This window comes from Pseudomonas sp. Rh2 (genome assembly GCF_040762985.1).
GTDB classification, from domain to species: domain Bacteria; phylum Pseudomonadota; class Gammaproteobacteria; order Pseudomonadales; family Pseudomonadaceae; genus Aquipseudomonas; species Aquipseudomonas taiwanensis.
On record NZ_CP142890.1, the window covers coordinates 4,265,890 to 4,492,145 of the forward strand.

207 protein-coding genes, 6 tRNA genes and 5 pseudogenes (2 of these 218 only partly in view) are annotated in these 226,256 nt (G+C 61.0%); 100 read left to right on the top strand and 118 right to left on the bottom strand.

All coding sequences use genetic code 11. The features are described from left to right. From VXM67_RS19395 to VXM67_RS19415, 5 genes are all read left to right on the top strand, one after another. Positions 1-1,193, top strand: the 3' end of a protein-coding gene (locus VXM67_RS19395; protein WP_367237300.1) for a hypothetical protein. It extends 2,074 nt beyond the left edge of the window; only the last 1,193 of its 3,267 coding nucleotides appear in the window; its start codon lies off the left edge, out of view; it ends in the stop codon at positions 1,191-1,193. A gap of 25 nt (positions 1,194-1,218) precedes the next feature. Further along, positions 1,219-1,818, top strand: coding sequence for a hypothetical protein (locus VXM67_RS19400; RefSeq protein ID WP_367237301.1), 600 nt, complete (start codon positions 1,219-1,221; stop codon positions 1,816-1,818). A 333-nt stretch (positions 1,819-2,151) separates the two neighbouring features. Further along, positions 2,152-2,700, top strand: a complete 549-nt coding sequence (locus tag VXM67_RS19405; protein WP_367237302.1) for a hypothetical protein — start codon at positions 2,152-2,154, stop codon at positions 2,698-2,700. Then, positions 2,697-3,275 carry a hypothetical protein gene (locus VXM67_RS19410; RefSeq protein ID WP_367237303.1) on the top strand — a complete coding sequence of 193 codons (579 nt, stop codon included), beginning with the start codon at positions 2,697-2,699 and terminating at the stop codon, positions 3,273-3,275. Before VXM67_RS19405 ends, VXM67_RS19410 begins: the two co-directional genes overlap by 4 nt. Before the next feature lie 908 nt (positions 3,276-4,183). Further along, positions 4,184-4,507, top strand: a complete 324-nt coding sequence (locus VXM67_RS19415; RefSeq protein ID WP_367237304.1) for a hypothetical protein — start codon at positions 4,184-4,186, stop codon at positions 4,505-4,507. Positions 4,508-4,724: 217 nt separating this feature from the next. Here the strand turns inward: VXM67_RS19415 and VXM67_RS19420 are convergent, their stop codons facing one another. The 5 genes from VXM67_RS19420 to VXM67_RS19440 all read right to left on the bottom strand — a co-directional run bounded on the left by VXM67_RS19420 (position 4,725) and on the right by VXM67_RS19440 (position 10,234). After that, positions 4,725-5,543: a hypothetical protein gene (locus tag VXM67_RS19420; protein ID WP_367237305.1), complete on the bottom strand. Its 819-nt coding sequence runs from the start codon at positions 5,541-5,543 to the stop codon at positions 4,725-4,727. Between the two features lie 539 nt (positions 5,544-6,082). Then, positions 6,083-6,664, bottom strand: coding sequence for a Mov34/MPN/PAD-1 family protein (locus VXM67_RS19425; RefSeq protein WP_367237306.1), 582 nt, complete (start codon positions 6,662-6,664; stop codon positions 6,083-6,085). Then, entirely contained in the window at positions 6,562-8,175 is a 1,614-nt protein-coding gene (locus tag VXM67_RS19430; protein WP_367237307.1) for an E2/UBC family protein, read from the bottom strand. The genes VXM67_RS19425 and VXM67_RS19430 overlap by 103 nt, the downstream gene beginning before the upstream one ends. A 4-nt stretch (positions 8,176-8,179) precedes the next feature. Then, positions 8,180-9,316, bottom strand: a complete 1,137-nt coding sequence (locus VXM67_RS19435) for a CBASS cGAMP synthase (RefSeq protein ID WP_367237308.1) — start codon at positions 9,314-9,316, stop codon at positions 8,180-8,182. Positions 9,317-9,580: 264 nt separating this feature from the next. Then, on the bottom strand, positions 9,581-10,234 hold the full coding sequence (locus VXM67_RS19440; protein ID WP_367237310.1) for a hypothetical protein: 654 nt from the start codon (positions 10,232-10,234) through the stop codon (positions 9,581-9,583). Positions 10,235-10,810: 576 nt separating this feature from the next. Between VXM67_RS19440 and VXM67_RS19445 the strand changes: the two genes are divergently transcribed. Then, complete coding sequence (locus VXM67_RS19445; protein WP_367237311.1) at positions 10,811-11,641, top strand: hypothetical protein; 831 nt, start codon at positions 10,811-10,813, stop codon at positions 11,639-11,641. A 70-nt stretch (positions 11,642-11,711) separates the two neighbouring features. After that, on the top strand, positions 11,712-11,846 hold the full coding sequence (locus VXM67_RS19450; RefSeq protein WP_367237717.1) for a type II toxin-antitoxin system Phd/YefM family antitoxin: 135 nt from the start codon (positions 11,712-11,714) through the stop codon (positions 11,844-11,846). 267 nt (positions 11,847-12,113) lie between these two features. Here VXM67_RS19450 and VXM67_RS19455 read toward each other — a convergent pair whose 3' ends face one another. Further along, positions 12,114-12,323, bottom strand: coding sequence for a hypothetical protein (locus tag VXM67_RS19455; protein WP_021782212.1), 210 nt, complete (start codon positions 12,321-12,323; stop codon positions 12,114-12,116). Positions 12,324-12,478: 155 nt separating this feature from the next. Between VXM67_RS19455 and VXM67_RS19460 the strand changes: the two genes are divergently transcribed. After that, entirely contained in the window at positions 12,479-12,760 is a 282-nt protein-coding gene (locus tag VXM67_RS19460) for a hypothetical protein (RefSeq protein ID WP_367237312.1), read from the top strand. Between the two features lie 360 nt (positions 12,761-13,120). Next, positions 13,121-13,570, top strand: coding sequence for a 3'-5' exoribonuclease (locus VXM67_RS19465; protein ID WP_254483662.1), 450 nt, complete (start codon positions 13,121-13,123; stop codon positions 13,568-13,570). Here the strand turns inward: VXM67_RS19465 and VXM67_RS19470 are convergent. Beyond that, a complete protein-coding gene (locus VXM67_RS19470) occupies positions 13,560-13,862 on the bottom strand; it encodes a nucleotidyltransferase family protein (RefSeq protein WP_367237313.1) in 303 nt (100 codons plus the stop codon). The two genes, VXM67_RS19465 and VXM67_RS19470, sit on opposite strands and share 11 nt — an antisense overlap. Before the next feature lie 135 nt (positions 13,863-13,997). Here VXM67_RS19470 and VXM67_RS19475 point away from each other — a divergent pair, with 135 nt between their 5' ends. After that, positions 13,998-14,465 carry a GNAT family N-acetyltransferase gene (locus VXM67_RS19475; RefSeq protein WP_367237314.1) on the top strand — a complete coding sequence of 156 codons (468 nt, stop codon included), beginning with the start codon at positions 13,998-14,000 and terminating at the stop codon, positions 14,463-14,465. Positions 14,466-14,491: 26 nt separating this feature from the next. On the opposite strand, the pseudogene VXM67_RS19480 reads toward VXM67_RS19475, so the two are convergent. Then, positions 14,492-14,673: pseudogene (locus VXM67_RS19480) on the bottom strand (hypothetical protein). 55 nt (positions 14,674-14,728) lie between these two features. Then, on the bottom strand, positions 14,729-15,646 hold the full coding sequence (locus VXM67_RS19485) for a LysR substrate-binding domain-containing protein (protein WP_367237315.1): 918 nt from the start codon (positions 15,644-15,646) through the stop codon (positions 14,729-14,731). Positions 15,647-15,836: 190 nt separating this feature from the next. Here VXM67_RS19485 and VXM67_RS19490 point away from each other — a divergent pair, with 190 nt between their 5' ends. The 5 genes from VXM67_RS19490 (at position 15,837) to VXM67_RS19510 (ending at position 20,687) form a co-directional block, all read left to right on the top strand. Beyond that, the gene (locus VXM67_RS19490; protein ID WP_367237316.1) at positions 15,837-16,586 is read left to right on the top strand and encodes an SDR family NAD(P)-dependent oxidoreductase; all 750 of its coding nucleotides are present in this window, start codon (positions 15,837-15,839) and stop codon (positions 16,584-16,586) included. A gap of 96 nt (positions 16,587-16,682) precedes the next feature. Further along, the gene (locus tag VXM67_RS19495; RefSeq protein ID WP_367237317.1) at positions 16,683-17,984 is read left to right on the top strand and encodes an MFS transporter; all 1,302 of its coding nucleotides are present in this window, start codon (positions 16,683-16,685) and stop codon (positions 17,982-17,984) included. Positions 17,985-18,002: 18 nt separating this feature from the next. Then, on the top strand, positions 18,003-18,851 hold the full coding sequence (locus tag VXM67_RS19500) for a transketolase (RefSeq protein ID WP_367237318.1): 849 nt from the start codon (positions 18,003-18,005) through the stop codon (positions 18,849-18,851). Further along, a complete protein-coding gene (locus VXM67_RS19505; RefSeq protein WP_367237319.1) occupies positions 18,848-19,855 on the top strand; it encodes a transketolase family protein in 1,008 nt (335 codons plus the stop codon). The genes VXM67_RS19500 and VXM67_RS19505 overlap by 4 nt, the downstream gene beginning before the upstream one ends. A 661-nt stretch (positions 19,856-20,516) precedes the next feature. Continuing rightward, the gene (locus VXM67_RS19510; RefSeq protein WP_367237320.1) at positions 20,517-20,687 is read left to right on the top strand and encodes a hypothetical protein; all 171 of its coding nucleotides are present in this window, start codon (positions 20,517-20,519) and stop codon (positions 20,685-20,687) included. Positions 20,688-20,712: 25 nt separating this feature from the next. Here VXM67_RS19510 and VXM67_RS19515 read toward each other — a convergent pair whose 3' ends face one another. Continuing rightward, positions 20,713-20,922 (bottom strand): hypothetical protein, encoded by a 210-nt coding sequence (locus tag VXM67_RS19515; RefSeq protein ID WP_367237321.1) that lies wholly within the window; start codon positions 20,920-20,922, stop codon positions 20,713-20,715. Between the two features lie 444 nt (positions 20,923-21,366). On the opposite strand from VXM67_RS19515, the gene VXM67_RS19520 reads away from it, so the two are divergent. Further along, positions 21,367-21,750 carry a helix-turn-helix domain-containing protein gene (locus tag VXM67_RS19520; RefSeq protein WP_367237322.1) on the top strand — a complete coding sequence of 128 codons (384 nt, stop codon included), beginning with the start codon at positions 21,367-21,369 and terminating at the stop codon, positions 21,748-21,750. A 265-nt stretch (positions 21,751-22,015) separates the two neighbouring features. Here VXM67_RS19520 and VXM67_RS19525 read toward each other — a convergent pair whose 3' ends face one another. The 5 genes from VXM67_RS19525 to VXM67_RS19545 all read right to left on the bottom strand — a co-directional run bounded on the left by VXM67_RS19525 (position 22,016) and on the right by VXM67_RS19545 (position 26,437). Further along, positions 22,016-22,798: an EAL domain-containing protein gene (locus VXM67_RS19525; RefSeq protein WP_367237323.1), complete on the bottom strand. Its 783-nt coding sequence runs from the start codon at positions 22,796-22,798 to the stop codon at positions 22,016-22,018. Between the two features lie 849 nt (positions 22,799-23,647). Then, positions 23,648-24,628, bottom strand: coding sequence for a TerC family protein (locus VXM67_RS19530; protein WP_367237324.1), 981 nt, complete (start codon positions 24,626-24,628; stop codon positions 23,648-23,650). Between the two features lie 356 nt (positions 24,629-24,984). Then, complete coding sequence (locus tag VXM67_RS19535; RefSeq protein ID WP_367237325.1) at positions 24,985-25,443, bottom strand: DUF3429 domain-containing protein; 459 nt, start codon at positions 25,441-25,443, stop codon at positions 24,985-24,987. A gap of 35 nt (positions 25,444-25,478) precedes the next feature. Continuing rightward, positions 25,479-26,039, bottom strand: coding sequence for a GTP cyclohydrolase I FolE (folE, locus tag VXM67_RS19540; RefSeq protein ID WP_367237326.1), 561 nt, complete (start codon positions 26,037-26,039; stop codon positions 25,479-25,481). Further along, positions 26,024-26,437 carry a thiol-disulfide oxidoreductase DCC family protein gene (locus VXM67_RS19545; RefSeq protein ID WP_081735823.1) on the bottom strand — a complete coding sequence of 138 codons (414 nt, stop codon included), beginning with the start codon at positions 26,435-26,437 and terminating at the stop codon, positions 26,024-26,026. The genes folE and VXM67_RS19545 overlap by 16 nt, the downstream gene beginning before the upstream one ends. Before the next feature lie 476 nt (positions 26,438-26,913). Between VXM67_RS19545 and VXM67_RS19550 the strand changes: the two genes are divergently transcribed. Together VXM67_RS19550 and VXM67_RS19555 are read left to right on the top strand one after the other, a co-directional pair. Further along, positions 26,914-27,249, top strand: a complete 336-nt coding sequence (locus VXM67_RS19550; protein ID WP_367237718.1) for a hypothetical protein — start codon at positions 26,914-26,916, stop codon at positions 27,247-27,249. 75 nt (positions 27,250-27,324) lie between these two features. After that, entirely contained in the window at positions 27,325-29,385 is a 2,061-nt protein-coding gene (locus VXM67_RS19555) for a TonB-dependent receptor (protein WP_367237327.1), read from the top strand. Between the two features lie 222 nt (positions 29,386-29,607). On the opposite strand, the gene VXM67_RS19560 is transcribed toward VXM67_RS19555, so the two are convergent. Beyond that, entirely contained in the window at positions 29,608-30,921 is a 1,314-nt protein-coding gene (locus VXM67_RS19560) for a methyl-accepting chemotaxis protein (RefSeq protein WP_367237328.1), read from the bottom strand. Between the two features lie 787 nt (positions 30,922-31,708). After that, positions 31,709-32,145, bottom strand: a pseudogene (locus VXM67_RS19565) (LLM class flavin-dependent oxidoreductase); the annotation flags it as partial. Positions 32,146-32,470: 325 nt separating this feature from the next. On the opposite strand from VXM67_RS19565, the gene VXM67_RS19570 reads away from it, so the two are divergent. Further along, the gene (locus tag VXM67_RS19570; protein ID WP_367237329.1) at positions 32,471-32,980 is read left to right on the top strand and encodes a response regulator; all 510 of its coding nucleotides are present in this window, start codon (positions 32,471-32,473) and stop codon (positions 32,978-32,980) included. A 32-nt stretch (positions 32,981-33,012) separates the two neighbouring features. Here the strand turns inward: VXM67_RS19570 and VXM67_RS19575 are convergent, their stop codons facing one another. From VXM67_RS19575 to VXM67_RS19600, 6 genes are all read right to left on the bottom strand, one after another. After that, entirely contained in the window at positions 33,013-34,638 is a 1,626-nt protein-coding gene (locus tag VXM67_RS19575) for a methyl-accepting chemotaxis protein (protein ID WP_367237330.1), read from the bottom strand. A 647-nt stretch (positions 34,639-35,285) separates the two neighbouring features. After that, positions 35,286-35,651, bottom strand: coding sequence for a histone-like nucleoid-structuring protein, MvaT/MvaU family (locus tag VXM67_RS19580; protein WP_367237331.1), 366 nt, complete (start codon positions 35,649-35,651; stop codon positions 35,286-35,288). Positions 35,652-35,998: 347 nt separating this feature from the next. Then, positions 35,999-36,583, bottom strand: a complete 585-nt coding sequence (locus tag VXM67_RS19585) for a hypothetical protein (protein ID WP_078479305.1) — start codon at positions 36,581-36,583, stop codon at positions 35,999-36,001. 80 nt (positions 36,584-36,663) lie between these two features. Beyond that, positions 36,664-37,047 carry a hypothetical protein gene (locus tag VXM67_RS19590; RefSeq protein ID WP_367237332.1) on the bottom strand — a complete coding sequence of 128 codons (384 nt, stop codon included), beginning with the start codon at positions 37,045-37,047 and terminating at the stop codon, positions 36,664-36,666. Positions 37,048-37,049: 2 nt separating this feature from the next. Next, complete coding sequence (locus tag VXM67_RS19595; protein ID WP_367237719.1) at positions 37,050-37,520, bottom strand: hypothetical protein; 471 nt, start codon at positions 37,518-37,520, stop codon at positions 37,050-37,052. Between the two features lie 42 nt (positions 37,521-37,562). Then, positions 37,563-37,961: a hypothetical protein gene (locus tag VXM67_RS19600; RefSeq protein WP_367237333.1), complete on the bottom strand. Its 399-nt coding sequence runs from the start codon at positions 37,959-37,961 to the stop codon at positions 37,563-37,565. 144 nt (positions 37,962-38,105) lie between these two features. Between VXM67_RS19600 and VXM67_RS19605 the strand changes: the two genes are divergently transcribed. Then, positions 38,106-38,567, top strand: a complete 462-nt coding sequence (locus VXM67_RS19605; RefSeq protein ID WP_023089457.1) for a helix-turn-helix domain-containing protein — start codon at positions 38,106-38,108, stop codon at positions 38,565-38,567. Positions 38,568-38,627: 60 nt separating this feature from the next. Here VXM67_RS19605 and VXM67_RS19610 read toward each other — a convergent pair whose 3' ends face one another. The 3 genes from VXM67_RS19610 to phnN all read right to left on the bottom strand — a co-directional run bounded on the left by VXM67_RS19610 (position 38,628) and on the right by phnN (position 40,357). Continuing rightward, positions 38,628-38,843, bottom strand: coding sequence for a hypothetical protein (locus tag VXM67_RS19610; RefSeq protein WP_270103327.1), 216 nt, complete (start codon positions 38,841-38,843; stop codon positions 38,628-38,630). Positions 38,844-39,374: 531 nt separating this feature from the next. Then, positions 39,375-39,446: transfer RNA gene (locus tag VXM67_RS19615), tRNA-Arg, on the bottom strand. A gap of 323 nt (positions 39,447-39,769) precedes the next feature. After that, the gene (gene phnN, locus VXM67_RS19620; protein ID WP_023381584.1) at positions 39,770-40,357 is read right to left on the bottom strand and encodes a phosphonate metabolism protein/1,5-bisphosphokinase (PRPP-forming) PhnN; all 588 of its coding nucleotides are present in this window, start codon (positions 40,355-40,357) and stop codon (positions 39,770-39,772) included. A 346-nt stretch (positions 40,358-40,703) separates the two neighbouring features. On the opposite strand from phnN, the gene VXM67_RS19625 reads away from it, so the two are divergent. Continuing rightward, positions 40,704-41,030, top strand: a complete 327-nt coding sequence (locus VXM67_RS19625) for an Arc family DNA-binding protein (RefSeq protein ID WP_003254499.1) — start codon at positions 40,704-40,706, stop codon at positions 41,028-41,030. A gap of 90 nt (positions 41,031-41,120) precedes the next feature. On the opposite strand, the gene mgtE is transcribed toward VXM67_RS19625, so the two are convergent. The 22 genes from mgtE to acs all read right to left on the bottom strand — a co-directional run bounded on the left by mgtE (position 41,121) and on the right by acs (position 63,128). Then, positions 41,121-42,563, bottom strand: a complete 1,443-nt coding sequence (gene mgtE, locus VXM67_RS19630; RefSeq protein WP_023381585.1) for a magnesium transporter — start codon at positions 42,561-42,563, stop codon at positions 41,121-41,123. Positions 42,564-42,989: 426 nt separating this feature from the next. Then, positions 42,990-43,066: transfer RNA gene (locus tag VXM67_RS19635), tRNA-Arg, on the bottom strand. Between the two features lie 72 nt (positions 43,067-43,138). Continuing rightward, a tRNA-Arg gene (locus tag VXM67_RS19640) sits at positions 43,139-43,215 on the bottom strand. A 73-nt stretch (positions 43,216-43,288) separates the two neighbouring features. Further along, positions 43,289-43,365, bottom strand: a tRNA-Arg gene (locus VXM67_RS19645). A gap of 73 nt (positions 43,366-43,438) precedes the next feature. After that, positions 43,439-43,515: transfer RNA gene (locus VXM67_RS19650), tRNA-Arg, on the bottom strand. Between the two features lie 75 nt (positions 43,516-43,590). Beyond that, positions 43,591-43,681 (bottom strand) — tRNA-Ser (locus tag VXM67_RS19655). A gap of 72 nt (positions 43,682-43,753) precedes the next feature. Next, complete coding sequence (gene csrA, locus VXM67_RS19660; protein ID WP_003254503.1) at positions 43,754-43,942, bottom strand: carbon storage regulator CsrA; 189 nt, start codon at positions 43,940-43,942, stop codon at positions 43,754-43,756. 167 nt (positions 43,943-44,109) lie between these two features. Continuing rightward, positions 44,110-45,345 carry an aspartate kinase gene (locus tag VXM67_RS19665; RefSeq protein ID WP_023381586.1) on the bottom strand — a complete coding sequence of 412 codons (1,236 nt, stop codon included), beginning with the start codon at positions 45,343-45,345 and terminating at the stop codon, positions 44,110-44,112. A gap of 85 nt (positions 45,346-45,430) precedes the next feature. Further along, the gene (gene alaS / locus VXM67_RS19670; protein WP_023381587.1) at positions 45,431-48,055 is read right to left on the bottom strand and encodes an alanine--tRNA ligase; all 2,625 of its coding nucleotides are present in this window, start codon (positions 48,053-48,055) and stop codon (positions 45,431-45,433) included. 336 nt (positions 48,056-48,391) lie between these two features. Then, positions 48,392-49,399: a succinylglutamate desuccinylase gene (astE, locus tag VXM67_RS19675; RefSeq protein WP_023381588.1), complete on the bottom strand. Its 1,008-nt coding sequence runs from the start codon at positions 49,397-49,399 to the stop codon at positions 48,392-48,394. Positions 49,400-49,409: 10 nt separating this feature from the next. Further along, entirely contained in the window at positions 49,410-49,697 is a 288-nt protein-coding gene (locus VXM67_RS19680; RefSeq protein WP_023381589.1) for a hypothetical protein, read from the bottom strand. Positions 49,698-49,711: 14 nt separating this feature from the next. Beyond that, on the bottom strand, positions 49,712-51,061 hold the full coding sequence (gene astB, locus VXM67_RS19685; RefSeq protein WP_287168341.1) for an N-succinylarginine dihydrolase: 1,350 nt from the start codon (positions 51,059-51,061) through the stop codon (positions 49,712-49,714). 23 nt (positions 51,062-51,084) lie between these two features. Beyond that, the gene (gene astD / locus VXM67_RS19690) at positions 51,085-52,548 is read right to left on the bottom strand and encodes a succinylglutamate-semialdehyde dehydrogenase (RefSeq protein ID WP_023381591.1); all 1,464 of its coding nucleotides are present in this window, start codon (positions 52,546-52,548) and stop codon (positions 51,085-51,087) included. Next, a complete protein-coding gene (gene astA, locus VXM67_RS19695; RefSeq protein WP_023381592.1) occupies positions 52,549-53,577 on the bottom strand; it encodes an arginine N-succinyltransferase in 1,029 nt (342 codons plus the stop codon). It abuts the gene before it with no gap. A 55-nt stretch (positions 53,578-53,632) separates the two neighbouring features. After that, positions 53,633-54,652 carry an arginine/ornithine succinyltransferase subunit alpha gene (gene aruF, locus VXM67_RS19700; RefSeq protein ID WP_023381593.1) on the bottom strand — a complete coding sequence of 340 codons (1,020 nt, stop codon included), beginning with the start codon at positions 54,650-54,652 and terminating at the stop codon, positions 53,633-53,635. A 144-nt stretch (positions 54,653-54,796) separates the two neighbouring features. Beyond that, positions 54,797-56,017: an acetylornithine transaminase gene (locus VXM67_RS19705; protein ID WP_023381594.1), complete on the bottom strand. Its 1,221-nt coding sequence runs from the start codon at positions 56,015-56,017 to the stop codon at positions 54,797-54,799. 488 nt (positions 56,018-56,505) lie between these two features. Further along, positions 56,506-57,486, bottom strand: a complete 981-nt coding sequence (gene argR, locus VXM67_RS19710) for a transcriptional regulator ArgR (protein WP_367237334.1) — start codon at positions 57,484-57,486, stop codon at positions 56,506-56,508. A gap of 99 nt (positions 57,487-57,585) precedes the next feature. After that, the gene (locus VXM67_RS19715; protein ID WP_023381596.1) at positions 57,586-58,350 is read right to left on the bottom strand and encodes an ABC transporter ATP-binding protein; all 765 of its coding nucleotides are present in this window, start codon (positions 58,348-58,350) and stop codon (positions 57,586-57,588) included. Positions 58,351-58,372: 22 nt separating this feature from the next. Then, complete coding sequence (locus VXM67_RS19720; RefSeq protein ID WP_023381597.1) at positions 58,373-59,071, bottom strand: ABC transporter permease; 699 nt, start codon at positions 59,069-59,071, stop codon at positions 58,373-58,375. Beyond that, positions 59,068-59,757 (bottom strand): ABC transporter permease, encoded by a 690-nt coding sequence (locus VXM67_RS19725; RefSeq protein WP_023381598.1) that lies wholly within the window; start codon positions 59,755-59,757, stop codon positions 59,068-59,070. Before VXM67_RS19725 ends, VXM67_RS19720 begins: the two co-directional genes overlap by 4 nt. Before the next feature lie 88 nt (positions 59,758-59,845). Next, entirely contained in the window at positions 59,846-60,631 is a 786-nt protein-coding gene (locus VXM67_RS19730; protein ID WP_023381599.1) for an ABC transporter substrate-binding protein, read from the bottom strand. Between the two features lie 535 nt (positions 60,632-61,166). After that, positions 61,167-63,128, bottom strand: coding sequence for an acetate--CoA ligase (gene acs / locus VXM67_RS19735; protein WP_023381601.1), 1,962 nt, complete (start codon positions 63,126-63,128; stop codon positions 61,167-61,169). A gap of 417 nt (positions 63,129-63,545) precedes the next feature. Here acs and VXM67_RS19740 point away from each other — a divergent pair, with 417 nt between their 5' ends. Further along, the gene (locus tag VXM67_RS19740) at positions 63,546-63,806 is read left to right on the top strand and encodes a DUF2790 domain-containing protein (RefSeq protein ID WP_023381602.1); all 261 of its coding nucleotides are present in this window, start codon (positions 63,546-63,548) and stop codon (positions 63,804-63,806) included. 58 nt (positions 63,807-63,864) lie between these two features. Here VXM67_RS19740 and VXM67_RS19745 read toward each other — a convergent pair whose 3' ends face one another. Continuing rightward, positions 63,865-65,424, bottom strand: a complete 1,560-nt coding sequence (locus VXM67_RS19745; RefSeq protein WP_367237335.1) for a sigma-54-dependent transcriptional regulator — start codon at positions 65,422-65,424, stop codon at positions 63,865-63,867. A gap of 254 nt (positions 65,425-65,678) precedes the next feature. Between VXM67_RS19745 and phhA the strand changes: the two genes are divergently transcribed. The 4 genes from phhA (at position 65,679) to VXM67_RS19765 (ending at position 68,554) form a co-directional block, all read left to right on the top strand. Then, positions 65,679-66,467 carry a phenylalanine 4-monooxygenase gene (phhA, locus tag VXM67_RS19750; protein WP_023381604.1) on the top strand — a complete coding sequence of 263 codons (789 nt, stop codon included), beginning with the start codon at positions 65,679-65,681 and terminating at the stop codon, positions 66,465-66,467. 39 nt (positions 66,468-66,506) lie between these two features. Next, entirely contained in the window at positions 66,507-66,863 is a 357-nt protein-coding gene (locus tag VXM67_RS19755; RefSeq protein WP_003254532.1) for a 4a-hydroxytetrahydrobiopterin dehydratase, read from the top strand. 264 nt (positions 66,864-67,127) lie between these two features. Continuing rightward, positions 67,128-67,256 carry a hypothetical protein gene (locus VXM67_RS19760; RefSeq protein ID WP_023381605.1) on the top strand — a complete coding sequence of 43 codons (129 nt, stop codon included), beginning with the start codon at positions 67,128-67,130 and terminating at the stop codon, positions 67,254-67,256. A 98-nt stretch (positions 67,257-67,354) separates the two neighbouring features. Continuing rightward, entirely contained in the window at positions 67,355-68,554 is a 1,200-nt protein-coding gene (locus VXM67_RS19765) for an MFS transporter (protein WP_287168340.1), read from the top strand. 107 nt (positions 68,555-68,661) lie between these two features. On the opposite strand, the gene VXM67_RS19770 is transcribed toward VXM67_RS19765, so the two are convergent. After that, positions 68,662-71,682 carry an FAD-binding and (Fe-S)-binding domain-containing protein gene (locus VXM67_RS19770; protein ID WP_367237336.1) on the bottom strand — a complete coding sequence of 1,007 codons (3,021 nt, stop codon included), beginning with the start codon at positions 71,680-71,682 and terminating at the stop codon, positions 68,662-68,664. A 152-nt stretch (positions 71,683-71,834) separates the two neighbouring features. On the opposite strand from VXM67_RS19770, the gene VXM67_RS19775 reads away from it, so the two are divergent. Next, a complete protein-coding gene (locus VXM67_RS19775; protein WP_023381608.1) occupies positions 71,835-72,719 on the top strand; it encodes a LysR substrate-binding domain-containing protein in 885 nt (294 codons plus the stop codon). Positions 72,720-72,840: 121 nt separating this feature from the next. On the opposite strand, the gene VXM67_RS19780 is transcribed toward VXM67_RS19775, so the two are convergent. From VXM67_RS19780 to VXM67_RS19805, 6 genes are all read right to left on the bottom strand, one after another. Further along, on the bottom strand, positions 72,841-74,259 hold the full coding sequence (locus VXM67_RS19780) for an amino acid permease (RefSeq protein WP_162144470.1): 1,419 nt from the start codon (positions 74,257-74,259) through the stop codon (positions 72,841-72,843). A 638-nt stretch (positions 74,260-74,897) separates the two neighbouring features. Next, positions 74,898-75,962, bottom strand: a complete 1,065-nt coding sequence (gene rluB, locus VXM67_RS19785; RefSeq protein WP_023381611.1) for a 23S rRNA pseudouridine(2605) synthase RluB — start codon at positions 75,960-75,962, stop codon at positions 74,898-74,900. A gap of 213 nt (positions 75,963-76,175) precedes the next feature. Continuing rightward, positions 76,176-76,919, bottom strand: coding sequence for an SMC-Scp complex subunit ScpB (scpB, locus tag VXM67_RS19790; protein ID WP_023381612.1), 744 nt, complete (start codon positions 76,917-76,919; stop codon positions 76,176-76,178). Then, positions 76,906-77,631 carry a ScpA family protein gene (locus VXM67_RS19795; protein WP_162144471.1) on the bottom strand — a complete coding sequence of 242 codons (726 nt, stop codon included), beginning with the start codon at positions 77,629-77,631 and terminating at the stop codon, positions 76,906-76,908. The genes scpB and VXM67_RS19795 overlap by 14 nt, the downstream gene beginning before the upstream one ends. Before the next feature lie 125 nt (positions 77,632-77,756). Further along, complete coding sequence (locus tag VXM67_RS19800; RefSeq protein WP_023381614.1) at positions 77,757-78,386, bottom strand: L-threonylcarbamoyladenylate synthase; 630 nt, start codon at positions 78,384-78,386, stop codon at positions 77,757-77,759. A gap of 13 nt (positions 78,387-78,399) precedes the next feature. After that, positions 78,400-79,260 (bottom strand): PHP domain-containing protein, encoded by an 861-nt coding sequence (locus tag VXM67_RS19805; protein ID WP_023381615.1) that lies wholly within the window; start codon positions 79,258-79,260, stop codon positions 78,400-78,402. Positions 79,261-79,327: 67 nt separating this feature from the next. Here VXM67_RS19805 and VXM67_RS19810 point away from each other — a divergent pair, with 67 nt between their 5' ends. From VXM67_RS19810 to VXM67_RS19835, 6 genes are all read left to right on the top strand, one after another. Further along, the gene (locus tag VXM67_RS19810; protein WP_023381616.1) at positions 79,328-79,921 is read left to right on the top strand and encodes a septation protein A; all 594 of its coding nucleotides are present in this window, start codon (positions 79,328-79,330) and stop codon (positions 79,919-79,921) included. Between the two features lies 1 nt (position 79,922). After that, on the top strand, positions 79,923-80,222 hold the full coding sequence (locus VXM67_RS19815; RefSeq protein ID WP_023381617.1) for a YciI family protein: 300 nt from the start codon (positions 79,923-79,925) through the stop codon (positions 80,220-80,222). A 176-nt stretch (positions 80,223-80,398) separates the two neighbouring features. Further along, complete coding sequence (locus VXM67_RS19820) at positions 80,399-80,785, top strand: hypothetical protein (protein ID WP_023381618.1); 387 nt, start codon at positions 80,399-80,401, stop codon at positions 80,783-80,785. A gap of 7 nt (positions 80,786-80,792) precedes the next feature. Next, the gene (locus VXM67_RS19825) at positions 80,793-81,470 is read left to right on the top strand and encodes a response regulator transcription factor (RefSeq protein WP_023381619.1); all 678 of its coding nucleotides are present in this window, start codon (positions 80,793-80,795) and stop codon (positions 81,468-81,470) included. A gap of 162 nt (positions 81,471-81,632) precedes the next feature. After that, entirely contained in the window at positions 81,633-82,049 is a 417-nt protein-coding gene (locus VXM67_RS19830) for a Spy/CpxP family protein refolding chaperone (RefSeq protein ID WP_023381620.1), read from the top strand. Positions 82,050-82,109: 60 nt separating this feature from the next. Next, positions 82,110-83,450, top strand: coding sequence for a HAMP domain-containing sensor histidine kinase (locus VXM67_RS19835; RefSeq protein WP_027908215.1), 1,341 nt, complete (start codon positions 82,110-82,112; stop codon positions 83,448-83,450). An 85-nt stretch (positions 83,451-83,535) separates the two neighbouring features. Here the strand turns inward: VXM67_RS19835 and VXM67_RS19840 are convergent, their stop codons facing one another. Beyond that, positions 83,536-84,093, bottom strand: a complete 558-nt coding sequence (locus VXM67_RS19840; protein WP_023381622.1) for an NAD(P)H nitroreductase — start codon at positions 84,091-84,093, stop codon at positions 83,536-83,538. Between the two features lie 102 nt (positions 84,094-84,195). Between VXM67_RS19840 and VXM67_RS19845 the strand changes: the two genes are divergently transcribed. Next, positions 84,196-85,650 carry a TrkH family potassium uptake protein gene (locus tag VXM67_RS19845; RefSeq protein WP_023381623.1) on the top strand — a complete coding sequence of 485 codons (1,455 nt, stop codon included), beginning with the start codon at positions 84,196-84,198 and terminating at the stop codon, positions 85,648-85,650. Here the strand turns inward: VXM67_RS19845 and VXM67_RS19850 are convergent. After that, complete coding sequence (locus tag VXM67_RS19850; RefSeq protein ID WP_023381624.1) at positions 85,607-86,668, bottom strand: AraC family transcriptional regulator; 1,062 nt, start codon at positions 86,666-86,668, stop codon at positions 85,607-85,609. The genes VXM67_RS19845 and VXM67_RS19850 overlap by 44 nt on opposite strands. 155 nt (positions 86,669-86,823) lie before the next feature. Between VXM67_RS19850 and VXM67_RS19855 the strand changes: the two genes are divergently transcribed. After that, the gene (locus tag VXM67_RS19855; RefSeq protein WP_023381625.1) at positions 86,824-87,135 is read left to right on the top strand and encodes a DUF962 domain-containing protein; all 312 of its coding nucleotides are present in this window, start codon (positions 86,824-86,826) and stop codon (positions 87,133-87,135) included. 60 nt (positions 87,136-87,195) lie between these two features. Here the strand turns inward: VXM67_RS19855 and VXM67_RS19860 are convergent, their stop codons facing one another. Next, positions 87,196-88,002, bottom strand: coding sequence for a UDP-2,3-diacylglucosamine diphosphatase (locus VXM67_RS19860; RefSeq protein ID WP_367237337.1), 807 nt, complete (start codon positions 88,000-88,002; stop codon positions 87,196-87,198). 127 nt (positions 88,003-88,129) lie between these two features. On the opposite strand from VXM67_RS19860, the gene VXM67_RS19865 reads away from it, so the two are divergent. Then, positions 88,130-88,897 (top strand): AraC family transcriptional regulator, encoded by a 768-nt coding sequence (locus tag VXM67_RS19865; protein WP_027908214.1) that lies wholly within the window; start codon positions 88,130-88,132, stop codon positions 88,895-88,897. Positions 88,898-89,040: 143 nt separating this feature from the next. Continuing rightward, positions 89,041-89,931 carry a DMT family transporter gene (locus tag VXM67_RS19870; protein ID WP_023381628.1) on the top strand — a complete coding sequence of 297 codons (891 nt, stop codon included), beginning with the start codon at positions 89,041-89,043 and terminating at the stop codon, positions 89,929-89,931. On the opposite strand, the gene VXM67_RS19875 is transcribed toward VXM67_RS19870, so the two are convergent. Beyond that, on the bottom strand, positions 89,932-90,213 hold the full coding sequence (locus tag VXM67_RS19875) for a SelT/SelW/SelH family protein (RefSeq protein ID WP_023381629.1): 282 nt from the start codon (positions 90,211-90,213) through the stop codon (positions 89,932-89,934). A gap of 67 nt (positions 90,214-90,280) precedes the next feature. Here VXM67_RS19875 and VXM67_RS19880 point away from each other — a divergent pair, with 67 nt between their 5' ends. After that, positions 90,281-92,467: a patatin-like phospholipase family protein gene (locus VXM67_RS19880; RefSeq protein ID WP_367237338.1), complete on the top strand. Its 2,187-nt coding sequence runs from the start codon at positions 90,281-90,283 to the stop codon at positions 92,465-92,467. A 61-nt stretch (positions 92,468-92,528) separates the two neighbouring features. On the opposite strand, the gene VXM67_RS19885 is transcribed toward VXM67_RS19880, so the two are convergent. Both VXM67_RS19885 and recQ read right to left on the bottom strand, forming a co-directional pair. Then, positions 92,529-92,966, bottom strand: coding sequence for a MarR family transcriptional regulator (locus VXM67_RS19885; protein WP_023381631.1), 438 nt, complete (start codon positions 92,964-92,966; stop codon positions 92,529-92,531). A 138-nt stretch (positions 92,967-93,104) separates the two neighbouring features. Continuing rightward, positions 93,105-95,249, bottom strand: coding sequence for a DNA helicase RecQ (recQ, locus tag VXM67_RS19890; protein ID WP_023381632.1), 2,145 nt, complete (start codon positions 95,247-95,249; stop codon positions 93,105-93,107). Between the two features lie 246 nt (positions 95,250-95,495). Between recQ and VXM67_RS19895 the strand changes: the two genes are divergently transcribed. Then, on the top strand, positions 95,496-96,083 hold the full coding sequence (locus tag VXM67_RS19895; protein WP_023381633.1) for a YecA family protein: 588 nt from the start codon (positions 95,496-95,498) through the stop codon (positions 96,081-96,083). A gap of 7 nt (positions 96,084-96,090) precedes the next feature. Further along, the gene (locus tag VXM67_RS19900) at positions 96,091-96,456 is read left to right on the top strand and encodes a YbaN family protein (protein ID WP_023381634.1); all 366 of its coding nucleotides are present in this window, start codon (positions 96,091-96,093) and stop codon (positions 96,454-96,456) included. Between the two features lie 194 nt (positions 96,457-96,650). On the opposite strand, the gene VXM67_RS19905 is transcribed toward VXM67_RS19900, so the two are convergent. After that, positions 96,651-105,770, bottom strand: a complete 9,120-nt coding sequence (locus VXM67_RS19905) for a retention module-containing protein (protein ID WP_367237339.1) — start codon at positions 105,768-105,770, stop codon at positions 96,651-96,653. Positions 105,771-106,237: 467 nt separating this feature from the next. Here VXM67_RS19905 and VXM67_RS19910 point away from each other — a divergent pair, with 467 nt between their 5' ends. The 4 genes from VXM67_RS19910 (at position 106,238) to VXM67_RS19925 (ending at position 112,029) form a co-directional block, all read left to right on the top strand. Continuing rightward, positions 106,238-107,611, top strand: coding sequence for a TolC family outer membrane protein (locus VXM67_RS19910; protein WP_023381636.1), 1,374 nt, complete (start codon positions 106,238-106,240; stop codon positions 107,609-107,611). Positions 107,612-107,689: 78 nt separating this feature from the next. Further along, positions 107,690-109,825, top strand: coding sequence for a type I secretion system permease/ATPase (locus VXM67_RS19915; RefSeq protein ID WP_023381637.1), 2,136 nt, complete (start codon positions 107,690-107,692; stop codon positions 109,823-109,825). Between the two features lie 9 nt (positions 109,826-109,834). Next, complete coding sequence (locus VXM67_RS19920; RefSeq protein ID WP_081669692.1) at positions 109,835-111,187, top strand: HlyD family type I secretion periplasmic adaptor subunit; 1,353 nt, start codon at positions 109,835-109,837, stop codon at positions 111,185-111,187. A gap of 548 nt (positions 111,188-111,735) precedes the next feature. Beyond that, positions 111,736-112,029, top strand: coding sequence for a DUF3757 domain-containing protein (locus VXM67_RS19925; protein WP_023381639.1), 294 nt, complete (start codon positions 111,736-111,738; stop codon positions 112,027-112,029). A 55-nt stretch (positions 112,030-112,084) separates the two neighbouring features. Here VXM67_RS19925 and VXM67_RS19930 read toward each other — a convergent pair whose 3' ends face one another. Further along, positions 112,085-112,705, bottom strand: a complete 621-nt coding sequence (locus VXM67_RS19930) for a tRNA-uridine aminocarboxypropyltransferase (protein WP_023381640.1) — start codon at positions 112,703-112,705, stop codon at positions 112,085-112,087. A 140-nt stretch (positions 112,706-112,845) separates the two neighbouring features. Between VXM67_RS19930 and VXM67_RS19935 the strand changes: the two are divergent. Beyond that, a pseudogene (locus VXM67_RS19935) lies at positions 112,846-113,259 on the top strand (HlyD family efflux transporter periplasmic adaptor subunit); the annotation flags it as partial. Between the two features lie 52 nt (positions 113,260-113,311). On the opposite strand, the gene VXM67_RS19940 reads toward VXM67_RS19935, so the two are convergent. The 7 genes from VXM67_RS19940 to VXM67_RS19970 form a co-directional block, all read right to left on the bottom strand. Beyond that, positions 113,312-114,043 carry a proteasome-type protease gene (locus VXM67_RS19940; protein WP_023381642.1) on the bottom strand — a complete coding sequence of 244 codons (732 nt, stop codon included), beginning with the start codon at positions 114,041-114,043 and terminating at the stop codon, positions 113,312-113,314. Next, positions 114,040-114,837: a transglutaminase family protein gene (locus VXM67_RS19945; protein WP_023381643.1), complete on the bottom strand. Its 798-nt coding sequence runs from the start codon at positions 114,835-114,837 to the stop codon at positions 114,040-114,042. The genes VXM67_RS19940 and VXM67_RS19945 overlap by 4 nt, the downstream gene beginning before the upstream one ends. Continuing rightward, the gene (locus VXM67_RS19950) at positions 114,834-115,784 is read right to left on the bottom strand and encodes an alpha-E domain-containing protein (protein WP_023381644.1); all 951 of its coding nucleotides are present in this window, start codon (positions 115,782-115,784) and stop codon (positions 114,834-114,836) included. Before VXM67_RS19950 ends, VXM67_RS19945 begins: the two co-directional genes overlap by 4 nt. A gap of 3 nt (positions 115,785-115,787) precedes the next feature. Then, positions 115,788-117,197 (bottom strand): circularly permuted type 2 ATP-grasp protein, encoded by a 1,410-nt coding sequence (locus VXM67_RS19955; RefSeq protein ID WP_023381645.1) that lies wholly within the window; start codon positions 117,195-117,197, stop codon positions 115,788-115,790. Positions 117,198-117,463: 266 nt separating this feature from the next. Next, complete coding sequence (locus VXM67_RS19960; protein ID WP_023381646.1) at positions 117,464-118,066, bottom strand: tRNA-uridine aminocarboxypropyltransferase; 603 nt, start codon at positions 118,064-118,066, stop codon at positions 117,464-117,466. 76 nt (positions 118,067-118,142) lie between these two features. Continuing rightward, complete coding sequence (locus tag VXM67_RS19965) at positions 118,143-119,708, bottom strand: PAS domain-containing methyl-accepting chemotaxis protein (RefSeq protein ID WP_023381647.1); 1,566 nt, start codon at positions 119,706-119,708, stop codon at positions 118,143-118,145. 139 nt (positions 119,709-119,847) lie between these two features. Continuing rightward, a complete protein-coding gene (locus VXM67_RS19970) occupies positions 119,848-120,741 on the bottom strand; it encodes a LysR family transcriptional regulator (RefSeq protein WP_023381648.1) in 894 nt (297 codons plus the stop codon). Between the two features lie 225 nt (positions 120,742-120,966). Here VXM67_RS19970 and speB point away from each other — a divergent pair, with 225 nt between their 5' ends. Then, the gene (speB, locus tag VXM67_RS19975) at positions 120,967-121,917 is read left to right on the top strand and encodes an agmatinase (RefSeq protein ID WP_023381649.1); all 951 of its coding nucleotides are present in this window, start codon (positions 120,967-120,969) and stop codon (positions 121,915-121,917) included. Between the two features lie 178 nt (positions 121,918-122,095). Next, positions 122,096-123,475 (top strand): sodium:solute symporter, encoded by a 1,380-nt coding sequence (locus VXM67_RS19980; protein ID WP_023381650.1) that lies wholly within the window; start codon positions 122,096-122,098, stop codon positions 123,473-123,475. Positions 123,476-123,629: 154 nt separating this feature from the next. Here the strand turns inward: VXM67_RS19980 and VXM67_RS19985 are convergent, their stop codons facing one another. Continuing rightward, a complete protein-coding gene (locus tag VXM67_RS19985) occupies positions 123,630-123,758 on the bottom strand; it encodes a PA1414 family protein (protein WP_023381651.1) in 129 nt (42 codons plus the stop codon). A 128-nt stretch (positions 123,759-123,886) separates the two neighbouring features. Beyond that, on the bottom strand, positions 123,887-124,780 hold the full coding sequence (locus VXM67_RS19990) for a LysR family transcriptional regulator (protein ID WP_023381652.1): 894 nt from the start codon (positions 124,778-124,780) through the stop codon (positions 123,887-123,889). Between the two features lie 106 nt (positions 124,781-124,886). Here VXM67_RS19990 and VXM67_RS19995 point away from each other — a divergent pair, with 106 nt between their 5' ends. Next, the gene (locus VXM67_RS19995; protein WP_023381653.1) at positions 124,887-126,059 is read left to right on the top strand and encodes an MFS transporter; all 1,173 of its coding nucleotides are present in this window, start codon (positions 124,887-124,889) and stop codon (positions 126,057-126,059) included. Between the two features lie 62 nt (positions 126,060-126,121). Here VXM67_RS19995 and VXM67_RS20000 read toward each other — a convergent pair whose 3' ends face one another. Beyond that, positions 126,122-127,048, bottom strand: coding sequence for a DMT family transporter (locus VXM67_RS20000; RefSeq protein WP_023381654.1), 927 nt, complete (start codon positions 127,046-127,048; stop codon positions 126,122-126,124). Between the two features lie 237 nt (positions 127,049-127,285). On the opposite strand from VXM67_RS20000, the gene VXM67_RS20005 reads away from it, so the two are divergent. Further along, a complete protein-coding gene (locus VXM67_RS20005; protein ID WP_023381655.1) occupies positions 127,286-127,561 on the top strand; it encodes a hypothetical protein in 276 nt (91 codons plus the stop codon). Between the two features lie 129 nt (positions 127,562-127,690). Here VXM67_RS20005 and VXM67_RS20010 read toward each other — a convergent pair whose 3' ends face one another. Then, entirely contained in the window at positions 127,691-129,013 is a 1,323-nt protein-coding gene (locus VXM67_RS20010) for a DEAD/DEAH box helicase (protein WP_023381656.1), read from the bottom strand. A 145-nt stretch (positions 129,014-129,158) separates the two neighbouring features. On the opposite strand from VXM67_RS20010, the gene VXM67_RS20015 reads away from it, so the two are divergent. Beyond that, entirely contained in the window at positions 129,159-130,460 is a 1,302-nt protein-coding gene (locus tag VXM67_RS20015; RefSeq protein WP_027907443.1) for a mechanosensitive ion channel family protein, read from the top strand. A gap of 56 nt (positions 130,461-130,516) precedes the next feature. Here VXM67_RS20015 and VXM67_RS20020 read toward each other — a convergent pair whose 3' ends face one another. The 3 genes from VXM67_RS20020 to VXM67_RS20030 form a co-directional block, all read right to left on the bottom strand. Further along, on the bottom strand, positions 130,517-131,383 hold the full coding sequence (locus VXM67_RS20020) for a carboxylate/amino acid/amine transporter (protein ID WP_023381691.1): 867 nt from the start codon (positions 131,381-131,383) through the stop codon (positions 130,517-130,519). A gap of 278 nt (positions 131,384-131,661) precedes the next feature. Continuing rightward, positions 131,662-132,261 carry an FMN-dependent NADH-azoreductase gene (locus tag VXM67_RS20025; protein WP_023381692.1) on the bottom strand — a complete coding sequence of 200 codons (600 nt, stop codon included), beginning with the start codon at positions 132,259-132,261 and terminating at the stop codon, positions 131,662-131,664. Between the two features lie 110 nt (positions 132,262-132,371). Continuing rightward, a complete protein-coding gene (locus tag VXM67_RS20030) occupies positions 132,372-132,686 on the bottom strand; it encodes a hypothetical protein (RefSeq protein WP_023381693.1) in 315 nt (104 codons plus the stop codon). Between the two features lie 48 nt (positions 132,687-132,734). Here VXM67_RS20030 and VXM67_RS20035 point away from each other — a divergent pair, with 48 nt between their 5' ends. From VXM67_RS20035 to VXM67_RS20050, 4 genes are all read left to right on the top strand, one after another. Beyond that, positions 132,735-133,658 (top strand): LysR family transcriptional regulator, encoded by a 924-nt coding sequence (locus VXM67_RS20035; RefSeq protein WP_023381694.1) that lies wholly within the window; start codon positions 132,735-132,737, stop codon positions 133,656-133,658. A 13-nt stretch (positions 133,659-133,671) separates the two neighbouring features. Next, a complete protein-coding gene (locus tag VXM67_RS20040; RefSeq protein WP_023381695.1) occupies positions 133,672-134,484 on the top strand; it encodes an alpha/beta hydrolase in 813 nt (270 codons plus the stop codon). Then, on the top strand, positions 134,478-135,035 hold the full coding sequence (locus tag VXM67_RS20045) for a peptidylprolyl isomerase (protein WP_023381696.1): 558 nt from the start codon (positions 134,478-134,480) through the stop codon (positions 135,033-135,035). Before VXM67_RS20040 ends, VXM67_RS20045 begins: the two co-directional genes overlap by 7 nt. 63 nt (positions 135,036-135,098) lie before the next feature. Next, positions 135,099-136,931 (top strand): ABC transporter ATP-binding protein, encoded by a 1,833-nt coding sequence (locus VXM67_RS20050; protein WP_023381697.1) that lies wholly within the window; start codon positions 135,099-135,101, stop codon positions 136,929-136,931. Between the two features lie 23 nt (positions 136,932-136,954). On the opposite strand, the gene VXM67_RS20055 is transcribed toward VXM67_RS20050, so the two are convergent. After that, positions 136,955-138,082, bottom strand: a complete 1,128-nt coding sequence (locus tag VXM67_RS20055) for a GNAT family N-acetyltransferase (RefSeq protein WP_023381698.1) — start codon at positions 138,080-138,082, stop codon at positions 136,955-136,957. A 262-nt stretch (positions 138,083-138,344) separates the two neighbouring features. On the opposite strand from VXM67_RS20055, the gene VXM67_RS20060 reads away from it, so the two are divergent. Continuing rightward, complete coding sequence (locus VXM67_RS20060) at positions 138,345-139,589, top strand: putative porin (RefSeq protein ID WP_023381699.1); 1,245 nt, start codon at positions 138,345-138,347, stop codon at positions 139,587-139,589. A 131-nt stretch (positions 139,590-139,720) separates the two neighbouring features. Here the strand turns inward: VXM67_RS20060 and VXM67_RS20065 are convergent, their stop codons facing one another. Then, complete coding sequence (locus VXM67_RS20065) at positions 139,721-140,842, bottom strand: beta-ketoacyl-ACP synthase III (protein ID WP_023381700.1); 1,122 nt, start codon at positions 140,840-140,842, stop codon at positions 139,721-139,723. A 198-nt stretch (positions 140,843-141,040) separates the two neighbouring features. After that, positions 141,041-144,946 (bottom strand): ATP-dependent RNA helicase HrpA, encoded by a 3,906-nt coding sequence (hrpA, locus tag VXM67_RS20070; RefSeq protein ID WP_023381701.1) that lies wholly within the window; start codon positions 144,944-144,946, stop codon positions 141,041-141,043. A gap of 480 nt (positions 144,947-145,426) precedes the next feature. On the opposite strand from hrpA, the gene VXM67_RS20075 reads away from it, so the two are divergent. Both VXM67_RS20075 and VXM67_RS20080 read left to right on the top strand, forming a co-directional pair. Further along, positions 145,427-146,791, top strand: coding sequence for a glutamine synthetase family protein (locus VXM67_RS20075; RefSeq protein ID WP_027907441.1), 1,365 nt, complete (start codon positions 145,427-145,429; stop codon positions 146,789-146,791). Positions 146,792-146,823: 32 nt separating this feature from the next. Beyond that, the gene (locus VXM67_RS20080; RefSeq protein ID WP_023381704.1) at positions 146,824-148,131 is read left to right on the top strand and encodes an FAD-binding oxidoreductase; all 1,308 of its coding nucleotides are present in this window, start codon (positions 146,824-146,826) and stop codon (positions 148,129-148,131) included. Between the two features lie 85 nt (positions 148,132-148,216). On the opposite strand, the gene fadD1 is transcribed toward VXM67_RS20080, so the two are convergent. Then, positions 148,217-149,914 carry a long-chain-fatty-acid--CoA ligase FadD1 gene (fadD1, locus tag VXM67_RS20085; RefSeq protein ID WP_023381705.1) on the bottom strand — a complete coding sequence of 566 codons (1,698 nt, stop codon included), beginning with the start codon at positions 149,912-149,914 and terminating at the stop codon, positions 148,217-148,219. 328 nt (positions 149,915-150,242) lie between these two features. Then, positions 150,243-151,931 carry a long-chain-fatty-acid--CoA ligase FadD2 gene (gene fadD2 / locus VXM67_RS20090; RefSeq protein WP_023381706.1) on the bottom strand — a complete coding sequence of 563 codons (1,689 nt, stop codon included), beginning with the start codon at positions 151,929-151,931 and terminating at the stop codon, positions 150,243-150,245. 226 nt (positions 151,932-152,157) lie between these two features. On the opposite strand from fadD2, the gene VXM67_RS20095 reads away from it, so the two are divergent. Next, positions 152,158-153,102, top strand: coding sequence for an alpha/beta hydrolase (locus VXM67_RS20095; RefSeq protein ID WP_027907440.1), 945 nt, complete (start codon positions 152,158-152,160; stop codon positions 153,100-153,102). Positions 153,103-153,135: 33 nt separating this feature from the next. Beyond that, positions 153,136-153,606 (top strand): MaoC family dehydratase, encoded by a 471-nt coding sequence (locus tag VXM67_RS20100; protein ID WP_023381708.1) that lies wholly within the window; start codon positions 153,136-153,138, stop codon positions 153,604-153,606. 104 nt (positions 153,607-153,710) lie between these two features. On the opposite strand, the gene VXM67_RS20105 is transcribed toward VXM67_RS20100, so the two are convergent. The 7 genes from VXM67_RS20105 to VXM67_RS20135 all read right to left on the bottom strand — a co-directional run bounded on the left by VXM67_RS20105 (position 153,711) and on the right by VXM67_RS20135 (position 158,730). Beyond that, complete coding sequence (locus tag VXM67_RS20105) at positions 153,711-154,949, bottom strand: RNA polymerase sigma factor (protein ID WP_023381709.1); 1,239 nt, start codon at positions 154,947-154,949, stop codon at positions 153,711-153,713. Beyond that, positions 154,949-155,434: an SRPBCC family protein gene (locus VXM67_RS20110; RefSeq protein ID WP_023381710.1), complete on the bottom strand. Its 486-nt coding sequence runs from the start codon at positions 155,432-155,434 to the stop codon at positions 154,949-154,951. The genes VXM67_RS20105 and VXM67_RS20110 overlap by 1 nt, the downstream gene beginning before the upstream one ends. A 21-nt stretch (positions 155,435-155,455) precedes the next feature. Then, the gene (locus VXM67_RS20115; protein ID WP_023381711.1) at positions 155,456-155,800 is read right to left on the bottom strand and encodes a YciI family protein; all 345 of its coding nucleotides are present in this window, start codon (positions 155,798-155,800) and stop codon (positions 155,456-155,458) included. Positions 155,801-155,844: 44 nt separating this feature from the next. Further along, the gene (locus VXM67_RS20120; RefSeq protein WP_023381712.1) at positions 155,845-156,270 is read right to left on the bottom strand and encodes an SgcJ/EcaC family oxidoreductase; all 426 of its coding nucleotides are present in this window, start codon (positions 156,268-156,270) and stop codon (positions 155,845-155,847) included. Between the two features lie 103 nt (positions 156,271-156,373). Further along, the gene (locus tag VXM67_RS20125) at positions 156,374-156,850 is read right to left on the bottom strand and encodes a GyrI-like domain-containing protein (RefSeq protein ID WP_049818779.1); all 477 of its coding nucleotides are present in this window, start codon (positions 156,848-156,850) and stop codon (positions 156,374-156,376) included. Positions 156,851-156,991: 141 nt separating this feature from the next. Then, positions 156,992-157,636, bottom strand: a complete 645-nt coding sequence (locus VXM67_RS20130) for a LysE family translocator (RefSeq protein ID WP_027907438.1) — start codon at positions 157,634-157,636, stop codon at positions 156,992-156,994. A gap of 128 nt (positions 157,637-157,764) precedes the next feature. After that, positions 157,765-158,730: a threonine dehydratase gene (locus tag VXM67_RS20135; RefSeq protein ID WP_023381715.1), complete on the bottom strand. Its 966-nt coding sequence runs from the start codon at positions 158,728-158,730 to the stop codon at positions 157,765-157,767. A 91-nt stretch (positions 158,731-158,821) separates the two neighbouring features. Between VXM67_RS20135 and VXM67_RS20140 the strand changes: the two genes are divergently transcribed. Next, the gene (locus VXM67_RS20140; RefSeq protein WP_027907437.1) at positions 158,822-160,165 is read left to right on the top strand and encodes a PLP-dependent aminotransferase family protein; all 1,344 of its coding nucleotides are present in this window, start codon (positions 158,822-158,824) and stop codon (positions 160,163-160,165) included. A 67-nt stretch (positions 160,166-160,232) separates the two neighbouring features. On the opposite strand, the gene VXM67_RS20145 is transcribed toward VXM67_RS20140, so the two are convergent. Beyond that, entirely contained in the window at positions 160,233-160,490 is a 258-nt protein-coding gene (locus VXM67_RS20145) for a DUF2790 domain-containing protein (protein ID WP_023381717.1), read from the bottom strand. Positions 160,491-160,850: 360 nt separating this feature from the next. Here VXM67_RS20145 and VXM67_RS20150 point away from each other — a divergent pair, with 360 nt between their 5' ends. Further along, entirely contained in the window at positions 160,851-161,240 is a 390-nt protein-coding gene (locus tag VXM67_RS20150) for a GNAT family N-acetyltransferase (RefSeq protein WP_049818782.1), read from the top strand. On the opposite strand, the gene def is transcribed toward VXM67_RS20150, so the two are convergent. The 3 genes from def to VXM67_RS20165 all read right to left on the bottom strand — a co-directional run bounded on the left by def (position 161,174) and on the right by VXM67_RS20165 (position 163,020). Further along, positions 161,174-161,710, bottom strand: a complete 537-nt coding sequence (gene def / locus VXM67_RS20155; protein ID WP_023381719.1) for a peptide deformylase — start codon at positions 161,708-161,710, stop codon at positions 161,174-161,176. The genes VXM67_RS20150 and def overlap by 67 nt on opposite strands. Next, positions 161,707-162,666, bottom strand: a complete 960-nt coding sequence (locus VXM67_RS20160) for a YihY/virulence factor BrkB family protein (RefSeq protein WP_023381720.1) — start codon at positions 162,664-162,666, stop codon at positions 161,707-161,709. The genes def and VXM67_RS20160 overlap by 4 nt, the downstream gene beginning before the upstream one ends. A 174-nt stretch (positions 162,667-162,840) precedes the next feature. After that, complete coding sequence (locus tag VXM67_RS20165; protein ID WP_023381721.1) at positions 162,841-163,020, bottom strand: CsbD family protein; 180 nt, start codon at positions 163,018-163,020, stop codon at positions 162,841-162,843. A 243-nt stretch (positions 163,021-163,263) separates the two neighbouring features. On the opposite strand from VXM67_RS20165, the gene VXM67_RS20170 reads away from it, so the two are divergent. Continuing rightward, entirely contained in the window at positions 163,264-164,736 is a 1,473-nt protein-coding gene (locus VXM67_RS20170) for a nitrous oxide reductase family maturation protein NosD (protein WP_027907435.1), read from the top strand. A 122-nt stretch (positions 164,737-164,858) separates the two neighbouring features. Then, positions 164,859-165,239, top strand: coding sequence for a hypothetical protein (locus tag VXM67_RS20175; RefSeq protein WP_023381723.1), 381 nt, complete (start codon positions 164,859-164,861; stop codon positions 165,237-165,239). On the opposite strand, the gene VXM67_RS20180 is transcribed toward VXM67_RS20175, so the two are convergent. Continuing rightward, positions 165,240-166,076 carry a S1-like domain-containing RNA-binding protein gene (locus VXM67_RS20180; RefSeq protein ID WP_023381724.1) on the bottom strand — a complete coding sequence of 279 codons (837 nt, stop codon included), beginning with the start codon at positions 166,074-166,076 and terminating at the stop codon, positions 165,240-165,242. A 134-nt stretch (positions 166,077-166,210) separates the two neighbouring features. On the opposite strand from VXM67_RS20180, the gene VXM67_RS20185 reads away from it, so the two are divergent. Beyond that, on the top strand, positions 166,211-167,074 hold the full coding sequence (locus tag VXM67_RS20185; RefSeq protein ID WP_027907434.1) for a DUF6279 family lipoprotein: 864 nt from the start codon (positions 166,211-166,213) through the stop codon (positions 167,072-167,074). 16 nt (positions 167,075-167,090) lie between these two features. Here VXM67_RS20185 and aceK read toward each other — a convergent pair whose 3' ends face one another. Then, entirely contained in the window at positions 167,091-168,806 is a 1,716-nt protein-coding gene (aceK, locus tag VXM67_RS20190; protein WP_023381726.1) for a bifunctional isocitrate dehydrogenase kinase/phosphatase, read from the bottom strand. A 214-nt stretch (positions 168,807-169,020) separates the two neighbouring features. Here aceK and VXM67_RS20195 point away from each other — a divergent pair, with 214 nt between their 5' ends. The 18 genes and pseudogenes from VXM67_RS20195 (at position 169,021) to VXM67_RS20280 (ending at position 186,328) form a co-directional block, all read left to right on the top strand. Beyond that, positions 169,021-169,899 (top strand): DMT family transporter, encoded by an 879-nt coding sequence (locus tag VXM67_RS20195; protein WP_023381727.1) that lies wholly within the window; start codon positions 169,021-169,023, stop codon positions 169,897-169,899. A 320-nt stretch (positions 169,900-170,219) separates the two neighbouring features. Next, positions 170,220-171,065, top strand: coding sequence for an ABC transporter ATP-binding protein (locus VXM67_RS20200; protein WP_023381728.1), 846 nt, complete (start codon positions 170,220-170,222; stop codon positions 171,063-171,065). Positions 171,066-171,096: 31 nt separating this feature from the next. Further along, the gene (locus VXM67_RS20205; protein WP_023381729.1) at positions 171,097-172,098 is read left to right on the top strand and encodes an ABC transporter substrate-binding protein; all 1,002 of its coding nucleotides are present in this window, start codon (positions 171,097-171,099) and stop codon (positions 172,096-172,098) included. Between the two features lie 28 nt (positions 172,099-172,126). Further along, entirely contained in the window at positions 172,127-172,903 is a 777-nt protein-coding gene (locus VXM67_RS20210; RefSeq protein WP_023381730.1) for an ABC transporter permease, read from the top strand. Further along, a complete protein-coding gene (locus VXM67_RS20215) occupies positions 172,903-173,667 on the top strand; it encodes an SDR family oxidoreductase (RefSeq protein ID WP_023381731.1) in 765 nt (254 codons plus the stop codon). Before VXM67_RS20210 ends, VXM67_RS20215 begins: the two co-directional genes overlap by 1 nt. Positions 173,668-173,681: 14 nt before the next feature. Continuing rightward, entirely contained in the window at positions 173,682-174,221 is a 540-nt protein-coding gene (locus VXM67_RS20220) for a cupin domain-containing protein (RefSeq protein ID WP_023381732.1), read from the top strand. 16 nt (positions 174,222-174,237) lie between these two features. Then, positions 174,238-175,074, top strand: a complete 837-nt coding sequence (locus VXM67_RS20225; RefSeq protein WP_023381733.1) for an alpha/beta fold hydrolase — start codon at positions 174,238-174,240, stop codon at positions 175,072-175,074. A 5-nt stretch (positions 175,075-175,079) separates the two neighbouring features. Next, complete coding sequence (locus tag VXM67_RS20230; RefSeq protein ID WP_027907431.1) at positions 175,080-175,892, top strand: IclR family transcriptional regulator; 813 nt, start codon at positions 175,080-175,082, stop codon at positions 175,890-175,892. Position 175,893: 1 nt separating this feature from the next. After that, positions 175,894-176,691: an SDR family oxidoreductase gene (locus tag VXM67_RS20235; RefSeq protein ID WP_367237340.1), complete on the top strand. Its 798-nt coding sequence runs from the start codon at positions 175,894-175,896 to the stop codon at positions 176,689-176,691. After that, a pseudogene (locus VXM67_RS20240) lies at positions 176,684-178,367 on the top strand (thiamine pyrophosphate-binding protein). The gene VXM67_RS20235 and the pseudogene VXM67_RS20240 overlap by 8 nt, the downstream one beginning before the upstream one ends. A gap of 10 nt (positions 178,368-178,377) precedes the next feature. Beyond that, the gene (locus VXM67_RS20245; protein WP_023381737.1) at positions 178,378-179,181 is read left to right on the top strand and encodes an aspartate dehydrogenase; all 804 of its coding nucleotides are present in this window, start codon (positions 178,378-178,380) and stop codon (positions 179,179-179,181) included. 10 nt (positions 179,182-179,191) lie between these two features. Then, positions 179,192-180,682, top strand: a complete 1,491-nt coding sequence (locus VXM67_RS20250) for an aldehyde dehydrogenase (protein WP_367237341.1) — start codon at positions 179,192-179,194, stop codon at positions 180,680-180,682. Then, positions 180,679-181,647 (top strand): VOC family protein, encoded by a 969-nt coding sequence (locus VXM67_RS20255; protein ID WP_023381739.1) that lies wholly within the window; start codon positions 180,679-180,681, stop codon positions 181,645-181,647. Before VXM67_RS20250 ends, VXM67_RS20255 begins: the two co-directional genes overlap by 4 nt. 10 nt (positions 181,648-181,657) lie before the next feature. Continuing rightward, on the top strand, positions 181,658-181,885 hold the full coding sequence (locus tag VXM67_RS20260) for a recombinase-like helix-turn-helix domain-containing protein (protein WP_023381740.1): 228 nt from the start codon (positions 181,658-181,660) through the stop codon (positions 181,883-181,885). 20 nt (positions 181,886-181,905) lie between these two features. Further along, a complete protein-coding gene (locus tag VXM67_RS20265; RefSeq protein WP_023381741.1) occupies positions 181,906-182,940 on the top strand; it encodes an aromatic ring-hydroxylating dioxygenase subunit alpha in 1,035 nt (344 codons plus the stop codon). A gap of 8 nt (positions 182,941-182,948) precedes the next feature. Further along, entirely contained in the window at positions 182,949-183,908 is a 960-nt protein-coding gene (locus VXM67_RS20270; RefSeq protein ID WP_023381742.1) for a PDR/VanB family oxidoreductase, read from the top strand. A gap of 385 nt (positions 183,909-184,293) precedes the next feature. Continuing rightward, on the top strand, positions 184,294-185,523 hold the full coding sequence (locus tag VXM67_RS20275) for a hypothetical protein (RefSeq protein ID WP_104883396.1): 1,230 nt from the start codon (positions 184,294-184,296) through the stop codon (positions 185,521-185,523). Between the two features lie 334 nt (positions 185,524-185,857). Beyond that, positions 185,858-186,328, top strand: a complete 471-nt coding sequence (locus tag VXM67_RS20280; protein WP_367237342.1) for a DUF4265 domain-containing protein — start codon at positions 185,858-185,860, stop codon at positions 186,326-186,328. A gap of 4 nt (positions 186,329-186,332) precedes the next feature. Here VXM67_RS20280 and VXM67_RS20285 read toward each other — a convergent pair whose 3' ends face one another. The 3 genes from VXM67_RS20285 to cysK form a co-directional block, all read right to left on the bottom strand. After that, positions 186,333-187,214: a DMT family transporter gene (locus VXM67_RS20285; RefSeq protein WP_023381745.1), complete on the bottom strand. Its 882-nt coding sequence runs from the start codon at positions 187,212-187,214 to the stop codon at positions 186,333-186,335. 415 nt (positions 187,215-187,629) lie between these two features. Continuing rightward, positions 187,630-188,565 carry an aspartyl/asparaginyl beta-hydroxylase domain-containing protein gene (locus VXM67_RS20290; RefSeq protein WP_023381746.1) on the bottom strand — a complete coding sequence of 312 codons (936 nt, stop codon included), beginning with the start codon at positions 188,563-188,565 and terminating at the stop codon, positions 187,630-187,632. Positions 188,566-188,726: 161 nt separating this feature from the next. Next, complete coding sequence (gene cysK, locus VXM67_RS20295) at positions 188,727-189,701, bottom strand: cysteine synthase A (RefSeq protein ID WP_027907426.1); 975 nt, start codon at positions 189,699-189,701, stop codon at positions 188,727-188,729. Positions 189,702-189,831: 130 nt separating this feature from the next. Between cysK and VXM67_RS20300 the strand changes: the two genes are divergently transcribed. From VXM67_RS20300 to VXM67_RS20310, 3 genes are all read left to right on the top strand, one after another. Further along, positions 189,832-190,905 carry a DUF748 domain-containing protein gene (locus VXM67_RS20300; protein ID WP_023381748.1) on the top strand — a complete coding sequence of 358 codons (1,074 nt, stop codon included), beginning with the start codon at positions 189,832-189,834 and terminating at the stop codon, positions 190,903-190,905. Positions 190,906-191,088: 183 nt separating this feature from the next. Further along, positions 191,089-191,934 (top strand): MoxR family ATPase, encoded by an 846-nt coding sequence (locus VXM67_RS20305; protein ID WP_023381749.1) that lies wholly within the window; start codon positions 191,089-191,091, stop codon positions 191,932-191,934. Positions 191,935-191,946: 12 nt separating this feature from the next. After that, entirely contained in the window at positions 191,947-193,125 is a 1,179-nt protein-coding gene (locus VXM67_RS20310) for a VWA domain-containing protein (protein WP_023381750.1), read from the top strand. A gap of 57 nt (positions 193,126-193,182) precedes the next feature. On the opposite strand, the gene VXM67_RS20315 is transcribed toward VXM67_RS20310, so the two are convergent. Genes VXM67_RS20315 through VXM67_RS20330 form a run of 4 tightly spaced genes read right to left on the bottom strand, consistent with a single transcriptional unit; the run spans position 193,183 to position 196,861 of the window. Continuing rightward, positions 193,183-194,100, bottom strand: a complete 918-nt coding sequence (locus VXM67_RS20315) for a biotin-dependent carboxyltransferase family protein (RefSeq protein ID WP_023381751.1) — start codon at positions 194,098-194,100, stop codon at positions 193,183-193,185. Further along, a complete protein-coding gene (gene pxpB, locus VXM67_RS20320; protein WP_023381752.1) occupies positions 194,097-194,792 on the bottom strand; it encodes a 5-oxoprolinase subunit PxpB in 696 nt (231 codons plus the stop codon). Before pxpB ends, VXM67_RS20315 begins: the two co-directional genes overlap by 4 nt. Beyond that, positions 194,789-195,568, bottom strand: a complete 780-nt coding sequence (locus VXM67_RS20325; RefSeq protein ID WP_027907425.1) for a 5-oxoprolinase subunit PxpA — start codon at positions 195,566-195,568, stop codon at positions 194,789-194,791. The genes pxpB and VXM67_RS20325 overlap by 4 nt, the downstream gene beginning before the upstream one ends. 9 nt (positions 195,569-195,577) lie before the next feature. Next, positions 195,578-196,861 carry an MFS transporter gene (locus VXM67_RS20330; RefSeq protein WP_023381754.1) on the bottom strand — a complete coding sequence of 428 codons (1,284 nt, stop codon included), beginning with the start codon at positions 196,859-196,861 and terminating at the stop codon, positions 195,578-195,580. A gap of 129 nt (positions 196,862-196,990) precedes the next feature. On the opposite strand from VXM67_RS20330, the gene VXM67_RS20335 reads away from it, so the two are divergent. Beyond that, positions 196,991-197,902 carry a LysR family transcriptional regulator gene (locus tag VXM67_RS20335; RefSeq protein ID WP_023381755.1) on the top strand — a complete coding sequence of 304 codons (912 nt, stop codon included), beginning with the start codon at positions 196,991-196,993 and terminating at the stop codon, positions 197,900-197,902. A 60-nt stretch (positions 197,903-197,962) separates the two neighbouring features. Here VXM67_RS20335 and VXM67_RS20340 read toward each other — a convergent pair whose 3' ends face one another. From VXM67_RS20340 to VXM67_RS20350, 3 genes are read right to left on the bottom strand one after another with little or no spacing between them, the layout of a single operon-like run. Further along, positions 197,963-198,484, bottom strand: coding sequence for a DUF2937 family protein (locus VXM67_RS20340; RefSeq protein WP_023381756.1), 522 nt, complete (start codon positions 198,482-198,484; stop codon positions 197,963-197,965). A 9-nt stretch (positions 198,485-198,493) separates the two neighbouring features. Then, positions 198,494-199,267 (bottom strand): class II glutamine amidotransferase, encoded by a 774-nt coding sequence (locus VXM67_RS20345; protein ID WP_023381757.1) that lies wholly within the window; start codon positions 199,265-199,267, stop codon positions 198,494-198,496. Positions 199,268-199,281: 14 nt separating this feature from the next. Further along, on the bottom strand, positions 199,282-199,779 hold the full coding sequence (locus VXM67_RS20350) for a hypothetical protein (RefSeq protein ID WP_023381758.1): 498 nt from the start codon (positions 199,777-199,779) through the stop codon (positions 199,282-199,284). Between the two features lie 158 nt (positions 199,780-199,937). Between VXM67_RS20350 and VXM67_RS20355 the strand changes: the two genes are divergently transcribed. Both VXM67_RS20355 and VXM67_RS20360 read left to right on the top strand, forming a co-directional pair. Further along, complete coding sequence (locus tag VXM67_RS20355) at positions 199,938-201,980, top strand: S9 family peptidase (RefSeq protein WP_023381759.1); 2,043 nt, start codon at positions 199,938-199,940, stop codon at positions 201,978-201,980. Positions 201,981-202,097: 117 nt separating this feature from the next. Beyond that, positions 202,098-202,565 carry a cyclic nucleotide-binding domain-containing protein gene (locus VXM67_RS20360; protein WP_023381760.1) on the top strand — a complete coding sequence of 156 codons (468 nt, stop codon included), beginning with the start codon at positions 202,098-202,100 and terminating at the stop codon, positions 202,563-202,565. Here VXM67_RS20360 and VXM67_RS20365 read toward each other — a convergent pair. Further along, entirely contained in the window at positions 202,562-202,840 is a 279-nt protein-coding gene (locus VXM67_RS20365) for a hypothetical protein (protein ID WP_023381761.1), read from the bottom strand. The two genes, VXM67_RS20360 and VXM67_RS20365, sit on opposite strands and share 4 nt — an antisense overlap. Before the next feature lie 131 nt (positions 202,841-202,971). Here VXM67_RS20365 and VXM67_RS20370 point away from each other — a divergent pair, with 131 nt between their 5' ends. Together VXM67_RS20370 and VXM67_RS20375 are read left to right on the top strand one after the other, a co-directional pair. After that, positions 202,972-203,343, top strand: a complete 372-nt coding sequence (locus tag VXM67_RS20370) for a YajD family HNH nuclease (protein WP_023381762.1) — start codon at positions 202,972-202,974, stop codon at positions 203,341-203,343. A gap of 71 nt (positions 203,344-203,414) precedes the next feature. After that, positions 203,415-203,885 (top strand): RNA methyltransferase, encoded by a 471-nt coding sequence (locus tag VXM67_RS20375; protein ID WP_008095669.1) that lies wholly within the window; start codon positions 203,415-203,417, stop codon positions 203,883-203,885. Positions 203,886-203,909: 24 nt separating this feature from the next. Here the strand turns inward: VXM67_RS20375 and VXM67_RS20380 are convergent, their stop codons facing one another. Both VXM67_RS20380 and VXM67_RS20385 read right to left on the bottom strand, forming a co-directional pair. Continuing rightward, positions 203,910-205,127 carry a hypothetical protein gene (locus VXM67_RS20380; protein WP_027907423.1) on the bottom strand — a complete coding sequence of 406 codons (1,218 nt, stop codon included), beginning with the start codon at positions 205,125-205,127 and terminating at the stop codon, positions 203,910-203,912. A 41-nt stretch (positions 205,128-205,168) separates the two neighbouring features. Continuing rightward, complete coding sequence (locus VXM67_RS20385) at positions 205,169-205,618, bottom strand: YcgN family cysteine cluster protein (protein WP_023381764.1); 450 nt, start codon at positions 205,616-205,618, stop codon at positions 205,169-205,171. A gap of 144 nt (positions 205,619-205,762) precedes the next feature. On the opposite strand from VXM67_RS20385, the gene VXM67_RS20390 reads away from it, so the two are divergent. Then, entirely contained in the window at positions 205,763-206,356 is a 594-nt protein-coding gene (locus tag VXM67_RS20390) for a nitroreductase family protein (protein ID WP_023381765.1), read from the top strand. 76 nt (positions 206,357-206,432) lie between these two features. On the opposite strand, the gene VXM67_RS20395 is transcribed toward VXM67_RS20390, so the two are convergent. The 5 genes from VXM67_RS20395 to VXM67_RS20415 all read right to left on the bottom strand — a co-directional run bounded on the left by VXM67_RS20395 (position 206,433) and on the right by VXM67_RS20415 (position 211,159). Next, a complete protein-coding gene (locus VXM67_RS20395) occupies positions 206,433-207,365 on the bottom strand; it encodes a D-2-hydroxyacid dehydrogenase (protein WP_287168309.1) in 933 nt (310 codons plus the stop codon). Positions 207,366-207,443: 78 nt separating this feature from the next. Beyond that, entirely contained in the window at positions 207,444-207,737 is a 294-nt protein-coding gene (locus tag VXM67_RS20400) for a YcgL domain-containing protein (protein ID WP_023381767.1), read from the bottom strand. Continuing rightward, a complete protein-coding gene (rnd, locus tag VXM67_RS20405; RefSeq protein ID WP_023381768.1) occupies positions 207,734-208,867 on the bottom strand; it encodes a ribonuclease D in 1,134 nt (377 codons plus the stop codon). The genes VXM67_RS20400 and rnd overlap by 4 nt, the downstream gene beginning before the upstream one ends. A 124-nt stretch (positions 208,868-208,991) precedes the next feature. Next, positions 208,992-210,629, bottom strand: a complete 1,638-nt coding sequence (locus tag VXM67_RS20410) for a phosphoethanolamine transferase (RefSeq protein WP_023381769.1) — start codon at positions 210,627-210,629, stop codon at positions 208,992-208,994. Positions 210,630-210,793: 164 nt separating this feature from the next. Beyond that, entirely contained in the window at positions 210,794-211,159 is a 366-nt protein-coding gene (locus VXM67_RS20415) for a 5-carboxymethyl-2-hydroxymuconate Delta-isomerase (protein ID WP_367237343.1), read from the bottom strand. Positions 211,160-211,275: 116 nt separating this feature from the next. On the opposite strand from VXM67_RS20415, the gene VXM67_RS20420 reads away from it, so the two are divergent. Next, the gene (locus VXM67_RS20420; RefSeq protein WP_023381771.1) at positions 211,276-211,512 is read left to right on the top strand and encodes a YdcH family protein; all 237 of its coding nucleotides are present in this window, start codon (positions 211,276-211,278) and stop codon (positions 211,510-211,512) included. A 52-nt stretch (positions 211,513-211,564) separates the two neighbouring features. Here VXM67_RS20420 and VXM67_RS20425 read toward each other — a convergent pair whose 3' ends face one another. Continuing rightward, complete coding sequence (locus VXM67_RS20425) at positions 211,565-212,749, bottom strand: PLP-dependent aspartate aminotransferase family protein (protein ID WP_023381772.1); 1,185 nt, start codon at positions 212,747-212,749, stop codon at positions 211,565-211,567. A 129-nt stretch (positions 212,750-212,878) separates the two neighbouring features. Here VXM67_RS20425 and VXM67_RS20430 point away from each other — a divergent pair, with 129 nt between their 5' ends. Further along, positions 212,879-213,340 (top strand): Lrp/AsnC family transcriptional regulator, encoded by a 462-nt coding sequence (locus VXM67_RS20430; protein ID WP_023381773.1) that lies wholly within the window; start codon positions 212,879-212,881, stop codon positions 213,338-213,340. A gap of 69 nt (positions 213,341-213,409) precedes the next feature. On the opposite strand, the gene VXM67_RS20435 is transcribed toward VXM67_RS20430, so the two are convergent. Beyond that, positions 213,410-215,740 carry an FdhF/YdeP family oxidoreductase gene (locus VXM67_RS20435; protein ID WP_023381774.1) on the bottom strand — a complete coding sequence of 777 codons (2,331 nt, stop codon included), beginning with the start codon at positions 215,738-215,740 and terminating at the stop codon, positions 213,410-213,412. Positions 215,741-216,022: 282 nt separating this feature from the next. On the opposite strand from VXM67_RS20435, the gene moaA reads away from it, so the two are divergent. Next, complete coding sequence (gene moaA, locus VXM67_RS20440; RefSeq protein WP_027907422.1) at positions 216,023-217,027, top strand: GTP 3',8-cyclase MoaA; 1,005 nt, start codon at positions 216,023-216,025, stop codon at positions 217,025-217,027. A 20-nt stretch (positions 217,028-217,047) separates the two neighbouring features. Then, a complete protein-coding gene (locus VXM67_RS20445; protein WP_104881368.1) occupies positions 217,048-217,947 on the top strand; it encodes a bestrophin family protein in 900 nt (299 codons plus the stop codon). 41 nt (positions 217,948-217,988) lie between these two features. On the opposite strand, the gene moaB is transcribed toward VXM67_RS20445, so the two are convergent. Continuing rightward, the gene (gene moaB, locus VXM67_RS20450) at positions 217,989-218,528 is read right to left on the bottom strand and encodes a molybdenum cofactor biosynthesis protein B (RefSeq protein ID WP_367237344.1); all 540 of its coding nucleotides are present in this window, start codon (positions 218,526-218,528) and stop codon (positions 217,989-217,991) included. Positions 218,529-218,736: 208 nt separating this feature from the next. Between moaB and VXM67_RS20455 the strand changes: the two genes are divergently transcribed. Beyond that, positions 218,737-219,624: a LysR family transcriptional regulator gene (locus VXM67_RS20455; protein WP_023381778.1), complete on the top strand. Its 888-nt coding sequence runs from the start codon at positions 218,737-218,739 to the stop codon at positions 219,622-219,624. Here VXM67_RS20455 and VXM67_RS20460 read toward each other — a convergent pair. Next, a pseudogene (locus tag VXM67_RS20460) lies at positions 219,612-220,385 on the bottom strand (helix-turn-helix domain-containing protein). The gene VXM67_RS20455 and the pseudogene VXM67_RS20460 overlap by 13 nt on opposite strands. A gap of 1,597 nt (positions 220,386-221,982) precedes the next feature. On the opposite strand from VXM67_RS20460, the gene VXM67_RS20465 reads away from it, so the two are divergent. The 4 genes from VXM67_RS20465 to VXM67_RS20480 form a co-directional block, all read left to right on the top strand. Further along, positions 221,983-223,599 (top strand): APC family permease, encoded by a 1,617-nt coding sequence (locus VXM67_RS20465; RefSeq protein ID WP_023381780.1) that lies wholly within the window; start codon positions 221,983-221,985, stop codon positions 223,597-223,599. A gap of 29 nt (positions 223,600-223,628) precedes the next feature. After that, positions 223,629-224,555 (top strand): 4-hydroxyproline epimerase, encoded by a 927-nt coding sequence (locus VXM67_RS20470; protein WP_367237345.1) that lies wholly within the window; start codon positions 223,629-223,631, stop codon positions 224,553-224,555. Between the two features lie 51 nt (positions 224,556-224,606). After that, positions 224,607-225,554 carry a dihydrodipicolinate synthase family protein gene (locus VXM67_RS20475; protein ID WP_023381782.1) on the top strand — a complete coding sequence of 316 codons (948 nt, stop codon included), beginning with the start codon at positions 224,607-224,609 and terminating at the stop codon, positions 225,552-225,554. Between the two features lie 77 nt (positions 225,555-225,631). Then, positions 225,632-226,256, top strand: the beginning of a protein-coding gene (locus tag VXM67_RS20480) for an aldehyde dehydrogenase (NADP(+)) (RefSeq protein ID WP_104881365.1). It continues 953 nt past the right edge of the window; the window shows 625 of its 1,578 coding nt (coding positions 1-625); its start codon is at positions 225,632-225,634; the stop codon falls past the right edge of the window.

The window sequence follows — 226,256 nt, forward strand, 5'->3', positions numbered from 1 at the left end:
CAAACGGAATCAACCCCTCGAATGTGTTAGTCATAGAGGGCTCAGATACTAATCATATATACCAGGGCGATTATTGCCCCATAGCTCTCCGTGCGTTCGCAACTCCTCACGCCGCACGAGCATCTTTCATAACCGACATGTCTACCAATCTGCCTCCCGAGGCAGTTTCGCTACTGACGGGGCAAAGCCTCAGCACCATTATCAGATATAACAAAGGGCATCACCTGCTTATAAATAAGCTACAGGGCGCATTCAATAACAAAGATGCCTCATGGTATCTGACAAATCTTTTCAACCCATCATTTTCGATGATGGATGCAAGAGACGATCTTGAAGAAGCAGTACGACAAGGCCATCTTCCGACGGCTGTAGAGAAGCTTGGGCTGAACTCTTTCCCAACCTCTTCAAGCCCTCGCGAAATGACAGGCTTAAAACTCATTGCGACTGATAGGTCTCTACGCCTGGGAGCTTGCTACACACACATTTGCCCATACAACTTCATCTGCCCGGAGTCTATATTAATCAAGTTCGGAGGGCAGAAGAGATGCTCTCAATGCCCTTTCGCAGTTTTTTCGACTCATAACCTACCGGCAATCGAAGCTCACCGCCAAAAAGTGGCCGAGGACTACCTCAGCACCGTTGAGGTCGTTGTACAACACAGCGCCAGTAAAGAGGTTTCTACTGCAGAAGTCAGCCGCCTTCAGGAAGAGATCAAGAGCGCAGCCAAAGATGTGATGAGCTGGATGTGGGTAGAAGAGTTTTTGTGGGCTAAAATTGAAATGCAGCAGCACGAGGATGAAGACTCAACAGATAGAGACTTAGTGGTTACTGACGGCGAAGCCGTCCTCAATCAACTATCACGTTCAGAGTACAAACTAGACTCGGTTGAAGGCTTCCTCTCACGACTTAATAGCGCCTGCACGCATCCAGAGTCTCTCTCCCGGAGCTTCGAATACAAGATAGACCGTGCAACTCGCTTACTGATGGTTAACGATGGCAAAACCCTGGAGGCCGCAACGATGTCCTCCAGCTTTCCCAGCGCTGTAAAACTGGCAGGCATGCTTCGCTCCACTCTTGAATTCAAGGATATCGACCTTGATCAATTTGTTCGTTTGATCAACCTAGAGGACAAGCAATGGACGCAGGCTTTGCTGTCATACCGTCCCTCTAAAGATTCAGATAACCAGACGTGATAGCGTAGCACTTAAGGGGTGAATGATGGACTCAAATAACTTCTATAGATGGCAGCAGGATCGCATTCAAAACCGCCTGGAAATTATCGAAACCGCATTAAGTGAGCTCGATGATCGCAAGGCGAATTTCAAATTTATCACATATCTAGCCAAGCATCTAGCGGAAGCGATTTCATCCGCCGAACGTAAAGCGCTTTTGGATATCAAGAATCTTGGCGTAAAGGTTTCTACGAAGAAAACGTGTAGGGCTAGCACCCTTCTCAAGAGTAACACCTATCGTCCACGTCTTGATATGTGGTTCTTGAGGAATGGTGGTAGTAACATCAAGGAGAGCGCTGAGCTAACCGAGTTGCGGTTCAAATTATTAAAGCTCAGCAACGAACACGCGATTGTGAAGGACGACCTTCGGATGCTTCAGGAACTCCATGGCCGCAAGGTTGATACTTATCAAATAACTACAGACCGCAACGATGGGATGACGATTGCCCAGATGGTTATCGAGCACTTTTACGAGTTCTGTGAAATACATGAGGGAGCACTGGTAGAGCCATCACCAGGCCGCCCTACAATCGTCCCTAGCCATTTATTCGCTGCATACTTGAAGTGGAGAAGCAGCCTTTATTAAAAGACATTTACAATGGATAATCATCTTCATAATGGTCACTGCCTTCCTCATTTAGGCCGAACTCATCTATCCTTCTGATTGCTCAATCCATTAATGGGCCAGACATGTCTTCAAGCACCTCCTCCCTGCGCTCCCGCAAGGTACGGACGGCCCTTTGCCCCCATACTGCACCATCACCAATGCCCTCAGATGGGAGCTCGACAGCTTCCCCACCCGTAACGGTATGCGCATAACATACTGATATCTCGTCGGATTTTTTGAAAAACTACCCTACTCGCCTTGACCCTTCCTCCCCTCCAGTCTTCATTCCTCATATCACAAGGAGGAATGCGTATGTCGACACCCGTTCTCTTCCACCATGAGTGTGATCCCGTGACGGTGGTCGGCGGGCCCGACTACGTCATCTACAGCTGTCTGCAGTGGCAAGACCAAAATCTCCGGGTAATGGCCCAGCCCGCCATACAGACGTTCTGCGTGATGCACGGCGACTACCTCGATCATCGCTTCGTCACGGCCCTGGAGCGTGCTTATCTCCGAGGAGCATTGGCTCCGGTGAAGCTGATCGCTATCCATGAGCAGGATCTGGATATCTTTCTGGACAGCAAGGTATCTAGCAGCAGCATCCCGGCCATCGAGGCAATTTGGAAAATCGATACCCACCTTTATTCGGGTCGGCATTACACCGTAGCTTTCGCGAGCGAAGACGAGATCTACTCAGGCCGTTCTGACTACCCATTCTGGCCTGTGGTCAAAGAGATCATGGAGTCGACCGCTCTGGGCATCAGTCCGTATGAGCTCCCCTGCTATGACGAAAATGACCTGGAAGACTACACCGACGACAGCCTGAGCTTTCTCCCTTCTATCGATGAGGGCCAGCCATGATCTATTCCAGATTTCTGTACACGGAGTACGAGCAGCCTCATGACGAAGACGGTGAAGGTGGCTTTACGGTTTTTAGCACCCCGCAGTCATTGGGTGCCCACGCAACGGATGAACAGCGCGTAGGCTTTCTTAACTTCGCTGTCTTGTGGGATGGAGAGCCTGATACCAGGGTCATCTATCTGGCCGAGCAAGCAATCGTCCGTGACGTTATGGCGCCAGTCAGGCTTCTACATGCGCATGAGGGTACGCTCACCGTCGTCTATGACTCTGAATGCGAAGATCTCGACTATGATGCGCTCAAGACGGCATGGGAAGACATCGGTTCTGGCGTACAGCTGGAATGTTGGACTGTTGAAGTGATCGAAGAATGTGTAGTAGGCCACTTGCTCTTCGGTGGGCGGCTGTTCCGCAAGTACGCTCCCGAAATTATGGCTAGTGGTAATCTGGGAATGTCGTTTTACACCGAAGAAAATTTCTTGTTTGCGGATAACTGGTCAGAGGATGAAATGTTTGGCTCTGGGCAGCAGCAGGATTCAGACGATGAATCACCACCTCCAAACGGGGAACTCTTCTAGGTAGGCCAGTGTTGTGAGGGCGCCCTGGGTAGGTTGGGCGCGCCCTTCGGGCCGGCTGTCGTGAACCAAGCCGCTCGCCGCATGGCGGCGTCTTGGCCCTTACGGGCTTCCATCCTCGCGTCTCCGCCGTACTGGCTGCGCGCTCCGCTTGCTCTGTCTAGCATCAAATGAGCGTCTTTCTTGGCATCTGCATGCCACCCTGTTAACTCACTTCCTCGCCGCCTAGTCCTCTCTCTTGCGCGAGTGCTGATCCCCAAGCTGGTGCAGTTCCTGGCGATCAGATTTTGGTACTCAGCCAGGGGAAAAATGTGTTTTCCGTCAAAAATTTTTGGTCAGTGATTCGTGCTCATAATGCGAGTAGGTACGCTCTACTGCTCGCCACCCCAGTTTTCGTTAAGCCTCTGGACTTCGATTCGACGCAAAAAAGGCCAGTCCATCTCCGGCTGAAGGGTCTTTGGACTCTTCCCTTGCTAGTTGCTAGCGCTTGGGCATACCTCATAAGCACGTGGATTGCGTGGGGCTTTGTGCAGACTGCTCGCTCATGGGTGCTGTTGCCCTTGCCGAACAGATATCACTGAAGACCTGCGAGCAGTGTTGCGCGTCTGGCAAGCAAATTGGCGGCAGGTGGGTAAGTACGCTCTGCCCTATGCACGATGCAGGAGACGGCTAGTGGCCACGATAATCAGCTTCAGCTAGGCACGGAGACGCTTTCGACGGCTCGCCGCGCTCCTCGTCAAGGGTCATTCATCATCACCAAGCACGGTAACCCCTAACTGTTCATGGATGCACCCGAGCACTGGAAAAATCCAGAGTCTGGAAGTTCCAGGGGAGGAGAACATTTGTACACATCTGTTGAACAGCTTCACCAGGCGCACCACGGCCCAGAGCTTTGATCGAGGACGAGAGAGATGAGCGAGGGCAGTGTGAACTCTCTCACGGCACGTGAGGTTTCTCAGGTTCTGCGAGAAGCGGTGTTCGGTCGAAGCCAGATGCGAAAGACCGGGCACCAGAGATGGGACGAGATGTTCGTCGGCCTTTTCGTGATCGACATCGAAGGTTGGCGCATCACCATTTTCAATGACTGTGATGAACTGGACTACTGCGAGAGCTGCGAAAGCCCGGACGGGCGGGTTTGGCATTTCGACTCTGGAGATCGATACGGGACAGATCCGATTGCTCTGCTCAGCTCCTGGGAGCACGGGGTGCTGGAGAGCCTATTGAGATCGCTTTGAGAGTAACCACACCACACTCAGGAAGCAGGGGCCAGCAGTTGCCGTGGAGGAGACGCCCCCCTGCTTGGACTACAGCCGATCTTCTTCGCAGTAGTCATGTATTCTTTCTAGAATTGAATTTTCCCCTCTCCCCCATGCATCTGGTGCTTTCATTTACGGTTGCATTTTTCAACGCTCTCTGCATTGTCGCAATCAGCCGTACTAGGAAGGCTTACGTCTACTTCGCTGGATTTTTTACCTGATTATGCCGACGTGCTTGTGCTTGTGCTTGTGCTTGTGCTTGTGCTTGTGCTTGTGCTTGTGCTTGTGCTTGTGCTTGTGCTTGTGCTTGTGCTTGTGCTTGTGCTTTGAGAGCTAAAACCTCACTCTCCAAAATATCAATTTTCTTATCCCTTTCGTAGATGACAGTAGTCTGCGATGAGAGCTTTAGCTGCGTCGCCTTCAACTCGTCATTTAAGCCTTGGTTTTCTTTAACCACATCAGATAGAGCCGTGCTCAGCTTACCTATCAGTTGAGACTGTGCCAGCTCTTCAGCCTTCTTTGAATCTATCGAAGATGATGACGAATAGAATTGCACCATAATCAGCATCGATATAATTATGAAATACAGAACAAGAAGCCATTGAGCGCCCATTTTAGCAAAAAAATATTTTCTAAAAACCCCTTTTGCAACGACTGTTCTCCTGGCAGGAGTTAATTTCTTGCTATACCTCATCAGGCGCCACAAAGATCGCACTTCTTGAATGAATGACTTGGACTTTTTCGTCCCATAAATAAATTTTACTATTGTCCTCTGAGCATAAATCAAGTTCATCAATAACAGTAAAACGCCACCAATCAAGAGGATTATGACTGGAATGTATGAGGTGGTAGGTTGCTGTTCTGCCTTCACCATGTCACGCAACAGCCCTGCACCAAGAATCATCGCACCCGCGATACCAACATTCCGCACATGGTCAAATATGGCTTTGGGGTCTTTCGACAAGAAGCTATCGACCGCCTTCCCAAACGATTTTATTTCTTCTAAAGAAATCATTCATCAAACTCAATTAATACGCCTAAAGTTTATCTCCCCAAGAAGATAGTGAATTATAAGCCATTCATTACCCCAGCACAATCAAGGAGCACCCGCGAATATTTTTCCAGAAGCATAAAGCAAACGACATCTCAACTCTCGCCCGGCAATTCAAAATTTGCAAACACTACTCTCTGCACTGTAGGCCCTCTTTTCTCGAGAGATTAAACCTCCGTGCAAGTGCATCGTAGCATCAAGGCTCTCACGAATAATTGGGCTGTCCTTGAACCGGCACGCCCGCTTGACCTGCGCCGATTTGCAATAACAGTTAGACTGGCCAACGACCGGAATCGAGTTTCCAGATGGGAGAATGGTGAACTGCAGCCGCAGCAGTTGGTGAATGCTCTGCATGGGTTGAGTCTTCTCAATGGGGAGCGCCGTTCGGCCAAGCTGGAAGAGCTACACGGGCGATACGCTGGCACCTACGGGCTAGTTGCTAATTGGTCTCCTCGACTCGCCTTCGTAACGAACGAATGCCAACGGCTTATAGGTTCACTTCCTCACTCGGCGAGAGCATCGTAAGCGTCAGCGAGCACTTGCCGTCTGCCAGTGCTAAACATGTATTCAACATGTAGGCCTTGGCACCCGACAATCACTGCCAGGATTGGCCGACCATCGCGTCGGTCTTTTGCTAGCTTTTCCCATTCACGTAAGTCAATGGATGATGGCATTGGATGATTCTGGGGGTGGGTGTGCCACTCACCAAGATACCGAATCAGTCCATTGCTCTCCCTCCACCGTCTCATGGCAAAACGGTGGTGGAAATAAGGCATGCGTTCAAATAGAAATTTGAAGCGCCTATCCAGCCTTGATGGCTCAGTAGCCTCGATGATCTCGAGATGATCGCCCCGGACATACCCAAGCAATATCCCACCAGCCTCAGTCGAGTCATGGCCTTCTTGGATATACTTTTTGAACACCTGTAACGGCTGACCTCCCAAGTATACGAACTGGTTTGTGCCAGGGCATTTCCACGTATTCAAGAACGGCATGCAGGACACCCCTGACGACGTAGAGGTGAGCAATCTGGAGTCGCAAGCTCGAAGTTCTGATCGGCAAGTCGTGTGCTCAGAGAAGGCCATGGTTTGGAACCAGCCCAAGCTAGCGTTGCGTCAAATCCCAATGCGGCAGCCTGGATGGAAACTGAGGCAGGGAATGGAACATACAAGCCTTCACAACCCTGACCGGCAAAGATAGGTGATACCCCGCTGATTACTGATAGCAACGAACCATCGCGATTGAAGTCGCTGAGACAGCGATAGCACCCTTGCCCCGCGTGCTGTTTGAGCAGTGAGCGCACTGCTACACCGGCACCCTCAATCCACACGTGCAAGATAGGATATGAGACAGCCTTAGCAAGCCAATGACCTAACGCTTCCTCCCCGGTAGCATCAATAACTAGGTCAAGCCCTTCGAGAGGGGCATCCTTTGCGTCCATTTCAATAGGAATTAGATTAGCCAACGGAGCAGGCAGTTTTAGTTCTTTAGCAAGGGCCTTAGCCTTACCCTCCAATAATCGATTTAGACCTAGGCGATGACGACCTACATTTGAGGGCATCAGGAGGTCGTTATCGATCAGCCGAAGCTCGCCACCTCCACTTCCAGCACCCGCTTTCACTAGCATGTCGGCCAAGAAACCGCCGATGGTACCGCACCCTATTAGCCCAATACGCTTACCCAAAAGCGTGGTCTGACCGGGAATGTTGCGCCCAGCAAGGTACTTGTCATCGAGGCGCAGCATCTGCACCGGACGTATAGGACAGTCGAAAATTGGCAACCGTTGATCTGTTGAGCGGCTTGCCTTTGGACGATTTCGTTGAAGCTCACTCACGAGAAAGCCGTAGCTGTAGCCGGTTTTGGGAGACTCGATCGTAATCAAGACGCCTCGCTTACGAGCTCGGTAAGCCGAAACGATCTTATCGCGCACTTTACGCCTACATGCTTCATCCATTTCCCTCTGCCAATCCAGTACCTGCGCGACCGTCTCCGGCGGCCAATCTCTCTGCAATGGTCTCGGCGCAGCAGCGGACGTGATCATTTCGATACGCACATCGACGCTAATGATCGTTCTGCCTGAACGCGCAAATTTAACTTTGCTTCGTTCAGCGCTATCGGTGAGAACATACATCTTGTTGTCCGACAGCTGGAGCACCTCCAAACTGCCAGAAGATCGCCTCTCGATGTCACACAAGCAGTAGATGCCTTTCCAGTAAGCGAAAAACTCCTCCTGGAGATCTTCAACCATTTTGCCGGACACGATTTGCTCGAGTACGTGGATGGCTTGCCGTAGAGAAGTTATAGTTTGCCCAACGGGATCGAAGATATCGATCACCTCTGTCCCTGGCGCGGCATAACAAAGGTACCCGTCCGACCCCACATGCGGCAGCACCTTGGGTAGATTCTCGGGCAACCGAGTAAGCCAGATATCCAAAGGCTGAGTAAACGACTTGTCGATCCAGACTTCGCAAGGAACATCACCCTGGCTAGTGGGCAATGAACCTTTCATCGCCAAATACGCGGGATCCGGCTGGGGATCCACTTTCGTGAACCCCCAGCCGATCATATGGCGCAATACCTCGGGCATTGCATCCATAAAGTCAGCCCGCTTTGGTACGTTTTACCGGCTCAGCTGGCCCTGCCAGAGGGGGAATCGCAGCCATGAAAGACGGTAATGCTTCTGTGTTGGCCTTCATGCGATCTGGATCATTAGGGAGCCGGTCGCCCAGCATTTCAAGCAGCCAATTGAACGCGACCTGTGAGTCGGTTGCCTCAATTGCACCTTCGAGATAACGCGCAAAGGTCTCGAATCTCTCCACAGCTTCAGCGATGGATTCCTTGGACATATGCTCGGTCAGAGACGACTCCGGGTCGATGGGGCTCGCTACGCCGGCCTGCAAAGCAGCAGGGATTCCCTTGACAATGTGCAGAAGAGCGCGATCATCCCGCTTCTCGAAACGCTCATACAGCGGACATGCTATCGCCATCAACAGAATGGAACTTGGGCCCTTTTCTTCCCACTGCTTGTCGCGGAATGCCTTGAGATAACGAACCACACGTACAAGTTGATCCTTACCTTCCACCTCAGCTTTGAACCAATCTTTCATAGCCATAGGGTCAGACTTACGCCAGCCCTGCTCGCGATCGGCCAACAAAATCTGATCAGAGGGCAGTGTCTTCCAGGTCTGCTGCTCTGCGTTCATCGCCGAGTCAAACGCTCTGCCCTCAATGCTTTCAAGGCCAGCCTTCAGAAGCATAAATCGAGTGTCTGGGATGACGTAAAGCGGGAGGTCAATGTGAGCATATTCCGAAATTGTCACTCGCACGCAAGTGGTCTTGCTCTCGGTACGCCAGCCTTTCGAATCGCAAATAGGCTTGAGAACCTCAGTGACGGCTTCGAAGAACAGCTCAATCGCGAGCTTAGGGCTGCTCTTCTCTCTCATGACGCTCAGAGGGAGGTACACACCATCATCGATATCAGACTGCTGAGGTGGGGTGATGCAAGGGCTATTCAGCGTCTTGTAGGCACGCGAGCCTTGAATGTAGAACCTCGGTTGGCAGATATCGCCTTCTAATCCCTTGTCGCGTAGGACATTCGACAGATCAGCTTTCAGAGCAACTCGAATCTCTTTACGAGCGCCGTCAATCTCCCCCAGTTGCTCCGCAGAGAGGTCAAGTTCATCTAGGAAACAGGTATCCCCGGTGGTGGTGTACAACAACGGACTAAAATTTGGCATAGCGTCTCCGCTCAAAGGGTAATGAACGATGCCTGCAGCAGTTGCTGACCCCTCAAAACGGGACTGCCAAACGCCCCCGCATTTCCGAATCTTGCGACTGCATCCCCACGCCGACTTCGCTCCAAAGGGTGCAATCTACGGTTGAAAATCAGCTACCTTGCTTGACGACACACGTGAGACACCATGTTGCCATCACACCACATGTAGATCAATAGAAAAGCAAAGGCACCACATATGGTGCCCTCTAGCGTTGTCTTCATATGTCTAAGCACTTCTGGTAAACGTGATGGTTCCCGCTGTATTCAGCCCCTCCGTCCACTTCCGATCAGTAAAATACGTGCCCTCCATGACGAGGCCTTCACCGCGTTCTTTGACAAAAACTCGTGCGGCACCTGTATGGGTGTTCGTGTCCGTTGCCACAGGAACCTGGGTGTAGTTAACGTACATGTAATTCAGCTCTATCAACCCCATCTGCTCGCTTGGTCGGACAGAGACGCTGATGGTTTTGGAGTCGGAATACCTACTTTCGGAAACGAATTCCATCTGCACCCTGGAAAAGCGAGCTTTTATCTTCACCCTCCCTTGTACGGCGTGAAGCAACGCACCGTCACCCTGGCCAAGCCACTTCTGCATTACCCCCCAGTTCGATTGCAGTTGGACATCCCATTCACCATCAATTGGCGGCAGGAATTTGCGGATGAGCGGAGCCCGGCATAACCACACAAACAAGGGCGTTTCACCAAGCACATAGAACACGATGCTGCCCCACCATACCGCTGACATCACTGGTCGTTGAAGCCCCTGCAATGGGCCATCCAAAAGCGCTTGCAAATTGTGGAAATTCAATAGAAGAAAAACAGCCAAGCATGTGATGGCGAAGGCTGAAAGTGTCTTGGTAAGCCCAATGACCTGATACATGCCATTCCTCAAAATGATCTCTGAATCCCATACCCTATACCCTCGCTATCGCGGAGTACATGAGGCATGCGTGGTGCTCGCGGCCACCTGGCAGGCTAGCGCCCCTCCCCGTAACCGCCGATCTTCGTGAGCGGGCCAGCCGACCCTCTTCTACGGAGGTAAGATAGAAGAGATTAAGCGTTAGACTCTGTTAATCGCCGCCTAGGCGTGCCCCACGGGGGCGGCTGTACTGAACCGCACCCTGGCTTCGCTAGGTTCCGGCCCTATCGGGCTTCCATCTTCTCGCCTCTAGCCCATCGTGAGCCGGCGCACTCCGCTTGCGGTCGTTTCTGATACCCGAGCATCCTCCCCCCGTCAAACTAATCTGGCGATGCCCTTTCCGCAGCCTGTTGCGGAGTCATTTTGGCTGACTTATGATCAGGCCAGGCGGTGATGGTCGCCTGGCGCCTGTTTCGCGAAGCAATAGCCCATCGTAGATACACCCTTTCGTTTTACATCGGCATGTCCCTAACCAGGCGCTGCCCGGTGAACAGGCAATCGGTAACCAAAGCGTCGAATGGTTTTGGAGACTTTGCTATGTCCGATTTTTCCCCTCTCAGCATCATCAAATCGCAAGCCAAGCAGCATGCTCGTGAACACGACATGAAGCTTTCTGCTGCCCAAGAAGCGCTTGCGCGTCAGGCAGGGTTCGAGGAGTACCACGAGCTCGTTGTCGTCGCCCGGCGAAACCCCATGGATCCTCGGCTGATGCTCGCCGCCTTTGGCGTGCGTGATTTCAAGGACGCGATTGACGAGGACGATGTGTTCTCCGAGCTGGATCAAGAGCTGAATCACATGCTGTCCGGCGCGATGGACGAGACTAACGCCAGTGAGTTCACCATCGGTGAAAGCGAGGTGGAGTCAGCCGCCTATGACGATGCGACTGGCGTACTCAGGTTGGGCATGTCTATCGACTGGGAAGGCAAACAGGATCCTGACCGTGTGTACTACGGCAGGGTTTTCTTCCTCAAGGCGGATGTTGACCTGATTCGGCGGGACGGCAGGTGGTCGCTCGGGGAATACGGTGTTTCCGTCACCGGGAGCGAAACGGATGCAGACCGTGATCGCAGGACTGAATGGGAGTACATGGAGCACCAGCAGGCCGCTGAAAGCGAGGAGCACCGCCCCAGCATGAGCATGGCGCAAGCGCTGGCCAATGAGCTGAAGATATCGCTGAAGGATGCGGAGCTTCTGGCAGACGCCGAAGTAACCGCGAACACCTCGGATGACGGGATGATCTACAGCTACTGGGTGGACGTTGAGCCGTATGCCGAGGGAGCGCTTCGGGATGATCTGCTGGCCCGGTTCGGCACCTTGGAGATCGAGTTGGACGTCAACTTCTTCGACGACATCCATCCTGAAATGTAAGTGAACTGGGGGTGGTCGGCTGATGAGCTGGTCACCTTCAACTCAGTTCTGCGAGAGTGAGGGCTTCGGCATGCAGGTGATCAGCGCAACGCAGGCAAGACGGCGTTTCCGGAGGATCATGAAGCTCCTGCAGCAGGGGCACTCGTTCGTGATCACCAAGAACGGTAAGCCGGCCTGCAAGCTTGTGCCGCCTGAGGTTCCGTGACATGCGCACGGTGTGCGGAAAAACCCGCTAAGAAATCCGAAAAAACCAGGATACTTCCTCGCTGTAAGCCAGGCGTGGCGAGGGCTCTAGGGTTTTCTTGAATCCGCAAATTTGCTGGCTCGGCCCTGCGGGCGCAGCTGTCGTACACCAAACCCTGGCTGCGCCCGGTTTTGGCCCTACGGGCTTCCATCCTCTCGCCTCTGGCCCTTCGGGCCGGCGCGCTCCGCTTGCAAATTTGCCAACAAACGCAAAGACCACTGCGATCCACTAATGGACTGACTGCCCAAGCGTGCCAGCCTTGTGCAACTGGTAGTCGATGACGGTTTGATACAGGTGATCAGCCTCGAGGCGGAGCCTTTCGATCTCCTCGGCTGGTCGCCCTTCATCCACAGCCTTTTGATGGGCACGGACGGCTTGGAGAGCCTGCTGCAAGAGCGGCTCGCCGGCCTCTGCCATGCCCAGGATCGTTCTCTTCATCGCGACCTCTTACTGCGATGGGCGTTCAAGTGCTCGAGCTCTTGGTGCCACACCGCTACAAACTTCTCGAAGTCGCGCAAATAGGGCCCCTCTGCCAGGCGGGTAGACCCGACACTCGCCGCTCGGAAGCGCTGCAGCCACGGCTCAGGGATGCTGTGCTCAGCGATCAGCTGGACGCCGTTGTGGAGCTTGGTGATGACGACATCGACGAGTTCCTGGGCCGAGAGATGATCACCAGCCGCGACGTCTTGCAGGGCTTGGTCAACCTCGTCGAGCTCAGCCAGCACTATTTCAGCGCGAGCGTCTCCAGGCTGGAAGTCGGCAAGTGCCCACAACGCTCTGCGCCTCGCGATCTCCAGGCTCCGCAGCCGATGATCAATCGTCACATCACTTCTCCCTGCCGCAGGTGGACGTCACAGGCCAAGTTCGACTTCTAACTGCGATCCCCGCAAGGTACGGGTGAGCTCGCCTCTCGGCAGTCTTGCCAGGATTCCATCGGCGAGGTCATTGGCGTGCCGGGCGTACAACGTGACTACACCTGGTACAGGCACGCGATCTGGAACGAGGGCCCCGACTCGCACCTGGGCAATTTTCAGTATATTCACGACATCTGCGGGTAGCGTGTCGGTCGACAGGTGCTCGACGGTCGGCCTTGTGGGAGGGCTCGCACCGTCCCACAGATCTACAATCGTTTCCAACAGCTTTTCGGGGCCGAAATACGCCAAGGCGATTTCCCACAGGCAGCCTTCCTGGGACAACTTCAGGCGGGCCCTAGTCATTGCAGAGGTTCCAACAGCATGAGGCTCTTTCTGGATTGTGAATTCTCTCAGCTCAGCGCGCAGGCGAAGCTGATCTCCCTGGCTCTGGTTGGCCAGGATCGCCGGGAATTCTACGTCGAAGTGGTCGACGCGTGGCGAGAAGAAGACTGCAGTGAGTTCGTGAAGGAGATCGTACTGCCGCAGCTCTGGGGAGGTGAGTACGCCATGCCGATTATCGAGGCCAGAGCGGCGCTCCTGCGGTTCCTGGCTACCTACGACGAAGAGCTCGAGGTTGTCACAGACGCACCAGCCTACGACTGGGAGCTGTTTTGCGAGCTCGCCTATCAAGATGGGAAATGGCCCAAGAACGTCAGAAACTTTCCCACTGATGCCACGACACTGGCCGCGACGAACGATGGGGAAGATCTGCCTCACCATGCCCTGCTGGACGCGAGGATCATCGCAAGCATGTTCACAGCTAGAGCGTAACCATTTCCTGCTCGATGGATTGCCTGAGGTGCTCAGGCATGTTGTTGCAGACGTGGAAATCGACTGGCACTCCCACCATGGCCTGGAGCTCATCCTCGAGCTCGGCGATGTCGAACAAGGAAATCTTGCCGGCCATTGCTGGAGGGATGGTGGCGAGCAGATCGAGGTCACTCCCTTCGTGATCATCGCCTCGAGCGGCAGAGCCGAAGAGTTTGGGTTCAATGAAGCCATAGGCCTCGATCAGTCGCCGGATGTCCGCTTCCTTCCCTCGTATCGCGTCAGTGGGCCTCATATCTTTCTCCTTACGGCCTCGCTGGTTAAGTGTACAGACGGATACGCCTTGGCAGGCGCTTGTCGATAATCGCTGCAGCTAGCTCCCAAAAGGCATCTACACTCGTTTTTCTAGCCAGCGACCGAGGTCAAAACGATGCCCACACTACCTCCGATTGAGGCCAGTGACGAAGAATGGCGCGCCTTTGCCGAAGAACGCTGTGAGGAGCTCAAGCCTCATGTGGCGGAGTTCATCCTGGAAAGGTTCACGTACAAGCCCAGGTACGTCCAGCAGCGGGTGTGGCGAACCTTCGCGACCGTCTCGGCCCTGAGCCTACAGTTCGACATCTACATCCGTATGTTTGTGAAACCGAATGACTACTGGCCAAGGGAGTGCCTCGTCCTGGCTCGGATCGGCTTCATGAAGGAACGTGTTGGGCATGGTCGAGCGCTGGTGCAGCGCCTGGTGGAGTTGGCTCCCCAATTCGGCTATCGCTACTTGGCCATCGAGTCTGCCAATGCCAACGCATCAGCGTTCGCTGAAAGGCTGGGATTCAGCCCACGCGACAATGGACGTCACTGGATCGGTACGGTCGACGACGTGCAGAAAGCCTTGAATAGCTGATAGGTAGGACGTGGTCAGCCAACGGCTCAATGGCCTTTCTCTGCCGGCCCACCCAGGGCTCGAAGCTGATAATCAGTGGCGGCTTGAAAGCGATGCTCGGCTATCAACCGCAGACGCTCCAGCTCGATCCCCACGACCCCATCAGCTTCGGTCTGATGGTAGAACTTCAGCGCCTCCACAGCCTCACTGGACAGGGATGGTCAGGCATGAGCACCGCGCTCGAATCTCGGCCCGCAGTAGTTATATTAGTAGGTAGCGCGGCTTCAAAACACAAAGTTGTGCCCTAGCTCGCTCTCCATCCACTCCAAGAACCTCCTGACGCGCGGAAAGCTTGAGTGAGCTTTGGGAAAAACTAAGTGATGCGCTGCTACTGAGGCCGTCAAGCGCTCGGGCGCCACCTCTACGAGCGCTCCTGATGCTAAATATTTCTGGGCTAGCAAAGTGCTTTCCAAGGCAAAGCCCAGACCATGACTTGCCGCTTCAAGCGTCATGTAAGAGCGATCAAAACTCAACGCATAGGGATGCTCCGGACGCGCCAGGCCATGCTGAGCGAACCACGCGGGCCACTTTAGCAGTGTGGCCTCCGAGAGAATCAAGTCCAGTTCAAGGAGATCCGCAGCCTGAGTAACCGGATACCGGGCAAGCAACGAGGGAGCTGCCAAAACCGCAAACGTTTCGTGTCGGACAGTACGCACCTCATAGCTCGGCCAATTGGGATGCCCGTGACGGATATCGACGTCGATCTTGTCTCTGCTGAAATGCAACGACTCATAGGAGCAGGAAAGGTTGATCTGAATATCAGGGTGGCTATTGCGAAACGCTTGCAGACGGGGCATCAACCAGAGCAAGCCGAAACTAGGTGACGAATGCAATCGCAGACAATCCAGGCTCACATCACTGGCTGCACGCTCAGTGGCCATCTCAAGGCTATGCAGCAAGCCTGAAACGTCTTTCAGATACTGCTCACCTACTGGCGTCAGTGTCACCCCACGTGCTGCCCGAACAAACAGCTGACGCCCTATCAGCGCTTCGAGTTTGGCCAGTTGGTGACTGACGGCGGAAGGTGTCAGATCAAGCACTTCAGCCGCCCTTGCCAGATTTCCGAATCGAGCGGTTTGTTCGAAGGCTTGAATAGCTCTCAACGGTGGGAGGTCAATGGGTGCACGGTCGTCTTGGCTCATAGCTGCTCTCACTCGATTTTTATCGCTGTCCAGGCCACATCGGATTCAACCATCGGATGTGCAAGTTGGCGAGGGGTGAATTTTATTCACCCACCAGTGACGTTTACATAATTGCTCGAGCGGCTGCAAGGGAACACTCTGAATCATCGATCATCGAGTCGAACCATAAAAACAATCAGAGGTACTCATCATGCTGCTTCAAGGTAAAGTTGCCATCATCACTGGCGCTGCATCCGAGCGAGGGATCGGTCGAGCCACGGCCATCACCTTCGCTAAAAATGGCGCCAAAGTCGTAATCGTAGATCTCGATGAATCCTCGGCACGTGATGCTGCTGAAACGCTGGGTGAAGGCCATCTAGGGCTGGGAGCAAACGTCGCTGATGAAGCGCAGGTGAAATCCGCCGTCGCTAGCGTTCTGGAACACTACGGACGTATCGACGTTCTGGTCAATAATGCGGGGATCACCCAGCCTATCAAGACCCTGGATATTCGCTCCTCTGATTACGACAAGGTGCTGGACGTCAGCTTGCGTGGCACCCTCCTCATGTCGCAAGCGGTGATCCCGACCATGCGAGCCCAATCAGCAGGCAGCATTGTATGTATGTCGTCTGTTTCCGCCCAGCGTGGGGGCGGCATCTTTGGTGGCCCACACTACAGTGCTGCCAAAGCCGGCGTGTTAGGCCTGGGTAAGGCCATGGCTCGGGAGTTTGGCCCAGACCAGATTCGCGTCAACTCCATCACTCCTGGCCTGATACACACCGACATCACAGGTGGCCTCATGCAAGACGAGCGTCGACACGCAATCATCGAGGGCATCCCGTTGGGCCGCTTGGGTGCAGCCCAAGACGTGGCCAACGCTGCACTGTTCCTTGCCAGCGATCTTTCCTCCTACCTCACCGGTATAACCCTGGACGTGAATGGCGGAATGCTCATTCACTGAGTTCACGTAGGCTGTCGACGGCCTGCCCTGTTCTGAATCGATGACCCACCCGGCATTACCGCTGGGTGGTCTATAAAAACAAGAGATCAGACTGTCATGATTACTACAATGCCAATCGACGCGGCTTCGACCGTGCGTTCGAATGCATACCGCAAAACGGCCTGGCGGCTCATGCCTTTCCTGATGCTGTGCTACCTGTGCGCGTATCTGGATCGGGTGAATGTCGGCTTTGCCAAACTGCAGATGATGAACGACCTTTCGCTGAGCGAAACCGTTTACGGTTTGGGCGCTGGCATGTTCTTCATCGGCTACTTCCTCTGTGAGGTGCCCAGCAATCTGATCCTGCATAAAGTCGGCGCGCGGCGCTGGATTGCAAGAATCATGATTTCCTGGGGCATCATCTCTGCCCTCTTCGCCTTCGTCGAGACCGCCTGGCAGTTCTACGCACTGCGTTTTCTGCTGGGGATCGCCGAAGCAGGCCTGGCCCCCGGCCTGCTGCTTTATCTGACTTATTGGTTCCCCTCCTACCGGCGCGCCAAAATGACCGTGCTCTGGTTTGTGGCTATCCCTTTGTCGGGCATGATCGGCGGCCCGCTGTCAGGCTGGATCATGAATCAGTTCGCGGGTGTTCACGGCTGGGCAGGTTGGCAATGGATGTTCGTGCTGGAAGCAATCCCTACGGTGATCGTAGGGCTGCTGGTACTGAGCTATCTCAAAGACGGCGTGCATCAGGCCACCTGGTTGTCCGATGAAGAAAAAGCGCTGATCAATAAGGAATTGGCCGAAGACAACAGCCATAAGGTCACTCATGGATCGCCACGCGAGTTCATCCGTGACAGCCGCCTATGGCTACTGGCATCCATCTACTTCTGCGTGGTCATGGGCCAGTACGCAATCACCTTCTGGCTACCAACCCTAATCCGCAATGCCGGGGTTTCCGATCCACTGCACATCGGCTTGCTGACCAGCCTGCCATACATGTGCGCCATCGCAGCAATGTTGCTTATGGGGCGCAGCGGCGACAAGCATCGCGAACGTCGCTGGCACCTGATCGTGCCAATGCTCGCTGGGGCCGTCAGCCTGACGCTTGCGGCAATGCTTGGCGGTAACCTGCTGCTGTCAGTGCTGAGCCTTTGCGTAGCCGCCGCCGGCGTGCTTTCGGCTTCATCACTGTTCTGGATGCTACCAACCACTTTGCTTGGCGGGGTCTCTGCGGCGGCAGGCATCGCCGGCATCAACAGTTTCGCCAACCTCGCGGGCTTCTGTTCCCCCTACTTGATCGGCTGGATTACTACCACGACCGGTTCTAGCGCCATCGGCATGTATCTGATCACCGGCGTGCTGTGCATCGGCGCGTGCCTGGTGCTGCGTATTCCAGCCGCTTCGGTCAATCGTTAACTACTCGGAGTTATCACAATGGCTGTCAATGCCTCAAATATCGGGCTCTCGGCTCTGACCGAGCGCGCCTTCAACATTCGCCGCCATGCTCTGCGCATGGGCCAAGTGCAAGGCCAAGGCTACGTCGGCCAAGCACTTGGAGCTGCCGATCTGCTGGCAGTGTCGTACTTTCACGCACTGCGCTACCAACCGCAAAACCCTGAATGGGAAGAGCGTGACCGGTTTTATCTGTCGATCGGTCACTACGCCATTGCCCTATATGCAGCGCTGATCGAGGCCCAGATCATCCCCCTCGACGAACTCGAAACCTACGGTTCAGATGACAGCCGCTTGCCGATGTCAGGCATGGCGGCCTACACGCCAGGCATGGAAATTACCGGTGGCTCCCTCGGCCACGGACTGGGGATTGCCGTTGGTGCTTGCCTAGGTCTGAAACGCAAAAAATCAGATTCGTTTGTCTACAACCTGTTGTCCGACGGCGAGCTAAACGAGGGTTCGACCTGGGAAGCTGCAATGTCGGCCTCGCACTGGAAGCTCGATAACCTGATCGCGATCATCGACGTCAATAACCAGCAGGCCGATGGGCATTCGAGTGAAGTCTTGGCCTTCGAGCCCATCGTCGACCGCTGGCAAGCGTTCGGATGGTTCACCCAACGCGTGGATGGCAATGACATCGGGTCATTGGTTACAGCCTTCGATGCAGCACGGAGCCACAAAGGCCCACAGCCTCGGGTCATTATCTGTGATACCAAAATGGGTAAAGGCGTCGACTTTCTTGAAAGCCGCGAAAAGACGCATTTCATCCGCGTCGATGAAAATGAATGGGATCTGGCACTGAAAAACCTGAAGGTCGGGAGAAACGTATGAGCCGCGTAAACACTACCGAAACCGGTAAGAAACGACTAACGACATCGGCAATGATTGCCTCTATCGCCGCCGAAGGTCAGGCAACACGCTCTGCGCCATTCGGCCATGCGCTGGCTGCACTTGCGGATCAGCGCTCGGATATCGTCGGTCTTTCTGCGGACTTGTCGAAGTACACCGACCTTCATATTTTCGCCAAGGCCCACCCAGATCGCTTCTATCAGATGGGTATGGCTGAACAATTGCTCATGAGCGCTGCTGCCGGCATGGCGCGTGAAGGCTGCGTGCCGTTTGCAACGACTTACGCTGTTTTCGCTTCACGGCGGGCCTATGACTTTATCTGCATGGCGATCGCCGAAGAAAACCTCAACGTGAAAATCGTCTGCGGGTTGCCAGGCCTTACCACCGGTTATGGGCCAAGCCACCAAGCGACCGACGACCTGGCGATCTTCCGCGCTATGCCAAACCTGATGATTGTCGATCCCTGCGATGCCTTGGAAATCGAACAAGCGGTGCCAGCCATTGCCGAACACCAGGGCCCCGTGTACATGCGCCTGCTGCGTGGCAACGTGCCGCTGGTGCTCGACGAGTACGGCTACAAATTCGAGATAGGCAAGGCCAAGACGCTACGCACCGGCAGAGATGTGCTGATTATCTCAACCGGTTTGATGACCATGCGCTCGCTGGAAGCGGCAGCACAATTGCAAAAGGACGGGATTGACGTGGCCGTGCTACATGTACCGACGATCAAGCCTTTGGATGAGCAAGCAATTCTCGGCGAGGCCCGTAAATCCGGGCGTTTGGTGGTGACCGCCGAGAATCACTCGATCATCGGCGGCCTTGGTGAAGCGGTCGCAGGTTTGCTGCTGCGCAACGGTGTGGCACCCACCTTCCGTCAAATTGCTCTGCCGGACGCTTTCCTCGATGCCGGGGCATTGCCAACGTTGCATGATCGGTATGGCATCTCTACTGAGGCGGTTTGCGCTCAGATTAAAAGCTGGATGTGACCCAAAGGAGGGCAACTCCGCCCTCCTGCTTTTAATGAAAAGAAGGAAAATAACCAGAAGGTCACTGTCATGTTGAGTGTCGGTGCTGATTGAAAACTGACCCACCCTGCCTATTGAAAAATGACCCAGGGCTGCTTGCCGATTTAGACCCTGGTAATTGCGGATAAGCCTAGCAGTCGACAGCGTCGTAAAAGTGCTGCCCCTGCACTCAGCAAAGCCAGGCCAAAGAGGCCAAACCGGGTCGTCCTCCGCCTCGATATCCTGCCGCCTCCAATCCCTCGCCTGGATCTTGATCTTGGCCACCAAGGTGCTGCTTTATAGGCGGTACGATTAATTCTCCGTCTCGACGCTTTGGCAGTTGCGTGTCAATCGGTCGAGCAAGGCAGTGGTCATCTTGGCATCGGCTGTATGGATGCACAGCCCTTCAAATATGCGGGTTTCAGCCTCGCCGAACTGTAACATTTGGCAATACTTTCCCGTTTTGTCCCCTACCAGAGCCCCTCGACATGGCGAACCTTTGCGACCGCGTCGGCGCTGCGCACGCAGTTTCGACATCTACGTCCGCATGTTTGTGAAGCCAAATGACTACAGGCCAAGGGAGTGCCTCGTCCTGGCACGGATCGGCTTCACGAAGGAACGTCCTGGGTATGGACGAGTGCTGGTGCAGCGCCTGGTGGAGCTAGCTCCCAAATTCGGCTATCGGTACTTAACCATCGAGTCTGCCAATGCCAACGTATCAGCGTTCGGCGAAAGGCTGGGATTCAGCCCACGCGGCAATGGCCGTCACTGGATCGGTGCGGTCGACGACGTGCAGAAAGTCTTGAATAGCTGATAGGTAAGACGTGGTCGGCCAGAGCTCAATGGCCTTTCTCTGCCGGCCTGCCAAGGGCTCGAAGCTGATAATCAGTGACGGCTTGAAAACGATGCTCAGCCATCAACCGCAGACGCTCGAGCTCAATCCCCACCACTCCATCAGCCTGGGCTTGATGGTAAACCTTCAGCGCTTCCATAGCCTCGGTGTACAGCGGATGGTCGGGCAAGAGTACCTTGCTCAGATCTCTTTTCACGATCTCCCCCTTTCGCCGTTGCTACACCCATCAGCTTTTCACACCACCGGCTGAGCAGCCGCAAACAGATCACACATGATTTTGTTCGGTTGACTGAGGTCGAGCAGCAGAACCTCTGCCTTGCTGCAGCGTAAGCACTCCAGGTGCACCCGCTCCACACCCTCCTCCGCTGCCTTTGTCACTTGCACACCCAAGACCCCCGTAAAAAGACTAGGGAAGCGGAGCGCAGGCGGGAAAATGAAAGCCCATATCGCTCGTCTTGCCTAAAGAAGTACAAATGTTCTCCTGCTGAGCTCTGCGGGATATACTGGATGCATTAACAGCTAATCGACGGGGTGGGCGGCCCCTGCTCAACGCCAGACCTGGGACAGAGAAGCTATTACCTGATGGCCAGTCTATGTTCCGTGGTTTTATCAAAGGCACGTCCACTCGCAGAGGTCGCACATGTCACTTAAGTCGTCGTTCTCCATTGTTCTCCGTGCGCTTCGCAGCAAGCGAAACATCACGCAGCGGGATTTCGGTGATACGAGTCGGACATTCGTGTCAAAACTCGAAGGGGGTAAATCCAGCCTGACTCTGGATAAGCTTGATCAGGTGAGTCAGCGCCTGGAGTTGAGCCCACTGACGTTGCTGACGCTTACTCTCAGTTTGAACACCGGAAAATCATCAGCGGAGCTTATCGAACAACTTCGTTTGGAAATTGAGAACTTGGATGGTGACGGTGGCGTACCGGGTCTGGAGGAGCTTAGACGTCCTAGCGGTATGGGCTTAGCTCAAACTTCGCACCTGACATTCGAGAATGGTCAAACCCATGTCATCAATCGATAGCCTGCCGTTGAAAATGTAAGCGATCAAAGGGAGGTAGACACCACCCTGGACGTGCCCCCTTCCGGGGTACGGCTGTCGCACACCGCACCCTGGCTTCGCTAGGTTGCGGCCCTTCGGGCTTCCATCCTCACGCCTCTGGCCCGTCCGGGGCCGGCGCGCTCCGCTTGCTTGGGACTGCTCCATTACAACTGAAGCCACGAGACTGGTGATTAATCCGCACGGGGTTCACGAAGGCTAGGATAAGGGGGCGTTATCAGGCCCAAGGTCAAGAAAGCCGCTCAATCAACGGCAATCCATTCACCTGCGGTCGAGCGAACAGATACCCTTGCATCAAATCAATCCCCAGCGCCAACAGCGCTTGGCACTCTTCGTCAGTCTCAATCCCCTCGGCAATAAGCGTAATGCCCAACCGCTCGGCCACCAAAACGATACCGGCGACGATGGCCTGGCGAACCGAGTCCTGGTTGATTCCCCGAGTGAGAGCCATATCCAGCTTGAGTACAGCAGGCTGAAATTCTGCGAGTAGATTCAGCCCTGAGTACCCCGAGCCGAAATCGTCTATTGCAGTGGTGAAGCCCTGCCGCTCGTACTCCTTGAAGATCGATTTCAAGTGTTCAGTGTCTTCGATCCGCTCGCCCTCGGTCACTTCGAACATGAGCAGATTGGCGGGGAAGTCGAATCTTCGAGTAGCCTCTAAGGTAGCCCGGATACAGGTGCTAGCACGGTAGACGGCGTTGGGCAGAAAATTGATGCTCAATTTACACTCTTTCTGCCGCCCCAAGCCCAGCCCAGCCGCTTGCTCGATGGCCTTCACACGACAGGCCTGATCAAAACGGTACAGATTGTCGGGCGATACCTTGGCCAAAATGTCCGCAGCGCTTTCACCGTTCAGTCCGCGAACCAGTGCCTCATAGGCGAACGGCCTACCTGAAGGCACATGGATTATGGGCTGGAACGCCATGGTAATTTCGATATCCAGGATAGCAAGGTCACGACATTGGGAGCATCCAATCGCTAAAAAGGGCTGAGGGAAAACAGGTTTGCTCATGGGATATCGTCGAGGTTACGGAGTATGGCTTTGCAGAATGCTTGAATCTGCATCTCAAGCCAATCTCCCCCTACCCAATCCATCTCAGTGGATTGATCGGCCTAGCATACCGGCCTTGTGTAACAGGTAGTCGATGACGGTTTGATACAGATGATCAGCCTCGTGACGGAGCCTTTCGATCTCCTAGGCTGGCCTCCCTTCATCCACCGCCTGCTCATGGTCACGGATCGCTTGGAGAGCCTGCTGCTATAGCGGCTAGCCGGTTTCTGCCATACCCAGGATCGTTCTTTTCACTGCGACCTCGTACTGGATCTGTGGGCCCGATGGGCGTTCAGGTGCTCAAGCTCTTGGTGCCACACCTCCACGAATTTCTCGAAGTCGCGCAGATAGGGCCCTTCTACCAGGCGGGTAGATCAAACACTCTTCTACGTGGAAGTGATCGACGTGATCGCTGTAGTACCAGAGCGGCTGGCTCCAGCGGATGAAACACTTGTCGTGAGAGAGCCGCCACTCGATAATCCTGGGTTTACCAAAGCTATGATTTGGCATGGGAGAACGGAGCGAGATGAAGGACAACGATGGGTGCGATCAATTCTATTTGAATCATCTCAGCACCGCTGCTTATGACTATGACCGAGGGTTCAGCATTTCACTGCAAGAGCAAACTGAAACCAAATAGCCAGGGCGCTTGTGCTCAAGGAATGTAGACATCCAGCCATTACACGCGGAAGCTTAAGCGGTGTAATGGCTGACGCCCAATCCAAGATCTACAGGTTTACTGCATTGTACTGTAATTCATAACGTTTCCGCGCTTTCCTCTCGCTAAACGCGACGATAAAAGCTAGTCCGTTAAAACTTGACGGGCTCTCTTGTCTTCCAAAGCGACAGCAATACACCGCCAATCAGAAGACCAATTGTAACGCTCAGAGAAATCTCTGCGGGTACTTTGCCCACGATATCGTGAAGGAAAATCTTCGTACCTATGAAGACCAGCACCAAGGCCAAGGCATACTTAAGATAAGCGAAGCGGCTTATCATCGCCGCCAGCGCAAAATACAGCGCCCGCAATCCGAGTATGGCAAAAATGTTAGAGGTATAGACAATGAAGGGATCCTGAGTGATAGCAAAGATTGCGGGAACGCTATCAACAGCGAAGACCAAGTCAGCACACTCAATAAGAATCAAAGCAAGAAATAGCGGTGTTATCCATAACACCTTTTTACCTGAGTCATTGGGCAGCCGCACCAAGAAATTCTGACCATGCAATTCCTTGGTTATGGGCAAATGATTACGGAGATACTTAACGAACCGGTTATTCTCCAGATCAGGCGCATGATCCACACGAGCGAATAGCATCTTTATCCCAGTGAAAACCAAGAAAGCTCCGAAAAAGTAAAGTATCCAGCTGAACTGCGCAATGAGCGCGGCCCCCAGGCCTATCATAATGGCCCTCAAGACGATGACTCCCATAATCCCCCAGAACAGCACTCTATGCTGAAACTCTCTAGGGATGGCCAGGAAGCTAAATATTAATGCGATAACGAATACGTTATCCATCGACAGGGACTTCTCAATCAGGAAACCAGTCACATAGTCCATACTTGCGTCGCTGCCTTTCTGGAAGTAAACCCAAACAGCGAACAGTAGGCCCATGCTGATGTAGCCAGCTGACAGCAGCAAGCTCTCTTTGACGCCAATCTCTCGATTCCCTCGATGGAGAACCCCTAAGTCAAGCGCTAGCAGAGTTAAAACCACAGCAAAAAAGGAAAGCCAGAGCGACAGATCAGTGCCCAGGACATCCTGAGAGAGATACGCATTTAGGGCAGTCATGAGCCCCTCCTATATAGTCGTAGTTCAACAACTATGACTCCGACATGGCGGCTAACTAACCGTCAGAGGGGCCCGGCGTCACACATTAAGACTTTATCCAATCAAACAACCTTGCAAGAGGAGAAATTTTACCAATTATTTCTTCAGCATACTCGGCATTGGATCATCCCGAGCTGCCGAATTACACATCAAAGGTCACTCATTGATGGGCTGCAAAGCCCGCCAAGAGCTAGACCGATTAGTTAGCAAGCGCTTCTGGCAAGCGAAAGCCCTAAAAGCCGTCACGCACAGGGCTGACCTAGTCTAGGTGGTACCGCCTCAATGGTTACCCAGCCGCTGCCATCGGGATAATGAGCTCAATCAAAAAAAGACAGCACAAGCGCACCAATTAGCAAACACACACTTGCGACTATGGTTAAACGTACTCGCATAGGCCAGTACCACCCAGGCAAAATATTGACCAATTTACGATCTTGCCAAAGATGTCCAATGAAGCCGCAGGCTAATACCAAGCTGCCCCATGACACAGGTAACAACATGCTAACCCAACCGATGAGGGCTGGAATAACACTCCACACGAGCCTCTCCTGTCGTCCATTTGCAGACAACTCCTGTAACGTCATAGCGAACCCCCAATGCAAGGCCCCGACAAAACTCAGTATCACAGCCCCATAGCCCACCAAAGCAACAGATAGTGAATCTCGGTAATCAGTCGCTAAACAAATCAGCAGTGCCGCACCAACGAACGGCAGCAAGCCACTATAGCCCAGGACTTTAAAACGACTTGGAGATAACGTATTGAAAACTGCACTCATGGGCACGCCCTTCCTATGCGGCTAGGGGTCATATTTCAAGTATTTCGCCCAATGAGGTTGAGGAATTCGTGCCGGGTAGTCGGGGAGTCTCGGAACTCACCCAGCATTACCGATGAAATCATCACTGAGTTCTGCTTTTCTACACCTCGCATCATCATGCACATGTGCTTGGCCTCGATAACGACGCCAACACCTGCCGCATCAGTCACTTCCTGCATGGCACATGCAATCTGTCTAGTCAAATTCTCTTGAATCTGCAAACGGCGGGCAAACATATCAACTAAACGCGCCACTTTGGAAAGCCCTAATACTCGTCCTGTTGGCAGATAGGACACATGCGCTTTCCCAATAAACGGCAACATGTGATGCTCGCACAATGAGTACAACTCAATATCGCGAACGACCACCATCTCATCATTCTGACTTTCGAACAAAGCGCCATTGACTATCTCAGCTAGGCTCTGGGTATAGCCATTGCATAGATATTGCATCGCTTTGGCAGCACGCTGGGGTGTGTCCAAGAGCCCTTCTCGCTGAGGGTTTTCACCAACGCCAACAAGGATTTCACGATAATGCTCGGCTAGCGAATGTGACATTTGGATTCCTCACCTTTGCAACGTTGCCTACCCTCGGGATGGGGTAACCAGGCCAAATTTGGTCTCAAGCGACAGAAAAACCTGTACAAAACTGAAAGCAAAGGACGTAGCGGACGCCAAGCCAGTGGAGCGGCCCACATCCCAACACCGGCAGCACGCCAGCTCCAAAGGGTAGCGTCCAAGCCTGTTACCCAATGATCGTTCGCGAACCTTGCGTGCAAGCACGATCTCATTTGCTCAATCGACAGGCCAAGAGCTATGGGATCGAAGTCTTCGCCATCGATATCGATCAGGATGAGCTTTGCTGCAGTTGAACGCCTGCGCAGGAAGGCCACCTCCCTGGCGCACAATGGACAGGCACCGTCAAAATAAAGGGTCAAAGGCCACTGGCAATACATGTACAACACCTCAATCTTGTACAGGTTTTGTATAAGTTAGCGGAACCCGCGAAATTAGCAATGGCCGTGATGAGGGATCACCTCGTAAAGCGCCCACTCACTGGAGGCTGGTGGGTTCAGTAGCTTCGGGCGGATGACGGGCTCCGGCTAGAGACGTCAAGCCATAACCGGGATCGAAAGGTAGCTGCTCGGCTGACGGCGCGAGGAGCCTCGCTTTTGTGGCGTCGATTAGCTCAGTGAATTTCTCAAATGGCTGCACGCCCCGACAGTGATTGAGTTGGGCGGCTCGCAGTAACACTGGAGTAGCACATTTGGCGTGTGACGCTTATCGCCGAGCACCTATGAAAAGGTTTTACAGGTTGCGCTGATTCCGGCTTAATGCCGGCGCTCGCCAAGCGGAAAGGATCATGGTCTCGCGCTTCCGTAACCACCTGCTGTTGCTCGCCTGCTTTGCAGTGTTGTTCAACCTGCTGATGATGCCGCTCGACCGTAGTTTGCGTAACGCTCCAGTTGATGAGTCTCTGATCCTGGGCAGCTTCTGCAGCATTCATGGCCTGGAAAGCTTGCCTAAATCCTTGCTGGCACAGATTAAGGTTGACCAGACAGATCTGGCTGATAATGCTCTGGGCAAGGTGCAAAGTGGGGACTGCTGTTGCTGCCATGCCGGCCAGGCCGGTGTATCCGGCGACTACTTCAAGCATCTGTTTCCACGCTTCTGGCCTGATACTGTACTTCTAGGCGATACCCCGCTCCTTCCCCTACCTCGCCATCAGCGGCCTAGTCTAAATCCTCGCGCCTCCCCCCTGGTTTAAGCAGTCACTCAATCCAGAACGTGCTCGCGTTTGAGCGAGTCCGGTCGTATTCGACTTTTACCAGGAACATACGTCATGCCTGCGTATTGCAATTCCGCACGCGCTATATTGCCCGTGCTCGCCATCACCAGCGCCTTTACCGTCAGTCCACTTTCGACTGCAACTGCCGATACCCTGCCGCCCGAAAGCTCCACCCTGACTCTGGGTGCCGTGAACATTTCAGGATCTAGCACTGGCCCCCTGGCCACCAGCAGCGTACTCAGTTCAGTCGACATTCTCGGTGGCGACATCCTTGAAAAAATGCCCGTTACCTACAGCTGGGAGCTGTTCAACCGGGCACCTGGCGTGATGCTCACCGAGTTCAACCAAGGCACCACCTCCGGAAAAATCTCGTTTCGGGGATTCAATGGAGAGGGTGAGGTTAACGCAGTGAAGCTGCTGATTGACGGCATCCCGAGCAACACGAATGACGGCAACATGGCCTTCATCGATTCGGTGTTCCCCATGGACATCGACAGCATAGAGATCGTCCGTGGCACCAGTGACGCTCGCTACGGGCTGAATAACATCGCTGGCAACGTCAACATCAATACTCGTATAGGCGGTAACTACAACAAGGCACGACTGCGCTATGGCAGCTTCAATACCCGTGAAGTCCAAATGGCCAAGGGCATCGAGACCAGCAACTGGACGCAGAACTACTTCTTCGCTCGACAACAGGTAGATGGCTATAGAGACCATGCTGACACCGAACGCTACAGCTTCGGTGGCAAGTGGTTTTACACCCCTGATGACAACGGCTATCGCTTGGGATTGATCGCTAGGCACTACGAGGCCGAAGCAGATGAGGCTGGATACCTGACAGAAGACAATGCCCGGCATCACCCTCGCATGAGCAACCCGTATAACGCCACGGATAAGGGTACGCGGCGTATGAATCAGGTCAGCCTGCACTTCGACACTGATCTGGCTGACACGCTGTCCTGGTCAGCCAAGACCTATGTGAACACCTTCGATGACCGCCGCTGGACGCGATACTGGAGCACCAGCTCGCAGCAAGAGCGTGACGCCTACGAGACCCAGTACGGCGCTATCACCTCTTTGACTTGGCGACCCGAGGTTGACTGGTTGCACGCCTTCGCCCTAGAGGGTGGTAGCGATGTGCAGAAACAGGAAAATCGCAGCGAGCGCTACAACACCATCAACCGGGTGCGGCAGAACCAGACTCGCGACCAGGATTTCGACTTCAATACCGTTGGGGCCTATATGCAGGCCGAAATCGAGCCCTTTGAGTCGCTGAAGATTGTCCCGGCCTACCGCGTCGACAAGATCAGCGGCGATTTCACCAACAAGCTCACCGACCAAGATTACGACATTAACGACTATGGCCTGATCAAACAGCCGAAGCTCAGTGTCGTATACTCCCCCTGGAAGTTTGCGAGTTTTTATGCGAACTGGGGCCGCACTTTCCAAGTAGGCACAGGTGCAGCTGCCTATAAGGTACCGCCGCGTAACGAAGACCTTGATCCATCGATCAACGAAGGCTGGGAGACCGGCATCAAGTTTACGCCAGTCAGCTGGATGGACGGTCGCGTTGCCTACTGGCAACAAGATGCATCGGGTGAAGTCAGCCGACGTCTGAACGACCCCAGTGGCGACTCCGATAATGTGGGGGAAACACGACGGTGGGGCTATGACCTGCAGGTCAACCTCCACCCGGACGAACGCACTGAAATGTGGATGTCCTACTCCTGGCAGTATTCAAAAATCCTTGAGCCCAGCAGTGCGTTACCACAGAGCAAAGGCAGGGAGATCGACCATGTGCCGCATCATCTGTGGAATACTGGTATCAGCTACCAGGCTACCCCGATGCTTCAACTATCTGCGTGGGCAAACGGACAAACCAATTACTACCTAGAGAGAGAGAACACTCAAGGCACTTATGGTGGTTACGTACTCATGAACATCGGGGCCACCTATAAGTTGAGTGAGTCGATGAGCGTGGATCTTCAGTTGAAAAATCTAACCAATCGCTACTACGAGTACGCTTGGTATGACCCCGATGGCGCTAAAAACTCGCTACACTCGCCAGGCGATGGCCGGGCCCTGTATGCAGGGGTGACGCTCGATTTTTAACAATCAAAAACCTTCGGCCTGTACGAGTGGAGACTCTGTTTGATCGGTCAGCCCTGCGGGGAAACGCTCCGCTGGCCTCCTGTCGAATCCACTCAAAGGAGGCAGCACGGCAACGACGTGAAGTGCTAAAAACTTTACAGGCACTGGCCATGACAGATGGACATTCGCAGTCCGTCCATCTGTGATGGCGCACCTCAATTCAGTACCGTAAGAGATACAGGTCTATTTCACCTCGTTAGCAAAACGCCCAACAGCTTCCACTACTTGCTTTGCTCCATTTTGAATCTCGAGGATAACCGTGCCCGCCTCGTTGGCGAGTACCAAACCCTCCTCGGCTTTCGCACGACTGCTGAACATCTGGGCGACGGCCTTATCAGCGAGCTCCTGGTTTTGCTGAACGACGTTCACAATCTCTTCGGTCGCCGAGCTGGTATGGCCTGCAAGCTTTCGGACTTCATCGGCAACCACAGCGAAGCCCCGTCCCTGCTCTCCGGCACGTGCCGCTTCAATCGCCGCATTCAAGGCAAGAAGGTTAGTCTGCGACGCAATACCGCCAATGGTTTGAACGATTGAGCTGATCAACGCAGATTGCTTACCGAGTGCCTCGATGCTGTCGGTTGCGAGCTTCATTTGCTCAGCGATACTTCGCATCGTGCCTACCGTTCGCGTTACCACGACAGCGCCGTGCTCGGCACTTGAATCCGTTCGTTGCGAGACATCAAAAGCAACGCCGGCAGCATCTTTAACTTCTTGTTCTCTAGCTACCTGCTCGGTAACCACACTCGCAAATTTCACGACCTTAGCTAGGTTGCCCTCGGTGTCATGCACAGGGTTGTAGGTTGCCTCCAGCCAAATATCGTTGCCATGCCCGTCGACTCGCTTGAAGCGATTCGCGACGTACTCACCACGGTTGAGTGTCTTCCAGAAACTTACGTACTCATCGGATGCCGCTTCTTGCGCGGAACAGAACATGCGATGGTGTTTGCCTACTATCTGGCCCAGTGAGTAGCCCATGGCATCGAGGAACTGTTTGTTCGCCGTGATGACGGTGCCATCCAATTTAAATTCAATGACAGCTGTTGACCTAACCAGCGCTTCAATCAGAGCCTGGTTCTCCTTGGCCTCCTCAACGGTACGAGTAATCTCACTGCCGTAGCCCTGGACATGAGCCAAGCTCCCGTCTTGATTTCGAACAGGAAGCCAGTAGATTTTCAACCATGCCAGAGTACCGTCAGCCCGCAGGTAGCGATATTCGTCATTGACGGGTTCGAATCGCGCCACAGCTTGGTTGAAGGCGTGGAAGCAAGGGAGATTTTTGACGTAAGGCGGAACGATCTCCGAAAGCGGACGGCCATGCAGACTGTCGCTCGAGTACCCCAGGGTTTCTAAGAAAATTCGATTGACTGCACAGATCCGGAACTGAGCATCAAGTCTTATGGAAAGCATCCCTCTGTCCATTTGCTCGACCTGCTGACGTAGCAGATGTAGCTCCGCACTCTGCTCCTGCAGCGTTTTTTTTAGTTTGCGGTTGAACAATTTTAGGCTCCACACGTGCTGAATCAGCAATTATCGACACAGGCCACTTTTTCTTGAGCGGCCAGTCAGTTTTTGATCGGGTTGGGAGGGTGGTGCGCAGACAGCTCTGTGATTTCCAGGCTCTGACACAAGAGAGCCTCTAGAGGCGCAGTTGCCCTCACCGGGAGGAGGACTGATGTGAAGTGGAACCGCCGAAAATCGAAGATCTCGCTGCGATTGCAGATCAGGAAGGCAACGAAGGCTGAGTATTTTGGCTCAAGAAAATGGCCCAGGTTTCATATGAGTGTTGATGCCATCGGACAGCATCGTCCCAGAGGACACCGTTGATTTCGCCCCGAGAAATTAGGTGCCTGAGCCTGGAATCTTAAGCATCCAATTCGAGGAGATGCCTATGAGCGGTGTACCGAAAATCGTCGTTGCTTAGCATTGGACTGATGTCCTGAAGGGCTGGCTCGAGGATACGTGCCGATGTCCCTGTGCATCATTATGACATCAAAGCAAATGGGTAGTTCTGATCTCATCGCACATCTTACGCTCCCTGCAGTGAAAGCAGCCGGCGAAGGCTATCTCAGGACGGATACCGAGCTATCCAGGAGACTTTTACCCAGAAGCGGCTGGTCGAGTAACCACTCAGGCTCCTTGTTTAGCTGTTCGCTGGGCCATCGCAACACACGATGACAGAGCCTGTGTCATAGATTCCCCTAGCCCCGAGTCGAACGCCTCCTCAGTAGGCCACACCGGTAGTGACCATCCCGAGGCTTGGCTATCCGATCATAGGATTTTCATATCAACGATCCCGAAAACAAGCCCCATAGGCGGATGGCGGTAGCCCCGACTAGAGCCGTCAGTCCTCAGCCGAGATCGAAAAGTGCCGGTTTGCGGCTGAGTGCGATAGAGGCCTCGTTTTTGGAGCGCTGGCACGACCAGCTCGGCGAAATCCTCAAGCGTGCCAGGGCTTGTGAGCGGGTTAAGCATGTAGCCACTGGTGCCCGAGATGCGAGCATGCTCCTCGACTCGATCAGCAATTTGTTCGGGCGTACCTACCAAGATCAGATCAGTACCTCGTGTGACGTTGGCAAAGCGCTGCCTCACATCACCCGCTGTCAGCGGCTTACCGCTTCCATCAGGACGCATCATGTAGGAAGTCAGGCCTTCAGTGTGAGTTGAGAGCACATCGCTATCCGCATAGCGGCTAGGGTCGATGCCTGTGTCACCTGCATAACTGAATAAGCTTGTGCTATCGCGCTATAAAAGCCATAGCCGACCGGCTATCCAGATACGAACGGAATTGAACTCGCCAACTTGATCATATAGTCAGGAAAACTGAAGTCCAGGCTTTGCCATAACCCCGCAGCAGTTCTTGAAGCCACGCCAATCATCCAGGAGAATAGCGAGCACTTCCACCGATCAGTGCTGTATTGCCCCCTGATGATCAAGTGAATTTTTTGTACAGTTCACATGTCGTATGCGTGACGAGCTGTCCACGATACGTTGAAGCGGCAAGTGGATTCAGATTTTTGTAACCGTAGCTATATGTTCGAGTGCTAGTATGAAAGACTTTCTTCCAGTAGAGGAGATACACCGCCCTAACGTCCTCATTGTGGAGGACGAACCAACGCTTCGGGAGTTACTGACACTACTGATGGAAGATTGGGGTGCTGCGGTTACAGCCGTAAGCACTGCCGATGAAGCCCGTGAGCAGCTAAGAAAACCAGGCTGGCGCTTAGTGCTCACTGATGTGCAGACGCCCGGCTCGCTCACCGGAGTGGACATTGCCTGGATTACCAACGAGGAACACCCTGATGCCAAAATTATTGTCATGAGTGGATACTACGAGTTTGAAATCAAGTCTCTACCTGATCTCGCTATATTTCTGCCAAAGCCCTGGCAGGTTACAAAGTTAGAAGAGTTAGTTTCGGCACACCTTGGCACCCCAAACAGAGCTTACAACTTGGAAAATCCCCCAAAGCAACACATGACAACGCACAAGAAAACAGAACCACAAACCATACTTACACCTGCACCCCTGCGCGAAATTATAAAAAAGCATCCCTGCTAAAATAAATCCAAAAACAAATATAGACCTAGAGCTTAAAGCCTGAAGTCCTGGACTACACGATTTAAGCCGACAGCAAGGCTGGACACTTCCCCGCTAGCACTCGCCGTCTGGCTCGCACCCGCTGCGGTTTGAGTAGACAAATCACGAATACTTGTGAGGTTTCGATCAATCTCTCGTGCCACCTGCGCCTGCTCTTCTGAAGCAGTCGCAATCAAAATATTACGTTCGTTGATCATAGTGATCGACTGGGATATTTCCTCTAGCGACTCACTAGCCAGCTGTGCTACAGAGGTAGATTCATCAGCCATTTTCTGACTTTCGACCATAGCCTTAACAGCCTGAAGCGAATCGTCCTGGATAGAGCCAATCATTTGCTCAATTTCTTGAGTGGATTGTTGAGTACGATGGGCCAGAGCCCTAACCTCATCTGCAACTACTGCAAAGCCTCTACCTTGCTCCCCAGCCCTTGCGGCCTCAATTGCGGCATTCAACGCCAGTAAGTTGGTTTGTTCAGCGATGGCTCTAATCACTTCGATGACTTTACTGATGTCTTGAGCTCGCGAAGAAAGCGTTTGGATCTGCTCACCCGTAGACTCAACATAGGAGGATAGCGCTTGTATAGCTCCTAAAGTTCTCTTAACATTTTCGAGCCCAGATTTGGTGAGTTGTTGAGCTCGCCCGGATGCATCAGCGGCTTCCGCAGCATTGACGGCCACTTCATCAACTGCGACACTCATCTCATTGACAGCGGTGGCAGCTTGGTTGACTTCATCGTTTTGCTTGACCAACCCTCGACTACTTTCTTCAGTGACCGCCGCCATTTCTTCAGCAGCCGAAGCAAGTTGCGTTGAGCTATCGGAAATATGGGTCAATGTGTCTTTTAAGTTATTTTGCATTTGAGAGATAGCAGCCAGCATCGCAGCTGCCTCGTCTCGACCTGAAACCTTGAAAGTCTGCGATAGATCCTTATTCGCGATAACCTTGGCAATTGAAAGCGCTTCGTCCAGAGGCTGAGTCACACTTCGCACCAGCATGTAACCCAAAACAATTGTAAGCGTCACCACGGCCAAAAGCAGACCATAGATTGTGACTAATCCGCTATGATAGATTTCACCTGTTAACACCCCCGCTGCTTTTGCTCCTTGATCATTGTAATCCATCAAATCAGAAATTTGATCAACGAGACTATTGGTAAGGGGGCGGATAGTCGAACTAATCAACGCAGAAGCAGCCGCATTGTCACCAGAGAGGAGCATTGGCTCTAACTGGTTCAGGAAACCTTCATAACGATCAGCGCTCGCCCTGACCTTATCGTACAGTGACTGCTCTTCAGGACTCGCTACCACAGACTCATATTTTCTTATGAGGCTTGTGAATTCCCGCCGATAGTCCGGAAAAGTTTTCACTGTCTGATCACGAACTACAGGATCATTCGTAGTAGTTGCTCGAAGACTTTCCAACCTTAGCCTAAGAACGCTTGAGTTTATAAGCCCAGCTAGCCGAATGCTGGCCATCCAATTTGTTTCAACATCTTGCTCTGCTTGACGAAGCCTCTCCAACTTATTAGCAGAAAGTAGCCCCATCATAACAACCACAGCGACAATAATTGCAAAAATAAGCGCCGCACGCGGCCCTATTTTAATATCACGAAACTTCATATAAACCTCTGTCCTACACACCAGTCTATGCTTATCGGCTGAATCGTTTAACTCTTTAGGCTTAAGGAAAAATTTTTGAGATGAATAGTTCTCCTTCTCATCTTTGTGGCTGAGACTATCTATCCACGCATCTGAATGATCTTCTGGTCGGGGTACCAGGCAATCACCTCGCCGGCACAATAACGTCCTTTGGGGTCGTGGTCTCGAAATCTCCGTAATCACGCAGTGATTTCCAATGTGAACGATAGCCGCTTAACGCCTGGGTCAAAGCATGGGGGGTTGGGTATGGCCTAGCTATTTAGCGTGCCGTTGAATGAGCCGTAGATCCTAGTATTTAAACGCTTCCCGCAAGCTAGATAAGCTTAACGCCCTTACGCAATCTCTACTCACATCCAAAACGGCAAAAGGTTCGATGAGTAAGGTAGACGAAGAAGATTGGCTGTCCAGACGCTCGACCCGGTCGCGATCTACTTGAATTCCAGGCGAAAAAAAACCGCCAACAGGGGCGGTTCATAAGGTACTGCTCGGGGTCTCCGGCTCTCCACGACGAGATTTAGGTTGTCGTTAAAGAGGTCTTTTCCTCACAGAGGTTTTGTCGCCGGACACTTAGGCTGCGGATCGCAGCCATTCCGCTAAAGGTGCGGAGATTACTGACGCCACGACTCCACAGTCTCGGCGCCATGCTCGGCTTTCCAGGTTTTGAGGATGGCATGGTTACCGCCCTTGGTCTGGATCACTTCGCCGTTGTGCGGGTTCTTGTAAGTCTTAACTTCACGTGGCTTACGAGTCGCTTTCTCCTGAGAAACTGGAGCTGCAGCACGACTGCGAGCTTGAGGGTCAAGAATGCTGATCACCTCACGCAGGCTGAAACCGTACTCACCAAGCAGGGCACGGAGTTTGTTTTCAAACTCCATTTCAGCCTGGATTGCACCGTCATTTTTCATCGCTTCCAATTCTGCGAGCTGCTGAGCAAGCTGGAGTTCAAGGCGGCGGAATTCTGCAAGACGAGACATGGGGGGGTGTTCCTTGGGGGCTATGATCGGGCCAGATTACAGAAATTGTCGAAGAATGTCTTAACCATCTCAGGTCAAGCTTGCCCAAAAAATCTTTGACGAGGTGAAGCGACTCGACTTCTAAGACAATTGCTGTAACGCATTTCCTGGAATGTAACAACGCCAATGTTACATTCCAAAAACTACGTTACAAGCCCTATAAACAAGGGGTTTGACACCAAACGGCAAGCGGAGCGCGCAGGCCAAGGATGGCCGCAGGCGTGAGGATGGAAGCCCGGAGGGCCGTGACCGGCAAGCCGGGCACGGTTTACGACAGCCGCCCCTCTGAAGGAGGGCTCGCCCAATGGTCAGCGATGCATTTTGCTGAACCGCTCAACAAGCTTTGCAGGTGCAATCGACTGCCAGGTGTCCAATACCGTTGTTTTGTAGAACAGATTTATCCCTACTCCCACAAAAAACGCTGCAATCATACAAGCAAGAGCGAATGCATAACGCGTCACATCACCCGCATACTCAGCAAATCCATTTACAGAACTATAATGATATCCATCAACCAGGGTGCCTAATCCAAAGAACAAAGCTACCCATGCCAAAACAAAAGCCACTGCTGAGATCACCGCTCCATTCGCCCAAATACCCAGCTGGGAGGTGTACTTTAGGCTAGGCTGCTCGAGCACTTTCCCGCTAGCGGTCTTTGCGGCGTATATAAAGCCTGTATTTTTTTGTTTATTCTTAGATTTCTGAACAAGCCCGTAAAACTCGTACTGCCCGCCATTTTCCAGATCTTCGTAGATACGAGTAGGCATCCGAAAATTAGGAATGAGAACGTCATCTATTTTCATGATGACTTGCACATTATCTGAGAAGCTCTCAAAAACTCGTATGTCTTCCAGGCAGCCAGAAAATTTCAGGTATTCAAACTTAATAAACACTTACAGCTCCTTGCTCGGGCCCAAATTTCAGGCAGGGGGAGGCCTTGGGCACACCTTGGCGTGCTCAGGCTCGATCTAAATCAGTGCAGCTGTGTATTGGGGAAACGGTCTCCAACAAGGCGGCAAAAATCCCTCAGGCTCCGGCGCCCAACATCACGGCGAAAAGTAGCCACGACGTACTTGGAGTTCATGGTCGTGATCACCCAGAACCTACCTTCTTTCTTAATAGCCACGATGTTGGATGTCTGGATCAGATGCCCATCAGCAAACCGACCATGAGGCCCTTGCCGAACGTGCCCAAAAACCACGCCAACGGCACTCAGTCGATGAATGTGGACATTCACCAGAAACGCGGTGATCTCGCCCTCATACCGCTGGCCTACAGCCCGAGCGATCCGCAGCAGATCGAAATCGCTGTAGCGCTTAACGTGGAAGTCGACCGCTACCGTGTTGTCCTCTGTCATGCCTACGCCCTCCGGGGCTCTGATGCAGCACTGGCCTGAGCCATACCCCGTCGATACAGCTCTTTGACGTCGTTCAGGGAGTCGGCACCGAAACCAGCCTCATGCGTATCGACGTACACAGCACCACCTTCTACTTCCAGAACACAGACGACCACACCAGCTTGGTTGTGTCCCATGGAGAGCGACATGAGCTTCTCCATCTTCCAACCGGCATCCTTGTTCATCCAGCTCGGGGTAACGGCTTGGACTTCATGCACAACGAGATCTTCATCCTGAGCAACCAGCAGCTCGACGAGACGCATCTCATCGTTGAGCATCTCTTCGTAGGCAACGAACCGATCCTCATGCCGGCGCTTGAGGCTGACGTGATACCAGTGAGTGGCCAGAGACCGGGTGACTGCATGAAAGTGAGCAAGGCCGTCCCCAAACATACCGACAGGGCCAGCCTGGTCTTGCGTGCTAATGCGGAACATCATGGATCTCATCTGGGCAAGCCCACATATGGGGCCTGCGGGTCAACATAAGCCGAAAATTGTCTTCAGCGAGGCGGTCTGCTCACGACCAGGGCCAACCAAGACGTACACGGTGTTGCGCGTTTCAAACATGCACACGCTGTCGTAGGTCTTGCACAGCGTCGAGCGCACCCAACCCCCTGGTGGGAATCGGCCCTCGCTGTCGTAGTTGACGCAATGGGAGTACAGGAACATCGGCTGCAGGCCTAGAGACCTGACTCTGTCCAGCGACTCCTGTGGCTCGTCAACGTGGAAGATGAGCCAGTCCTCAACCAAGCAATACGGCCTGCGAGGAAAGCGTTCGGCAAGCAGTGCCTCAATTTCGGGTTGGGACAGCGACGTCCCAGCGGAAGAGACGTGCCCTTCCTGGAGCAGCTCGTGCTCTACGGAGCTATCAGTCACCAATTACCTCGGTATTCAAAACGACGAGGTGATGTGCGAACGGGAACGTAGCGGCAGATCGCCGTTCGACTCACTCAAACCAATATATCTGTTTGAGCGAGCCTAGGCAAACAAGGCATACCGTCTCCTTTTGCGGAGGCAGAAATGCCCCTACGCCACTCTCTCGCCGCCGTGCTCCAGTCGCTCCGAACGCAGCAAGGCCTGTCTCAACAGGAGATCTCTGGCCTTCTTCGTCAGCAAACGATCAGCGAACTGGAAGCGGCTAGCTTCACGGCCACCATCGATACCGTGAGGGATCTGGCCATTTCGCTGGGCATCAGCCCAGCTACCCTGTTCGCCATGGTCATTGCAGCGGAAAACCAACAGACGACTCACCAGGTACTGATCGATGCAATCGTGGAAGCAGAGGCATTGGGCAGAGCCAACGAGATTATGGAACGGCAGCCTCGCGAGATTGAGCATCCGCGAGTAACTGCTGCTAGAGAGAAGTGGAAGGCAGTGCAGGCGCTGAAAAAAGACGGCCTCACCCAGGCTGAGGTGGCGCGTGCTCTAGGGTATTCAAAGGGCACTGTGTGGCGGCTCTGGGAGCGGGAGCCTGGTAGCTAAGTCTCAAACCTCGTCAACACAGCGCGTGCACTGACGCACTTCGTCGTCGACTGCATAGGCCTAGGGTTTGCGGACAAAATGCTTCAACCTCTCCCGCGCCTCCAACACTTGCTCACGTATCTCTTCAGGGTCGATGGACATGCGGCCCCCTGGCGTCACCTTGAGAGTCTTGAGGCTGTTCACCGCTTCGATGAACTCACGCTCACGTTGCTTTTCCCACTCGGGGCGACGGTCGGGGTTGATGGCGTTCCAGATACGAGACAGAAGCTTCAACATGATTCTTATGCTTACCGTTGCCAGTTTTGACCCGATCATACGTTACCGGTAGAGGTCTTTGACGAACTTCAGAATTTCCTGACGCGCCTGGGCGATCAAGGCGTCACACTCCGTTATGCGACTCGGCAAGTCCTACAGAAAACCTCTCTCCCTCAACAAGAACTGCAGCTTGTCGGGCAGGTGCTTTACATAGTGGGGTTCAGTGAAGGGGAAGCGCCCGATGAGATCGCCCTACCAAGAAAAATCAGCTTCTGGTAACGCCTAATTTCAGCCACCTGCAACGATGGCTGTTTAAGCGGCCTTAGGGGTAGCCAGGGCAACTTTCGTCATTGGGCCGGGTAGGGATGGCCCACAGGCGATCCACACCGATCACCGCCAGCGTGGAACAACCTGATGAAAAGCCCATCAACAAAAAAGCCACCCTGTGGTGGCTTTCATGCTCTGCCTCGCGGCGAATTCAGAAATGGTGCTTGGATGCACCAAGCGTTCAGCTACAAGTATGAGTCAGGGCGCTCAGTGCTTGAGAGGATGCGTCCCCTGCTGGAATCGAACCAGCATCTAGCCCTTAGGAGGGGCTTGTTCTATCCGTTAAACTAAGGAGACATCAAGCGGCGTATCTTACGTAAAACCAGGGACTTAGGAAAGCTTACCCTCTCTCCACTCCCCATGGACATCCCACCTTTTGATCTCTTGCTCAAAGCGCGAGGACTGGTAGGCTCAATAGGAGTCTACGTCCTACCCCAGATAAGAACCTGCAACCTTCCCCTTAGGAGGGGGATGCTCTATCCAATTGAGCTACTGAGACACAAGAGCCGGCAGCGAGCGCTACACGGCAGGACGGCAAACATGTTAACCAGCGCAATGCCGTTTGTCATGTCTCTGTCGGGCTTTTTGCACGTAGGCGATTTCCGATGTTGGCAAAACGCTTAGTCCAGCAGGCGCTCTTGTCTCAAAAGCGCCAGCAGCCCTTCGACGGCCATTTCCAGCGAAGTGGAGTTATCCAGCACATGCACACCCGGCTCCTGCCCGGTCTGCAACTGGGCATTGCGCGCCAAGCGCTGCTCGACCTCTTCCGACGTTTCACGCCCCCTGGCTAGCAAACGCTGGCGCAACACCTCTGGCCGCACGGCAATGCATACCGCCACCATGTCGGGGTAACGCTGCCGCGCCAAAGGCAGGTAGGCGCGCGAACCATTGACCAGCACATGCCGGCCCTCACTGAGCCATTGGTCCACTTGCGACGGAATACCGTAATCCAGACCATTGGCTCGCCAATGCATGGCGAACGCTCCAGCCTTGCGCATCTCCTCGAAGCGCTCGGACGTGACACCGTGCGCCGCCTCGCCCTTGGACTCAGCAGATCGCGTGATGACCCGACGGGCAATTTCCACCCCAGCGGCGGTCAATTGCGCACGCGATGCATCGATCAGGGAATCTTTTCCTGAACCTGATGGTCCTACCAGGTAGATCAGGCGGCCTGAGGGAGTATTGCGGGCGCTTGCGTCATGTTGCATAGCCACTATGCTCAATGTAGGAAACCCGCGCATTCTAGGTGTTTTCCCGACCCTTTGCTGCGATTTACCAGTTTTTGACGGCAAAGGTCTGACGGTGTGGCGTGCCGGTACATGCAAAACTTTTCAAACCAGTGCTCATTTCTGATAATTGGTACTGGCAAAAAGCCTTTATCCGGCTCACTATTTGTCACAGAATTGACGCCAAGGAAACGGCGACCTTGAGGCAAGATGAGCACCCAATTTTTCACGACGGTTGAACATTTTGTCGTCGCCACGGTCGTACTTCCACCCCGTGCGGCCAATTTGAGAACCGCTTCCCCTGAACCAAAAAATCCGGTCAATTTATATGCGCCCAATGAAACAGGCTATCTATTCGAGCCGCACCGCTGACAAGTTTGTCGTCCGCCTGCCAGACGGAATGCGTGAGCGCATTGCCGAGGTAGCGCGCAACCACCACCGCAGCATGAACTCTGAAATCATCGCTCGCCTGGAACAAAGCCTTATCCAGGAAGGTGCGCTGGGCGACGAGCTAAGCATGCGCCTGGACAGCCCTGAACTGTCCCTGCATGAGCGCGAGTTGCTGCAACGCTTCCGCCAGCTCTCCCACCGCCAGCAGAATGCGCTGGTCGCCCTCATCGCTCACGATGTGGAAATGGCTGCCGACGCCTCCTGAGGCTTCGAGCAAGCATTAAAAAGCCAGCGTAAGCTGGCTTTTTTTTGCGTCGCCATGGGCTGCCTAAATCAGCCCATCGGCAACCCCTTCCTACATCAGGAACAGCGTTGCCAATCCCAGGAAAATGAAGAAGCCACCACTGTCGGTTACCGCAGTGATCATCACGCTAGAGCCCATGGCAGGGTCGCGCCCCAGACGGGTCAGGGTCATCGGGATCAACACCCCCATCAGCGCTGCCAGTAACAGGTTCAGGGTCATTGCCGCGGTCATCACCAACCCCAGCGACCAACTGCCATATAGCCAGAAGGCAACCGCCCCGATCACGCCGCCCCAGATCAGGCCATTGAGCAGAGAGACCGCCAATTCCTTGCGCATCAAGCGCGCGGTGTTGCCCGGAGACACCTGATCGAGCGCCATGGCCCGCACGATCATGGTGATGGTCTGGTTACCGGAGTTACCGCCAATGCCTGCCACGATCGGCATCAGCGCCGCCAGCGCAACCAGCTTTTCAATCGAGCCTTCGAACAGACCGATCACGCGGGACGCCAGAAACGCCGTGATCAGGTTGATCGCCAACCAAGCCCAGCGGTTGCGCAGCGAGCGCCAGACCGAGGCGAAGATATCTTCCTCTTCGCGCAGACCGGCCATGTTCAGCACTTCGCTTTCGCTCTCCTCACGGATCAGGTCGACCATCTCGTCAATGGTCAGACGACCGATCAAACGGTCGCTCTTGTCCACCACCGGAGCGGAAACCAAATCGTAACGTTCGAAAGCCTGGGCCGCGTCGTAGGCGTCTTCCTCAGGGTTGAAGGACACGGGGTCAGTCGCCATGACCTCCGCCACCTTTTTCTCCGGGTCGTTGACCAAAAGACGCTTGATGGGCAATACGCCTTTGAGTTTGCCGTCATAGTCGACCACGAACAGCTTGTCCGTGTGGTTCGGCAGCTCCTTGAGCCGGCGCAGGTAACGCAGCACCACTTCCAGGCTGACGTCTTCGCGGATGGTGACCATCTCGAAGTCCATCAGCGCGCCGACCTGCTCTTCGTCGTAGCTCAGTGCCGAGCGTACGCGCTCACGCTGCTGGGCATCGAGGCTTTCCATGAGCTCGTGAATGACGTCTCGCGGCAACTCTGGGGCCAGGTCGGCCAGCTCGTCGGCATCCATCTCCTTGGCGGCAGCCAACAGCTCGTGATCGTCCATATCGGCGATCAGGGTTTGCCGCACGGCGTCGGAGACTTCAAGAAGAATGTCGCCATCGCGATCCGAGCGCACCAGCTGCCAAACCGTCAGACGGTCTTCCAGTGGCAATGCTTCGAGGATGTATGCAATGTCGGCAGGGTGCAGGTCGTCGAGCTTGCGTTGCAGCTCAACCAGGTTCTGACGGTGGACGAGGTTTTCCACCAGGTCATGGTGGTGACCTTCCTGGCGGTGCGTCAGGTCTTCGACCACTCGTTGGCGCTGCAGCAGCTCGACCACCTGGGCCAGGCGATCCTGCAGGCTCTCTTGGCCTTTTTTTACTTCTACTTCAGTCATAGGCGAACTCCACTCCCAGCAGCGGAGCACGCCGGGAGAATCAATCGGTCAGATCTTTCTGTATGAATCTTCTTAAGGAGTAACTACTGGGTAAGTCCATGGTGGTATTCCACAAGCCCCGGCGGGGCTGACGGGCGCAATCATACACTGCCTAAGCTGTCAGATCGCTTAAATTTTTGGCCAGAACAATCGTTTGCGCGATAAAGCTAGGACAACGCTCGAAGCTATCAGTGCGACGGCTGCTCTGACGTTAAAAGCACATTTATCATGCGCCTGTAGGCTTTCAGTTCGTGAAGGGACTGGGCTGCTGCGCAACCCATCGCCGGCAAGCCGACCCTTACCCGAAAGCTTAGTTGCACATTGCTGACAATTCAGCGACAACGAAAAACAAAAAGCCCGCTCGATTTGAGCGGGCTTCTTGATGTATGGCGGACTCAGGAGGATTCGAACCTCCGACCGCTCGGTTCGTAGCCGAGTACTCTATCCAGCTGAGCTATGAGTCCGTGATGGTAGTTTTAGACCAGATTACCACTGGTTGACTGAAGCCGCTTTGGTAAACAAAGCCACTTCAAAAGTGGCGGACTCAGGAGGATTCGAACCTCCGACCGCTCGGTTCGTAGCCGAGTACTCTATCCAGCTGAGCTATGAGTCCGTAGATGGTAGTTTTAGACCAGATTACCACTGGTTGACTGAAGCCGCCTTGGCAAGCAAAGCCACTTCAAAAGTGGCGGACTCAGGAGGATTCGAACCTCCGACCGCTCGGTTCGTAGCCGAGTACTCTATCCAGCTGAGCTATGAGTCCGTAGATGGTAGTTTTAGACCAGGTTACCACTGGTTGATTGAAGTCACCCTGACACACAAAGCCACTTCAAAAATGGCGGACTCAGGAGGATTCGAACCTCCGACCGCTCGGTTCGTAGCCGAGTACTCTATCCAGCTGAGCTATGAGTCCGTGTCTTGCTGCGCATGCTAGGTCGCTGAACGATCTGGCTGAAGCCTGATCAGCTACAGCGCCCTAAGCGAATAATGGCGGTGAAGGGGGGATTCGAACCCCCGATACCCTTATGAGGTATACTCCCTTAGCAGGGGAGCGCCTTCGGCCACTCGGCCACCTCACCGCAACACGAGGCGAATATTAAACAGGCTCTTCCTCGTTTGCAACCCTTTTTTTTGAAAAAACTTCAAAAAAATTAAAGGCTTGGCTCCTCGTCCTTCTCTTTCTTGATCCGCAGGTAGATTTCTTCGCGGTGAACGGCCACTTCTTTAGGGGCGCTGACGCCGATACGCACCTGGTTTCCTTTGACGCCGAGCACCGTCACGGTGATCTCGCCGTCTCCAATGATCAGGCTCTCGGCGCACCGACGAGTCAGAATCAACATAGCTTTCTCCTTACGCAAAACATTCAGGGATAACAGTCATTGGTATCAAGGCCGGTTCGAGGACATGCGACACGGCCTTTGGTTGAGCGCTGCGCAGGCAGAACAGGGGCTGCTCAACGCTCAGAAACGCGAAGGGCGCGGCAAGCCGCGCCCCTCCAGGCAGCGCCTTACTCGCCCTGTCGGGCAGGAGCGTCGAGCTCGAACGCGGTGTGCAGCGCGCGAACGGCCAGCTCCAGGTACTTCTCTTCGATCACCACCGAAACCTTGATTTCGGAAGTGGAGATCATCTGGATGTTGATGCTCTCTTTTGCCAGGGCTTCGAACATGCGGCTGGCGACGCCTGCGTGCGAGCGCATGCCAACGCCGACGATCGAGACCTTGGCGATCTTGGTGTCGCCGATCACTTCACGGGCACCGATTTCGCGAGCGGTGTTTTCCAGCACGCTATGGGCCTTCTCGTACTCATTGCGGTGTACGGTGAAGGTGAAGTCGGTGGTGTTATCGTGCGAGACGTTCTGCACGATCATGTCGACTTCGATGTTCGAAGCGCTGATCGGGCCGAGGATCTTGAAGGCAACGCCCGGGGTATCCGGCACGCCGCGGATGGTCAGCTTGGCCTCATCACGGTTGAAGGCGATACCGGAAATGATCGGCTGTTCCATGGATTCCTCTTCATCAATGGTAATGAGGGTACCTGGACCCTCCTTGAAGCTGTGCAGCACGCGCAGCGGAACGTTGTACTTGCCGGCGAACTCCACCGAACGAATCTGCAGCACCTTGGAACCGAGGCTGGCCATTTCCAGCATCTCTTCGAAGGTGATCTTCTCCAGGCGCTGGGCCTGCGGCACGACGCGCGGGTCGGTGGTGTAGACACCATCGACATCGGTGTAGATCTGGCACTCGTCAGCCTTCAGGGCAGCCGCCAGGGCTACGCCGGTGGTGTCGGAGCCACCACGGCCGAGGGTGGTGATGTTGCCGTGCTCGTCGACGCCCTGGAAGCCCGCGACCACCACTACACGCCCTTCCTTGAGGTCGGCGCGAATCTTCTGGTCGTCGATCTGCAGGATGCGCGCCTTGTTGTGCGCACTGTCGGTGAGGATACGCACCTGGTTGCCGGTGTAGGACACCGCTGGCACACCACGCTTGATCAAGGCCATGGTCAGCAAGGCAATGGTGACCTGCTCGCCGGTCGACACGATCACGTCCAGCTCACGCGGAACCGGCTGATCGGTGATCTGCTTGGCCAGGTCGATCAGGCGATTGGTTTCACCACTCATGGCCGAGAGCACAACCACCAGGTCATCGCCCGCCTCACGGTGTTTCTTGACCTTTTCGGCTACCTGCTCGATCCGCTCGATGGAACCGACAGAGGTGCCGCCAAATTTCTGTACGATCAACGCCATTTCAATGGTGCCTCAGCCCATACAGGGCCCCAAAAAAACCATCCAACATGCAGGGGCGGCCGACTAGACCAGCCGCCCCCGCATCTCAAAGTCCCTGCTCTGCGAATGGCACGGCCAGCGCCAGGGCCTGGTCCAGTGCCGCGACGTCGACGCCGCCACCCTGTGCCATGTCCGGACGGCCACCGCCCTTGCCACCCACTGCCGCAGCGGCTTGTTTCATCAGGTCGCCAGCCTTGAGTTGGCTGGAGAGGTCCTTGGTCACGCCGGCCACCAGCACGACCTTGCCCTCATGCTCGCTGCCCAGCAGGATCACTGCGTGGCCGAGCTTGTTCTTCAACTGATCGACCAGGGTCAGCAAGGCCTTGCCATCCTGCCCGTCCAGGCGGGCGGCGAGCACCTTGGCGCCCTTGACCTCAACAGCCGCGTTGGAGAGATCGTCCCCGGCGGCGCTGGCGGCCTTGGCCTGCAGCTGCTCCAGCTGCTTTTCCAGCTGACGGTTGCGCTCGAGCACAGCCGACAGCTTGTCGATCAGGTTGTCGCGGTTACCTTTGACCAGTTGCGCGGCTTCCTTTACCTGCTCTTCGGCAGCGTTCAGGTAAGCCAGCGCTGCTTCGCCGGTGACCGCTTCGATGCGGCGCACGCCCGAGGCCACGCCGCCTTCGCTGATGATCTTGAACAGACTGATATCGCCGGTGCGCTTGGCGTGGATACCGCCGCACAGCTCGACCGAGAAATCGCCACCCATGCTCAGCACGCGCACGGTATCGCCGTACTTCTCGCCGAACAGGGCCATGGCGCCCTTGCGCTTGGCGGTTTCGATATCGGTCAGCTCGGTTTCCACCGCGGTGTTCTTGCGCACTTCGCGGTTGACGATGTCTTCCAGGGCCTTGATCTGCTCCGGCTTCACCGCTTCGAAGTGGCTGAAGTCAAAACGCAGGCGCTGGCTGTCGACCAGCGAGCCTTTCTGCTGCACATGATCGCCCAGCACCTGGCGCAGCGCTTCGTGCAGCAGGTGGGTAGCCGAGTGGTTCAGCGAGGTTGCGTGCTGCACATCGGCATCGACCTTGGCCGCCACAGCAGCGCCGACGCTCAGATTACCGCTGGCAACCACGCCATGGTGCAGGAACGCACCACCGGTCTTGGTAGTATCACGCACGTCGAAGCGCACGCCACCGGCCTGCAGGTAGCCGGTGTCACCGACCTGGCCACCGGATTCGGCGTAGAACGGGGTACGGTCCAGAATCACCACGCCCTGCTCACCTTCGGCCAACTGCTCGACGGCCTGGCCGTCCTTGTACAGTGCGATGACCTTGCCCTGCCCTTCGGTGGCCTCGTAGCCAAGGAACTCGGTGGCGGTGTCGACCTTGACCAAGCTGTTGTAGTCCATGCCGAAGGCGCTGGCGGAGCGGGCACGCTCACGCTGGGCCTCCATTTCGCGCTCGAAGCCAGCTTCGTCGATGGTCAGCTCGCGCTCACGTGCGATGTCGCCGGTCAGGTCCATGGGGAAGCCATAGGTGTCGTACAGCTTGAACACCACGTCGCCCGGAACCACGTTACCCTTGAGTTGGGCCAGATCCTGCTCGAGGATGCGCAACCCTTGCTCCAGGGTCTTGGCGAACTGTTCTTCTTCAGCCTTGAGCACGCGCTCGATGTGCGCCTGCTGGGTCTTGAGCTCGGGGAACGCCTCGCCCATCTCGGCCACCAGTGCGGCGACGATCTGATAGAAGAAGCTGCCCTTGGCGCCCAGCTTGTTACCGTGGCGGCAGGCGCGACGAATGATGCGGCGTAGCACGTAGCCACGGCCTTCGTTGGATGGCAGCACGCCGTCGGCAATCAGGAAGCCGCAGGAACGGATGTGGTCGGCGACCACCTTAAGCGACGCCTGCGCATCGTTGCTGCAACCGATGGCCTTGGCCGCGGCCGCCAGCAGGTTCTGGAACAGGTCGATCTCGTAGTTCGAGTGCACGTGCTGCATGACCGCACTGATACGCTCCAGGCCCATGCCGGTGTCGACCGACGGTGCTGGCAGCGGGTGCAGTACGCCATCGGCGGTGCGGTTGAACTGCATGAAGACGTTGTTCCAGATCTCGATGTAACGGTCGCCGTCTTCCTCCGGGGAACCGGGTGGGCCACCCCAGATGTCCGGGCCGTGGTCGTAGAAGATTTCGGTGCACGGGCCGCACGGGCCAGTGTCGCCCATGGTCCAGAAGTTGTCGGAAGCGTAGGGGGCGCCTTTGTTGTCACCGATGCGAACCATGCGCTCGGCCGGCACGCCGACTTCCTTGGTCCAGATGTCGTAGGCTTCGTCGTCGCTGGCGTAGACAGTGACCCAGAGCTTTTCCTTCGGCAGGTTCAGCCACTTCTCGGAGGTCAGGAAGGTCCAGGCGAAGGTGATGGCATCGCGCTTGAAGTAGTCGCCGAAGCTGAAGTTGCCCAGCATCTCGAAGAAGGTGTGGTGACGCGCGGTGTAACCGACGTTTTCCAGGTCGTTGTGCTTGCCGCCGGCGCGCACGCACTTCTGGCTGCTGACCGCACGGGTGTAGGCGCGCTTTTCCTGGCCGAGGAAGCAGTCCTTGAACTGGTTCATACCGGCGTTGGTAAACAGCAGGGTCGGGTCATTGCCCGGAATCAGGGAGCTGGAGGCAACTCGGGTGTGTCCCTGCTCTTCGAAGAAGCGAAGGAAGGCTTCACGGATTTCTGCGCTTTTCATAGGTTCTTCCACGGAAACGGCGGCCCTTGGGGCAAACGCGTCGACGAAACGACGGCAAAGGGCCGCATTATATCGGTCCTGCAGTCTCGATGCAGTGTGTTTATACGATAGAAACCGTCGTTTGGACGGTTTTTCGGGCTAATGCATTGGAAACGACATGGCCGGATGCTAAATCCTGCGTTTCGCTACTGGCAAGCCAATTACCGCTTACAGGGAGGGAAAATGGAACAGGCGGTGAATTAAAAGTGTTTCATGACCCGTGGGATCGGCTAGCCGTGCCGCCTGCCCCACGGGCAAACCTGCTCGCACAGGGAATGAGAGCAGGTGGCGCCGGCCTCAAACCAGATGCTGGCCCGAGTCCGGCACGATCAGGATTCCCGCCCGCAGGCCATTCTTGACCTTCGGATTAGGGAAGATGATCCGCGCCCCCTCCTCCTCGACCACCCAGCGCGTCTCGGCCAGGTCTTCGGCCAGCAGGTAGCCCTTGCTTAGCTCGGAGAAGTTCTCGATGTCCGCCGGCAGGTGCAGGTGGAAGCTATCACTGTGCTTGATGATCTCGCGGGACACGCTGAACAGTTTCAAGCCATCGAGGGCGTCCTGGGTCTCGGGCTCGGTGCCTTCGATGATTTGGACCAGGCGAGCTTCCAGGCGACTCAGATTGACCTGCTCGTTCTGGCCAAACGGACGGGCCTTGCCCAGCTCCAGCGTGAAGGCTTCCGCCTCCAGCTGCTCGTAGGTAAAGGCACTGAAGGTGATCGACGACTTGCTTTGCAGCAGCACCGCCTCCATGCCTGCGGCCGCCAGCCGGGCCAGCTCACGACGTGAATGCTTGCGCCCCTCCTTGAACGGATAAAGCGCGAACTGCTCGATCTTCGAACCGCGGATCGCAGTATGCAGGTCGTAGTGCAGGCGGGCACGCCCCGGCAGGCTGAAGAACACCCGGGCAAACTGCTCGAGCTCTGCCGCACGCAGCGCTTCATCGCCGCTGGAAAGCTCGTGACGGCCGTTGAACAGGCGATTGATATCCTGCTCGACGAAGCGCTCGCCCCGGCGGATCGCTTCCGGGTTGCCGAACAGGAAGAGAATGCGCACCTGCGGCTTGATCTTGCCACTGGCGATGCCGTGCAGCAGTTTTTCCAGCAACTCGATCGGCGCGGTCTCGTTGCCATGAATCCCGGCCGACAGCAGCAAGTCAAGTTGCTTGTCCTGCGCCTCGGGCGGACGCACCTCGAGCGCGCCCTCCCCCAGCCAACGCAAACGCACGCCCCCGACCGTTACTTGCGTCTTCTCGGCCGGTTCGTGATCGGCCAGGGTCAGGTCAAGCAATTTACCGAGGGCGAGCATAGGCGCTTCCTTAGTGGTGGTGGCCGCAATCCGGACCGTGCACGTGGTCGTCGTCACCGATTTCGGCCGGCTCCATTTCAAGCTGCAGGCTGACCAGGTTGGTGGCCATCGGGCGCAGCAAGAGGTTGGCGTACTCGGTGTCGTCTTCCTCGACGTCCACACCGATCAGCAACTGGCCGCGGCCGTCCTGCTGGATCCACACTTCCTTGCCTTGCCAGACCACGGCAAAACGGGTGCAGGAGGTTTCCAGCTGGGTGCCGTCGTCGTCTTCCAGGATCAGGCGCAGGGCGTCGGTCATTGCAAATTCTCTCTTCAAGGTTGGCGTTGGAACGGATAGACCGAGCCCAACTTAAGGATCTGGGTCAACTCATCCAGCGCGGTACGGCATTCGACCAGCAGTTGCGGGTCGGCAAGGTCCGCTTCGCCGAGGCGGTCGCGGTAGTGCTTGTCGACCCACTGTACCAGCGTGTCGTACAGCGGGGCGGTCATGATAACGCCTGGATTGACCGCCGCCAGCTCCGATTCCTTCAATGCCACGCGCAGACGCAGGCAAGCTGGCCCACCGCCGTTCTGCATGCTCTGCTTGAGGTCGAACACCTTGACCTCCTTCACCGGGCCGCCCTGGCTGGTCAACTGGTTCAGGTACGCCCAGACGCGCTCGTTGTTACGGCACTCTTCGGGCACCACCAGCAGCATCGAACCATCGTCACGGCTGAGCAACTGGCTGTTGAACAGGTAGGAGCGCACTGCGTCCTCGACCGTCACCTGTGCCCGAGGTACGCAGATGCCCTGGAAGTTACCGCCCTTGTTGGCCAGTTTAGCCTGCAGTTGGCCAAGCACCGCGCCCGTCTCCAGGAACGCATCCTCGTGATAGAACAGCACCTCGCCATTGCCCACCGAAATCACATCGTTGTGGAACACGCCCTGGTCGATCACCGCTGGGTTCTGTTGAGCGTAGACCACACCATCGTCACTCAGGCCATGCAGGCGGGCCACGGCCTGCGAGGCTTCCAGGGTCTGGCGCGCGGGGTACTTCTGCGGCGCCGGGTAGCGGCTGTCGAACGCGCTGCGACCATAGACGAAGAACTCGACACCGGCCTCACCATAGTTGCGGCAGAAGCGCGTGTGGTTGGCCGCGCCTTCGTCACCGAACTGCGCGACCGCAGGCAGCGCCGCGTGGTGGACGAAGTGCTTGTCATCAGCGAACATCGCCGCGAGTACGCGACTGGTGGTCGGGTGCTCGATGCTGCGATGGTATTTGCAGTTGAGGTTGGCAGCCGTGAAGTGCACGCGGCCATCGGCCGTGTCGGCACTGGGACTCACGGTGGCAGCGTTGGCCACCCACATGCTCGACGCCGAGCAACTGGCCACCAACAGCGGCATGGCTTCTTTGGCTGCACGCTGGATGACCTCGGCATCACTGCCAGAGAAGCCCAGACGGCGCAGCGCGGCCACATCCGGACGCTCCTGCGGCGCCAGCACGCCTTGCTTGAAGCCCATGTCGGCCAGGGCCTTCATCTTGGCCAGGCCCTGACGCGCCGCCTCACGCGGGTTGGACGTCTGCTGGCTGTTGCTCTGCGAAGCCACGTTGCCGTAAGACAGGCCGCCATAGTTGTGGGTTGGCCCCACCAGGCCATCAAAATTCACTTCATAGGATTTCATCGGCTAGGCTCCGTGACCTGTTGTTATAGAGTGACGCCCGGCGTCAATGTCGCCGGCAAGGCAAGGCTGGCGGTCTCCAGCGAAGCCACGGGGTAAGCGCAGTAGTCGGCTGCGTAATAGGCACTGGCGCGGTGGTTGCCACTGGCACCCACCCCTCCGAACGGCGCGCTGCTGGCGGCCCCGGTCAGCTGCTTGTTCCAGTTGACGATACCGGCCCGGCTACGCAGCCAGAAATACTGGTAACGGGCATGGGAGTCGGACAACAATCCGGCGGCAAGGCCGTACTGGGTGTTGTTGGCCTCATCGATGGCAGCATCGAAATCGGCGTAGCGGATTACCTGCAGCAGCGGGCCGAAGAATTCTTCGTCCGGACGCTCAGCCACGGTCGTGACATCGACGATGCCCGGCGTCAGCAGCGCGGCCTCGGCGCGTGGCTGGGTCATTTCCAGCAGGCTGGTGGCACCTTTGCCAAGCAATTCGGCCTGAGCCGCAAGCAGCGCGCGAGCGGCCTGCAGAGAAATCACCGACCCCATGAACGGCGCCGGCTGCTGGTCGAAGGCGCCGACACTGATGCCCTTGCACACCTCGACCAACCGGGCAAGCAGCCTATCGCCCCAGGCCCCTTGCGGCACCAGTAGACGCCGGGCGCACGTGCAGCGCTGGCCAGCCGAGATAAACGCCGACTGGATGATGGTGTACACCGCGGCGTCGAGGTCCTTGACCTCGTCCACCACCAACGGGTTGTTGCCCCCCATTTCCAGGGCCAGGATCTTGTCCGGACGCCCGGCGAATTGCTGGTGCAAGAGGTTGCCGGTGCGACTGGAACCGGTGAAGAACAGACCATCGATACCTGGGTTGGCCGCCAGCGCCACGCCCGTCTCCCGCGCCCCTTGCACCAGGTTCAACACACCGGCTGGCAGACCAGCGGCAATCCAGCAGTTGACGGTCAGTTCAGCGACCTTGGGCGTCAGCTCGCTGGGCTTGAACACCACGCAGTTACCTGCCAGCAGTGCCGGGACGATATGCCCGTTAGGCAGGTGGCCCGGGAAGTTGTAAGGGCCGAACACAGCGACCACGCCATGGGGCTTGTGTCGCAGCACGGCAGTGGCGTCCGCCAAAGGGCCGCTTTTCTCGCCCGTACGCTCGCGGTAGCTCTGCACCGAGATCGCGACTTTGTTGATCATGCTGGTGACTTCGGTGGCCGACTCCCACAGCGGTTTGCCGGTTTCCTCACCGATGCAGTGGGCCAGCGCCTCGGCGTGCTGCTTGAGCTGCTCGGCGAACTTCTCCAGCACATCGATACGCGCTTCGAGGCTCAGTTGGGCCCAGGCTGGGAATGCCTGGCGAGCGGCCTGCACGGCGGCGCCCACCTGACTGGCGTCTGCGCCCCGCCCTTGCCAGATCACGGCCTGGGTGACCGGGTTCAGCGATTGCAGGGCTTCACCCTGGCCAGCCTGCCACTGGCCGGCGATGTAATGCGTGGTCATTTACTTGGCCTCCCGGCTTGCCGATAGCGGCACGGCACGAACGTTGTCACCGGCACCCATGCGCAGGCGCTTGGCGGTCAGCGGGTCGACCACCAGGGTGCCCGCCGCCAAGCGCGCTGGCGCTGCCGTGATACGGCAGTCTTCGCGCTTGCGGTTGTGAATGATGTAGGGGGTGGCATCGTCACCCGGCGTACCGACGGCCAGCACCAGCGTCTGACTTTCGCGCACGGCGCGAATCTTCGAGGTTTCGCATTCGATGGCGGGACCTGCGTCGAAGATGTCGACATAACCCTGGTAGTTGAAACCTTCCTGCTTGAGCATGGCCAGCGCCGGCTCGGTGTCGGTGTGCACGCGGCCGATCACGGCGCGCGCCGCCTCGGACAGGAAGCAGGTATACAGCGGGAACTTGGGCATCAGCTCAGCGATGAACGACTTGTTGCCGACACCCGTCAGGTAGTCCGCCTGGCTGAACTCCATCTTGAAGAAGTGGCGTCCGAGGCTTTCCCAGAACGGCGAACGACCGTGTTCGTCGGACATACCGCGCATTTCGGCGATGATCTTGTTGCCGAACAGTTCCGGGAACTCCGCGATGAACAGCATGCGTGCCCGCGACAGCAGGCGACCATTGAGGCCGGAACGGTAGTCCCCCCGCAGGAACAACGAACACAACTCGGAGTTGCCGGTCAGGTCGTTGGCCAGGAACAGCGTGGGAATCTCCCGGTAGATGTTCAGTTCCTGGGAGGCGCTGACCGTCAGGCCGACCCGGTAGTTGTACCAGGGCTCACGCAACCCCACGGCTCCGGCGATGGCACTGATGCCTACCACCAGGCCTTCGTCGTTCTCCAGTACGAACAGGTAATCGGTATCACCGCGCTCGGCTTCGCCGCGGAAGCTTTTTTCGGCCCAGCCTACACGATGCCCAAGGCGCTCTTCATTGGCCGGCAGGGTGGTCAGGCCAGTGGTGCCGGTACTGCGAGCCAACTCGATCAGCGCGGGTAAATCGCTGCTGCGTACAGGACGAACGATCATGCTATCTCCTTGTGCAGCAGCCTGCGCCACCGCGAAACTCTTTAAAGCGAAGGCCTCAAACGGCAACCAGACGCACGCTGGCGCCCTCACCAACACCCAAGGCGTCGGCCGCTTCGGCAGTCAGGCTGACCGGCTTGCCCGGCACCCAGTCCAGCTCCAGCAACACCGCACGGTAGTCCTGCAACAGGCCGTTGCACACCAGGTACGGACGCCCGCCCTTGATCGGCGCATCGTCGAGCTTGACCGGCACTACACGGCTCTGGGCGATGGAACGGATGCCGGAGGTGCGTGCATGCAAGGTCGGCCCGCCATCGAAGATGTCGATGTAGTGCTCGGTCTCGAAGCCTTCACGCATGAGGATGTCGAAGGTGATCTGCGCACGCGGGTGTACCTGCCCCATGGCCTCCTGGGCCTCATCGGGCAGCAGGGGCACGTAGATCGGGTAGTGCGGCATCAGTTCGGCGAGGAAGGTCCGGCTCTTCAGGCCGCAAAGGCGCTCGGCCTCGGCGTAGTTGAGGTCGAAGAAGTTGCGGCCGATGGCGTCCCAGAACGGCGACTCGCCCTGTTCGTCGCTGTAGCCGACGATCTCGGTGACCACCGAATCGGCGAAACGCTCGGGGTGCGACGCCATGAACAACAACCGTCCTCGCGAGTTAAGTTCTGCCCAGGCACTGTTAACCAGCTCTGGCAAGACATAGAAGCTAGTCAGCAGGCTGTTGCCAGTCAGGTCATGGCACAACGACAGTACATGGATCTTGTTGTGGATCTTCAGTTCGCGAGAGGCATGCACGAAGGTTTCGTTGCGGAAGCTGTAGAACGGCTCGGAGTACCCGGCCGACGCGACGATCGCGGAGCAACCGGCCAACTTGCCGGTGGCGCTGTCCTCGAGCACGAAGAAGTAGCTCTCTTCGCCATTGAAGCTGACTTCAGCGGCAAACGACGTCTCGGACGCAGCGATCTTGTCGCCCAGGCGGGCGGTATCATCCGGCAGCGAAGTGACACCAATGGGGCTGTCGGCAGCCATGCGCTGCACTTCGTTGAGATCAGCCATTTGCGCGGGGCGCATCACCAGCATGGTGTCACTCCTTTGGGAAAACGGGCCGTTCACGACGGCGCGAAAAAACGGCAGGTGCGCAATCGCGCTTGCAAGCGCACACCCGCTCTGGAATTCAGGTATCGCTGGCCGAACAGCGGGGCCAGCGAAGCGACCGTCGGCCGATCAGCCCTTGGTCAGTTGCGCCACGGCGCGCTCGAAGCGGTTCAGGCCTTCATCGATGTCGGCATCTTCAACCACCAGGCTCGGGGCGAAGCGCACCACATCCGGGCCAGCTTGCAGCACCATCACGCCTTCTTTCTCGGCGGCGTTGAGCACGTCCTTGGCCTTGCCTTTCCAGGCCTCGGTCAGTACGCAGCCAATCAACAGGCCGACACCACGCACCTTGGAGAACAGGCCGTATTGCTGGCCGATCTGCTCCAGGCGGGACTTGAAGCGTTCGTGCTTGGCCTTGACGCCATTCAGGGTTTGCGGCGTGTTGACCACATCGAGCACGGCGCAGGCCACTGCACAAGCCAGCGGGTTGCCGCCATACGTGGTGCCATGGGTGCCGACGGCCAGGTGCTTGGCGAGTTCGCTGGTGGTCAGCATGGCGCCGATCGGGAAACCGCCGCCCAGGCTCTTGGCGCTGGTCAGGATATCCGGCGTCACGCCGTAGTGCTGATAGGCGTACAGCGAGCCGGTGCGGCCAACGCCCGTCTGCACTTCGTCGAAGATCAGCAAGGCGTTGTGCTCATCGCACAGTTTGCGCGCGCCTTCGAGGTAGGCCTTGTCGGCCGGAACCACGCCGCTCTCGCCCTGGATCGGCTCGATCACCACCGCACAGGTCTTGTCGGAGATCTGCGCCTTGAGCGCTTCCAGATCGTTGTACGGCACATGGCTGATGCCGGTGATCTTCGGGCCGAAACCGTCGGAGTACTTGGGCTGGCCACCGACGCTGACAGTGAACAGGGTGCGACCGTGGAAGCTGTTCACGGTGGCGATGATTTCGTGCTTCTCCGGGCCGAAGCGGTCATGGGCGACACGACGGGCCAGCTTGAAGGCAGCCTCGTTGGACTCGGCGCCGGAGTTGCAGAAGAAAGCACGCTCGGCGAAGGTCGCGTCCACCAGCTTGTGGGCCAGGCGCAGCGCCGGCTCATTGGTGAAGACGTTGGAAACGTGCCAGAGGGTGTTGGCTTGCTCGGTCAGCGCCTTGACCAGCGCCGGGTGGCAATGCCCCAGGGCGTTGACGGCGATACCGCCGGCGAAGTCGATCAACTCGCGGCCCGATTGATCCCAGACTCGGGAACCCTCGCCTCGCACAGGAATGAAGGCCGCCGGAGAATAGTTGGGAACCATGACCTGGTCGAAATCGGCACGTTGCACCGGGGCTTGCTCAACGGACATCTGAGTCTCCTGAAGAGGAACGCTGGCCTGGAAGTGGCGAGCGATGGGGGGGATTGTAAGGACTGATCCGCGCCTGTCCTTGCGGCCAAGCGACAACTTGTTACAGCGCTAAACCTTGTTTCAGCAAGGTTTTCGGCAATGCGACAAACACTGTCGCAATCGCGCAGTGTAACGGTAGAGATGGGCTGGGTGAACGGGGTTGGTTTTTGCAGTGCGGCCGAAATCGAGCGCCGCCCGCGCGGCGCATCGCGAGCAAGGCTCGCTCCTACACTTGTTTCCGGCCAATTATGTCTGTGCCAGACGCGCGCGACCGCCTTGTTTGTACAATCCAATATCGCGCCGTGCACCCAAGCGGTTGCGCGCAAATCCCACAGGCATGATGGGCCCGAAACAAGCGTAGGAGCGAGCCTTGCTCGCGATGCGCCGCGCGGGCGACGCTCGATTCACGCCCCCTCAAACCCAAGGCATGCGCCCCACCCCAGAAAAATTCAGCCTTTTTCGGCAGGCGCCGAACTCAGCTCGAACGGGCTGCTGCTACGCCGCTGATTGCGGTCTTCGCGCGGAGTGGCACCAAAGAAATTTCGATAGGCGCTGGAGAAATGCGGGCCCGACGAGAACCCGCAGGACAGGCCGATCTGGATGATCGACTTGCTGGTCTGCATCAGCATCTGCCGCGCCTTGTTCAGGCGCAGCTCCAGGTAATACTGGCTAGGTACCCGGTTGAGATACTGCTTGAAGATCCGCTCCAACTGCCGGCGCGAAACGCACACATACTGGGCGATCTCGTCGGTGGTCAGCGGCTCCTCGATATTGGCCTCCATCAACACCACCGCCTGAGTCAGCTTGGGATGACTGGAGCCCAGGCGATTCTGCAACGGAATACGCTGGCGCTCACCACCCTCGCGGATGCGCTCGACGACCAGCTCTTCGGACACAGCCCCGGCGAGCTCCGCACCATGGTCACGCGCCAGCACCGCCAGCAGCAGGTCGGTCACCGCCATGCCACCGCAGGCTGTAAGGCGATCGCGATCCCAATCGAACAGATGGCTGGTGGCGATCACCTTGGGAAAACGCTCGGCGAAATCATCCTGCCAACGCCAGTGCACCGCCGCACGGTAACCATCGAGCAGCCCAAGCTGGGCCATCGGATACACCCCGGCGGACAATCCGCCCATCATGCAACCGCTGCGCGCCAGCTGCTTGAGCGCGGACGACAAGGCAGAGCCCACGGCCTGCGGCGGCTCGTCCGCCAGCAGGAACAGCTTGTGGCAACCTTCGAGTCGACCGCTCCAAGGCTCGCCAGGAAGGCGCCAGGCGCCCTCCGGGGCCGGCTCCGCCTGCAGGAAGACCGTCTCATACACCACATCCGGATGCACCCGCTGCGCCACCTGCAACACGTCCTCGGCCAGCGCCAAAGTCAGGGGCTTGGTGCTGGGCCAGATGAGAAAACCGATTCGCTGGGTGGTCATAGGGTACGGTCCGAAACCTGAGGTTCTTCGAGTCTGTGGCGCCGGGTCAGGCTGCGCTTGCCGCGCAGCATGCCCTATTCTGGTGCAAAGGTGCAGCCTTTACTTCAGGCTGCCGGAGAGAAACTGCTGCAGGCGCTCCGATTTCGGGTTGGCCAGCACTTCACGCGGGCAACCTGTCTCCTCCACCAGCCCCTTGTGCAGGAACACCAGCTGGTTGGACACCTCGCGGGCGAAGCCCATTTCGTGAGTCACCACCACCATGGTGCGGCCTTCCTGGGCCAAGGCCTGCATCACCTTGAGCACGTCGCCCACCAGCTCCGGGTCCAACGCCGATGTCGGCTCGTCGAACAGCATCACCTCGGGCTCCATTGCCAAGGCACGGGCAATCGCCACGCGCTGCTGCTCACCACCGGACATATGGCCTGGGAAGGCATCCTTGCGATGGGCAACACCCACCTTGGCCAGGTAGTGCTCGGCTTTTTCAAGGGCTTCTTTCTTGCTCACCCCAAGCACATGCACCGGCGCCTCGATGACGTTCTCCAGCGCAGTCATGTGCGACCACAGGTTGAAATGCTGGAACACCATCGACAACCGCGAACGCATGCGCTGCAGTTGGCGCGGATCGGCAGCCTTCAGCGCGCCATCCTTGCCAGCGACCATCTTCAGCTCTTCGTTGTTGAGCAGGATCTTGCCGGCATGGGGCTGCTCGAGCAGGTTGATGCAGCGCAGGAAGGTCGACTTACCCGAGCCACTGGAGCCGATGATGCTGATCACATCGCCTGCCTTGGCCGCCAGGGACACACCCTTGAGCACTTCATGGCTGCCGTAGCGCTTGTGCAGGTCTTGGACTTCTAATTTGTACATGCTTTCGGTTCTCACAGAGCGATCAGTGCTTGCGCGGCGCCAGGTAGCCGAGCCAGCGGCGTTCGGCCATCTTGAACAGGCGCACCAGGATGAAGGTCAGGCACAGGTAGAACACGCCCGCCGTGATGTAGGCCTCGAAAGGCAGGTAGTACTGGGCATTGACCGTGCGCGCGGCACCGGTGATGTCGATCAGGGTCACGATGGAGGCAAGACTGGTGGTCTGCAGCATCATGATCACCTCGTTGCTGTACTGCGGCAGCGCACGGCGCAGGGCCGAGGGCAGCAGGATGCGTCGATACATCTTCATGCGCGACATGCCCACCGCCTTGGCAGCCTCGATCTCGCCATGGGGCGTGGCCTTGAGGCTACCGGCGATGATCTCGGCGGTATAGGCGCTGGTGTTGATGGCAAAGGCCAGGCACGCACAGAACGTCGCGCTCGACAGCCATGGCCAGAAGATACTCTCCCGCACCGCCTCGAACTGCGCCAGGCCGTAGTAGATCAGGAACAGCTGCACCAGCATCGGCGTGCCGCGGATCACATAGGTGTACAGCCAAGCCACGACATTCACCAACGGCTGCTTGGAGACCCGCATCAAGCCCAGCGGGATGGCCGCCAGCAGGCCGAACAACAGCGACAGCGCCAGCAGTTTCAGGGTGGTCAGCAATCCACCGAAGTACAGCGGCATCGCCTCCCAGACCACGTTGTAGTCGAAGATCATAGTTCAGCCACCTTGACGCCTACCGAGTAGCGTTTCTCGAGATACCGCAGGGCCAGCAGCGAGACACTGGTGATCACCAGGTACAACGCCGCCACCGCCAGGAAGAAGGTGAAAGGTTCACGGGTGGCATCGGCAGCCTGCTTGGCCTTGAACATCATGTCTTGTAGGCCGACCACCGAAATCAGCGCCGTCGCCTTGGTCAACACCAACCAGTTGTTGGTGAAACCGGGAATCGCCAGCCGGATCATCTGCGGCACCAGGATGCGGAAGAAGACCTGGCGATTGCTCATGCCATAGGCCACGCCGGCTTCGGCCTGGCCCTTGGGAATACCGAGGAAGGCGCCACGGAAAGTTTCCGAGAGGTACGCCCCGAAAATGAAGCCCAGCGTGCCGATACCGGCGACCAGCGGGTTCAGATCGATGTAATCGTCGTAGCCAAGCAGCGGTGCCACGCGGTTGATGATGTCCTGACCGCCATAGAAGATCAGCAGGATCAGCACCAGATCCGGAATACCACGGATCACCGTGGCGTACATGTCACCCAGCCAGGCCAACCAGCGCACCGGCGACAAGCGCAGCGCCACACCGATCAGACCGAGCACGATGGCCAGGGCCATCGACGACAGGGCGAGCTGCAGCGTCAGCCACGCCCCGTCGAGGATGACTGCCCCGTAGCCTTTCAACATGATGAGGTCCTCGACCTAGAGAAATAAAAATGGTGCAAACCTCAGAGCCTCTGCTGTTTGCACCATTGCACAGGTGAAACCCGACGTCTTACTTCGAGTCTGGACCGTAGATGTCGAAGTTGAAGTACTTGGCTTCAATTTGTTTGTATTTGCCATTGGCCCGGATAGCGTCGATGGCGGCGTTGATCCGATCGGCGTTGGCCTTGTCGCCCTTGCGCACGGCGATGCCGACGCCATCACCAAAGTACTTCACATCGGTAAACGATGGGCCGACGAAGGCGAAGCCCTTGCCAGCATCGGTCTTCAGGAAGCCGTCTTCCAGCAAGGTGGCGTCGGCGACGGTGCCATCCAGGCGGCCAGCGGCGACATCCAGGTAGATTTCGTTCTGGGTACCGTAAGGCACGACGGTGGCGCCCTTCGGAGCCAGGACTTCCTTGGCGAAGCGGTCGTGGATCGAGCCACGCTGCACACCGATTTTCTTGCCTTTGAGCTCATCCAGGCTGTCGCTGACGGTGGTGCCTTCCTTCATCACCAGGCGAGCTGGGGTCAGGTAGTAGCGCTTGGTGAAGTCCACCGACTTCTTGCGGTCTTCGGTGATCGACATGGACGACAGGATGGCGTCGATCTTGCGCACTTTCAGCGCTGGGATCAGGCCGTCGAACTCCTGCTCGACCCAGGTGCACTTGGCTTTCATTTCTTCGCACAGGGCGTTACCGATGTCGTAGTCGAAACCGGCGATGCTACCGTCGGGTTGCTTGAAGGCGAAGGGTGGGTAGGCGGCCTCGATACCGATTTTCAGCGGTTTTTCATCGGCCTGCGACACCAGGGAAAACACGGACAGCGCCAGGGCGCCAAGCAGTGCAAGCTTCTTCATCAGGTAACTCCATCGGTACGGGGCAATACGAGGCAGGAGGTAACAGCTGCCCGATATGCGAATGGGTACAACGCGAGCCGCGCAGGTTTCGACCAAGGTCGCAGACCACGAGCGAGTGAGTGGCATTTTAACGACAGCCCGAAAGCCGATATTTCTTCAAAGCGACAACTACTTACAGAAGCGCTTGAAACGGCATCGAGCGATGTTGACAGCCATTGCAAAATATGCAAAAGCGCAAGGAATAGAACCTATTGACCTAGCAATTACCGGGCCTATTATTGGCAAAGCCTTGTAGTACGGCAAGTGCAGCGTGCCGACTTGCAAAAAATGCCTACGCAAATGCACCAAAACCGCACGAACCTGTTTCTTCTTGCCCCGACCTTGTGCGAAATCGGTGACAAAGAGGGTTACCGATGAAAGTCGGGTAACAGGATGTAAGTAAAGCAAAAACCCCGCCGGTTGCCCGGACGGGGTTTTTATTGTTCACAAGGACCGCAGAGCGGCCCCATCGCCGGCGAGCCGGCCTTTGCACGATTTACGCTGAAGCCAGGCTCATCGACTTGTGGGTGTCGATCAGGTGCTGCACCACCCCTGGATCGGCCAGTGTCGAGATATCACCCAGCGCGTCGTACTCGCCGGTAGCGATCTTGCGCAGGATACGGCGCATGATCTTGCCCGAACGGGTCTTCGGCAGCCCTGGCGCCCACTGGATGACATCCGGCGAAGCGATTGGACCGATCTCCTTGCGCACCCAGTTCTTGAGCTCCAGACGCAGTTGCTCGCTGGGCTCGATGCCCGCATTGAGGGTGACATAGACATAGATGCCCTGCCCCTTGATGTCATGCGGCACCCCCACCACCGCCGCCTCGGCGACCTTGGAGTGGGCAACCATCGCACTTTCGATCTCGGCGGTACCCATGCGGTGCCCGGACACGTTGAGCACATCATCCACGCGCCCCGTGATCCAGTAGTAGCCATCTTCATCGCGACGCGCACCGTCGCCGGTGAAGTACATGCCTCGGAAAGTCTTGAAGTAGGTGTCGACGAAGCGATCGTGATCGCCAAACAGCGAACGCGACTGGCCCGGCCAGGAGTCGAGGATCACCAGATTGCCCTCGGCGGCGCCCTCGATCAGGTTGCCCAGGTTATCCACCAACGCGGGCACCACCCCGAAGAACGGACGGGTCGCCGAACCGGGCTTGAGGCCGGTAGCCCCTGGCAGCGGACTGATAAGGATGCCGCCGGTTTCGGTCTGCCACCAGGTATCGACGATCGGGCAGCGCTCTTTGCCAACGGTCTTGTAGTACCAGTTCCAGGCTTCCGGGTTGATCGGCTCGCCCACCGAACCGAGCAGGCGCAGGCTGGAACCATCGGCGCCCTCCACCGCGGCCTGCCCTTCGGCCATCATCGCGCGGATGGCGGTAGGCGCAGTGTAAAGAATGTTGACCTTGTGCTTGTCGACGATCTTCGACACGCGGGTGATATCGGGGTAGTTCGGCACGCCTTCGAACAACAGGGTAGTGGCACCGTTCGCCAGAGGGCCATAGACGATATAGCTGTGACCAGTGACCCAACCGACGTCCGCGGTGCACCAGTAGACTTCGCCCGGGCGGTAGTCGAACACGCGCTCATGGGTCAGTGCGGCATACACCAGGTAGCCGCCGGTGGTGTGCAGCACACCCTTGGGCTTGCCGGTGGAACCCGAGGTATAGAGGATGAACAGCGGCTCCTCGGCCCCCATTTCCTTCGGCGCGCAGTGGCTGGAGGCCACTTTCATCAGGTCTTCGTACCAGATATCGCGGTGCTGGTGCCAGGCGATGTCGCCACCGGTGCGCTTGCATACGATGATCTTTTGCACGCTATTGGTTTCGGGGTTGGTCAGGGCCAGGTCGACGTTGGCCTTGAGCGGCGTGCGACGGCCACCGCGCACACCTTCGTCGGCGGTGATCACCACCTTCGAGCGGCAGTCGATGATGCGCCCGGCCAGCGCTTCCGGCGAGAAGCCGCCGAACACCACCGAGTGAATGGCGCCGATACGGGCGCACGCCAGCATGGCCACCACCGCCTCTGGAATCATCGGCATGTAGATGGTCACCACGTCACCACGGTGCACGTCCTGGCCGCGCAGAGCGTTGGCGAACTTGCACACCTGCTCGTGAAGTTCGCGATAAGTGATGTTGCGGTGTTCGGAAGGGTCGTCGCCCTCCCAGATGATCGCCACCTGGTCGCCGCGCGTTTCGAGGTGGCGATCCAGGCAGTTGGAGGAAACGTTCAGAGTGCCGTCGGCGAACCATTTGATATCGACGTGGTGGTCGTCGAAAGAGGTCTGCTTGACCTTAGTGAAAGGCTTGATCCAGTCGATTCGCTGGGCCTGCTCACGCCAGAAGCCGTCCGGGTTGATCACCGATTGCTGGTACATGGCCTTGTAGGTGGCCTCGTCGGTCAGGGTAGTGGCCGCAACCTCGGGACGAACGGGATACAGTGGAGCCGCACTCATCTGTGTTACCTCGGTGTAATAGTTGTTGTTGTATGGATTCGTTTGTAACTGTACCAGAGCGGCAAAAGCCATTCGACGTTGGTAGTAGCGGGGCCCGATTTCCCCTGAAGGTTTTTTCACAAACGCTCTAGCCCGCGCCCGGCGGCCCTGCCAGAGGAAAAAACCAAGGAGGTTGCCCAGGGATTGTTACAGATTCTGTCAAAAGGCAAAAAAACTTTATCAAAACACGCTCTGTTTCACCCCACTACCTGGGCATAAACTTCACCTCGCCAACAACGGCAAGGCGATTAACTACTGGTAACAGCCCCCACGAAGGCAACTGTTAATCTCCCTCTAACTGATAGTTGAAACTTAGCTGTACTCGCGGCGCCAAAAGCGCCGCGCACCCCCTCACGACCTTAGAAAGGTAAAATGAAAATGAAAGCGTTACTGGCATTGGTACTTGGCAGTGTTGTTTGCAGCGCAGCGATGGCGGGCGAAGTTGCAAAAGAGGCCGAGCAGATTCCGGTTGAACAATACAGTTACTCGCAGCACCTGGACATCGCCCGCGTGATCTCCATGAGCGAAGTGCCTAATGTCTGCGAAGTAGTACCTGCCCGCATGACCTACGAGGACTCCAAGGGCCAGAAGCACGTTCTCGAATACCGTGTGATGGGTAACGGTTGCTCTAACGGCTAAGTTTCTCTGGCGTTGCGAGCTGGAATGGGGCCCCACTGGGGCCCTTTCGCGTTCTTGACTATTCACCCGACTTGTTGAGCGAATAATCACGCAACTTATTGGCAATCGTCGTGTGCGAAACCCCCAGTCGTTTTCCCAATGCCCGACTGCTTGGGTATTCGGCCATCAAACTTTCCAGTACGGCTTTTTCAAAGCGCCCGATAATCTGCGAAAGGTCCCCGTCCAGGGAAAACTCACCCAACGGTTGGCGCACGCCATAGTCCGGCAAACGAATATGTTCGCTTTTCACCACCCCGCCCTCGCATAACGACACGGCCTGGAACAGCACGTTCTCCAATTGCCGCACGTTGCCTGGCCAATGATAGTGGCCGAGCTTATCCATCGCCGCTGGCGCCAGACGCGGCATCGCACAGCCAATCTGCCGGCTGGCCTGGTCGAGAAAATGCTGCACCAAGCCCTCCAGCCCGTCCATGCACTCACGCAGCGGCGGAATATGCAACGACAGCACGTTGAGGCGGTGGTAGAGGTCCTGGCGGAACTCGCCGCGCGCGCACAATTCAGACAAATCCACCTGGGTTGCACAGATGACCCGGACATCCAGGTACACCTCTTCATCGCTGCCAACACGACGGAAACACCCGTCCTGCAGAAAACGCAGCAGTTTCACTTGAAGACGCGGGCTCATTTCCCCTACCCCGTCGAGGAACAGCGTGCCGCCCGCCGTCAGCTCCAGCAGCCCAAGCTTGCCCTCGGCCCGCGCGCCCTCGAAAGCGCCGGGCCCGTAGCCGAACAATTCGGTCTCCGCCATGGACTCCGGCAAGCCGGCACAATTGAGTGCCATCAACGGCGCTTGGCCACGCGGGCTGGCCAGATGGCAGGCACGGGCCAGCAACTCCTTGCCGGTTCCGGTCTCTCCCTCGATCAACAGGGGCGCATCGAGCGGCGCCATGCGCCGCGCCTCACGCACCACCGCAGCCATCAAGCGTGAACTCTGGAAGATGCTGTCGAAGCCACGCAACTCCTGCTTGCGCACGTTGTAGATGCGCTCGCCGATACGGTCGGCGCGATGCAGGGTCAGCACCGCACCGGCAAGCGCCTCGCTGTCATCGTGCTCGGACTGCAAGGGCGCGATGTCAGCCAGGAATACATCGCCCTTGACCTTGACGCGCATGCCGTTGATACGCGATTTGTTGGCTCGCACCAGCTCCGGCAGGTCGAAATCCTCGACGTAGCGTGCCAATGGCATGCCAGGCACCTCATCGACCCGCACCCCCAGCAGCTGTGCAGCGGTGCGGTTCGCGGCGACGATGCTGCCACCCATGTCGATCGACAGCACCGGAAAATCCAATGCGCCGAGCAACGCGTTGAGCTCCATGTGCCGGCGCTCGCTGGGCATCAGCCCCACGCGCTTGACCCCGAACACCCCGGCGATGGACTCGAACTTTGGCCTCAGCGCCTGGAACTGCAGGTTGATCAGGTTGGGACAGTGCAGGTAAATGGCGTTGCCATGGTCACCCCCCACCTCCCCGCGCAGCACGTTGATGCCGTATTCCACCAGCAGGTTGAGAATGTCCCGAAGGATGCCGATGCGGTTTTGGCAATGGACTTTGATACGCATGAAAGCTCTCGAAGCGCCGAAGTTTTTCACCTACGCGCGGAAAAGTCGTAAAGATAAGCTGACAAATTCATCGAATTCTCCAGCCTGACGCTGCGGATTTTCAGGCAAAGCGCTGATTTTGTAAAATTATCGTTACAACAACGAGACGAAAAGCGCTAGTCGCAGCCAGGACACACCGTGCAATCGGGCGGTTGAAGGGATATTCCTAGGGTATGTCGTGGACATAACAAGAAAAGCCCTACCAGGAGAGCCACATGAAACAGACGCAGTACGTGGCACGCGAGCCCGATGCGCACGGTTTTATCGACTACCCGCAGCAAGAGCATGCGGTGTGGAACACACTGATCACTCGCCAGATGAAGGTCATCGAGGGCCGTGCGTGCCAGGAATACCTGGACGGCATCGATCAGTTGCAATTGCCGCATGACCGCATTCCACAACTGGGCGAGATCAACAAAGTGCTGGGAGCCACCACCGGCTGGCAAGTCGCCCGCGTGCCCGCACTGATCCCCTTCCAGACCTTCTTCGAACTGCTCGCCAGCAAGCGCTTCCCGGTAGCGACGTTCATCCGCACCCCGGAAGAGCTCGACTACCTGCAGGAACCGGACATCTTCCACGAAATCTTCGGCCACTGCCCACTGCTGACCAACCCCTGGTTCGCCGAATTCACCCATACCTATGGCAAGCTCGGCCTGGCCGCGACCAAGGAACAGCGCGTCTACCTAGCCCGTCTGTACTGGATGACCATCGAGTTCGGCCTCATGGAAACCCCGCAAGGTCGCAAGATCTATGGTGGCGGCATCCTCTCCTCGCCGAAAGAAACCGTCTACAGTCTCTCGGACGAGCCAGAACACCAGGCCTTCGACCCGATCGAAGCGATGCGCACCCCTTATCGTATCGACATTCTGCAACCGATCTACTTCGTGCTGCCCAACCTCAAGCGCCTGTTCGACCTGGCCCATGAAGACATCATGGGCATGGTTCACCAGGCCATGCAGCTGGGCCTGCATGCGCCGAAGTTTCCACCCAAGGTCGCTGCCTGAGCGACCTTGCCGATAACAACTCAAACCGGAAAACAACCCATGAATGCCTTGAACCAAGCCCATTGCGAAGCCTGCCGAGCCGACGCGCCGAAAGTGACCGACGAAGAACTGGCGGAGCTGATTCGCGAGATCCCGGACTGGAACATCGAAGTGCGTGACGGCCACATGGAGCTGGAGCGTGTGTTCCTGTTCAAGAACTTCAAGCACGCGCTGGCCTTCACCAACGCTGTCGGCGAAATCGCCGAAGCCGAAGGCCACCACCCAGGCCTGCTGACCGAGTGGGGCAAAGTCACCGTGACCTGGTGGAGCCACTCGATCAAAGGCCTGCATCGCAACGACTTCATCATGTGCGCACGCACCGACAAAGTTGCCGAGACGGCTGAAGGCCGCAAGTAACCGCACGCCGTCCAAAAGCGGGGGGCGCTTGCCCCCTTTCGCGACGCAAGGCCACACCCACGCAGTGCACGCCCACCCTGTCGGCGGGGCGCAGCGCCTCTGCCTGCGCCCTGGATTCAACGCCCGATATCCGCCCGCAAAACCGACAGTTGACCGGCAAAAAGTTCAAACTGTCATCCCGAGTGCTGTATCCTGCCCCAGCTTTTCGAAGCCACTCACGCGCCTGGCGCAGTCTTTTCACTCACTCTTGCGAGGAACGACGAGATGCATGAAATCCCGAATCTTCCCTTCCCAAGCCTGAACCCCGAAGAGCAATCCGTTGCCGCCCACACCGAACCGACGCCTGGCGTCGAGCAGGATGGCGACGATAAATCCAGCGCCGACCAGGAATAACCGCGCACGCCCTCCGACAGTGTGAAAACGGCTGACCCGCGGTCTACCCTTGTCATCGCGTTTTCACACCGTCCAGAACCTCTGCCACGAAGGCCCCCATGCCAGATTCACCGCGACCTCTTGCGGTCACCCAGCAAGTCGTCTCCATCGTTCTCTTCACTTTCATCGGCTACCTGAACATCGGCATCCCCCTGGCCGTGCTGCCCGGCTATGTGCATAACGACCTGGGCTTCAGCGCCGTGGTCGCCGGCCTGGTGATCAGCGTCCAGTACCTGGCCACCCTGCTCAGCCGCCCCACCGCCGGGCGCATCATCGATAACCTCGGCAGCAAGAAGGCCGTCATGTACGGCCTGTTCGGCTGCGGCCTGAGCGGCGTGTTCATGCTGGCTTGCGCCTTCCTCAATGACCTGCCGTGGTTGAGCCTTGCCTGCCTGTTCGTCGGCCGCCTGGTACTAGGCAGCGCTGAAAGCCTGGTGGGCTCCGGCTCCATCGGCTGGGGCATTGGCCGGGTCGGCGCCGAACATACCGCCAAGGTCATCTCCTGGAATGGCATCGCCAGCTATGGTGCTCTGGCCGTCGGCGCACCGCTGGGCGTGCTGATGGTCAAGAGCCTGGGCCTGTGGAGCATGGGAGCGAGCATCCTATTGCTGGGCATCATCGGCTTGCTGCTGGCCTGGCCGAAGCGCGCCGCACCTGTCGTCAGTGGCGTTCGCCTGCCGTTCATGCGGGTATTGGGCAAGGTCTTCCCCCATGGTTCCGGACTGGCGCTGGGCTCGATCGGCTTCGGCACCATCGCCACCTTCATTACCCTGTACTACGCCAGCCGCCAATGGCCCAACGCAGCACTGACCCTGAGCCTGTTCGGCGCGAGCTTCATCTGCGCACGGCTATTGTTCGGCAACATGATCAACCGGCTTGGTGGTTTTCGGGTGGCCATTGCCTGTCTTTCGGTGGAGACCGTGGGCCTGCTCATGCTGTGGCTGGCGCCAAACGCGGAAATGGCCCTGGCGGGCGCCGCCCTCAGTGGCTTCGGGTTCTCGCTGGTGTTTCCAGCGCTGGGCGTGGAAGCGGTCAATCAGGTCTCGGCGGCCAACCGTGGCGCAGCGGTGGGGGCCTACTCGCTGTTCATCGACCTGTCGCTGGGGATCACCGGCCCCTTGGTCGGTGCTGTGGCGTCGGGGTTCGGATTCGCTTCGATGTTTCTGTTCGCGGCGGCGGCGTCCTGCTGCGGACTTGCGTTGAGCCTGTACCTTTACCAACAGGCGCGGCGAGCCCGCAAAATGCCGCGATCATCCTGAATCGCCAACGCCCTCTTCGCGCCAAAGCCGACCCCACAGATAAGGGCCGCATCAGCCCATGGTTGTGAGTTCATCCACGAAGAAGGCGCCCCGTCTGCGCCCGCGGATCAGCGCTGCGCGTACTGCAACACCACCTCCAGCGGGTGGCGCATCTGCCGCTCGGTCATGCGCTTGACCTGGCTGCGGCACGAATAACCGGTCGCCAGCGCCTCACCTTCCTTGTCCAGCTTGGTCGCCCAGGACTGCTCGAAGATGGTCCGCGAGGTCTGCTGATTGCGCGCCTCATGCCCATAGGTGCCGGACATGCCGCAGCACCCGGTGGCCTCGGTCACCAACTTCAGGCCCAGACGGGCGAACACCTGCTCCCACTGCTTGGTGCTGGCCGGCACATTGGTCTTCTCGGTGCAGTGGGCCATCAGCCGGAAGGTGCCTGGCGCGACCACAGCCTGCTCCGGCAACACCTCCATCAACCACTCCTGGGGTAACAGCACTTTCGGGCACGCGTCCAGGCCAGGCACCTTCTGGTATTCCTGGCGGTAGACCAGGGTCATCGCCGGGTCCAAGCCCACCAGCGGCACGCCACAGTCGGCCAGCGCCTTGAGCTGGGTAGCGTTGCGGATCGCAGCCTTGGCGAAGGCGCCCAGGAAGCCTTGCACATGCAGCGGCTTGCCATTGGCACTGTAAGGCGCCAGAAATACCCGATGGCCCAGGCGGTGGGCCAGCTCGATGAACGATGCCAGCAGCGGTGTCTCGAAGTACCGGGTGAAGGCGTCCTGCACCAGCACGATGCTGCACTCGCGTTGGGCCGGGGTGAGCTCACGCAGGGCCGGTACGCTGGCCACACCCACCCGGCAGCGAGTCAGGGTCGACTGGAAGTTGAAGCGGCTGATCAGCGGGCTGTCGACCATCCCAACCTTATCGGCCAGCAGCTTGCTGACCCATTTCGAGCCCATCACCGCGTTGTAAATCCCTGGCGCATGAGCCAGGTACGGGATGGTGAATTCCAGCGAGCCGATCAGGTAGTCACGCAGCGGACGCTGGTAGCGACCGTGGTACAGCTCAAGGAAGCGCGAGCGGAAGTCTGGAACATTGACCTTGATCGGGCACTGACCCGCGCACGACTTGCACGCCAGGCAACCGGCCATGGCGTCGTACACCTCGTGGGAAAAGTCCGCCTGCCCCTGCTGACGGGCGCGATTGTTGCGCAGGCGTGCCGGCAGGCCCTTGAGCCAGGACACCTTGTTGCGCGCCACCGCCAGCACGTCGACATCGGCTTCGCCTTGCAGGCGCAGCCACTCACGCATCAGCGAGGCACGGCCCTTGGGCGAGTGCTGGCGCTCGCGGGTGGCCTTCCACGAGGGGCACATGGCGTCGTTGGGGTCGTAGTTGTAGCAGGCGCCGTTGCCGTTGCAGTGCACGGCGCTGGGGAAGTCCTGCCACACGCGCTCGCTGATGGTACGGTCGAGATCGCCGCGCAAGGTCACACCATCGACCGGTGTCAGGCCTTCGGCGCTGTCCGGCGGGGTGCAGATCTTGCCTGGGTTGAGCTGGTTATGCGGGTCGAAGGCGCCTTTGAGGCGCTGCAGCGCCGGGTAGAGTTCACCAAAGTACTCCGGCACGTATTCCGAGCGCAGGCCTTTGCCGTGTTCGCCCCACAGCAGGCCACCATAGCGTTTGGTCAGCGCCGCCACGGCGTCGGAAATCGGCTTGACCAGCGCCGCCTGGGCTGGATCTTTCATGTCCAGCGCCGGACGCACGTGCAGCACCCCGGCGTCGACATGGCCGAACATGCCGTAGGACAGGCCATAGCCATCGAGCAGGGCACGGAAGTCAGCGATGTAGTCGGCAAGCTGCTCTGGCGGTACCGCGGTGTCTTCCACGAAGGGCTGCGGGCGCACTTCGCCCTCGACGTTGCCCAGCAGGCCCACCGAGCGCTTGCGCATGGTGTAGACCCGCGTGACCGCGTCGCCCCCCTCAGCCAAGGTGTGGCCCAGGCGTTCGACACTGGTGTCATTCTGAAGGTGCTCGATGAACGCCTGCACCCGGGCGTTGACCTCGGTTGGCTCGTCGCCGCAGAACTCCACCAGGTTGATGCCCAGGGTCGGGCGCTCGGGGTCGGCGGGGAAATATTCAGCCACGCTGTGCCAGACGATGTCTTTCATCGCCAGCATCAGCACCTTGGAATCCACCGTCTCGATCGACAATGGCTTGAGCGCCATCAGCGCATTGGCATCGCGCAGGGCATCCATGAAGCTGGTGTAGCGAACGTTCACCAGCACCGCATACTTGGGAATCGGCAACACGTTGAGCTTGGCCTCGACCACGTAGCCCAGCGAGCCTTCGGCACCGCACAGCACGCTGTTGAGGTTGAAGCGGCCCTGTTCGTCGCGAAGGTGCGCCAGGTCGTAGCCGGTCAGGCAGCGGTTGAGCTTGGGGAAGGTACTTTCGATCAGCTCGGCCTGGGTTTCCTGGATTTCGCGAGCCATGCGGTACACCTCGCCGACCCGGCCAGGTGCGGCGCAGGCTTGCTCCAGCGCCGCATCATCGATCGGCAGGCTGTGCAGGCGCTCACCGCCAAGCAGCACGCTGTGCAACTCCAGGACGTGGTCGCGGGTCTTGCCGTAGGTGCAACTGCCCTGGCCGCTGGCGTCGGTATTGATCATGCCGCCGACAGTGGCACGATTGGAGGTGGACAGTTCAGGGGCGAAGAACAGACCGTGGGGCTTGAGCGCAGCATTGAGCTGGTCCTTGACCACCCCCGCCTGAACCCGCACCCAACGCTCCTGGACGTTGATTTCCAGAATCTTGTTCATGTGACGCGACAGGTCGACGACGATGCCGTCGGTCAGCGACTGACCGTTGGTGCCGGTACCACCGCCCCGCGGGGTCAGCTTGACCTGCTGGAAGCGTGGCTCGCCCATCAGTGTAGCGACCCGCGCCACGTCGTCGGCGTCCATCGGGAACACCGCCGCCTGGGGCAGGCGCTGGTAGATCGAGTTGTCGGTGGCCAGCACGGTGCGCGTGCCGTAGTCGGCACTGATCTGGCCACGGAAGCCGCTGCTGCGCAGGGCTTCGAGAAATTCGGGGTAGTTGGCGGCCGGCGCGCGGGTGGGCAGCTGGGCGATCATCGAAGGATGGCCTCTTGATATGGGCTAATTCACGGAAATCCTGTCTTTCCGGCATGGTTCGCTGTATGCACGGATGACGAATAGGCCCATGTTCCTGTACTTTCGCCCCAGGGGCAAACGGATAATCCTGCCGCTATCGATGACTTTTATGAATGAATTACCGCCACCTGACCCCTTCGATGTCGCTACTCCTGGCCTTCGAAGCTGCCGCCCGGCATGAAAGCTACACCCGTGCCGCCGCCGAGCTGTCCCTGACGCAGAGCGCGGTCAGCCGGCAAGTGCAGGCCTTGGAGCAGCAGCTTGGCCTGACGCTGTTCCGGCGCGAGGGCAGACAGGTGCAGCTGACCGACGTTGGCCGCCTGTACCAGCGCGAACTGAGCGAGGCGTTGGGGCGCATCCGCAACGCGACCTTGCAGGCCCTGGCATACCAGTCCGGCGTCGGCACCCTGCGCCTGGCAACCCTTCCCACCTTCGGCTCGAAATGGCTGCTACCTCGCCTGCATGCGTTCTACAGCGCGCACCCAGGCATGCTGGTGCATATACATTCACGCATCGAAGCGATCAACTTCGACACCAGCGAGATCGACGCGGCCATTGGCGTGGCCAGCCACGACTTGCCGGGCCTGATCTGCCATCGCTTGCATGCCGAAGAGCTGGTGGTGATCCTGCCGTCCGAAGCCGGCAACGACGCCCAAGGCTGGGAGCCGGCGCGGATCAGTGAAGAAGTGCTGCTTAACGTGGCCAACAACCCGCACGCCTGGGGCGAATGGTTCTCGCACCATGGCCTACCCCACCGGGCCATGCGCCTGGGGCCCAGCTTCGAGCTGACCTCACACTTGATCCAAGCGGTACGGGCCGGAATCGGCATCGGCCTGGTGCCGAGAATCCTGGTGGAGGAGGAACTGGCCAAGGGTGAGCTCTTCAGCCCAGGGACCGCCTTTGCCAGTCAACGCAGCTACTACCTGATCTACCCGCCGAGAAATGAGGCGCTGCCGTCGTTGCGAGCGTTTCGCGGGTGGTTGCTGGAGCAGATCTGATGGGCGGGTTGCCTGCAGCGACCCTCAACGTCGGCAAACCGCCCTTGACAAGCAGTGACGGACATCAAAAAACCCGACACCTGTGACCGGATGTCGGGTTTTCATTCATGCCATCAGGCGGTTACTTGGTAATGGTCCCAGCCTCGCCGACGGCCTGCGCCCCACGCTTGCCCTTAGCTACGTAGAACACATACATCACCACCAGCCACACCGGAATCGCGTACACCGACACCTGGATCCCAGGAATCTGCAGCATGACGCCCAGGATCAGCACCACGAAAGCCAGGCAGATGTAGTTGCCATAGGGGTACCACAACGCCTTGAACAGCGGCCTTTGGCCAGTGCGATCCAGATGCTGGCGGAACTTCAAGTGCGAGTAGCTGATCATCGCCCAGTTGATCACCAGGGTCGCGACCACCAGCGACATCAACAGCTCCAGCGCATTCTGCGGAATGAGGTAATTCAGCAGCACGGCGATCAAGGTCACCGCCGCCGAAACCAGAATCGAACGAACCGGCACACCGCGCTTGTCGACCTTTGCCAGCGCCGCAGGTGCATCGCCCTGCTCAGCCATACCCAGCAGCATGCGGGCGTTGCAGTAGGTACCGCTGTTGTAGACCGACAGCGCTGCAGTCAGTACCACGAAGTTCAGCAGGTGCGCAGCCACATCGCTGCCCAGCAACGAGAACACCTGGACGAACGGGCTGCTGCCGTAGCTGCCGCCAGAGGCGTCGATGCTGGCGACCAGATTGTCCCAAGGGGTCAGCGACAGCAGGACCACCAGCGCACCGATGTAGAAGATCAGGATGCGGTAGATGACCTGGTTGATCGCCTTGGGGATGACGGTTTTCGGCTTGTCGGCCTCGGCCGCGGTGAAACCGAGCATTTCCAGGCCACCGAAGGAGAACATGATGAATGCCAAGGCCATCACCAGGCCGCTGACGCCATGCGGGAAGAAGCCGCCATGCGCCCACAGGTTGGTCACCGAGGCCTCGGGGCCGCCGCTGCCGCTGGTCAACAGATAGGCACCCAGGCCGATCATGCCGACGATCGCCGCGACCTTGATGATTGCGAACCAGAACTCGGCCTCACCGAATACCTTGACGTTCATCAGGTTGATGAAGTTGATCAGCAGGAAGAAGCCCGCTGCCGTGACCCAAGTCGGGATCTCCGGCCACCAGTAGTGAATGTACTTGCCAACCGCGGTGAGCTCCGACATGCCGACCAGGATGTACAGCACCCAGCAGTTCCATCCCGACAGAAAACCGGCGAAGCCCCCCCAATATTTATGGGCAAAGTGGCTGAACGAACCGGCCACCGGCTCTTCGACGATCATTTCGCCGAGCTGGCGCATGATCATGAAGGCGATGAAGCCGCAGATGGCGTAGCCAAGGATCATCGACGGGCCGGCGGATTTCATCACGCCTGCCGAGCCGAGGAACAGACCGGTACCAATCGCGCCGCCGAGGGCGATCAATTGGATATGGCGGTTCTTCAGGCCCCGCTTGAGCTCGCCTGAATGCATGTTTTGTCCACTCATGAACGAAGTCACCTGCATTGTTTTTATCTGTGACGGAATCGGACCCACCGCGCTCGTGGCGCAGCGGAATGGGGCAAGGTGGTTACCTTGGGTTTCTTGGACACAGGCTCCGCCGGGGCGGATCAGCCGGGCGTGGCCAAGAGTGCGCGGTACGCATAAGGGTCACAGGTAAAACGCGGCGCACTGTATACCCCCGCGAACGCGCAGGCGTCAACGCGTTGCGTCGTTTCCTGGGAAAAAAACGCACCGGTCCTGTGGTGTAGGCCTTCAAAGGCGAGGTGATCGGCGTACATGGCGCCTCCATTTGTTGTTCTGTATGCCCAGCTCTGCGGAGGGGCTTCTTGCACGCGGCAATGCTCGCTATATCAGCGTGGGGCGGGGGTTTGGGCAATAGGCCGGCGGGGACAGGGCAGGTTCGAGGAGGTGCTTGTCGGCAAGTTCTGTTTACAGAAAAAGGTGACGGTCAGGGAAATCGGATGATTTCGTACAATTTTCTTTACAAGGCGGTTTGAAAACTTGCCAGTCGTCGGAAAATTTCTTTTCGTTCAAGATCTTGGCTGAGCGTTGCATGGCGCGGCCGCATCGTGCAGACATGAAAAAGCCAGCCCGAAGGCTGGCTCTTTGATCAGCAGTGCAGATCAACCACGCGGCTTGCCACGACCGCGCCCGGTTGGCTTGTCGCCTTCCGGCCTTGCAGGACGCTTGCGCATCTCGCTCGGGCGCTCGGCGACAGTGCTGCCGCGGCTGCCTTTGCGCGGGGCTTCTTCACGTGGCTGACGCGCAGGACGCTCGGCAGCGCTGCCCTCGTGCGCCGGGCGAAGGTTGCGTACGCGCTCGTTGCGGCCCAGTGGACGGGTCGACTTGCGCTGCATGCGCTCCATCTTGTCCTTGGCCTTGAGGTTCATGGCTGGCAGCGCTACCGGCTGCAGGCCCACTTCAGCGGCCAGGATGTCGATTTCGCCCTGGGTCATTTCGCGCCAGCGGCCCATCGGCAGGTCGGAATTGAGGAACACCGGGCCGAAACGTACGCGCTTCAGTCGGCTGACCACCATGCCCTGGGATTCCCACAGGCGACGTACCTCACGGTTACGCCCTTCCATTACCACGCAGTGATACCAGTGGTTGAAGCCTTCACCACCGGGGGCTTTCTGGATGTCGGTGAACTTGGCCGGGCCATCCTCGAGCATCACGCCGGCCTTGAGGCGTTCGATCATCTCGTCGTCCACCTCGCCACGCACACGCACTGCGTACTCGCGGTCCATCTCGTAGGAGGGGTGCATCAGGCGATTGGCCAGCTCACCGTCGGTGGTGAACAGCAACAGGCCAGTGGTGTTGATGTCCAGACGGCCGATGTTGATCCAGCGGCCTTCTTTCGGGCGCGGGAGGCGATCGAACACGGTCGGACGACCTTCGGGGTCGTCACGGGTGCAGATCTCGCCATCGGGCTTGTTGTACATGATCACCCGGCGAGTGGCCTCGGCGGCCTCTTCGCGCTTGATCAGCTTGCCATCGACCGTGATCGCATCGTGCAGGTCGACGCGCAGGCCGAGGGTGGCTTCGACGCCGTTGACTTTGATACGGCCCTGGCTGATCCAGGCCTCGACGTCACGGCGCGAGCCGACGCCAATGCGCGCCAGCACTTTCTGCAGCTTTTCGCCGGATGGAGGGGTGGGTTGGCTGTCTTGCAGGTCTTGCTCACTCATCTGGGCACCTCCCGGTGTAGGAATGAATCAGGGTTTGGCGACGAACGTGCCAAAAGGGCGCGTATCATACGCGGTTCCGGACGCGAGCGCACTGTAGCGCAGTGGGTTTTCTGCCCAATGGCTTATGCGCTGACCGAAGCTGCCTGATTGCCGGCAAGTCGGCAACGACACGGGACCCGAGGCTTGCCAGCGGTGGCGTCAGCGCAGACGACTTCAGGGTTCGAGCTTGCCCTCTTCCTCACGCAAATCCTCGAAGTCAGTCTTCAACCCCTCCTCCATGGCATCGAGTTCCACCAACAAGCTGCGGAAACTGGTCTCTTCCTTCGGCTCGACAACCGCTTCCTCACCCAGGCTGGCATCGGCCAACGCCTGCAAATGCGCTGGCACTGGCGCATCGTCGGGGTCCAGAAAGGGTGCAGGCTCCATCTCGCGCAACTCCGCCAACGCCGGCAGCTCTTCGAGGCTCTTGAGATTGAAGTGATCGAGAAATCCCTTGGTGGTGGCGAACATCGCTGGTCGACCGGGCACCTCACGGTAGCCGACCACGCGTATCCACTCCCGCTCCATCAAGGTCTTGATGATATTGCTGTTCACCGCCACACCCCGCACATCCTCGATCTCGCCACGGGTGATGGGCTGGCGGTAAGCGATCAATGCCAAGGTTTCCAGCAACGCACGGGAATAACGTTGCGGGCGCTCTTCCCACAGCCGCCCTACCCAGGGCGCGAAGTCCTCGCGAATCTGCAGGCGGTAGCCGCTGGCCACCTCCATGAGTTCGAATGCACGGCCAGCGCAGGACTTGCCCAGCACCTCCAGGGCCTTCTTGAACACCTTGGGTTCGGGGCGCTCGGCCTCTTCGAACAGTTCATACAAGCGTTCCAGGGATTGTGGCTTGCCCGAGGCCAGCAAAAACGCCTCGATCAGCGACGCCAAGTCGCGTGGGTCATTCAGATTCATCGGATTCTTCGACAGTTTCGGCCCGCATTCGGACATGGATCGGGGCGAAAGGCTCATTCTGCACCAGTTCGATCAGCGATTCCTTGACCAGCTCCAGAATCGCCATGAACGTCACCACCACACCCAGCTTGCCCTCCTCGGCGCCGAACAATTCGACAAATGGCACGAAGCCACCGTCCTTGAGGCGCTCCAGCACCTCGCTCATGCGTTCGCGGGTAGACAGGGCCTCGCGGGTGATCTGGTGACTTTCGAACAGGTCGTTGCGGCGCATGACCTCGGCCATGGACACCAGAAGCTCCTCCAGGCTGACCTGGGGCAACAGCTTGCGCACCTTGGCCTGGGGGGCGTCCAGGCGCGGCACGACGATATCGCGGCCAACCCGCGGCAGCTCGTCGATGCCTTCGGCAGCGGCCTTGAAGCGCTCGTACTCCTGAAGACGGCGAATCAGTTCGGCGCGCGGGTCGCCCTCTTCTTCCTCGACCTCCGACGAGCGCGGCAACAGCATGCGCGACTTGATCTCGGCCAGCACTGCGGCCATCACCAGGTACTCGGCGGCCAGCTCGAGGCGCACGCTCTTCATCAGTTCGACATAACCCATGTACTGACGGGTGATCTCGGCTACCGGGATGTCGAGGATGTCGATGTTCTGCTTGCGGATCAGGTACAGGAGCAAGTCCAGCGGGCCTTCAAAGGCTTCGAGGATGACTTCCAGCGCATCCGGCGGGATATAGAGGTCCACCGGCATCTCTGTAAGTGCTTCACCATAGACCAGCGCCAGCTGCAATTGCTGGGGCAACGCGACTTCGCTGACCTGTGCCTGCGGTGCGTCTACTTGGCTCACGCGTGGACCATGAACGGCGCTGGGTCGCCACAGCCTTCGCGAATCAGCTCAGGCGACTCGCCGGACAGATCGATGATGGTGGAAGCCTTGAGGTCGCCAAAACCGCCATCGATGACCAGGTCGACATGGTGCTCCAGTCGCTGGCGAATCTCGTACGGGTCGGTCATCGGCTCGGTGTCACCTGGCAGGATCAGGCTCACGCTCATCAGTGGCTCGCCCAGCTCGGCAAGCAGGGCCAGGGTGATCGCGTGATCCGGTACCCGCAGGCCGATGGTGCGACGCTTTTCGTGCAGCAGCAGACGTGGCACCTCGCGGGTGCCATTGAGTATGAACGTGTAGGGGCCGGGCACATGGGCCTTGAGCAGGCGGAAAGTACCGGTGTCGACCTTGGCGTAAAGACCGAGCTGGGACATATCGCAGCACATCAGGGTGAAGTTATGGCTCTTGTCCAGGCCACGCAGGCGTCGCACCCGCTCCACCGCGCTCTTGTCGCCAATCTGGCAACCCAGGGCATAGGCCGAGTCGGTCGGATAGACCACCACGCCACCCTTGCGGATGATCTCAACCGCCTGGCGGATCAGCCGCGGCTGCGGATTCTCCGGATGAATCTGGAAAAATTGGCTCACGTAGTCGTCCTGTTCATACCGCCAAAGGCTGTTCATGGCTGAATCGGCGCCACAGAGGTGGCAGGTCCTCGGGCAATGGCCGGTAGGCACCGATCTCGCCCCAGGTGCCAGGGCCGTGGAAATCACTGCCGGCGCTCGCCAGCAAGCCGAACTCTCGGGTAAGGATGGACATCGTGCCCACTTGCTCGGCCGGCATCATCCCATTGACCACCTCAAGTGCCTGCCCGCCTGCCTGAATATAGTCTGCTATCAGCCTTCTGCGCTTGCTGCGGGTCAGATCGTAATGCATGGGATGAGCCAGGCTCACCCAGGCATTGGACTGGCGCAGGGTCGCGACGGTTTCCTCAAGCGTCGGCCAATGCAGCTTGACGTCGCCCAGCTTGCCGGCGCCAAGCCACTTGCGAAACGCTTCGCCGCGGTCCTTGACGTGGCCCGCACGCACCAGGAACTCGGCAAAGTGCGGACGCGCGGGAGCGTTGCCGCTGTCACCCAGTTCTTGCTGCACCGCCCGCGCACCGTCGAGTGCGCCGGGCATGCCCTTGGCCGCCAACCGCTTGTCGATTTCCTCGGCGCGCAGCCAGCGCCCCCGGTGCAAAGCTTCGATGGCCGCCAGCAGCGGCGGCGCATCGAGCGGGAAGTCATAGCCCAGTACATGGATGGTCGCACCACCCCAGGTGCAGGAAAGCTCCACCCCGCTGATCCAGCGCATCCCTCGTGCATGGCAGGCCTGCCGGGCCTCTGGCAGGCCTTCGATGGTGTCGTGGTCGGTCAGCGCCAGTGCTTGCACCCCGTGATCGAAGGCCCGGGCGACCAGGGTCGACGGCGACAGGGCGCCATCGGAGGCCGTGCTGTGACAGTGCAGATCAACATTCATGGAGGAGCGCTTTCGCTGGAATCGATGTTTGTTATTATGCCGTCACATCCCGATTCTGGCTGCCATTGTGAAACAATTCATCGATTTCATCCCGCTGCTGCTGTTCTTCATCGTCTACAAGCTCGACCCGCGCCCCATGGAAGTGGCCGGTCACAACTTCGAATTCGGCGGTATCTACAGCGCCACGGCGATGCTGATCCTCAGTTCGCTGGTGGTGTACGGCGCCCTGTTCCTGCGCCAGCGCAAGCTCGAAAAAGGTCAGTGGCTGACCTTGATCGCCTGCCTGGTGTTCGGCGGCCTGACCCTCACCTTCCACAGCGAGACATTCCTCAAGTGGAAGGCACCCGTGGTCAACTGGCTGTTCGCCCTGGGCTTCGCCGGCAGCCATTTCATCGGTGACCGGGTTCTGATCAAGCGCATCATGGGCCATGCCCTGAGCCTGCCCGATGCCATCTGGAACCGCCTGAACATCGCTTGGATCGGTTTTTTCCTGTTCTGTGGTGCCGCCAACCTGTTCGTCGCCTTCACCTTCCAGGACTTCTGGGTCGACTTCAAGGTGTTCGGCAGCCTCGGCATGACCGTGATTTTCCTGGTGGCACAGGGTGTCTACCTGTCCCGCCACCTGCACGACGAACCTTCCACCTCCAAGACCAAGGAATGACATGCTCTACGCCATCATCGCCAGCGACGTCGCGAACTCCCTGGAAAAACGCCTGGCCGCACGCCCGGCACACATCGAGCGCCTGCAGCAACTGAAGGCCGAAGGCCGCGTGGTACTGGCCGGCCCGCACCCGGCCATCGACAGCAATGATCCAGGTGAGGCTGGCTTCAGCGGCAGCCTGATCGTCGCCGAGTTCAACTCCCTGGCCGATGCCCAGGCCTGGGCCGACGCTGACCCGTACATCGCCGCCGGCGTGTACGAAAAGGTCATCGTCAAGCCGTTCAAGCAAGTGTTGCCCTGATCTAAACAGCGTCGCCTTTTTCGCAGGTGAACCCGCTCCTACAGGCACTGCACAGGCCCTGAAGCGTGCAAGTGGCCCATGAGAGCGAGTTCACCCGCGAACGGGCTGGCGCGAACGCTAAGCAATTCCGACCAACGGCCGACAACCTCCAGAATCGATAGGAATCAGGAGTTCCCATGCGCCAAGGTCAGATCGCCCTGCTGTTTTGCCTGTTGTTAGTCCCCTGCTTCGCCTACGCCGAGCAACCGTTGTCACTGGAGGCCGGTGCGCGCATTACCGAGCTTCAGCAGCGCCTGGACGACAGCGAAAAGCAACGTGCCATCCTTGCCCAGCAACTGCAGGACGCCGACAGCGAACGGGAAAGCGCCCAGCTGGCGCGCCTGCGCCAGGACAACCAGCGGCTGAAGATGGCGATCCGGGAATTGCAGGCCAGTCCCCAGCCCCGCCTGCTTACCGACCAGCAACAATGGTTTCTGATTGGTTCAGCCGTTGCACTCTTGTCGGCAGTCTGCGGTATCTTTGCCAGTGGCGGACATAGAAGACGCCGTCAATGGTTGAATTGAGTGAGTCATGAGCGAGCTGTTACTGATTGATGATGACCAGGAACTCTGCGAGCTGCTCGGCAGCTGGCTGACCCAGGAAGGGTTCTCTGTCCGCGCCTGCCACGATGGCCAGAGCGCGCGTCAGGCGCTGGCAGAGCATTCGCCGGCAGCGGTGGTGCTCGACGTGATGCTGCCCGATGGCAGTGGCCTGGAACTGCTCAAGCAATTGCGCAGCGACCACGCTGAACTGCCGGTGTTGATGCTTTCGGCCCGTGGCGAGCCGCTGGACCGCATCCTCGGCCTCGAACTGGGTGCCGACGACTACCTGGCCAAACCCTGCGACCCGCGTGAACTCACGGCGCGCCTGCGGGCAGTGCTGCGCCGCAGCCACCCGACGGCCACCACCACCCAGGTGGAAATTGGCGACCTGACCTTCAGCCCGGCGCGTGGCGTGGTCAGCATCGACGAACGCGAAATGACCCTGACCCTCTCCGAAAGCCGCATCCTCGAAGCACTGCTGCGCCAACCCGGCGAACCGCTGGACAAGCAGGACCTCGCGCAGATCGGTTTGGGTCGCAAGCTGACCCTGTATGACCGCAGCCTGGACATGCATGTCAGCAACCTACGCAAGAAGATCGGCCCGCACCCCGACGGCCGTCCGCGGATCGTGGCGCTGCGCAGCCGGGGCTACTACTACAGTCTGTAAGCACGCCGGGGCCGCTTTGCGGCCCCAATTGCAACGCCCCGCTCGCACAAAGCACGGCCGCCCCTCTTTACCGAGTCTTTACCCTCCACTGACTGCGCTTGACCTTGATCTCCCTAGACTGGGCTCATCCGGTAACCACCGGCCCCTGAAAGGAGAAACACCATGCGCAAGACCCTTATCGCCCTGATGTTCGCCGCCGCCCTGCCGACCGTAGCCATGGCCATGCCTGAAGGCGGCCCGCGCCACGACGGCCCGCATCATCGCGGTGACGCGCCTTTCGCCCAACTGGACCTGAGCCGCGACCAACGCCAGCAGATCGGCAAGCTGATGGGCGAGCAGATGAAGCAACGTCGCGACATCACCGAGCGCTACCTGAACAAGCTGCCAGCCGCCGATCAAAAAGCCATGAAGGATGAAATCAAGGCCAGCCACGACAAGACCGATAGCCAGATCCGCGCCCTGCTCAAGCCAGAACAGCAGAAGCAGTTCGACGAGTTGAAGAAAGAGCGCGCCGCGAAGCAGGCTGAGTGGCAGGAGTTCCAGGCCTGGAAAGCTGAAAAAGACGCCAAGGCCCAGTAAGCTGTCCCACCGATGCCCGGCCCGCTCTCATGCGGGCCGGGCTTTTCCCGCTTGTAGGAGGTGCACTTGCGTTCACTGTTCTGGCGCATCCTGGCCAGTTTCTGGCTGGCCATCACACTGGTCGCCGGGCTGTCGATCCTGCTGGGCCATATGCTCAACCAAGACGCCTGGATTCTCAGCCGCCACCCAGGCCTGAACACCTTGGCCAGCCACTGGGCCCAGCACTACGAGCAAGAAGGCATGGAATCGGCGCAGCGCTTTCTGGAGCGGCGCAAGCAGCGCTTCAAGATCGACGTACAAGTGCTCAATGACAGCGGCGAGGCGGTAGTGCCCGGCACTTTCCCCCGCCGTGCGGCGGCCTTCGAGGCTCGCCAGCACAACGACGACCGCCGCCTGCCCTGGCGACGGCTCACCGAGGAGTACACCAGCCCCCAGAGCGGCGAAACCTATCTGCTGATCTACCGAATTCCACACCCGGAGCTGGACGCTTGGCACCGCGAGAGCCTGCTCTGGCCGCTCAGCGCACTGGGCATCGCCCTCGTGGTCCTGACCTTGTTCAGCCTGCTGGTGACCCTGTCCATCACCCGCCCATTGAGCCGATTGCGCGGTGCGGTGCATGACCTGGGGCAGACCAGCTATCAGCAGAACAGCCTGGCGCGGCTGGCGGCCCGCCGCGACGAATTCGGTGTGCTGGCCAACGACTTCAACAAGATGGGCGCCCGCCTGCAAAGCCTGATCGGCAGCCAGCGCCAGTTGCTGCGCGATGTGTCCCACGAACTGCGCTCGCCTCTGGCACGCCTGCGCATTGCCCTGGCCCTGGCCGAACGTGCCGAACCCGAGCAACGCGAAACGTTGTGGCCACGTCTGACCCGCGAATGCGACCGTCTGGAAGACCTGATCAGCGAGATCCTTGCCCTGGCCCGCGTCGATGCCGAGCAGGCGCATGCCGAGCCGGTCGATCTGAATGCATTGCTTGGCAGCGTGCGCAAGGATGCCCAGCTCAGCGCACCGGAGCAGGAGGTCAAGCTCGAAGCCCAGCCAGGCCTGACACTGCAAGGCTGGCCGACGCTGATCGAACGAGCGCTGGACAACCTGCTGCGCAATGCCTTGCGTTTCAATCCAGTGGGGCAACCGATCGAGATTCATGCCGAGCGTGAGCAGGACCGTATCGTGCTGACTGTGCGCGACCACGGGCCTGGGGTGGCACAGGAGCATCTGGCACAGCTGGGTGAGCCATTCTTCAGGGCGCCAGGACAGAGTGCAGCGGGGCATGGCCTGGGGCTGGCCATTGCGCGCAAGGCAGCGGAGCGCCACGGGGGGACGCTGGTGTTGGCCAATCATCCACTGGGGGGCTTCGTGGCCCGGTTGGAGCTGCCGGTGGCCGAGGTGAACGGCAACTGAGTCGGGGCTGGTTGTCCCGGCCTCGTCGTGGGTAACCCCGCGAAGAGGCCGGAAGTCTCACTGCACAGGGCCAGCCAGGCCGACTTCACTCACCCCAGGCACTGACGAAGTCGGCCGTTTCCAGCACCGGCGCGGTACGCGGCTCGGTCATCGGGGTACCGACATACAGGTAGCCGACCAACTCTTCGTTCTCGGCCAACCCCAGCCCTTTGTGCACGTGGGCATCGAAGGCCATGTCACCGGTGCGCCACACCGCACCGATTCCCTGGGCATGAGCGGCGATCAGGATGCCATGGGCCGCGCATCCGGCCGCCAGCCGCTGCTCGGACTTGGGCACCTTGAAATGGTCCTGCAGCTTGGCGATGACCACGATCAGCAGCGGCGCGCGCAGCGGCATGGCGCGAGCCTTGTCCAAGGCCGCCTGGCTGGCGTCACCTTTGATTTGCAAGGCTTCGGCGAACAGTTCGCCCAGCTTGTCCCGGCCTTGACCTTCGATGGTCAGGAAGCGCCATGGGCGCAGCTGGCCGTGGTCCGGGGCGCGCAGCGCGGCCTGGAACAGTGCCTCGCGTTGGGCGGCGTTGGGCGCCGGATCAGTCAGGCGTGGCACGGAAACACGGTTGAGCAATGCGTCGAGAGCCTCCATCGGCTACCCTCCTGGCAGTTAAATGTGCGGCCATTCTAGCGTTTACATCACCAGACCCATAGGTAGAATGGCGCCCTTCCGTTCAGAGTCAGAGCAGATCACATGGCGTTGCCGACCTTAAGGATCATTGGTTTCATCATCGGCATCTTCCTCATCACCCTGGCGGTCAGCATGGTCGTCCCCATGGCGACCCTGGTGATTTTCGATCGCACAGGCGACCTGCCGTCATTCCTGTGGTCGAGCCTGATTACCTTCATCGCCGGCCTGGCCATGGTCATCCAAGGCCGCCCTGAGCATGTGCACCTGCGCCCGCGCGACATGTACCTGCTGACGGTCAGCAGTTGGCTGGTGGTGTGCGTATTTGCAGCCCTGCCCTTCCTGCTGACCCAGCACATCAGCTACACGGACGCCTTCTTCGAAAGCATGTCCGGCATCACCGCCACTGGCGCCACGGTCCTCAGCGGCCTGGACACGATGTCGCCGGGCATCCTGATGTGGCGCTCAATGCTGCACTGGCTCGGCGGCATCGGCTTCATCGCCATGGCAGTGGCGATCCTGCCGCTGCTGCGCATCGGGGGCATGCGCCTGTTCCAGACCGAGTCTTCGGACCGCTCCGAAAAGGTAATGCCGCGTTCGCACATGGTGGCCAAGTCGATCGTCATGGTGTACGTCGGCTTCTCGGTGCTGGGCGGCCTGGCATTCTGGTGGGCCGGCATGAGCCCGTTCGACGCGATCAACCATGCCATGTCGGCCATCTCCACCGGCGGGTTCTCGACCTCTGACCAGTCCCTGGCCAAGTGGGATATTCCGGCCGTGCACTGGGTGGCGGTGGTGGTGATGATCCTCGGCAGTCTGCCCTTCACCCTCTACGTCGCTACCCTGCGCGGCAACCGCAAAGCGTTGATCCGCGACCAGCAAGTCCAAGGACTGCTGGGAATGCTGCTAGTCACCTGGCTGGTGCTGGGCACCTGGTACTGGGCCACCACCAACCTGCACTGGCTGGATGCCCTGCGCCATGTGGCGCTGAACGTGACCTCGGTGGTTACCACCACCGGCTTTGCCTTGGGCGACTACAGCCTGTGGGGTAATTTCTCGCTGATGCTGTTCTTCTACCTGGGCTTCGTCGGCGGCTGCTCCGGTTCGACGGCCGGCGGCATCAAGATCTTCCGCTTCCAGGTTGCCTACATCCTGCTCAAGGCCAACCTCAATCAGTTGATCCACCCGCGTGCGGTGATCAAGCAGAAGTACAACGGCCACCGCCTTGACGAAGAAATCGTGCGCTCGATCCTGACGTTCTCGTTCTTCTTCGCCATCACCATTTGCGTCATGGCCCTGTTGCTGTCGCTGCTGGGAGTGGACTGGATGACCGCACTGACCGGTGCAGCGGGCACCGTATCCGGCGTGGGGCCTGGCCTGGGCGAGGTGATCGGCCCGTCCGGCAACTATGCCTCGCTGCCGGATGCAGCCAAGTGGATCCTGGCCGGCGGCATGCTGCTGGGGCGCCTGGAAATCATTACGGTGCTGGTGTTGTGTATGCCGGCGTTCTGGCGTCACTGAAAGGTTCGCCTTCCGCTCCTAGCCGGGCGCGATACTCGCTCGGCGTGGTGTCGAACCAACGGCGAAATGCCCGGTAAAAGTTGCTGGGGTCGGCAAAGCCCAGCAGATAGGCAGTTTCCAACAACGTCATGCCCGGCTGTGCCAAGTACTGTTCGGCCAGCTCGCGGCGAGTGTCGTCAAGCAAGGTCTGGAAACTGGTGCCCTCCTCCTGCAGCCGCCGCTGCAAGGTGCGCTGCGACAGGTGCAGGGCCTGGGCAAGGGTTTCACGCTTGGGTTCCCCCTGCGGCAGGATGCGGCATAGCACCTGGCGCACACGGTGCGTCACCCGGCTCTCCGAGAAGCGCGCGAGGTATTCGCCGGCGAAGCGATCATGCAGCACCGCCATCGCTTCATTGGCTGTCGGCAGGGGCGCTTCCATGTCGGCGCGTTCGAACACCAGCGCATCATGGGGCGCGCCGAACACCAGCGGTGAATGGAACGCCACCTTGTACGGCTCGACATCTTTTGGCTGCGGCCCCTGGATCAATACCCGTCGCGGCTGGATTGGCCGCCCGCTGAGCCACTTGCACAGCGCCAGGGCGCACGCCAGCGACGCTTCGGCGCTGTGCCGGGTCGGAGGCAGGTGGTCACCGTGTACGGTAAGAATCAGTGAATAGCCCTCGGGCCCGAGGACGAAGCTCAAGTCGGAACTCTCGGCGATGATTCGCTGGTAACGCACCAGTCGCTGGAAGCCCTCGGCCAGGGTGCGACTGGACATCAGCGCATAGCCCACCACGTGAAATGAAGCCGGGCGCACGACCCGCGCCATGTTCAGGCCAATGGCTTCATTGCCGGACAGCTCCACGGCCAGCTGCCAGAGTCGGGTCATGGAATCTTGAGGAAAGCGTGCGTCAGGGTCGTCCAGGGCGGCAAAATCCAGTCCGAGCTGCTTGAACATGGCCTGACAATCGAGCCCTTCCAGCTCAAGTGCCTTCACAATCCCTGATGCCCAGCTGGCTGACGTGGTTCGTTCACTCATGACAGGCTTCTTATGCTGACCGCTTCGTGCGGTGAACTCCAAGGATACTCAAATGGCGCCTATTGTCACTGGCCGGCCCCGCCAATCACTCTAGACTCGATTCAGGCTCCACGCCGTGTATCCTGTCAAGAAGTGTTAATCCTGGAAGCATAGCCATGACCAGCACAGCGCAGTTTCGCAGTTTTGCCGAGTTCTACCCCTACTACCTGGGCGAGCACAGCAACCCCACCTGCCGGCGCCTGCACTTTGTCGGCACCAGCCTGGTGATCGCCTTGCTGGCGTATACCATCGGCAGCGGCAAATGGTTGCTGTTGTTGGCGGTACCCGTGGCGGGCTACGGCTTTGCCTGGGTCGGGCATTTTTTCTTCGAGCACAATCGGCCGGCGACCTTCAGCCACCCCTTCTACAGCCTGATCGGCGACTTCGTGATGTTCCGCGACATCCTTCTAGGCCGGATCACCTTCTAGAACTCCAGGCCATACCCCGACGCACCTGCTGGAGCCGGCTCGTCGGCGATCGGCTGCCACTCACGCTGGCTCGCGCGACACCGCCATGCGGGCGTTCTGCTGCGCCTCGGCCAGCCGATACAGCGTAATGCTGCCGTCCCAGTGCTTGATCAGCGCTGTACACGACTCGACCCAGTCCCCACAGTTGAGGTACTCCACCTCTCCCACCTTGCGGATCTCGGCATGGTGGATATGCCCGCACACTACCCCGTGAAAACCGCGCCGCGTGCATTCGTGGGCGATCGCATCCTCGAAATCGCTGATGAAGTTCACCGCCCCCTTGACCTTGTGCTTGAGGTACGCCGACAGCGACCAGTAACCATAGCCGTATCGCGCCCGCCAGTGATTGAGCCAGCGGTTGAGCACCAGGGTGGTTTCGTACGCGCGGTCACCCAGGAAGGCCAGCCAACGGTGGTAACGCGTGATGACATCGAACTGATCGCCATGAATCACCAGCAGTCGCCGACCATCCGCCGTCAGGTGCTCAGCCTCGTCCACCAGCTGGATATTGCCCAGCAACAGTTTGGAGTAGCGGCGCAGAAATTCGTCGTGGTTGCCGGTCACGTAGACCACTTCGGTACCGCGCTTGCTCATGGTCAGCAGCCGGCGAATGACGTTGGTGTGCGCTTGCGGCCAATAGATGCCTGCACGAAGCTTCCAGCCATCGATGATGTCGCCGACCAGATAGACCTTGTCAGCCTGGTAGCCCTTGAGAAACTGCGACAAGTGCTCGGCCTGGCAGTCCCGGGTGCCCAGGTGGACATCGGAGATCCACAACGTGCGAACGCGCTGTTTACGCGACGGGCGAGAGAGTTCGACAGGGGTCATGGGGCTGGCTCCGGCGCTGTTTGCTGGAGACTGGCAGGCGCAGATGACAGGTTGGTGGCAACGGCATGACGAGTGATGGTGCGACGTGAATCAGGCACAATGAAACCCTGCCCCGCGAGGACCACCCATGACCGTCGGCCGCATTCTTTCCCTGCGCCATTACCGGCACGACCTGATCGCCCATAGCCACGAGCACCCACAATTGGTGTTCGGCCTGCGCGGCCGTCTTGATTTCGAGGTCCAGGGGCATGGCGCGCGAATCGACCGCCAAGGCCTGATGGTGGTACCTGCCGGTGCCCACCATGCCTGCGGCAGCGATGCCGGCAGCCATTGCCTGGTGCTGGATGTACCCGGGGATCATTGGTTGCACGAGCAGCTCGGTGAACACGCCGATGCCAGCCGGCGCCTGCTGGACAATCCCGGCGCGCGGAACCTCGATGCCCGCCAGCAGCAACTGGTGGACTGGCTGGCCAACAGCCCGGTAGACGATCCGCTCATTGCCCGGCAGGGCGCGGTGCTGCTGTTGGCCAGCCTCAACCCCACGGCGGCAGCGGCCATCGCACCCAGCCACCGACTACCTTATGCGGCCTTCGACGCGCACATCGAGCAGCACGCGGCCTATCCGCTGCAGGTCGCCGACTTGGCGCGCCTGGCCGGGCTGTCCAGCGCCCGGCTGCACGCACGCTTCATCGCCGAATGCGGCATGACACCGATGGACTACATTCGCCAGCGCCGGTTGCTCATGGCGCGGCAATTACTCAAGCAGAGTTCGCTCGCGGTGGGCGAAATCGCGGCGCGGGTTGGCTACGGCTCGCAAAGCGCGTTTTCGGCAGCCGTGCTGCGGATGTTCGGGTGCACGCCCCTGGCCTTGCGGCGAGAGCCTGGCGACAAATGACGCGAGGGTCGCGACAGACTAGCGAGAGTCTGGCGTCTTACACTGAACCTGTTCCAATGCCTACAAGGACTGCACGTCACCAGTAGGACCCCGCTCGCCAGCGATAGGGCCGGGGCTGACTTTTCAATTGCTCAAGGACCATCATGAACCACCGCACCGCCCTCGGCGCCCTACACATTGGCGCGCTGTTCTTCGGTCTGACTGGCGTATTCGGCAAGCTCGCTGCCAGCGCCAGCCCGGCGATCATCGTGTTCGGTCGCGCCGCCTTTGCCGTGCTCGCCCTCGCCCTGTTCGCCAGCCTTGCCCGCCAGGGCTGGTACTCGCTCAAAGGCCAGGACATCCGCCGCCTGCTGCTCGGCGGCGTTTTGCTGGCTGGCCACTGGGTAAGCTTCTTCATCGCGGTCAAGGTCGGGGGCGTGGCCATCGCGACACTGGGCTTCGCCAGCTTCCCGGCGTTCACCGTGATACTCGAAGGCCTGCTGTTTCACGAACGTATCCGCCGCAACGAAACGCTACTGGTGCTTTTAGTGAGTATCGGACTGGTGCTGGTCACCCCATCGTTCGACCTTGCCAGCGAGGCCACCGGGGGCCTGCTTTGGGCTTTGCTGTCGGGCTTGCTGTTCTCGCTGCTGTCACTGACCAATCGGGCCGGCTCGGGGCGCTTGCCAGCGGTCCAGGCGGCCTTGTGGCAAAACCTGGTGGTCACCCTGTGCCTGCTACCGGTGGCACTGCCAGGCCTGGCTGCCGTGGCACCGATGGACTGGCTATGGATCGCCCTGCTCGGCATCTTCTGCACAGGCGTCGCCCACAGCCTGTTCGTCGCAAGCCTGGCAGTGATCAAGGCGCGCACCGCTGCCGTGGTGTTCGGCATGGAGCCGGTCTATGGCATCGCCGTGGCCTGGGCGATCTTCGCCGAAACACCCACACCCCGCATGTTGCTAGGCGGCGCACTGATCATCTTCGCCATCGTGCTGTCCAGCCGCCTCGCTGCGCAACAGCCGGCAAGGCAGCGGCCACTGGCCGAAAGCACTTGATCAACGATCGTTGTGGCCCAGGTCACGCTGCGGGTCGATCTGATCCCTGACCCGCTGCTTGAGCACCTTGGCCTCGGGGAAGCCACCATCGGCCTTGCGCTCCCAGATCTGCACGCCATCGCAGGTGATCCGGAACACCCCACCGGTACCCGGCTCCAACGCCACCCGCCCCAGGTCGTCGGAAAACGTAGTGAGCAGCTCCTGGGCCAACCAGGCGGCGCGCAGCAGCCACTGGCACTGTGTGCAATAGTTGATAACGATTTCCGGTTTGCTGTTGGCCATGGCGAGGCATCTCCAGGTAAGGGGCCGCTTATACTAGCGGTCTTTACGCCAGTATTTGAGACTCACGATGCGCCGCCTGCTGTTCTGCCTTTTGCTGATGCTCACCTCCGTTACCGCCCTCGCCACCGAGCAAGCCAGGCCCAAGGTTGGCCTGGTGCTCTCCGGTGGCGCCGCCCGTGGCCTGGCTCACATTGGCGTACTCAAGGCCCTGGAGGAACAGGGCGTACGCATCGATGCCATTGCCGGCACCAGCATGGGCGCGGTGATCGGCGGTTTGTATGCCTCGGGCTACAGCGTTCAGGAGCTGGAGAGACTGGCCACCACACTCGACTGGCAACAGGCGTTGTCCGACGCCCCACCGCGCAAGGACGTGCCGTTTCGCCGCAAACAGGACGACCGCGACTTTCTGGTCAAACAGAAACTGAGCTTTCGCGACGACGGTAGCATCGGCCTGCCCTTGGGCGTGATCCAGGGCCAGAACCTGTCCCTGCTGCTGGAAAGCAAACTGGCCCACACTGCCGACACCCGCGACTTCGACAAACTGCCGATCCCTTTCCGCGCCGTGGCCACCGACATCGCCAGCGGCGAGAAAGTGGTGTTCCGCCGTGGCCATCTGCCCCAGGTGATCCGTGCCAGCATGTCGATACCCGCGGTGTTCGCGCCTGTCGAGCTGGACGGACGCCTGCTGGTGGACGGCGGCATGGTCGACAACATCCCCGTGGATGTGGCCCGCGACATGGGCGTGGACCTGGCCATCGTCGTGGACATCGGTACTCCACTACGTGACCGCAAACAGCTGGCCACGGTGGTCGATGTGCTCAACCAGTCGATCACCCTGATGACCCGGCGCAATTCCGAGGAGCAACTGGCCAGCCTGCACCGCGACGACATCCTGATCCAGCCGCCGCTGGCTGCCTATGGCGTCACCGACTTCGGCCGCGCCCATGACATGATCGACGCGGGCTACCGCGCCACCCGCCTGCTCGATTCGCGCCTGGCCAGCCTACGCCAGCCCGACGGCGATGCAGGCCTGGCCGCGGCCCGCTCGCCCCGCCAGCGCACGCCGGTCATTACCCGGATTCGGATAGAGAACGACGCCAAGGTCAGCGACGAGGTCATTCGTTCCTACATCCGCCAGCCGATCGGCGCACCTCTGGAGCTGGACCGTCTGCAAACCGACATGGGCACCTTGTATGGCCTGGACTACTTCGACCGGGTGCAGTACCGCGTGGTGCACAAGGGCGACGATAATACCCTGGTGATCAACGCCCGCGGGAAACGTAGCGGCACCGACTACCTGCGCCTGGGCCTTAACCTGTCGGATGACCTGCGTGGCGACAGTGCCTTCAACCTGGGCGCCAGCTATCGGGTCAACGGTATCAACAGCCTGGGTGCCGAATGGCTGACCCGCGCACAGATCGGCGACCTGCAGGAGCTTTACAGTGAGTTCTACCAACCGCTGGACGTGGGTTCACGTTACTTCGTGGCGCCGTACCTGGACTTCGGCTCGCAGAACATCGAGGCGACGCTGGACAACGACCCCATCGCTGAATACCGCCTCGAACGTTATGGTTTCGGCCTGAATGTCGGCCGTCAGATCAGCACCAATGGCGAAGTGCGCCTGGGCGTGGGCAAGGCCTGGGGCGAAGCTGACGTGCGCGTCGGCGACCAGGACCTGCCCAAGGTCAGCTTCAACGAGGGCTTCTATGAACTGAAGTACTCGTTCGATACACTCGACAATGTGTACTTCCCTCACCACGGCGAAGATATTGGCCTGACCTTGCGCAAGTATGATGCCTCGCTGGATTCGGACCAGGACTACAGGCAATGGCAGTTCAACTTGGACAAAGCCATGAGCAGCGGGCCGAATACCTGGGTGCTGGGCGGCCGCTACGGGCGCACGCTGGATGACGCCGAAGTGGTCACCTCGAGTTTCGTCATCGGTGGTGCGCGACAGCTCTCGGGCTTTCGGCAGGACTCGGTGTCAGGGCAGAACATCAGCCTCCTGCGCATGGTCTACTACCGTCGCCTGACGCCCAGGGCCTATGTGCCGTTGGATTTCCCGCTGTACATCGGCGGCTCGCTGGAGCGTGGCCGAGCCTGGAACAACGACAATGAATTCGACAGTGGCTACATCAATGCGGCGAGCATCTTCCTGGGGCTGGAGACGCCGCTGGGGCCGCTGAATTTGAGTTACGGGGCGAACGATGCGCATCAGAAGGCGGTGTATCTGAACCTGGGGCATACCTTCTGACGCGCCAGGGCCGCGCTGCAGCCCAATCGCCAGCAAGCCGGCGCCTGCATTTACCTAGGGGTCAGGACTTTTCGAGGTTCGCCAGAATCTTCGCATGCACGCGCATGCACACTTCCAGGTCCGCTTCCTCCACCCCGGTGAACAGCTCCTGGCGCAAGGCATTGGCGATGGTTTCGATCTGGTCGATCAGCGGTTTGGCCGGTGGGCACAGCAGAATCTTCTTCGCACGCCGGTCCTCCATCACCGCCTGACGGCGCACCAGCCCCTGGCTTTCCAGACTATCGAGCAGACGCGCCAAGGTCGGCCCTTCGACCCCGACACTCTGGGCCAGCTCACGCTGGGTGGGAGCTTCGTCGAAACGCGCCAGATGCAGCAACACCAGCCACCGAGCCTGGGACAAGTTGAGCCCGGCCAGGCGGCGGTCCAGTTCAGCACGCCAACCCCGGGACATCTGGGCCAGCTGCATGCCAAAACGGTGTTGGTTGTCGGTCAGGGGCATAAGCAACTCATTGACTAGAACTAATTATTAGCCAGCTAACCATGCTCGCTGCCATCAAGCAAGGCTGCGCCGCGCGGAAACGTCCGATTATCGTCAAAAAGCATGACAAAGGTCAGCCGTTGGGCGAAATGCCTGCGATCAGAGTTCGAACTCCGCCGCCAGCGCCGCCCGGACGCAATAGAGCACCCCCTCCGGCACCCGCGCCCCGAACATTGGCGCAATCGCAGACACCGGAGGCAACTCGCCCTCACCGTCGAGAAAGGCGTCCTGAACTTCCATGAGCAGGTCTTCGGGAAGATCCAGGGCCTGCTCCAGGCTCAGTTCCTGACGACCCAGCGCTTCGGCCAGGAGGCTATAGACGTTCTTCTCGCTGCAGTTGAGCTGGCCGGCGATTTGCGCAGGTGTCATGCCGGCACGGGCCAGGCTGACCAGTTCGTGGCGCAAGTCGAGCACCACCTTCGGCGCCTCAGCCGTGCCGCCCGCGCCATTGAGCACCTCGAGGAAGGCCTGGCCGTAGCGCTCCAGTTTACGCGCACCGACGCCGCTGACCTGGGCCATGTCGCTGAGGCTGGCAGGCTGGCTGCGCAGCATCTCCAGCAGCGTCGAGTCGGGAAAGATGACATAAGGTGGCACGCTGTGCTCCTCGGCCAGCTTGCGCCGCAACGTGCGCAGCGCTTCCCACAGCTCGCGCTCCTCGGCGCGCACCAGTTGGCTGGCAGGGCTGCCAGCGCTGGAGGACGTCTTGGCCACCGTCTGGGGCTTGAGGTCGCGGCGCAACTGCAAGGTCACTTCGCCGCGCAGCAGGGGCCTGCAGCTGTCGGACAGACGCAAACCGCCATAACCCTCTAGGTCGATGTCCACCAACCCGCGTGCGACCAGTTGACGGAACAGCGAACGCCACTCGGCCTCGGCCAGCGCCTTGCCTACCCCGAACACCGAAAGTTTCTCGTGGCCGAAGTTGCGCACCTTTTCGGTGTCCTTGCCCAGCAAGACATCCACCAGATGACCGACACCGTAGCGCTGACCTGTGCGAAATACCGTCGACAGCGCCTGGCGCGCCGGTTCCGTGGCATCCCAGGTCTGAACCTGGTCGACGCAGTTGTCGCAATGGCCACATGGCTGCTCGAGGATTTCATCGAAATAAGCCAGCAGGGCCTGACGCCGGCAGCGGGTTTCTTCACACAGGGCCAGCATCGCGTCGAGCTTGTGCTGCTCGATGCGCTTGTGGCGTTCGTCGCCCTCGGAGTTCTGCAGCATCTGCTTGAGCATCACCATGTCCTGCAGGCCGTACGCCATCCAGGCGTCGGACGGCAACCCGTCACGGCCGGCGCGGCCGGTTTCCTGGTAGTAGGCTTCAAGCGACTTTGGCAGGTCCAGGTGAGCCACGAAACGCACGTTGGGCTTATCGATGCCCATGCCGAAAGCAATGGTGGCGACCATGATCAACCCTTCCTCGTTGAGGAAGCGGTGCTGGTTGGCTGCCCGTGTCTCGGCAGCCAGGCCGGCGTGATACGGCAGCGCCGGGAAGCCCTGCTCACACAGGAAGGCAGCGGTTTCGTCGACCTTCTTGCGCGACAGGCAGTAGACGATGCCAGCGTTGCCACGACGCTCGCCCAGGAATGCCATCAGCTGCTTGCGCGGCGCCTCCTTAGGGACGATACGGTAGAAGATGTTCGGCCGGTCGAAACTCGACAGGAAACGTTCAGCCCCCTGCAGGTGCAGGCGCTGGACGATTTCCTCCCGGGTGCGCATGTCGGCGGTGGCCGTCAGCGCAATGCGCGGTACATGCGGGAACAATTCGGCCAACTGGCCCAGTTGCAGGTATTCAGGGCGGAAGTCATGGCCCCACTGCGAAACGCAATGGGCCTCGTCGATGGCGAACAGGGCGATGTCCAGGCCTCGCAGGAACTCCAGCATGCGCGGCTGTACCAGACGTTCAGGCGCCAGGTAGAGCATCTTCACTTCGCCGCGGCGCAAACGCCCGGCCAGGTCGCGCTGCTGCTCGGGGCTCAAGGTCGAATTCAGCGCGGCGGCCGCAACGCCCAGCTCATCGAGAGTAGCGACCTGATCGTCCATCAGCGCGATCAGGGGCGACACCACCACAGTCAAGCCCGTGCGCAGCAATCCGGGCACCTGGAAACACAGCGACTTGCCGCCACCGGTGGGCATCAGCACCAAGGCATCGCCACCTTTGGCCACGCATTCGATGATCGCGGCCTGACGCCCGCGGAAACTGTCGTAGCCGAAGATATCCTTGAGAACGCGCTGAGCCTGTTCGAGCATGTGCAACTCCACCAATCGCCGTACCATCCTGGACACAGGCTGGACGAAAAACCCGCTGCGCACACAGCAAATGCGTAAGCGGCTTTTGCCAGATGACCGGGAAAACCCGCCCCTGGATGAAAAATCGCGGAGTATACCGCAGTGCATCGTGGCACAGGGTGCCCTGGTGACAGACGTTCCCTTTGCACCGTCGCCGCTGCAAGGTGCTAGAATTCACTATCGTTTATTCCCCAAGGTAGCCCTGTAATGTCCTTCGCCGAGCAACTGACCCGCCTGCAAGCCTTCCTCGACGCCGATGAGCTGCACGAAGAAGCGCTGGACTACGTCGCCGCCCATGGCTACCTGACCGCGCTGTCGATCTGCTCGGAAGAAGTGCCCGAGCGCGAATGGATCGACGCGCTGTTCGCCGAAGAGCCCCATTACGCCAGCGATGCCCAGCGCACCGAGATCGAGGCGACCCTGGTGGCACTCAAGGCCCACATCGCCCGCCAGTTGGCCAGCGACGAAGAGTTCGACCTGCCGTGCGACCTGGACCTGACCGATGAGCCGGATGACTCCGACCTGCGTGGCTGGTGCATCGGGTTCATGGAAGGCGTCTTCCTGCGCGAGGAAGCCTGGTTCGAAAACGCCGAAGAAGAAGTCAGCGAGATGCTGCTGCCGATCATGGTCGGCTCTGGCCTGTTCGACGAGCAGCCCGAGTTCAGCGACATTGCCAGTAACGCCAACCTGCAGGACGACATGATCGTGCAGATTCCCGAGGCGCTGAGTGCATTGTTCCTGCTGCTGCACGCACCTGACGAGAAGCCGGCACTGCTCAAGCCACGCCACCACTGAGTCGGTCATGCGCTACCTGCTGCTGGCCATTGGCTGGCTCAGCGTTGCGCTCGGGGTGTTGGGGATCTTCCTCCCGGTGCTGCCCACCACCCCGTTCCTCCTGCTGGCAGCAGCCTGCTTCGCCCGTAGTTCGCCGCGCTTTCACGACTGGCTGATCAACCATCCTACGCTGGGGCCGTGGATTCGAGATTACCTGAGCGGCGAAGGCATTCCGCTCAAGGGCAAGGTCTATGCGATCGGCTTGATGTGGGCGAGCATCAGCCTGTCCTGTTACCTGGTACCGCTGTTCTGGGCACGCGCTTTCATGCTGACCAGCGCGGTGTTGGTCAGCGTGTACATCCTCAAACAGAAGACCCTGCGCCGGCCTGGTTGAGGACTGCGTGGCTGGCTCCCGAGGACCGCTGCGCGCTCCCTTTCGCGACGCAAGGCCGCTCCCACGAGAAACAGCCAAGCCCACCATCCCGTCATTACCGCCGCGCACGTACCGACAGCGAATGCGCCCGCCAAGCACCGCACTGTTGTCTGTGGGACCCAAACGGCCCCAGCAATCCGACCACGCCAGTCATTTCACACGGTATCCACCTTCAGCGAATGATCATTGAGCATGCCATTGATGATTGTCGCTGTGTCCGGCCCCGCCGAAATCACGCCGCCCGCCCCCGCTGTCACGCCATAATGCTGGGCCAGATCCACCCCCGCCAAATCGATGGTCTGGGTGGGTGGCGCCCCCGCCACACTGCTGACTTCGATGGTTGAAACCACATTCGTGCCCGTACCACTGACCTTGAAGTGCAAGTAGTCATCCAGTGACGCCGCAGTAGCATGCTCGCCCTGCAACAACTGCGACAGGTCGAGATGGTCACTGCCCGGCGTGAAGTCGGTGACCGTATCGTGGCCTGCGTCGCCCTTGTGCCAGACGAAGGTGTCGTTGCCAATGCCGCCCGTCACCGTGTCGTTGCCTGGGCCGCCGATGAGGGTGTCTTGGCCACTGCCCCCGTTGAGCATATCGTTGCCCAAACCTCCATCCAGCACATTGTCACCGCTGCTGCCGATCAGCGTATCGCCATAGTCCGAGCCAATCAGGTTCTCGATACGCGCCAGGGTATCGACCCCAGCCCCACCTGTGTTCTGGGCACCATCCATGCTCAGGTTCACAGTGATCGGTCCGGTAGCGCTGGCATAGCTGGCGGTGTCGATACCATTGCCGCCATCGAGCACGTCATTGCCCGCGCCGCCGATCAACAGGTCATCGCCATTACCTCCGTACAGACTGTCATTGCCTGCCCCGCCCACCAGCACATCGTGCCCGTTGTTGCCGTTCAGGGTGTTGTTGCCCTCCCCGGCCAACAACACATCGTTGGCTGACGACCCATTGTGCGTCGCGTTGCCCTGGTAGGTGAGGTCGAGCGTACCGCTGGCACCACTGCCGTGGTGCTCGCTCATCGTGTATCCGCTGTGCTGGGCCCCGTTTTCAGCATTGGCATAGTCGACCACCAGGCTCAGCTTGTAATTTTCGGCCGCCTTGCTGTTGCCAGACGCGTTGGATGGGTTGACCAGGTGGATGCTGTAAACCCCGTCATGGCTGGCAGTAAAGCTGCCGCCGTCGGCAACAGGCTGGTAGCTGCCGCCGGCATCCTTCCATTCCATGGTCAAGTTGCCGTCCGGGCGGTCATGGTCCAGCTTCAGGGTTTCGCCCTTGCGCAAGCTGACGGTAAACACATCTTCGGCGTTAGCATTGCCAACCGGGCCCAGGTAGCCAAGCACCACCAGTGCAGCGGTCATGACGCCAGGCGTAGTGATGAACGCACTGCGATCCAAAGCCTTGACCTGGCTTTCGAACACCAGGCTGTTGTTGCCATTCTTGTCTTGACCCGAGCCATTGCCAAGCGTTTGGACGCCTTCATCCCCGCACACCTGCCCGTTCTTGTCCTGTACGTTGATGGTGATGGTCGTGGTGCTTTCATCACCGTCGGCGTCGCGGATGGTGTAGACAAAGGTGTCAGTAGCGCCGGCTTTTGAGACGCTGTTGGAATAGGCGTGGTAGACGCCATTGCCATCGGCATCGAGGGTCAAGTAGCCATATTGGCCATTGACGTTGGTCCCCACTCCACCACTGGCCGAGGTGGAGGTATCGTGGCCTGCACGCACGCCAACCACATACTTGCCGTCGCCCAAGGTATCGGCACCGACTACATCATTCCACAGCACGTTCCCCGTCACCGAGCTACCTTCGTACACCGAGACAGTGTCGCAGTGGGCTTTCGGTACATCGTCGACGACAGTGATGACGATGGTGCTCGTCACGCTATTGCCCAGCGCATCGGTGGCCTTGTAGGTGAAATGCTCGACCGTTTGCTCGGCACCGGGCGTATTGGCAGGGGACGTCAGGTTGTAGGTGTAGGTGCCATCCGGGTTGACCTGGATATGGCCGTACTGGCCGGTGGCGTTGCCAACGAGGCTGTAGGTCAATGGGCCGACACCACCACTGACCGACCCGACCAGGCTGCCGGACGCCGTTTCGGCGGTCGACGCCGGATTGCTGCCGGTGTTCAAGGCATTTTCGTACACCGTAATGTCGCCATCCTTGCACGCCACCAGGCAAACGCCCTGCACGTTGATGGTGATGGTCGCGGTGCTTTCATCGCCATCGGCATCGCGGATGGTGTAGACGAAGGTATCCGTCGCTCCAGAGCCTGCCACGCTGTCGGGGTAAGCGTGGTAAACGCCATTGCCGTTGGCATCCAGGGTCAGGTAACCGTACTGGCCGTTGATGTTGGAACCGAGTCCACCACTGGCCGAGGTGGAGGTATCGCTGCCGGCGCGCACACCGACCACGTATTTGCCATCGCCCAGGGTGTCGGCGCCGAAAGTGTCGTTGTACAGCACGTTGCCGGTCACCGTGCCGCCTTCGTGAACGGCGGCAGAGTCGGCAACTGCCTTCGGTACATCGTCGACGACAGTGATGACGATGGTGCTCGTCACGCTATTGCCCAGCGCATCGGTGGCCTTGTAGGTGAAATGCTCGACCGTTTGCTCGGCACCGGGCGTATTGGCAGGGGACGTCAGGTTGTAGGTATAGGTGCCATCCGGGTTGACCTGGATATGGCCGTACTGGCCGGTGGCGTTGCCAACGAGGCTGTAGGTCAATGGGCCGACACCACCACTGACCGACCCGACCAGGCTGCCGGACGCCGTTTCGGCGGTCGACGCCGGATTGCTGCCGGTGTTCAAGGCATTTTCGTACACCGTAATGTCGCCATCCTTGCACGCCACCAGGCAGACGCCCTGCACGTTGATGGTGATGGTCGCAGTGCTTTCATCGCCATCGGCATCGCGGATGGTGTAGACGAAGGTATCCGTCGCTCCAGAGCCTGCCACGCTGTCGGGGTAAGCGTGGTAGACGCCATTGCCGTTGGCATCCAGGGTCAGGTAACCGTACTGGCCGTTGATGTTGGAACCGAGTCCACCACTGGCCGAGGTGGAGGTATCGCTGCCGGCGCGCACACCGACCACGTACTTGCCATCGCCCAGGGTGTCGGCGCCGAAAGTGTCGTTGTACAGCACGTTGCCGGTCACCGTGCCGCCTTCGTGAACGGCGGCAGAGTCGGCAACTGCCTTCGGTACATCGTCGACGACAGTGATGACGATGGTGCTCGTCACGCTATTGCCCAGCGCATCGGTGGCCTTGTAGGTGAAATGCTCGACCGTTTGCTCGGCACCGGGCGTATTGGCAGGGGACGTCAGGTTGTAGGTATAGGTGCCATCCGGGTTGACCTGGATATGGCCGTACTGGCCGGTGGCGTTGCCAACGAGGCTATAGGTCAATGGGCCGACACCACCACTGACCGACCCGACCAGGCTGCCGGACGCCGTTTCGGCGGTCGACGCCGGATTGCTGCCGGTGTCCAAGGCATTTTCGTACACCGTAATGTCGCCATCCTTGCACGCCACCAGGCAAACGCCCTGCACGTTGATGGTGATGGTCGCAGTGCTTTCATCGCCATCGGCATCGCGGATGGTGTAGACGAAGGTATCCGTCGCTCCAGAGCCTGCCACGCTGTCGGGGTAAGCGTGGTAAACGCCATTGCCGTTGGCATCCAGGGTCAGGTAACCGTACTGGCCGTTGATGTTGGAACCGAGTCCACCACTGGCCGAGGTGGAGGTATCGCTGCCGGCGCGTACACCGACCACGTATTTGCCATCGCCCAGGGTGTCGGCGCCGAAAGTGTCGTTGTACAGCACGTTGCCGGTCACCGTTCCGCCTTCGTGAACGGCGGCAGAGTCGGCGACTGCCTTGGGCACGTCGTCGACGATGTTCACATCCAGGCTGCCAGTGGCGGTGCTGCCATCGACGTCCTTGGCGATGACCTGGAAGTGCTCGCTGAAGCTGTTGGTGCCATCGCCATTGGCGTGGCTTTCATTGTCCGTCAGGGTGTAGCTGTAGCTGACTACACCGGTAGCGGGATCATAGCCGGTGATGGTCAGGGTATGCCCCTCCGGGGTCACCACCGATTGCGGGAAGCCGGCAGGCACGCCACCGGTGACCACGGCGATACCGCCCACGCTCAGGCTCTGCAGGCCATCCGGCGCCGTGACCTTGAACGTGCCCTGCTGGGTCAGTTCTGACGCATTGGGCGCCGAGCCATCGCCCAGGTGTTTCTCGTAGACGTTCAGCTCACCACCCTGTACCTCCAATCCATTGAGTGTCACCGGGTCGTTGAGGTTGCTGATGTTCAGGGTCAAAGTCGCGGAACTGGTGTCGCCGTCGGCGTCCTTGATCGTGTAGGTGAAGTGCTCGAGACCATTGCCGCCACCCCCCAGGTTCTTGAAGTCCGGGTCGTTGGTGTTGAGCGTATAGGTGTAGGAGCCGTCTGCGGCCAGTACCAACGTGCCGTAGGTACCGGTGAAGGTACCGGCGATGACCGGGCCGCCGACCACACGGTCGGCACCTTGCACGTCATTGCCCAGCACGTTGCCGGTCAGCGCGGTGTGCTGCTCGGTGGCAGTGACGGCGTTGCTGTCGTCATAAGCCTTGGGTAGGTCGTCGACGATTGTGATTGCGATAGTGCTGGTGACGCTGTTGCCCAGCGCGTCGGTAGCCTTGTAGGTGAAGTGCTCGACCGTTTGCTCAGCACCGGGCGTATTGGCGGGTGACGTCAGGGTGTACGTGTAGGTGCCGTCCGGGTTGATCTGGATCTGGCCGAACTGCCCTGACGCATTGCCAACCAGGCTGTAGGTCAATGCCCCAATGCCACCGCTGACCGAGCCGACCAGGGTGCCGGATGCTGTTTCACCAGTTGAACTCGGATGGCTGCCAATGACTGTCCCGGGGGCAAGATCGTTGCCGTCCTTGCTGGTGTCCAAGGCATTTTCGTACACCGTAATGTCGCCATCCTTGCACGCCACCAGGCAAACGCCCTGCACGTTGATGGTGATGGTCGCAGTGCTTTCATCGCCATCGGCATCGCGGATGGTGTAGACGAAGGTATCCGTCGCTCCAGAGCCTGCCACGCTGTCGGGGTAAGCGTGGTAAACGCCATTGCCGTTGGCATCCAGGGTCAGGTAACCGTACTGGCCGTTGATGTTGGAACCGAGTCCACCACTGGCCGAGGTGGAGGTATCGCTGCCGGCGCGCACACCGACCACGTACTTGCCATCGCCCAGGGTGTCGGCGCCAAAAGTGTCGTTGTACAGCACGTTGCCGGTCACCGTGCCGCCTTCGTGAACGGCGGCAGAGTCGGCAACTGCCTTGGGCACGTCGTCGACGATGTTCACATCCAGGCTGCCAGTGGCGGTGCTGCCATCGACGTCCTTGGCGATGACCTGGAAGTGCTCGCTGAAGCTGTTGGTGCCATCGCCATTGGCGTGGCTTTCATTGTCCGTCAGGGTGTAGCTGTAGCTGACTACACCGGTAGCGGGATCATAGCCGGTGATGGTCAGGGTATGCCCCTCCGGGGTCACCACCGATTGCGGGAAGCCGGCAGGCACGCCACCGGTGACCACGGCGATACCGCCCACGCTCAGGCTCTGCAGGCCATCCGGCGCCGTGACCTTGAACGTGCCCTGCTGGGTCAGTTCTGACGCATTGGGCGCCGAGCCATCGCCCAGGTGTTTCTCGTAGACGTTCAGCTCACCACCCTGTACCTCCAATCCATCGAGTGTCACCGGGTCGTTGAGGTTGCTGATGTTCAGGGTCAAAGTCGCGGAACTGGTGTCGCCGTCGGCGTCCTTGATCGTGTAGGTGAAGTGCTCGAGACCATTACCGCCACCCCCCAGGTTCTTGAAGTCCGGGTCATTGGTGTTGAGCGTATAGGTGTAGGAACCGTCTGCGGCCAGTACCAACGTGCCGTAGGTACCGGTGAAGGTACCGGCGATGACCGGGCCGCCGACCACACGGTCGGCACCTTGCACGTCGTTGCCCAGCACGTTGCCGGTCAGCGCGGTGTGCTGCTCGGTGGCAGTGACGGCGTTGCTGTCGTCATAAGCCTTGGGTAGGTCGTCGACGATGTTCACATCCAGGCTGCCAGTGGCGGTGCTGCCATCGACGTCCTTGGCGATGACCTGGAAGTGCTCGCTGAAGCTGTTGGTGCCATCGCCATTGGCGTGGCTTTCATTGTCCGTCAGGGTGTAGCTGTAGCTGACCACACCGGTGGCAGGATCATAGCCGGTGATGGTCAGGGTATGCCCCTCCGGGGTCACCACCGATTGCGGGAAGCCGGCAGGCACGCCACCGGTGACCACGGCGATACCGCCCACGCTCAGGCTCTGCAGGCCATCCGGCGCCGTGACCTTGAACGTGCCCTGCTGGGTCAGTTCCGACGCATTGGGCGCCGAGCCATCGCCCAGGTGTTTCTCGTAGACGTTCAGCTCACCACCCTGTACCTCCAATCCATCGAGTGTCACCGGGTCGTTGAGGTTGCTGATGTTCAGGGTCAAAGTCGCGGAACTGGTGTCGCCGTCGGCGTCCTTGATCGTGTAGGTGAAGTGCTCGAGACCATTACCGCCACCCCCCAGGTTCTTGAAGTCCGGGTCATTGGTGTTGAGCGTATAGGTGTAGGAACCGTCTGCGGCCAGTACCAACGTGCCGTAGGTACCGGTGAAGGTACCGGCGATGACCGGGCCGCCGACCACACGGTCGGCACCTTGCACGTCGTTGCCCAGCACGTTGCCGGTCAGCGCGGTGTGCTGCTCGGTGGCAGTGACGGCGTTGCTGTCGTCATAAGCCTTGGGTAGGTCGTCGACGATGTTCACATCCAGGCTGCCAGTGGCGGTGCTGCCATCGACGTCCTTGGCGATGACCTGGAAGTGCTCGCTGAAGCTGTTGGTGCCATCGCCATTGGCGTGGCTTTCATTGTCCGTCAGGGTGTAGCTGTAGCTGACCACACCGGTGGCAGGATCATAGCCGGTGATGGTCAGGGTATGCCCCTCCGGGGTAACCACCGATTGCGGGAAGCCGGCAGGCACGCCACCGGTGACCACGGCGATACCGCCCACGCTCAGGCTCTGCAGGCCATCCGGCGCCGTGACCTTGAACGTGCCCTGCTGGGTCAGTTCTGACGCATTGGGCGCCGAGCCATCGCCCAGATGTTTCTCGTAGACGTTCAGCTCACCACCCTGTACCTCCAATCCATCGAGTGTCACCGGGTCGTTGAGGTTGCTGATGTTCAGGGTCAAAGTCGCGGAACTGGTGTCGCCGTCGGCGTCCTTGATCGTGTAGGTGAAGTGCTCGAGACCATTACCGCCACCCCCCAGGTTCTTGAAGTCCGGGTCATTGGTGTTGAGCGTATAGGTGTAGGAACCGTCTGCGGCCAGTACCAACGTGCCGTAGGTACCGGTGAAGGTACCGGCGATAACCGGGCCGCCGACCACACGGTCGGCACCTTGCACGTCGTTGCCCAGCACGTTGCCGGTCAGCGCGGTGTGCTGCTCGGTGGCAGTGACGGCGTTGCTGTCGTCATAAGCCTTGGGTAGGTCGTCGACGATGTTCACATCCAGGCTGCCAGTGGCGGTGCTGCCATCGACGTCCTTGGCGATGACCTGGAAGTGCTCGCTGAAGCTGTTGGTGCCATCGCCATTGGCGTGGCTTTCATTGTCCGTCAGGGTGTAGCTGTAGCTGACTACACCGGTAGCGGGATCATAGCCGGTGATGGTCAGGGTATGCCCCTCCGGGGTCACCACCGATTGCGGGAAGCCGGCAGGCACGCCACCGGTGACCACGGCGATACCGCCCACGCTCAGGCTCTGCAGGCCATCCGGCGCCGTGACCTTGAACGTGCCCTGCTGGGTCAGTTCTGACGCATTGGGCGCCGAGCCATCGCCCAGATGTTTCTCGTAGACGTTCAGCTCACCACCCTGTACCTCCAATCCATCGAGTGTCACCGGGTCGTTGAGGTTGCTGATGTTCAGGGTCAAAGTCGCGGAACTGGTGTCGCCGTCGGCGTCCTTGATCGTGTAGGTGAAGTGCTCGAGACCATTACCGCCACCCCCCAGGTTCTTGAAGTCCGGGTCATTGGTGTTGAGCGTATAGGTGTAGGAACCGTCTGCGGCCAGTACCAACGTGCCGTAGGTACCGGTGAAGGTACCGGCGATAACCGGGCCGCCGACCACACGGTCGGCACCTTGCACGTCGTTGCCCAGCACGTTGCCGGTCAGCGCGGTGTGCTGCTCGGTGGCAGTGACGGCGTTGCTGTCGTCATGAGCCTTGGGCGCATCGTCACGGATGTTCACATCCAACGAACCTTGCGCAATGTCGCCGTCGCGGTCACTCACCAGAACCGGGAAATGTTCGTGCACCGTGCGAACCCCTTCGCCAGTGCCATGCTGCTCGGCCCCGGTAAGGGTGTAGCTGTAGGTCACCACACCGGTGGTAGGATTGTAACCGGTAATGGTCAGGAGGTTCCCCTGAGCGGTGATGATGGATTGGCCAACGCCTGTGACAACGCCAGCGGTCACGACATTGATGCCACCCACACTGAGATTGAACACGCCATCCTGCGCCACCACGGTGAAACTGCCGGATTGGGTCAACGCGGAAGGGTCACTGGCCGATCCGTCGGCGAGGTTGGCTTCGCTGAAAGTCAGTTCGCTCGGTGCAAGATCCAACCCCTGCAGTTCGACAGGATTGTTCTCATCCTGCGGCGGCGTGGGCCGCAGCACATCACCATTGTCATCACTGCTGGGATCCGTCCCGGCAATCTCGCGCGTGGCCAGCTCGGGAATTGAATTGAAACCTGCCGTTGGGAAGCCGACCGTTGGGTCGACCCGCGCGGCCACCTCGGTCAACATCACGAAGCTGTGGCCGCCGCCCAGGGCGCCGGGTGCGCCACTACTGGATGGGCCAGCAGCCGTGGCTTCGGCGGACTGGGTAGGGTCATCGCCTGCGGCAATGGCCTGCTGAATGCGTTCTACATCACTGAGCTGCGCATCACTCGGCGCCGTGCCGTGGTCCTGGGCGTGAGGCGCCTGGTTGGCCAGCAGGTCGGAGGTCATGGTCAGGCTGCTGTCACGCCCCAGGGTCAGCTCGGCGCCATTGTGCAAACGCACGGCCACGGCCCCGGCTGCGCCAGTTTCCAATTGCTCGCCGGCAAACAGGCGGTCGCCCTCCACCAAGGGCCGTCGCCCACCGTCGCTGCCGACCGCGAACACCTGCCCGACCACCTTGCTGACCACACCGACTAACTTAGCCATGAGCGCACGCCTCCCCTAACCGATAGGCTTTTACAGCCAATGACAGGGCGCAGCGCAGATCAAGGAGTCGAGCTCAAGCGTGGTCGCGGTGAGCATCGATCCTTCAGGTGACTACTTTGGCGATAGTATTAATGTAAGTTGGCCATCATTTTGTGCCAAAAAATTGTCGCCAAATACCACCTTTGCCTAACCGTCCTGCGTCTTTAGCTGTAAAAAATCTGGAACTCACCGCGATGCCTGAAAACCGTGGCCTACCACGGGTTTCAAATTCACCTGAAAGAAACAATGTCTTGGTTTGCATAGACCGCATAAGTTTTTTTTCGCATAGGTATTATGAAAAAATCTTCTTAGCTCGCGCCCTAAATGTTCTTAGCTCTGTTGTTACAAACTTGAAACGGTTTGAAGCATAAATATCGTCATTTTTTTGGCGAAAAGCAGGACTTTTTTGGACCAGGGAGATGTACCCCATGCGCGTGTTAACCCCCATCACCAGTGCAGTGCTGTTGGCCATGGCGTGTGCCAACGTTCAGGCGATGTCAATCAACGAGGCCGTCCAGAACGCCGTGGACCAACATCCCGAGATCAGCGCCAGCCGCAATAGTCGACTGTCGGCAGACGAGGATGTGAAGTTCGCTCGCGGGGGGTACTACCCAACAGTCGACCTGGTGGCCGGTTATGGCCGCCAACGTTCCGACAACCTCAATACTCGTGGACTCAACGCTGACGGCACCAGCAACCACCGCAAGGAAACGCTCAACTACACCCAGTCGGAACTGCGTCTTCGGCAGATGCTGTTCGATGGCTTCAACACCCCCAACGAGGTAGGCCGCACCGAGGCGGTGGCCAACTCGCGGGCCTACTACACCCAGGCCACCGCCGAGACGGTTGCCCTACGCGCCATCGAGGTGTACCTGGAGGTGCTCAAGCGCCGTGAGCTGGTGACCTTGGCGAAAAACAACCTGCAGGCCCATCTGCGGGTCAACGACCAGATCGGCCTGCGCAGCGAGCGTGGCGTCGGCAGCACCGCCGACCTCGACCAGTCCCGGGCCCGTCGCGCGTTGGCGGAGAACAACCTGGACACCGCCGAAGTCGACCTGGCGGACGCCGAGGCCAACTTCTACAGCGTCATCGGTCGCATGCCCGACGAACTGGAAACCCCGTCCACGATCAAGGGCCAGGTACCTGCCAATCTGGATGAGGCACGCAAGGGCTTGCTGGAGAACAACCCCTACCTGAAATCGGCCCAGGCCGATGTGAATGCCGCCGAGCAGCAGTACGAAGTGGCCAAGTCGCCTTTCTATCCGCGCCTGGACGCTGTGCTGGCCACCGGCGCCAATAACAACCTGGGCGGAGAAAAAGGCCACAGCAACAACGACTGGCAGGCCGGCGTAGAGCTCAGCTACAACCTGTTCCGCGGCGGTAGCGACAAGGCCCGGCTGCAATCGGATGCGCACAAGATCAACCAGGCCATGGACATCCGCAACAATGCCCTACGCGAGCTGAACGAGAACCTGGCCCTGGCCTGGAACGCCATGAACAACGCCCGCAAGCAAGCCCCGACCGCTCGTGAATACGCCGAAACCACCCAGCGAGTACGAGCCGCCTACCAGGACCAGTTCGGCCTGGGTCAGCGAACCTTGCTGGACGTGCTGGACAGCGAAAACGAGCTGTACAACGCCAACCGCCGCTACACCGAAGTACGGTACACCGAGGAGTTCTCGATGTATCGGGTCCTGGCGACCATGGGCGAACTGCTGAGCAAGCAACGCATCTCGCTGCCGCCAGAGGCCATTGCCAAGAGCGATGTGCGCAACGAGGCAAGACTGCCCGACATGCGCTAGGTACAGCCGCAGGCAGATCCGGTTCGCAAGGCGTTGCACCCCATCCAAACGTCGCGGGAGTAGTCCATCGTGACCAGTATGCAAAGCGCGCAGCCGCGCCCGGATGTCGATGACCCACTGCTCGATGGCCTGCTGATCCTGTGTCGCCTGCATGGTCGCCCGGCCAGCCGTGCCAGTCTGTGCAGCGGCTTGCCCCTGGCCCAGCAGCGCCTGGGCCCGGCACTGCTGCCACGAGCAGCCGCCAGGGCTGGCCTACAGGCGCGCGTCCTGCCCCGTGGCCTGGCTGACATTTCGCCCCTCAACCTACCGGTGTTGCTGTTGCTCAACGACGGCCGCAGCGCCGTGCTGCAGCGCTGGGGCGATGACGGCCGTGCGCTGATCCTGCCCTGCGAAGCCGAAGGCGGTGAGCAATGGGTCGAGCGTGAAACGCTGGACCAGGCCTACAGTGGCAACGCCCTTTTCGCTCGCCCCCGACACACCCTGGAAGACCTGCGCTCGCCCTTGCTACCCAGGGTCAACGCCTGGTTCCGCGACACACTGCGTCACTCACGCTGGCTGTATGGCGATGCCTTGTTGGCCAGCCTGCTGATCAACTTGCTCGGCTTGATGGTACCGCTGTTCGTCATGCAGACCTACGACCGCGTGGTGCCCAACCAGGCTGTATCGACTCTGTGGGTACTGGTCGCTGGCCTGTTCATTGGCACTGCGTTCGAGTTGGTGCTGCGCATGGTCCGCGCCCACTTGCTCGATCAAGCCGGCAAGAAAACCGACCTGATTCTGTCTGCGACTTTGTTCGAGCGCATCACCGGCATGGCGATGAAGGCCAAGCCCGCCACCATTGGCGGCTTCGCCCAAAGCATCCACGACTTTCAGGGGCTACGCGAATTTCTCACCGCCGTGACCCTGACCAGCATCATCGACCTGCCCTTCGTTGCCCTGATGCTTCTGGTGATAGGCCTGCTCGGCGGCTGGCTGGTGCTGATTCCCTTGATCGCCTTCCCCGTTGCGGTGGGCTTCGCCCTGCTGATCCAGGCTCGTCTGCGTGACACCGTACAAAAGAGCCTGAGCCTGGGCGCGGTGCGCCAAGCGCTGCTAATCGAAACCCTGGGTGGCCTGGAAACTCTCAAAGCCTGCGGCGCCGAAAGCGAACGCCAGTACCAGTGGGAACACACCAACGGCGCCATCGCCCGCCTCGATGCCCACGCCCGCAACCTCTCCTCCCTGGCCAGCAACGGCACCCTGTTCATCCAGCAGTTCTGCGGCATGGCCACCATCGTGGCCGGGGTCTACAGCATCATCGCCGGCAACCTCAGTGTCGGCGCCCTGGTGGCCAGCTACATGCTCGGCAGCCGAGTGCTGGCACCGCTGGGGCAGATCGCCGGGCTGATCACCCGCTACCAGCAGGCTCAGCTCACCATGCGCAGCACCGACGCGCTGATGGCCCTGCCTCAGGAGCGCCAGGCCGAACAGCAAGCGCTGGAGCACACCACGCTCAAGGGTGGCCTGGCACTGAGCCACGTCAGCTTCCGCTACCCAGGGCAAACCCATGCCGCGCTGCATGACGTCAACCTCAGCCTCAGCCCTGGCGAGCGCATTGGCATCATCGGCCGCAGCGGCTCGGGCAAGAGCACCTTGGCACGCCTGTTGATGGGCTTTCATCACCCTGACGAAGGCCAGGTGCTGCTGGATAACCTCGACCTGCGCCAACTGGATATTGCCGACCTGCGTGGCCAGATCGGCTACGTGGCCCATGACCTGCCGCTGCTGGCCGGTTCCTTGCGCGATAACCTCACCCTCGGCGCACGTCACGTCAGCGATGCACGCATGCTCGAAGTGGCCGAACTGACCGGCGTCAGCGAGCTGGCCAGGCAACATCCCAGTGGCTTCGACCGCCCGGTGGGCGAACGAGGCCAGCTGCTGTCCGGTGGCCAGCGCCAGGCCGTGTTGCTGGCCAGGGCCCTGCTGCTGGAGCCCCCGATCCTGATTCTCGATGAACCCACTAGCCACATGGACAACAGCAGCGAGGAACAACTGCGCCAGCGCCTGATGGCCTGGGTGCCAGGCAAGACGGTACTGCTGGTGACCCACCGCACCTCGATGCTCAGCCTGGTGGACCGTCTACTGGTGCTGGACAACGGCAAGATCGTCGCCGACGGGCCAAAGGACGCGGTCATCGACGCCCTGCGCAAAGGCCGCATTGGCGCGGCAATGTAGGAGTTCACCATGCCTCTCATGCAAAGCGTGCGCAGCAACCAGGGCAACGACAAACGAGCCGAGCGCGACTATATGCCGGAGCTGGCCGGCGCCACTTTGCAGGACTCACCCCGCCTGTCGCGCCTGACCGTGTGGCTGGCCGCCGCACTGCTGCTGGTGGCGTTGGCCTGGGCCAGCCTGGCGGTGCTCGATGAAGTGACGGTAGGCGAAGGCAAGGCTATCCCGTCGAGCAAGGTACAGGTCGTGCAGAACCTGGAAGGCGGTATCGTCACCGAGATCTTCGTACGTGAAGGTCAAATGGTCGAGAAAGGCGCCACCCTGCTGCGCCTGGATGACACCCGTTTCAAGTCGAACAAAGGCGAGAGCGAAGCGGATCGGTATGCGTTGACCGCCCAGGTCGAGCGCCTCGCCGCCGAGTCCGAGGGGCGCCCCTTCGAGCTGTCGGATGAAGTGCGGGCCAAGGCTCCGCAAGTTGCCGAAGACGAAATCGCGCTGTATGAATCCCGCCAACGGCGCCTGGCCAGCGAAAAACAGACGCTCAACGAACAGCTGCGGCAAAAGACCCAGGAGCTCGCCGAATTCCGCTCGAAGGTCGAACAGTACCGCTCGGCCCTGGGCCTATTGCAGCAGGAGCTGAACATGTCGACACCGCTGGTGGGCACTGGGGCGATCTCGCCGGTGGAAATCCTGCGTCTGAAACAACGTACCGTCGAGGCGCGCGGCCAGCTCAATGCCACCAGCCTGGCCATTCCCCGGGCGGAGGCGGCGGTGGCGGAAATCAAGAGCAAGATCCAGGAGTCCGACGCCACCTTCCGCTCCGAAGCAGCCAAGGAGCTCAACGACAAACGCACTGAACTGTCGAAGATCACCGCCACCAGCATCGCCATCGACGACCGGGTCAACCGCACCACCGTGGTGTCGCCGGTGCGTGGTATCGTCAAGCTGCTCAAGGTCAACACCATTGGCGGCGTGGTGCAGCCGGGCAGTGACCTGGTGGAGATCGTGCCGATCGAGGACAACCTGCTGATCGAGGCCAGGGTGCGGCCGCAGGATGTGGCGTTCCTGCATCCGGGGCAGCCGGCGATGGTCAAGTTCAGTGCCTATGACTACACGATTTACGGTGGGTTGAAGGCCAAGCTCGAGCTGATCAGTGCCGACACGGTGACCGATGACAAGGGCAATGCGTTCTACCTGATCCAGGTGCGCACCGACAAAAATCACTTGGGTGGGGACAACAAACCGTTGCTGATCATCCCGGGGATGGTGGCCACGGTGGACATCATCACCGGCCAGAAAAGCGTGCTGGATTATCTGCTCAAGCCGGTGCTCAAGGCACGGACCGAGGCGCTACGCGAGCGGTGAAGGGTTTGGATTGCGTGATGTCGCCACATTTTCAGCGCCTGTGAGATCGAGCGCCGCCCGCGCGGCGCATCGCGGGCAAGCCCGCCCCTACCTTGATTGGTGTGAAACAACCGTAGGAGCGAGCCTTGCTCGCGATGCGTCGCGTAAGCGGCGCTTGATCCTACACCGGCCCCATATCGGCGAACAAAAAGAGCATCGCGAGCAAGGCTCCCACAGTCTGTTTCGGGCGAGTCTCTCCTGTGCCAGTTAGGCTGGCCGCCTTGATGCATGACTGAAGACTGATGAAAAGCGGTTGCGCCCACCTCAATATCGAAACGAGCAAACACGGCGGACAGTGGAGCCTCCACAGGAGTGATTGGCCCGGGAACCGCAAGCGGCAAGTCCTCTTCTATTAGCCACAAAACCTGTGGGAATTCGCCCTCTCCACTCCTGATAACGGCAGCCTTGCTGCCGTGTCGTGTTGCTGAAGGCCTAGCATTTTTGCCAGTAGAAACAAATGGCGAAGGATTACATCCTGAAGGCTCCAATTACCTGAAGGAGCAGATCACATGCGATTTTTTGCGATTGTAGGTATTGCAGGCGTTCTGGCTGTGGGGAACGCACTTGCGGCTACATGTCCGGAGCCATCCAGCATCAGCCAAAAAGCTGATACACAAGACGACATGGATGGGATCGCTTACAGCGCCACGAATGAGGATGGTCAATGGTCGGGTTTCACACCCAATGCAAAAGAATCGAAGGCCGATGAATTCAAACTGCTAAATCAGAAAGAGACCACGACCTCAATCATTTGCCGATACGAGAGCGACGACGAAGGCATCAGCTTGGCATTGAAAAAATGATGCCCTGAGGCCGTCAGCCAGAGGCACGACCGTCCTTGTCATGGGAAGTCGCATTTCATGATCGGGGCGGCGTGCTGCTTGAGCAACCATGATTTCGCTCGAATACATCAACACCCATCGCCTTGATCTGCCCTTCGATCAACGCCTCGAATGGCCGTAGCAGCTCATCGAAACTGGCTGGCTGCTCCAGCACGTTCAACGCCTGTGCCACTGCCTCGATGGTCGACACCGCGCCCGGCTCCGGTGCCTTGCGCAGGCGGTAGCGAGAGGGCGCGACCTCGGCCAGTGTCACCCTGGGCAGCGCCTCCAGCAACGGGTTCATGTACAGCAGCTTACGGGCCTTGCGCCAGGTGCCGTCGGGGACGATCAGCATGAATGGCCTATCGTCCGTTTCATCGTAGGCTGCCAGCGCTTGTGCCTGCTCGCCCGGGAACAGCAGCACGGGCCGATAGCCCGGTTTGGCCAACAGCTCGGCAAGATCGGCGAACACTTCCCCAACCCGCAGCTCGGCATTGACCAGGCCCAAGGCGGCCAGTCGCGCGGTGTTCAGCGCGTGGTCGGTTTCACTGGGATGCTGCAGCAGGGCCACGCGGGTGCGGCTGTCGAGGCTGGGAATCAGTGGGCAGAGGCAATGGTCAAGCGGGCGCTGGCAGCGTTCGCAGCGAGGTCTGGGCATGGTGTTCTCCGTTGGCGGAGTATTTTGCCATATGCCGATATGCTGGGCCCGCTTTGCCGGCGATGGGCTGCCAAGCAGCCCCAACGGCCTCAACGGTTAAACCGCTCCGCCAGACTATGCAGGTATTCGGCCATGCGTTCGAGGTCAACACCATTGGCGGCGTGGTGCAGCCGGGCAGTGACCTGGTGGAGATCGTGCCGGTCGAGGACAACCTGCTGATCGAGGCCAGGGTGCGGCCGCAGGATGTGGCGTTCCTGCATCCGGGGCAGCCGGCGATGGTCAAGTTCAGTGCCTATGACTACACGATTTACGGTGGGTTGAAGGCCAAGCTCGGGCTGATCAGTGCCGACACGGTGACCGATGACAAGGGCAATGCGTTCTACCTGATCCAGGTTCGTACCGAGCAGAATCACCTCGGCAGGGACAACAAACCGTTGCGGATCATCCCGGGGATGGTGGCCACGGTGGACATCATCACCGGCCGGAAAAGCGTGCTGGACTATCTCTTGAAGCCAGTGCTCAAGGCGCGGACAGAGGCGATGCGCGAGCGTTGAGTCGCCCGCAGGCCGGCTCCTACAGCGCTGCATGCAGGAACCGGCCCAGGCTCTACTGGACGTATGCCGCAGGCGGGTCCGGCAACGCTGCGAGCAAATCCCGCAAGCCATCGGACCATTGCGACCGGATACGCTGAAAGTAAGGGTCATGGGCCGTGATACGGTGGCATTTCACCTCATCCAGGCAGTCTTTGCGGTACACCAGCAGATCCAGCGGCATACCCACCGACAGGTTGCTGCGCATGGTCGAGTCGAACGAGATCAGGCCGCAGCGCAGTGCCTCGCCCAGCGGCGTGTGGTAGAGCAGGTTGCGATCGAGTATCGGCCTGCCGTACTTGCTCTCGCCCAGCTGCATGAACGGCGTGTCCTCCGTTGCCTGGATGAAGTTGCCTTGCGGATAGATGTTGTACACGCCCATGGGCTGGCCCAGGATCTGCCCCCCCACCAGGAACGAACAGCTCAGGTCCACCTTGCCAGACAGCTTGGTGCAGTCCCGGTTGATCACCTCTCGAATGGTGTCGGCCACCAGCGCCGTGGCGTCGTACAGCGTCGGTACGTTCAACAGATGCGCGCCCTCACTGTCACAACGCTGCCTGAGCAAACTCACCACCGACTGCGAGGTCGCAAGGTTGCCGGCCGTTTGCAGCACGATCAGGCGCTCACCCGGCACATTGAACACGAACAACTTCCGGAACGTGGAGATCTGGTCGATTCCGGCATTGGTCCGTGAGTCCGATATGAAGACCAACCCGTCCGCCAGGTGCATCGCAACGCAATAGGTCATTGCTGTTGTGCCTGTGGTAGCGAGCTGACCTGCACCCGCGCCAGCATCGACTCCGCCCCGCCGCCACGGCGCATGCCACGCACCGGGCAGGCATCGAGATAATCATGCCCCACCGCCAGCTTCAGGTGCCGTTCCGGCCTGGCCAGGCGGTTGGTGACATCGAAGCTGTACCAGCCATCGCCCAGCCAGGCTTCGGCCCAGGCGTGGCTTGCCAGGTGGCTTTCGTCCTCGGTGCACAGGTAGCCCGACACGTAGCGCGCAGGGATGCCCAGGCTACGCGCGCAGGCCAGGAACGCATGGGTATGGTCCTGACAGACGCCGGCGCGGTTGGCGAAGGCTTCCGCCGCCACCGTGTCCACCGCCGTTGCGCCAGGGGTGTAGGCAATGTGATCGGCCAACCCGTTCATCAGATCGATCAGCGCCGTCCGGTCGCGTCTGGCGCCACAGTGTCGAATGGCGAAGCCCCGCAGTGCATCGTCGATGGCGGTCAGTTTGCTCGAACGCAGAAATGGCAGCGCGGACTGCGTGTCGTGCTCCACTTCCAGCGTCTGGTCGATGTCCACGTCCCCATGGGCACTGAGCATCAGGGCGTCATGGGGTTCGTCGATGGTCAGCAAATGCAGGACATTGCCATAGGGATCCAGCTGGCTACCTACCGGACGTGGCAGATCCAGATGCCATTCCAGTATCTGCTGGCGTTCACTGCTCTTGGGTGTGAGGCGCAGCAACTGGATGCTCATGCACACGTCGTTGGAGTAGTGGTAGGTGGTGTCGTGGCGGATAGACAGTCTCATACTACCTCCAGGTAGGATTCGTGAACGTTCTGTCCCAAGTGATTGATCTGGCCGATGTAGTGGGTCAACCACTGATGCAGCCCAGACTCAAGGATCTCTTCGATACCAGTGAAGCGCAGACGGGCACTGAGTTCGGCTGCCAGACGTTGCGCCGGACGCCCGTTTTCACCCGGCAAACCGGCCAGCAACTGCGCCAGCTCCTCGACGCAGGCATGCAGCGAGCGTGGTACATCCGCGCGCAGCAATAGCATTTCGGAGACCTGCTCGGCCGCCGGTGCGCAGCGGTAGATTTCGTTGAACGCTTCAAAGGAGGACAGCGCGCGCAGCAAGGCGCTCCATTGGTAGTAGCCGCGTGCGGAGTTGTCGCTGACTTCTTCCGATTCCTCGCCGAACATTTCGTAGCGCGCGTCGAGCAAACGCAGGGTGTTGTCCGCCCGCTCCAGGAAGGTGCCCAGGCGGATGAACCCATAGGCCTCATTGCGCATGATGGTGCCAGCGGTGGCACCCCGGAACAGGTGCGACCGCTCCTTGACCCATTCGCAGAAGTGGTTGATACCGTAGCGTGCCAGGCCTTTGTTGGCGATGTTGCGCATCTCCAGCCAAGTGGCGTTGATGTTCTCCCACATGTCGGCGGTAATTCGCCCACGCACCGCGTGTGCATTGCTGCGCGCGGCCCGCAGACAGCAATAGATGCTGCCGGGGTTGGTCTCGTCCAGGGCGAAGAAATGCAGCATGTGCTCGACATTGAGCTCGCCGTAACGGCGGTTGTAGTCGTCCAGCGTGCCCGCTGCCAGCAATGACATCGCCAGCTCAGGCCGCCCATCGCTGCGCCCAGCCTGGGGCATCAGCGAAAGCGAATAGCTGACCTCGAGCATGCGCGCCAGGTTCTCCGCGCGCTCAAGGTAACGGGACATCCAATACAGGTCCGAGGCAGTCCTTGAAAGCATGATTCAGTCCTCCACAACCCAGGTGTCCTTGGTGCCGCCGCCCTGGGACGAGTTCACCACCAGCGAGCCTTCGCGCAAGGCCACCCGCGTCAATCCGCCTGGCACCAGGCGGGTTTCCTTGCCTGACAGCACGAACGGGCGCAAGTCGATGTGCCTTGGCGAGATGCCGTTTTCCACGAAGGTTGGGCAGGTCGACAGACACAGCGTCGGTTGGGCGATGTAAGCCTCCGGGCGGGCCTTGATCCTGGCACGAAACTCTTCGATCTCCGCTCTGCTCGCGGCCGGCCCGACCAACATGCCGTAACCGCCCGAGCCCTGGGTCTCCTTGACCACCAGTTCCGGCAGGTTGGCCAGCACATGGGACAGTTCGGCAGGCTTGCGGCACTGCCAGGTCGGCACATTCTTGAGAATCGGCTCCTCTGAAAGGTAAAAGCGGATCATGTCGTCGACGTAGGGGTAGATCGACTTGTCATCAGCCACCCCGGTACCCACCGCGTTGGCCAGCACCACATTGCCGGCACGGTAGGCCGTAACGAGCCCTGGCACGCCAAGCAGGGAGTCGGGATTGAAGGACAGCGGGTCGAGGTAGGCATCGTCGAGGCGTCGGTAGATGACATCGACCGCACGTGGACCAGAAGTCGTGCGCATGAAGACATGGTTGTCGCGCACGAACAGGTCAGCGCCTTCGACCAATTCCACACCCATTTCACGGGCCAGGAAAGCGTGTTCGAAATAGGCGCTATTGAATCGACCGGGGGTCAGTACAACGGTTGTCGGGTTATCCAGCGGGCTCGAACTCTTCAGGGTATCGAGCAACAAGTTGGGATAATGGTCGATGGCTGCGACGCGTTGAGCAGCGAACAACTCGGGGAACAGACGCATCATCATCTTGCGGTCTTCGAGCATGTAGCTCACGCCGCTTGGGGTTCGCAAGTTATCTTCCAGTACGTAGTAACTGCCATCGCCATCACGCACCAGGTCGACGCCGGCGATGTGGGCATAAATACCGCGATGCAAATCCAGGCCTTGCATGGCCACCTGGTAACCATCGTTCGCCAGGACCTGCTCGGGTGGAATGATGCCCTCCTTGAGAATCCGTTGCCCGTGGTAGATATCGTCAAGGAACAGGTTCAGTGCCTGGACACGCTGGATACAACCGCGCTCCACGGTTCGCCATTCACTGGCCTTGATACTGCGAGGAATGATATCGAACGGAATCAACCGCTCGGTGCCTTGTTCATCCCCATACAACGTGAACGTAATGCCTGCGCGATGAAACAATAAGTCCGCTTCACGACGACGCTGATCGAGCAACTCCAAGGGGGTATTCGCCAGCCAACGCGCAAACTCTTGATAATGCGGACGACACTCACCGGCCGCATCATACATTTCATTGAAAAAGGCCCGAGGCATACGCAACTCCCCACACACTAAGTACAACTGTTATCCCTGCAGTCGTTACCTAGCAATAGCGATGCCGAAACAGGCGCCACCCCGCAAACCGTGGCCTCTCGCGGTGCAGGTTCACCTAGGTTGTCAAGGTAAACGCACTCAATAAGGGCTCGTTGTAGCGTATTGAATAAGGCGTGAACCAAAACAGGGAATACAGGCCTTGGAATGCAAGTAGTAAGTGGGCCGCTTATCGCCGGCAAGCCGGCGCCTTCAGGCGCGCTCCTGGCCTATTGGTCTTGACCATGGTTGCGCTGGAATGTCTCCCGGCCCATTGCAGCTATCTGCCCTTCGATCAGTGCCTCGAACGGTTGCAGCAACGGGTCGAAACACTCTGGTGCTTCCAGTGCATTCAACGCCTGCACCACCGCCTCGATGGTCGACAGCGCCCCAGGCTCCGGCGCCTTGCGCAACCGGTAGCGTGAAGGCGTCACCTGCCCCAGCGTCACACGCGGCAAGGCCTGCAGCAATGGGTTGAGGTAGAGCAGCTTGCGCGCCTTGCGCCAGGTACCGTCCGGAACGATCAGCAGCAGCGGCGTGTCCTGTGCATCGCCATAGGCGCTCAGCGCTTCGGCGCCATCCCCTGGAAACAGTATTACCGGCCGGTAACCGGGAGTGGCGAGCAAATCGGCCAGATCCTCGAACACCTCGCCGACCCGTAATTGGGCGTTCGCCAGCCCCAATGCGACAAATCGGGCTGTATTGAGGGCGTGGGTGGTTTCGCTCGCGTGCTGCAACACCAGGACGCGGGTGCGGCTGTCGAGATGAGGGATCAGTGAGCAAAGGCAATGGTCTTGCGGACGCAGGCAGCGTTCGCAGCGGGGTCTGGACATCGGGTTCTCCTGGCTGGCGCCAGTGTGCCATAGCCACCCGATAAAAGGCCCACATCCCTGTGGGAGAGTCGTGGGTTCAGCGGTTGAAACGCTCCGCCAGACTGTGCAGGTATTCGGCCATGCGTTCGAGGTCCTGGCTGATCTCGGCACCTTGCTTGGCCTGCCCGGCGCTCTGGTCACACAACTGGGCGATACGCACGATCTGCTGGTTGATGTCTTCGGCGACGTGGCTTTGCTGCTCCGACGCGGTTGCCATCTGCTGACTCATACCGGTGATGCGGCTGACCGCCTGGACAATCCCGGCCAACGCCGACTGCACCGCTTCGACGCTCTGCATGCTGTCACGGGAAATTTGCTCGCCACGACTGGCGGTGCTCACCGCGCGTTCGGCGCCAGCACGTAACGACGCGATGATGTGGTGGATTTCATCCGTGGACGACCGCGTGCGTTGGGCCAGGGAGCGCACCTCATCGGCCACCACGGCGAACCCCCGGCCTTGCTCGCCAGCGCGGGCCGCCTCGATGGCCGCATTGAGCGCCAGCAGGTTGGTCTGCTCGGCGATTGAGGTGATGGTGTCCACCACGCTGCCGATGCTCTGGGTCTGCTCGGCGAGGGCATTGACGGCCTGGCCGATGTCGCTTACCGCAACGCTCATGCTGCCCATGGCCTTGAGGCTCTGCTGCGCCAGCTCGCTGCCCTGTTGGGCCAGCTGGTCGGCATCGCCGGCGGCATGGGCGGTGCTTTGCACGTTATGGGTGACCTCCTGGATGGTCGCGGCCATCTGCGCGATGGCCGTGGCCGACTGGTCGGTTTCGCTACGCTGGCGGTCGAGCATCTGCGCCTGGGCATCGGACAGGTCGGCGGACTGGGCCGCCCGTGACTTGACCCCGACCCCGGCATCCACCAGCCGGGTCAAGGCGGTCTGCAGGCGCGCCTCCTCGCTGATGATTGCCAGGTCCAGTTGCCCCTGCAGCCCTGGATTGTCACTGTAGGTCAACGCCACCAACGGGCTGGTAAAGGCCTTGGGATGCTCGTCCAGGGTGCGGCGTATGGCCAGGTTTTGTCGATGCTCGACCCAGTACCAGGCAACCAGCAGGCTGGCCATCAGAACACCTAATGCGGCGTAGGTGGGCAACCAGAGGTAACCGGCAGCCGAGAGCACGCCGGCTCCGATCAATGGCCAGCCATGCCCCAACCCATGCCCCAAACGCGCCGCCCACGACACGGGCGAACGGCCTGCGCGCAGTCGCGCATACAGCGCTTCGGCGCGGCGGATCTGCTCACGGGTAGGCACCGAGCGCACCGACTCATAACCACTGACCCGGCCATTTTCGTAAATCGCCGTGACATAGGCGCTGACCCAGTAGAAATCGCCGTTCTTGGCGCGGTTCTTGACCACGCCCATCCAGGGCTTGCCTTGCTTGATGGTGTCCCACATATGCCCGAAGACCGCAGGCGGCATGTCCGGGTGCCGCACCAGGTTGTGCGGTTGCCCGACCAGTTCATCGTAGGTGAACCCGCTGATGGCTACGAAGGCGTCGTTACAGTAGGTGATTCGGCTGTTTAGGTCCGTGGTGGAGATCAGGCGCTGTTCGCTGGGGAAGGTTCTTTCATGCTCAGTGACGGGCAAATTCATGCGCATCTTGGGCGATCCTTGCTTGTGTAGATGAAGGGGAAAATCATCAAAGCAAGTAGAGGTTTAGCAGAGCGCCACCATGGTAGTGGCCAGGTTGTGCAGGAAAATGGCTCGTCCCGACGGAATGTCCGAAATGTCGTCTGACTCAGCCGACGATGAGCTGGCTCTTGAGCAGGTCACGGAACGTCTGGATCAAGGGTTCGCGGCTGCGACCGCGACGAATGATCAAGGAAAATGGCGCCTGATAGCCAAAGGTCGCCGGCGACAATACCCGCAGGTCGCCTTTGTCCACCCAGGCCTGGGCGTAATGTTCGGGCAGGTAACCGATGTAGGCGCCTGAGAGAATAAGAATCAGCTGCGCCTCCATGCTCTCTACCGTTGCCGCACTGTGCTTGAAACCATGGCGGGCCAGCTCCGCCTGGCTCCAGTAGCCACGCCCGACCATGCGCTGCTGGGTCACCACCTGCTCGGGGATGCGCCGTTCGGCGAACAACGGATGTCGGCTGCTGCAGTACAGCCAGTGCTGCTCGCGGTACAGCGGCTGGTAGACCAAGCCGCTCATGCGCGACGAAAAGGCGCCAATGGCAAGGTCCAGGCGGTTGTCCTGCACCCCCAGTTGCAGCTCGTAAGGGCTGGAAACCGACAGGTGCAGGTGGACCGCCGGGTGCTCCTGGCTGTAGGCGCCGATCGCCTCGGCCAACGGCAGCGCCCGATCGCCGACGGTCGAGTCGATCACCCCCAGGTTGAGCGTGCCACGCAGTTCGCCCTTGAGGGCGGCGGCGTATTGCTCGAATCCATCCAGTTCGGCCAGCAGGCGCAATGTCTCCTGATGGAACAGCTCGCCCTTGCTGGTCAGGCTGAAACCGCCTCGCCCGCGGTGACACAGCACGATCCCCAACGCCCCTTCCAGTTGGCTCATGTAGGTGCTGATGGCTGATGTCGACAGGTTCAGCTCACGCTGGGCATTGGCGAAGCCCTGGTGGCGCACGACGCTCACGAAGATGCGCAGCAGTTTCAGGTCAGGCAGTGTCGAGGCCATGGTGCAACGGTTCCGCAGGAGAATTTTCGCGCAGTCTAACCGGTCTTGCGGCCATTAGTTCAGAAATTCCTGAAGTAAGTATTTGCCGGTAGCGATTCTTCCCGCGCACAGCCTTGAGCAGACTTGGCCGAAATGTCCCTGCCCGCCAGCAGAACCACACTATCGAGGCGCGCGGCGGCACAGGTTCGAACAAACAGAACAATCGACCGACTGATGAGGCCCACCGTGGACAAGATTCTCCACCAACCACTGGGCGGCAACGAAATGCCGCGTTTCGGCGGCATCGCCACCATGCTCCGTCTTCCCCACCTGCAAAGCGCCGAAGGCCTGGATGCCGCGTTCATCGGCGTACCGCTGGACATCGGCACCTCGCTGCGCTCAGGTACCCGTTTCGGCCCACGGCAGATCCGCGCCGAGTCGGTGATGATCCGCCCGTACAACATGGCCACCGGTGCCGCCCCGTTCGACTCGCTGTCGGTGGCCGACATCGGTGACGTAGCGATCAACACCTTCAACCTGCTTGACGCCGTGCGCATCATCGAAGAGGCCTACGACGAACTCCTCGAGCACAACATCATCCCGCTGACCCTGGGCGGCGACCACACCATCACCCTGCCGATCCTGCGCGCACTGCACAAGAAGCACGGCAAGATCGGCCTGGTGCACATCGATGCCCATGCTGACGTCAACGACCACATGTTCGGCGAGAAGATCGCCCACGGCACCACGTTCCGCCGTGCCGTGGAAGAAGGCCTGCTCGATTGCGACCGCGTGGTGCAGATCGGCCTGCGCGCCCAAGGCTACACCGCCGACGACTTCAACTGGAGCCGTCGCCAGGGCTTTCGCGTGGTGCAGGCCGAAGAGTGCTGGCACAAATCGCTGGAACCGCTCATGGCCGAGGTGCGTGAAAAGGTCGGCGGTGGCCCGGTGTACCTGTCGTTCGACATCGACGGTATCGACCCGGCCTGGGCGCCAGGTACCGGCACGCCGGAAATCGGCGGCTTGACCACCATCCAGGCGATGGAGATCATTCGCGGCTGCCACGGCCTCGACCTGATCGGCTGTGACCTCGTCGAAGTCTCCCCGCCTTACGACACCACCGGCAACACCTCGTTGCTCGGTGCCAACCTGCTGTTCGAAATGCTCTGCGTGCTGCCGGGCGTCGTGCGTCGCTGATCAACGCTGCACTGCTGGATCGTGGGAGCGGACAGCACGCGGCGATGGACTGATAGAACTGGCAGGAGCCATCTGGGAGGGCCATAGAGGCCCGCCAACACAAGACAAGACCGCCGGGCGCCGTGAACCCGCCCGCGTGGTCGATCTCGCCATAATAAAGATAATCGGGAGACCCCCAATGGCCTTGGACATCATCGTTGTACTGATCTATGCCGCCGGCATGCTCGGGTTGGGCTGGTACGGCATGCGCCGTGCAAAAACCCACGAAGACTACCTGGTGGCCGGGCGCAACCTCGGCCCGACCCTGTACATGGGCACCATGGCAACCACCGTTCTCGGCGGCGCCTCGACCGTAGGCACCGTACGCCTGGGTTATGTTCACGGTATCTCCGGTTTCTGGCTGTGTGCAGCCTTGGGCCTGGGCATCATCGCCCTGAACCTGTTCCTCGCCAAACCGCTGCTGCGCCTGAAGATCTTCACCGTGACCCAGGTTCTGGAGCGCCGCTACAACCCGATGGCGCGCCAGGCCAGCGCGGCGATCATGCTGGCCTACGCGCTGATGATCGGCGTCACCTCGACCCTGGCCATGGGGACCGTGTTGCAGGTGCTGCTCGACGTGCCGTTCTGGATGGCCCTGCTGTTCGGTGGTGGCGTGGTGGTGGTGTATTCGACCATCGGCGGCATGTGGTCGCTGACCCTGACCGACATCGTCCAGTTCGTGATCAAGACCGTAGGCCTGATGTTCATCCTGCTGCCAGTGTGCCTGTACAAGGCCGGTGGTTGGGACACTCTGGTAGCCAAGCTGCCGGCAGCCAGCTTCAGCTGGACCACCATCGGCTGGGACACCATCATCACCTACTTCCTGATTTACTTCTTCGGCATCCTGATCGGCCAGGACATCTGGCAGCGGGTGTTCACCGCCCGGGACGAGAAAGTCTGCCAGCGCGCCGGTACCACTGCTGGTGTCTACTGCGTGCTGTACGGCCTGGCCTGCGCGCTGATCGGCATGGCCGCCCATGTGCTGATGCCGGACCTGGCGAACCCGAACAACGCCTTCGCCGAAATGATCAAGAGCCAGTTGCCCGATGGCATTCGTGGCCTGCTGATGGCGGCTGCCCTGGCCGCGATGATGTCTACCGCCAGTGCCGGCCTGCTGGCTGCCTCGACCACCCTGACCGAGGACCTGCTGCCTAAACTGCGTGGTGGCAAGCAGTCGAGCCTGGGCGTCAACCGCCTGTTCACCCTGCTCACTGGCCTGGTGGTACTGGCTATCGCGCTGGCGGTGAACGATGTGATCAGCGCCCTGACCCTGGCCTACAACCTGCTGGTCGGCGGCATGCTGATCCCGCTGATCGGTGCCATCTTCTGGAAGCGTGCGACCACCGCAGGGGCCATCGCCAGCATGTCGCTGGGCTTTGCCACCGCACTGTTCTTCATGTTCAAGGATGGTCTGGATGCCAACACGCCGATCTACTACAGCCTGGCCGTCGGTCTGGTGAGCTTCGTGGTGGTGAGCCTGATGTCGCGCAAGTCGGTGGCGGCGGCAAAGCTGGCGTGAGCCTGTAACGCGGGTTGGCCGCGATCGCCGGAAAGCCGGTTCCTGCAAGGTTGGTGCTTGCAGGGACCGGCGACACGGCCACTACGAACACCACGCCCCCCCAGAATCAAAAAGGCCGCGGCATCGGCAAGTGATGCAGCGGCCTTTTTTTCATTCAGCGACGACGCGGTTGGCGCTTGCGTTGTTCTTCGTCGGTCGGGATCGGCACTGGCTGCAGCGGCGGAGGGAGCAAGCCCAAGGCGACAGCGAGGTCGTGGAGCCAGTTGTAAAGTCGGTCGTTCATAAATGCCCCCTTTTACGGGTCAGCCTCACGGCAATTTCAAATCTTGCGATGTTTCATACAGATCATAGTCCGATGTCCTGTATTACGCATGCCTCTGCCCTTACAGATAAGGGCCAGTTTGACCCGGATCAAGCCGAAATGCCGTATTCCGACGACTGGTTAATCGTTTCGCTTTGTTGCAAATCGATCCACGCCTCTAAATTCGCGCCGCGCATGCCCTGACGCCACATCAACCAGGTGACCGCCTCATCGAATGGCGCCTGCAAGCGGTGCACCCGCACACGGTCGCGCCCTGGCAGGCTGTCGAGCATCGAGCGGGCCATCATGGCCACCCCTGCCCCGGCAATCACGCAGGCCAGCATGCTCTGGTAAGACTCGATCTCCATCACGCGCCCCATCGGCGTGTGGGCATGGGCATACCACGCCTCCAGCCGCATGCGGTAGGAGCAGCCCTGGCGGAAGGTGAACACCGCCTTGCCAGCAACGTCCTTGGCGGTGTGCACCACGGGGTGCTCCGGGCTGGTGATCAGCACCAACTCTTCTTCGCACAGCGGTATACCGTCCAATCCGGCCAGGTTCAGTGGGCCGTCTACCAGCGCGGCGTCCAGGCGATGGCTAAGCAGTCCTTCGAACAACTCGCCACTGGGTGCAGCTCGTACCTGCAGGTTCACCGCCGGGTAGGCCTGGTGATAGCGGGCCAGCAGCGCCGGTAGATGGGTGGCCGCCGTGCTGTACATGGTCCCCAGCACGAAGTCGCCGGCCGGCTGCCCGCCCTGCACCGCCGACAGCGCTTCGTCATGCAACGCAGCCAGGCGGTTGGCGTAGTCCAGCAGCACCTTACCGGCGGGCGACAGTTGCAGGCGCTGGCGCTCGCGCAGGAACAGCTCCACACCCAGTTGCTCCTCGAGTTGCCGCAGGCGCGTGGACAGGTTCGAAGGCACTCGATGCAGGCGCTCGGCGGCACGGGTCACCGATCCTTCCTCGGCCACAGCCTGGAAGATGCGCAATTGGCTGAACTCCATTGCATTCTCCAAAACAGAATAACTTCATCATCATTATTCAATTTTATTGAAAGTCAATCAGCCCTACCCTGCCATCCATCGCTTACATTCGCGCAGGAGTATCCTCATGTCGCCGCTCGTACAACTGCTGGCCAGTGCCGTGGCCCTGATGATGGCCATGGGCATTGGCCGCTTCGCCCTCACCCCGCAACTGCCGCAACTGATCGCCGAAGGCCAGTTCGACCTCACCGCCGCCGGGCTGGTTGCCGCCGCCAACTACCTGGGCTATTTCCTCGGCGCGGTGGATGCGATGTTCGCCCGCAAGCCTGCACAGGTTCGCCTGCGCCTGCACGGCGGGCTGTGGCTGTGCGTGCTGCTGACCTTGGCCTCATGGGCCGCCGATGGGTTCTGGAGCCACTTGGCATTGCGCTTCGGTACCGGCGTGGCCAGCGCCTGGGTGCTGGTGATGATCACCAGCCTCAGCCAACAGGTCGCCAATGCGCACGGGCAGCAACGGTACGGGGCTCTGGTGTTCGCAGGGCCAGGCCTGGGGATCGCCCTGACCGGTCTGCTGGCACTGGCTGCGCACCTGTCGGGACTCGGTTCGGCAGCGTTGTGGATGATCTATGCCGTGGCTGCGCTGATCATGTTGCTGGCCGCCCGGCCCTGGCTACCCCAGGCGCTGCAACCGGCGCTAGCGCCCGCGGTGCCTCAACCAGGAGCCAACCGCAGCGCTGGCATTGGCCGACTCGGCCTGGTCTATGCCTTGTATGGCATCGGATACATCCTCCCGGCCACCTTCTTGTCGCAAATGGCCAGCCAGCAGTTTCGCGGACACTGGATGGCCGACCTGTTCTGGCCAGCGTTCGGCCTGGCCGCGGCACTGGGGGTGCTGCTGGTGAGCTTGCGTCGCCCTGGGCGGACCTCGGCCTGGCTAACGGCCACGCTTTGGTTGCAGGGGTTCGGTGTGCTTGCATGCCTGCTGGGCGATGGAATCGGCCTGGCACTGGGCGTGGTGCTGTGCGGCACCCCGTTCCTGGCCTGCATGCAACTGGTGATGCAACGTTCCCGCGAGCTGGCGCCGCAAGCGACGCAGCGTAATGCCGGTCTGCTCACGGCGTGCTTCGCCTTGGGCCAGTTGAGCGGACCTCTGCTGGCAGCGGTCAGCAGCCACTACAGCGCCAGCCTGGCGCCAGCACTGGTGCTGGCAGCGACGGGGCTGGGCCTGGCGGGGGTACTGGTGCTGATGGAGGGCCGGCGTCTGCCATCCTGCCCGCCGAAGGCCCAGACAGCCTCCTAAGACCCGAGTCGGAATACCTCTAGGAGCCGGTTTGCCGGCGATGGAGCCCGTACCGCCAACCGCTACCCGACCCACTTGCGCAGTTGCAGCTTCACCCACGGCTCGGCACTCACCAGGATCACGCCCAGCAAGACCATGACAGCCCCCAGTACAAAATTGGCACTCAATGGCTCACCCAGTAGCACCACCCCGAATGTCACCCCGAACAACGGGGTGATGAACGAGAACACCGCCAGGTTCGAGGCCAGGTACTTGCGCAGCAACCAGAACCAGGTGAGGTAACTGATGAACGACACGACGATCCCTTGGAACAGCACACTACCAAGTGCCAACGGGGTCCACGTCACTGCCGCGATTTGCCCACTGAGCAAGGCGATCAGCACCAACCCGACACAGCCGACTGCCAATTGATAGAACAACGTCAGGGTCGCGGGCGCCTCCGACAACCGAGAGCAGCGCACCACCACCGTGGTCGCGCCCCAAGCCAGTCCGGCCAGTACCCCCATGGCGTCGCCCAACAAGGTGCGTCCATCCATCTGCTCGAACGACATGCCACCGGCAAAGGCGGTGGCTATTCCGCCGAACGCCAACAGGATGCCCAGCCACTGCAACAACCGCAGCCGCTCGCTGGCCAACCGGAAATGCAGCCCCAACGCGGTAAATACCGGTGCGGTGTAGAGGAATACCGACATATGCGCCGCCGAAGTCAGCTTGAGCCCCTCGGCGATGAACAGGAACTCCAGGCCAAACAACCCACCCGCCACCGCGCCGGCTTTCCAGGTGCTTCCCAACTGCTCCCAGCCACCACGCCAGCAGACCAGTAAGCCAACCAGCACCGCGGCAATGAAGTTGCGCATGGCGGCCTGCATCACCGGGGCGATGTCGACCGCCGCCGTCTTGATCAGCACTTGCTGGCAGCCCCAGATGAGGCACAACCCCAGCATGACCTGGAAGGCGAAGGCGTCGGGATTCTTGCGGGTCGCGCTCATGGGCGCGATCCTGTTGCTGTGAAAGTCATGGATTCGAACTCGGCAGTGGACACGGAAGACCGATTATCGGATTTCAATGGTCGCTCATGCCACCCTTAAAACGACCTTGGGCTAACTGCATCAGTGGCGGTGCTCCACAGCCGAGGCAACCGTTTGCACACCCACCGGTCGTTGACGCTGAACTAAACGCCGCGCAGATACCTCCACCGGGCACCACCATCGCCGGAGGGAGAAAGGATGAAACCGCTGCTGCGCATCGTTTGTGCGACTGCCCTGTTCTGCAGCCTGCCCGCCTGGGCCTGCACACCGGAAGAAGCGACTCAGAAACGGGAGGAACTGGCCGGGCTGGTCAGCCGATTGACCGAACAGAACCCGCAAAAGGCCAAAGAGATCAATGACGAGCTACAGGGAATGGACCTGGGCACGGCGAGCAAGGACTTGCCCGATAAATGTCAGCTGATCGACAAGCGGATTAAGGAGCTCAAGGAGGCGCAGAACAAGGCTGAATCGTAACGGTCGGGGCCGGCAGAGCCGGCCTCATCGCGGGTAAACACGCTCCTACCGTAAACGCGCACTGATCAGGATCGTGGCAGCTCAGCATTGCGGCTGCCAACCACCCGCGAAGAGGTCAGTGCAGCCGCGTTACTCAGCCACAGGCTTGCGCTTTTTCAGCGGCGCCATGCCATCGCTGCTGGCCAGCGGTGCCTTGGCCTTCGGCTTGGCGGCCGGCTTGCGTTTGGCAGCGGCCTTCTTGTCGCCAGTCTTCTTCTCGACCTTTTTCTTCTTGGTACCAGCCGCCTTGCCCGATGCCTTGACCTTCTTCGGCCCGTTGTAGGTGCCTTTCACTTCCTTGATCACACGGCGCTCGAACTGCTGCTTGAGGTAGCGTTCGATGCTCGACATCAGGTTCCAGTCGTTGTGGGTGATCAGCGAGATCGCCAGGCCTTCGCCACCGGCACGGCCAGTGCGGCCCACGCGGTGAACGTACTCGTCACCACTGCGCGGCATGTCGAAGTTGATCACCAGGTCCAGGCCTTCGATGTCCAGGCCGCGGGCCGCCACATCGGTGGCAACCAAGACCTTGGAACTGCCCTGCTTGAAGCGCTCGATGGCCAGCTTGCGGTCTTTCTGGTCCTTCTCGCCGTGCAGGACGAAAGCCTTCACATCCTTGGCCACCAGGTGGCCGTAAATGCGGTCGGCCAGCGCACGGGTATTGGTGAAGATGATCGCCTTGTCGAAGGTCTCGTTGGCCAGCAACCACTGAACGATCTGCTCTTTGTGCTGGTCGTGGTCGGCGGTGATGATCTGTTGGCGAGTGCCCTCGGCCAGTTGCGAGACGCTGTTGAGCATCAGGTGCTCCGGGTCCTTGAGCACCTTGCCAATGACATCGCGCAGGGCCGCACCGCCAGTGGTGGCGGAGAACAGCAAGGTCTGCTCGCGGTTCTCGCACTCCTTGCACAGGCGCTCCATGTCCTCGGCAAAGCCCATGTCGAGCATGCGGTCGGCCTCGTCCAGCACCAATACCTGCACATGAGACAGGTCGAGGTTGCCGGCGTTGAGGTGTTCGAGCAGACGGCCCGGGGTGCCGACCAGCACGTCTGGCACCTTGCGCAGCAGCGCGGCCTGTTCCTTGAAGTCTTCGCCGCCTGTCACCAGGCCCGACTTGATGTAGGTGAACTGGGAGAACAGCTGCACTTGCTTGAGGGTCTGCTGGGCCAGTTCACGGGTCGGTAGCAGGATCAGCGAGCGGATCTCCACCCGAGGCGCACGCAGGTCGACCAGGCGGTTAAGCAGCGGCAGGACGAACGCGGCGGTCTTGCCGCTGCCGGTCTGTGCGGTAACACGCAGGTCGCGCCCTTGCAGGGCCAGGGGGATGGCCGCAGCCTGCACCGGAGTTGGCTCGACAAATTTAAGCTCGGCCACGGCTTTAAGCAGGCGTTCGTGCAGGGCGAATTGGGAGAACACGGAGGTAACCTCAGGCAAGTGCGGGGAAATTCAGTTGCATAGGGTAACGTTTTCTGCCGTTTTAGCCGAATTTCTTTTGGCATCAGGGCGGTCATGCGCGTTCTAATGGCCCTTCGTTTTGCAATAAAGACCTGCTTGTACGCTTATGGATATTCAACAAATCTGGCGCGATACCCTCGATCTGTGGGGCACCCTCGATCAACACCCCATGCTCCACGCCGCCCTCGGCCTGGTGGTGTTGCTGATCGCTTCCCTGGTGGTTGGTCGCCTGGCCCGCTTCTTCGTGCTGCACGCCACACGCCTGCTGGCGCGCCAGAGTGCCCTCAGATGGTTCGATGACCTGCGCCACAACAAGGTGTTCCAGCGCCTGGCCCAGACCACCCCCTCGCTGGTGATCCAGTTCGGCCTGAAACTGGTACCGGAACTGTCCGACACCGCCCAGCACTTCCTCGGCAACGTCGCCCTGGCCTTCACCCTGCTGTTCATGACCTTGGCGCTGTCGTGCCTGCTCGATGCGCTGCTGGACATCTATGCCCGCACCGAACACGCTCGCACCCGCTCGATCAAAGGCTACGTGCAACTGGCCAAGATGATGCTATGGATCTTCTCCGTGATCATCATCGTCGCCACCCTGATCGACCGCTCGCCACTGTTGTTGCTTTCCGGCCTGGGCGCCATGTCGGCGGTTCTGCTGCTGGTGTACAAGGACACCCTGCTGTCGTTCGTCGCCAGCGTGCAACTGACCAGCAACGACATGCTGCACGTGGGCGACTGGATCGAAATGCCCCAGGTCGGCGCTGATGGTGACGTGGTGGACATTACCTTGCATACGGTCAAGGTGCAGAACTTCGACAAGACGATCGTCTCGATTCCCACCTGGCGCCTGATGAGCGAATCGTTTCGCAACTACCGGGGTATGCAGCAATCCGGTGGACGGCGCATCAAGCGCAGCCTGTTCATCGACGCCGCCGGCGTGCGCTTTCTGACACGCGAGGAAGAACAGCGCCTGACCCAGGTACGCCTGCTCGGTGACTACCTGGCTGGAAAACGCCAGGAACTGCAAACCTGGAACGAGGCTTTGGGGCCGGTGGCTGAGCTGTCGGCCAATCGACGCAAGCTGACCAATATCGGTACCTTCCGCGCCTTTGCCCTGGCCTACCTGAAGAATCACCCCAACGTGCACCAGGGCATGACCTGCATGGTCCGTCAGATGCAGACCACTGCCGAAGGCGTGCCGCTGGAGATCTACTGCTTCACCACCACTACGGTGTGGGCCGAGTACGAGCGGATCCAGGGGGACATCTTCGACTACCTCCTGGCCGTGCTGCCGGAGTTCGGCCTGAGCCTTTATCAGCAGCCCAGTGGCACTGACATGCGGGTGGGGCTGGCGGCTCGGAGCCACCTGGCGCCGGCAGTGCACGGCCTGAGGGAAATGAGCGACGCCTGAAACCGTGGGGGCGGCTTTGGGCAAACCCAAGCCGCCCCCACCCGTTCACCGCCTCTTCAGGGATGAACCGCCTTGCGGAGCCCGCCCAGGCGAGTCATCCATACCGAGGCCAGGATGATCGCGCCGCCGATGAACAGCCTTCCCAGCGGCTCGTGCTGGTTCCAGATCAGCAAGTTGAGCAGCAGCCCCACCGGCACATGCAGGTTGTTCATCACCGCCAGCGTCGCCCCGGAAACCAGGCACGCGCCCTTGTTCCACCAGTACAGGCCCAAGGCGGTCGGACACAGGCCGAGGAACAGCAACACCAACCACTGCACGTCGGTGCTAGGCAGGTGCTGGGCATTTCCGAACAAGAGGAACGCGGGCAGCACCACGATCAGCGCGCCCAGGTAGAAATAGCCGAAACGCTTGTAATGCGGCAGGTCGCTAGGGTGTCGAGCAACCAGGTGACGGTACAGCACCTGGCCGGTGGCATAGGTGAAGTTGGCCAATTGCAGCAGCAGGAAGCCGATGAAGAACTCGCCGCTGATGGTGTCGAAGCGGATCACTGCGGCACCGGCCACCGCGACCAGGGCAGCAAACAGCGCCCAGGGGTTGAAGCGGCGGTTCAGGGCATCTTCAATCAATGTCACATGCAGGGGTGTGAGGATGGTGAACAGCAGCACTTCTGGGACGGTGAGCACGCGAAAGCTCAGGTACAGGCAGACGTAGGTGATGCCATACTGCAGCGCGCCGATCAGCAGCATCGAGCGGATGAAGCGCGGCTCGACCTGGCGCCAGCGGGTCAGCGGCAGGAACACCAGCCCCGCCAGCACGACCCTTGCCAGCACGGCAAAGTAGCTGTCGACGTGTCCGGCCAGGTACTCGCCGATCAAGCTGAAGGAAAACGCCTGGATCAGCGCGACGATTATCAGGTAGCCCATGGTTGCCTCTCGTGGATCAAGGCGGCGACCTTAGCGGGTTGCAGCCGGTGAGTTCAACCATGAGGAATGTGAGGAAGGTGCCTGGCCCAGGTCTTGAGGGGGGCGCGTCAATCGGCCTATCGCGAGTAAGGCTCACGCCTACGATCCGAAACTGAGGGGGCTCGATCTGACGAACGACGATAATGTCATGACGGGCGCAAAAAAAACCCGGCCATCGAGGCCGGGCAGGTACACCTAAAGGAGCAACAAAGGTGTCAGGGTTGGGAATGCGCTACGACTCAGGCCACCGAGGCCAGCTTGGCCTTGGCCTGGTTGATGCCCTTCTCGTGGAAGTCACCGCTCATGTTCAGGCCTTCGGCATGGATGAAGGTCACGTCATGGATGCCGATGAAGGCCATCACCTGGCGCAGGTAGGGTTCCTGATGGTCGCTGAGGGCACCGGCATGGATGCCGCCACGGGCAGTCAGGACGATGGCGCGCTTGCCAGCCAGCAGGCCTTGCGGGCCGGTCGGGGTGTATTTGAAGGTGATACCGGCGCGCAGCACATGGTCCAACCAGGCCTTGAGGGTGCTGGGGATGGTGAAGTTGTACATCGGCGCGGCCATCACCAGCACGTCAGCGGCCAGCAACTCATCGGTCAGTTCGTTGGAACGGGCCAGAGCTTCCAGTTCAGCGGCGCTGCGTTGCTCCTCGGGCTTCATCCAGCCACCCAACAGGTTGGCATCCAGGTGCGGCACCGGGGTCACGGCCAGGTCGCGTACGGTGATCTCATCGGCGGGGTGCGCAGCCTGCCATTGCTGAATGAAGTCGCGGGTCAGTTGACGGGAAACGGAATCCTGCTGGCGGGCGCTGCTTTCGATGATCAGTACGCGGGACATGGGGTGCCTCCATCGGCAAAAAGGGTTGCGATTCGATGGAGGGAAGATTAAGGCTTGACCTATCGATAAAAAAGCGTAAAAAGTGGGTGCAATCTATCGAACAATCAGTTTTATTGAGCGTTGCAGTCCAAGGTGATGCGCAGTTTGATGATCTCCCGGTTGAACTTGGCGGTGACATCCACGCTTTTACCTGCCGGAACGTTCACCCGGCGCACCCGTGGCGCTTCCGGGCCATTGCGAAACATCACCTTGCACGCCGCCGGTACCTGCCCATAGTTGTTCAGGGTAATGGCACCGATGTCATAGGCCGTGTCGTAGGCGGTGTAGTCGAGTTTGACCCCCGTCAGTTCCTTCTCCACGTCGATGGGATAAGCCATGGCCCCGAGGGGCAGGCACATCAGTAAAGCCGCACAACATTTCTTCATGGGGCGCTCTCCTTGAAAGAGCGCAGCTTAGGACAACAGGAGCCAAAGATGAAAGCGCCGCGCGTGACCCTGGATCAGTGGCGAACCCTGCAGGCAGTGGTCGATCACGGCGGGTTCGCCCAGGCTGCCGAGGCCCTGCACCGCTCGCAGTCGTCGGTGAGCTATACCGTGGCACGCATGCAGGAACAATTGGGCGTGCCCCTGCTGCGCATTGATGGACGCAAGGCGGTGTTGACCGAAGCGGGCAATGTGCTGCTGCGCCGTTCCCGCCACCTGGTGAAGCAGGCCAGCCAGCTCGAAGACCTGGCGCACCACATGGAACAAGGCTGGGAGGCCGAGGTGCGCGTGGTGGTCGATGCCGCCTACCCCAGCGCTCGTCTGGTGCGTGCCCTGGCCGCCTTCATGCCGCAGAGCCGCGGTTGCCGGGTGCGCCTGCGCGAGGAAGTGCTGTCCGGTGTCGAGGAAGTCATGCATGAAGGCATTGCCGACCTCGCCATCAGCAGCTACAGCATCGGTGGTTACCTGGGCAGCGAGCTCAGCGCGGTGGAGTTCATCGCAGTCGCCCACCCCGAGCACAGCCTGCATCGTCTGGGACGGGAAATCACCTTCCAGGACCTGGAAAGCCAGTTGCAGGTGGTGATCCGCGACTCCGGGCGCGCCCAGCCGCGCGATGTCGGCTGGCTGGGCGCCGAGCAGCGCTGGACCGTCGGCAGCCTGGGCACCGCCGCGACCTTCGTCAGCAGCGGCCTGGGCTTCGCCTGGCTACCACGGCACATGATCGAACGGGAGCTGCGTGAGGGCGTGCTCAAGCCGTTGCCACTGGATCAGGGTGGCAGCCGCCATCCACTGTTCTACCTTTATTCGAGCAAAGAGAAGACCCTGGGCCCGGCTACGCAGATCCTCATCGAATTGCTGCGCAACTTCGATACCGCGCCACTGGACGTGCCCTTCGCAGCCCCCCCACAAGCCTGAGAGGACCGCGCCCATGGCCTATTTCGAACACCAGGGATGCTCACTGCATTACGAGGAATATGGCCAGGGCGCCCCCCTGGTGTTGCTGCACGGACTGGGGTCTAGCAGCCAGGACTGGGAACTGCAGGTACCCGTGCTGAGCCTTCATTATCGCGTGATTGTCATGGACATCCGGGGCCACGGGCGCTCCGACAAACCCCGCGACGGCTACCAGATCGCCACCTTCAGCGCCGACCTGCTGGCCCTGCTCGAACACCTTCAGACCGGGCCGGTGCATTTCGTCGGCCTGTCCATGGGCGGCATGGTCGGCTTCCAGTTCGCTGTCGATCATCCGCAATGGCTGCGCAGCCTGTGCATCGTCAACAGTGCCCCCGAAGTCAAGCGCCGTACCCGCAGCGACTGGATCTGGTGGCTCAAGCGCTGGGGCCTGGCGCGCATCCTGAGTGTCGAAACGGTCGGCAAGGGCCTGGCCGAGCGGCTGTTCCCCAAACCCCAGCAAGCCGAGCTGCGTCAAACCATGGCCCAACGCTGGGCTCGCAACGACAAACGCGCCTACCTCAAGAGCTTCGACGCCATCGTCGACTGGGGTGTACAGGAACGCATCGGGCAGATCCGCTGTCCTACCCTGGTGATCGCCGCCGACCAGGATTACACCCCGATACAACTCAAAGAGCGCTACGTCGCCCTGATGCCCCAGGCAAAGCTGGTAGTCATCGACGATTCCCGGCACGCTACACCCCTCGATCAACCCGAGGTCTTCAACCAGACCCTGCTGCACTTCCTTGCAGCCGCCTCAACCTCTCAAGGATCTTTGAGCCCATGCTGAAAAAACTCCTGCTCACCGCCTGCTCGGTCGCGTTCGCCACAAGCGTCATGGCTTCCGACAAGACCCCTCACGTGTTGCTCGACACCAGCTTCGGCCCGGTCGAAATCGAGCTCAATGCCGAGAAGGCGCCGATCAGTACCAAGAACTTCCTCGAATACGTCGACAGCGGCTTCTACAACAACACCATCTTCCACCGTGTGATCCCAGGCTTCATGGCCCAAGGCGGCGGCTTCACTGACCAGATGGTGCAAAAGAGCACCCGCGCGCCGATCACCAACGAAGCCGGCAATGGCCTGCAGAACACCCGTGGCACCCTGGCCATGGCCCGCACCTCGGACCCGAACTCGGCCACCAGCCAGTTCTTCATCAACGTGGCCGACAACGATTTCCTCAACCCTGGCCGTGACCGCGGCTACGCCGTGTTCGGCAAGGTCACCAAGGGCATGGAGGTGGTCGACCAGATCGTCAACTCGCCGACCACCATCAAGAAGGGCATGCGCGATGTCCCGGCCGACCCGGTGTACATCAAGTCCGCCAAACGCATCGACTGACCCCAGGCTTCACAGGGACGTGAAACCGCCTGAGGGTCGGATGGAACAGGAGTGCCGTCACCCATGCTGTATCGCCGTTTCGAGCAACTGATCGATATCTTCCGCGAGGCGCCGAGCGAGGCGCCTCCCAGCCAGGTCTGGCCGTTCTACCTGTACTACCTGCGCCAGGTATGGCCGAGTTTCCTCGCCCTACTGGTGGTCGGCCTGGTCGCCTCGGTCATCGAAGTGGCGATGTTCAGCTACCTGAGCCGCATCATCGACCTGGCCCAGGGCACTGCCAATGCTAACTTCTTCAGCGAGCACAGTGGCGAACTGATCTGGATGCTGGTGGTGATCCTGGTGCTGCGGCCGCTGTTCTTCGGCCTGCACGATCTGCTGGTGCACCAGACCATCAACCCCGGCATGACCAGCCTGATCCGTTGGCAAAACCATACCTATGTGCTCAAGCAGAGTCTGAACTTCTTCCAGAGCGACTTCGCCGGGCGCATCGCCCAGCGCATCATGCAGACCGGCAACTCCCTTCGCGATTCAGCCGTGCAGGCGGTGGATGCCCTATGGCATGTGCTGATCTACGCCATCAGCTCGCTGGTGCTGTTCGCCGAGGCCGACTGGCGCCTCATGCTGCCACTGCTGGCCTGGATCGCCTGCTACATCGCCGCGCTCTGTTACTTCGTGCCACGGGTCAAGGAACGCTCGGTAATTTCCTCCGACGCCCGCTCCAAGCTGATGGGCAGAATCGTCGATGGCTACACCAACATCGCCACCCTGAAGCTGTTCGCCCACACCGACTTCGAGCAGCAGTACGCCCGCGACGCCATCCGCGAACAGACCGAGAAAACCCAGCTGGCCTCCCGCGTCATCACCAGCATGGACGTCGTCATCACCAGCCTCAATGGCCTGCTGGTGGTCACCACCACCGGCCTGGCACTGTGGCTGTGGAGCCAGTCGCTGATCACTGTCGGCGCCATCGCCCTGGCCACGGGCCTGGTGATTCGCATCGTCAACATGTCAGGCTGGATCATGTGGGTGGTCAACGGCATTTTCGAGAACATCGGCATGGTCCAGGACGGCCTGCAGACCATCGCCCAGCCCGTGACCGTCACCGACAAGCCCAATGCGCCCGCGCTGAAGGTCAGCCGCGGCGCCGTACGCTTCGATGACGTCGACTTCCATTATGGCAAGGGCCGCAACGTGATCGATGGGCTGAACCTGGACATTCGCCCAGGAGAAAAGATCGGCCTGATCGGCCCCTCCGGCGCTGGCAAATCCACCTTGGTCAACCTGTTGCTGCGCCTTTACGACGTGCAGGGCGGGCGCATTCTCATCGATGGCCAGGATATCGCCGAAGTGAGCCAGGCCAGCCTGCGGGCGCAGATCGGCATGATTACCCAGGACACCTCGCTGTTGCACCGATCGATCCGCGACAACCTGCTGTATGGCCGCCCCGATGCCAGCGAGCTGGCGTTGCACGAAGCCGTGCGCCGCGCCCGCGCCGACGAGTTCATACCGCAGCTCTCGGACGCCCAGGGTCGCACCGGCTTCGACGCCCATGTCGGCGAGCGCGGGGTCAAGCTCTCAGGCGGTCAGCGTCAGCGGATCGCCATCGCCCGCGTGCTACTGAAGAACGCTCCTATTCTGATCATGGACGAAGCCACCTCGGCGCTGGACTCGGAGGTCGAGGCGGCGATCCAGGAAAGCCTGGAAACCTTGATGCAAGGCAAGACCGTGATCGCCATTGCCCACCGGTTATCGACCATCGCGCGAATGGACCGGCTGGTCGTGCTGGACAAGGGGCGTATCGTCGAAAGTGGCAGCCACAGCGAGCTGCTGGAACAGCAGGGCCTGTACGCGCGCTTGTGGCATCACCAGACCGGAGGATTCGTCGGCGTCGACTGACCGCGCCCACAGAGCTGATGCGATCAATCCCGCCGATACGGCAACATGCCCCGTGCTTCCTCGGCATAGGCCCTCACCCCTAGCCGTTCCTGCCCGAGGAAGTCCTCTACCGCGCGGCGCAGGCCCGGATGCAGCAGGTAGTGCCACGACCGCGTCAACACAGGCTCAAAGCCTCGGATCAACTTGTGCTCCCCCTGCGCGCCAGCATCGAATCGCTGGAGTCCCTGGGCCATGGCAAAGTCCATGCCCTGGTAGAAACAGGTCTCGAAATGCAGCCGGTCGAATTCATCCAGGCAACCCCAGTAGCGACCGAACAGGCTGTCACCACCGACCAGGCTCAGCGCCATGGCCACGTCACGCCCGCCCTGACGAGCCATGACGACCTGCACCGACGCCGGCATACGTTCCGCCAACAGGCTGAAGAATTCCCTCGTCAGGTAGGGCGCACGCCGACGCACTGCGTAGGTATTGGCGTAGCAGCGATAGACGAAGTCCCATCGCGCCTCGTCCAGTTCATCGCCCCGATACCACTGAAAATCAATGCCCTGCCCGGCCACCTGCTCACGCTCCTTGCGCATCTGCTTGCGCTTGCGTGAACTCAAGGTATCGAGAAAGTCCTGAAAGTCCCGATAACCCCGGTTGCGCCAGTGGAACTGGCAACCCAACCGCTCCATCCAGCCCGGCAAGCCGGCGATCTGCTCATCCAGCGCGGGCTCGGTAAAGTTGATATGCGCCCCGGACAAGCCGCCCTTGCCCAGGTACTCCGGCAACGCCTGAAGCAACACCAGGCCATCGTCGGGCGCGCTGGCGAGCAGGCGCGGGCCACTGACCGGGCTGAACGGCACGGCACCGAGCAGTTTGGGGTAATAGGCGATCCCGGCTCGCTCACAGGCATCCGCCCAACCATGGTCGAACACGTACTCACCGAACGAATGCCATTTGCGGTAGGCCGGCAGCAGCGCCCGCACCTTTCCATCACGCTCCAGCACCAGGTGCTCGGCAGCCCAGCCGGTGCTGGGTGCGACGCTGCCGCTGTCTTCCATCGAACTCAAGAATGCATGGCGTAGAAAGGGCTGGCCTGCAGGCACCAACGCATCCCAGGTGGCCGCTGGCAAGTCACGCAAATGGGCAAGGCTGTAGAGGCTGGTCACGGTATCGACTCTCGGTTTGAGGGGGCCAGTATCTCGGAAAGACGCACTGTCGCTCAAATGGTGCAGGCCCCCGCTTATCCTTTCATTCTCAATTACTTAACCACAGTGCCACTAATTAGACATTAATCTGTCATTCGCCCCCGCAATACTTGCGCCTGTTTTCCGGAACCTCAGAACCTGTCTATTCAGGCCCTTTCCGAAGACATGCCAACATAGGGGCGGGCGCAGAGCCTCCCCCATTTTTTTCAGTAGGGAGAACCTTATGCGTCTTGTTTCTACACTTACCGGAGTGAGCCTCACCGGCATGATGCTGGCTCTGAGTACTCCGGCCAGTGCTGCTGTCGACGCCAAGCTGCTCGAGATGCTCCGCGCCAATGGCTCGATCAATCAGGCGCAGTACAACGAACTGCAGGGCGACCTGGCAAAGGAAACCAAGGAAAAGGCCGACCAGAAAGCTCAGTCCGACCGCCTGAGTTCTTTCGAACAGAAAGTGGCATGGGCCGCCAAGACCCAGATCAAAGGTGATGTACGCCTGCGCTACGAAGACGTCAACGTCGACGATCCGAACAGCAGCAGCGGCAACCAGGATCGTCAGCGCGTCCGTGCCCGCGTTGGCTTCTACAGCGAGATCAACCCGCAAGTCGACGCAGGCGTGCGTATCGCCACTGGCAGCAGCGCCGACCGTCGCTCGACCAATCAGAGCTTCGACAACTACTTCGACAAGAAGTCGCTGTGGGTCGACCAGGCTTACCTGGACTGGCACCCTACCGGCGTGCCGAACCTGCACCTGATCGGCGGCAAGATGCAGCAGCCTTGGGTGAGCATGGGCGACATCATCTGGGACAGCGACATCAACCCGGAAGGCTTCGCCGCCACCTACAAAACCGACCTGGGCGGCGCCGAAGTGTTCGCCAGCGCCGGTCAGTACACCCTCAAGGACAACGTCGATGGTGACGGCGTGCAATACAAGCACGACGCCCAGGTCTACCACGGCCAGTTGGGGACCAAGTTCGCGCCGGTCGATGCCCTAAAAGTCACCGTGGGTGCGAGCATCTACGGCTATGACAACGACAAGGAAGCCGCCATCCTCCAGTCGTTCGGCAACACCACCAACGAGTTCAACCTGGTCGAAGGCTTCGGCCAGATCGACTTTACCGGCTTCGCCATCCCGCTGTCGGCTTACGGCCAGTACGTGAAGAACACCGAGAGCACCGACGGCGAAGACCAGGCCTGGCTGGCCGGTCTGAAGACCAAGCTCGGAGCCTGGAGCCTGGACTACAACTACCGCGATGTGCAGCGCAACGCCGTGGTCAGCCTGTTCACTGATTCCGACTTCGGCAACGGCTACACCGGCTCGCGTGGCCACAAGTTCAAGGTCGGTTACGAGATCGACAAGAACTTCTCGCTGGGCGCTACCTACCTGATGGCCAAGACCGACCTGTCGCAGTTGCCGAACAGCAATGCTGACGTCGACACCCTGCAGGTCGACCTGGAAGCCAAGTTCTAAGGGTTCGCTCTACGTCCAGGCGAGAAATGCTGACCCCATCCAGCATTTCTCGCCTTTTTCATGCCGGGTAGAAATGCACCGGTCTCTTCGCGGGTTGACCTGCGAAGAGACCGGTTCCGTCAGCCCAAGACTCAACGCTTGCGCAGAATCACGCTACCAATCGAATACCCCGCGCCGAACGAGCTCAGCACGCCCAGCGAACCTGGGGCCAGATCATCCTGATACAGGTGGAAGGCAATCACCGAGCCTGCCGAACTGGTGTTGGCATAGCGGTCCAGAATCACCGGTGCCTCTTCTTCAGCGACCTCACGTCCCAACAGCTTCTTGACGATCAAGTGGTTCATGCTCAGGTTGGCCTGGTGCAGCCAGAAGCGATTCACATCGCTCGGCTGAAGGCCATTTTCTTGAAGGTGAGCACCAACCAGTTCGGCCACTTTCGGGCACACCTCGCGGAACACCTTGCGGCCTTCCTGGATGAACAATTTGTCCGCAGCGCCCTCGCCTTCTTCCGCCGCGCGGTTGAGGAAGCCGAAGTTGTTGCGGATGTTGTTGGAGAACTCGGTCCACAGCTTGCTGCTGACAATCTCGAACTGGTGGCTGGAGGTAGCCTGGTCGGCACGTTCGATCAGCACCGCAGTGGCGGCATCACCGAAGATGAAATGGCTATCGCGGTCACGGAAGTTCAGGTGACCGGTGCAGACTTCCGGGTTGACCATCAGCACCGCCCGGGCCTGGCCCAGTTGCACACTGTTGGCGGCGGTCTGGATGCCGAAGGTGGCCGAGGAGCACGCCACGTTCATGTCGAAGGCAAAACCCTGAATCTCCAATGCCTTCTGCACCTCGATGGCGATTGCCGGGTACGGGCGTTGCAGGTTGGAGCAGGCGACGATCACCCCGTCGACATCCGCCGCCGTACGACCGGCGCGCTTCAGGGCCTGTCGGGCTGCGGCCACGGCCATTTCGCAGAGGATCGACGGCTCGTCATTGCTACGCTCCGGCAGCCGCGGCTTCATGCGCAAAGGGTCGAGAATGCCGGCCTTGTCCATGACGAAGCGGCTCTTGATGCCCGAAGCCTTTTCGATGAAAGCTGCATCGGAAAGCGGTGCTGCCTCGACCTCGCCACGCTCGATGGCCGCTGCGTTATCGTGGTTGAACTGCTGCGCCCAGGTGTTGAACGACGCCACCAGTTCTTCGTTGGAAATGCTCTGGGCCGGGGTATACAGGCCGGTGCCGCTGATCACGACGTTATGCACGGTCGTTCCTCTGGTCAAAGGCCATCGCCACGGGGCGCTGGCTGGAAACATGACAGATAATGGCACTTTAGTGCCAACTTAAAGACAAAGGGTTACACACTCGTCGCGGCCAAACCCCGCTCCTTCAGGAGCGGGTTGCCCGCGATAGGCCGCTAAACGGCCCAAAAATTCACCCAAGTGTGCCACAAACAGGGAAGTTTAGCCCTCTACCTGACTCCACTGTTTGCTTAATCGCTTGTCGGAAATTGGCACCTTGGTGCCCAACTGCTGGGCGAACAACGATACGCGATACTCTTCCAGCCACCAGCGGTACAGCGTCAGTTGCTCGTCACGCTTGCCCTCCTGGGCATGCTTGTCGGCACGCGCCTTGTACTGTGCCCACAGGTTGCCCAGCTCGCCGCTCCAGACCCTGTCCTTCTGCACCTGGGCGCCCAGCTTCTCGAGACGCAGCTCGACGGCCTTGAGATAGCGCGGCAACTCCTTGAACCAGACTCCCGGTGTTTCGCGCACGAAGCCTGGATACACCAGGTTGCTCAGTTGCTGCTTGATGTCGTTGAGCGACACCGCCTGGCTGAGGTCGATCTTGCCCTTGAAGCGCTTTTGCAGGCCGTGCCACAACTTAAGCACCTCCAGGGCCTGGCGGGCCAGACGCTCGGCATGCTCGGCCCAGCTACCGCGCTTGCGTTCGGCCAGGCCGGCCAATGCGGCGCCATCGCGCGGCAGCGGGTCTTCCCCTTCAAGGATGCAACTGTCGAGACTGGCCAACAGAATGTCCTCGACCAGCGCCTCGATACGACCCAGTTCGCGGTACAGCAAGCCCAACTCGGTCAGCCCTGGCAACTTGCCACGTAGGTACTTGGCGGGTTCGGCCAACTGCTGCAGCAACAGACGCTGGAGGGCGCGACGATGCTGGAACTCAGCCTCGGCCAAGGTCGAGAAGCGCGCCTCGCGCACGGTGCCGTTCGCTTCGACCAGCGCCGGGTAGACCGTCATCGACAACCCCGCGATCTTCTGCTGGGCGGTTTGCGCCACTTCGCTGAAAGCCTTGGCCTGCACCGGCTGCTCGGTTTTGTCGTTGCGCGGTACGGCCAGCGCTGCCTGGCTGGCGGCAGCGAAACGTGCCGTCAGCTCGGCCAGGTCACGCCCTTCGCCGAGGAACTTGCCTTGGCCATCGACCACTTCGATGTTCATCCGCAGGTGCCCTTCGACCAGGCGCACCGACTCGTCCCAGGCCTCATCGGACACCCGAGCGCCCGTCATGCGCAGCAACTCCTGGCCCAACGCCTGGGGCAATGCGCCTTGGCCGAAAGTCATGCGGGCAAGCGATGCCTTGACGAAGTCGGGTACCGGCACGAAATTCTTGCGCAGGGCCTTGGGCAGGTTACGCACCAAGGCCACGCACTTGGCTTCCAGCAAGCCCGGCACCAGCCACTCCAGGCGCTCGCCCGGCAGGCTCGGCAGCAACGGCGCGGGCACCCGCACGGTCACGCCATCGCGCGGGTGGCCTGGCTCGAAGTGGTAACTCAACGGCAAGCGCAGGTCACCCACCTGCAAGCTGTCGGGGTATTGCGCTGCGGTGACCTCGCTGGCTTCACGGGCCAGCACGTCTTCCTCGCGCATGATCAACAGGTTGGGGTCCTTCTGGCTGCCCATGCGGTACCAGCTGTCGAAGGTTGCGGTCTGGTGGATCTCTGCCGGTAGCCGCGCTTCATAAAAGGCGTAGAGGGTCTCTTCGTCGGCCAGGATGTCACGGCGGCGGGCCTTGGCTTCCAGCTCGTCGAGTTCTTCGAGCAGGCGCTTGTTGGCCGACAGGCACTTGGCCCGCGACTGGATCTCGCCACCAACCAGCGCTTCACGAATGAACAACTCACGCGAAGCCACCGGGTCGATGGGCCCGAAGTGCACCGGACGGCGGCCCACCAGGATCAGCCCGTACAGGGTGATCTGTTCGTAGGCCACCACCTGCCCGCGCTTCTTCTCCCAATGCGGTTCGAAATGGTTCTTCTTGACCAGGTGCGTGGCCAGCGGTTCGATCCAGTCGGGCTCGATCTTGGCCACCATCCGCGCATACAGCTTGGTGGTTTCCACCAGTTCGGCGGCCATCACCCACTGCGGGCGCTTGCGGCCCAGCCCCGAGGACGGATGCACCCAGAAACGCCGCTGGCGGGCGCCCTGGTAGTCGCCATCTTCGGTCTTGTGGCCGATCTGACTCAGCAATCCGCTGAGAATGGCCTTGTGCATCCGCTGATAGTCCGACGGATCCTTGTTCACCGCCAATTGCAGGTCGCGGCAGATCAGCGCCAACTGGCGATGAGCATCGCGCCATTCACGCAGACGCAGGTAATTCAGGAAGTTTTTCCGGCACCAGTTGCGCAGCGGGTTGGCGGTCAGCGCCTGGCGCTGCTCCTCGAAACCGCGCCACAGATTGACCAGGGCAGCGAAGTCGGAGTCGACATCCTTCCACTGGGCATGGGCCTGGTCGGCGGCTTGCTGTCGCTCGGGTGGGCGTTCGCGGGGGTCCTGCACCGACAATGCACTGGCGACGATCAGTATTTCCTGCAGGCTGCCCTGGCGCGCGCCTTCGAGCAGCATACGGCCCAGTCGCGGGTCGATCGGCAAGCGCGCCAGCTGGCGGCCCAGCGGCGTCAGCTGGTTCTCGCGGTTGACCGCCGACAGCTCCTGCAGCAGGTTGAAGCCGTCACTGATGGCCTTGCCATCCGGCGGTTCGATGAACGGGAAGGCATCGATGGCGCCCAGGCGCAGGTGCAGCATCTGCAGGATGACGGCCGCCAAGTTGGTGCGCAGGATTTCCGGGTCGGTGAACGCTGGCCGGCCGTTGAAATCCTCTTCGCTGTAAAGACGCACGCAAATACCCGGCTCGACGCGGCCGCAGCGGCCTTTGCGCTGGTTGGCACTGGCCTGGGACACGGCCTCGATCGGCAAGCGCTGCACCTTGGCGCGGTAGCTGTAGCGGCTGATGCGTGCAGTACCGGTATCGATCACGTAACGAATACCCGGCACCGTCAGCGAGGTTTCGGCCACGTTGGTCGCCAGCACCACCCGGCGCCCGGTATGGGGCTGGAAAATGCGCTGCTGCTCGGCCGGGGAAAGCCGGGCATACAGCGGCAGGATCTCGGTGTGGCGAAGCTGGGCCTTGCGCAGGATGTCGGCGGCATCGCGAATCTCGCGCTCACCAGGCAGGAACACCAGCACATCGCCCGGCCCCTTGCCTTCGCTGCGCTCATGCTGGGCCAGCTCGTCCAGGGTAGCGAGAATCGCCTGGTCGACCGTGAGATCGTCCTCGACCTGGTTGCCTTCCTCGTCCTGCTCGCTGGTCAACGGGCGGTACCAGGTTTCTACCGGGTAGGTACGGCCGGACACCTCGATGATCGGCGCGCCGTCGAAGTGCTTGGAGAAGCGCTCCAGGTCGATGGTCGCCGAAGTGATGATCAGTTTCAGGTCGGGACGACGGTGCAGCAGCGTCTTGAGGTAGCCCAGGAGAAAGTCGATGTTCAGGCTGCGCTCGTGAGCCTCGTCGACGATGATCGTGTCGTAGCGTTCGAGGAAGCGGTCGTGCTGGGTTTCAGCGAGCAGGATACCGTCGGTCATCAGCTTGACCAAGGTGTTGCTGTCGCTCTGGTCTTCGAAGCGCACCTGATAACCCACCAACCCGCCCAACGGCGTGCCCAGCTCTTCTGCCACCCGCGCGGCAACGCTGCGCGCAGCGATTCGCCGAGGCTGGGTATGGGCGATCAGGCCATGGCTGCCACGGCCAAGCTCCAGGCAAATCTTCGGCAGCTGGGTGGTTTTGCCCGAGCCGGTCTCACCTGCGATCACCAGCACCTGGTTTTCGGACAGGGCTTTCTTGATTTCGTCGCGCTTGGCGGCAATCGGCAAGCTGTCGTCGTAGCGGATGTGCGGCACGCTCTGCTGGCGTGCGGTGACCTGGGCGCAGGATGCCTGGACCTTTTCCACCCATTGCGCCAGCTTGGCTTCGTCAGGGCGCTTGCGCAGCTCATGGATCTGCCGCCGCAGTCGATGGCGGTCGGCGATCATGGCGTGGTCGAGGTTTTTCAGCAATTGGTCGATGGCGTGGTCTGTCATGGGGCTTTTTAATCGTGCAGGTGAGCCTGCTTTTTCATGATCGGCATGCGAGAGATGCGCGATTGTCGCAGATTTGACGGTTGTTTGCTGTCTGCACCGGTCCCAGCGCCGGTAAGCAGGCTCCGATGGCTATCGCGGCGTCCGCGCGCCTGCGAATGTTTAGCGAAGCCAGATGTGAAGGTTGCCATTCACTGCTTTAATCAACCTTACGCCGCATGTGAGTATCGAAGGCATGACTTGCGTCCAGCTCCTCGCCCCACCGTCCTCCCGCCCTTCGCTGCCGAAGGCCCGAAGCTGTGCCGGTGAAAATCCGCTGGTCCACATCATCCTTGCCTTCTGGGCCCTGTGGCACTGCCGTCACGCACGCCCACCGGATACTTCGCTCACGCTTGACTGATCCGAACCGGCCCCTATCGGCCGATTGACCCAGCTCGACCGCCCGCATGCGCGGCGGTCCTGTGCGCCCATGAGCGAACCAATATGCACTTTGCACACCCAGAGCAGGCCAGCCGCTTCCTGGCTGAAAACCCCGATATCGAGCTGTTCGAACTGTTCATCCTCGACGCCAATGGCGTGCCCCGCGGCAAGCTGCTGCACCGCGATGAGCTGATGGCCGTCTATGCCAGCGGTCGCCCACTGCCCAGCACCATCCTTGGCCTGACCCTCAACGGCGACGACGTGGAAAACTCCGGGCTGGTGTGGGATGTCGGCGACATCGATTGCCGCGCCTACCCCTTGGACGGCTCGCTGGTGCGCCTGCCCTGGCGCCGCGTACCGACCGCCGCGGTGCAGGTCAGCATGCACCCTACCGAGGGCTTGCCTGCCAGCGTTGCCGACCCCCGTCATGTACTGCTGCGCACCCTCGATGCGCTGAAGGCCGACGGCTATTACCCGGTGATGGCCTGCGAGCTGGAGTTCTACCTGCTTGACCAAAAGCGCGATGCCCAAGGACGCCCGCAACCGGCGCTGGATGCCGATGGCGGCAGACCGCGTACCACCCAGGTCTACGGCCTGCGTGAACTGGAGCAGATCGAGCCGTTCCTGGCCGACCTGTACGCCGCCTGCAAAGCCCAGGGCATTCCGGCACGTACCGCGATTTCCGAGTACGCGCCCGGCCAGGTGGAAATCACCCTGGAACACGGTGACGCCCTGACCGCCATGGACCAGGCTGTGCGCTACAAACGCCTGGTCAAGGGTGTGGCCCACGCCCATGGTATGCAGGCCTGTTTCATGGCCAAGCCATTCGCCGAACTGGCCGGCACGGGCATGCACATGCACCTGAGCCTGGCCGATAGCGCTGGCAACAACCTGTTTGCCAGCGACGACAAGGCCGGCACCCCCCTCTTGCGCCAGGCCGTGGCCGGCATGCTGCGCCACTTGCGCGAGTCGTTGTTGCTGTTCTGCCCCAATGCCAACTCGTTCCGACGCTTCCAGGCCAACAGCTATGCGCCGCTGGCCCCCACCTGGGGGGTGGACAACCGCACCGTGAGCCTGCGCGTGCCAGGCGGCCCGGCCAACAGCCGGCATGTCGAGCACCGCATATGCGGCGCAGATGCCAACCCTTACCTGGCCGCGGCGGCCATTCTGGCTGCCACCCACCGTGGTATTCGCGAGCAGCTGGACCCCGGTGCGCCGATCGAAGGTAACGGTTATGCCCAGGCCACCGAATTCCTGCCCACCGACTGGCTGACCGCACTGGACAGTCTGGAACGCTCTGACTGGGCTCGCGAAGCGCTGGGCGAGGCTTTCCTGGGGGTCTATTTGAAGGTCAAACGCGCCGAGTATCGCCAGTTCATGGCCGAAGTCAGCGAACAGGACTGGCGCTGGTACCTGCACCAGGCCTGAGCCCTACCCTATTGAAGAACAAGGAACACCCAATGAACGCAGCAGTGAAGAACGGGCCAGCCCAGCGCGCGCCGTCCTATTACAGCGCCACGTTGAACGACCACACGCAGTACCCGACCCTCAAGGGCACGGTGGAGGTCGACGTGGCCATCATCGGCGGCGGGTTCACCGGCGTGGCCACCGCCGTGGAGCTGGCCGAGCGTGGCCTGAAAGTTGCCATTGTCGAAACCAATCGCATCGGCTGGGGTGCCAGTGGGCGCAACGGCGGCCAGGTCACCGGCAGCCTGTCCGGTGATGAGGCCATGCGCGCGCAGATGCGCAAACGCCTCGGCAGCGAGGTCGACGACTTCATCTGGCACCTGCGCTGGCGAGGGCACCAGATCATCGAACAGCGCGTCGAGCGCTATCGAATAGATTGCGACCTCAAGCGTGGCCACCTGCATGCCGCCATGAAGCCCTCGCACATGGCAGAACTGCGCGGGTTCGAAGCCGAAGCCCAACGTCGTGGCATGGGGGACCAGGTGCAACTGCTCGACCGCCAGGCCGTCTCCCGACACCTGCAAAGCCCGCTGTACCTGGGTGCGCTGAAGAACCGACGCAACCTGCACCTGCATCCGCTCAACCTGTGCCTGGGCGAAGCCCGTGCCGCCCACAGCCTGGGTGCTCTGGTCTTCGAAAACTCCGAGGTACTGGAGATCGTCCATGGCCCGCGTCCGGCGGTGGTCACCGCCGAAGGGAGGATCGAGGCCCGCCAGGTGATGCTGGCCGGCGATGTCTACCACAAGCTGGAAAAGCGCCAGCTCAAGGGCAAGATCTTCCCAGCCATGGGCGGCATCGTCACCACCGCGCCGTTGGGCGAGCTGGCCGAGCAGATCAACCCGCAAGACCTGGCGGTGTACGACTGCCGATTCGTGCTCGACTACTACCGTCTGACGGCTGACAAGCGCCTGCTGTTCGGCGGCGGCGCCAACTATTCGGGCAAGGATTCGCGTGATATCGAGGGCGAGCTGCGCCCTTGCATCGAGCGGACCTTCCCGGCACTCAAGGGCATCCCGATCGAGTTCCAGTGGAGTTGCGCCATGGGCATCGTGGTCAACCGCATTCCACAGCTGGGCAAGCTTTCGGACAACGTGTGGTACTGCCAGGGTTATTCCGGGCATGGCATCGCCACCAGCCACATCATGGGCGAGATCATGGCCGAGGCATTGACAGGAACGCTCGAAAAGTTCGACACCTTCGCAGCGTGCAAGCACATCAGGGTGCCAATGGGCGATCTGCTGGGGAATCCGCTGTTGGCGGCGGGGATGTGGTACTACCAGATGCTGGAAAAAATGCGCTGAAGCATGCACGGATAAACCCGCTTCAACAGGGCTCTTGCGATACCTGTGGAAGCGGGGTTACCCGCGAAGTGGCCAGAGAAGTCGTTCAGGCGATCTTCTTCAGCCCTTGCTTCTTCAACTCTTCATCGCGCAGCTCACGCCGCAGGATCTTGCCCACGTTGGTGGTCGGCAGCGCATCCCGGAACTCGATGTAGCGCGGCACCTTATAGCCGGTGACATTGGCACGCATGTGCTCCATCACCTGCTCCTTGGTCAGGGTCATACCTGGCTTGACCACGATGAACACCTTGATCACCTCGCCCGACTTCTCGTCCGGCACGCCGATGGCCGCGCACTGCAGCACGCCCGGCAAACTGGCGAGCACATCTTCCAGTTCGTTGGGGTACACGTTGAAGCCCGAGACCAGGATCATATCCTTCTTGCGGTCGACGATGCGCATGTAGCCATCTTGCTGGATCAACGCGATGTCACCGGTCTTCAGCCAGCCCTCGCTGTCGAGGATCTCGGCGGTGGCATCTTCCCGCTGCCAGTAGCCCTTCATCACTTGCGGGCCCTTGACGCACAGCTCGCCCACTTCGCCCAGCGGCAGTTCCTGGCCATTGTCGTCGATGACCTTGCACAGGGTCGACGGCACCGGGATGCCAATGGTGCCGACCTGGTTGGCGTCCGCCGGATTGACCGCCGCCACCGGGCTGGTTTCGGTCATGCCGTAGCCTTCGCAAATGGCGCAGCCGGTAACGGTCTTCCAGCGTTCGGCCACGCTCAATTGCAAGGCCATGCCACCGGACAGGGTGATCTTCAGCGCCGAGAAGTCCAGGGCACGGAACGCCTCGTTGTTGCACAGGGCCACGAACAGCGTGTTCAGGCCCACGAAGCCACTGAACTTCCACTTGCCCAGTTCCTTGACCATGGCGGGCAGGTCACGCGGGTTGCTGATCAGCACGTTGTGGTTGCCGATCAGCATCATGGCCATGCAATGGAAGGTGAAGGCATAGATGTGGTACAGCGGCAGCGGGGTGATCAGGATCTCGCAACCTTCGTGCAGATTCGAGCCCATCAGCGCGCGGCACTGCAGCATATTGGCCACCAGGTTGCGGTGAGTCAGCATCGCCCCTTTGGCCACGCCGGTGGTTCCGCCAGTGTATTGCAGCACGGCCACATCGTTAGGTTGTGGATTGGCTTCGGTTACCGGCTGGCCCTTGCCCAGCGCCAAGGTGTCGTTGAAGCGCACCGCGCCCGGCAGGTTGTATGCCGGCACCATCTTCTTCACGTACTTGATCACGCTGTTGATCAACAGGCGCTTGAGCGGCGGCAGCAGGTCGGCCACTTCGGTGACGATGACGTGCTTGACCTGGGTCTTGGGCACGACCTTCTCGGCCAGGTGGGCCATGTTGGCCAGGCACACCAGCGCCTTGGCGCCGGAGTCGTTGAACTGGTGTTCCATTTCCCGCGCGGTGTACAACGGGTTGGTGTTGACCACGATCAGGCCGGCACGCATGGCGCCAAATACCGCGACCGGATACTGCAAGACGTTGGGCAACTGCACGGCAATGCGATCACCCGGTTTCAAGTCGGTATGCTGCTGCAGCCAGGCGGCAAAGGCGCCAGACAGCGCATACAACTCGCCATAGGTGATGGTCTTGCCCAGGTTGCTAAAGGCCGGTTTATCTGCAAAGCGTTGGCAGGATTGCTTCAGTACCGCCTGGATGTTGGGGAATTCGTCAGGATTGATTTCCGCCGTAATCCCGGCTGGGTACTTATCCTTCCAAAAATTTTCGATCATGGAAGCCCACTCCTTCAGCAACAGCGAAGTTCATTTACGCGTAGATGCGTTTATTATTGATATGCGATGACGGTTCATTGCAAACCGAATCACCTGGAAGCGCGCCGAGAGTAACAGCTTTGAATAGGGTCGCCTAGAGCCCAAAACGGCCTCAATGGTCACAAAAATGACTCAATGAACGATACAGGTCATTTTTAGAGTATTTATCCAAAATGTCGCAAAGTGCGCATGAAGGTGCATTCTAGAGCGGCTCCACGGCATACGCGGGTAAACCCGCCCCACCATTACCCAGGGGAGCGGGTTCTGCCGCGAAGAGGCCACCCTGGAATCAGGCGATGTCACGCAGCTCCCGCCGCAGAATCTTACCCACAGGGGTCATCGGTAGTGAATCTCGCAGTACGATGTGCTTGGGCACTTTGTAGCCCGTGAAGTTGGCCTTGCAGTAGGCCTTGAGTTCGTCGACGCTCAACCCCTTTTCCCGAGGGACTACGAACAGTTTCACCGCCTCCCCCGAGCGCTCGTCCGGCACGCCGATAGCGGCACAGTTGGCTACCTGCGGGTGCCCCATGATCACGTCTTCGATCTCGTTGGGGTAAACATTGAAACCCGAGACGATGATCATGTCCTTCTTGCGGTCAACGATGCGGGTGAAGCCATCCGGGTCGATCACCGCAATGTCACCGGTCTTGAACCAGCCCTCCGCATCCAGGGCCTGGGCGGTGGCTTCAGGTTGCTGCCAATAACCCTTCATCACCTGCGGCCCCTTGATGCATAGCTCGCCCCGCTCGCCCAGCGCCAACTCGTTGCCGTCATCGTCGATGACCTTGAATGCCGTGCCGGCCACCGGAATTCCCACGGTGCCAAGGCGCGCCATCTGGCCATAAGGATTGGTACTGGCAACCGGCGAAGTCTCGGTCAGGCCATAGCCCTCGACGATGCGGCAGCCGGTGAGACTCTCCCAGCGCTCGGCGGTGGCCTTGACCAGGGCCGTACCGCCAGAGTTGGTGACCTTCAGTGCGGAGAAGTCGAGGTTCTTGAACCCTGGGTGGTCCATCAATGCCACGAACAGCGTGTTCAGCCCCAGCAGCGCCGAGAAACGCCACTTGCCCAACTCCTTGATGAAGCCAGGGATATCACGCGGATTGGTGATGAGTACATTATGGTTGCCGGTGACCATCATGCACATGCAATTCGCGGTAAAGGCATAGATGTGGTACAGCGGCAGCGGCGCGATCATCACTTCCTGCCCGTCCTTGATCAAGCGCTGGCCATCCGGGCCATGCTGGGAGAAGCAGGCCAGCACCTGAAGCATGTTGGCCACCAGGTTACCGTGGGTCAGCATCGCGCCCTTGGCCAGCCCGGTCGTGCCACCGGTGTACTGCAGCACGGCGATATCGTCCAGCCCCTGCTCCACCGGCTTGTGGGTCAGGTCGCGCCCCTGGCGCAGTACCTGGCGGAACGGCACGGCCTGAGGTAACCGATAGGCCGGCACCATCTTCTTGACCTTGTCGACCACGGTGTTGATCAACCAGCCCTTGGCTGCAGGCAGCAGGTCGCCCATCCTGGCTTCGATCAGGTACTCGATGGCGGTATCGGGCAACACTTCCTGCACACGCTTGCCGAACATGTTCAGGTACACCAGCGCACGGGCGCCGGAGTCCTTGAACTGATGGCGCATCTCGCGTTCGGTGTAGAGCGGGTTGGTGTTCACCACGATCAGGCCGGCCCGCAGCGCGCCGAACACGGCGATGGGGTACTGCAAGACGTTGGGCATCTGCACGGCGATGCGATCGCCCGGCTTCAGGTCGGTGTGGTGCTCGAGCCAGGCGGCGAAGGCTGCCGAGTGCCGCTCCAGCTCTGCGTAAGTCAGGGTCACTCCCAGGTTGCTGAACGCCGGACGGTCGGCAAAGCGCTTGCATGAGCGCTCGAAGACTTCGACGACAGACTTGTAAGCATTGAGGTCGATGGTGGATGGCACGCCCGCCGGGCGTTTGTCATTCCAGAATTCGGCTTGCATTTATTATTGTTCCTCTGCCTTGACCCGCGATGTGGCGCGTTGTCCTTTAGTCCCTTGCCCCTTCCGCCCGGAGGCGAAACGGCATTGATCTGACGTTAACAGGTAAGTTCAAGGTGGCATACACGCCAAGTGTCGCCATTAACATTGTGAATCTTATTTGTGCCCTTCCTGCAATCTGGCCGGTTGTGCATAAACTGTGCTCTGACCCCCGCGCAAAGGACCCGCCATGCCTTACGACGCCTTCTGGCTCCCCGCCAGCGAGCATTGCAGCCTGTATGTGCACCAATGGTTGCCGGCCACGCCGGTCAAGGCCGCCGTGCTGCTGGTGCATGGCATGGCCGAGCACGCCGGCCGCTACCAGCGCCTGGGCCAAGCGCTGTGCAACGCAGGTTTTGCCTTGTTCGCACCGGATTTGCGGGGCCACGGCCGTACTGCCGAAGGGGGTAACTTTGGCCTGTTCGCCAAGCAACATGGCTGGAATGCCGTACTCAACGACCTGGGCGTGCTTACCCAGCACATCGGCCAGCAATACCCCGGTACCCCCCTGTTCATGCTGGGACACAGCATGGGCAGCTACATCGCCCAGGCTTACCTGTTGCACCACAGCGCCAGCCTTCAGGGGGCGATCCTGAGCGGCTCCAATTTCCAGCCAGCGGCGCTGTATCGCGCGGCGCGCCTGATCGCCCGCCTGGAAGCCTGGCGCCAAGGCCCATTGGGCAAGAGCGCGCTGATCGACTGGCTGTCGTTCGGCTCGTTCAACAAAGCGTTCAAGCCCAATCGCACCGCCTTCGACTGGCTCAGCCGCGACCCTTCGGAAGTCGACCTGTATGTGAATGACCCGCTGTGCGGCTTCCGTTGCACCAACCAATTGTGGCTCGATCTGCTGCAGGGACTGGCACAGATCAGCCAGGCCAAGCACCTGGCGCAGATCGACCCGAACCTGCCGATACTGGTCATGGGCGGCGAATGTGATCCGGTGAGTGCTGGCAAGCGTCTCACCCATCTGGCTGACGCGCTGCGCGCGACCGGCAATCGACATGTGCAACTGCGCGTGTATGCTCAGGCGCGGCACGAAGTACTCAATGAAACCAATCGTGACGAGGTTACCGCCGATCTGCTCGGCTGGCTGGAACAAGCGCTGGTCCTGGACCGCCCTGCCCGCAGTGAATGAAAGCCGCCTCGTCCGTCCATTAAGGAAGCCCCGATGACCCAGGTCACCAACACGCCTTACGAAGCCCTTGAAGTCGGCCAGAAGGCCAGCTACGAAAAGTCCGTGGAAGAACGCGACATCCAGCTGTTCGCCGCGATGTCAGGTGACCACAACCCGGTCCACCTGGATGCCGAGTTCGCCGCCAAGAGCATGTTCCGCGAGCGCATTGCCCACGGCATGTTCAGCGGCGCCCTGATCAGCGCCGCGGTGGCCTGCACCCTGCCTGGCCCTGGCACCATTTACCTGGGCCAGAAAATGAGCTTCCAGAAGCCGGTGAAAATTGGCGATACCCTGACCGTGCGCCTGGAAATCCTCGAAAAGCTGCCTAAGTTCAAGGTGCGCATCGCCACCAACGTGTACAACCAGAACGATGAACTGGTGGTCGAGGGTGAGGCCGAGATCCTGGCGCCGCGCAAGCAGCAGACCGTCGATCTGGTGTCGCCGCCGAACTTCGTGGCCTGCTGATCGGGTAAGTCTGCGATAGCCTCATCGCCGTTAAGCCCGCGCCTACACCCTCATCGTTTCGACCTGTAGGCGCCGGCTTGCCGGCGATAAGTCCAGCAACGCCATCACCCAAGCGAGCGCAGGCGACTTTCTATATGCCGCCGCTCTGGCTCCTGCCGCGTTAGCGACAGTGCTTGCTTCCAGGCCGCGCGAGCCTGCTCCACGTGCCCCAACTGCTGATGCAGTTCAGCCCGCGCCGCATGCGCCAGGTGATAGTCCTGCAACGCCCCGTCGGCCAGCACCGATTCAAGCGCCCGCAGTCCGGCCTGCGGCCCATCGCGCTTGGCCAGCGCCACCGCGCGATTGAGCCCAACCACAGCCGACGGCCATCGCCGCAGCAGTTCATCGTAAAGCCCGACAATCTCGGCCCAGTCGGTCTGCTCTGCCGAGGTAGCTTCGGCATGCACCGCGGCAATCGCAGCCTGCAAGGTATAAGCGCCAAAAGCCCGGCTGCGCAGCGCTTGACGCACCAGGGCACAGCCTTCGGCGATCTGCTGGTGGTTCCACAAGCGGCGGTCCTGTTGTTCCAGCAACACCAGGTTGCCTTGGGCATCGCTGCGCGCCTGCTGCCTTGATGCCTGCAACAGCATCAAGGCCAACAGGCCGATCACCTCAGGGTCGGGTAACAGATCGACCAGCAGCCGCCCCAAGCGGATCGCCTCATCGGTCAGTTCCTGTTGCAGCAGCCATGCACCGGATGACGCCGAATAGCCTTCGTTGAACACCAGGTAGATCACTCGCAGCACGCTTTCCAGACGCTCGGGCAGTTCGTTCAACGCCGGGACCTGGTAAGGGATGCCAGCATCGCGGATCTTCGCCTTGGCGCGCACGATGCGCTGGGCAATCGTCGCTGGGCTTAGCAGAAAGGCCCGGGCAATCTGCTCGGTGGTCAGGTCGCAGACTTCACGTAGGGTCAAGGGTACCTGAGCGTCGGCAGCCAACGCCGGGTGGCAACAGGTGAAGATCAGCCGCAAGCGGTCGTCGGCGAGCAACGCGTCCTCACTGGGGTCCTGAACCTGGCCTTCGATGAGCATGATGAGGTCTGCCTGGGAGCGGTCGAAACGGGCACGCCGGCGCAGGGCATCGATGGCCTTGAAACGACCGGTCGACACCAGCCATGCCCGCGGGTTGTCGGGAATGCCCGCCTGCCGCCAACGGTCGACGGCGATGAAGAAGGCCTCGTGCATGGCCTCCTCGGCCAAGTCGAAGTCACCGAGCAAGCGGATCAGGGTGGCCAGGATGCGCCGTGAATCGCGCCGGTACACCGCTTCGACTTCGGCACGGACCTGCGCAAGCTCGACCATCAGTCCGGCATCCGCTGAGTCACAACCTCCACCAGCCGGTCCAGGCTTTCTCCCCAGCCCTGATGAAAGCCCATCTCTTCATGGGCCAGGCTATCGGCTGCACTCCAGTGCCAGGCGCGTGCGGTGTAGCGGGTCTTGCCCTGTTCCTCGTCGAAGGTCACCACCGCTGTCATGAATGCCTTGTCCGACGGTACCCAACCCGGTCCGAAGGCATCGGTGAACACCAGGCGTCGGGGTGCTGCGATTTCGAGGAACACCCCCTGGGTCGGGAACTCGCTGCCATCGGGTGCGCGCATCAGGGTCCGGAACAAGCCGCCCACCCATAGCTGCATCTCGCACTGCGGGGTGGTCATGCCGTGCGGCCCCCACCACTGCATCAACCATTGAGGTTCGGTCCAGGCACGAAACACTTTGGCCGGCGGGGCATCGATCAGGCGGCTGATGGAAAGTTCGTGTTTCGCTTCTGCAAGGGGTGCCAGCGTCATTATTGTTGTACTCCGCTCAGGTCAGGGTTGCAGATCACGCACCGGTCGCACTTCCACGCTGCCGACCCGCGCCGCCGGGATACCCTTGGCGATATTCAAGGCTTCGTTCAAGTCCCGGGCATCCACCAGGTAAAAACCCGCCAGTTGCTCCTTGGTTTCGGCGAACGGCCCATCGGTCAGGCTCATGCGGCCGCCTCGCATGCGTACCGTGGTGGCGGTCTGCACAGGCTTGAGTGCCTCGGCCGCCAGCATGCGCCCGGAGTGCTGCAATGACTGTGCGTAAGCCATGCATTCGGCGTCTTCGGGGCTGTCGGGCAGGCTGTGCAACAGCCCTTCGTCACAATAGACCAGGCACAGGTATTTCATGGTCGCCTCCAGGGGATGGGCGCAGTGCGTTTGGCGATATCGACTCAGGGCTTGAGATCGAACAGTGCTTTTTGCGTTTCCATGTCGAACGGCGCCGACCAGTGCTCGTGAATAACCTGCCATTGCCCGGCGCGCCGACGATAGGCGACCGTGGCACGCATGAAGCCACATTGGTTTTCATCGTCCGATGGCCCGCAACGGTTGAGCCAGTGGGCCACGCCCAGGTCACCGTCTGCGTGTACGGTGAGTTCGGCACACTCGAAGATCATCGGCCCGGTGCAAAAGCCCATGCACATTTCCCAGTGCGCCCGGTAGGCAGCCTTGCCCTTGAACTGCAGTTCCTTGATGGCATCGAAGGCGACGATATCCTCGGCATAGGGCGCGGCAATGCCATCCAGGTCGCGGTCGCGAACGGCCTGCATCCAGGTGTCGATGAGTTGACGGATTTCGGTTTCAGCTGCGCTGTTCATCGGCGAACTCCTGCGCTCGGTCATGAGCATTTTGGCGCAGGTATCTCCTGCGCCTTCACCTCTTGGTCGAACGGTAGCGGGGGAAATCGACAGGGCGATGAATTTATTTGCGTTGCAACGGCACCCAGATTTCCATCGCAGCGTTTGGGTCCGTCGGGTCGAAACCTGCCGGGTAGCGCTCGAACAGCGCCGCATCGGCCTGCTGCAGGCCGGACTGGGCCAACCAGGCAAACAGGCCCTGGAAGGTCCCCTTCAGCGCTTGCAGGCTGCCATGATGTTCGAACACAGCGTAATGCTGCGGTGCCAGTGCCAGCGTCGTGAATCCTGGCGCAAGGGTCCTGTCGGTACTCAGTTCGACCGCCGCCAGGTAGTCGAAACCGCCACGTTCGTCGGGGTGATAGCACACGCCGTAACTGTCTTTGCCGAGCAGCCACGGCGTATCGCCACCGTGTTCGACGAAACGCTGCCACAGCAAGGGCAGCCCAGCAAGATTGCTCAGGTTGAAACGCTCGCACAAACCCACAAGCGTCAGCGCCCGGCCATCCTCGTAGCGTACGGGGGGAATCGGTAGTGTGCTCATGTCCATCACCTCATTGATCGAGCCCAGGCAAGCATGCCTGGCCCGTGCTGGTTCGATAGCGTAGCGCAGATCCGTCACCTGGCACTTGACCCATGCCCCTGCCCTGCCACCGGCTGTCCGTTCGCACCCAGGCTCGACGGTTTACAAGGGGGGGCTTGCCAGGATGAATTCGCGGTAGCCGGAAACGACCACATACACCGCGAAATAACAAAAGATCGCCGCTGACAGCAGGTAGGACCAGGTCAACAAGCGGTCGCCCAGCAGGCGTCCGCCATGACTGGCGATACCACAGAGGGTCAGGCACCAGACCAGGCCTGCAGCGAGGAAGCCACCAAGGAACAACCCCGCCTCCAGCGCAGTACCGCCCCCGGAACGGGAAATCAGCACCCCGCCCACTGCCGCGAACCACAGGATGGCGCTGGGCGACGACATGGCCAGGAAGATCCCCCGCAGGAACTCCCGCCAGCCCGATTCCACCACCACTTGCCCTCGCGCCTCCATGTGCCCGCCACGCCAGGCTGCCAGCAACATCTTCAGCGCGAACCACACCAGCAAGGCCGAGCCCCCTAGCCACAAGGCCCAGCGCACGGCTTCGAACTGCAACAGAACGGTCATCCCGGCCAACGCCGCCACGGCATAGATCAAGTCGCCCACGCAAGTGCCAAGGCCCAGCCAGAAGCCCTGGAGAAAACCACGCTGCATGGCGAGTGTGATCATGGCGATGTTGGCCACCCCGATATCCAGGCACAGGGACAGGCTCAGAAGAAAACCGTTGGAGAAAGGCATCGGAAACTCGACTACAGGTTGAAGACAGGCGCGTTCACGGCGCGCACACTGGCGCACTGTATGGGAAGCCATGGCGCTTGCTCAAGCCAGATTGGCTTGCCCTTGAATACCCTGGACCTGCCATGGGCTCAGAGTTGCTCGATGCCAGCCAGAGCCCGCGCATACAGATCGCGGTCCACATTCGCCCCACTGAGCACTACCGCCACACGCTTGCCAGCCTGCCTGCCCCGCTCCTGCATCAACGCTGCCAGCGGCGCGGCTCCAGCACCTTCGGAGGTATTGTGGGTCGCTTCGTGGTACAGGCGCATCGCCTGGGCGATTTCACTGTCGTCCACGCGCACGATACGTGCCGCATGCTCGCGCACCAGGGCGAGGGCATCGGCATTGGGAACCCGGCAGGCCATGCCATCGGCGAAAGTATTGGCAGTGGCGGTGGTAACGATGCGTCCTTGCTCGAAGCTTTGTGCATAGGCATCGGCCGCACTGGAAACCACACCTACGATCTCGGTCTTCAAGCCAAGCAGGTTGCGCGCCTGGATCAGCCCGCAAATGCCCGAGCCCATGCCGATCGGCACATACACGCAGTCCAGCTCAGCCACCGCTTCGAACAGCTCCAGGGCGTAGGTCGCCACCCCGCGCACCAGCTCCGGGTGGAACGCGGGCACCATGGTATAGCCACGCGCCGCGGCTATTCGGCTGGCCTCTTCGCGGGCCACGTCGAAGTCCGCGCCGTGCTCGACCAGCTCGGCGCCAAGTGCTCGCATGGCAGCGTTCTTCTCCCTGGAATTCCCCTCCGGTACCACGATCACCAACGGCAAGCCTGCCCGTCGCGCCGCCATCGCCATGCTCTGGCCATGGTTGCCACGGGTCGCAGTGACCAGGCCTTGGGGTGGGTTGCCGCAGGCCAGCAACGAGCGCACGTACACCAGCCCGCCGCGCACCTTGAATGCCCCGGTAGGCGCATGGTTCTCATGCTTGACCCATACCTCGCACCCCAGCCGGGCAGCCAGCAAAGGCCAGGCATGCTGCGCGGTGGCGGGGATATGCTGGTGGACGAATTCAGCGGCTTCACGCAGGGCGGCTAGGTCGAACATGACGGTCATCCTTTAGGGTCAAGAGGTTGATCCGATCCTATGCGCCGGGCATTGTATGGGTAAATCCTTATATTGCATGGGCAGCAATTTCATGTGGGTTCCTGAACTCGTCGAGGATGGCCGCCCCCGTTACCTGGCGCTGGTCGACGCCATCGCCAGCGCCATCGAATGTGGAACGCTCAAGGTCGGCGATCGCCTGCCTCCCCAGCGTCGTCTGGCCTGGAAACTGGGCTTGAATCCCAGCACCACGCAGCAGGCCTACCGTGAAGCCGCCGCTCGCCACCTGGTGGCGGGCGAGGTCGGCCGTGGCACTTACGTGCTGGCCGGTAGCCAGGAAGCGACGTTGTTTCGCCTCAAGCAGCATGACCCGCACGGCACGCTGATCGACCTGTCGACCAATGTGCCGGTGGCCGACCCGACCAACCAGGACCTGCACCTCAGCCTGCAAGCCTTGCTGGCACAGCGCCAGAGCCAATTGCTCGACCATTACCTCGGGCCGCAGCAGTTGCTGCTGGGCAGGCTCCAAGGCGCCCGCTGGCTGGCCAATCGCGGCCTGACACTGGCGGCTGACGAGTTGCTCCTGTGCGCAGGCGCCCAGCACGGGCTCACCTTGCTGCTGCAGTCGCTCTGCCAGGCCGGCGAGCCGGTCATGCTCGAGGCTTTGACCGCGCCGGGCATCAAGGCGGCGTGCCGCCAGTTGCGCTTGCCGGTGCACGGTGTGGCGCTGGACACGCAGGGCCTACGGCCAGATGAACTGGACCGGGTTGCCCGTGCCAGCGGCGCACGGGTACTGGTGACCACACCGACCCTGCACAACCCCACCGGCGCCTGCATGGACGACGCGCGCCGCCAGGCAATTGCCGAGGTGGTCAAACGCCTGGGACTGCTGGTGATCGAGGATGATGTCTATGGCGCCCTCAGCGACCGCCCACCGCTCTACCCGCTGTTGGGCGAGCACGGCGTCCTGATCAGCAGCCTGTCCAAGACGGTGGCCGCGGGACTGAGGCTGGGCTGGATCGTAGCCGACCCTCGCCTGCTGGAGCAGGTCGACCCCCACGCCAAGGCCAGTCACTGGTCGATTTCGCCCCTGAACCTGCAGGTTGCCTGCCAGTGGATCGAAGACGGTACGGCAGCCCGACGCCTGGCCTGGCAGCGCACGGAAGTCTGCGAGCGCTGGCGCCTGGCGCGCAAGGTGCTGGGCAGTGCCTTGTGCAACGCCAGCGAACCTGCCCCCCATGCCTGGGTGGCCGCTTCACGAGGGGCTGACAGGGTGGTAGCGCAGTGTCGCGCACAGCACGTGGAGATCGTGCCGGCGAGCGTATTCGCCGTGGGCGCGGGCCAGGAGCAGGCGGTGCGTATCAGCCTGTCGGCGGCGGGTAGCCGTGCTGAACTGAAGGAGGGGTTGGAACGGGTGTGTCGCGTGTTGGCAGGCTGAGGGCTTGCGCTCCCGCAGACCCAGTTCGGTCCGCGGGAGCAGGCTTGGCCGCGAAGGGTCGGGGCAATCAGCCTTGCTGGCAGCCCTCGCCCATGGCGCGGTACTGAATGGTATGCACCTGGCCCTGATGGTCTTCATAGGTCATGGTCGCCGGCACCACTTCGCAGACATTCGGAAGGGTCGACAGACTGATCACCCGTTTGATGTCCAGGTTCATGGAATAGTCGTACTGCTGGGCGACAGGCTCGGTGGAGACAGGTTTGGCCTCATCGGCAAGGGCGAACGAGGACATACCGACCAATGCAAGAATCAGTAATGGTTTCATGTGAGTTGGCCTTTAAAGCAATCAAGCTGATCGATTGACTTCAATATGCCGTCAATGGCGCGGAGAAGTTGTCATCTCCAACGAAGATGACACGAAGTACCGATCCCGCTTCGTCATACTGCTGGGGGATGTCTGAAAGTCTACTCCCGCCTTTGAATAGTTGAACCCCGAAGTCAGACATTCACCCTTGCAGGATTTGCAACAATCTGCGACAAAATCGCCTCAAGAGGCTGGCGTAGAGCCATCCCGGCCGTTTTTCGACTCGACTTTGGAATGCGCATGCCCCTGCTGCACTGCACCCAACTGACCGCCCTCGAGCGCCGCCTGCTCGACCACTTCTACCGCCAGCACGGCTCACGCATGCGGGCTGCCAGCGATGGGGAACTGTGGGTAGCCCGGCGTACCGAAATCATCGCAGGGCTGAGCTTGGCGCCCGTCGAGAATGGCCATTGGCTCACAGGGCTTTTCGTCGCCCCGCAGCAGCGCAAACAGGGCGTGGCGGGGCAATTGATCGATGCCGCACTGGCAGGCGGACGCGGCCCGATCTGGCTATTCTGCCACCCCGACCTGGCGCCCTTCTATCAACACCTGGCCTTCGAAACCGCCGCCCAGTTGCCAGAAGCCCTCGCCGCTCGGCTGGCGCGCTACCAACGCAGTAAACGCCTGGTGGCCATGGTGCGCGGTCAGTCGTCGCTGGCATCCAGCCCAGGGAACAGCACCTCGGTGAACCCGAACTTGGCAAAGTCCTGAATGCGCGAGGGGTACAACCGCCCGATCAGGTGATCGCACTCATGCTGCACCACGCGGGCATGAAAACCGTCCGCAAAGCGGTTGATCGGATTGCCCTGAGGGTCGATGCCTTCGTAACGAATATGCTTGTAGCGCGGCACCACCCCGCGCAGGCCGGGCACCGACAGACAGCCTTCCCAGCCGTCCTCGATCTCGGTCGACATGGGCGTGATCACCGGGTTGAGCAGGATGGTCTGCGGAACTGGCTCGGCATCCGGATAACGCTCGCTGCGCTCGAATCCGAAGATGACCAGTTGCAGGTCGATGCCTATCTGTGGCGCGGCCAGACCCACGCCGCCTACATGGGCCATGGTCTCGAACATGTCGTCGATCAGTTGCTGCAGTTCGGCACTGCCGATCAGTTCGTCAGGCACCGGTGGGGCGATGCGTAGCAGGCGCTCATCGCCCATCTTGAGAATGTCGCGGATCATCGGGGTGTCGGCTCGGAAGGTCGAGGCTCGCTCGATATCGGGTGTTCATGGCCCAGCACTGTCAGGGTCTCCCTGGACTTGTCACCGCCGAAATCCTTTTCGCCAGGGTTCTTGCCCTCTGTCGACATGTGCTCGATCACGGCGTTCATTTCCGCCCCCAGCAACAGCACGGCTGCGGAGATATAGAAATACAGCAACAGCACGATGATTGCACCGATACTGCCGTACATCGCGTTGTAGTCGGCGAAGGTCTTTACGTAGTAACCAAAGCCCAGGGAAGCGATGATCCACACCACCACCGCCAGCACCGAACCTGGCGTGATGAAGCGAAACTTCTGCTTCACGTCCGGCATCACGTAATAGATCAGCGCCACCGCCACCATCATCAGGATGATGATCGCCGGCCAGCGCAGGATGGTCCACACCGTGACGATCACCTCTTGCATGCCGATCTGGGCGGCAATCCACTCCATGACCTGCGGCCCCAATACCATCAACGCCGCCGCTGCCAGCAGCATCCCAGCGATGCCCACCGTGTAGATGATCGACAGCGGAATGCGCTTCCAGACCGGGCGTCCCTCGGGCACGTCGTAGGCGGCGTTCATTGCACTCATCATCAGGCGCACGCCAGCCGAGGCAGTCCACAGCGCGATCACGATACCCACTGAAAGCAAGCCGCCCTTGGACTGCTGCAGTTGGTCGATCACCGGGTTGACCTGTTCCAGCGCCTGCGGCGGCAACACCAGTTCCGATTGCAGGCGGAGCCAGGAGAAAAAGTCCGGCAGGTGCAGAAAACCGATCAAGGCGATCAAGAACAGCAGGAAAGGGAACAGCGAAAACAGCATCTGGTAGGCCAGCGCCGAGGCATAGGTAGACATCTCGTCATCGAGAAATTCGCTGACGGTACGCACCAGCACGCGGTGCAGGGGCAGGCCGCGCAGGTCGGGGAAAATCATAGCGTCTCCTTTCGCCGCTTGATCAGTACAGGGGAAAGTCTAATAGACCACGCAACTGATGTACCGCTCCCTGCCGACTTTCAGAAATAATCGCCTGCAGGGCCCCATGCAGGGCCCTGCAGGTGCAGCTTGCCGGCGATGAGGCCAGCCAAGGCACGATCATTCAGGGCTCATTCAGGGCTTCTTGATCGCGTCCTTGACGTCCCCCTTCACCTGCTGCGCCTCGCCCTTGAGCTCCTGGGCCTTGCCTTCAGCGCGCAGCTTCTCGTTGTCGGTCGCCTTGCCGACGCCTTGCTTGACGTTGCCCATGGCTTCGTTGGCCATACCTTTGACTTTGTCTTTAGTGCCGCTCATGGCAAATCTCCTGCAAGTGGAGACACGTGAATCGTGTCGACAGTGGGTTGACCGGTCGTCTTCTGCAAGAGTTTCACCGGATTCACACACGGCGTGCCGGGCGGTGATTCGGGGCGAATACCGCACCGAATTGGCCACCAGGCTCTGCGCAGCGCCGCCCCTGCCCCCTTAGAATCACCGGCGAATGGCAACCCCAAGCAGGCTGCCTTCGATAAGAACAATCGTTTTCGGAAGGTCCGCCCCATGCGTTTGATGCCCCTCCTGGCCGCCTTGCTGCCGCTGCTCCCCCTGCCCGCTCTTGCCGCCGCACCGGCCAGCAGCGAAACCCTTCGCGTCGACCGCTACAACGACGATGGCCAGCCCGGCAGCCTGCGCTGGGCGATCGAGACCAGCAACCAGAACCCTGGCCGCTACCGGATCGACATTGCCCCGGTGGGTAAACCACCCTATGTCATCCGTCCGACTCGCCCGCTGCCGGAAATCAAGGGCCCGGTGCGCATCACTGGACTGTCGTGGGCCCAAGACGGCCAATACATCGCCATCGACGGCTCCGGCTATATCAAGGACCAGGGCGTTCACACCTGCCCCGGCGCCCTGCCCGGCCAATACGGCACCAATGTGCGTACCACCACCCACCCCGGCCTGGTGCTGCGAGACACCCAAGGCGTGCACCTGAGCGGTCTTGAAGTGCGTAACTTCTGCATCGGCATCCTGGTCAATCGCGCCAGTGGCAACGTCATCGAAGACAACCGCATCGTGGCCAACAAAGGCGGGGCCGGGATCATGCTCACCGGCGACGACGGTGCCGGCAATCCGACAGCGACCACTACGGTCAACAACAAGGTGCTGCGCAACCAGTTGGTCGACAACGGCGACGGTCTGGAGCTCACCCGGGGCGCGGCCTTCAACCTGGTGGCCGACAACCTGTTCCGCTCCACACCCGCCAACCCGGAGCCGTCCCAGGGCATCGAGATTCTGCTGGGCAACGACAACAGCGTGGTACGCAACCGCTTCGAGAACTACTCCGACGGGCTGCAGATCAACTGGGGCAACCGCAACTACCTCGGTGCCAACACCTTCACAGGCAACTCCAACGGTGTCAGCGTCACGGGCGACGGCAACATCCTCGATGGCAACCTGATTCACGGCAACCGCATTGGTGTGGCGCTGCGTCCGGAGCCGAACGTCACCGCCACCCGCCTGACCGCCAATCGGATCTGGGGCAACAGCCAGGACATTCGCCGCTGCGAGGCCGGCGGCTCGTGCGTGCCTGACCAGCGCACCGGTGCAATCGTCTTTGGCGTACCGGCCCAGGCCCATGCGCTGTACGTAGGTTCACGAGGGATAGGTGCAGACCTGGCGAAGAAAGACCAGGCCATCATTTGCGATGGCAATGGCCAACCCAAGCCATGCCAGCCGTTGCCCAACCACAACCAGCCAGCCCCCCGCCTGACTGCCCTGCAAGGCGAACAGTTGCAAGGCGAAGTTAGCGGGCCGGCATCCAGCCTGTTGCGGGTCGAGGTGTTCGGGAATGCCGAGGCCAACGGAACCGAGGCGCAGCAGTATCTTGGCCAGGTACTGGTGAGCAGTGACAAGGACGGCAAGGCGACATTTGCCCAGACGCTGGAGAACGCCGCGGAGCTCCTCAGCTTCACCGCGACGGTAACCACCGCCGAGGGTGCGACGTCGGAGTTGAGCCGGCCACTGAGTCGCTGAACCCATTGGCCCTGTCGCCAGCAGGCCGACTGCTGAAAGCGATAGGGCCATCAAACCTTGCCCCGCTACCGGCCACCCCTCACAATGCAGGCCTTATCACGCGTCAACCCGCAGGAACCTGCATGAAACTCGACAAACCCGCCGCCATCGCCCGACGTAACCAGGCGCTGGACAAGCCGGTGCTCAACAGCACCAATACCCTGTTCGCCATCCTCGATCGCAAACGTAACCTGTGGTGGTTCGAAGTACCGGTAGCCTTGCTGCGCAAGGGCCAGCCCGACTGGGTCAACCTGCTGCTGCACACCCCGGAAAACGACGACTTGCAGCACCTGAAGGTGCCGACCAACTTCCTGCGTGCCCATCAGGAGCAGATGGAAGTGCGCAACCCCGGTAAGCGCCGCTCGACCATCAGCCTGGCCCTGAGCGCCGACCGCGATTCGCTACTGCGCGACACCCGCCCGGGCGGCGAGCAGCTGGATTTCAAGGCATTCGTCCAGGCCTGATCAGGCCCGTTCGATGCGATCGTCATGGATGACGATCCGGCCTTGCTTGAACAACGCGCCGATGGCCTTTTTGAAGTTGCCCTTGCTGACGTTGAACAGCTGGCTGATCACCTCCGGTGCGCTCTTGTCGCACACGGCCAGTACCCCGCCCTCTGCCTCCAGACGCGCCATGATCTGCTCTTGCAAGTCATCGCCCAGCGCCTTGCCGACCGGTTGCAGGCTCAAGGCGATCTTGCCGTCGTGGCGCACCTCCTTGATGAAGCCTTCCACATGCATGCCCGAACGCAGGAACTTGAATACCTCGTTCTTGTGAATCAGGCCCCAGTGGCGGTTATTGATGATGGCCTTGTAGCCCATGGGCGTCTGCCCGGCCACCAGCAGCTCGACCGGCTGACCGACCGAATAGTCCGCCGGAGTGCGGTCCAGGTAGCGATCCAGCCGGGCGGTAGCGGTGATACGGCGGGTGCGTTTGTCCAGGTAGGCATGCACCACGCAGTAGTCGCCTATTTTCAATGGCCGCGACTCTTCCGAATAAGGCATGAGCAGGTCCTTGGACAGGCCCCAGTCGAAGAAGATGCCAGCATTGTTGATGTCCTTGACCTTGAGGCTGGCGAAGCCACCCACCTGAACCTTGGGCTGCTCGGTGGTGGCGATCAGCTGGTCTTCACTGTCCAGGTAGATGAACACATTGAGCCAGTCATCGACCTCGGTCGGCGTGTCCTTGGGAATGTAACGCCTGGGCAGCAGGATTTCGCCGTCGGCACCGCCGTCCAGGTACAGGCCGAAGTCCACGTGTTTCACGATTTGCAAACTGTTGTAACGCCCAAGCAGAGCCATTTCCGATGTTCCTCAAGACAAGGCGGCTATTCTACACCTGAAGCCACCGCGCTGCCCGACCGCTGATTCATTCGTCGCAGTCGCCGTGGCCTGTTCATATCCATCGACTGGCCAACCCCTGCAAGGACTCGCCCATGCACGTTCGCCTGCTCAAAGTCTTGCTCATTGCCATCGGCTCGCTCCTGGCGCTGGTGGCGTGCAACCGTATCGACCTGGCCTACCGCAACCTGGACCGACTGGTACCCTGGTCACTGGCCGACTACCTGGACATGAACAGCGACCAGAAGGCCTTGCTCGATGAGCGCCTCAAGCAGCACCTGGCCTGGCACTGCAAGACCCAGCTGCCCGGCTACCTTGACTGGCTCGACCGGGTGCGCACGATGGTCGCCGAAGACCAGGTGACCGACCAAGCGCTGCAGCAACGCACCCAGGAAGCCCGCCAGGCCATCGGCCGCGTCACCGAGGCCATTACCCCTTCGGCGGCCGAACTGTTGCGGGGGATGAGCGATGCCCAGGTGGAAGAGATGCGCGAGGCGTTGCGCGAGGACATCAGCGAACGCCAGAAAAAGTACGTGGATACGCCGCTGGAGCAACAGATCACGCGGCGCACCGAGCGCATGGAAAAGCGTCTGAGGCCCTGGTTCGGCGACCTCAACACCGCGCAACGCCAGCGTATCCAGGCCTGGTCCCAGTCGTTGGGCGACCAGAACCGCGAATGGATCACCAACCGCGCCCACTGGCAGCAGCAACTGATGCTGGCGATGAACCAGCGCAACGACGCCAGCTTCGAACCCCGCCTGGCGCAGTTGCTGCAACGCAAGGAGAGCCTGTGGACGGAAAATTACCGCATCGCCTATCAGAACACCGAACGGCAGGCGCGCAGCCTGCTGGTCGACCTGATGCACCTGAGCACGCCTGCCCAGCGCACGTTCCTGCAGCAACGCCTGGCTGAAGTGCGGACCGACTTCAGCGAGCTCAAGTGCCTGCGCAGCCCCTGACAGCGCACATCATTATTCACCGTACCTTGCGCCGATACGGAAACACATCGATCACCTTCCCATCGCGGATCTTCGCCTGCAATCCCTTCCAGTAATCGGCGTCGTACAATTCCCCATGCAAGCGGCTGAACAGCCGTCGCTGACCGATATCGGCAAACAGGAACGGCGGAAACTCCTCGGGAAACACATCGTGCGGCCCGATCGAGTACCACGGCTCGCCCGACATCTCGTCTTCCGGGTAACGCGGCGGCGGAATGTGGCGGAAGTTCACCTCGGTGAGAAAGCTGATTTCGTCATAGTCATAGAACACCACGCGGCCATGGCGAGTTACCCCGAAGTTCTTCAGCAGCATGTCGCCGGGGAAAATGTTCGCCGCCGCCAGCTGCTTGATGGCCAGGCCGTAGTCCTCCAGCGCCTCGAGCACCTGGGCGTCGCTGGCATGCTCCAGGTACAGGTTGAGCGGCGTCATGCGGCGTTCAGTCCAGCAGTGACGAATCAGCACGGTGTCGCCCTCCAGGGCGACCGTGGACGGAGCCACCTCCAGCAGCTCCGCCAGGCAATCGGGTTCGAACTTGGCCTTGGGAAAGCGAAAATCGGCGAACTCCTGGGTGTCGGCCATGCGCCCCACGCGGTCGACACTCTTCACCAGACGGTACTTGTCGATGACCGTGGCGCGGTCGACGGTCTTGGACGGCGAGAAGCGGTCCTTGATGATCTTGAACACCGTATTGAACCCCGGCAGGGTGAACACGCTCATGACCATGCCGCGAACGCCCGGGGCCATGATGAAGCGGTCTTCGCTGCCGGCCAGGTGGTTGATCAGCGCCCGGTAGAACTCCGACTTGCCGTGCTTGTAGAACCCAATGGAGGTGTACAGCTCGGCGATGTGCTTGCCGGGAAGAATGCGCTTGAGAAAGTTGACGAACTCCGCTGGCACCGGCACATCGACCATAAAGTACGAACGGGTGAAGGAAAAGATGATCGACACCTCGGCCTCGTCGGTGATCACGGCATCCGCTTCGATGCCGTGGCCTTCGCGGTGCAGCAAGGGAATCACCAGCGGCCATTGTTCGTCCAGTGTATGCAGGCGGCCCACCAGGTAGGCGCCTTTATTGCGGTACAACACCGGCCAGAACAGCTCCACCGCCAGGGCCGGGTCCTTGCATACCCAGTCCGGCAGGCTTTCGCGCAGCTGCTCTTCCAGTCGTGCCAGGTCACCCTCCAGGTCTGCGTAGGGCACATCGAACGGGTAATCGGCCAGGATCGAACGCAGCAGGCCCTTGAGGCCGCCGTGCGCCGTGTAGGTGTGGGTTTGTGCCGCGCGCTCGCGGTTGCGCAACGAGGGCCGGGTGGTGTGGATGAACATGCAGCCATCACTGATCTGGTCATGACTGAACAGGCTGCAGAACAGCGAGTTGTACCAGGTTTCCGACAGCTCATCGTCAAGGCGCGGGTCGATCAGGCTGATGTAGGCGCTCTTGACCAAGGGCCACTGGCCTACCTCCAGCAGCACCTCTTCATCGAAACCGTCGCGCAGCCAACCGTTGACCTCGCCGACTTTCTGCTCGTACAGGTTGATCCGCGCGGCCGCGGCCAGTTGGATATCCTGCCAGCGGGCCTGCTCGAAACGTTCGCGGGCCCCGAGGGTGATGCGGCGAAAATGCTCGCGGTAGTCGTCGAAGCCATCGAGGATCATGCGGGCGATCTCGTGGGCCGGCCAGTGCTGGGTCATGCGCGGACACCTAGGTGCGGGGTGAGATAGACAGCTTAGTCGCCCCTTGCAATTTGCGATGCCCGCCTTGGCGCATGGCCGGCGAGTCGGCGGTCCCTGAATCGCGCCGATCCACTGCGGCCCCTGCGATAGCGGATTTACACCGCAAGAAAGCACAAGAAACGCCCCGCCCCGTGACGTACACTCGCGCCCTGCCTTGTATCCGGAGATCGTTGTGAGCCCCATCGCCCTAGCCCGCCTGCTGACCCTTGCCGCCGTCTGGGGGGCGAGCTTTCTGTTCATGCGCATCATCGCGCCGGAGTTGGGGACCGTGCCCACCGCGTTCTTCCGGGTTTCGATCGCCTGCCTGGGGTTGATCGCCATCCTCGCCGTGGCCCGAGTACGCTGGAACTTCCAGGGCAAACTGGGGGCCTGCCTCGTGCTGGGGATGATCAATTCAGGGATCCCGGCCACCTTCTATTCGGTCGCTGCCCAGGTGCTGCCCGCCGGCTATTCGGCCATTTTCAACGCCACCACGCCGCTGATGGGCGTGCTGATCGGCGCGCTGTGCTTCCGTGAGCCGATGACCTTGCCCAAGCTGTGCGGCATTTTCCTCGGTCTGCTCGGCGTAGGCATTCTCAGCGGCGCCGGCCCCGTTGCCTTGGATCTGGCCTTGCTGCAGGGCGCCCTGGCGTGTCTCGCCGCCACCACCTGCTATGGCTTTGCCGGCTTTCTCGCTCGGCGCTGGATCAGTGGGTTGGACAGCCGCCTCTCGGCCTTGGGCAGCATGCTCGGCGCCACCCTGATGATGACGCCGCTGTTCGCCTGGAGCGCACTGACTCAGCCGCCAGCCAGTTGGGGCGGCTGGCAGGTCTGGTGGTCGCTGTTGGGGTTGGGGCTGGTGTGCACGGCATTCGCCTACATTCTTTACTTCCGCCTGCTGGCCGAAATCGGACCGGTCAAGGCCAGTACCGTGACCTTCCTGATTCCAGTGTTCGGTGTACTGTGGGGCGCCTGGCTGCTGGACGAGTCGTTGTCCATGGGGCACCTGTACGGCGGGCTGCTGATCGGTGTGGCTTTGTGGCTGGTGCTCAGGCCTGCGCGGCGATCCTGAGCGCTGCGGCGCGGCCCAATCGCCGGCAAGCGGGCGCTCACCTGTGACAAAGGGGCTGTTTCACCCGCGAAACCTCGCACACGCCCGTTACCCAAAATGCCCAACTCCCTCGCATTCGACACCTCTCGTGCGCGGTTGCTGGGCATTTTCGTGCCATATAGAAAACTCTGTTTCATATATAAAACATGCTGGAAAACACTGCATATCTGTAACTTAATAATAAATAAGGGATTTCTTATTATTTAAGAGAAATGACACACCTGGCATTGTTCATGCACTAAACGGCGTATCACCTATAAAACAGACCAGAGACTAATCCCATGGCTGTGAAAGAGATGTACGCAATCGCCTCGCAGTGGAATGCACCACGCCCCGACCCGGCACCGACTGAAATCGAATTTCGCAATGTCGGCAAGGCGTTTCCCACCAAAGGCCAGACCGAAGCGCCGTTCGCCATTCGCGGCGTGAACTTCCAGATTCGCCGCGGTGAAGTGGTTTCGATCATCGGCCCTTCCGGCTGCGGCAAGAGCACCATCCTCAACATGGGTTCGGGCCTGTACAGACCAACCGAAGGTGAAGTGCTGGTCAGCGGCGAACGGGTCGACGGGCCGGTGAGCAAGGTCGCCTTCATGTTGCAGAAGGACCTGCTGATGCCTTGGCGCAGTATTCGCCGCAATGTCGAATTGGGTCTGGAAATCCAGGGCATGGCGGCTTCACAGCGCAAGGTGATCGCCGAGAACCTGCTCAAACGCTGCCACCTGCAAGGCTTCGCCGATCACTACCCGTTCCAGCTCTCGGGGGGCATGCGCCAGCGTGCCGCGCTGGCCCGCACGCTGGCCATCGACCCGCAGGTGCTGTTCCTGGACGAGCCGTTTTCGGCCCTCGACGCCCAGACCAAGATGATTCTCCAGCAGGACCTGGCGCGAATGCTGTTCGAAGAGAAGAAGACCGCGCTGTTCATCACCCATGACCTGGTCGAGGCCATCGCCCTGTCCGATCGCCTGCTGGTGATGAGCGCCCGCCCCGGCACCATCATCGAAGAAATCGAGATCGACCTGCCGCACCGCGACAACCCGCTGGAGCGGCGCAAGCTTCCGGAGATCGGCCCTCTGGCAGGCCGCCTGATGGAACTGCTGAAGGTCGGCGAAGACCACGACCTGCACTGACCGACGCCTCACTCACCTCTTGGGAGTTAGCATGTTCACCACTACCTTCAAGCGCGTGGCGCACGCAGCTTTGGCCGCGCTCGCCCTGAACCTGGCCGCACAGGCCCAGGCCGAACCGACCAAGGTCACCTACCTGCTGCCGGCGCCGCCCAGCCTGCCTGCGTTCGCGCCATGGATCATCGCCAAGGAAAAAGGCTACTACCAGGCCCAGGACCTGGACCTGACCTTCATCGCCGCCAAGGGCGGGGTCGACGTCGCCAAGCAGATTGGTGCCGGCAATGCACTGGTCGGTGGAGCCATCGGCGATACCCCGATCATCGTGCGCCCCAACGGCATTCCGGTGCGCGCGGTGGCGGTGCTCGGTGGCGGCGGCGTGACCATGATCGCCACCAATGCGGGTGAGAACATCCGCTCGGTCAGCCAGCTCAAGGGCAAGACCCTGACCGTGATGTCCTACTCCGACACCACCTATTACGCCCTGCTCGCGTCGCTGCGCAAGGCTGGGCTGAGCAAGGACGATGTCGACATCCAGGCCGCCGGCCCTTCGGGCGTGTGGCAACTGTTCTCGGCCAACAAGGCCCAGGCCATGGCCGGCGTGCCGGACTGGGTGGTCAACGCCGAGGACGCGGGCCTGAAATATGCGCTGATCCCTCGCGAACAGGTATTCGAGAGCATGGCCCAGGCGATTCTCGCCTCCGACGACGCCATCGCGCATCACCCGCAGATCGTCCGTGGCGTGGTCCAGGCCACCCTGCGTGGCCTCAAGGACATCATCGACGACCCCAAGGCCGCCGCCGCCAGCTTCGCCCGTGCGGTACCGGCCTACGCCGGCAAGGAAGCCTCGCTGGAGAAGACCCTGCGTCTGTACGTGGAGTACGTCTATGCCGGCCAGCCGGTGCCCGGACGCGTGGACCCGGCCCGCCTGGAGGCAGTGCGCAAGTTCTATGTCAGCGAAGGCATCGTCCCCCGCGAACCCAAGCTCGACGACCTGTACAGCAACCAGTTCATCGAAACCACGACCGCGGCCCAGTGACGGCCCAGCAATCACAAGGTAACGCCCGATGAGAAACCTCAATCCATCCGTAGCCGGCAGCGTTGGCCTGCTGGTCCTGTTCCTGGTGCTGTGGCAATGGGGCCCTGGGTTGGTCGGCATGCCCGAATTCGTCATGCCGCAACTGAGCCGCGTGGCCCAGGAGAGCCTGCTGATGTGGCAGTCCGGCAACCTGTTCGAGCACACCCTGATCACCGCCTTCGAGATCATCGTCGGCTTCGCCCTCGGCGCCCTGCTTGGCGTGGCGATCGGTGTGTCCCTAGGCCTGTCGCCATCGGCCGAGGCCATGCTGTCGCCCTACATCCTGGCCCTGCAGATCGCGCCGAAGGTGGCTTTCGCGCCGCTGTTCGTGATGTGGCTGGGCTACACCATCTACCCGAAGATCCTGATCGCCATCCTGATCGTGTTCTTCCCGGTGATGATCAACGTGCTCTCGGCCATTCGTACCGTCGACCCGGACATGATCAACCTGGTGCGCACCATGAATGCCAGCCGCTGGCAGATCTTCCGCCTGGTGGAGTTCCCCTCGGCCATGGCCGCGCTGTTCTCGGGCCTGCGCATCGCCTCGACCCTGGCGGTGATCGGCGTGACCGTCGGTGAACTGGTCGGCGGCAACCAGGGCCTGGGCTTCCTGTTGGTGGACGCTGAAGGCCAGGGCAATACCGCTGGGGTGTTCGTGGCCATCGTCATGCTCACGCTGATCGGCGTACTCGCCTACGGCGCTGTGGTCTGGGCCGAGAAGCGCGTTCTTCACTACCTCCCCAAAGCCATGCTGAGCAGCCAATGATGAGCACCTTCCCCAACCTTCTCCAAGGCCGTCGTGTGCTGGTCACCGGTGGCGCCCGTGGACTGGGCTATGCCTTCGCCCAAGCCATCGCCCAGGCCGGTGCCCGCGTGGTGATCGCCGATGTGCTGGCCGGCCGCGTGCAACAGGCCGCCTGCGAACTGAGCGGCATGGGCCTGGACGTCAGCGGCGTGAGCCTGGACCTGGCCAGCCCCGAGTCGATCGACGCCTGCATCGAACGCACGGTCAAGCGCCTGGGTGGCCTCGACGGCCTGGTCAACAACGCCTCGATCACCAACTCCGGCGGCAAGAGCTGCGAGGAGCTGGACATCGAGACCTGGGACCAAGTCATGCAGGTCAACGTGCGCGGCACCTGGCTGATGACCCGTGCCGCCCTGCCCGCCCTGCGCGAGAGCGGCCGAGGCGCGATCATCAACCTTGCCTCCGACACACCGCTGTGGGGCGCGCCCAACCTGCTGGCGTATGTCGCCAGCAAGGGCGCGGTGATCGCCATGACCCGCAGCCTGGCCCGTGAACTGGGTAACGCCAACATCACCGTCAATGCCATCGCCCCAGGCTTGGTGCTGGTCGAGGCCACTGCCTACGTGCCCGAGGCCCGCCACCGCCTGTACACCGAACAACGGGCCATCCAGCGCCCGCAACTGCCCGACGACGTCAGTGGCGCGGTGCTGTTCGCCCTGTCCGACCTGTCGCGCTTCATCACTGGACAAACCCTGCCGGTCAACGGCGGGTTCGTCATGCCCTGAGCAAGGAGACCTCCATGACCGACCTTTCCATGCAGAACGACGCCCCGAAATCCTGGGACCGTCCCGCCGGCGCCGACCTCGCCAGCTGGATGCAGACCCGCATCGCCCGCTACGAGACCCGTCGCTACGACTGGGACGCGCTGAAGTTCCAGGCCGACTACGACCCCAAGTTCCGCCGCGCGCAGATGCGCTACGTGGGCACCGGCGGCACCGGCGTGGGCAGTGACATGAACACCATCGCGTCCGAGCACTTCACCTTCTCGACCATGGTCATCCCGGCCGGCCACGAAGGCCCACCCCACTTGCACACCGACGTCGAAGAAGTGTTCTTCGTGCTGCGCGGCAAGCTCAAGGTAGTCATCGAGAAAGACGGCGAGCGCTTTGAAACCGTGCTGACCGACCGTGACCTGATTTCGGTACCGCCTGGGGTATACCGCGAAGAGATCAACATCGGCGACGAAGATGCGTTGATGTGCGTGATGCTCGGTGCCAAGAAGCCGGTGACCCCGACCTACCCGCCAGCGCACCCGCTGGCCTCGATCAAGCGCGGGTAAGCCGATGATACCGCTCATGCCCACCCCCTCCCTGCTCGATCAGCGCTTCGCCGAACGTCTGCTGCGCCTGGATGGCGGCCAGTTGGCCGTGCGCCAAGCCGGCGACGGTGACGCCGTGGTGCTGCTGCACGGCATCGGCTCGGGCGCGGCCAGCTGGCTGCACGTGGCCATGGGTTTGAGCGAGCGGGCTCGGGTACTGGCCTGGGACGCACCGGGCTATGGCCAGTCCTCGCCTTTGCCGATGGCTGCGCCCAGCGCACGGGACTATGCCGGACGCCTGCTGCAGGCACTGGATACCTTGGGTATCGAGCGTTGCGTGCTGGTCGGCCACTCCCTCGGGGCACTGACCGCCAGCGCCTTCGCCCAGGCCTGCCCTGAGCGCGTCAACCGCCTGGTACTGATCAGCCCGGCGCGCGGATACGGCGCTGTGCCGGATCAAGGCCGGGCGGTGCGCGCCGAGCGCCTGCACAACCTTGGGCAACTGGGCATCGAACGCATGGCCCGCGAGCGCAGCGCACGGTTGCTGTCGGCAAACGCCAGCGCCGAGGCGCAGGCCTGGGTGCACTGGAACATGGCGCGGCTCAAGCCCCATGGCTACCGCCAAGCCATCGAATTGCTGTGCGGCGACGACCTGCTGCGCTACGCGCCCCTGGCGGTTGCGTGCCAGGTGCACTGCGGCAGCGCAGACGGCATCACCCTGCCCGAGGACTGCGCGGCACTCGCCGCTGCACTGGCCGCGCCCTTCGACCTGATTGCCGGCGCCGGCCATGCCTGCGCCATCGAACAACCTGACACGGTGACGGGCCTGCTGGCCCGCGCCCTCGACGCCTCTCTGACAGGTAGCGTGCTATGAACGAAATGGATCCGTTGAAGGAAAACCAGGACAAGTACATCGTCCCGGGCCTGGAGCGCGGCCTGCTGTTGCTGTGCGAATTCAGCCGGCAGAACCGCACCCTGACCGCCCCCGAACTGGCCCGGCGTCTGTCGCTGCCACGCTCGACCATCTTCCGCCTGCTGACCACCCTGGAAACCATGGGGTTCGTCACCCGCAGCGGCAACGAATACCGCCTCGGCATGTCGGTGCTGCGCCTGGGCTTCGAGTACCTGGCCTCGCTGGAGCTGACCGAGCTTGGCCAGCCGTTGCTGGCGCGGCTGTGCGATCACCTCAACTACCCCAGCAATCTGGTGGTACGCGATGGCCGCTCGATTGTCTACGTGGCCAAGGTCTCGCCGCCTTCGGTGTTCTCCAGCGCGGTCACCGTGGGTACCCGCCTGCCAGCCCATGCCACCGTGCTCGGACGTATCCTGCTGGCCGACCTGAGCCTGGCCGAACTGCGTGAGCTGTACCCCGAAGAGCATCTGGAGCAGTACTCGCCGTGCACGCCCAAAACCGTGCTGGAGCTGTTCGACCTGGTGCAGGCCGACCGCCTGCGTGGCTATGTCAGCGGCGAGGGCTTCTTCGAGTCGACCATCTCCACGGTGGCGGCGCCGGTGCGCGATGCCAGCGGCCAGGTAGTCGCAGCCCTCGGCCTGACCATCCCCACGGTGCAGATCGGCCACGTCAACTTCGACAACCTGCTCGGCCAGGTGCGTGGCAGCGCCGACGAACTGTCGCGCCTGCTCAACTACCGACCCGGCAGCGGCCATGTCACCGCGTTGATGAGGGACTGAGATGAACCCCTATCGACTTCACGACAGCACGGTGATCGTCACCGGCGGCTCGTCCGGCATCGGCTACGCCTGTGTCGAACTGCTGCTCGAAGCCGGCGCCCGCGTAGCCTTCTGCGGCCGCAACGAAGAGCGCCTGCGCAGTGCCGAAGCACGCCTGCGCGAACGCTTCCCCGAGGCCCACTTGCTGGCTCAGGTGTGCGACGTGCTGGATGCCGGCTCGGTGCAGGCATTCGCCGCCGCCAGCCTGGACGCGCTGGGCCCGGCCCAGGCACTGGTCAACAACGCCGGACAAGGCCGTGTGTCGACCTTCGCCGACACCACCGACGAGGCCTGGAACGAAGAACTGCAGCTCAAGTTCTTTTCCGTCATCAACCCGGTGCGCGCCTTCATGGCGCAGCTGCAGGGCCAGCAGGATGCCTCGATCGTCTGCGTCAATTCGCTGCTGGCAAGCCAGCCCGAGCCGCACATGGTCGCCACCTCCGCGGCCCGCGCCGGACTGAAGAACCTGGTGCGTTCGATGGCCTTCGAGTTCGCCGAACACGGCATCCGGGTCAACGGCATCCTCATCGGCCTGGTCGAGTCCGGGCAATGGCGCCGCCGCTTCGATGCCCGCGAAGAACGCGACCTGAACTGGTCGCAATGGACCGCGCAGCTGGCGCAACGCAAGCACATACCCCTGGGCCGCCTTGGCCTGCCGAAGGAAGCGGCGCAGGCCATCCTGTTCCTGGCTTCGCCGCTGTCGGCCTACACCACTGGCAGTCATATCGATGTATCCGGAGGCCTGTCCCGCCATGCGTAACGAAAACACCGTCACCGTCGGTGCCGTCATCACCGCGTTCCTCGAACAATGCGACGTCAAGGCTGCGTTCGGGGTGATTTCGATCCACAACATGCCGATCCTCGATGCCTTCGCCGTACGCGGCAACATCCGCTTCGTCATGGCCCGTGGCGAAGCCGGCGCCACCAACATGGCCGATGCCTATGCCCGCAGCAGCGGCGGCCTGGGCGTCTGCCTGACCTCCACCGGCACCGCCGCTGGCAACGCCGCTGGGGCCATGGTCGAGGCACTGACCGCCGGCACGCCATTGCTGCATATCACCGGGCAGATCGAGACCCCCTACCTGGACCAGGAACTGGCCTACATCCACGAAGCCCGCGACCAGCTGACCATGCTCAAGGCCGTGTCCAAGGCCGCGTTCCGTGTGCGCAGCGTGGAGACTGCACTGAGTACCCTGAAGCTGGCCGTGCAGACCGCCCTCACCGCCCCGACCGGCCCGGTGAGCGTGGAAATCCCGATCGACATCCAGTCGGCTTTCATCCCCATGCCGACCGACCTTTCACCGCTGCCGATTCCAGTCGCCGCGCCTGCCGCCGAAGCCCTCGACCTGGTCGCCGAGCGACTGGCCAGCGCCCACCGTCCGCTGTTGTGGCTCGGCGGCGGCGCCCGCCATGCCGGGGCGCAGGTCAAGCGTTTGCTGGCGATGGGCGTCGGCGTGATCACCTCGACCCAGGGCCGTGGCGTGGTCAACGAAGACGACGAGCGTTGCCTGGGTGCGTTCTCGCAGAACAAGCTGGTCGAAGGCTTCATGCAGACCTGCGATGCACTGGTGGTGGCCGGCTCGCGCCTGCGCAGCAACGAAACCTTCAAGTACGCCCTGAAGCTGCCACGCACCACGCTGCGCATCGACGTCAACCCGGCCATCGAAGGCCGCAGCTACCCCAGCGACCTGTTCGTTTGCGGCGATGCCGCCCTGGCCCTGGAAGGCCTGGCCGATCGTCTGCAGGGCCGGTTGAACATCGACCCGAACTTCATCGACGAGCTCAAGGCGGTGCGTGCCCAGGCTCGCCAACAATTGGTGGCCGACCTCGGCCCGTACTCGGCCATGGTCGAACAACTGCAGGCCCAGACCGGCCGCAACTTCACCTGGGTACGCGACGTCACGCTGTCCAACAGTATCTGGGGCAACCGCCTACTCAACCTGTACCACCCGCTGTCAGGCGTGCACGCCCTGGGCGGTGGCATTGGCCAGGGCCTGGCGATGGGCATTGGTGCGGCGGTAGCCGCCGCTGAAACCGCGCCGGGGCGCAAGGTCTTCGCCCTGGCCGGTGACGGTGGTTTCATCCTCAACCTGGGCGAACTGGCGACCTTCGGTCCAAGAAAAGGCCAACGTGGTCATCCTGCTGATGAACGACCAGCGCTACGGCGTGATCCGCAACATCCAGGACGCCATTTACGGCGCCCGCCACGCCTATGTCGATCTGCATACCCCCGACTACAGCAAGCTCGCCGAATCCCTTGGCCTGCGCCACGGCCTGGTCAAGGACCTCAAGGATTTCAGCAGCGTCCTCGGTGGCGCCCTGCAGACCAAAGGCCCATTCCTGCTGGAAGTGGACATGCTCAGCGTCGGCGGCTTCGCCACCCGCTTCGCCGGCCCGCCCAACAGCGAAACCAAGGCGCAGAAGGCCACAGCCTGAGGACCCCGTCATGCTCAACATCACCATGATCGGTTGCGGTGCCATTGGCATCAGCGTGCTCGAACTGCTGGAGAAAGACCCGCAGTTGCACGTTGACGCGGTGATCGCCTCGGCCGGTTCCGAAGACCTGGTGCGTCAACGCCTGGCCAGCTTCCGTCAGCCGCCGACAGTGCTCACGGCGCTACCGGCCGACGCCCGTCCCGACCTGCTCGTCGAGTGCGCCGGCCACAAGGCCATCGAAGAGCATGTGCTGCCGGCACTGGAGCGTGGTATCGCCTGCCTGGTGGTCTCGGTCGGGGCGCTCTCCGAACCTGGCCTGGTCGAGCGCCTGGAAGCGGCAGCGGCACGAGGTAACACCCGCATCGAGCTGCTGCCTGGCGCCATCGGTGGCATCGATGCGCTCTCGGCCGCCAAGGTCGGCGGCCTGGACACGGTCGACTACATCGGCCGCAAGCCGGCCCGGGCGTGGAAGAACACGCCTGCCGAACAGGTCTGCGCACTGGACGAGCTGCGCGAGCCAACGGTGATCTTCCACGGCAGCGCCCGAGAAGCCGCACAGCTGTACCCGAAGAACGCCAATGTCGCCGCGACCCTGTCGCTGGCTGGCATCGGCCTGGACCGCACCCGGGTGACGCTGATCGCAGACCCGCTGAGCGAGGACAACGTCCACCACTTCGAAGCCCGTGGCGCCTTCGGCGGTTTCGAGATGAGCCTGCGCGGCAAGCCGCTGGAAGCCAACCCGAAAACCTCGGCGCTGACCGTGTACAGCGTGGTCCGCGCCTTAGGCAACCACGCCCACGCCATATCCATCTAGGGGACTGTCAATGACACTGGAACAGACCTTACCCATTTGCATCGCCGGCACCTGGCGTCTGGGCGGCGGCGAGCGCTACGCCACCTGCTACCCAGCCACGGGCGAGCCGATGGCCTGGCTCAACGCCGCCAGCCTGGACGACGTCGAGGCCGCCGTGCAGGGCGCGCATCAGGCCTTCCTGCACAGCGGCTGGGCACAGCGCAAACCCCACGAGCGCGCAACGGTGCTGTATCGCATCGCGGGGCTGATCCGCGAACGCGCCGAGGAGCTGGCACAGTTGCAGCGCCAGGACAACGGCAAGCCAATCGGCGAGACCCGCGCCCTGGTCGCCAGCGCCGCTGGCACCTTCCAGTTCTTCGCTGCGGCCTGCGAAACGCTGGAAGAAACCATCACCCCATCACGCGGCGACTTCGTCAGCATGAGCGTCTACGAGCCGATGGGCGTAGTCGCGGCGATCACGCCATGGAACTCGCCGATCGCCAGCGAAGCGCAGAAGGTGGCCCCGGCCCTGGCCGGTGGCAACGCCGTGGTGATCAAGCCGGCGGAAATCACCCCGCTGCTGGCCCTGCAACTGGCGCGTATCTGCGAGGAGGCCGGGCTGCCTAAAGGGCTACTCAGCGTGTTGCCGGGCAAGGGCTCGGTGCTGGGCGACGCCCTCACCCGCCACCCGCTGGTCAAGCGTGTGTCGTTCACCGGTGGCACCCGCACCGGCAAGCACATCGCCCATATCGCCGCCGACAAGATGATGCCAGTGTCCCTGGAGCTGGGCGGCAAATCACCGACCATCGTCCTCGACGACGCCGACCTCGACCACGCGGTGGCCGGGGTGCTGTATGGCATTTTCAGCTCCTCGGGCGAAGCCTGCATCGCCGGTTCCCGGCTGTTCGTCGCCCGCTCCTTGTACGAGCCGTTCATGGCACGCCTGACTGCCGCTGCCGCACAATTGCGCGTGGGCGACCCGGCCGACGAACGTACGCAGATGGGTCCGCTGATCAGCGCCGCCCACCGCGAATCGGTGGAGCGCTACGTCGCCCTGGGCCTGGCCGAAGGTGGCCGCCTGCGACTGGGTGGCGAACGCCCCGCAGGTGGCGTGTTCGACCAAGGCTACTTCTACCCACCGACCATCCTCGAGGGCCTGGGCAATCACCAGCAGGTCTGCCAGGAAGAAATCTTCGGTCCGGTGCTGGTGGCCATGCCTTTCGACAATGAAGAAGCGCTGATCACTCAGGCCAACGACAGCCTGTACGCCCTCGCCGCCGGTATCTGGAGCCGTGACTACAAGCGCGCCTGGGCACTGGGCCGCAAGCTGCAGGCCGGCACCGTGTGGATCAACACCTACAAGCAATTTTCCATTTCGACCCCCTTCGGCGGCTGGCGCGACAGCGGCCTGGGCCGCGAAAAAGGCCGCCTCGGCATCCTGCAATACATGGAACAGAAGAGCCTTTACTGGGGCATGAACGATCAACCGCTGGCCTGGGCCGGACTGGAGACAGGACAATGAGCGTACTGGGCATCGACGAAGTCACCTACGGCGTGGAGGACCTCGCCACCTGCGCACGCTTCTTCACCGATTGGGGCCTGACCCAGGTCAGCGAGCACGACGATGAAGTGATCTTCGAAACCCTCAACGGCTGCCGCGTGGTACTCGCCGCCCACGACAAGCCGGGCTTGCCACCGGCCATCGAGCCTGGCTCGACCGTGCGTGAGGTGGTCTGGGGTGTTGAGAGCCAAGCCGACCTTGCGCTGTACAGCCAGCGTATCGCCAACGACCCAGGCTTCGTCGAGGGCAACGGCCGCATCGGCTGCACCGACCCCAACGGCCTGGCCATCCGCTTGCAGGTCACTCGCAAGCGTGCGCTGGACATCGAGTGCAGCGGCCACAACACCTGGCAGACCAAGGGCCGCATCAACAAGCCATCGCCCATCTACGACCGCGCCACGCCGATCGAGGTCGGCCATGTGGTGTTCTTCGTCAAGGACGTCAACGCCTGCGAAGCCTTCTACCACGAGCGCTTCGGCTTCCAGGCCTCGGACCGCTACCCCAACCGTGGTGCCTTTCTGCGTACTGCCGAGGAAGGCGGTCATCACGACCTGTTCATGCTGCAACTACCCGCACCGCGCGCCGGACTCAACCATGTAGCGTTCACCGTGCGCGACCTGCACGAGGTATTCGGTGGTGGCATGCACATCTCCCGCTGCGGCTGGGCCACCGAAATCGGCCCCGGCCGCCACCCGGTGTCGTCGGCCTTCTTCTGGTACTTCAAGAACCCGGCCGGCGCCTTGGTCGAGTACTACGCCGACGAAGACCAGCTGACCGGCGAGTGGCAACCACGCGAATTCGAACCGGGCCCAACGGTCTTTGCCGAATGGGCCATTGCCGGCGGTATCGACGGCAACACCCGGCGCCAGCAGCACGTCGAAGCGCCACAAGGCAAATTCCTCACCGACAAGCCAAAGAACAATTGAGGTGCATTCCATGAGCACGACCGAGGTTTACCTGCAGCCGCACCAGGCGCGCAAACGCCCCAACACGCCGTTCGAGGACCTGCTCGGCGACTCCATCGAACGCGCCTACGGCAATGGTGTGAGCGAACTGGGCGAGCTGCTCGCCCACCTCAACCTGGCCGGCCCGCCCTGCCCGCTGACCAGTGGCGAGTGGACCGAAGACGCTTTCAAAACCCTGATGGCTCGGCTGGGCGAGTGATCCGCTGGAGGTAGAACAAGATGAACATGCACGTAACCGTCGATCCTGTTGAGCAACACCTGGCCAACGGCCTGAAAGACCTCTGGTTCCCGGTTTTGCCGTCGGAACTGCTGGGCGAGAAACCCGTCTCGATTCGCCGCCTGGGCTACAAGATCGCCCTGTGGCGCGACAACGATGGCAGCGTCCATGCCCTCGAAGACCACTGCCCGCACCGTGGCGCGCCGCTGTCCCAGGGGCCGGTGCTGGGCGATCGCCTGCAATGCCCTTACCACGGTGTGGAAGTGCGCTGCGACGGCACCGTGACCAAAGTGCCCGGCAGCCCCGGCTGCAAGCTCGAAGGCAGCCGCCCGACGCGAATGTTCCACACCCGCGAGGCGGCGGGCGCGATCTTCCTGTTCAACGCCGCCGACCCGCATCTGGAAACGCCTCCGGCGCTGGTACTGCCCGAGCAGTTGACCTCGCCCGAGTGGAGCAGCTTCCTCTGCTACACCGAGTGGAAAGGCGATTATCGCTATGTGCTCGACAACGTCATGGACCCAATGCACGGCACCTACCTGCACAAGATGTCCCACTCCATGAGCGAAGGCGAAGCCACTGCCAAGTTCGTCACCCGCGACACCGAGCAAGGCTTCTTCTTCGAGAAGGAGGGCCAGCGCGGGGTGAATTTCGACTGGACCGAATTCCTCGACAACGGCTGCCACTGGCTGCGCCTGGAAATCCCTTACCCAAAGACCGGCGGACCTGGCGGCAACTTCACCATCATCGGCAGCTACACCCCCAGCAGCCGTGCCCTGTCCGCCGTGTTCCACTGGCGCGCCCGTCCACTGACCGGCTGGCAGCGCGACACCTGGCGCTTCCTCTACAAGAACCGCCTGGAGGCCCGCCACTGGGCGGTGCTGGAGCAGGACCGGGTGCTGCTGGAATTCATGGAGCCGGACGCCAACCAGCGCGAGAACCTCTACCAGCACGACCTGGGTGTGGTGCGCCTGCGCCGTTACCTGAAGAGCAAGGCCAAGGAACAACTGGCCCTGATCGAAACCAAGCAACTGGGCTGAGGTGACCGATGTCCAACTCCTCCACCATCAGTGCCCTGGTGCACACCCTGCGCCATGAAGCCGAAGGCATCATCAGCGTCGAGCTGCGCCCTTGGGGCGACACGGTGTTCGCGCCGTTCGAGGCTGGCTCGCACATCGACCTGCACCTGCCCAACGGCCTGGTGCGCAGCTACTCACTGCTGAACGCGCCGAGCGATCAGGGCCGTTACGTGGTCGGTATCCTGCGCGACCGCGCCAGCCGCGGGGGCTCACGCTACATCCACGAGCAACTGCGGGTGGGCATGCAATTGCAGATCTCGCAGCCGCGTAACAACTTCGCCCTGGACACCCGCGCCAGCCACAGCGTGCTGGTGGCCGGTGGCATCGGCATCACGCCGATCTATTGCATGTTCCGTCAACTCTTGGCGCTCGGCAGGTCGGCCGAGCTGATCTATTGCGCCCGTTCGCGCAAGGAGGCGGCGCTGCTGGAGGACATCGCCGGGCTTGGGGCGAAGGTGGTCTACCACTTCAATGACGAAAAGGGCTGTCTGCCGGACTTGGCGGGCTACCTGGCCGGGCGCCCGAGCGACACGCACTTCTACTGCTGCGGACCGACGCCGATGCTCGATGCCTTCGAGCAGGCCTGCGAAAACCTGGGCTACCCCCATGCCCACATCGAACGCTTTACGGCTGTGGAAGTGGCGCCGTCCGAGGATGCCCAGGTCAGCTACAGTGTCGAGCTGAGCCGGTCGGGCAAGACAGTCACCGTCGAGCCTGGGTTGAACCTGCTGGATGCACTGCTCGAAGCAGGCTGCGACATCGACTACAGCTGCCGCGAAGGCGTGTGTGGTTCATGCGAGACACGGGTCATCGAAGGCGATATCGACCATCGTGACGGTGTGCTGACCAAGGCCGAGCGCGCCGCCAACGGTTCGATGATGGTGTGTGTGTCCGGGTGCAAGAGCCGGCGTTTGGTGCTAGATCTTTAAAGTAAATCTCGTGCTTGCTCACGCGTCGTTTGAACCGGCCCTCACGGCCGGTTTTTTTTGCGCCTGGTTAGGGGGGCGTGCATTTAGCGGGTTCACCCGTGAACCGGCCTGAACGGGCAACAGAACCACGCTGGTGCACATTCGCCCATTCGCTGGGCAGATCGGTAACCCAACTTCCGGCCTGTTCCAGATACGGCACAAAATAATGCGTTTCAAATATAAATAACTGTTTTACATGGATATTTTACAACTTTAAAACACTGGCACAAAACCTGCTCCATTCCCTGTGCAAAACAACATATCACCCCTGAAACAAAAAACCCGCAATCCAGGGCGACGCTCCCTTATTGCCTGGGGAAAACTACTTAATCTTGCAGGGCATGGCATGAACAAATATGTGATAAGCCTCGGTTTCATTCTCGGCAGTTGCGCAAGTCTCGCCTCCGAACCCGGCCCCGCCGCCCCCGACCAGCCGCCAGCGGTCAAGAAGCCGTTCCCACACATCGCCTGGCGCAGTGACGATGGGCAAAGCAGCCTGGATATCGGCGGAGCCCTGCGCATCAACTACCGCGACGAGCACTGGGACACCACCGAGAACAATGGCCGCTTCCTGTTCGACACCTTCCGCCTGGATGTCCAGGCCAGCCACCGCCAGTTATTCAGCGATGTCGGCTACTGGTTCCAGGATGACGGCAAACGCTCCATCGACCGCGGCTTCGTCGGCTACCGCCTCAGCCCGCAAGCCAACCTGCAACTGGGCGCGCCGTTCAAACCCTTCGGCCTGGAACCCTACCCGCAATTTGGCTGGAGCTATCACATTCCATTTTTCATGGGCTACGGCGTGAGTGCCGGTACGGGCCTCAAATACAGCTACAAGGATGATCGATGGGACCTGCAGTTGGGGTACTTCCCGCGCATGTTGCCCTCCAGCCTGCGTTACTCGCCAGAAGTCGGGCGCTATGCCGACTTGAACGACAACGCCGTTCCCTTCACCCAGTCTCGCCAGGACAACGAAAAGCGCCACCAGGTCAACGCGCGCGTGGCCCGCACGTTCAGTGGCGAAGGTTGGAAATCCGAACTCGGCGCGTCGCTGGCAGCGGCTGAACTGTACAACGCCACCACTGACGATGACGGCGACTACTGGGCTGGCGGCGTGCATGCCCTGTTCAATCACGGGCCATGGACAATCACTGGCCAGGCGATCCGCTATGCGTACGACCCGAAGAACCCGGCAGGGGTCAGTGACGACGCCGTATTGATGGGAGGCAACGGCCTGACGCCGGCCTACCTGATTGCCTCGAAGGCGACCATCGGTGCGGTGAACGTCGGCTACGACGTGTTCACGCCCAACCTGGGGCAATTGAAGAAGATCAAGTTCTACACCGACTACAGCCGGATGATGAAAGACAAAAGCGGTTGGGACGACTCGCAGATGTTCACGGTCGGCGCCCAGTTCCTGGCCATGCCGATCATGGCCTGGGTCGATTTGACCTGGGCACGCAATGCCAACCCTTTCGGCGGCGCGGAGAACGGGACCGGTTGGACCAGCACCCGCTCGGTGGGTAGCAATGACTGGTATTACCGGACCAATATCAATATTGGGTATTATTTTTGATGGGCTTGTCGGTGGCATTGTGCCGCGTTTGAGATCGAGCGCCGCCCGCGCGGCGCATCGCGAGCGCCTACGTTTGTTTCGGGCCAATTATGCCTGCGCGAATTGCGCGCGACGTACACACAAGGCGGTCGCGCGCACCTGTCACAGGCGTTTTGGCCGAATACAAACGTAGGAGCGAGCGTAGCTCGCGATGCGCCGCGCGGGCGGCGCTCGGTTTCGAATACGCAACAAAACGCTCGGCATGCCCCAGGTGGCCCCTACCCAATCTCAATCGGTACAGACACCCAAGCCAAACCGCATTACGATAGGCAGCCCTCCCGACACGTAACGCCCCATGCCCCCCGAGCAAACCCCAGCCTACAAGATCGTGCTCTGGCGCCTGGAGCAGCATGCCCAAGGTTACCCACCCGCGTCGGTCGAAGGCCTCTGGGCAAAGCCCACCGTAGCTGGCTACAAGGTCGACAGCATTCCCTTCTATGCCTACGGCATCGCACCCGGCGACACCATCAGCATCCGTGAAGACGGCGAACAATGCTGGTTCGAAACCCTGCTGCACGGCGGCGGTGCTTCGGTGTTCCGCATCCTGGTAAAAGCCGCAGGCGACCTGGAACAAGTGCGCGCAGCGCTCGAGGATTTTGGCTGCCCCTGCGAAGTCGAAAAGGCGGTAAGGATGCTGGCCGTCGAAGTCCCGCCTGCACGTTCACTCGACACCGTGCTCTACTATCTGCTGACCCAGCGCGAAGCCGGCACCCTGGACTTCGAGGAAGGCGTGCTGCGCCACACCATCCCCGAAGAGTTCCGCTAAGCGCTTACGCCTCGGCCAAACGTGCCGCCGGCTTGCGGAACACGAACAGCAGACCGACCACGATCAGCCCCATGCCCAACAAGCTGAGCGGCGCCAGGCGGTTACCGAAGATCAGCAAGTCCATCACCGCCGTCACCGCAGGCACCAGGTAGAACAGGCTGGTGACGTTGACCAGGTTACCCCGCGCAATCAGCCGGTACAGCAGTAAGGTGGCCAGCAACGACACCACCAGCCCCATCCACAGCAGCGCGCCGATGAAGCCACTGCTCCATTGCACATGCAGCGGTTGCAGCGGTGCGAATAGCCCGCACAGGGCAAAACCGGCCAGGTACTGCAGCGGCAAGGTGCCCATGGGGTTGTCGGTGATGCGCTTTTGCAGGATCGAACCCAACGTCATGCTGGCCAGCGCCAGCAATGCGAACAGCATGCCGGCCAGCGATACCCCGCCCAGGTTGATGCCCTGAAACACCACCATCACCAACCCGCCAAGCCCCAGGCCCAGACCGAACAGCCGGCTCCAGGAACGCTGGCGTTCCATGATCACCACGGTGAGGATCGGTTGCACGCCCATCACCGTGGCCATCACCCCAGGGGTGACGTGGGTGTCGAGCGCCAGCAGGTAGAAGATCTGGTAGGCGCCCAGCAGCACGCAACCGGTGCCCAAGGCCCGCAGCACCGCCGCACGGCCTCGCGGCCAACGCAGTCCGAGCAACGGGCTGATCAGCAGCAGACCGGCCAAGGCCAGCGCCGAGCGCAGCAGGAGAAAGGCAAACGGGCTGGCATGGGCCAGACCGAGCTTGGAAACGATCGCACCGCTGCTCCACAGCAGGACGAACAGACTGGTCGTGGCCGCCGAGGCCACGGACGCTTTGGAAAAGACAGACATGTATGCCACCTGTAATCGGGCAAAAAAGCCGAACGGAGGGCGTGTGCTTCAGTGAGGGAAGTCGCCGACCGTGTTCAGTAGGTTGCGGGTGCGAAGGGAGACGGCCAGAAGCCGATCAGCCCAGCACGACCCCGCAGCGAGGCGGAGCTACGCCGCCTACGACGCCACTGACAGGTGGTGGGTAATGACTGATCATGACCGGCTGCTGACTGCCACGCACGCCCCTGCCCGCGACTGGCGCGATGGCAAAGCATGTGGTGGTAGGGATGGCAGGCATGAACAGGGTCTTCGAGGAAATAACTGCGAGGGACTATAGCGGTGGATTGTTCCTGCGACAAGCACTCGATGAGCGGTGGCAGCGGCCTTGTGTCGCGAAAGGGCCGCCACGCGGCCCCAGGGCGACCTTTCGCAACAATCAGAACAACCAGCGATACAGCAAGTAAGCCACCACCACTGCCAGCACTGGCCGCAGGATGCGGTAGGCCTTGGGGTTGGCGCGTTTGAACTGCTTCATGCGGGTGCTGATCTTGTTGCTGAAGCGCTTGCTCCAGGCGTACGCCTGGTTGATGCCGCCAACACGCTCGTCATCAGTGTTCTGCGGCGCGGTGGCACGCCCGAGGAAGGCGCTGACCTTACGGTTGATGCGGGTCATCAGCGAGCTGCTGAGCGGGCGCTCGATGTCGCAGAACAGGATCACGCGGGTGACGTCGGTTTCATTCTTGACCCAGTGCACGTAGGTCTCGTCGAACATCACGTCCTCACCGTCACGCCAGGCATACACCTGCCCGTCGACATAGATACGGCAGGCATCGGAGTTCGGCGTGGACAGCCCAAGGTGATAACGCAGGGAGCCGGCGAACGGGTCGCGGTGCGGGTTCAGGTGGCTGCCTCCGGGCAACAGCGCAAACATCGCGCCCTTGACGTTTGGAATGCTGCTGACCAGCTCGACGGTCCTGGGGCACAGTGCCTCGGCCGATGGCAGCGGCTTGTCGTACCACTTCAGGTAGAAGCGCTTCCAGCCTTTCTTGAAGAACGACCCGAAGCCAGCGTCGTTGTCCTTCTCGGCAGCGCGAATGTAGCCCTCGTCGAACAGGCGCATGGCCTCTTCGCGGATTTCCTGCCAGTTATCCTTGAGCACATCCAGCTCAGGAAAGCGTGTGCGGTCCAGGTAAGGCTTGGACGGCACTCCGGAGAACAGGTACATCAGCGCGTTGTAGGGGGCGAACAGTGCCGAATGGTTGACGAACTGGCGCAACACCGGGAGCCGAGCCTTGCCACGCAGGTGCACGAACAGCACGCTGCCGAAGAACACCAGCAGCACACCTGCCTTGGCGACGAAGGAAAAGGTCATGCAACACTCCTTGCTGAGCAGCAGGCCAGCGCTGCCTGATGCTGACGAAAATCATCCGGCCATCATAAACCGATCCCGCTCCGGTAAAAACAACCGGAACGGGATGGCTGTATTAAAGATTTTGTAATAAACCGGTTCGCCGAGTATTGCCCGGTGTCAGCTTACTGCTGGTTTTCCTGCTCGCTGAACATGTCGCTGAACAGCATGCTCGACAGGTAGCGTTCGCCGGAGTCGGGCAAAATCACCACGATGGTCTTGCCCTGCATCGCCGGCTTTTCGGCCAGGCGCACCGCCGCCGCCATGGCCGCGCCGCAGGAGATGCCGCAAAGAATGCCCTCTTCGCGCATCAGGCGGATGGCCATGGCCTTGGACTCTTCGTCGGTGACCGTCTCCACCTGGTCGACGATCGACAGGTCGAGGTTCTTCGGTACGAAGCCTGCGCCGATGCCCTGGATCTTGTGCGGGCTGGGCTTGAGCTCTTCGCCGGCCAGGGTCTGGCTGATCAGCGGCGAAGCCACCGGCTCCACGGCCACCGAGAGGATCGACTTGCCCTGGGTGTGCTTGATATAGCGCGATACACCGGTAATGGTGCCGCCGGTGCCAACGCCTGCGACCAGCACGTCGATGGCGCCGTCGGTGTCGTTCCAGATTTCCGGGCCGGTGGTCTTTTCGTGGATCGCCGGGTTGGCCGGGTTGTCGAACTGGCCGGGCAGGAAGTACTGAGCAGGGTCGCCAGCGACGATTTCATTGGCCTTCTCGATCGCCCCCTTCATGCCCTTGGCAGGCTCGGTGAGCACCAGTTCGGCACCAAGGGCCTTGAGCACCTTGCGTCGCTCCAGGCTCATGGACGCCGGCATGGTCAGGATCAGCTTGTAGCCTCGGGCCGCTGCAACGAAAGCCAGGCCGATACCGGTGTTACCCGAGGTGGGTTCGACGATGGTCATGCCCGGCTTGAGCTTGCCGCTGCTCTCGGCGTCCCAGACCATGTTCGCGCCAATCCGGCATTTCACCGAATAACCAGGGTTGCGCCCTTCGATCTTGGCCAGGATGGTCACCCCACGCGGGGCGATGCGGTTGATCTGCACCAGCGGCGTATTGCCGATGGAATGGGCGTTGTCTGCGTAGATACGGCTCATGGCAGTGTCCTTGAACATGAGATGCAGGGAAAGACTTCAAGGTTAAGCCTGCCCCGGTGGCCAGTAAAGCCTGTTCGAACTCCCCCGCCAGCCCCGTGGTCCACCCTTCAACCTGCCCAGGAGAGCCCCAATGACCGCTCGCTACCGTTGGCCGCTGGTCGGCCTGGCCAGCCTGCTCGTGCTGCTGGCGGCCCTGCACCTGGCACTGCCTTACCTGGTGCGCGACTACCTCAACGAAAAACTTGCCGATATGGGCGACTACCGCGGCCAGGTCAGCGATGTGGACCTTGCCTGGTGGCGAGGGGCCTACCAGATCAACGGCCTGAAGATCGTCAAGACCACCGGCAAGGTGCCAGTGCCCCTGCTCGACGCCCCCCTGATCGACCTCTCGGTGAGCTGGCGTTCGCTGTGGTATGACCGGGCAGTCGTCGCTGAGGTCACCTTCGTGCGCCCCGAGCTTAACTTCGTCGATGGTGGCAACAAACAGTCCTCGCAGACCGGCCAGGGTACCGACTGGCGTCAACAGCTGGAAAAGCTGCTGCCCATCACCCTCAATGAGGTACGTATCGAAGACGCCACCCTGAACTTTCATAACTTCAACTCCAGACCGCCGGTCGACCTCAAGGCCACCCAGCTCAACGCCAAGGTGCTCAACCTGACCAACGTACGCAACGAAAAAGGCCGTCGTGACGCCCGTTTCGACGGCAGCGCTCGCTTGCTGGGCGATGCGCGGGTAGAAAGCCGCGCGACCTTCGACCCGTTCAGCGACTTCGACAACTTCGAATTCCGCCTGCGTGCCACCGGCATCGAACTGCGCCGACTGAACGACTTTGCCAGTGCCTACGGCAAGTTCGACTTCAATGCCGGCCATGGCGACCTGGTGATCGAAGCCCAGGCCAGCGACGGCAGGCTAAGCGGCTACATCAAGCCGCTGCTGCGCGATGTCGATGTGTTCGACTGGCAGCAGGATGTCGAGAACAAGAACAAAGGCTGGTTCCGCTCGATCTGGGAGGTGCTGGTCGGTGCCAGCGAAACCGTGCTGAAAAACCAGCCCAAGAACCAGTTCGCCACCCGCGTGGAACTCAGTGGCAGCGTACACAAGCAGGATGTCAGCGCCTTCGAGGCCTTCCTGCAGATACTGCGCAATGGCTTCATCGAAGCATTCAATGCACGTTATGAGCAGCCTTCTCCTGATTCCGACTGAATATTAGCGCGACGCACCATTCAGAGACTGAATGCCCGGTCTGCGTTTCCAGCTGCCTGGGCGCGGGTTATAGTCGCTGGCAAATGACAAACCTGTGTTGTCCGTTTCGGCCCTGTCGCCGACAACCCGGCTCCCTCCGGTACGCCGCGAGGGCCAGTACGGACACCCACCGAGGAGCGGTTCATGAAGTTCGAAGGTACCCGTGAATACGTCGCCACAGACGATCTGAAACTGGCAGTCAACGCAGCGATCACCCTGGAGCGCCCGTTGCTGGTCAAGGGTGAGCCGGGTACCGGCAAGACCATGCTCGCCGAACAACTCGCCGCCTCCTTCGGCGCCCGTTTGATCACCTGGCACATCAAATCCACCACCAAGGCCCACCAGGGCTTGTACGAGTACGATGCGGTCAGTCGCCTGCGCGATTCGCAGCTGGGCGTGGACAAGGTCCACGACGTGCGCAACTACCTGAAAAAGGGCAAGCTGTGGGAGGCGTTCGAGGCTGACGAGCGGGTGATCCTGCTGATCGACGAAATCGACAAGGCCGACATCGAGTTCCCCAACGACCTGCTGCAAGAGCTCGACAAGATGGAGTTCTACGTCTACGAAATCGACGAGACCATCAAGGCCAAGCAGCGCCCGATCATCATCATTACCTCCAACAACGAAAAAGAGCTGCCCGACGCCTTCCTGCGCCGCTGCTTCTTCCACTACATCGCCTTCCCCGATCGCGACACGCTGCAGCAGATCGTCGACGTGCACTTCCCGAACATCAAGCAATCGCTGGTCAGTGAAGCGCTGGACGTGTTCTTCGATGTGCGCAAGGTACCGGGCCTGAAGAAGAAGCCGTCTACCTCCGAGCTGGTCGACTGGCTGAAACTGCTGATGGCCGACAACATCGGCGAAGCGGTGCTGCGCGAGCGCGACCCGACCAAGGCCATCCCGCCGCTGGCCGGGGCATTGGTGAAGAATGAACAGGATGTGCAACTGCTGGAGCGCCTGGCCTTCATGAGCCGACGCGGCAACCGCTGACAGGAGCCGGCCATGCTGCTCAACCTGTTCAATGAAATGCGCGCGGCCAAGGTACCGGTGTCGGTGCGCGAGTTGCTCGACCTGCTCAATGCCCTGCAAAAGCGTGTGGTGTTCGCCGACATGGACGAATTCTACTACTTGGCACGGGCCATCCTGGTCAAGGACGAGCGTCATTTCGATAAGTTCGACCGGGCGTTCTCGGCCTACTTCAAGGGCCTGGAAAACCTCGACCGACACCTTGAGGCGCTGATCCCCGAGGACTGGCTGCGCAAGGAGTTCGAACGCTCGCTCAGCGATGAGGAAAGGGCGCAGATTCAGTCCCTGGGCGGCCTGGACAAGCTGATCGAGGAATTCAAGAAGCGCCTCGAAGAACAGAAGGAACGCCACGCCGGCGGCAACAAGTGGATCGGCACCGGCGGCACAAGCCCGTTCGGCTCGGGCGGGTTCAACCCCGAAGGCATTCGCGTGGGCGAGGCCGGCAAGCGCCAGGGCAAGGCGGTCAAGGTCTGGGACCAGCGCGAGTACAAGAATCTAGACGACCAGGTCGAACTCGGCACCCGCAATATCAAGCTGGCCCTGCGCCGCCTGCGCAAGTTCGCTCGCGAAGGCGCCGCCGAAGAGCTTGATATCGACGGCACCATCGACCACACCGCCCGCGATGCCGGGCTGCTGAACATCCAGATGCGCCCCGAGCGGCGCAATACGGTCAAGCTGTTGTTGCTGTTCGACATCGGCGGTTCGATGGACGCCCACGTCAAGGTGTGCGAAGAACTGTTCTCGGCCTGCAAGACCGAGTTCAAGCACCTGGAGTATTACTACTTCCACAACTTCGTGTACGAGTCGGTGTGGAAGAACAACCTGCGCCGCACCTCGGAGCGCTTCTCCACTTTCGACCTGCTGCACAAGTACGGCGATGACTACAAGGTCGTGTTCGTCGGGGATGCGGCGATGGCACCTTACGAAATCACCCAGCCCGGTGGCAGCGTCGAGCACTGGAACGAAGAAGCCGGGTATGTGTGGATGCAGCGCTTCATGGAGAAATTCAAGAAGATCATCTGGATCAACCCCTATCCTAAGCAAGCCTGGGACTACACGGCTTCGACGCATCTGGTACGGGATCTGATCGAGGACAAGATGTACCCGCTGACCTTGCAGGGGTTGGAGGATGGCATGCGGTATCTGTCGAAGTAGGCTCGGTCGATAGCGGCCCTGTCGCCACGGGTCGTCGGGGCGACAGGGCCTTTGGCGTTACCCCCAACGGCGCAGGTAAGCCTGCTGCTCCCGCCAGGCATCCTCCTGAAGCACTGCCCTGAACCGCACCGTCGCCCCCGGCATGCACTGGGCCAATCGCGCCAGTGCCAGCGGCGTCAATGCCCCCAGTCGTGGATACCCACCAATGGTCTGACGGTCATTGAGCAGCACGATCGGCTGCCCATCCGGTGGCACCTGCACGGCTCCCAGGGGGATACCCTCGGAAATCATCGGCGCGCCCTGGTAGACCAATTGCGGTCCCAACAGGCGAATCCCCATGCGATCGGCGCGGCTGTCCAGCGTCCAGTCCGAATTGAACGCCTCGAACAGACTGGTGCCGCTGAAATCCCCGATCTGCGCGCCCATCACCAGGTCCAGAACAGGCTTTGCGCCATAGCCTGGACGCAGCGTTTCGGGCACCTCACTCAAGGCCGATGCGCTGCCTTCGAACGTCAGCACCTGCCCCTTGCTCAAAGGCGCCCCGCAACCATCGACGCCGCCCAATGCTTCACGCACGACCGTGGCGCAGCTACCCAGGACAGCTTCGGCATCGACCCCACCGGGCACCGCCAGGTAGGCTCGAACGCCCTGTTTAGGCTGCCTGAGTGTCAGCCGCTGCCCTTTGGCCAGCGTGAACGCGCGCCAAGGCGATAAAGGTTGATCGTCAAGCCGCGCATCCAGGTCAGCGCCGGCCAGGGCCAGCACGCAATCCTGCTCGGCCAGGACGGTAAAACCGCCCAGCGCCACTTCGATTACCGGCGCGCCCAATGGATTACCCAGCAGCCAGTTGGCCCAGTACATCGCCACCCAATCCAACGCCCCGCCCTGGGTCACCCCCAGATGCCGGACGCCAAAGCGCCCTGCGTCCTGCACCTGGCACAGCGCGGTGCTGGTTTCGATCCTCAACTGCTTCATGCCTGTGCCTCCAGCGGGCTGTCATCGCCACCCAACGCCAGGAACCGGGCATGGGTGACCGCCACGAAGCGCACCCGGTCACCCGGTTGCAGCAAGCTGTAGCCCTCGCGTTGTCGGTCGAACAAACGAACCGGGGTGCGCCCGATCAAGTTCCAGCCCCCTGGCGATACTGCCGGGTAGGCCGCGGTCTGACGCTCGGCAATACCGACGCTGCCCGCCGCCACGCGTTTGCGCGGAGTGCTCAGGCGTGGCGAGGCCAAGCGCTCGTCCACCAGCCCCATGAAGCCGAAACCGGGGGCGAAGCCCAAGGCGAAAACCGGGTATTCGCGCTCACTGTGCAAACGGATCACCTCGTCCTCGGACAAGCCGCTGCGGGCGGCCAGCACCGGCAGTTCAGGGCCGACACTGGCGTGGTACCACACCGGAATCTCATGCCGATACCCGCTGTTGCCTGTATCTGGCTGCACACCTTCCAGCGCGTGTACGATCAACCTCCTCGCCTCTGCCGGCGCCAGGTCGCACTGCACCATCAACGTGGTATAGGACGGCACCAGATCCACCAGGCGCTCTCCGAAGGCCGCCCGAAGCCGCTGGCTGGCCGCCAGGATCCACGGCATGTTGGCTTCGTCGATGGCGTCGAACAGGCGCACCATCAGGCTGTCGATGGCCACGACCTCGATACGCACCTTCATGCGCGCTCCAGCGCATCGAGGGCTTGGCGAATCTGGCGCACGGCGGCCACGGAGCTGTCGTTGTCGCCGTGCACGCAGAGGGTGCTGGCGTTCAGGCGCAGCGCGCTGCCATCGCTGGCGACCAGGGCCTCGCCATGGGCCAGGTGCAGGGCCTGTTCGACCACCAGCGCCGGGTCGTGGTGAACAGCGCCCGGCAAGCGGCGGGAGACCAGATGCCCACTGGCGGTGTAGGCGCGGTCAGCGAACGCCTCGAACCACAGCGGCACGCCAATTTCATCACCCAGCGCCTGGGCCGCGCTGTCGTCGGCGGTGGCCATCAGCATCACTGGCAAACCGGCGTCATAGGCCGCCACGGCTTCGAGTACGGTGCGCAGCTTGATTGGGTCGGCCATCATGTCGTTGTACAGCGCACCATGGGGCTTCACGTAAGCCACCCGGCCGCCAAGCACCCTGCAGATGCCGTCCAGCGCACCGATCTGGTAATGCAACAGATCGCGGATTTCCTCGTTGCTGCAGGCCATCGACCGGCGACCGAAGCCAACCAGGTCTGGATAGGCCGGATGGGCACCGATGGTCACTCCGTGATCCAGCGCCATGGCCACGGTACGGCGCATGATGCTCGGGTCACCGGCATGGTAACCACAGGCAATGTTGGCGCAGTCGATGTAAGGCATGACGTCAGCGTCCAGGCCCATGCGCCAGTTGCCGAAACTCTCACCCATGTCGCAATTGAGTAGCAGGCGTTTCACCTTGCGTGCTCCCGTGTCGATGTTCATATGCCTACCTTAACGTGCCTGAAGCTGTTTGCCGCGGGTTTCCGGCAGGCTCAGCGCCGCCAGGATCACCACGCCGTACGAAACTGCGGAAAACACGCCAATGCCCAGCCCCAAGGGCACCTTCTGGCCGAGCAGCCCGATCATCAACGGGAACAGCGCGGCGATCACCTTGCCGATGTTGTAGCAAAAACCCTGCCCCGATCCCCGGATACGCGTGGGGAACAGTTCGGTCAGGAACGCCCCCATGCCGCTGAAGATGCCCGAGGCGAAGAAGCCCAGTGGGAAGCCCAACCACAACATCACGCCATCGCTGACCGGCATCTGCGTGTACAGCAGCACGATGACGAACGAACCCACGGCGAACAGGATGAAGTTCTTCTTGCGCCCCAGCAGATCGGACAGGTATGCACTGACCACATAGCCCACGTACGAGCCAACGATCACCATGGCCAGGTAACCGCCCGTGCCCAGCACGCTCAGGCCGCGCTCGTTCTTGAGGAACGTCGGCAGCCAGGAGGTAATGGCGTAGTAGCCGCCCAGGGCGCCAGTGGTCAGCAGGGAGGCTCGCACGGTGGTCCAGAGCATGCCGGGGGCGAAGATCTCGTAGAAATGCGCAGGCGCCTCGGCCTTTTCCACCGCCTTGGCCGCACGATAGACCTCCGGGTCCTTGACCAGACGACGGACGAAGATCACGAACACCGCCGGCACCAGCCCCAGCAGGAACAACGCCCGCCAGGCTTGCTCCGCCGGCAGCCAGGAGAACAGCAGCGCGTACAAAATCGCCGTGAGCCCCCAGCCGATGGCCCAGCCGGATTGCACCATGCCCACCGCCTTGCCACGGTCCTGGGCGCGGATCACTTCGCCGATCAGCACCGCGCCAGCGGTCCACTCGCCACCGAAACCGAAGCCCATCAAGGTACGGGCAATCAGCAACTGCTCGTAGTTCTGGGCGAAGCCGCACAGGAAGGTGAAGAAGGCGAACCACAGCACCGTCAGTTGCAAGGTGCGCACGCGACCGATGCGGTCGGAGAGAATACCGGCGATCCACCCGCCAATGGCTGAGGCGATCAGGGTGCTGGTATGAATCAGTCCGGCCTCGGTGGTGCTGATGCCCCACATCAGGATCAGCGTGGGAATGACGAAGCTGAGCATCTGCGTGTCCATGCCATCCAGGCCATAGCCGATCTTGCAGCTCCAGAAGGTGCGTCGTTGCTGTTTGTCGATGTCGCGATACCAGGCCAATGGCCCGGTCGAGCTGGGGGAAGACATCTGTTGCACGCCGGATGGGTTCATGCTTGCCTCGGCTTGTTGGTATTGTTTTATGGACGACGTCTGGCGTCGCGGCCTGTCACCATTGTTCAGAGGCCGTGCGGCTTGAGTCCAACGAGAAAAACCGCCGGTCTGGAACAAGAAAAACTGATCATGAACCTCCGTTTCCTCGAAACCTTCGTCTGGGTCGCGCGGCTCAAGAGCTTCCGCCTCACCGCGGACAAGCTGTTCACCACCCAGGCCTCGGTCTCCAGCCGTATCGCCGCGCTGGAGGCGGACCTTGGGGTTAAGCTGCTGCTGCGCGACTCGCGGGGCGTCAGCCTCACACCGGAAGGCAGCAAGGTGCTGGAGTACGCCGAGCACATGCTCGATACCGCCAAAGCGATGAAACAGTCGCTGGACAGCGACCGGACCAAGGTCGGACGCATTCGCATCGGGGTGATGGACACGGTGATCCACACCTGGATGAGCGCGCTGGTGGCCGAGCTGACCGAGCGCTATCCGCACGTGGAAATCGAACTGGTGGCCGACACCGCGCTGAACCTGCGCGAACAGCTGCAAAAGGGCTTTCTCGACGTGATTCTGCAGACCGACCTGCTGCGCGAGCAGTCGATTCGCAGCCTGGACCTGGCCCGTTACCCGATGGGCTGGGTGGTGGCCACAGGCTCCAGCCACCACCGCGAATACGCCTCGCTCGCCGAACTGGGACGCGAACGGATCGTCACGTTTTCCAGAAATTCGCGGCCACATCAGGAAGTGCTCAGCCTCCTCCAGGGCGCGGGGTGCGAGATGCCCCGGTTGAACTGCGTGAACTCGGTGGCGGCGATTACCCGGCTATTGCGTGACGGCTTTGGTATTGGTGCGCTGCCGCCTGCGCTGGTGGATGCGGAACTGAGTCGCGGCGAGCTGGTGTTGATCGAAGGCCTGCAACCGCCGCCGAGCCTGGAACTGGTGGTGGCGTGGCAGACCGGGGTGGCCTTGGTCGACGAAGTGGTCAGGGTGTGCAGGCAAGTGCTGGAGGGCTATGCGCGGGATGTCGGCGGCCAGCGGATCGTGCTGGTCTGACGGTCTTGTCGCCCAGGACGCCCCTGTAGCGGGTGCGTTGCAGGCGCTGGCGACAATCGACTAGCGCCAGCTCTCTTTGACTGCCTTGCGCCGTCCACCCAGAATCACCCAGCCAAGCAGCACCAGCAGGCTCTCGACGGCAAACGCCAGCACGAATCCAGTGCCGATCCCCCAGCCAATCGCTTCAGGCACCAGCAGAAGCTGGTAGCTGTAGCCCTTGAGCGTCTCCTCGCGCAGTTGTGGCTCTGGCTGCACCAGCACATGCCAGGTGCGGCTCACCCACGAGCCTTGCAACGCCTGCCATTCATCCTCGAGCAACTGGTTGCGAATCAACAGGCTCTCGATGCTGTTGGCATCGCTGTTGAACACCGGGTCGTCGCTGCCGCGATAGTGCTTGAGCAATGCCTGCAGGTCACCGTTGAAGAACCGCTCGGCCGTCTGCTTGAAACCGTCGAGTGCCTGGCGCGACTCGAACAGGTGCGCCTCGACCCGCTGGGTGTAGTCCTTGACCAGCCCCGGAACCTGGATACCGGCCAGCAGGCCGAACGTGAACAGCAGCAACCGCAGATAACTTCTGAACATGCAGCGTCCTTAGCTCTGGCCGTGGGAAACGCACTCTCCGTGCCGCCACAACGCCCACTGGCCCGGCTCGTAGCGGTTCCAGGTTTCGTTTTCGGTGAGCGCTTCGGTGGCGATCACCGTGACCACGTCGTTGGGGGTGGTTTCGGTGTGAAAATCGACGATCAGGTCGACATCCTTCAAACGCGCGGCACCGAATGGCGCGCGACGGGTAATGTGTACCAGCTTGGTCGAACAGAAGCAGAACAGCCAGTCGCCGTCGCTGAGCAGGCAATTGAACACGCCCTTGCCACGGTAACCGGCACAGGCCTCCACCAGCACCGGCAGCAACTGCTCCACCTCCACAGGCTCGGGGAAAGCCGCACGGATGCGGTTGAGCAGGTCGCAGAAGGCCGCTTCGCTGTCGGTGTCGCCCACGGGCCGGTAGAACGTCGCCTCGCCCTTGAAGTCGCCCAGCTGGCCGTTGTGTGCGAAGCACCAGTTGCGCCCCCACATTTCACGGACGAACGGATGGGTGTTGGACAGGCAGACCCGGCCGACGTTGGCCTGGCGGATGTGGCCGATGACCACTTCGCTCTTGATCGGGTAGCGCTGCACCAGGTTGGCGACTTCCGATTCGCTACTCGCCGCCGGGTCCTGGAACAGCCGCAGGCCACGGCCTTCGTAAAACCCGATGCCCCAGCCATCACGGTGCGGGCCGGTACGCCCGCCCCGTTGCATCAGGCCGGTAAAGCTGAAGACGATGTCGGTAGGGACGTTGGCACTCATGCCCAGCAGTTCACACATGCTCGTCGCTCCGTTTACAAGCGCGGTTCTACCCGGCCACGGCCGGTCATCGGCGTTGGCGCCGGGTCGTCGCGGTAGCGGTCGCGGCGGTCGGCACCGAAGGCGGACTCGGACGCGACCTGCTCATCCTCGGCTGCCTGACGCTTGGCGGTAGCCTCGGCATTCGCACGGCGCTCGCGGGCGCGTTTTTCCAGCGGCCAGCGGACCAGCACGAACAGTGCATACAGCGCGAAGGCGATCATGCCGTACAGAGCGAAATCGGAGACCGCGCGCCAGGCGTTGTTGCCCACCTTGAAGGCAACGTCCAGGGTGGTGATGGCGATGGCCGGGGCGAAGCTTTCCTTGACCGGGTCTACGATGGTTGGGGTCAGCAGCAGCACCGCCAGGATCACCCGCAGCGGTTCACGCAGCCAGCGCCACATCCAGCCGGTGAGTTTGAAGCCCACCAGCAGGCAGCCCAGGGCGGCAAGGGCGTAGAGGCCCCAGGCGAGGGTATAGTCGTTCTCGGTCATGGTGATCGTGCAAGCCAGGCAAAGAGATGCCTATGATAAACACTTTTCAGGGCGCAGGCGCCCCCCGGCGACAGCGCTAGCCTGTTAGGGCCTCTTCGCGGGTTTCCCCGCGAGGGGGCAGGTACGCGCACCGACAGCCCCCAGCCAAGAGATCCCCGATGCCCAGCAAACCTCAGCCCCCCATCGCCCGCCAAGACTCGGCAACCGACCCCTACGCCTGGCTGCAACAACGCGACACCCCTGAAGTACTGGCCTACCTGCAAGCGGAAAACACCTACCAGCAAGCCTGCCTGGCCGACCAGGCGCCCTTGCGCGAGCAGCTGTTCGAGGAGATCAGGGGCCGTATCCAGGAAACCGACCTGTCGCTGCCCTCGCCCTGGGGCCCGTACCTTTACTACACCCGCACCACGGCGGGCGACGAATACCCCAGGCACTATCGCTGCCCGCGCCCGGCGGACGACGCCAACACCGTCGATGAAAGCCGCGAGCAGCTGCTGCTGGACCCCAACGCCCTGGCCAATGGCGGCTTCCTGTCGCTGGGCGCGTTCAACGTCAGCCCCGACCACCGCTTGCTGGCCTACAGCCTGGATACCAGCGGCGACGAAATCTACACGCTGTACGTCAAGGACCTGGCCGACGAGAGCGTCACCACCCTGCCCTTCGACGACTGTGACGGCAGCATGACCTGGGCCAACGACAGCCAAACGCTGTTCTTCGCCGAGCTGGACGACACCCACCGCCCGTGGCGCCTGCGCCGCCACACCCTCGGCGAGGCCTCGGCAGCGACGGTGTTCGAAGAGACCGATGGCCGCTTCTTCCTGCACTGCTACCGCTCCAGCTCCGAGCAGCAGCTGGTGCTGCTGCTCAACAGCAAGACCACCAGCGAGGCTTGGGTGCTCGACGCTAGCACCCCGCAAGCCGAATTCACCTGCCTGGCACCGCGCCAGGAAGACCACGAGTACTTCCCGGACCACGGCCAGCTTGACGGTGAGTGGCGCTGGTTCATCCGCACCAACCAGGATGGCATCAACTTTGCCCTGTACCACGCACCGGCCAGCCAGGTACCAACCCGCCAGCAATGGCAGGTGCTGGTACCGCATCGCGATGAAATCATGCTCGAAGGCCTGAGCCTGAACGCCAGCGCCCTGAGCCTGAGCCTGCGCGAAGGCGGCTTGCCGATCATCGAGGTTCGTCCACAGGGCCTGCAGCCGTACCGTGTCGAATTGCCCGATGCGGCCTACAGCCTGTATGTGCAGGACAGCCTGGAGTTTTCCAGCCCCCGCATTCGCCTGCGCTACGAGGCCCTCAACCGCCCGGCCCAGGTACGCCAGCTGGAACTGGCCAGCGGTGCCCAGCAAGTGCTCAAGCAAACCCCGGTGCTAGGGCCATTCGACGCCGACGACTACGTGAGCGAACGCTTGTGGGCTATCGCCCAGGACGGCACCCGTGTGCCGATCAGCCTGGTGCGCCGGCGTACGGATGCCGGCAAGGTCGTGCCACTGTACCTGTACGGCTACGGCGCCTATGGCGAGAGCCTCGACCCATGGTTCTCCCATGCCCGCCTGAGCCTGCTGGAGCGCGGCGTAGCCTTCGCCATCGCCCACGTCAGGGGCGGCGGCGAGCTGGGTGAGGCTTGGTACCGCGCGGGCAAGCAGGAGCACAAGCAGAATACCTTCAACGACTTCATCGCCTGCGCCGAGCACTTGATCGCCGAAGGCGTGACCTGTGCCGATCGCCTGGCCATCAGCGGCGGCAGCGCTGGTGGGTTACTGATCGGCGCCGTGCTCAACCTGCGCCCGGAGCTGTTCCGCTGCGCCATAGCCGAAGTGCCGTTCGTCGACGTTCTCAATACCATGCTCGACCCCGACCTGCCGCTGACCGTCACCGAGTACGACGAATGGGGTAACCCGCAAGCGCCAGAGGTGTATGAGCGGATCAAGGCCTACGCCCCCTACGAAAACGTGAAGGCCCAGGCCTATCCGGCCATGCTGGTGGTCGCCGGCTACAATGACAGCCGCGTTCAGTACTGGGAGGCCGCCAAGTGGGTGGCACGCCTGCGCACGCGCAAGACCGACGACAACCTGCTGCTGCTCAAGACCGAAATGGGCGCCGGGCACGGCGGCATGAGCGGTCGGTACCAAGGGCTCAAGGACGTGGCCTTGGAGTACGCGTTCGTGTTGAATGAGCTGGGCGTGGCGTAAATCGCGTTTTTTGTTGTCATACCCAGCGCAGCGCACCTGAAGGTCCTAACGCCGGCAATCCGGCTCCAGAAGGTGTGCCCCACGCTCTCGGACAACAGCCGCGAAGAAGAACGACACATGCCCGACCAAACCCTTCTGAACACCGAAATCCGCGACATGCTCATGGACTGCGGCCAGTTCGACAACCTGCAGCTCAGCGACTTCCAGGCCGCCGCTGGTTATTTCAGCCTGACCGAAATCCGTGAGGGCCATACCATCTTCAACGAAGGCGACGCCGGTACCTTCATGTGCATCCTGCACCAGGGCGTGGTCTCGGTGCGCAAGACAGACAGCACGGGTGCCCAGGTCGAAATCGCCACCCTGCGCAAGGGCCGCGCCTTCGGTGAAATGGCCGTACTCGACGGCGAACGGCGCTCGGCCAGCTGCATCGCCGCCAGCGACTGCCTGCTGTTGACCCTGGGCAAGGACTCGCTGGAAAAGATGCTCAATGAGGCACCCCGTATCGCCGCACGGATCATCCGCGCGCTGGCCGTGACCCTTTCGAAACGCCTGCGCATGCAGGATGGCCAACGCCTGGCACTTTAATCGTCGTCAGGCGGTGGTTTCACCGGTTCAGGGCGCAACCCAGGCAAAGGCTGGTCCTTGGGCGGTCCAGGCACCGGCATCGGTGGCAACAGCGGGCCACCTGGCTGGCTGTCATTCGCCTTGGGCGGCGTGCTCGGGGTGATTTGCGGGTAAGGCGTTGGCGTCGGCGTGCCAGGCGCTCCAGGCACGGGTGTGTTGATCCGCGGTGGCGTACCCGCGGCTTCGACTGTTGGCACCACGGCGAGCAGCAGCGCGGTGAGGATCGCACGGACCATCTGCAACCTCCTGTCGGGACCAATCTACAGGCTACGCCTTCCTGGCACTTTTTGCCTGTCCGAGGGCCCCGCAAGCGCGCTAGACTCAAGAGTAGAACCGTCATTTGCCTGATCAAGACAAAGGAAACACCATGAGTTCGGCCTCCACTTCCGCCGCCACCGCCCGCCTCGACCGCATCCTGGCCGACGCCAAGCGCGACAAAGAAATGGGCTACCGCGACAAAGCCCTGAAAATGTACCCGCATGTGTGTGGCCGCTGCGCCCGTGAGTTCTCCGGCAAGCGCCTGAGCGAACTGACCGTGCACCACCGCGACCACAACCACGACAACAACCCCCAGGATGGTTCGAACTGGGAGCTGCTGTGCCTGTACTGCCACGACAACGAGCACTCGCGCTACACCGACCAGCAGTATTTCAGCGAAGGGTCGACCAGCACGCCAAGCATCGCCAAGGCCACCCACAACCCATTCGCTGGGTTGGCGGGCATGCTCAAGAAAGACTGAACGTCGTTTCGCCCCCCACTGCCGCCGGGTAGCCCGTATAATCGCGCTTTTTTTGCGAAGGACCCCGGCACGTGGCAAACAAACGGTACAGCTGCATCGGCCTGTTCAATCCCAAATCAGCGGAGAACGTAGGTTCGGTGATGCGCGCAGCGGGTTGCTACGGCGTCAACTCGGTGTTCTACACGGGCAAGCGGTATGAACGCGCGCGTGACTTCGTCACCGACACCAAGCGAGTGCACTACGACATCCCATTGATCGGCATCGATGACCTGCAGCGCATCATTCCGCTGGGGTGCACACCCGTGGCGGTGGAGCTGGTCGAAGGCGCCCGCCCCCTGCCCGAGTACACCCACCCCGACCGCGCCATCTACATCTTCGGCCCGGAAGACGGCAGCCTGAGCGCCGATGTTCGGGCGTGGTGCGAAGAGACCATCTACATTCCGACCGAGGGTTGCATGAACCTGGCGGCGACGGTGAACGTGGTGCTGTATGACCGCTTGGCCAAGGGGTTGAATACCCGCTCCGGGCCCAAGTTCAAATAAGCGAACCGCGCTGGCGGCGGCCTATCAGTCACCCGAAGCCAGGACCTTGCTTTGCAACGCCTCGGATCGGCGCCCCAGCACGTTTTCGCTGATCTGTACGAACGCCTCGGTGCTGACGCTCGGCAGGCGCATCAAGGCCCGGGCCACATCATCCAGCGAGCGCTTGGCCTGGGTGTGAAGACGGATCTCCTTGTCCAGCGCCTGCAACAACAGCACACCACGCGCCACCTGCGCCGGGGTCGCGTGCTCGCCGCCCAAGTGAGAGACCTTGGCCGCCTGCTTGTGCAGGCGCGCCTGCCAGGCCTGGTAACGGTCATCGCTGACACCGCCGGCCCGGCGTAACAATTCGCTGGCGTAGTAGTCGGTGAGGCTTTCGCCGATCCAGTCACTGTCCTCGTGGCCGTGGATCTGTGCGAACAACTGCACCAACTCGCGCAACAACGGACTGCTGCCGTTTTCGCCCACCATAGGTCTGGCGCTGTGCAGGTACAACGATCCCTGCGCCGCCATCGCCCCGCGCCACATGCCATCGCGGGCCCCCACCACCAGCAGCTTTGGCGGGTTACGCGGGAACACCGCCTGCAACTGCGGCCAGACGAAGGTCAGCAGCGTCAGGTTGTCCATTCGGCGCATGCCCTGTCCCACCGGAGCGGCGACAGTGACCTCGGTCTCGCCCAGACGAGCACGGCGGCTGCCCAGATTGCCCGCGAGCATCCAACCGGTCGGGCGGTCGAACAAGCGCGACACGTTGTCGATGCGAAATTTGTCCTTGCCGATACGCGGCCACGCCGTCTCGACGCTTTTCCAGCCGGCAGGCAGGTCGAATGCCAGGCGCGCCACCAGCTCGGTACCGTCCTGCTGGTCGAGGCGCGCCGACGGCACCAGTTGCTCGCCCTGGAACAATGCCCAGTGCGGGGTCATGCGCGATGAATACGCGCCACTACGCAGTTTCTGGTCCAGTTGCACCCGGTAGCTGAGGCTGGTCTTGCCCGCCGCCGGATGCCACACGCCACGCTCACCCTGCTGTTGCCATTGCCCATCGGCCTGAAAACCGCTGTACGCACCCGCCTTGCCCAAGTCGAAATCCAGCGAGCGTACGGCGCTGCCATCGCCCAAGGTCAGTCGCACTTCGGCCTGGCCTTGTTCGGGCAACAGGCGCACCTGGTAATCGAGATCGACCTTCTTGGCCCAGGCTGGGGCACAGGCCACGAGGCCCAACAGCAACAACAGCTGACAACGCATACAGAAACTCCTTGTTTCCCAGAGGCGACTGGGCGCGCCGTTCAGCTGGCGCGGAAAATCAGGTGGTCTTCCCAGTCGTCTTCATCCACATCATGCTCGCTGAGCATACGCCCGGACTGGGAAATGCGCTGTTCGTGGACTTGTTTGCGGTCACCGCACACCAGAGGGTGCCAGGCTGGCAGGTCCTTGCCCTCGCTGACCAGGCGATAGCCGCAGGTGCTGGGCAACCATTTGAACTGGTCGGCCTTGCCCGGCGTGAGCTGGATGCAGTCGGGCACATGGGCGAAGCGGTTGGGGTAGTCGCTGCACTGGCAGGTGTTCAGGTCCAGCAACTTGCAGGCGATGCGGGTGTAATAGACGCTGTTGTCGTCCTCGTCCTCGAGCTTTTGCAGGCAGCACAAACCACAGCCGTCGCAAAGCGATTCCCACTCCTGCGGGTCGAGTTGTTCGAGGGTCTTGCGCCGCCAGAACGGCGCGTCGTCAGCAATCATCACACGGGTTTCCTGCAGTCATCTTGAGTCCGCGGCGCGCGGCGGCGCCAGTCTAGAGCCTGGCCTTCGGCAAAGCCAGACCGCTTGTCAGTCCCGCGCGCAGGCAGTAGCGTGCGGTATTTCCCACCCATTGCAGGAGCAGCCATGAGCGCCAACCCTCGCATCGCCGATTACGCCATCAACGAGCAGTTCATCAACCGCTGGTCGCCCCGCGCCTTCACCGCCGAGCCGATCAGCGAAGCAACCTTGCTCAGCTTCCTGGAAGCCGCACGCTGGGCGCCATCGGCCTACAACTCGCAGCCGTGGCGTTTCCTTTATGCACGCCGGGACACCGCGCATTGGGAGCGCTACCTGGACCTGCTGGTGCCGTTCAACCGCAGCTGGGCGCAACAGGCCTCCGCGCTGGTGCTGATCATCTCCAAGACCACATTCGCCGCACCCGGCACCCACGAAGAGAAGCCGGCCCTGTGGCACACCTTCGACACCGGGTCCGCCTGGGGCCACCTGGCACTGCAAGCCAGCATCAGCGGTTGGCACACCCACGGCATGGCCGGGTTCGATCAGGCGTTGGCCCGCGAAACACTGAAAATTCCCGAGGGCTACGAGTTGCACGCCATGGTGGCGATCGGCAAGCTGGGCGACAAGGCCAGCCTGGACGAAGCGCTGCAAGCCCGTGAAGTGCCGAGCCCACGCCGACCGCTGAGCGAGTTGGCGGCCGAGGGTGATTTCAGCCTCTGAGCCTTTGGCTGGCTTTCCGGCTTGATCGCCGGCAAGCCGGCTCCTGCGTGGGGTTGGCCGCAACGCTGCAGATAGTTCAGTAACCCCGGGCGAAAGCCACTTCGCCACGCAACCCCTCGCCCGCCTGATACCTGCGCACATTCTCGACGAACAAGCGCACCATCGCCACCGGCGACGTCGGTGCCGAGCTATGCCCGGTCAGCAGCAAACCCCAGGCGGTCCAGAACGGATGCCGCTGGGGCAAAGGTTCTTGCCGGCAGACGTCGATCACCGCACCCGCCAGGTGCCCTTGCTTCAACGCCTCGACCAGGTCGGCATCGACCACGGCCACACCTCGACCGGCATTGATGAACAACGCACTGGGCTGGAACCGCTGGAACAGCGCTGCGTCGTACACATCATGGGTCGCTGGGGTATCCGGTAGCAGGTTGAGCACGTAGTCGACCTGCCCCACCAGCCGCGGCAAGTCCTCCAGGCCAGCCACCTCGACGAACGGCGCCTGCTCGCGGGCACGGCTGGCAACGCCGTACAGCGTCACCCCGAACGGCTGGAGAAACTCGGCCACGCACTGGCCGATATCACCGGTACCGACGATCAGCACCTTGCGCCCTTGCAGCGAACGCCCAGGACGATCATCCCAGCGCCGCTCGACCTGGCTGACCAGGCGTGACAGCACTTCGCGCTCATGGACCAGCATATAGGTCAGCATGTACTCGGCCATTACCTGGCCAAAGATGCCCACCGCCCGGGTCAAACGGTAATCACGCGGCAGGCCCTGGGCCAGCAACGGGGTGATGCCGGCCCAGGTCGATTGCATCCAGTCGGGTTTGTGGCCCTGGCGCAGCAGGCTTGCCAGCAAGTCCGGCTGGCCCAGCCATACCGGGCATTCTGGCGCCTGGCGCGCCAGTTCGGCGGAATCGCCGCTGGTCAGGATTTCCAGATCCGGGGCCAACTCACTCAGCAGGCGGGCATAAGTGGCATGATCCTGTTCAGCGATCAGAACGCGCATCGACGTGACAACCTTGACAGATAACGACAGCGGCCCGATCTGCGGGCCGCCTGGCAAAAGTGGGTAACCGCGCCTGGGTCAGGCGGGATCGTTACGGCGCAGCAACTCTTCGGGCAGGTGCTCGATGTAGTCGTCTTCAGGTGGCGGCATCTGCAGGTGATAGCCCTGGTTCTCCAGGTTCTCCAGCACCTTCGCGATGTCTTCGCGGGCCAGTTTGCGCTCAGGGGTCAACACCAGGTCGAAGGCGTGCACGGGGGTGCCGAAGAACGGCAGCAGGCCTTCGGGTACGCGCTCCAGGCCGTCGGCCTTGAGCACATAGAGGTACATTTCGTGCTTGCGGGGGCTCTTGTAGATCGAGCAGATACGTTTCATTGGGTCTCTCCGGCGCCCGCCAGGTTGTCCAGCAGGGCCTGGCCCATGCGCTGGCGACGCCAGCCGCGCAGCGAATCGGGCAGTTGATAAGGGCCATTGGGATAGCCGCTCTTGAGCAAGGCTTCCAGGGTCTTCTTGCGCAGCATCAGTTCCGGGGCGATGCCCAAACGTTCGCCTTCGGCCTGGCCAACGGCGCGCAGGCGCTTGAGGATGCCTGCGGCTTCGATCGGCAGTGGTTCGGGCAGCGCCTGCGGCCATTGCTCCTTGGGCAGGCTGGCGGCACGCTTGATCAGCTGGATCAGGAACTCGCCGTCCTGCCGAATGGTGCGCGGGTGCATCTCGTCGATCTTGGCCAGGCCCGACAGGCTGTCGGGTTGGGTCCTGGCCATCGGCCACAGCGAGTGCTCCTTGAGGATGCGATTGCGCGGCACATCGCGGCTGCGGGCCTCTCGCTCGCGCCAGGCACAGAGTTCGCGCAACACCGCCAGTTGCTGGGGCGACAGCTTCCAGGCCAGCTTGACCTCACGGTAGAGGGTTTCAGGCTCGACCTCACGGCGCAGCTGAGCCACCAGCTCGGCACCGTCTTCCAGCACCCAGGCGTACTTGTCATCGGACAACCGCGGACGCAGGGCGGCGAACAGCTCGGCCAAATGCACGGCATCCTCGGCGGCGTAGCTCACCTGGGTTTCCGACAGCGGCCGCTGCAGCCAATCCGAGCGGGTTTCGCCCTTGGGCAGCTCGATGCCCAGCACTTCCTGAACCAGGCGCGAATAGCCCATGGAGAAGCCCAGGTTCAGGTAACCAGCCGCCAACTGGGTGTCGAACAGCGGCTGCGGCAGCTTGCCGGTAAGGCGCAGCAGCACTTCGAGGTCTTCGCTGCAGGCGTGCAGCACCTTGACCACGGCGCTGTCATCGAGCAGCTCGGCCAAGGGTTGCCAATTGCCGATCAGCAGCGGGTCGATCAAGAACGCCCGCTGGCCATCGCCGATCTGGACCAAACCGGCCTTGGGGTAAAAGGTGTCGACGCGCATGAATTCGGTATCGAGCGCGACGAACGGCAGTTCGCGCCAGCGCAGGCAGTGTTCGGCCAGGCTCTGGTCGTCACGAATCCAGTGTATTTCGATGGCCACGAGGCTCTCCCACTAACATTGGCGCGCAGTATATACGGCGCGGGCACTGCTGGTGAAACCTGCGCCATCCTTGAGGTCGATCAGTGGTGTCCTGGAAGCCTTGATGAGGGGGCTGGACATTCTTTCAGCGCTTGGCCGCCAGCCAAGGCCGGCAGCTGGCGAACATGTCCAGCGACTGCTGGTAGACCTCGGTGTGCACCTGCAGCAGGCCGAGCATCGAGTGGAACAGGTTGTCCTGGGACAACGGCGCGTCGCTGAGCTTGGCCAGGCAGTCGTTGTCGATGCCGAAGTCTTCACGGTAGCTGTCGGAGAACCAGGTCAGCAGCGGCACATGCTTTTGCTGCTCCGGTGCCATCATGTAGGGCGTGCCATGCAGGTACAGGTTGTATTCGCCCAGCGACTCGCCATGGTCGGACAGGTAGATCATCGCGGTATCGACCTTGTCCTGCTTGCTGCGCAGGATGTCGATCAACGAGGCCAGCACCTTGTCGGTGTAGGCAAGGGTGTTGTCATAACCGTTGATGATCTCCTGCTGGCTGCACTGGTCCAGCGCATTGCTCTGGCACACCGGGCCAAAGCGACCACTGTCCGCCGGATAACGCTTGTAGTACTCCGGCCCATGACTGCCCATCTGGTGCAGCACCAGCACGGTGTCCTTGTCGAGGTTGTCGATCAGATCGCCCAGGCCCTGCAGCAGGATTTCGTCATGGCATTCGCCGTTGGCGCAGAGCGTCGGGTCCTTGAGGTTGCTGACATCGACGAACTGCACACGGTCACAGGTGCCCTTGCAGCCGGACTGGTTGTCGCGCCACTGCACGGCAAGACCCGCGCGCTGGAGGATGTCCAGCAGCCCTTCGCGATTCTTGGCCACCCGTGCGTCGTAATCCTTGCGCCCCATGCCGGAAAACATGCAAGGCACCGACACGGCAGTCTCGGTCCCACAGGAGTGCACATCGGAAAATGCTACCAGGCCCTGCTCCTTGGCAAGGCTTGGCGTGGTGTCGCGGTCGTAGCCGAGCACCCCGAAGTTCTCTGCCCGTGCGCTTTCGCCCACGACCAGGACGGTCAGCGATTTGCGCTCATGGTGCTGCCAGGCGGCATCGCGACGGGCATCTTCGCCGTAGTTCTCGAACGGCCGCGCAGCCGTACCGACCCGCTCGCTGACATAGCCAATGGAAGCACCGACGATGTTGCTGGGGGTCAGCATCAGGCGCAGTTCGTGATGGTTTCGAAACAGCGACGACAGCCCTTGGTAGTTGACCAGCGCCACCGAGCCCAAGGCCACGACACAGGCACCGCTGACCACCAGTTTGCCGAGCAGTTCTCGGTGCCAGGCGCGGTAGGCGATGGGGGCCTTCCACAACAGGACCGAAGGCAATACACCGAGCAAAAGTATATAAAGCGCAAACTTCAAGGAGAGCAAGTCACGCACTTCGGCAACATTGGTCTCGGCGATATTACGAAACATCCCCGAGTCAATTAGCACACCATATTGGTTCATGAAGTAAGCGACCCCCGCGCCACTCATGAACAAGAGGATCAATAGCGGTTTTAATACGTAGCGGAAGGCAAACAGCGTCAAGATCAGATTGAAGGCGAACACCATCAGCAGGGCGAACGCCAACCCCAACCAAAGCCCGGTCATGCCCGGCGGCAGGATGTGCTCCAGGTGCTGCCAGAGGAAGGCATTGAAGCCGATCAACAGGTAAAGGCTGGCCAGCAGCGTAACCCATTCGGTCCGCAGGTATTTGAAGTTGAGCATCAGCGTTCGCAATCAAGAGTGATTATCAGCCAAGGCCTGAAAGGCACCTTGGTAAAGTTGGCGAAACTCTAGAAAGCGAACCATCAATTTTTCGTGAAAAAGACGCCAACAAATTCGTGAGCCAGCATCTTTTTCAAATTAGAAGCCGTTCATTCAGCTGTCATTCAGCCTGGCAGGTGGAGTTTGGCGTACGGCACTCGCTCGATGTCCAGTACCTCGACACACAGCTGAAGGTCCAGGCCGGGGTGCTGCGGGATGGCGTCGCGTAACACCTCGAGCAGACTGGCAGACAGTTGTGCCTTCACCTGGGGCGAACGTCCATCGAGGATGGCCAGCCGCACATGGGCGAAGGCCCGCTCACCCGGCGCGGTGCCGACCCGGTAGCGGGCAAACGCCTGGGCCCGGCTCTTGATGTCCCGTTCATCGGCGAACTGGCCACTCCCGACCAGCACATGGTTCAGGCGCAGCAGCAGCGTATCGACATTCAGTTCACGCAGGTTGTCGCTGTATTCCAGGTTCAGATGGGGCATGGCGCAGGTTCCGGTTCGCCGAAGGGAGGCGACAGCCTACCCCAGTCCCCTACCTGCGCAAAGGCGGCTATCCTCAAAGGTCAGGACCTTACCGACAACCCGACAGAGGTGAAGAAATGCCAGTTCCGCACGATTTGCTCGCTGACCTGCACGTATCCGCCGACCAGTTCCAGGCACTCATCGACAAGGACCAGGAACTTCACAAGCTGCACAAGGAATACAACGCCAAGGACAAAGAAGTAGTGACTGCCGAAACCAACGGCACCAATGACGATGTGATCAATCGCCTGCGCAAGGAACGGTTACTGCTCAAGGACAAGATCGAACGGATCATTCATCCGCCCAAATCCTGATTCCACGCCCTATCGCCGGCAGGCCGGCTCCTGAACGGAGCCGGCCCAGCCTTCACACCGCAGCGGACGCCTTGAGCGCCCCGTCCAGATCCTCGATCAAATCGCGGTAATCCTCGATCCCCACCGACAGGCGCAACAGGTTTTCGCTGATCCCCATTTCGCCTTTCTGCGCCGGGCTCAGCGAATTGTGGGACATGCTCCAGGAATGGTTGATCATGCTCTCCACCCCGCCCAGGGAGTCGGCCAGGACAAAGATCCGCAACGCCTCCACCAGACGATTGAGCGCCGCCCGGTCACCCCCTTTGACCTTCATCGCCACCACCGCTCCGCCAGCGCGCATCTGACGCTTGCACAGCTCATGCTGCGGGTGGCTTTCCAGCCCCGGGTAATAGACCTTCTCGATCTGCGGGTGGCTTTCCAGAAAACGCGCCACCTGCAACGCATTGGCGCATTGACGCTCCATGCGCACGTCGAGCGTCTTTAGCCCCCGCAGGGCCAGATAGCAGTCGAACGGTCCCTGGATCGCGCCCACCGCCATGCTGATCTTGCGCAGGCGGGCCAGCAATTGCTCGTTGGCGGCCACCACCACGCCGCCGGTGAGGTCGGAATGGCCGCCGATGTATTTGCTCGCCGAGTGCATCACCAAGTCCACGCCCAGGGTGATCGGGCGCTGATTCCAGGGCGAACAGAAGGTGTTGTCGATGCAGGTGAGGATGCCGCGCGAACGGGCCAGGTCGCACACCGCCTTGATGTCGACCAGGTGCAACAGGGGGTTGGTCGGCGACTCGATCCAGATCAATTGGGTCTCGGGGCGAATCGCTTGCTCCACCGCGTGAATGTCGTTGAGGTCGACGTAGGTAGTGGTCAGCCCTGAGGTACGCCCGCGGTAGTCCTCCAGAATTCGGAACGTACCGCCATAGACGCCGTTCATAACCACCACATGGGCATCCTTGGGCAGCAGCTCGAGCACCGTGGCGGTAGCATTCACGCCAGAGGCGCACGCCACTGCGCCAACGCCCTCTTCCAAGGCGGCGACACAGGTTTCGTAGGCATGCCGCGTCGGGTTGCCCACACGGCTGTAGGCGTACTCGGGGTTATCGTCCAGACTGCGCTTGATATACGAACTGGCGGTGTAGATCGGCGGGAAGATCGCATTGTCGGCGACGCTGGACTGTTCACCGGCGTGGATGGTACGGGTGGCGAAATTACGCGGCTTGTCGGACATGGTCGGGTCCATTGGTCGAAGGGAGACAGGTTGAAGAGCGCCACTATCTCACACCCGCGCAAGAGGCTCCTATAGCAGTATTTTTTGCTATTTCACGCTACCCTCGGAGAATAATTTTTCTCACTTGATCGCCAGAGGCCCATGGACAGTTTCGACCAACACATCCTGACCCTGCTCCAGCGCGACGCTTCGATTTCCCTCAAGGACCTGGCCGAGGCCGTCAACCTGTCCACCACCCCGTGCTGGAAGCGGGTCAAACGGCTCGAAGAAGACGGCTACATCATTGGCCGCGTTGCGTTGCTCGACCCGCAGCGGCTAGGGCTGGGCTTGACCGTGTTCGTCCAGCTCAAGACCCAACGCCACGACAGCGCATGGCTGGAGCAGTTCGCCACGACGGTGAACGGCTTCGAGGAGGTGATGGAGTTCTACAGAATGTCCGGAGACTGGGACTACATGCTGCGTGTGGTGGTGGGGGATATCGCGGCATATGACCGTTTCTACAAGAAACTGATCAACAGCACCGACGGACTTTCCAACATCACTTCCAGTTTTGCCATGGAGCAGATGAAGTACACCACGGCGTACCCGGTGCATCGTTCGTGACAGGTGCCAGCCTCACCACCGGCACGCCGGCCCCTGCAGCATCAGCGTGACGGCGATGATGGGCTGTGTTCAGTCCGCTGCCAGCACGGTGCCGATCCGGTTAACGGCCTTGGCTTTCTCCAGTCGAATGGCCACGAATTTGGAGGTTGGCGTGTAGGTCCCTTCGCCGTAACTTTCCAACGGTACCAGCGGGTTGGTCTCGGGGTAGTAAGCCGCCGCCTGCCCCTCGGGCACGTCATAGGGCACCAGACGGAACCCCGCTACACGACGCTCGCGGCCATCCTCCCACAGCGACACCATGTCCACCTGCTCACCCGGCTCGAAGCCCAGGCGGCGAATGTCAGCCTCATTGACGAACACGACCTCGCGCAGGCCGAACACCCCTCGGTAGCGGTCATCCAGGCCGTATAGCGTGGTGTTGTACTGGTCGTGCGAACGCAGCGTCTGCAGGATCAGGTCCGGCTTGTCACCACGGGCCAGCACCTGGGCATTGACCAGGTGTTCAGGCAATTGGCTGGCGCTGAAACGCGCCTTGCCAGTGGCGGTGCGCCAACTGCGCTCGGCGGCACTGTTGCCCAGGTGGAAGCCCCCCGGATGCTGCAGGCGCTTGTTGAAGTCGGCAAAACCCGGAATCACATCGGCGATCAGACTGCGTATGCGGCCATAGTCGGCGATGGCGTATTCCCAGTCGATGGGCTTGTTGCCCAAGGTGGCCTTGGCCATGCCGGCGATGATGGCCGGTTCTGAACGCAGATGGGGCGACCGTGGACGCAGTTGACCGTGGGAGAGATGCACCATGCTGAAGGTGTCTTCAACGGTAACACCTTGCGGACCGGTGGCCTGCAGGTCGATCTCGGTACGGCCCAGGCAGGGCAGGATCAGCGCATCGCGCCCGGTAACCAGGTGCGAGCGATTGAGCTTGGTGGAAATCTGCACCGTCAGCGCACAGTTGCGCAAGGCTGCGTGGGTACGGGGCGTATCTGGCGTGGCTTGGGCGAAGTTGCCCCCCAACGCGACGAAGACCTTGGCCCGCCCCTCTTCCATCGCCTTGATCGCCAGCACGGCGTTGTGCCCAGGGTTACGCGGAGCGCGAAACTGGAAGCGCTTCTCCAGCGCATCGAGCAGCCCAGCCCTTGGTTTCTCGTCGATGCCCATGGTGCGGTCGCCCTGCACGTTGCTGTGGCCACGCACCGGCGACAGGCCTGCGCCCGGCTTGCCGACGTTACCGCGCAGCAACTGCAAGTTGACGATTTCCTGCACCGTAGCCACCGAGTGACGGTGTTGGGTGATCCCCATGGCCCAGCACATGATCACTCGCTCGGCCTTGCGGTACATACGTGCTGCCAACTCGATCTCGGCCAGGGTCAAACCCGACTGCTCGACGATATGCTCCCAGGAGGTGGCATCCACCGCGGCCAGGTAGGCCTCGACGCCACTGGTGTGCTCCGCGATGAAAACATGGTCGAACACGGGGGGTTCACCCTTGGCCAGGGCTTCGCGCTCCCACTGCAGAAGGAACTTGGCGATGCCGCGCATGGCAGCCATGTCGCCGCCGAGGGCCGGGCGGAAATACGCGGTGTTGGTCGGCTCGGAGCCATTGCTGAGCATCTCGAAGGGATGCTGCGGATGCTGGAAGCGCTCCAGTCCACGCTCCTTGAGCGGATTGAAGCACACCACCTGTGCGCCACGCTTGACCGCCTCGCGCAGGGGTTCGAGCATCCGCGGGTGGTTGGTGCCAGGGTTCTGGCCGATGACGAAGATCGCATCCGCCAGCTCCAGGTCGTGGAACACCACCGTGCCCTTGCCCACGCCAAGGGTTTCGGACATGCCGGTACCGCTGGCCTCATGGCACATGTTCGAGCAGTCGGGGAAGTTGTTGGTGCCGTAGGCGCGCACGAACAGCTGGTAGAGAAATGCCGCCTCGTTGCTGGCCCGACCCGAGGTGTAGAACTCGGCCTCATCCGGCGAGTCGAGCGCTTGCAGGTGCTGGGCGATCAGGGCGAATGCGTCGTCCCAAGTCGTTTCCACGTAGTGGTCGGAGGCCGCGTCATAGCGCATCGGGTGGGTCAGGCGACCCTGGTACTCCAGCCAGTAATCGGTCTGTTCGGCCAGGGCACTGACGCTGTACTTGGCGAAGAATGCCGGGTCGACCGACCGGCCGGTTGCCTCCCAGTTCACCGCCTTGGCGCCGTTCTCGCAGAACTTGACCATGTCGCTTTCCGGCGACTCGCCCCACGCGCAACCTGGGCAGTCGAAGCCGCCGTTCTGATTGGTCTTGAGCATGGCACGCAGGTTCTTGAAGGCGTTGTCACTGCCCAGCCAGCTCTTGGTCACGCTCTTGAGCGCGCCCCAGCCGGCGGCGGGGCCTTTGTAGTCCCTGATGTGTTCGTCTTGGCTCATGGGATGGATCCTCACGCGGGGCATTCGAAAAAGGCCGCCAGGTCAGTTGCCCGGCTTTTTTCCAGCGTATGGAGCCCGAACCGAGGCCGTCCAATCGAAATACCTTACGGCTCGATAAGCAGGCTCGATGATGCCCTACAGCCCATGCCACACGGGACGTGCAGCCACGATAGAGGGTATTTATCAATTAGTCGGAGAAAGCAATTTGACGGGGGTGGCGCCAGGTTATAGCTTGAACCTGACACGCGGCGTCCGCCGCCCCTACCTCATTCGAGCGCGAACGTGGAACAGAACAGCCGGCCCCTGATCGACGGCTTCAACCGGAAAATCGACTACTTACGGATGTCGGTTACTGACCGCTGCGACTTCCGCTGTGTCTATTGCATGGCCGAGGACATGCAGTTCCTGCCGCGCCAACAGATCCTTAGCCTCGAAGAGCTGTTCCAGGTCGCCGAACGCTTCGTCGCCCTGGGTACCCGAAAGATCCGCCTAACCGGCGGCGAGCCTCTGGTACGCCAGGGTATCGTCGAGCTGTGCCAGCGCATCGCCGCCCTGCCCGGCCTGCGTGAACTATGCCTGACCAGCAATGGCTCGCAACTGGGGCGAATGGCCCAACCCTTGTTCGACGCCGGCGTCTCACGCCTGAACATCAGCCTCGACAGTCTGAATGCCGAGCGCTTCAAGCAGCTGACCCGCACAGGCGACCTCAGCCAGGTGATCGCGGGTATCGACGCCGCCCGCCGCGCCGGTTTTCACCGAACCAAACTCAATTGCGTGGTGCTCAAAGGGCGCAACGACGATGAACTGGTCGACCTGGTGCGCTTTGCCATCGACCGTGACCTGGACATCACCTTCATTGAAGAAATGCCCTTGGGCGTTATCAGCGAACATGAGCGGGGCGAGTCGTTCTGCTCCAGCGACGAGGTGCGTGAGCGCCTGGCCGAGCATTTCACCCTGGTAGAGTCCACCGAATCGTCCCAAGGCCCGGCACGTTACTGGCGCCTGGCCGAGGCGCCGGACAGTCGGGTCGGCTTCATCTCGCCGCACAGCCACAACTTCTGCGCCACCTGCAACCGCGTGCGCCTGACCGTCGAAGGTCGCCTGCTGCTGTGCCTGGGCAATGAGCACTCGGTGGACCTCAAGCACGTGCTTCGTGCCCATCCGGGCAATCCCGAACGCCTGGAAAAAGCCATCCGCGACTCACTGCACCTCAAGCCATACCGCCATCATTTCGAAGTCGGCGGCGATGTGCAGATCCTGCGTTTCATGAACATGACCGGCGGCTGAGTGCCCGCCTCTGGACTTCCATGATCGTCCACTCCCGCCCTGATGTGCTGCGCGTGTTGTTCACCCTCAAAGGGTCGATCATCAAACGCATTGCCTTGCGTTGCCTCACGGTTACCTTGCTGGCGGCACTGATCGTGTTGGTCGAGCGGCACTTCCCGGCGTTCTTCTACCCGGTCAGCGCGACCCCGTTCACCCTGCTGGGCCTGTCGTTGTCGATCTTCATGAGCTTTCGCAACAACGCCTGCTACGACCGTTGGTGGGAGGGCCGCAAGGCCTGGGGCATGCTGATCATCGAGACCCGTTCGTTCGTGCGCGAGAGCGTGGCGATCACCGACGAGCAGTTGCGCAGCCAGTTGCTGCGCAGCCTGTGTGGCTTCGCCCATGCACTCAATGCCAGGCTGCGCAACGAAGACGACCTTGCCGCGGCACGTCCCTGGCTGGCCGACACGCACGGTATCAGCCCGCACAACGTTTGCGACGGCATCCTGCGCCAGGTCGGCGCGCAGTGCTCACAGCTGGCCGAACAGAACCACATCAGCGAGTGGCGCTACACCTTGCTGGAGCAGCGATTGACGGGACTTTCGCAGGTGCAGGCTACCTGTGAGCGGATCAAGGGCACGCCGTTGCCGTTCCCCTACACCCTGTTGCTGCACCGCACCATCTACATTTTCTGCCTGTTGCTACCGTTTGCCCTGGCCGAGCCGCTGGGCTGGCTGGCGCCGCTGTTCACCACCATCGTGGGTTACACCTTCTTTGGCCTGGATGCGATCGGCAATGAGTTGGAAGACCCGTTCGGGCGCGATGAGAACGACTTGCCCACCGATGCCATGGTGCGCACCATCGAACGGGATGTGCTGGCGGGGCTTGGGGTCGAGCCATTGCCCGAGGCGTTGCAACCGGTCGATCATGTGTTGAGCTGATGCCCCAATCGCCGCGGTTTACCGGCGACTGAGGGCCAACATCAACCGCGGCTCTCGCACACCGCAATCGGCTTGAGGTGCGGTACGAAATTGCACGGCCGGTGCCGGGCGTCGAGCTGCTCGGCCAGGATCCCCTCCCAGGCCGTGCGGCAGGCACCGGTCGAACCTGGCAGGCAACAGACCAAGGTACCGTTGGCCAGCCCGGCCATTGCCCGGCTCGGCACCGTCGAGGTGCCGATATCGAGGATCGACAGGGCACGGAACAACTCACCGAAGCCATCGATGCGCTTGTCCAGCAGGCACTGCACCGCTTCAGGCGTGCTGTCGCGCCCGGTGAAACCAGTGCCGCCAGTGACCAGCACCACCTGCACGTTGTCGTCGGCTATCCAGGTGGCGACCTGGGCGCGGATCTTATACAGGTCGTCCTTGAGCAGCGACCTCGCCACCAGGCGATGGCCCATCTGCACCGCGCGGCTGGCCAACAGCTCGCCGGAGGTGTCGTTGTCGTAGGTTCGGGTATCGCTGACGGTGAGTACAGCGATGTTCAGCGGTACGAACACTGCATCGGGTTTGACGCTCACAGGGTGTGCTCCTCGAATGGCATTGCCGCCACGCTAGAGGCCTGGCCGCCAGGCGTCCAATCGATATGGCGAACGGGTTCATCGATCGGCTCTATCGGCCCATGCAACAGGCACCGGCTTGCCAGCAACACGGCCGGACACCATCAAACAATGGCCAGCCAGCCAAGACTTGGTTAAGGTCCACTTACCCAGCACACCAGGCCGCACCATGGACATCAAGCAACTGAAATTCCTCATCGCCCTCGACCAGACCCGCCATTTCGGCCAAGCCGCGGCGCTGTGCCATATCACCCAGCCCACGTTGTCGATGCGCTTGCGCAACCTGGAGGACGAACTGGACCTGGTGCTGGTCAAGCGTGGCCAGCGCTTCGAGGGATTCACCGAAGCCGGCGAGCGCATCCTGGCCTGGGCGCGCACCTTGCTCGCCGCCCACGACGGTCTGCAGGCCGAGGCCGCCAGTTGCCGTGGCCAGGTGGTCGGCAGCCTGCGCCTGGGCACCGTACCGCTAGCCAGCTTCAACCCCATGCACCTGCTGATGCCGCTGCGCGCCAAGTACCCTGAGCTGCACTTTCAGCTGAGCTCGCTCAGCTCCGAGCAGATCATCGACGGGCTGAGCCGCAACCAGCTCGACCTGGGCATCTGCTACCTGGACCAGGTCAACACCAGCTTCTTCGACGTGATCGAACTGGGCATCACCACCATGGGCCTGTTGCATGACACGCGCTTTTTCCAGTTCGACGCCCCACGACTGCACTGGGACGAACTGGCCGACATTCCGCTGGGCCTGCTGAGCAAGGGCATGCACTACCGCCAGTCGCTAGACCTGAGTTTCCGCAGCCGCGGCCTGGAGCCGCTGGCGGTGCTGGAAAGCGACTCCAGCTTCCAGCTGGTCCAGGCGATCACCGCCGGCGTGTGCTGCGCAGTCATGCCGCTGGACTGCGGGCTGGAAGCGCTGAGCGCACACATGCGCATCGTCCCGGTAGTTGACGCCAGCATCCACAGCCCGGTGGGCCTGCTGCTACGTCGCAGCGAGCCACGCTCGGCGATTGCCGAGCAATGTTTCGACGAAGCTCGCGCCCTGTTTCAACCTTCCTGAGTTGCCGTCGCCTGGCGGTATTGCCTGGGTGTGAAGCCGGTCAGTTGCTTGAACTGCCGGCTGAACGCGCTGTGGTCGGTGTAACCGCATTGCAAAGCCACCTCGGTGATCGGCAAGTCGCTGTGCAGCAGGCGATGGGCGTGCTCCAGGCGCGCCTTGTGGATCATCTGCCGCGGCGTGAGGTGGAACACCCGCTTGCAGTAGCGCTCCAGCTGCGCCACGGAGATTCCAGCAATTCGGGTCAACTGGCCCATGCTGATGGGCTGGTGAAAGTGCAGACGAATGTGCTCGTCCACGGCGGCCAGACGCTGGTAGGCAGGGTGGGTATCGGCGGCTGACTGCAAGTCTACCGAGATGCCGACCAGGCCGATGATGCGCCCCTGCGGGTCGTACAACGGGCGCTTGTGGGTCAGGCACCATCCAGGCTCGCGGCTACCGTACAGGTGCAGTTCCAGTTGGTCTTCCAGCACCAGGCCATGCTCCAGCACGCGACGGTCCTGTTCGGTGTAGCCCGGGCCCAGCTGTGCAGGGAACACTTCCGCGCTGGTCTTGCCCAGTAATGGCTACAATTGCTTGAGGCCACAGCGCTGGACCAGGGTGCGGTTGGCCAGGACATAGCGGGCCTGGGTGTCCTTGATGAAGATGGCGGCGTTTGGGATGACGTCGAGCATCGGGAGCAACAGGGTGACGCTTGCCAGCAACACCTCGAGGGTGGCGGGGTTCTGTGCTTCCAGGGCTTGGTACAGGGCGTGGTGGGGCATCGGGATTCTCGGTTGATTGTGACGGCGCTTTCGCGGCACTCAGAATCGGCACCGCTTGTGCGCTGCATCGCGAGCAAGGCTCGCTCCTACGCTCGTTGCGGGCCTGTTGGGCCTGTGACAGGCGCAGCAGATTGCCCTGTGCCACGCATGGAATCGGTACTGCTTGTGCGCTGCATCGCGAGCAAGGCTCGCTCCTACCCTCGTTACGGGCCTGTTGGGCCTGTGACAGGCGCAGCAGATTGCCCTGTGCCACGCATGGAATCGGTACCGCCTGTGCGCTGCATCGCGAGCAAGGCTCGCTCCTACGCTCGTTACGGGCCTGTTGGGCCTGTGACAGGCGCAGCAGATTGCCTTGTGCCACGCATGGAATAGGCACCGCCTGTGCGGTGCATCGCGAGCAAGGCTCGCTCCTACCCTCGTTGCGGGCCTGTTGGGCCTGTGACAGGCGCAACAGATTGCCCTGTGCCACGCATGGAATCGGTACCGCTTGTGCGGTGCATCGCGAGCAAGGCTCGCTCCTACCCTCGTTGCGGGCCTGTTGGGCCTGTGACAGGCGCAGCAGATTGCCCTGTGCCACGCATGGAATCGGTACCGCCTGTGCGGTGCATCGCGAGCAAGGCTCGCTCCTACCCTCGTTGCGGGCCTGTTGGGCCTGTGACAGGCGCAGCAGATTGCCCTGTGCCACGCATGGAATCGATACCGCTTGTGCGGTGCATCGCGAGCAAGGCTCGCTCCTACGCTCGTTGCGGGCCTGTTGGGCCTGTGACAGGCGCAGCAGATTGCCCTGTGCCACGCATGGAATCGGTACCGCTTGTGCGGTGCATCGCGAGCAAGGCTCGCTCCTACGCTCGTTGCGGGCCTGTTGGGCCTGTGACAGGCGCAGCAGATTGCCTTGTGCCACGCATGGAATCGGCACCGCCTGTGCGGTGCATCGCGAGCAAGGCTCGCTCCTACCCTCGTTGCGGGCCTGTTGGGCCTGTGACAGGCGCAGCAGATTGCCCTGTGCCACGCATGGAATCGGCACCGCCTGTGCGGTGCATCGCGAGCAAGGCTCGCTCCTACCCTCGTTGCGGGCCTGTTGGGCCTGTGACAGGCGCAGCAGATTGCCTTGTGCCACGCATGGAATCGGTACCGCTTGTGCGGTGCATCGCGAGCAAGGCTCGCTCCTACCCTCGTTGCGGGCCTGTTGGGCCTGTGACAGGCGCAGCAGATTGCCCTGTGCCACGCATGGAATCGGTACCGCCTGTGCGGTGCATCGCGAGCAAGGCTCGCTCCTACGCTCGTTACGGGCCTGTTGTGACTGTGACAGGCGCACATTGCCTTGTAGGAGCGAGCCTTGCTCGCGATGCGGTTGCGCTACAGCCAACACGCCACGATGCCTACAGCCTATCCAAGCGCACGAACGAATCGCCAGCGCTTTTCGCAATTGTGCCGATTTCGTCATCCACCCTGCAGAAAACCATCAAGAACCCATCCCCTCCCCCAGTCCACTCTATGCCCCACGCAAGCCGCACCACACCTACAAGAGCGCGGCCAGAAAAGCCGCACATCGTGACATCAGACCTGCCTATCCAATAACCAACAAAAAGGCGAACCCATGTCAGGCAAATTCAAGAAACAGCTGTCATTGCTCGACCTCACCTTCATCGGCCTTGGCGCCATCTTCGGTTCAGGCTGGCTGTTCGCCGCCAGCCACGTATCGGCCATCGCCGGTCCTGCCGGTATTTTCTCCTGGTTCCTCGGCGGGTTCGCCGTCTTGCTGCTGGGCATCGTCTACTGCGAACTGGGTGCCGCCCTGCCCCGCGCCGGAGGCGTTGTGCGCTACCCGGTTTACTCCCACGGCCCGTTGCTCGGCTACCTCATGGGGTTCATCACCCTGATCGCATTTTCCAGTCTCGTCGCCATCGAGGTGGTCGCCTCGCGTCAATACGCGGCAGCATGGTTTCCCGAACTGACCAAGACCGGCTCGAGCGACCCGACGCTCCTCGGTTGGTTGGTGCAGTTCGGCCTGCTCTGCGTGTTCTTCCTGCTCAACTACCGCAGCGTTAAGACCTTCGCCAAGGCCAACAATCTGGTCAGCGTGTTCAAGTTCATCGTGCCGTTGCTGGTGATCGGCGTGCTGTTCACCTTCTTCAAGCCAGCCAACTTCGAGGTCCAGGGCTTCGCCCCGTTCGGACTGTCGGGCGTGGAAATGGCAGTGTCCGCCGGTGGCATCATCTTCGCCTACCTGGGCCTGACGCCGATCATCTCGGTCGCGAGCGAAGTGAAGAACCCCCAGCGCACCATTCCCATCGCATTGATCCTGTCGGTGCTGCTGTCCACTGCGATCTACGTGCTGCTGCAACTGGCGTTCCTCGGCAGCATTCCGACCGAGATGCTGGCCAATGGCTGGGCCGGCGTGACCAAGGAACTGGCCCTGCCCTACCGTGATATCGCCCTGGCGCTGGGTGTGGGCTGGCTGGCCTACCTGGTGGTGGCCGACGCGGTGATCTCGCCCAGCGGCTGCGGCAACATCTACATGAACGCCACTCCACGCGTGGTCTATGGCTGGGCGCAGACTGGCACCTTCTTCAAGGTCTTCACCCGCATCGACGAACAGTCCGGCATCCCACGTCCTGCGCTGTGGCTTACCTTCGGCCTGTCGGTATTCTGGACCCTGCCGTTCCCATCCTGGGAAGCGCTGATCAACGTCGTCTCGGCCGCTCTGGTTCTGAGCTATGCCGTAGCTCCGGTCTCGGTCGCCGCCCTGCGCCGCAACGCCCCGGACATGCACCGTCCTTTCCGGGTCAAGGGCATGGGTGTGCTCGGCCCTCTGTCGTTCATCATCGCCGCGCTGATCGTCTACTGGTCGGGTTGGAAAACCGTGTCGTGGTTGCTGGCCCTGCAGATCGTGATGTTCGTGTTGTACCTGCTGTGCGGCCGCTTCGTGCCCACCCAGCATCTCTCGCTTGGCCAACAGGTGCGCTCGTCCGCCTGGCTGATCGGCTTCTACGCCGTGACCATCCTGCTGTCCTGGCTCGGCAGCTTCGGCGGACTGGGTGTCATCGGGCACCCGATGGACACCCTGGTCGTCGCCGCCTGCGCGCTGGGCATCTACCACTGGGGCGCCACGACCGGCGTGCCGGCCCACCTGGTGCGCCTGGACGGTGACGACGAAAGCGAAGCCAGCGCCGAACCGCACCCTGGCCACCGCCCTGTCGCGGTCGCCTCTTGAACCCTGGCCCTTCATCAATGGACACGACCATGAAACGCATCCATGTCATCGACTCCCATACCGGCGGCGAACCGACTCGCCTGGTGATCAATGGCTTCCCCTCGCTGAGTGGCCGCAGCATGGCCGAGCAACGCGACGAACTGCGCGAGCTGCATGACCATTGGCGCCGCGCCTGCCTGCTGGAACCACGCGGCAACGATGTGCTGGTCGGCGCGCTGTACTGCGAACCGGTATCGGCTGACGCCACCTGCGGGGTGATCTTCTTCAACAACGCCGGCTACCTGAACATGTGCGGCCACGGCACCATCGGCCTGGTCGCCTCGCTGCAGCACCTGGGGCTGATCGAACCCGGCATGCACAAGATCGACACCCCGGTCGGCCAGGTCAGCGCCACGTTGCACGAGGACGGCGCCGTGACCGTCGGCAACGTACCCGCTTACCGCTATCGCCGGCAGGTCGCAGTCGAAGTGCCCGGTTACGGCCTAGTGCACGGCGACATCGCCTGGGGCGGCAACTGGTTCTTCCTGGTGTCCGAGCACGGCCAACGCATCGAGCTGGATAACGTCGAGGCCCTGACCAACTACACCTGGACCCTGCTCAAGGCCCTGGAAGCGCGCGGTATCACCGGTGAAGACGGTGCGCCCATCGACCATGTGGAGTTGTTCGCCGACGACGCCAATGCCGACAGCCGCAACTTCGTGATGTGCCCCGGCAAAGCCTACGACCGCTCCCCTTGCGGCACCGGCACCAGCGCCAAACTGGCCTGCCTGGCCGCCGACGGCAAGCTCGCCGAAGGCCAGACCTGGACCCAGGCGAGCATCACCGGCAGCCAGTTCCAGGGCCGCTTCGAGCGTGAGGGCGAGCGCATCCGTCCGTTCATCACCGGTCGCGCCCACATGACCGCCGACGCCACCCTGCTGATCGACGAACAAGACCCTTTCGCCTGGGGCATCTGAACCGCCCCGGCTTCAACCCTCGACACCTGATTACCGCTAGGAGTGACTACCATGACCGACAACATCTTCACCGGCTGCATGCCTGCCCTGATGACCCCCTGCACCGCCGCGCGCAAACCGGATTTCGATGCGCTGGTGCGCAAGGGCCGCGAGCTGATCGAAGCCGGTATGAGCGCTGTGGTGTACTGCGGCTCGATGGGTGACTGGCCGCTGCTGACCGAGGCCGAGCGCCAGGAAGGCGTTGCGCGCCTGGTGGCGGCCGGCATCCCGACCATCGTCGGCACGGGTGCGGTGAATACCCGTGAAGCGGTGTCGCACGCCGCCCATGCCGCCAAGGTCGGTGCCGCCGGCCTGATGGTGATTCCACGGGTGCTGTCCCGTGGCGCCTCGCTGATCGCCCAGAAGCACCATTTCGCCGCCATTTTGCAGGCTGCGCCGAAACTGCCAGCGGTCATCTACAACAGCCCCTACTACGGCTTCGCCACCCGTGCCGACCTGTTCTTCGAACTGCGCCGCGAGTACCCGAACCTGATCGGCTTCAAGGAGTTCGGCGGCGGCGCCGACCTGCGCTACGCTGCCGAACACATCACCTCCAAGGACGACGACGTGACCCTGATGGTCGGTGTCGACACCCAAGTGGTACATGGCTTCGTCAACTGCAACGCCACGGGCGCCATCACCGGCATTGGCAATGCCTTGCCCCGCGAAGTGCTGCACTTGGTGAGCCTGAGCAAGCAGGCCGCCAAGGGCGACGCCAAGGCCCGTCGCCTGGCCCGTGAGCTGGAGTCGGCGCTGGCGGTACTGTCGTCGTTCGATGAAGGGTGCGACCTGGTGCTGTACTACAAGCACCTGATGGTGCTCAACGGCGACAGCGAATACACCCTGCACTTCAACGAAACCGACGTACTCACCGACGCCCAGCGCAACTATGCCGAACAACAATACGCGCTGTTCCGCCAGTGGTACGCCAACTGGTCGGCCGAACAGAACATTGCGTGACTCTAGGGGGGCTGCTGCGCAGCCCTTTCGCGGCGCATCGCGCCCCAAGCTCTGATTCAGATTTCGAAGGAAGCCCCATGCACCTGACAGGTAACCTGCTGATCGGTCAAAACGCCGTGACCGGCAGCCGCGAAGCGCTTCGCGCCATCGACCCTGCCACCAACCAGGCTCTGGAACCGGCGTATGCCGGCGGCACAGGCGAGCACGTGGCTCAAGCCTGTGCACTGGCCTGGGCAGCGTTCGACGATTATCGCGAAACCACGCTGGAACAACGCGCCCGCTTTCTCGAAACCATCGCCGAGCAGATCGAAGCATTGGGCGATGCCCTGATCGACCGCGCCGTCGCCGAGACGGGCTTGCCCAAGGCGCGCATCCAGGGCGAACGCAGTCGAACCTGCACCCAACTGCGCACCTTTGCCCGGGTCATACGATCAGGTGAATGGCTGGACGTGCGTGTCGACAACGCCCTGCCCGAGCGCCAGCCATTGCCACGCCCCGACCTGCGCCAGCGCCAGGTCGCCCTGGGCCCGGTGGCGGTGTTCGGCGCCAGCAACTTCCCGCTGGCCTTCTCGGTTGCCGGTGGCGACACCGCCTCGGCACTGGCCGCTGGTTGCCCAGTCGTGGTCAAGGCCCACAGCGCCCACCCTGGTACCAGCGAGCTGGTCGGCCATGCCGTGGCCCGCGCCGTGAAACACTGCGGCT

What these genes read in the sequence shown, in the direction of transcription:
- VXM67_RS19400 (WP_367237301.1), top strand. Translation starts at nt 1,219, where the DNA reads ATGGACTCAAATAACTTCTATAGATGGCAGCAGGATCGCATTCAAAAC.
- VXM67_RS19405 (WP_367237302.1), top strand. Translation starts at nt 2,152, where the DNA reads ATGTCGACACCCGTTCTCTTCCACCATGAGTGTGATCCCGTGACGGTG.
- VXM67_RS19410 (WP_367237303.1), top strand. Translation starts at nt 2,697, where the DNA reads ATGATCTATTCCAGATTTCTGTACACGGAGTACGAGCAGCCTCATGAC.
- VXM67_RS19415 (WP_367237304.1), top strand. Translation starts at nt 4,184, where the DNA reads ATGAGCGAGGGCAGTGTGAACTCTCTCACGGCACGTGAGGTTTCTCAG.
- VXM67_RS19420 (WP_367237305.1), bottom strand. Translation starts at nt 5,543, where the DNA reads ATGATTTCTTTAGAAGAAATAAAATCGTTTGGGAAGGCGGTCGATAGC.
- VXM67_RS19425 (WP_367237306.1), bottom strand. Translation starts at nt 6,664, where the DNA reads ATGGCCTTCTCTGAGCACACGACTTGCCGATCAGAACTTCGAGCTTGC.
- VXM67_RS19430 (WP_367237307.1), bottom strand. Translation starts at nt 8,175, where the DNA reads ATGGATGCAATGCCCGAGGTATTGCGCCATATGATCGGCTGGGGGTTC.
- VXM67_RS19435 (WP_367237308.1), bottom strand. Translation starts at nt 9,316, where the DNA reads ATGCCAAATTTTAGTCCGTTGTTGTACACCACCACCGGGGATACCTGT.
- VXM67_RS19440 (WP_367237310.1), bottom strand. Translation starts at nt 10,234, where the DNA reads ATGTATCAGGTCATTGGGCTTACCAAGACACTTTCAGCCTTCGCCATC.
- VXM67_RS19445 (WP_367237311.1), top strand. Translation starts at nt 10,811, where the DNA reads ATGTCCGATTTTTCCCCTCTCAGCATCATCAAATCGCAAGCCAAGCAG.
- VXM67_RS19450 (WP_367237717.1), top strand. Translation starts at nt 11,712, where the DNA reads ATGCAGGTGATCAGCGCAACGCAGGCAAGACGGCGTTTCCGGAGGATC.
- VXM67_RS19455 (WP_021782212.1), bottom strand. Translation starts at nt 12,323, where the DNA reads ATGAAGAGAACGATCCTGGGCATGGCAGAGGCCGGCGAGCCGCTCTTG.
- VXM67_RS19465 (WP_254483662.1), top strand. Translation starts at nt 13,121, where the DNA reads ATGAGGCTCTTTCTGGATTGTGAATTCTCTCAGCTCAGCGCGCAGGCG.
- VXM67_RS19470 (WP_367237313.1), bottom strand. Translation starts at nt 13,862, where the DNA reads ATGAGGCCCACTGACGCGATACGAGGGAAGGAAGCGGACATCCGGCGA.
- VXM67_RS19475 (WP_367237314.1), top strand. Translation starts at nt 13,998, where the DNA reads ATGCCCACACTACCTCCGATTGAGGCCAGTGACGAAGAATGGCGCGCC.
- VXM67_RS19485 (WP_367237315.1), bottom strand. Translation starts at nt 15,646, where the DNA reads ATGAGCCAAGACGACCGTGCACCCATTGACCTCCCACCGTTGAGAGCT.
- VXM67_RS19490 (WP_367237316.1), top strand. Translation starts at nt 15,837, where the DNA reads ATGCTGCTTCAAGGTAAAGTTGCCATCATCACTGGCGCTGCATCCGAG.
- VXM67_RS19495 (WP_367237317.1), top strand. Translation starts at nt 16,683, where the DNA reads ATGATTACTACAATGCCAATCGACGCGGCTTCGACCGTGCGTTCGAAT.
- VXM67_RS19500 (WP_367237318.1), top strand. Translation starts at nt 18,003, where the DNA reads ATGGCTGTCAATGCCTCAAATATCGGGCTCTCGGCTCTGACCGAGCGC.
- VXM67_RS19505 (WP_367237319.1), top strand. Translation starts at nt 18,848, where the DNA reads ATGAGCCGCGTAAACACTACCGAAACCGGTAAGAAACGACTAACGACA.
- VXM67_RS19520 (WP_367237322.1), top strand. Translation starts at nt 21,367, where the DNA reads ATGTCACTTAAGTCGTCGTTCTCCATTGTTCTCCGTGCGCTTCGCAGC.
- VXM67_RS19525 (WP_367237323.1), bottom strand. Translation starts at nt 22,798, where the DNA reads ATGAGCAAACCTGTTTTCCCTCAGCCCTTTTTAGCGATTGGATGCTCC.
- VXM67_RS19530 (WP_367237324.1), bottom strand. Translation starts at nt 24,628, where the DNA reads ATGACTGCCCTAAATGCGTATCTCTCTCAGGATGTCCTGGGCACTGAT.
- VXM67_RS19535 (WP_367237325.1), bottom strand. Translation starts at nt 25,443, where the DNA reads ATGAGTGCAGTTTTCAATACGTTATCTCCAAGTCGTTTTAAAGTCCTG.
- folE (WP_367237326.1), bottom strand. Translation starts at nt 26,039, where the DNA reads ATGTCACATTCGCTAGCCGAGCATTATCGTGAAATCCTTGTTGGCGTT.
- VXM67_RS19545 (WP_081735823.1), bottom strand. Translation starts at nt 26,437, where the DNA reads ATGTATTGCCAGTGGCCTTTGACCCTTTATTTTGACGGTGCCTGTCCA.
- VXM67_RS19550 (WP_367237718.1), top strand. Translation starts at nt 26,914, where the DNA reads ATGCCGCTCGACCGTAGTTTGCGTAACGCTCCAGTTGATGAGTCTCTG.
- VXM67_RS19555 (WP_367237327.1), top strand. Translation starts at nt 27,325, where the DNA reads ATGCCTGCGTATTGCAATTCCGCACGCGCTATATTGCCCGTGCTCGCC.
- VXM67_RS19570 (WP_367237329.1), top strand. Translation starts at nt 32,471, where the DNA reads ATGAAAGACTTTCTTCCAGTAGAGGAGATACACCGCCCTAACGTCCTC.
- VXM67_RS19575 (WP_367237330.1), bottom strand. Translation starts at nt 34,638, where the DNA reads ATGAAGTTTCGTGATATTAAAATAGGGCCGCGTGCGGCGCTTATTTTT.
- VXM67_RS19580 (WP_367237331.1), bottom strand. Translation starts at nt 35,651, where the DNA reads ATGTCTCGTCTTGCAGAATTCCGCCGCCTTGAACTCCAGCTTGCTCAG.
- VXM67_RS19590 (WP_367237332.1), bottom strand. Translation starts at nt 37,047, where the DNA reads ATGACAGAGGACAACACGGTAGCGGTCGACTTCCACGTTAAGCGCTAC.
- VXM67_RS19595 (WP_367237719.1), bottom strand. Translation starts at nt 37,520, where the DNA reads ATGTTCCGCATTAGCACGCAAGACCAGGCTGGCCCTGTCGGTATGTTT.
- VXM67_RS19605 (WP_023089457.1), top strand. Translation starts at nt 38,106, where the DNA reads ATGCCCCTACGCCACTCTCTCGCCGCCGTGCTCCAGTCGCTCCGAACG.
- VXM67_RS19610 (WP_270103327.1), bottom strand. Translation starts at nt 38,843, where the DNA reads ATGTTGAAGCTTCTGTCTCGTATCTGGAACGCCATCAACCCCGACCGT.
- phnN (WP_023381584.1), bottom strand. Translation starts at nt 40,357, where the DNA reads ATGCAACATGACGCAAGCGCCCGCAATACTCCCTCAGGCCGCCTGATC.
- VXM67_RS19625 (WP_003254499.1), top strand. Translation starts at nt 40,704, where the DNA reads ATGCGCCCAATGAAACAGGCTATCTATTCGAGCCGCACCGCTGACAAG.
- mgtE (WP_023381585.1), bottom strand. Translation starts at nt 42,563, where the DNA reads ATGACTGAAGTAGAAGTAAAAAAAGGCCAAGAGAGCCTGCAGGATCGC.
- csrA (WP_003254503.1), bottom strand. Translation starts at nt 43,942, where the DNA reads ATGTTGATTCTGACTCGTCGGTGCGCCGAGAGCCTGATCATTGGAGAC.
- VXM67_RS19665 (WP_023381586.1), bottom strand. Translation starts at nt 45,345, where the DNA reads ATGGCGTTGATCGTACAGAAATTTGGCGGCACCTCTGTCGGTTCCATC.
- alaS (WP_023381587.1), bottom strand. Translation starts at nt 48,055, where the DNA reads ATGAAAAGCGCAGAAATCCGTGAAGCCTTCCTTCGCTTCTTCGAAGAG.
- astE (WP_023381588.1), bottom strand. Translation starts at nt 49,399, where the DNA reads ATGCTCGCCCTCGGTAAATTGCTTGACCTGACCCTGGCCGATCACGAA.
- VXM67_RS19680 (WP_023381589.1), bottom strand. Translation starts at nt 49,697, where the DNA reads ATGACCGACGCCCTGCGCCTGATCCTGGAAGACGACGACGGCACCCAG.
- astB (WP_287168341.1), bottom strand. Translation starts at nt 51,061, where the DNA reads ATGAAATCCTATGAAGTGAATTTTGATGGCCTGGTGGGGCCAACCCAC.
- astD (WP_023381591.1), bottom strand. Translation starts at nt 52,548, where the DNA reads ATGACCACGCATTACATCGCCGGCCAGTGGCAGGCTGGCCAGGGTGAA.
- astA (WP_023381592.1), bottom strand. Translation starts at nt 53,577, where the DNA reads ATGATCGTTCGTCCTGTACGCAGCAGCGATTTACCCGCGCTGATCGAG.
- aruF (WP_023381593.1), bottom strand. Translation starts at nt 54,652, where the DNA reads ATGCTGGTGATGCGCCCCGCGCAAATGGCTGATCTCAACGAAGTGCAG.
- VXM67_RS19705 (WP_023381594.1), bottom strand. Translation starts at nt 56,017, where the DNA reads ATGTCCGTTGAGCAAGCCCCGGTGCAACGTGCCGATTTCGACCAGGTC.
- argR (WP_367237334.1), bottom strand. Translation starts at nt 57,486, where the DNA reads ATGACCACCCAGCGAATCGGTTTTCTCATCTGGCCCAGCACCAAGCCC.
- VXM67_RS19715 (WP_023381596.1), bottom strand. Translation starts at nt 58,350, where the DNA reads ATGTACAAATTAGAAGTCCAAGACCTGCACAAGCGCTACGGCAGCCAT.
- VXM67_RS19720 (WP_023381597.1), bottom strand. Translation starts at nt 59,071, where the DNA reads ATGATCTTCGACTACAACGTGGTCTGGGAGGCGATGCCGCTGTACTTC.
- VXM67_RS19725 (WP_023381598.1), bottom strand. Translation starts at nt 59,757, where the DNA reads ATGTTGAAAGGCTACGGGGCAGTCATCCTCGACGGGGCGTGGCTGACG.
- VXM67_RS19730 (WP_023381599.1), bottom strand. Translation starts at nt 60,631, where the DNA reads ATGAAGAAGCTTGCACTGCTTGGCGCCCTGGCGCTGTCCGTGTTTTCC.
- acs (WP_023381601.1), bottom strand. Translation starts at nt 63,128, where the DNA reads ATGAGTGCGGCTCCACTGTATCCCGTTCGTCCCGAGGTTGCGGCCACT.
- VXM67_RS19740 (WP_023381602.1), top strand. Translation starts at nt 63,546, where the DNA reads ATGAAAGCGTTACTGGCATTGGTACTTGGCAGTGTTGTTTGCAGCGCA.
- VXM67_RS19745 (WP_367237335.1), bottom strand. Translation starts at nt 65,424, where the DNA reads ATGCGTATCAAAGTCCATTGCCAAAACCGCATCGGCATCCTTCGGGAC.
- phhA (WP_023381604.1), top strand. Translation starts at nt 65,679, where the DNA reads ATGAAACAGACGCAGTACGTGGCACGCGAGCCCGATGCGCACGGTTTT.
- VXM67_RS19755 (WP_003254532.1), top strand. Translation starts at nt 66,507, where the DNA reads ATGAATGCCTTGAACCAAGCCCATTGCGAAGCCTGCCGAGCCGACGCG.
- VXM67_RS19760 (WP_023381605.1), top strand. Translation starts at nt 67,128, where the DNA reads ATGCATGAAATCCCGAATCTTCCCTTCCCAAGCCTGAACCCCGAAGAG.
- VXM67_RS19765 (WP_287168340.1), top strand. Translation starts at nt 67,355, where the DNA reads ATGCCAGATTCACCGCGACCTCTTGCGGTCACCCAGCAAGTCGTCTCC.
- VXM67_RS19770 (WP_367237336.1), bottom strand. Translation starts at nt 71,682, where the DNA reads ATGATCGCCCAGCTGCCCACCCGCGCGCCGGCCGCCAACTACCCCGAA.
- VXM67_RS19775 (WP_023381608.1), top strand. Translation starts at nt 71,835, where the DNA reads ATGAATTACCGCCACCTGACCCCTTCGATGTCGCTACTCCTGGCCTTC.
- VXM67_RS19780 (WP_162144470.1), bottom strand. Translation starts at nt 74,259, where the DNA reads ATGAGTGGACAAAACATGCATTCAGGCGAGCTCAAGCGGGGCCTGAAG.
- rluB (WP_023381611.1), bottom strand. Translation starts at nt 75,962, where the DNA reads ATGAGTGAGCAAGACCTGCAAGACAGCCAACCCACCCCTCCATCCGGC.
- scpB (WP_023381612.1), bottom strand. Translation starts at nt 76,919, where the DNA reads ATGAATCTGAATGACCCACGCGACTTGGCGTCGCTGATCGAGGCGTTT.
- VXM67_RS19805 (WP_023381615.1), bottom strand. Translation starts at nt 79,260, where the DNA reads ATGAATGTTGATCTGCACTGTCACAGCACGGCCTCCGATGGCGCCCTG.
- VXM67_RS19815 (WP_023381617.1), top strand. Translation starts at nt 79,923, where the DNA reads ATGCTCTACGCCATCATCGCCAGCGACGTCGCGAACTCCCTGGAAAAA.
- VXM67_RS19820 (WP_023381618.1), top strand. Translation starts at nt 80,399, where the DNA reads ATGCGCCAAGGTCAGATCGCCCTGCTGTTTTGCCTGTTGTTAGTCCCC.
- VXM67_RS19825 (WP_023381619.1), top strand. Translation starts at nt 80,793, where the DNA reads ATGAGCGAGCTGTTACTGATTGATGATGACCAGGAACTCTGCGAGCTG.
- VXM67_RS19830 (WP_023381620.1), top strand. Translation starts at nt 81,633, where the DNA reads ATGCGCAAGACCCTTATCGCCCTGATGTTCGCCGCCGCCCTGCCGACC.
- VXM67_RS19840 (WP_023381622.1), bottom strand. Translation starts at nt 84,093, where the DNA reads ATGGAGGCTCTCGACGCATTGCTCAACCGTGTTTCCGTGCCACGCCTG.
- VXM67_RS19845 (WP_023381623.1), top strand. Translation starts at nt 84,196, where the DNA reads ATGGCGTTGCCGACCTTAAGGATCATTGGTTTCATCATCGGCATCTTC.
- VXM67_RS19850 (WP_023381624.1), bottom strand. Translation starts at nt 86,668, where the DNA reads ATGAGTGAACGAACCACGTCAGCCAGCTGGGCATCAGGGATTGTGAAG.
- VXM67_RS19855 (WP_023381625.1), top strand. Translation starts at nt 86,824, where the DNA reads ATGACCAGCACAGCGCAGTTTCGCAGTTTTGCCGAGTTCTACCCCTAC.
- VXM67_RS19860 (WP_367237337.1), bottom strand. Translation starts at nt 88,002, where the DNA reads ATGACCCCTGTCGAACTCTCTCGCCCGTCGCGTAAACAGCGCGTTCGC.
- VXM67_RS19865 (WP_027908214.1), top strand. Translation starts at nt 88,130, where the DNA reads ATGACCGTCGGCCGCATTCTTTCCCTGCGCCATTACCGGCACGACCTG.
- VXM67_RS19870 (WP_023381628.1), top strand. Translation starts at nt 89,041, where the DNA reads ATGAACCACCGCACCGCCCTCGGCGCCCTACACATTGGCGCGCTGTTC.
- VXM67_RS19875 (WP_023381629.1), bottom strand. Translation starts at nt 90,213, where the DNA reads ATGGCCAACAGCAAACCGGAAATCGTTATCAACTATTGCACACAGTGC.
- VXM67_RS19880 (WP_367237338.1), top strand. Translation starts at nt 90,281, where the DNA reads ATGCGCCGCCTGCTGTTCTGCCTTTTGCTGATGCTCACCTCCGTTACC.
- VXM67_RS19885 (WP_023381631.1), bottom strand. Translation starts at nt 92,966, where the DNA reads ATGCCCCTGACCGACAACCAACACCGTTTTGGCATGCAGCTGGCCCAG.
- recQ (WP_023381632.1), bottom strand. Translation starts at nt 95,249, where the DNA reads ATGCTCGAACAGGCTCAGCGCGTTCTCAAGGATATCTTCGGCTACGAC.
- VXM67_RS19895 (WP_023381633.1), top strand. Translation starts at nt 95,496, where the DNA reads ATGTCCTTCGCCGAGCAACTGACCCGCCTGCAAGCCTTCCTCGACGCC.
- VXM67_RS19900 (WP_023381634.1), top strand. Translation starts at nt 96,091, where the DNA reads ATGCGCTACCTGCTGCTGGCCATTGGCTGGCTCAGCGTTGCGCTCGGG.
- VXM67_RS19905 (WP_367237339.1), bottom strand. Translation starts at nt 105,770, where the DNA reads ATGGCTAAGTTAGTCGGTGTGGTCAGCAAGGTGGTCGGGCAGGTGTTC.
- VXM67_RS19910 (WP_023381636.1), top strand. Translation starts at nt 106,238, where the DNA reads ATGCGCGTGTTAACCCCCATCACCAGTGCAGTGCTGTTGGCCATGGCG.
- VXM67_RS19915 (WP_023381637.1), top strand. Translation starts at nt 107,690, where the DNA reads ATGCAAAGCGCGCAGCCGCGCCCGGATGTCGATGACCCACTGCTCGAT.
- VXM67_RS19920 (WP_081669692.1), top strand. Translation starts at nt 109,835, where the DNA reads ATGCCTCTCATGCAAAGCGTGCGCAGCAACCAGGGCAACGACAAACGA.
- VXM67_RS19925 (WP_023381639.1), top strand. Translation starts at nt 111,736, where the DNA reads ATGCGATTTTTTGCGATTGTAGGTATTGCAGGCGTTCTGGCTGTGGGG.
- VXM67_RS19930 (WP_023381640.1), bottom strand. Translation starts at nt 112,705, where the DNA reads ATGCCCAGACCTCGCTGCGAACGCTGCCAGCGCCCGCTTGACCATTGC.
- VXM67_RS19940 (WP_023381642.1), bottom strand. Translation starts at nt 114,043, where the DNA reads ATGACCTATTGCGTTGCGATGCACCTGGCGGACGGGTTGGTCTTCATA.
- VXM67_RS19945 (WP_023381643.1), bottom strand. Translation starts at nt 114,837, where the DNA reads ATGAGACTGTCTATCCGCCACGACACCACCTACCACTACTCCAACGAC.
- VXM67_RS19950 (WP_023381644.1), bottom strand. Translation starts at nt 115,784, where the DNA reads ATGCTTTCAAGGACTGCCTCGGACCTGTATTGGATGTCCCGTTACCTT.
- VXM67_RS19955 (WP_023381645.1), bottom strand. Translation starts at nt 117,197, where the DNA reads ATGCCTCGGGCCTTTTTCAATGAAATGTATGATGCGGCCGGTGAGTGT.
- VXM67_RS19960 (WP_023381646.1), bottom strand. Translation starts at nt 118,066, where the DNA reads ATGTCCAGACCCCGCTGCGAACGCTGCCTGCGTCCGCAAGACCATTGC.
- VXM67_RS19965 (WP_023381647.1), bottom strand. Translation starts at nt 119,708, where the DNA reads ATGCGCATGAATTTGCCCGTCACTGAGCATGAAAGAACCTTCCCCAGC.
- VXM67_RS19970 (WP_023381648.1), bottom strand. Translation starts at nt 120,741, where the DNA reads ATGGCCTCGACACTGCCTGACCTGAAACTGCTGCGCATCTTCGTGAGC.
- VXM67_RS19980 (WP_023381650.1), top strand. Translation starts at nt 122,096, where the DNA reads ATGGCCTTGGACATCATCGTTGTACTGATCTATGCCGCCGGCATGCTC.
- VXM67_RS19985 (WP_023381651.1), bottom strand. Translation starts at nt 123,758, where the DNA reads ATGAACGACCGACTTTACAACTGGCTCCACGACCTCGCTGTCGCCTTG.
- VXM67_RS19990 (WP_023381652.1), bottom strand. Translation starts at nt 124,780, where the DNA reads ATGGAGTTCAGCCAATTGCGCATCTTCCAGGCTGTGGCCGAGGAAGGA.
- VXM67_RS19995 (WP_023381653.1), top strand. Translation starts at nt 124,887, where the DNA reads ATGTCGCCGCTCGTACAACTGCTGGCCAGTGCCGTGGCCCTGATGATG.
- VXM67_RS20000 (WP_023381654.1), bottom strand. Translation starts at nt 127,048, where the DNA reads ATGAGCGCGACCCGCAAGAATCCCGACGCCTTCGCCTTCCAGGTCATG.
- VXM67_RS20005 (WP_023381655.1), top strand. Translation starts at nt 127,286, where the DNA reads ATGAAACCGCTGCTGCGCATCGTTTGTGCGACTGCCCTGTTCTGCAGC.
- VXM67_RS20015 (WP_027907443.1), top strand. Translation starts at nt 129,159, where the DNA reads ATGGATATTCAACAAATCTGGCGCGATACCCTCGATCTGTGGGGCACC.
- VXM67_RS20020 (WP_023381691.1), bottom strand. Translation starts at nt 131,383, where the DNA reads ATGGGCTACCTGATAATCGTCGCGCTGATCCAGGCGTTTTCCTTCAGC.
- VXM67_RS20025 (WP_023381692.1), bottom strand. Translation starts at nt 132,261, where the DNA reads ATGTCCCGCGTACTGATCATCGAAAGCAGCGCCCGCCAGCAGGATTCC.
- VXM67_RS20030 (WP_023381693.1), bottom strand. Translation starts at nt 132,686, where the DNA reads ATGAAGAAATGTTGTGCGGCTTTACTGATGTGCCTGCCCCTCGGGGCC.
- VXM67_RS20035 (WP_023381694.1), top strand. Translation starts at nt 132,735, where the DNA reads ATGAAAGCGCCGCGCGTGACCCTGGATCAGTGGCGAACCCTGCAGGCA.
- VXM67_RS20040 (WP_023381695.1), top strand. Translation starts at nt 133,672, where the DNA reads ATGGCCTATTTCGAACACCAGGGATGCTCACTGCATTACGAGGAATAT.
- VXM67_RS20045 (WP_023381696.1), top strand. Translation starts at nt 134,478, where the DNA reads ATGCTGAAAAAACTCCTGCTCACCGCCTGCTCGGTCGCGTTCGCCACA.
- VXM67_RS20050 (WP_023381697.1), top strand. Translation starts at nt 135,099, where the DNA reads ATGCTGTATCGCCGTTTCGAGCAACTGATCGATATCTTCCGCGAGGCG.
- VXM67_RS20060 (WP_023381699.1), top strand. Translation starts at nt 138,345, where the DNA reads ATGCGTCTTGTTTCTACACTTACCGGAGTGAGCCTCACCGGCATGATG.
- hrpA (WP_023381701.1), bottom strand. Translation starts at nt 144,946, where the DNA reads ATGACAGACCACGCCATCGACCAATTGCTGAAAAACCTCGACCACGCC.
- VXM67_RS20075 (WP_027907441.1), top strand. Translation starts at nt 145,427, where the DNA reads ATGCACTTTGCACACCCAGAGCAGGCCAGCCGCTTCCTGGCTGAAAAC.
- VXM67_RS20080 (WP_023381704.1), top strand. Translation starts at nt 146,824, where the DNA reads ATGAACGCAGCAGTGAAGAACGGGCCAGCCCAGCGCGCGCCGTCCTAT.
- fadD1 (WP_023381705.1), bottom strand. Translation starts at nt 149,914, where the DNA reads ATGATCGAAAATTTTTGGAAGGATAAGTACCCAGCCGGGATTACGGCG.
- fadD2 (WP_023381706.1), bottom strand. Translation starts at nt 151,931, where the DNA reads ATGCAAGCCGAATTCTGGAATGACAAACGCCCGGCGGGCGTGCCATCC.
- VXM67_RS20095 (WP_027907440.1), top strand. Translation starts at nt 152,158, where the DNA reads ATGCCTTACGACGCCTTCTGGCTCCCCGCCAGCGAGCATTGCAGCCTG.
- VXM67_RS20100 (WP_023381708.1), top strand. Translation starts at nt 153,136, where the DNA reads ATGACCCAGGTCACCAACACGCCTTACGAAGCCCTTGAAGTCGGCCAG.
- VXM67_RS20105 (WP_023381709.1), bottom strand. Translation starts at nt 154,949, where the DNA reads ATGGTCGAGCTTGCGCAGGTCCGTGCCGAAGTCGAAGCGGTGTACCGG.
- VXM67_RS20110 (WP_023381710.1), bottom strand. Translation starts at nt 155,434, where the DNA reads ATGACGCTGGCACCCCTTGCAGAAGCGAAACACGAACTTTCCATCAGC.
- VXM67_RS20115 (WP_023381711.1), bottom strand. Translation starts at nt 155,800, where the DNA reads ATGAAATACCTGTGCCTGGTCTATTGTGACGAAGGGCTGTTGCACAGC.
- VXM67_RS20120 (WP_023381712.1), bottom strand. Translation starts at nt 156,270, where the DNA reads ATGAACAGCGCAGCTGAAACCGAAATCCGTCAACTCATCGACACCTGG.
- VXM67_RS20125 (WP_049818779.1), bottom strand. Translation starts at nt 156,850, where the DNA reads ATGAGCACACTACCGATTCCCCCCGTACGCTACGAGGATGGCCGGGCG.
- VXM67_RS20130 (WP_027907438.1), bottom strand. Translation starts at nt 157,636, where the DNA reads ATGCCTTTCTCCAACGGTTTTCTTCTGAGCCTGTCCCTGTGCCTGGAT.
- VXM67_RS20135 (WP_023381715.1), bottom strand. Translation starts at nt 158,730, where the DNA reads ATGTTCGACCTAGCCGCCCTGCGTGAAGCCGCTGAATTCGTCCACCAG.
- VXM67_RS20140 (WP_027907437.1), top strand. Translation starts at nt 158,822, where the DNA reads ATGTGGGTTCCTGAACTCGTCGAGGATGGCCGCCCCCGTTACCTGGCG.
- VXM67_RS20145 (WP_023381717.1), bottom strand. Translation starts at nt 160,490, where the DNA reads ATGAAACCATTACTGATTCTTGCATTGGTCGGTATGTCCTCGTTCGCC.
- VXM67_RS20150 (WP_049818782.1), top strand. Translation starts at nt 160,851, where the DNA reads ATGCGGGCTGCCAGCGATGGGGAACTGTGGGTAGCCCGGCGTACCGAA.
- def (WP_023381719.1), bottom strand. Translation starts at nt 161,710, where the DNA reads ATGATCCGCGACATTCTCAAGATGGGCGATGAGCGCCTGCTACGCATC.
- VXM67_RS20160 (WP_023381720.1), bottom strand. Translation starts at nt 162,666, where the DNA reads ATGATTTTCCCCGACCTGCGCGGCCTGCCCCTGCACCGCGTGCTGGTG.
- VXM67_RS20165 (WP_023381721.1), bottom strand. Translation starts at nt 163,020, where the DNA reads ATGAGCGGCACTAAAGACAAAGTCAAAGGTATGGCCAACGAAGCCATG.
- VXM67_RS20170 (WP_027907435.1), top strand. Translation starts at nt 163,264, where the DNA reads ATGCGTTTGATGCCCCTCCTGGCCGCCTTGCTGCCGCTGCTCCCCCTG.
- VXM67_RS20175 (WP_023381723.1), top strand. Translation starts at nt 164,859, where the DNA reads ATGAAACTCGACAAACCCGCCGCCATCGCCCGACGTAACCAGGCGCTG.
- VXM67_RS20180 (WP_023381724.1), bottom strand. Translation starts at nt 166,076, where the DNA reads ATGGCTCTGCTTGGGCGTTACAACAGTTTGCAAATCGTGAAACACGTG.
- VXM67_RS20185 (WP_027907434.1), top strand. Translation starts at nt 166,211, where the DNA reads ATGCACGTTCGCCTGCTCAAAGTCTTGCTCATTGCCATCGGCTCGCTC.
- aceK (WP_023381726.1), bottom strand. Translation starts at nt 168,806, where the DNA reads ATGACCCAGCACTGGCCGGCCCACGAGATCGCCCGCATGATCCTCGAT.
- VXM67_RS20200 (WP_023381728.1), top strand. Translation starts at nt 170,220, where the DNA reads ATGGCTGTGAAAGAGATGTACGCAATCGCCTCGCAGTGGAATGCACCA.
- VXM67_RS20205 (WP_023381729.1), top strand. Translation starts at nt 171,097, where the DNA reads ATGTTCACCACTACCTTCAAGCGCGTGGCGCACGCAGCTTTGGCCGCG.
- VXM67_RS20210 (WP_023381730.1), top strand. Translation starts at nt 172,127, where the DNA reads ATGAGAAACCTCAATCCATCCGTAGCCGGCAGCGTTGGCCTGCTGGTC.
- VXM67_RS20215 (WP_023381731.1), top strand. Translation starts at nt 172,903, where the DNA reads ATGAGCACCTTCCCCAACCTTCTCCAAGGCCGTCGTGTGCTGGTCACC.
- VXM67_RS20220 (WP_023381732.1), top strand. Translation starts at nt 173,682, where the DNA reads ATGACCGACCTTTCCATGCAGAACGACGCCCCGAAATCCTGGGACCGT.
- VXM67_RS20225 (WP_023381733.1), top strand. Translation starts at nt 174,238, where the DNA reads ATGCCCACCCCCTCCCTGCTCGATCAGCGCTTCGCCGAACGTCTGCTG.
- VXM67_RS20230 (WP_027907431.1), top strand. Translation starts at nt 175,080, where the DNA reads ATGGATCCGTTGAAGGAAAACCAGGACAAGTACATCGTCCCGGGCCTG.
- VXM67_RS20235 (WP_367237340.1), top strand. Translation starts at nt 175,894, where the DNA reads ATGAACCCCTATCGACTTCACGACAGCACGGTGATCGTCACCGGCGGC.
- VXM67_RS20245 (WP_023381737.1), top strand. Translation starts at nt 178,378, where the DNA reads ATGCTCAACATCACCATGATCGGTTGCGGTGCCATTGGCATCAGCGTG.
- VXM67_RS20250 (WP_367237341.1), top strand. Translation starts at nt 179,192, where the DNA reads ATGACACTGGAACAGACCTTACCCATTTGCATCGCCGGCACCTGGCGT.
- VXM67_RS20255 (WP_023381739.1), top strand. Translation starts at nt 180,679, where the DNA reads ATGAGCGTACTGGGCATCGACGAAGTCACCTACGGCGTGGAGGACCTC.
- VXM67_RS20260 (WP_023381740.1), top strand. Translation starts at nt 181,658, where the DNA reads ATGAGCACGACCGAGGTTTACCTGCAGCCGCACCAGGCGCGCAAACGC.
- VXM67_RS20265 (WP_023381741.1), top strand. Translation starts at nt 181,906, where the DNA reads ATGAACATGCACGTAACCGTCGATCCTGTTGAGCAACACCTGGCCAAC.
- VXM67_RS20270 (WP_023381742.1), top strand. Translation starts at nt 182,949, where the DNA reads ATGTCCAACTCCTCCACCATCAGTGCCCTGGTGCACACCCTGCGCCAT.
- VXM67_RS20275 (WP_104883396.1), top strand. Translation starts at nt 184,294, where the DNA reads ATGAACAAATATGTGATAAGCCTCGGTTTCATTCTCGGCAGTTGCGCA.
- VXM67_RS20280 (WP_367237342.1), top strand. Translation starts at nt 185,858, where the DNA reads ATGCCCCCCGAGCAAACCCCAGCCTACAAGATCGTGCTCTGGCGCCTG.
- VXM67_RS20285 (WP_023381745.1), bottom strand. Translation starts at nt 187,214, where the DNA reads ATGTCTGTCTTTTCCAAAGCGTCCGTGGCCTCGGCGGCCACGACCAGT.
- VXM67_RS20290 (WP_023381746.1), bottom strand. Translation starts at nt 188,565, where the DNA reads ATGACCTTTTCCTTCGTCGCCAAGGCAGGTGTGCTGCTGGTGTTCTTC.
- cysK (WP_027907426.1), bottom strand. Translation starts at nt 189,701, where the DNA reads ATGAGCCGTATCTACGCAGACAACGCCCATTCCATCGGCAATACGCCG.
- VXM67_RS20300 (WP_023381748.1), top strand. Translation starts at nt 189,832, where the DNA reads ATGACCGCTCGCTACCGTTGGCCGCTGGTCGGCCTGGCCAGCCTGCTC.
- VXM67_RS20305 (WP_023381749.1), top strand. Translation starts at nt 191,089, where the DNA reads ATGAAGTTCGAAGGTACCCGTGAATACGTCGCCACAGACGATCTGAAA.
- VXM67_RS20310 (WP_023381750.1), top strand. Translation starts at nt 191,947, where the DNA reads ATGCTGCTCAACCTGTTCAATGAAATGCGCGCGGCCAAGGTACCGGTG.
- VXM67_RS20315 (WP_023381751.1), bottom strand. Translation starts at nt 194,100, where the DNA reads ATGAAGCAGTTGAGGATCGAAACCAGCACCGCGCTGTGCCAGGTGCAG.
- pxpB (WP_023381752.1), bottom strand. Translation starts at nt 194,792, where the DNA reads ATGAAGGTGCGTATCGAGGTCGTGGCCATCGACAGCCTGATGGTGCGC.
- VXM67_RS20325 (WP_027907425.1), bottom strand. Translation starts at nt 195,568, where the DNA reads ATGAACATCGACACGGGAGCACGCAAGGTGAAACGCCTGCTACTCAAT.
- VXM67_RS20330 (WP_023381754.1), bottom strand. Translation starts at nt 196,861, where the DNA reads ATGAACCCATCCGGCGTGCAACAGATGTCTTCCCCCAGCTCGACCGGG.
- VXM67_RS20335 (WP_023381755.1), top strand. Translation starts at nt 196,991, where the DNA reads ATGAACCTCCGTTTCCTCGAAACCTTCGTCTGGGTCGCGCGGCTCAAG.
- VXM67_RS20340 (WP_023381756.1), bottom strand. Translation starts at nt 198,484, where the DNA reads ATGTTCAGAAGTTATCTGCGGTTGCTGCTGTTCACGTTCGGCCTGCTG.
- VXM67_RS20345 (WP_023381757.1), bottom strand. Translation starts at nt 199,267, where the DNA reads ATGTGTGAACTGCTGGGCATGAGTGCCAACGTCCCTACCGACATCGTC.
- VXM67_RS20350 (WP_023381758.1), bottom strand. Translation starts at nt 199,779, where the DNA reads ATGACCGAGAACGACTATACCCTCGCCTGGGGCCTCTACGCCCTTGCC.
- VXM67_RS20355 (WP_023381759.1), top strand. Translation starts at nt 199,938, where the DNA reads ATGCCCAGCAAACCTCAGCCCCCCATCGCCCGCCAAGACTCGGCAACC.
- VXM67_RS20360 (WP_023381760.1), top strand. Translation starts at nt 202,098, where the DNA reads ATGCCCGACCAAACCCTTCTGAACACCGAAATCCGCGACATGCTCATG.
- VXM67_RS20365 (WP_023381761.1), bottom strand. Translation starts at nt 202,840, where the DNA reads ATGGTCCGTGCGATCCTCACCGCGCTGCTGCTCGCCGTGGTGCCAACA.
- VXM67_RS20370 (WP_023381762.1), top strand. Translation starts at nt 202,972, where the DNA reads ATGAGTTCGGCCTCCACTTCCGCCGCCACCGCCCGCCTCGACCGCATC.
- VXM67_RS20380 (WP_027907423.1), bottom strand. Translation starts at nt 205,127, where the DNA reads ATGCGTTGTCAGCTGTTGTTGCTGTTGGGCCTCGTGGCCTGTGCCCCA.
- VXM67_RS20385 (WP_023381764.1), bottom strand. Translation starts at nt 205,618, where the DNA reads ATGATTGCTGACGACGCGCCGTTCTGGCGGCGCAAGACCCTCGAACAA.
- VXM67_RS20390 (WP_023381765.1), top strand. Translation starts at nt 205,763, where the DNA reads ATGAGCGCCAACCCTCGCATCGCCGATTACGCCATCAACGAGCAGTTC.
- VXM67_RS20395 (WP_287168309.1), bottom strand. Translation starts at nt 207,365, where the DNA reads ATGCGCGTTCTGATCGCTGAACAGGATCATGCCACTTATGCCCGCCTG.
- VXM67_RS20400 (WP_023381767.1), bottom strand. Translation starts at nt 207,737, where the DNA reads ATGAAACGTATCTGCTCGATCTACAAGAGCCCCCGCAAGCACGAAATG.
- VXM67_RS20410 (WP_023381769.1), bottom strand. Translation starts at nt 210,629, where the DNA reads ATGCTCAACTTCAAATACCTGCGGACCGAATGGGTTACGCTGCTGGCC.
- VXM67_RS20415 (WP_367237343.1), bottom strand. Translation starts at nt 211,159, where the DNA reads ATGCCCCATCTGAACCTGGAATACAGCGACAACCTGCGTGAACTGAAT.
- VXM67_RS20420 (WP_023381771.1), top strand. Translation starts at nt 211,276, where the DNA reads ATGCCAGTTCCGCACGATTTGCTCGCTGACCTGCACGTATCCGCCGAC.
- VXM67_RS20425 (WP_023381772.1), bottom strand. Translation starts at nt 212,749, where the DNA reads ATGGACCCGACCATGTCCGACAAGCCGCGTAATTTCGCCACCCGTACC.
- VXM67_RS20430 (WP_023381773.1), top strand. Translation starts at nt 212,879, where the DNA reads ATGGACAGTTTCGACCAACACATCCTGACCCTGCTCCAGCGCGACGCT.
- VXM67_RS20435 (WP_023381774.1), bottom strand. Translation starts at nt 215,740, where the DNA reads ATGAGCCAAGACGAACACATCAGGGACTACAAAGGCCCCGCCGCCGGC.
- VXM67_RS20445 (WP_104881368.1), top strand. Translation starts at nt 217,048, where the DNA reads ATGATCGTCCACTCCCGCCCTGATGTGCTGCGCGTGTTGTTCACCCTC.
- VXM67_RS20455 (WP_023381778.1), top strand. Translation starts at nt 218,737, where the DNA reads ATGGACATCAAGCAACTGAAATTCCTCATCGCCCTCGACCAGACCCGC.
- VXM67_RS20465 (WP_023381780.1), top strand. Translation starts at nt 221,983, where the DNA reads ATGTCAGGCAAATTCAAGAAACAGCTGTCATTGCTCGACCTCACCTTC.
- VXM67_RS20470 (WP_367237345.1), top strand. Translation starts at nt 223,629, where the DNA reads ATGAAACGCATCCATGTCATCGACTCCCATACCGGCGGCGAACCGACT.
- VXM67_RS20475 (WP_023381782.1), top strand. Translation starts at nt 224,607, where the DNA reads ATGACCGACAACATCTTCACCGGCTGCATGCCTGCCCTGATGACCCCC.